At 46.3% G+C, this 230,686-nt stretch carries 208 protein-coding genes, 2 tRNA genes, 1 rRNA gene, 4 pseudogenes and 2 riboswitches (1 of these 217 running past the window's edge); of the genes and pseudogenes, 65 read left to right on the top strand and 150 right to left on the bottom strand.

Annotation, left to right across the window (positions count from 1 at the left end):
* From acoB to NYE36_RS04150, 8 genes are all read right to left on the bottom strand, one after another.
* A protein-coding gene (gene acoB / locus NYE36_RS04185; RefSeq protein WP_094032635.1) for an acetoin:2,6-dichlorophenolindophenol oxidoreductase subunit beta crosses the window boundary here: on the bottom strand, positions 1-500 show its beginning. The gene continues 529 nt to the left of window position 1, outside the view; the window shows 500 of its 1,029 coding nt (coding positions 1-500); it begins with the start codon at positions 498-500; the stop codon falls past the left edge of the window.
* A 1-nt stretch (position 501) separates the two neighbouring features.
* Positions 502-1,503 (bottom strand): acetoin:2,6-dichlorophenolindophenol oxidoreductase subunit alpha, encoded by a 1,002-nt coding sequence (gene acoA / locus NYE36_RS04180; RefSeq protein WP_003155540.1) that lies wholly within the window; start codon positions 1,501-1,503, stop codon positions 502-504.
* Between the two features lie 276 nt (positions 1,504-1,779).
* On the bottom strand, positions 1,780-2,259 hold the full coding sequence (locus NYE36_RS04175; RefSeq protein WP_015417042.1) for a DUF6884 domain-containing protein: 480 nt from the start codon (positions 2,257-2,259) through the stop codon (positions 1,780-1,782).
* A 156-nt stretch (positions 2,260-2,415) separates the two neighbouring features.
* Complete coding sequence (locus NYE36_RS04170) at positions 2,416-3,399, bottom strand: tRNA-dihydrouridine synthase (RefSeq protein WP_007408522.1); 984 nt, start codon at positions 3,397-3,399, stop codon at positions 2,416-2,418.
* A gap of 701 nt (positions 3,400-4,100) precedes the next feature.
* Positions 4,101-4,400 carry a YfzA family protein gene (locus tag NYE36_RS04165; RefSeq protein ID WP_064107430.1) on the bottom strand — a complete coding sequence of 100 codons (300 nt, stop codon included), beginning with the start codon at positions 4,398-4,400 and terminating at the stop codon, positions 4,101-4,103.
* A gap of 266 nt (positions 4,401-4,666) precedes the next feature.
* Positions 4,667-4,786 (bottom strand): class III lanthipeptide, encoded by a 120-nt coding sequence (locus NYE36_RS04160; RefSeq protein ID WP_202631770.1) that lies wholly within the window; start codon positions 4,784-4,786, stop codon positions 4,667-4,669.
* A 401-nt stretch (positions 4,787-5,187) separates the two neighbouring features.
* The gene (gene rlmD, locus NYE36_RS04155) at positions 5,188-6,588 is read right to left on the bottom strand and encodes a 23S rRNA (uracil(1939)-C(5))-methyltransferase RlmD (protein ID WP_064107431.1); all 1,401 of its coding nucleotides are present in this window, start codon (positions 6,586-6,588) and stop codon (positions 5,188-5,190) included.
* A 128-nt stretch (positions 6,589-6,716) separates the two neighbouring features.
* Entirely contained in the window at positions 6,717-7,580 is an 864-nt protein-coding gene (locus NYE36_RS04150; protein WP_094032634.1) for a DNA-3-methyladenine glycosylase, read from the bottom strand.
* Positions 7,581-7,686: 106 nt separating this feature from the next.
* On the opposite strand from NYE36_RS04150, the gene corA reads away from it, so the two are divergent.
* The 3 genes from corA to NYE36_RS04135 all read left to right on the top strand — a co-directional run bounded on the left by corA (position 7,687) and on the right by NYE36_RS04135 (position 10,268).
* Positions 7,687-8,646 (top strand): magnesium/cobalt transporter CorA, encoded by a 960-nt coding sequence (corA, locus tag NYE36_RS04145; protein ID WP_012117086.1) that lies wholly within the window; start codon positions 7,687-7,689, stop codon positions 8,644-8,646.
* Positions 8,647-8,709: 63 nt separating this feature from the next.
* A complete protein-coding gene (locus tag NYE36_RS04140) occupies positions 8,710-9,357 on the top strand; it encodes a hypothetical protein (RefSeq protein ID WP_015417038.1) in 648 nt (215 codons plus the stop codon).
* A gap of 50 nt (positions 9,358-9,407) precedes the next feature.
* A complete protein-coding gene (locus NYE36_RS04135) occupies positions 9,408-10,268 on the top strand; it encodes an NAD(P)-dependent oxidoreductase (RefSeq protein ID WP_015417037.1) in 861 nt (286 codons plus the stop codon).
* Positions 10,269-10,302: 34 nt separating this feature from the next.
* Here NYE36_RS04135 and pdaA read toward each other — a convergent pair whose 3' ends face one another.
* Positions 10,303-11,094, bottom strand: a complete 792-nt coding sequence (pdaA, locus tag NYE36_RS04130) for a delta-lactam-biosynthetic de-N-acetylase (RefSeq protein WP_061861265.1) — start codon at positions 11,092-11,094, stop codon at positions 10,303-10,305.
* Positions 11,095-11,194: 100 nt separating this feature from the next.
* Complete coding sequence (locus tag NYE36_RS04125; RefSeq protein ID WP_003155558.1) at positions 11,195-11,380, bottom strand: SE1561 family protein; 186 nt, start codon at positions 11,378-11,380, stop codon at positions 11,195-11,197.
* Between the two features lie 146 nt (positions 11,381-11,526).
* Between NYE36_RS04125 and yfkAB the strand changes: the two genes are divergently transcribed.
* A complete protein-coding gene (gene yfkAB / locus NYE36_RS04120; protein ID WP_094032633.1) occupies positions 11,527-12,648 on the top strand; it encodes a radical SAM/CxCxxxxC motif protein YfkAB in 1,122 nt (373 codons plus the stop codon).
* A 6-nt stretch (positions 12,649-12,654) separates the two neighbouring features.
* Complete coding sequence (locus tag NYE36_RS04115; RefSeq protein WP_094032632.1) at positions 12,655-13,488, top strand: mechanosensitive ion channel family protein; 834 nt, start codon at positions 12,655-12,657, stop codon at positions 13,486-13,488.
* 28 nt (positions 13,489-13,516) lie between these two features.
* Here the strand turns inward: NYE36_RS04115 and NYE36_RS04110 are convergent, their stop codons facing one another.
* Positions 13,517-14,311 carry a YfkD famly protein gene (locus NYE36_RS04110; RefSeq protein WP_023356782.1) on the bottom strand — a complete coding sequence of 265 codons (795 nt, stop codon included), beginning with the start codon at positions 14,309-14,311 and terminating at the stop codon, positions 13,517-13,519.
* A gap of 71 nt (positions 14,312-14,382) precedes the next feature.
* A complete protein-coding gene (gene cax, locus NYE36_RS04105) occupies positions 14,383-15,438 on the bottom strand; it encodes a calcium/proton exchanger (RefSeq protein ID WP_007408511.1) in 1,056 nt (351 codons plus the stop codon).
* 159 nt (positions 15,439-15,597) lie between these two features.
* On the opposite strand from cax, the gene NYE36_RS04100 reads away from it, so the two are divergent.
* Positions 15,598-16,776, top strand: a complete 1,179-nt coding sequence (locus tag NYE36_RS04100; RefSeq protein ID WP_042634962.1) for an MFS transporter — start codon at positions 15,598-15,600, stop codon at positions 16,774-16,776.
* 185 nt (positions 16,777-16,961) lie between these two features.
* Here NYE36_RS04100 and NYE36_RS04095 read toward each other — a convergent pair whose 3' ends face one another.
* The 3 genes from NYE36_RS04095 to NYE36_RS04085 are packed head-to-tail and all read right to left on the bottom strand — an operon-like array spanning position 16,962 to position 18,626.
* Positions 16,962-17,801 carry a YihY family inner membrane protein gene (locus NYE36_RS04095; RefSeq protein ID WP_007408509.1) on the bottom strand — a complete coding sequence of 280 codons (840 nt, stop codon included), beginning with the start codon at positions 17,799-17,801 and terminating at the stop codon, positions 16,962-16,964.
* 11 nt (positions 17,802-17,812) lie between these two features.
* On the bottom strand, positions 17,813-18,139 hold the full coding sequence (locus tag NYE36_RS04090; protein WP_015239397.1) for a hypothetical protein: 327 nt from the start codon (positions 18,137-18,139) through the stop codon (positions 17,813-17,815).
* Positions 18,140-18,152: 13 nt separating this feature from the next.
* Positions 18,153-18,626 (bottom strand): low molecular weight protein-tyrosine-phosphatase, encoded by a 474-nt coding sequence (locus tag NYE36_RS04085; RefSeq protein WP_012117078.1) that lies wholly within the window; start codon positions 18,624-18,626, stop codon positions 18,153-18,155.
* A gap of 155 nt (positions 18,627-18,781) precedes the next feature.
* Here NYE36_RS04085 and NYE36_RS04080 point away from each other — a divergent pair, with 155 nt between their 5' ends.
* The 5 genes from NYE36_RS04080 to NYE36_RS04060 all read left to right on the top strand — a co-directional run bounded on the left by NYE36_RS04080 (position 18,782) and on the right by NYE36_RS04060 (position 23,431).
* Positions 18,782-18,997, top strand: coding sequence for a DUF1128 domain-containing protein (locus NYE36_RS04080; RefSeq protein ID WP_003155571.1), 216 nt, complete (start codon positions 18,782-18,784; stop codon positions 18,995-18,997).
* 336 nt (positions 18,998-19,333) lie between these two features.
* Positions 19,334-20,527 carry an MFS transporter gene (locus NYE36_RS04075; protein WP_061581197.1) on the top strand — a complete coding sequence of 398 codons (1,194 nt, stop codon included), beginning with the start codon at positions 19,334-19,336 and terminating at the stop codon, positions 20,525-20,527.
* A gap of 26 nt (positions 20,528-20,553) precedes the next feature.
* Positions 20,554-21,315: a type I 3-dehydroquinate dehydratase gene (gene aroD, locus NYE36_RS04070; RefSeq protein ID WP_024085013.1), complete on the top strand. Its 762-nt coding sequence runs from the start codon at positions 20,554-20,556 to the stop codon at positions 21,313-21,315.
* 63 nt (positions 21,316-21,378) lie between these two features.
* Positions 21,379-22,263, top strand: coding sequence for a shikimate dehydrogenase (locus tag NYE36_RS04065; RefSeq protein ID WP_085341822.1), 885 nt, complete (start codon positions 21,379-21,381; stop codon positions 22,261-22,263).
* Positions 22,264-22,399: 136 nt separating this feature from the next.
* Positions 22,400-23,431 carry a LacI family DNA-binding transcriptional regulator gene (locus NYE36_RS04060; protein WP_015417030.1) on the top strand — a complete coding sequence of 344 codons (1,032 nt, stop codon included), beginning with the start codon at positions 22,400-22,402 and terminating at the stop codon, positions 23,429-23,431.
* 20 nt (positions 23,432-23,451) lie between these two features.
* Here NYE36_RS04060 and NYE36_RS04055 read toward each other — a convergent pair whose 3' ends face one another.
* Positions 23,452-23,967: a type 1 glutamine amidotransferase domain-containing protein gene (locus NYE36_RS04055; RefSeq protein ID WP_003155578.1), complete on the bottom strand. Its 516-nt coding sequence runs from the start codon at positions 23,965-23,967 to the stop codon at positions 23,452-23,454.
* Positions 23,968-24,187: 220 nt separating this feature from the next.
* Here NYE36_RS04055 and NYE36_RS04050 point away from each other — a divergent pair, with 220 nt between their 5' ends.
* The 3 genes from NYE36_RS04050 (at position 24,188) to NYE36_RS04040 (ending at position 30,587) form a co-directional block, all read left to right on the top strand.
* Positions 24,188-28,480 (top strand): multifunctional 2',3'-cyclic-nucleotide 2'-phosphodiesterase/3'-nucleotidase/5'-nucleotidase, encoded by a 4,293-nt coding sequence (locus NYE36_RS04050; RefSeq protein ID WP_094032630.1) that lies wholly within the window; start codon positions 24,188-24,190, stop codon positions 28,478-28,480.
* 209 nt (positions 28,481-28,689) lie between these two features.
* Complete coding sequence (locus tag NYE36_RS04045) at positions 28,690-29,829, top strand: YibE/F family protein (RefSeq protein WP_061581199.1); 1,140 nt, start codon at positions 28,690-28,692, stop codon at positions 29,827-29,829.
* Entirely contained in the window at positions 29,826-30,587 is a 762-nt protein-coding gene (locus NYE36_RS04040; RefSeq protein ID WP_085341820.1) for a YibE/F family protein, read from the top strand. The genes NYE36_RS04045 and NYE36_RS04040 overlap by 4 nt, the downstream gene beginning before the upstream one ends.
* Before the next feature lie 35 nt (positions 30,588-30,622).
* Here NYE36_RS04040 and NYE36_RS04035 read toward each other — a convergent pair whose 3' ends face one another.
* The 4 genes from NYE36_RS04035 to treP form a co-directional block, all read right to left on the bottom strand.
* Positions 30,623-31,288 (bottom strand): NAD(P)H-dependent oxidoreductase, encoded by a 666-nt coding sequence (locus NYE36_RS04035; protein WP_003155588.1) that lies wholly within the window; start codon positions 31,286-31,288, stop codon positions 30,623-30,625.
* 132 nt (positions 31,289-31,420) lie between these two features.
* Positions 31,421-32,137 (bottom strand): trehalose operon repressor, encoded by a 717-nt coding sequence (treR, locus tag NYE36_RS04030; RefSeq protein ID WP_265451337.1) that lies wholly within the window; start codon positions 32,135-32,137, stop codon positions 31,421-31,423.
* A gap of 21 nt (positions 32,138-32,158) precedes the next feature.
* Complete coding sequence (gene treC, locus NYE36_RS04025; protein WP_265451338.1) at positions 32,159-33,844, bottom strand: alpha,alpha-phosphotrehalase; 1,686 nt, start codon at positions 33,842-33,844, stop codon at positions 32,159-32,161.
* 75 nt (positions 33,845-33,919) lie between these two features.
* A complete protein-coding gene (gene treP / locus NYE36_RS04020; protein ID WP_265451339.1) occupies positions 33,920-35,335 on the bottom strand; it encodes a PTS system trehalose-specific EIIBC component in 1,416 nt (471 codons plus the stop codon).
* A gap of 270 nt (positions 35,336-35,605) precedes the next feature.
* On the opposite strand from treP, the gene NYE36_RS04015 reads away from it, so the two are divergent.
* Genes NYE36_RS04015 through NYE36_RS04005 form a run of 3 tightly spaced genes read left to right on the top strand, consistent with a single transcriptional unit; the run spans position 35,606 to position 36,570 of the window.
* Positions 35,606-35,866 (top strand): spore germination protein, encoded by a 261-nt coding sequence (locus NYE36_RS04015; RefSeq protein ID WP_007408496.1) that lies wholly within the window; start codon positions 35,606-35,608, stop codon positions 35,864-35,866.
* A 14-nt stretch (positions 35,867-35,880) separates the two neighbouring features.
* Positions 35,881-36,123: a spore germination protein gene (locus NYE36_RS04010; RefSeq protein WP_003155595.1), complete on the top strand. Its 243-nt coding sequence runs from the start codon at positions 35,881-35,883 to the stop codon at positions 36,121-36,123.
* Between the two features lie 15 nt (positions 36,124-36,138).
* A complete protein-coding gene (locus tag NYE36_RS04005) occupies positions 36,139-36,570 on the top strand; it encodes an Hsp20/alpha crystallin family protein (RefSeq protein WP_003155596.1) in 432 nt (143 codons plus the stop codon).
* Between the two features lie 9 nt (positions 36,571-36,579).
* On the opposite strand, the gene NYE36_RS04000 is transcribed toward NYE36_RS04005, so the two are convergent.
* A complete protein-coding gene (locus NYE36_RS04000) occupies positions 36,580-36,957 on the bottom strand; it encodes a DUF1992 domain-containing protein (protein ID WP_007610033.1) in 378 nt (125 codons plus the stop codon).
* A 245-nt stretch (positions 36,958-37,202) separates the two neighbouring features.
* Between NYE36_RS04000 and NYE36_RS03995 the strand changes: the two genes are divergently transcribed.
* A complete protein-coding gene (locus NYE36_RS03995; RefSeq protein WP_095352305.1) occupies positions 37,203-39,140 on the top strand; it encodes an LTA synthase family protein in 1,938 nt (645 codons plus the stop codon).
* Positions 39,141-39,174: 34 nt separating this feature from the next.
* Here the strand turns inward: NYE36_RS03995 and NYE36_RS03990 are convergent, their stop codons facing one another.
* Entirely contained in the window at positions 39,175-39,624 is a 450-nt protein-coding gene (locus NYE36_RS03990; RefSeq protein ID WP_060674530.1) for a YfmQ family protein, read from the bottom strand.
* A 126-nt stretch (positions 39,625-39,750) separates the two neighbouring features.
* Positions 39,751-41,133, bottom strand: a complete 1,383-nt coding sequence (gene nagE / locus NYE36_RS03985; protein ID WP_012117066.1) for an N-acetylglucosamine-specific PTS transporter subunit IIBC — start codon at positions 41,131-41,133, stop codon at positions 39,751-39,753.
* A 164-nt stretch (positions 41,134-41,297) separates the two neighbouring features.
* On the opposite strand from nagE, the gene map reads away from it, so the two are divergent.
* The 4 genes from map (at position 41,298) to NYE36_RS03965 (ending at position 42,966) form a co-directional block, all read left to right on the top strand.
* Positions 41,298-42,047, top strand: coding sequence for a type I methionyl aminopeptidase (gene map, locus NYE36_RS03980; protein ID WP_007408490.1), 750 nt, complete (start codon positions 41,298-41,300; stop codon positions 42,045-42,047).
* A gap of 56 nt (positions 42,048-42,103) precedes the next feature.
* On the top strand, positions 42,104-42,415 hold the full coding sequence (locus tag NYE36_RS03975; RefSeq protein WP_085341817.1) for a DUF3243 domain-containing protein: 312 nt from the start codon (positions 42,104-42,106) through the stop codon (positions 42,413-42,415).
* Positions 42,416-42,497: 82 nt separating this feature from the next.
* Positions 42,498-42,653 carry a hypothetical protein gene (locus NYE36_RS03970; RefSeq protein ID WP_003155608.1) on the top strand — a complete coding sequence of 52 codons (156 nt, stop codon included), beginning with the start codon at positions 42,498-42,500 and terminating at the stop codon, positions 42,651-42,653.
* 178 nt (positions 42,654-42,831) lie between these two features.
* Positions 42,832-42,966 (top strand): YflJ family protein, encoded by a 135-nt coding sequence (locus NYE36_RS03965; RefSeq protein WP_003155609.1) that lies wholly within the window; start codon positions 42,832-42,834, stop codon positions 42,964-42,966.
* A 39-nt stretch (positions 42,967-43,005) separates the two neighbouring features.
* On the opposite strand, the gene NYE36_RS03960 is transcribed toward NYE36_RS03965, so the two are convergent.
* Entirely contained in the window at positions 43,006-43,665 is a 660-nt protein-coding gene (locus NYE36_RS03960; RefSeq protein WP_015239385.1) for an MOSC domain-containing protein, read from the bottom strand.
* 67 nt (positions 43,666-43,732) lie between these two features.
* On the opposite strand from NYE36_RS03960, the gene NYE36_RS03955 reads away from it, so the two are divergent.
* Positions 43,733-44,005 (top strand): acylphosphatase, encoded by a 273-nt coding sequence (locus NYE36_RS03955; RefSeq protein ID WP_085341816.1) that lies wholly within the window; start codon positions 43,733-43,735, stop codon positions 44,003-44,005.
* Here the strand turns inward: NYE36_RS03955 and nosA are convergent.
* From nosA to NYE36_RS03910, 9 genes are all read right to left on the bottom strand, one after another.
* Complete coding sequence (gene nosA, locus NYE36_RS03950; RefSeq protein WP_007408487.1) at positions 43,999-45,090, bottom strand: nitric oxide synthase; 1,092 nt, start codon at positions 45,088-45,090, stop codon at positions 43,999-44,001. The genes NYE36_RS03955 and nosA overlap by 7 nt on opposite strands.
* A gap of 123 nt (positions 45,091-45,213) precedes the next feature.
* The gene (locus NYE36_RS03945; RefSeq protein ID WP_007408486.1) at positions 45,214-46,008 is read right to left on the bottom strand and encodes an MBL fold metallo-hydrolase; all 795 of its coding nucleotides are present in this window, start codon (positions 46,006-46,008) and stop codon (positions 45,214-45,216) included.
* A 51-nt stretch (positions 46,009-46,059) separates the two neighbouring features.
* Entirely contained in the window at positions 46,060-47,358 is a 1,299-nt protein-coding gene (locus tag NYE36_RS03940) for a citrate:proton symporter (protein WP_062623274.1), read from the bottom strand.
* Positions 47,359-47,550: 192 nt separating this feature from the next.
* Positions 47,551-48,513: a tripartite tricarboxylate transporter substrate-binding protein gene (locus NYE36_RS03935; protein ID WP_094032627.1), complete on the bottom strand. Its 963-nt coding sequence runs from the start codon at positions 48,511-48,513 to the stop codon at positions 47,551-47,553.
* Between the two features lie 12 nt (positions 48,514-48,525).
* Complete coding sequence (locus tag NYE36_RS03930) at positions 48,526-49,206, bottom strand: response regulator (RefSeq protein WP_061581205.1); 681 nt, start codon at positions 49,204-49,206, stop codon at positions 48,526-48,528.
* Positions 49,203-50,807 carry a sensor histidine kinase gene (locus NYE36_RS03925; RefSeq protein ID WP_039062765.1) on the bottom strand — a complete coding sequence of 535 codons (1,605 nt, stop codon included), beginning with the start codon at positions 50,805-50,807 and terminating at the stop codon, positions 49,203-49,205. Before NYE36_RS03925 ends, NYE36_RS03930 begins: the two co-directional genes overlap by 4 nt.
* A 241-nt stretch (positions 50,808-51,048) precedes the next feature.
* Positions 51,049-51,702, bottom strand: a complete 654-nt coding sequence (locus tag NYE36_RS03920; protein ID WP_025284410.1) for a class A sortase — start codon at positions 51,700-51,702, stop codon at positions 51,049-51,051.
* A 107-nt stretch (positions 51,703-51,809) separates the two neighbouring features.
* A complete protein-coding gene (locus NYE36_RS03915; RefSeq protein WP_265451340.1) occupies positions 51,810-57,719 on the bottom strand; it encodes a SpaA isopeptide-forming pilin-related protein in 5,910 nt (1,969 codons plus the stop codon).
* A gap of 180 nt (positions 57,720-57,899) precedes the next feature.
* Positions 57,900-58,976, bottom strand: a complete 1,077-nt coding sequence (locus NYE36_RS03910) for a response regulator (RefSeq protein WP_062623271.1) — start codon at positions 58,974-58,976, stop codon at positions 57,900-57,902.
* A gap of 234 nt (positions 58,977-59,210) precedes the next feature.
* Here NYE36_RS03910 and NYE36_RS03905 point away from each other — a divergent pair.
* Positions 59,211-61,094, top strand: a pseudogene (locus tag NYE36_RS03905) (sensor histidine kinase); the annotation flags it as partial.
* Positions 61,095-61,166: 72 nt separating this feature from the next.
* A complete protein-coding gene (locus NYE36_RS03900) occupies positions 61,167-62,246 on the top strand; it encodes a response regulator (RefSeq protein ID WP_311379457.1) in 1,080 nt (359 codons plus the stop codon).
* Positions 62,247-62,394: 148 nt separating this feature from the next.
* On the opposite strand, the gene NYE36_RS03895 is transcribed toward NYE36_RS03900, so the two are convergent.
* A complete protein-coding gene (locus NYE36_RS03895; protein ID WP_181461951.1) occupies positions 62,395-64,458 on the bottom strand; it encodes an exosporium glycoprotein BclB-related protein in 2,064 nt (687 codons plus the stop codon).
* A 793-nt stretch (positions 64,459-65,251) separates the two neighbouring features.
* On the opposite strand from NYE36_RS03895, the gene NYE36_RS03890 reads away from it, so the two are divergent.
* Positions 65,252-70,999: a DUF4573 domain-containing protein gene (locus tag NYE36_RS03890; protein WP_342496919.1), complete on the top strand. Its 5,748-nt coding sequence runs from the start codon at positions 65,252-65,254 to the stop codon at positions 70,997-70,999.
* Here NYE36_RS03890 and NYE36_RS03885 read toward each other — a convergent pair.
* From NYE36_RS03885 to NYE36_RS03865, 5 genes and pseudogenes are all read right to left on the bottom strand, one after another.
* Positions 70,957-71,337: pseudogene (locus NYE36_RS03885) on the bottom strand (NTTRR-F1 domain); the annotation flags it as partial. The gene NYE36_RS03890 and the pseudogene NYE36_RS03885 overlap by 43 nt on opposite strands.
* Before the next feature lie 114 nt (positions 71,338-71,451).
* Positions 71,452-72,150: a hypothetical protein gene (locus NYE36_RS03880; RefSeq protein WP_265451263.1), complete on the bottom strand. Its 699-nt coding sequence runs from the start codon at positions 72,148-72,150 to the stop codon at positions 71,452-71,454.
* Positions 72,151-72,257: 107 nt separating this feature from the next.
* Positions 72,258-73,694 (bottom strand): anion permease, encoded by a 1,437-nt coding sequence (locus tag NYE36_RS03875; RefSeq protein WP_007408966.1) that lies wholly within the window; start codon positions 73,692-73,694, stop codon positions 72,258-72,260.
* A gap of 124 nt (positions 73,695-73,818) precedes the next feature.
* Entirely contained in the window at positions 73,819-75,084 is a 1,266-nt protein-coding gene (locus NYE36_RS03870) for a pectate lyase (protein ID WP_094032624.1), read from the bottom strand.
* Between the two features lie 164 nt (positions 75,085-75,248).
* Entirely contained in the window at positions 75,249-75,596 is a 348-nt protein-coding gene (locus NYE36_RS03865) for a general stress protein (protein ID WP_003155650.1), read from the bottom strand.
* A 190-nt stretch (positions 75,597-75,786) separates the two neighbouring features.
* Here NYE36_RS03865 and NYE36_RS03860 point away from each other — a divergent pair, with 190 nt between their 5' ends.
* Entirely contained in the window at positions 75,787-76,137 is a 351-nt protein-coding gene (locus NYE36_RS03860; RefSeq protein ID WP_094032623.1) for a DUF3212 family protein, read from the top strand.
* 127 nt (positions 76,138-76,264) lie between these two features.
* Complete coding sequence (locus NYE36_RS03855; protein ID WP_015239367.1) at positions 76,265-77,284, top strand: NADP-dependent oxidoreductase; 1,020 nt, start codon at positions 76,265-76,267, stop codon at positions 77,282-77,284.
* A gap of 53 nt (positions 77,285-77,337) precedes the next feature.
* Here the strand turns inward: NYE36_RS03855 and NYE36_RS03850 are convergent, their stop codons facing one another.
* Entirely contained in the window at positions 77,338-77,784 is a 447-nt protein-coding gene (locus tag NYE36_RS03850; RefSeq protein WP_265451264.1) for a GNAT family N-acetyltransferase, read from the bottom strand.
* A 73-nt stretch (positions 77,785-77,857) separates the two neighbouring features.
* Positions 77,858-78,988, bottom strand: coding sequence for a DEAD/DEAH box helicase (locus NYE36_RS03845; protein WP_015239365.1), 1,131 nt, complete (start codon positions 78,986-78,988; stop codon positions 77,858-77,860).
* Between the two features lie 171 nt (positions 78,989-79,159).
* Between NYE36_RS03845 and NYE36_RS03840 the strand changes: the two genes are divergently transcribed.
* On the top strand, positions 79,160-80,716 hold the full coding sequence (locus NYE36_RS03840; protein WP_012117051.1) for an ABC-F family ATP-binding cassette domain-containing protein: 1,557 nt from the start codon (positions 79,160-79,162) through the stop codon (positions 80,714-80,716).
* Between the two features lie 43 nt (positions 80,717-80,759).
* On the opposite strand, the gene NYE36_RS03835 is transcribed toward NYE36_RS03840, so the two are convergent.
* From NYE36_RS03835 to NYE36_RS03825, 3 genes are all read right to left on the bottom strand, one after another.
* Positions 80,760-81,944, bottom strand: a complete 1,185-nt coding sequence (locus tag NYE36_RS03835) for an MFS transporter (protein WP_007408959.1) — start codon at positions 81,942-81,944, stop codon at positions 80,760-80,762.
* A gap of 63 nt (positions 81,945-82,007) precedes the next feature.
* Positions 82,008-82,430 carry a MerR family transcriptional regulator gene (locus tag NYE36_RS03830; RefSeq protein ID WP_265451265.1) on the bottom strand — a complete coding sequence of 141 codons (423 nt, stop codon included), beginning with the start codon at positions 82,428-82,430 and terminating at the stop codon, positions 82,008-82,010.
* Between the two features lie 191 nt (positions 82,431-82,621).
* A complete protein-coding gene (locus NYE36_RS03825; RefSeq protein ID WP_062623266.1) occupies positions 82,622-84,511 on the bottom strand; it encodes an ABC-F family ATP-binding cassette domain-containing protein in 1,890 nt (629 codons plus the stop codon).
* Positions 84,512-84,669: 158 nt separating this feature from the next.
* On the opposite strand from NYE36_RS03825, the gene NYE36_RS03820 reads away from it, so the two are divergent.
* Complete coding sequence (locus NYE36_RS03820) at positions 84,670-85,737, top strand: glycosyltransferase family 2 protein (RefSeq protein WP_007609987.1); 1,068 nt, start codon at positions 84,670-84,672, stop codon at positions 85,735-85,737.
* 46 nt (positions 85,738-85,783) lie between these two features.
* On the opposite strand, the gene NYE36_RS03815 is transcribed toward NYE36_RS03820, so the two are convergent.
* The 3 genes from NYE36_RS03815 to NYE36_RS03805 all read right to left on the bottom strand — a co-directional run bounded on the left by NYE36_RS03815 (position 85,784) and on the right by NYE36_RS03805 (position 89,140).
* On the bottom strand, positions 85,784-86,683 hold the full coding sequence (locus NYE36_RS03815; RefSeq protein WP_095352318.1) for an SDR family oxidoreductase: 900 nt from the start codon (positions 86,681-86,683) through the stop codon (positions 85,784-85,786).
* A gap of 129 nt (positions 86,684-86,812) precedes the next feature.
* Entirely contained in the window at positions 86,813-87,667 is an 855-nt protein-coding gene (locus tag NYE36_RS03810) for a methyl-accepting chemotaxis protein (protein WP_007408955.1), read from the bottom strand.
* Positions 87,668-87,682: 15 nt separating this feature from the next.
* Complete coding sequence (locus NYE36_RS03805; protein ID WP_094032617.1) at positions 87,683-89,140, bottom strand: aldehyde dehydrogenase family protein; 1,458 nt, start codon at positions 89,138-89,140, stop codon at positions 87,683-87,685.
* Between the two features lie 245 nt (positions 89,141-89,385).
* On the opposite strand from NYE36_RS03805, the gene NYE36_RS03800 reads away from it, so the two are divergent.
* The gene (locus NYE36_RS03800; RefSeq protein WP_031379282.1) at positions 89,386-90,771 is read left to right on the top strand and encodes an amino acid permease; all 1,386 of its coding nucleotides are present in this window, start codon (positions 89,386-89,388) and stop codon (positions 90,769-90,771) included.
* A gap of 117 nt (positions 90,772-90,888) precedes the next feature.
* Complete coding sequence (locus tag NYE36_RS03795) at positions 90,889-92,118, top strand: MFS transporter (RefSeq protein WP_094032616.1); 1,230 nt, start codon at positions 90,889-90,891, stop codon at positions 92,116-92,118.
* A 29-nt stretch (positions 92,119-92,147) separates the two neighbouring features.
* Here the strand turns inward: NYE36_RS03795 and NYE36_RS03790 are convergent, their stop codons facing one another.
* From NYE36_RS03790 to NYE36_RS03740, 11 genes are all read right to left on the bottom strand, one after another.
* On the bottom strand, positions 92,148-93,086 hold the full coding sequence (locus NYE36_RS03790) for a putative nucleotide-diphospho-sugar transferase (RefSeq protein ID WP_032871781.1): 939 nt from the start codon (positions 93,084-93,086) through the stop codon (positions 92,148-92,150).
* Between the two features lie 15 nt (positions 93,087-93,101).
* Entirely contained in the window at positions 93,102-94,262 is a 1,161-nt protein-coding gene (locus tag NYE36_RS03785) for a glycosyltransferase (RefSeq protein ID WP_020955479.1), read from the bottom strand.
* Between the two features lie 28 nt (positions 94,263-94,290).
* Positions 94,291-95,202, bottom strand: coding sequence for a putative nucleotide-diphospho-sugar transferase (locus NYE36_RS03780; protein WP_015239358.1), 912 nt, complete (start codon positions 95,200-95,202; stop codon positions 94,291-94,293).
* Between the two features lie 24 nt (positions 95,203-95,226).
* A complete protein-coding gene (locus NYE36_RS03775; RefSeq protein WP_012117042.1) occupies positions 95,227-96,195 on the bottom strand; it encodes a GDP-mannose 4,6-dehydratase in 969 nt (322 codons plus the stop codon).
* A 6-nt stretch (positions 96,196-96,201) separates the two neighbouring features.
* On the bottom strand, positions 96,202-96,966 hold the full coding sequence (locus tag NYE36_RS03770) for a glucose-1-phosphate cytidylyltransferase (protein ID WP_015239357.1): 765 nt from the start codon (positions 96,964-96,966) through the stop codon (positions 96,202-96,204).
* Between the two features lie 215 nt (positions 96,967-97,181).
* Entirely contained in the window at positions 97,182-99,110 is a 1,929-nt protein-coding gene (locus NYE36_RS03765; protein ID WP_003155677.1) for an LTA synthase family protein, read from the bottom strand.
* Positions 99,111-99,882: 772 nt separating this feature from the next.
* Positions 99,883-100,623 (bottom strand): ABC transporter permease, encoded by a 741-nt coding sequence (locus NYE36_RS03760; protein WP_007609959.1) that lies wholly within the window; start codon positions 100,621-100,623, stop codon positions 99,883-99,885.
* 14 nt (positions 100,624-100,637) lie between these two features.
* Positions 100,638-101,528 (bottom strand): ABC transporter ATP-binding protein, encoded by an 891-nt coding sequence (locus tag NYE36_RS03755; RefSeq protein WP_015417000.1) that lies wholly within the window; start codon positions 101,526-101,528, stop codon positions 100,638-100,640.
* The gene (locus NYE36_RS03750) at positions 101,529-101,840 is read right to left on the bottom strand and encodes a transcriptional regulator (RefSeq protein WP_007609957.1); all 312 of its coding nucleotides are present in this window, start codon (positions 101,838-101,840) and stop codon (positions 101,529-101,531) included.
* Positions 101,833-102,426 carry a hypothetical protein gene (locus tag NYE36_RS03745; protein WP_015416999.1) on the bottom strand — a complete coding sequence of 198 codons (594 nt, stop codon included), beginning with the start codon at positions 102,424-102,426 and terminating at the stop codon, positions 101,833-101,835. Before NYE36_RS03745 ends, NYE36_RS03750 begins: the two co-directional genes overlap by 8 nt.
* Positions 102,427-102,718: 292 nt before the next feature.
* On the bottom strand, positions 102,719-105,901 hold the full coding sequence (locus tag NYE36_RS03740; protein WP_265451266.1) for a bifunctional cytochrome P450/NADPH--P450 reductase: 3,183 nt from the start codon (positions 105,899-105,901) through the stop codon (positions 102,719-102,721).
* Positions 105,902-106,065: 164 nt separating this feature from the next.
* Between NYE36_RS03740 and NYE36_RS03735 the strand changes: the two genes are divergently transcribed.
* A complete protein-coding gene (locus NYE36_RS03735; RefSeq protein ID WP_265451267.1) occupies positions 106,066-107,136 on the top strand; it encodes a DUF3900 domain-containing protein in 1,071 nt (356 codons plus the stop codon).
* A gap of 36 nt (positions 107,137-107,172) precedes the next feature.
* Here NYE36_RS03735 and NYE36_RS03730 read toward each other — a convergent pair whose 3' ends face one another.
* The gene (locus tag NYE36_RS03730; RefSeq protein ID WP_265451275.1) at positions 107,173-108,294 is read right to left on the bottom strand and encodes an FAD-dependent oxidoreductase; all 1,122 of its coding nucleotides are present in this window, start codon (positions 108,292-108,294) and stop codon (positions 107,173-107,175) included.
* Positions 108,295-108,444: 150 nt separating this feature from the next.
* On the opposite strand from NYE36_RS03730, the gene NYE36_RS03725 reads away from it, so the two are divergent.
* Positions 108,445-108,957: a MarR family transcriptional regulator gene (locus NYE36_RS03725; RefSeq protein ID WP_265451268.1), complete on the top strand. Its 513-nt coding sequence runs from the start codon at positions 108,445-108,447 to the stop codon at positions 108,955-108,957.
* Between the two features lie 38 nt (positions 108,958-108,995).
* Here the strand turns inward: NYE36_RS03725 and NYE36_RS03720 are convergent, their stop codons facing one another.
* The 4 genes from NYE36_RS03720 to NYE36_RS03705 all read right to left on the bottom strand — a co-directional run bounded on the left by NYE36_RS03720 (position 108,996) and on the right by NYE36_RS03705 (position 111,419).
* Positions 108,996-109,640, bottom strand: coding sequence for a Bax inhibitor-1/YccA family protein (locus NYE36_RS03720; protein WP_012117028.1), 645 nt, complete (start codon positions 109,638-109,640; stop codon positions 108,996-108,998).
* A gap of 91 nt (positions 109,641-109,731) precedes the next feature.
* On the bottom strand, positions 109,732-110,034 hold the full coding sequence (locus NYE36_RS03715) for a hypothetical protein (RefSeq protein ID WP_007408940.1): 303 nt from the start codon (positions 110,032-110,034) through the stop codon (positions 109,732-109,734).
* 29 nt (positions 110,035-110,063) lie between these two features.
* Positions 110,064-110,237 (bottom strand): YezD family protein, encoded by a 174-nt coding sequence (locus NYE36_RS03710; protein WP_003155693.1) that lies wholly within the window; start codon positions 110,235-110,237, stop codon positions 110,064-110,066.
* A gap of 315 nt (positions 110,238-110,552) precedes the next feature.
* On the bottom strand, positions 110,553-111,419 hold the full coding sequence (locus NYE36_RS03705; RefSeq protein WP_015416994.1) for an STAS domain-containing protein: 867 nt from the start codon (positions 111,417-111,419) through the stop codon (positions 110,553-110,555).
* A 160-nt stretch (positions 111,420-111,579) separates the two neighbouring features.
* On the opposite strand from NYE36_RS03705, the gene NYE36_RS03700 reads away from it, so the two are divergent.
* Together NYE36_RS03700 and hmoA are read left to right on the top strand one after the other, a co-directional pair.
* Positions 111,580-111,942, top strand: a complete 363-nt coding sequence (locus NYE36_RS03700; protein WP_094032612.1) for a VOC family protein — start codon at positions 111,580-111,582, stop codon at positions 111,940-111,942.
* 84 nt (positions 111,943-112,026) lie between these two features.
* Complete coding sequence (hmoA, locus tag NYE36_RS03695) at positions 112,027-112,353, top strand: heme-degrading oxygenase HmoA (RefSeq protein WP_003155696.1); 327 nt, start codon at positions 112,027-112,029, stop codon at positions 112,351-112,353.
* 32 nt (positions 112,354-112,385) lie between these two features.
* Here the strand turns inward: hmoA and NYE36_RS03690 are convergent, their stop codons facing one another.
* From NYE36_RS03690 to NYE36_RS03655, 8 genes are all read right to left on the bottom strand, one after another.
* Positions 112,386-113,075, bottom strand: a complete 690-nt coding sequence (locus tag NYE36_RS03690; protein WP_015416992.1) for a DUF421 domain-containing protein — start codon at positions 113,073-113,075, stop codon at positions 112,386-112,388.
* Between the two features lie 113 nt (positions 113,076-113,188).
* A complete protein-coding gene (locus NYE36_RS03685) occupies positions 113,189-113,452 on the bottom strand; it encodes a YesK-like family protein (protein WP_047935423.1) in 264 nt (87 codons plus the stop codon).
* A 44-nt stretch (positions 113,453-113,496) separates the two neighbouring features.
* Positions 113,497-114,030: a GNAT family N-acetyltransferase gene (locus NYE36_RS03680; protein WP_007408935.1), complete on the bottom strand. Its 534-nt coding sequence runs from the start codon at positions 114,028-114,030 to the stop codon at positions 113,497-113,499.
* Positions 114,031-114,118: 88 nt separating this feature from the next.
* On the bottom strand, positions 114,119-114,688 hold the full coding sequence (cotJC, locus tag NYE36_RS03675) for a spore coat protein CotJC (protein ID WP_003155700.1): 570 nt from the start codon (positions 114,686-114,688) through the stop codon (positions 114,119-114,121).
* Positions 114,689-114,702: 14 nt separating this feature from the next.
* Complete coding sequence (gene cotJB / locus NYE36_RS03670) at positions 114,703-114,966, bottom strand: spore coat protein CotJB (protein ID WP_007408934.1); 264 nt, start codon at positions 114,964-114,966, stop codon at positions 114,703-114,705.
* Positions 114,950-115,198 carry a spore coat-associated protein CotJA gene (gene cotJA, locus NYE36_RS03665; protein ID WP_003155704.1) on the bottom strand — a complete coding sequence of 83 codons (249 nt, stop codon included), beginning with the start codon at positions 115,196-115,198 and terminating at the stop codon, positions 114,950-114,952. Before cotJA ends, cotJB begins: the two co-directional genes overlap by 17 nt.
* A 146-nt stretch (positions 115,199-115,344) precedes the next feature.
* Positions 115,345-115,623: a spore coat protein gene (locus NYE36_RS03660; protein WP_094032611.1), complete on the bottom strand. Its 279-nt coding sequence runs from the start codon at positions 115,621-115,623 to the stop codon at positions 115,345-115,347.
* Between the two features lie 181 nt (positions 115,624-115,804).
* A complete protein-coding gene (locus tag NYE36_RS03655) occupies positions 115,805-116,524 on the bottom strand; it encodes a YebC/PmpR family DNA-binding transcriptional regulator (RefSeq protein WP_003155709.1) in 720 nt (239 codons plus the stop codon).
* 287 nt (positions 116,525-116,811) lie between these two features.
* Between NYE36_RS03655 and NYE36_RS03650 the strand changes: the two genes are divergently transcribed.
* From NYE36_RS03650 to NYE36_RS03620, 7 genes and pseudogenes are all read left to right on the top strand, one after another.
* Positions 116,812-118,818: a T7SS effector LXG polymorphic toxin gene (locus tag NYE36_RS03650; protein WP_094032662.1), complete on the top strand. Its 2,007-nt coding sequence runs from the start codon at positions 116,812-116,814 to the stop codon at positions 118,816-118,818.
* Between the two features lie 4 nt (positions 118,819-118,822).
* Positions 118,823-119,302, top strand: a complete 480-nt coding sequence (locus NYE36_RS03645; RefSeq protein WP_064115858.1) for an antitoxin YezG family protein — start codon at positions 118,823-118,825, stop codon at positions 119,300-119,302.
* 87 nt (positions 119,303-119,389) lie between these two features.
* Positions 119,390-119,863 (top strand): TIGR01741 family protein, encoded by a 474-nt coding sequence (locus NYE36_RS03640; protein WP_064115857.1) that lies wholly within the window; start codon positions 119,390-119,392, stop codon positions 119,861-119,863.
* 318 nt (positions 119,864-120,181) lie between these two features.
* Complete coding sequence (locus tag NYE36_RS03635; RefSeq protein ID WP_094032610.1) at positions 120,182-120,577, top strand: immunity 22 family protein; 396 nt, start codon at positions 120,182-120,184, stop codon at positions 120,575-120,577.
* Between the two features lie 279 nt (positions 120,578-120,856).
* A pseudogene (locus tag NYE36_RS03630) lies at positions 120,857-121,468 on the top strand (DNA/RNA non-specific endonuclease); the annotation flags it as partial.
* Positions 121,469-121,487: 19 nt separating this feature from the next.
* Positions 121,488-121,943, top strand: a complete 456-nt coding sequence (locus NYE36_RS03625; RefSeq protein WP_094032660.1) for a TIGR01741 family protein — start codon at positions 121,488-121,490, stop codon at positions 121,941-121,943.
* Positions 121,944-122,020: 77 nt separating this feature from the next.
* Positions 122,021-122,284, top strand: a pseudogene (locus NYE36_RS03620) (TIGR01741 family protein); the annotation flags it as partial.
* A 67-nt stretch (positions 122,285-122,351) separates the two neighbouring features.
* Here NYE36_RS03620 and NYE36_RS03615 read toward each other — a convergent pair.
* The gene (locus tag NYE36_RS03615; RefSeq protein ID WP_007609910.1) at positions 122,352-123,227 is read right to left on the bottom strand and encodes an ABC transporter permease; all 876 of its coding nucleotides are present in this window, start codon (positions 123,225-123,227) and stop codon (positions 122,352-122,354) included.
* Complete coding sequence (locus NYE36_RS03610) at positions 123,228-124,181, bottom strand: ATP-binding cassette domain-containing protein (protein WP_003155721.1); 954 nt, start codon at positions 124,179-124,181, stop codon at positions 123,228-123,230.
* Between the two features lie 347 nt (positions 124,182-124,528).
* Here NYE36_RS03610 and NYE36_RS03605 point away from each other — a divergent pair, with 347 nt between their 5' ends.
* Positions 124,529-124,996: a hypothetical protein gene (locus tag NYE36_RS03605; RefSeq protein ID WP_064115518.1), complete on the top strand. Its 468-nt coding sequence runs from the start codon at positions 124,529-124,531 to the stop codon at positions 124,994-124,996.
* 189 nt (positions 124,997-125,185) lie between these two features.
* On the opposite strand, the gene rlmD (NYE36_RS03600) is transcribed toward NYE36_RS03605, so the two are convergent.
* From rlmD (NYE36_RS03600) to NYE36_RS03590, 3 genes are all read right to left on the bottom strand, one after another.
* Positions 125,186-126,571 (bottom strand): 23S rRNA (uracil(1939)-C(5))-methyltransferase RlmD, encoded by a 1,386-nt coding sequence (rlmD, locus tag NYE36_RS03600; protein ID WP_064115517.1) that lies wholly within the window; start codon positions 126,569-126,571, stop codon positions 125,186-125,188.
* A gap of 147 nt (positions 126,572-126,718) precedes the next feature.
* Entirely contained in the window at positions 126,719-127,630 is a 912-nt protein-coding gene (locus NYE36_RS03595) for a diacylglycerol kinase (RefSeq protein ID WP_015239327.1), read from the bottom strand.
* A 152-nt stretch (positions 127,631-127,782) separates the two neighbouring features.
* Complete coding sequence (locus tag NYE36_RS03590; RefSeq protein WP_064115516.1) at positions 127,783-130,926, bottom strand: efflux RND transporter permease subunit; 3,144 nt, start codon at positions 130,924-130,926, stop codon at positions 127,783-127,785.
* A 128-nt stretch (positions 130,927-131,054) separates the two neighbouring features.
* Here NYE36_RS03590 and NYE36_RS03585 point away from each other — a divergent pair, with 128 nt between their 5' ends.
* Positions 131,055-131,903: a TetR/AcrR family transcriptional regulator gene (locus NYE36_RS03585; RefSeq protein ID WP_052827151.1), complete on the top strand. Its 849-nt coding sequence runs from the start codon at positions 131,055-131,057 to the stop codon at positions 131,901-131,903.
* 64 nt (positions 131,904-131,967) lie between these two features.
* Here NYE36_RS03585 and gatB read toward each other — a convergent pair whose 3' ends face one another.
* The 3 genes from gatB to gatC are packed head-to-tail and all read right to left on the bottom strand — an operon-like array spanning position 131,968 to position 135,174.
* A complete protein-coding gene (gene gatB / locus NYE36_RS03580; protein ID WP_003155730.1) occupies positions 131,968-133,398 on the bottom strand; it encodes an Asp-tRNA(Asn)/Glu-tRNA(Gln) amidotransferase subunit GatB in 1,431 nt (476 codons plus the stop codon).
* A gap of 13 nt (positions 133,399-133,411) precedes the next feature.
* On the bottom strand, positions 133,412-134,869 hold the full coding sequence (gene gatA, locus NYE36_RS03575; protein ID WP_007609878.1) for an Asp-tRNA(Asn)/Glu-tRNA(Gln) amidotransferase subunit GatA: 1,458 nt from the start codon (positions 134,867-134,869) through the stop codon (positions 133,412-133,414).
* Positions 134,870-134,883: 14 nt separating this feature from the next.
* Positions 134,884-135,174, bottom strand: a complete 291-nt coding sequence (gatC, locus tag NYE36_RS03570; RefSeq protein WP_003155732.1) for an Asp-tRNA(Asn)/Glu-tRNA(Gln) amidotransferase subunit GatC — start codon at positions 135,172-135,174, stop codon at positions 134,884-134,886.
* Between the two features lie 421 nt (positions 135,175-135,595).
* Between gatC and putP the strand changes: the two genes are divergently transcribed.
* Together putP and NYE36_RS03560 are read left to right on the top strand one after the other, a co-directional pair.
* Positions 135,596-137,074 carry a sodium/proline symporter PutP gene (gene putP, locus NYE36_RS03565; RefSeq protein WP_015239324.1) on the top strand — a complete coding sequence of 493 codons (1,479 nt, stop codon included), beginning with the start codon at positions 135,596-135,598 and terminating at the stop codon, positions 137,072-137,074.
* 120 nt (positions 137,075-137,194) lie between these two features.
* Positions 137,195-137,887: an MgtC/SapB family protein gene (locus tag NYE36_RS03560; RefSeq protein WP_003155735.1), complete on the top strand. Its 693-nt coding sequence runs from the start codon at positions 137,195-137,197 to the stop codon at positions 137,885-137,887.
* 36 nt (positions 137,888-137,923) lie between these two features.
* Here the strand turns inward: NYE36_RS03560 and NYE36_RS03555 are convergent, their stop codons facing one another.
* The 5 genes from NYE36_RS03555 to NYE36_RS03535 form a co-directional block, all read right to left on the bottom strand.
* Positions 137,924-138,919: a phosphotransferase enzyme family protein gene (locus NYE36_RS03555; RefSeq protein WP_082999067.1), complete on the bottom strand. Its 996-nt coding sequence runs from the start codon at positions 138,917-138,919 to the stop codon at positions 137,924-137,926.
* Between the two features lie 237 nt (positions 138,920-139,156).
* Positions 139,157-140,353, bottom strand: coding sequence for a CamS family sex pheromone protein (locus NYE36_RS03550; RefSeq protein ID WP_007408912.1), 1,197 nt, complete (start codon positions 140,351-140,353; stop codon positions 139,157-139,159).
* Between the two features lie 15 nt (positions 140,354-140,368).
* Positions 140,369-142,375, bottom strand: coding sequence for an NAD-dependent DNA ligase LigA (gene ligA / locus NYE36_RS03545; protein WP_032867576.1), 2,007 nt, complete (start codon positions 142,373-142,375; stop codon positions 140,369-140,371).
* A gap of 24 nt (positions 142,376-142,399) precedes the next feature.
* Positions 142,400-144,619 carry a DNA helicase PcrA gene (gene pcrA, locus NYE36_RS03540; RefSeq protein ID WP_007408910.1) on the bottom strand — a complete coding sequence of 740 codons (2,220 nt, stop codon included), beginning with the start codon at positions 144,617-144,619 and terminating at the stop codon, positions 142,400-142,402.
* A 57-nt stretch (positions 144,620-144,676) separates the two neighbouring features.
* Positions 144,677-145,366, bottom strand: coding sequence for a heptaprenylglyceryl phosphate synthase (locus tag NYE36_RS03535; RefSeq protein ID WP_025284376.1), 690 nt, complete (start codon positions 145,364-145,366; stop codon positions 144,677-144,679).
* A 195-nt stretch (positions 145,367-145,561) separates the two neighbouring features.
* On the opposite strand from NYE36_RS03535, the gene NYE36_RS03530 reads away from it, so the two are divergent.
* Positions 145,562-147,136 (top strand): FMN-binding glutamate synthase family protein, encoded by a 1,575-nt coding sequence (locus NYE36_RS03530; RefSeq protein WP_015239320.1) that lies wholly within the window; start codon positions 145,562-145,564, stop codon positions 147,134-147,136.
* A 35-nt stretch (positions 147,137-147,171) separates the two neighbouring features.
* On the opposite strand, the gene NYE36_RS03525 is transcribed toward NYE36_RS03530, so the two are convergent.
* Genes NYE36_RS03525 through NYE36_RS03515 form a run of 3 tightly spaced genes read right to left on the bottom strand, consistent with a single transcriptional unit; the run spans position 147,172 to position 150,248 of the window.
* Complete coding sequence (locus NYE36_RS03525) at positions 147,172-147,483, bottom strand: YerC/YecD family TrpR-related protein (protein ID WP_003155745.1); 312 nt, start codon at positions 147,481-147,483, stop codon at positions 147,172-147,174.
* Between the two features lie 2 nt (positions 147,484-147,485).
* Complete coding sequence (locus tag NYE36_RS03520) at positions 147,486-148,481, bottom strand: DUF3048 domain-containing protein (protein WP_265451269.1); 996 nt, start codon at positions 148,479-148,481, stop codon at positions 147,486-147,488.
* 24 nt (positions 148,482-148,505) lie between these two features.
* Positions 148,506-150,248 (bottom strand): adenine deaminase, encoded by a 1,743-nt coding sequence (locus tag NYE36_RS03515; protein WP_113766636.1) that lies wholly within the window; start codon positions 150,246-150,248, stop codon positions 148,506-148,508.
* Between the two features lie 121 nt (positions 150,249-150,369).
* Here NYE36_RS03515 and NYE36_RS03510 point away from each other — a divergent pair, with 121 nt between their 5' ends.
* Complete coding sequence (locus NYE36_RS03510; protein ID WP_017419030.1) at positions 150,370-150,600, top strand: DUF2892 domain-containing protein; 231 nt, start codon at positions 150,370-150,372, stop codon at positions 150,598-150,600.
* Between the two features lie 169 nt (positions 150,601-150,769).
* Here the strand turns inward: NYE36_RS03510 and purD are convergent, their stop codons facing one another.
* The 19 genes from purD to NYE36_RS03415 all read right to left on the bottom strand — a co-directional run bounded on the left by purD (position 150,770) and on the right by NYE36_RS03415 (position 169,675).
* A complete protein-coding gene (gene purD / locus NYE36_RS03505) occupies positions 150,770-152,038 on the bottom strand; it encodes a phosphoribosylamine--glycine ligase (protein ID WP_265451270.1) in 1,269 nt (422 codons plus the stop codon).
* Between the two features lie 15 nt (positions 152,039-152,053).
* Entirely contained in the window at positions 152,054-153,592 is a 1,539-nt protein-coding gene (gene purH, locus NYE36_RS03500) for a bifunctional phosphoribosylaminoimidazolecarboxamide formyltransferase/IMP cyclohydrolase (protein ID WP_342496878.1), read from the bottom strand.
* Positions 153,589-154,176: a phosphoribosylglycinamide formyltransferase gene (gene purN, locus NYE36_RS03495; RefSeq protein WP_012116999.1), complete on the bottom strand. Its 588-nt coding sequence runs from the start codon at positions 154,174-154,176 to the stop codon at positions 153,589-153,591. Before purN ends, purH begins: the two co-directional genes overlap by 4 nt.
* Positions 154,173-155,213: a phosphoribosylformylglycinamidine cyclo-ligase gene (purM, locus tag NYE36_RS03490; RefSeq protein WP_015239317.1), complete on the bottom strand. Its 1,041-nt coding sequence runs from the start codon at positions 155,211-155,213 to the stop codon at positions 154,173-154,175. The genes purN and purM overlap by 4 nt, the downstream gene beginning before the upstream one ends.
* Positions 155,214-155,304: 91 nt before the next feature.
* Positions 155,305-156,735, bottom strand: coding sequence for an amidophosphoribosyltransferase (gene purF, locus NYE36_RS03485; protein ID WP_069007124.1), 1,431 nt, complete (start codon positions 156,733-156,735; stop codon positions 155,305-155,307).
* A complete protein-coding gene (gene purL / locus NYE36_RS03480; RefSeq protein WP_069007123.1) occupies positions 156,711-158,939 on the bottom strand; it encodes a phosphoribosylformylglycinamidine synthase subunit PurL in 2,229 nt (742 codons plus the stop codon). Before purL ends, purF begins: the two co-directional genes overlap by 25 nt.
* On the bottom strand, positions 158,923-159,606 hold the full coding sequence (gene purQ, locus NYE36_RS03475; protein WP_007408898.1) for a phosphoribosylformylglycinamidine synthase subunit PurQ: 684 nt from the start codon (positions 159,604-159,606) through the stop codon (positions 158,923-158,925). Before purQ ends, purL begins: the two co-directional genes overlap by 17 nt.
* Positions 159,603-159,857: a phosphoribosylformylglycinamidine synthase subunit PurS gene (purS, locus tag NYE36_RS03470; protein ID WP_003155758.1), complete on the bottom strand. Its 255-nt coding sequence runs from the start codon at positions 159,855-159,857 to the stop codon at positions 159,603-159,605. The genes purQ and purS overlap by 4 nt, the downstream gene beginning before the upstream one ends.
* Complete coding sequence (purC, locus tag NYE36_RS03465; protein ID WP_025284370.1) at positions 159,857-160,576, bottom strand: phosphoribosylaminoimidazolesuccinocarboxamide synthase; 720 nt, start codon at positions 160,574-160,576, stop codon at positions 159,857-159,859. The genes purS and purC overlap by 1 nt, the downstream gene beginning before the upstream one ends.
* Positions 160,577-160,651: 75 nt before the next feature.
* Positions 160,652-161,944, bottom strand: a complete 1,293-nt coding sequence (purB, locus tag NYE36_RS03460; protein ID WP_007408896.1) for an adenylosuccinate lyase — start codon at positions 161,942-161,944, stop codon at positions 160,652-160,654.
* Positions 161,944-163,125 carry a 5-(carboxyamino)imidazole ribonucleotide synthase gene (purK, locus tag NYE36_RS03455; RefSeq protein WP_042634928.1) on the bottom strand — a complete coding sequence of 394 codons (1,182 nt, stop codon included), beginning with the start codon at positions 163,123-163,125 and terminating at the stop codon, positions 161,944-161,946. The genes purB and purK overlap by 1 nt, the downstream gene beginning before the upstream one ends.
* Entirely contained in the window at positions 163,079-163,567 is a 489-nt protein-coding gene (purE, locus tag NYE36_RS03450; protein ID WP_007609846.1) for a 5-(carboxyamino)imidazole ribonucleotide mutase, read from the bottom strand. Before purE ends, purK begins: the two co-directional genes overlap by 47 nt.
* Before the next feature lie 132 nt (positions 163,568-163,699).
* A riboswitch (purine riboswitch) is annotated at positions 163,700-163,801 on the bottom strand.
* A gap of 78 nt (positions 163,802-163,879) precedes the next feature.
* Positions 163,880-164,077 (bottom strand): NETI motif-containing protein, encoded by a 198-nt coding sequence (locus NYE36_RS03445; protein WP_007609843.1) that lies wholly within the window; start codon positions 164,075-164,077, stop codon positions 163,880-163,882.
* The gene (locus NYE36_RS03440) at positions 164,074-164,628 is read right to left on the bottom strand and encodes a DUF5698 domain-containing protein (protein WP_007408893.1); all 555 of its coding nucleotides are present in this window, start codon (positions 164,626-164,628) and stop codon (positions 164,074-164,076) included. Before NYE36_RS03440 ends, NYE36_RS03445 begins: the two co-directional genes overlap by 4 nt.
* A gap of 119 nt (positions 164,629-164,747) precedes the next feature.
* Positions 164,748-164,921 carry a Fur-regulated basic protein FbpA gene (locus tag NYE36_RS03435; protein WP_003155777.1) on the bottom strand — a complete coding sequence of 58 codons (174 nt, stop codon included), beginning with the start codon at positions 164,919-164,921 and terminating at the stop codon, positions 164,748-164,750.
* Between the two features lie 138 nt (positions 164,922-165,059).
* Positions 165,060-165,842, bottom strand: coding sequence for a hypothetical protein (locus NYE36_RS03430; protein ID WP_047935404.1), 783 nt, complete (start codon positions 165,840-165,842; stop codon positions 165,060-165,062).
* Between the two features lie 196 nt (positions 165,843-166,038).
* A complete protein-coding gene (locus tag NYE36_RS03425) occupies positions 166,039-167,361 on the bottom strand; it encodes an NCS2 family permease (RefSeq protein WP_007408891.1) in 1,323 nt (440 codons plus the stop codon).
* Between the two features lie 131 nt (positions 167,362-167,492).
* Positions 167,493-167,594: riboswitch (purine riboswitch) on the bottom strand.
* 123 nt (positions 167,595-167,717) lie between these two features.
* A complete protein-coding gene (locus tag NYE36_RS03420) occupies positions 167,718-169,160 on the bottom strand; it encodes a DUF4179 domain-containing protein (protein WP_032867595.1) in 1,443 nt (480 codons plus the stop codon).
* Complete coding sequence (locus NYE36_RS03415; protein ID WP_007408889.1) at positions 169,142-169,675, bottom strand: sigma-70 family RNA polymerase sigma factor; 534 nt, start codon at positions 169,673-169,675, stop codon at positions 169,142-169,144. The genes NYE36_RS03420 and NYE36_RS03415 overlap by 19 nt, the downstream gene beginning before the upstream one ends.
* Positions 169,676-169,994: 319 nt before the next feature.
* Between NYE36_RS03415 and NYE36_RS03410 the strand changes: the two genes are divergently transcribed.
* Positions 169,995-170,762, top strand: coding sequence for a GNAT family N-acetyltransferase (locus NYE36_RS03410; RefSeq protein WP_047935403.1), 768 nt, complete (start codon positions 169,995-169,997; stop codon positions 170,760-170,762).
* A 184-nt stretch (positions 170,763-170,946) separates the two neighbouring features.
* Here NYE36_RS03410 and guaA read toward each other — a convergent pair whose 3' ends face one another.
* The 5 genes from guaA to NYE36_RS03385 all read right to left on the bottom strand — a co-directional run bounded on the left by guaA (position 170,947) and on the right by NYE36_RS03385 (position 178,035).
* Entirely contained in the window at positions 170,947-172,488 is a 1,542-nt protein-coding gene (guaA, locus tag NYE36_RS03405) for a glutamine-hydrolyzing GMP synthase (protein ID WP_007408887.1), read from the bottom strand.
* A 163-nt stretch (positions 172,489-172,651) separates the two neighbouring features.
* The gene (locus tag NYE36_RS03400) at positions 172,652-174,859 is read right to left on the bottom strand and encodes a DUF4129 domain-containing transglutaminase family protein (RefSeq protein WP_327997711.1); all 2,208 of its coding nucleotides are present in this window, start codon (positions 174,857-174,859) and stop codon (positions 172,652-172,654) included.
* Positions 174,860-174,877: 18 nt separating this feature from the next.
* Positions 174,878-176,062 carry a DUF58 domain-containing protein gene (locus NYE36_RS03395; RefSeq protein WP_064115508.1) on the bottom strand — a complete coding sequence of 395 codons (1,185 nt, stop codon included), beginning with the start codon at positions 176,060-176,062 and terminating at the stop codon, positions 174,878-174,880.
* Positions 176,062-177,024, bottom strand: a complete 963-nt coding sequence (locus NYE36_RS03390; protein WP_040238437.1) for a MoxR family ATPase — start codon at positions 177,022-177,024, stop codon at positions 176,062-176,064. The genes NYE36_RS03395 and NYE36_RS03390 overlap by 1 nt, the downstream gene beginning before the upstream one ends.
* Positions 177,025-177,162: 138 nt before the next feature.
* Complete coding sequence (locus NYE36_RS03385) at positions 177,163-178,035, bottom strand: cation diffusion facilitator family transporter (protein WP_025284364.1); 873 nt, start codon at positions 178,033-178,035, stop codon at positions 177,163-177,165.
* Between the two features lie 386 nt (positions 178,036-178,421).
* Here NYE36_RS03385 and gabP point away from each other — a divergent pair, with 386 nt between their 5' ends.
* The 4 genes from gabP (at position 178,422) to NYE36_RS03365 (ending at position 182,125) form a co-directional block, all read left to right on the top strand.
* A complete protein-coding gene (gene gabP, locus NYE36_RS03380; protein WP_031378819.1) occupies positions 178,422-179,807 on the top strand; it encodes a GABA permease in 1,386 nt (461 codons plus the stop codon).
* A 108-nt stretch (positions 179,808-179,915) separates the two neighbouring features.
* Entirely contained in the window at positions 179,916-181,454 is a 1,539-nt protein-coding gene (cotA, locus tag NYE36_RS03375) for an outer spore coat copper-dependent laccase CotA (RefSeq protein ID WP_265451273.1), read from the top strand.
* A gap of 204 nt (positions 181,455-181,658) precedes the next feature.
* The gene (locus NYE36_RS03370) at positions 181,659-181,868 is read left to right on the top strand and encodes a cold-shock protein (protein ID WP_007408879.1); all 210 of its coding nucleotides are present in this window, start codon (positions 181,659-181,661) and stop codon (positions 181,866-181,868) included.
* A 98-nt stretch (positions 181,869-181,966) separates the two neighbouring features.
* The gene (locus NYE36_RS03365) at positions 181,967-182,125 is read left to right on the top strand and encodes a hypothetical protein (protein ID WP_003155794.1); all 159 of its coding nucleotides are present in this window, start codon (positions 181,967-181,969) and stop codon (positions 182,123-182,125) included.
* A gap of 31 nt (positions 182,126-182,156) precedes the next feature.
* Here the strand turns inward: NYE36_RS03365 and NYE36_RS03360 are convergent, their stop codons facing one another.
* Together NYE36_RS03360 and NYE36_RS03355 are read right to left on the bottom strand one after the other, a co-directional pair.
* Positions 182,157-183,203 carry a PD40 domain-containing protein gene (locus NYE36_RS03360; RefSeq protein WP_007408878.1) on the bottom strand — a complete coding sequence of 349 codons (1,047 nt, stop codon included), beginning with the start codon at positions 183,201-183,203 and terminating at the stop codon, positions 182,157-182,159.
* Positions 183,204-183,268: 65 nt separating this feature from the next.
* Positions 183,269-183,637: an RlpA-like double-psi beta-barrel domain-containing protein gene (locus NYE36_RS03355; protein ID WP_007408877.1), complete on the bottom strand. Its 369-nt coding sequence runs from the start codon at positions 183,635-183,637 to the stop codon at positions 183,269-183,271.
* A gap of 365 nt (positions 183,638-184,002) precedes the next feature.
* Between NYE36_RS03355 and NYE36_RS03350 the strand changes: the two genes are divergently transcribed.
* The 4 genes from NYE36_RS03350 (at position 184,003) to NYE36_RS03335 (ending at position 188,791) form a co-directional block, all read left to right on the top strand.
* Complete coding sequence (locus NYE36_RS03350; protein ID WP_007408876.1) at positions 184,003-185,043, top strand: 2,3-butanediol dehydrogenase; 1,041 nt, start codon at positions 184,003-184,005, stop codon at positions 185,041-185,043.
* Between the two features lie 187 nt (positions 185,044-185,230).
* Complete coding sequence (locus NYE36_RS03345; protein WP_003155802.1) at positions 185,231-185,728, top strand: RNA polymerase sigma factor; 498 nt, start codon at positions 185,231-185,233, stop codon at positions 185,726-185,728.
* Positions 185,728-186,588 carry an anti-sigma-V factor RsiV gene (gene rsiV / locus NYE36_RS03340; protein ID WP_015416955.1) on the top strand — a complete coding sequence of 287 codons (861 nt, stop codon included), beginning with the start codon at positions 185,728-185,730 and terminating at the stop codon, positions 186,586-186,588. Before NYE36_RS03345 ends, rsiV begins: the two co-directional genes overlap by 1 nt.
* A 271-nt stretch (positions 186,589-186,859) precedes the next feature.
* Positions 186,860-188,791, top strand: a complete 1,932-nt coding sequence (locus NYE36_RS03335) for an acyltransferase family protein (protein ID WP_094032602.1) — start codon at positions 186,860-186,862, stop codon at positions 188,789-188,791.
* A gap of 42 nt (positions 188,792-188,833) precedes the next feature.
* Here NYE36_RS03335 and NYE36_RS03330 read toward each other — a convergent pair whose 3' ends face one another.
* The 8 genes from NYE36_RS03330 to gutB form a co-directional block, all read right to left on the bottom strand.
* Entirely contained in the window at positions 188,834-189,838 is a 1,005-nt protein-coding gene (locus tag NYE36_RS03330; protein WP_094032601.1) for an SPFH domain-containing protein, read from the bottom strand.
* A gap of 25 nt (positions 189,839-189,863) precedes the next feature.
* Positions 189,864-190,625, bottom strand: coding sequence for a TPM domain-containing protein (locus NYE36_RS03325; protein ID WP_015416952.1), 762 nt, complete (start codon positions 190,623-190,625; stop codon positions 189,864-189,866).
* Entirely contained in the window at positions 190,625-191,650 is a 1,026-nt protein-coding gene (locus NYE36_RS03320; RefSeq protein ID WP_007408871.1) for a TFIIB-type zinc ribbon-containing protein, read from the bottom strand. Before NYE36_RS03320 ends, NYE36_RS03325 begins: the two co-directional genes overlap by 1 nt.
* A 50-nt stretch (positions 191,651-191,700) precedes the next feature.
* Positions 191,701-192,387 carry a PspA/IM30 family protein gene (locus tag NYE36_RS03315; protein ID WP_061890457.1) on the bottom strand — a complete coding sequence of 229 codons (687 nt, stop codon included), beginning with the start codon at positions 192,385-192,387 and terminating at the stop codon, positions 191,701-191,703.
* 115 nt (positions 192,388-192,502) lie between these two features.
* Positions 192,503-192,820: a YjdJ family protein gene (locus NYE36_RS03310; RefSeq protein WP_094032600.1), complete on the bottom strand. Its 318-nt coding sequence runs from the start codon at positions 192,818-192,820 to the stop codon at positions 192,503-192,505.
* A gap of 232 nt (positions 192,821-193,052) precedes the next feature.
* Positions 193,053-194,015, bottom strand: coding sequence for a carbohydrate kinase (locus tag NYE36_RS03305; protein WP_061861217.1), 963 nt, complete (start codon positions 194,013-194,015; stop codon positions 193,053-193,055).
* 101 nt (positions 194,016-194,116) lie between these two features.
* Entirely contained in the window at positions 194,117-195,493 is a 1,377-nt protein-coding gene (locus NYE36_RS03300) for an MFS transporter (RefSeq protein ID WP_031378835.1), read from the bottom strand.
* A 73-nt stretch (positions 195,494-195,566) separates the two neighbouring features.
* Positions 195,567-196,628 (bottom strand): sorbitol dehydrogenase, encoded by a 1,062-nt coding sequence (gene gutB, locus NYE36_RS03295; RefSeq protein ID WP_094032599.1) that lies wholly within the window; start codon positions 196,626-196,628, stop codon positions 195,567-195,569.
* A 200-nt stretch (positions 196,629-196,828) separates the two neighbouring features.
* Here gutB and NYE36_RS03290 point away from each other — a divergent pair, with 200 nt between their 5' ends.
* A complete protein-coding gene (locus NYE36_RS03290) occupies positions 196,829-199,306 on the top strand; it encodes a tetratricopeptide repeat protein (RefSeq protein WP_094032598.1) in 2,478 nt (825 codons plus the stop codon).
* A gap of 233 nt (positions 199,307-199,539) precedes the next feature.
* Here the strand turns inward: NYE36_RS03290 and NYE36_RS03285 are convergent, their stop codons facing one another.
* From NYE36_RS03285 to NYE36_RS03215, 15 genes are all read right to left on the bottom strand, one after another.
* A complete protein-coding gene (locus NYE36_RS03285; protein ID WP_079892028.1) occupies positions 199,540-200,934 on the bottom strand; it encodes a S8 family serine peptidase in 1,395 nt (464 codons plus the stop codon).
* 94 nt (positions 200,935-201,028) lie between these two features.
* Positions 201,029-201,793, bottom strand: a complete 765-nt coding sequence (locus NYE36_RS03280) for an ABC transporter permease (protein WP_043858018.1) — start codon at positions 201,791-201,793, stop codon at positions 201,029-201,031.
* Position 201,794: 1 nt separating this feature from the next.
* On the bottom strand, positions 201,795-202,505 hold the full coding sequence (locus tag NYE36_RS03275) for an ABC transporter permease (protein ID WP_043858019.1): 711 nt from the start codon (positions 202,503-202,505) through the stop codon (positions 201,795-201,797).
* Positions 202,502-203,416 carry an ATP-binding cassette domain-containing protein gene (locus NYE36_RS03270; RefSeq protein WP_043858020.1) on the bottom strand — a complete coding sequence of 305 codons (915 nt, stop codon included), beginning with the start codon at positions 203,414-203,416 and terminating at the stop codon, positions 202,502-202,504. The genes NYE36_RS03275 and NYE36_RS03270 overlap by 4 nt, the downstream gene beginning before the upstream one ends.
* A gap of 24 nt (positions 203,417-203,440) precedes the next feature.
* Positions 203,441-203,671, bottom strand: a complete 231-nt coding sequence (locus tag NYE36_RS03265; protein WP_076982878.1) for a helix-turn-helix transcriptional regulator — start codon at positions 203,669-203,671, stop codon at positions 203,441-203,443.
* 24 nt (positions 203,672-203,695) lie between these two features.
* Positions 203,696-204,436 (bottom strand): ABC transporter permease, encoded by a 741-nt coding sequence (locus tag NYE36_RS03260; RefSeq protein ID WP_060674416.1) that lies wholly within the window; start codon positions 204,434-204,436, stop codon positions 203,696-203,698.
* Between the two features lies 1 nt (position 204,437).
* On the bottom strand, positions 204,438-205,145 hold the full coding sequence (locus NYE36_RS03255; protein ID WP_043858022.1) for an ABC transporter permease: 708 nt from the start codon (positions 205,143-205,145) through the stop codon (positions 204,438-204,440).
* Positions 205,142-206,062 carry an ABC transporter ATP-binding protein gene (locus NYE36_RS03250; protein WP_060674414.1) on the bottom strand — a complete coding sequence of 307 codons (921 nt, stop codon included), beginning with the start codon at positions 206,060-206,062 and terminating at the stop codon, positions 205,142-205,144. Before NYE36_RS03250 ends, NYE36_RS03255 begins: the two co-directional genes overlap by 4 nt.
* Positions 206,063-206,118: 56 nt before the next feature.
* On the bottom strand, positions 206,119-206,421 hold the full coding sequence (locus NYE36_RS03245) for a hypothetical protein (protein ID WP_043858024.1): 303 nt from the start codon (positions 206,419-206,421) through the stop codon (positions 206,119-206,121).
* Between the two features lie 110 nt (positions 206,422-206,531).
* Positions 206,532-208,679, bottom strand: a complete 2,148-nt coding sequence (locus tag NYE36_RS03240; RefSeq protein WP_060674412.1) for a peptidase domain-containing ABC transporter — start codon at positions 208,677-208,679, stop codon at positions 206,532-206,534.
* Entirely contained in the window at positions 208,676-211,747 is a 3,072-nt protein-coding gene (locus tag NYE36_RS03235; protein WP_342496877.1) for a type 2 lanthipeptide synthetase LanM family protein, read from the bottom strand. The genes NYE36_RS03240 and NYE36_RS03235 overlap by 4 nt, the downstream gene beginning before the upstream one ends.
* A gap of 180 nt (positions 211,748-211,927) precedes the next feature.
* Complete coding sequence (locus NYE36_RS03230; RefSeq protein WP_043858027.1) at positions 211,928-212,143, bottom strand: class II lanthipeptide, LchA2/BrtA2 family; 216 nt, start codon at positions 212,141-212,143, stop codon at positions 211,928-211,930.
* A gap of 18 nt (positions 212,144-212,161) precedes the next feature.
* Positions 212,162-212,383, bottom strand: a complete 222-nt coding sequence (locus tag NYE36_RS03225; protein WP_060674410.1) for a class II lanthipeptide, LchA2/BrtA2 family — start codon at positions 212,381-212,383, stop codon at positions 212,162-212,164.
* A gap of 4 nt (positions 212,384-212,387) precedes the next feature.
* The gene (locus NYE36_RS03220; RefSeq protein ID WP_160242592.1) at positions 212,388-215,531 is read right to left on the bottom strand and encodes a type 2 lanthipeptide synthetase LanM family protein; all 3,144 of its coding nucleotides are present in this window, start codon (positions 215,529-215,531) and stop codon (positions 212,388-212,390) included.
* Between the two features lie 75 nt (positions 215,532-215,606).
* Positions 215,607-215,813 carry a plantaricin C family lantibiotic gene (locus tag NYE36_RS03215; RefSeq protein ID WP_060674405.1) on the bottom strand — a complete coding sequence of 69 codons (207 nt, stop codon included), beginning with the start codon at positions 215,811-215,813 and terminating at the stop codon, positions 215,607-215,609.
* Between the two features lie 224 nt (positions 215,814-216,037).
* Between NYE36_RS03215 and NYE36_RS03210 the strand changes: the two genes are divergently transcribed.
* The 3 genes from NYE36_RS03210 (at position 216,038) to NYE36_RS03200 (ending at position 218,804) form a co-directional block, all read left to right on the top strand.
* Positions 216,038-217,336, top strand: coding sequence for a GHKL domain-containing protein (locus tag NYE36_RS03210; protein ID WP_060674403.1), 1,299 nt, complete (start codon positions 216,038-216,040; stop codon positions 217,334-217,336).
* Complete coding sequence (locus NYE36_RS03205; protein WP_043858029.1) at positions 217,329-217,934, top strand: accessory gene regulator B family protein; 606 nt, start codon at positions 217,329-217,331, stop codon at positions 217,932-217,934. The genes NYE36_RS03210 and NYE36_RS03205 overlap by 8 nt, the downstream gene beginning before the upstream one ends.
* 153 nt (positions 217,935-218,087) lie before the next feature.
* Positions 218,088-218,804 (top strand): LytTR family DNA-binding domain-containing protein, encoded by a 717-nt coding sequence (locus NYE36_RS03200; protein ID WP_060674401.1) that lies wholly within the window; start codon positions 218,088-218,090, stop codon positions 218,802-218,804.
* Between the two features lie 160 nt (positions 218,805-218,964).
* Here NYE36_RS03200 and groL read toward each other — a convergent pair whose 3' ends face one another.
* Positions 218,965-220,599: a chaperonin GroEL gene (gene groL / locus NYE36_RS03195; RefSeq protein ID WP_003155941.1), complete on the bottom strand. Its 1,635-nt coding sequence runs from the start codon at positions 220,597-220,599 to the stop codon at positions 218,965-218,967.
* A gap of 41 nt (positions 220,600-220,640) precedes the next feature.
* Positions 220,641-220,925 carry a co-chaperone GroES gene (gene groES / locus NYE36_RS03190; RefSeq protein WP_003155970.1) on the bottom strand — a complete coding sequence of 95 codons (285 nt, stop codon included), beginning with the start codon at positions 220,923-220,925 and terminating at the stop codon, positions 220,641-220,643.
* Positions 220,926-221,161: 236 nt separating this feature from the next.
* Between groES and NYE36_RS03185 the strand changes: the two genes are divergently transcribed.
* Complete coding sequence (locus NYE36_RS03185) at positions 221,162-221,896, top strand: type II CAAX endopeptidase family protein (protein ID WP_094032597.1); 735 nt, start codon at positions 221,162-221,164, stop codon at positions 221,894-221,896.
* On the top strand, positions 221,893-222,084 hold the full coding sequence (locus tag NYE36_RS03180) for a YdiK family protein (RefSeq protein WP_003155975.1): 192 nt from the start codon (positions 221,893-221,895) through the stop codon (positions 222,082-222,084). The genes NYE36_RS03185 and NYE36_RS03180 overlap by 4 nt, the downstream gene beginning before the upstream one ends.
* A 38-nt stretch (positions 222,085-222,122) precedes the next feature.
* Here the strand turns inward: NYE36_RS03180 and tatC are convergent, their stop codons facing one another.
* The 4 genes from tatC to moaC are packed head-to-tail and all read right to left on the bottom strand — an operon-like array spanning position 222,123 to position 224,233.
* Complete coding sequence (gene tatC / locus NYE36_RS03175) at positions 222,123-222,881, bottom strand: twin-arginine translocase subunit TatC (protein ID WP_094032596.1); 759 nt, start codon at positions 222,879-222,881, stop codon at positions 222,123-222,125.
* 6 nt (positions 222,882-222,887) lie between these two features.
* Positions 222,888-223,058 carry a twin-arginine translocase TatA/TatE family subunit gene (locus NYE36_RS03170; protein WP_003155981.1) on the bottom strand — a complete coding sequence of 57 codons (171 nt, stop codon included), beginning with the start codon at positions 223,056-223,058 and terminating at the stop codon, positions 222,888-222,890.
* Positions 223,059-223,076: 18 nt separating this feature from the next.
* The gene (locus NYE36_RS03165; RefSeq protein WP_003155984.1) at positions 223,077-223,724 is read right to left on the bottom strand and encodes a redox-sensing transcriptional repressor Rex; all 648 of its coding nucleotides are present in this window, start codon (positions 223,722-223,724) and stop codon (positions 223,077-223,079) included.
* On the bottom strand, positions 223,721-224,233 hold the full coding sequence (moaC, locus tag NYE36_RS03160) for a cyclic pyranopterin monophosphate synthase MoaC (protein WP_003155986.1): 513 nt from the start codon (positions 224,231-224,233) through the stop codon (positions 223,721-223,723). Before moaC ends, NYE36_RS03165 begins: the two co-directional genes overlap by 4 nt.
* 139 nt (positions 224,234-224,372) lie before the next feature.
* Here moaC and abc-f point away from each other — a divergent pair, with 139 nt between their 5' ends.
* A complete protein-coding gene (gene abc-f / locus NYE36_RS03155; RefSeq protein ID WP_033574939.1) occupies positions 224,373-226,301 on the top strand; it encodes an ABC-F type ribosomal protection protein in 1,929 nt (642 codons plus the stop codon).
* 223 nt (positions 226,302-226,524) lie between these two features.
* Here the strand turns inward: abc-f and tsaD are convergent, their stop codons facing one another.
* The 8 genes from tsaD to rrf form a co-directional block, all read right to left on the bottom strand.
* Positions 226,525-227,565 (bottom strand): tRNA (adenosine(37)-N6)-threonylcarbamoyltransferase complex transferase subunit TsaD, encoded by a 1,041-nt coding sequence (tsaD, locus tag NYE36_RS03150; protein WP_020955419.1) that lies wholly within the window; start codon positions 227,563-227,565, stop codon positions 226,525-226,527.
* On the bottom strand, positions 227,558-228,013 hold the full coding sequence (gene rimI, locus NYE36_RS03145; RefSeq protein WP_003155993.1) for a ribosomal protein S18-alanine N-acetyltransferase: 456 nt from the start codon (positions 228,011-228,013) through the stop codon (positions 227,558-227,560). The genes tsaD and rimI overlap by 8 nt, the downstream gene beginning before the upstream one ends.
* 10 nt (positions 228,014-228,023) lie before the next feature.
* A complete protein-coding gene (tsaB, locus tag NYE36_RS03140) occupies positions 228,024-228,713 on the bottom strand; it encodes a tRNA (adenosine(37)-N6)-threonylcarbamoyltransferase complex dimerization subunit type 1 TsaB (protein ID WP_007408854.1) in 690 nt (229 codons plus the stop codon).
* Positions 228,694-229,170, bottom strand: coding sequence for a tRNA (adenosine(37)-N6)-threonylcarbamoyltransferase complex ATPase subunit type 1 TsaE (gene tsaE, locus NYE36_RS03135; RefSeq protein WP_007408853.1), 477 nt, complete (start codon positions 229,168-229,170; stop codon positions 228,694-228,696). Before tsaE ends, tsaB begins: the two co-directional genes overlap by 20 nt.
* Before the next feature lie 15 nt (positions 229,171-229,185).
* Complete coding sequence (gene thiL, locus NYE36_RS03130) at positions 229,186-230,163, bottom strand: thiamine-phosphate kinase (protein WP_015416943.1); 978 nt, start codon at positions 230,161-230,163, stop codon at positions 229,186-229,188.
* Positions 230,164-230,345: 182 nt separating this feature from the next.
* A tRNA-Asp gene (locus NYE36_RS03125) sits at positions 230,346-230,422 on the bottom strand.
* Positions 230,423-230,432: 10 nt separating this feature from the next.
* Positions 230,433-230,509: transfer RNA gene (locus tag NYE36_RS03120), tRNA-Met, on the bottom strand.
* Positions 230,510-230,528: 19 nt separating this feature from the next.
* Positions 230,529-230,644: ribosomal RNA gene (gene rrf / locus NYE36_RS03115) — 5S ribosomal RNA — on the bottom strand.
* Positions 230,645-230,686: the final 42 nt, after the last annotated feature.

The raw sequence follows: 230,686 nt of genomic DNA, 5'->3' as shown, positions 1-230,686 counted from the left end.
GCGTCATACGGATTGGACGGCACAACCGTCTTCAGACCCGGGATGCTGGTGAACAGGCCATACAGCGCCTGCGAATGCTGAGCGGCTGCCCGGAACCCGGCTCCGTATGTGGTGCGGACGGTGATCGGCACTTGCGCTTTACCGCCGAACATATAGCGGAATTTCGCCCCTTGGTTGATCACTTGGTCAAAGCACGTTCCGATAAAATCGTTAAACATCAGTTCCGCAATCGGTCTCAGCCCCGTGGATGCCGCAGCCATGGCCGCACCCATGTAGCCCGCCTCAGAAATTGGTGTGTCCAGCACCCTGCTTCTGCCGAATTCCTGTACGAGCCCCTTTGTGACCCCGAGTACACCGCCCCATGCTTCATCATCTTGCAAGTGATCGACCGCCGCTCCCCCGGCGACATCTTCACCGATCAAAAGCACATTTTCGTCTTTTCTCATCGCAAGCTTCATTGCTTCATTGAGCGCGTCCGACATGCTTATGACTCTCGCCATCTCACATTCCCCCTTTTTCATATGACACGTAGACGTCTGTCAACAGCTCTGACTCTTTCGGATATGGACTCTTTTCGCTGAACGAGACGGCTTTTTCAATCGATTCGCTGACACGCTGTTCGATGTCTGACAGTTTATTTGCATCTGTTTCTTTTAGAAGATAGTTTTTAAAGCCTTGAATGGCATCCTTTTCTTCAAGATGCTCAGTCTTTTCATCCTTTGTTTTATAAGTTTGGGCATCCCCTTCGAAATGGCCGTAGTTTCTGTAAGTCATACATTCAATCAAAGACGGGCCTCCGCCGTTTCTTGCTCTTTCTATCGCTTCCCCGGCTGCCTGATAAACTGCTAAAATATCTTTTCCGTCCACCGTGACCCCCGGCATATTGTAGGCAGCCGCCCGATCGGCGATTGAATCACAGGCTGACGCGTACTCAAATGTCGTGGCTTCGCCGTAGCCGTTGTTTTCGGCGATGAACACGACAGGAAGGTTCCATACTGCCGCTAAGTTCAGCCCTTCATGGAAAGTCCCTTGGTTATTGGCTCCGTCCCCAAAAAAGCAAACGCTTACATTTTTAGTTTGTTTATATTTAGCCGTGAGCGCTGATCCGCATGCGAGCGTGAATCCGCCCCCGACGATTCCATTTGCGCCTAACATGCCTTTATCAAGATCCGCAATGTGCATAGAACCGCCTTTGCCTTTACACAGTCCGGTCGCTTTTCCGAATATTTCCGCCATCATGCCGTCCAGATCACAGCCTTTGGCGATACAATGGCCATGTCCCCTGTGTGTGCTTGTAATGCTGTCGCCATCATCTAAATGAGCGCACACCCCCGCAGCTACCGCTTCTTCACCGGCATACAAATGGACGAATCCGGGAAGCACTCCTTGCGCGAACAGTTCATGCACTTTGTCTTCAAAGCCCCTGATTTCCAGCATCTTTTGGTACATCCACAGCGCTTTCTCCTCAGTTAATGACAAGCCTTCTCGTTTTAACAATTCCATTTTGTGCGCCTCCTTCTATTTAGGGTTCACACTTATAAATGCAAGAAGCATGCCAGCCTTTGAAGCCCGTAAAATGAATGTTTTTATTTTTACAATGGAGACAGTTTGAGACAGGTGTCTCATTTTGTCTCGATCTGTTCCCTTTGTCTCGTTTTATGGCATACAAAAAAGACCGGGCATGACCCTGTCTTTGACAATGATCGACGTATTTATTTCCTCGGAAATCTTTTAACTGCTTCATTCTTCTGCATACAGTCTATCGCGGCGTTTGAGTGGTTACACTCTTTTTTTCATATCCGCGTGCTGCAGTTCATGCTTTTCTTCAACAGCCCGATTCAGCGCTTGAAGCATGTAGCCAATGCCTTTATACGATGACAAAGGCCAGGTGATATGCTGATGCTCTCCGATGACGGCGTTTAGGACGCTTCGGTATTTTTTCCCGCCAAGCATGACAAGCTCTTCGATGTCGGAAAAGCCTTTTTCATGAAATTGACGGCGCAGCTCGTCCGCTGCCATGATCTCCGGATGACCGGTTCCAAAAGTGACATCGTAATTTCCGGGAACCATATCATCCGGACGAAGGAATCCGTGCTTTGCCGACAAAATTACCCACTCATCGAAAAATGCTTTCGCATATCGCTCGCACGCCTGATGAAACGGGCTGAGATAAACGTCTTCCGCCCTTACCGGACCTGTATCTGAATGGACATCCCAAATTTTTTTCTTGCCGCAGGGGATGATGCACAGTCGTTTCATTTTTCTCTCCCCTTTATGATGTATGTCCTATCAATGTACCATGATTCGTTTATTTCTGCATGACGAAACTGGCCATGGATCTGTCTGGGTAAAAACTGCACACAAAAAGACCCGGAATTCAAACCGAAATCCGGGCCGGATGAAGAGGTATTTATGTCACTCTTGCTCCATCCCATCAAGATACTTTCTCTCAAAGTCATCGAGCAATGCACGCACTTCATCTGTTGACTTTGTATTCATGCATTGATTTCTTAATTCACTTGCTCCACGGAATCCGCGGAGATATATCTTGAAAAAGCGGGGGAGCGGTTTATATGCTCGAGCTTCTGCTTTTGAATATTCATCATGAAGATCCAGGTGCAATCTCAAAAGATCAAGCAATTCCTTACTGCTATGCTCTCTCGGCTCCTTTTCAAAGGCGAATGGATTAGTAAAAATGCCTCGTCCAATCATAATCCCGTCAACACCGTATTGTTCAGCGAGTTTCAAGCCGGTTTCACGGTCAGGAATATCCCCATTGATCGTCAATAGGGTATCCGGCGCTATCTCATCACGAAGTTTCTTGATTTCCGGGATGAGCTCCCAATGCGCATCTACTTTACTCATTTCCGCTCTTGTACGCAGATGAATGGAAAGATTCGCAATGTCTTGTTTCAGTATGTGTGTCAGCCAGCCGCGCCATTCGTCTATATCCGTGTAGCCAAGTCTGGTCTTCACACTTACCGGCAGACCTCCTGCTTTCGCCGCCTGTATTAATTCGGCTGCAACTTCAGGACGGCAAATCAGGCCGCTTCCCTTTCCATTCCCCGCCACATTAGGTACAGGACAGCCCATATTGATATCCAGGCCCTTAAACCCTAATTCCGCCATCCCAATACTCATTTGGCGAAAGTTTTCAGGCTTATCTCCCCATATGTGGGCAACCATCGGCTGTTCATCCTCCGTGAAAGTCAAACGGCCGCGCACACTATCCTTCCCATCCGGGTGACAATAGCTTTCTGAGTTTGTAAACTCTGTGAAAAACACATCAGGTCTGCCGGCTTCACTCACAACATGGCGAAAAACGACATCCGTCACATCTTCCATTGGTGCCAGTACAAAAAATGGCCGCGGTAATTCACGCCAGAAATTATCTGTCATAACAAATCCAAATCCTTTCATGATGGGATACAGTCAAACCTTGATCCCAAAATTAAAAACTGACCATGCTTCTTTTACACTTATAGCATGTGTCAGCACTTCTTATCAAACGATAGTAAATTTTGAACATTTCACTTTTTACACGTGAAAAAGTGAAAAGCAAACTGAAGCAGAACACCTTAATTGAGTTAACGTAATAAACTATCGCTATAGTTAACCCCATATCGCTCATTTCTGATCAACTCAGCCAACTCCTTAACCTTTAAAAGGGTTTGAGAGAGAAAAAAGTGTGATGATTATCTACACCTATTTTTTATTTATATTGTGGTTTATTAATAGTAGCGCTGACCTTCATCTTTCTTAGCGGCCTTACTTTTGCTCTTTTTGGATAAAAGGATTCCAACCTAAATAGAATATCATATGAGTTCTCCCTATTACCAATGCAAAATAATTGGCCATATGTCAATATCTTTATAACGTTTTAGTTTTAAAGTTATTACTTATAAACAAAATATCTGCATAAAAAAATAAATAATTACATTTATAAGGTGCCACAGAAATCACCTATAAAAGTTTGTATAAGGTTACGATTCGGTAATCCTGATCCAGAACCAATAAAATAGACTGCTGACTAAGTGTCGCAGTCTCATTCATAAGATTAATAAAAAAGTGTTCATTTTCTTTCATCATTAAATAAGGCATCAGAAGTTATTGCTTTCATTTCGAATATCCTTTGTTATACCTGTGATGATTTGTATAACAGTGAAAACCCCCAAGAAAACAGTGACAATATTAAACCATGGATTATCATAGAATGAAAGATATGTTTGAAAGAAATCCAGTTCAGCTATGTTTGCTGGGAATCCATTCATTTCTCTATAATTAGGACCCCATCCCGTTAATTCTGCAAAATTAAAATAAAGCTGTGAAACTAAAAATGCCAAAACCGTGAGAAACCAACTTCTTTTATACAACGGTCGTTTTTTGTTTACTTTATCCATTTCATTATCCATTTCCTTTTCTGCAATACTTTTTAGCCAAGTGTCAATCTAACATCATTATATGATGAAGCATGATTGTCGCAATAATTGCTTATTAAGGATATAACCATTGCAGGTATTACTGTAATAGTTGTTATCACTTGCGTTTCCGCCTCGGATTTATTTCTTCTTTGGGAATAAGGAAAATAATCGGGGCCCTTTTTTCCTGTTTAGGCTTTCATATCATGTATAACGACCAAACATGCTTTTTTAGTGTGTTTGATCTTTTATCCACAGTTGTTGCTAATAGTAGATGTTCCAACTGCCGTTGTGATTAGTGTAAGTAAGCCAACCTTGCCTTTTACACCTTCTGCTTCAGAACCTTCGTTCAGTGGTTGAGGTTCCAATATCTCTCATTCGGTTTCACCTCCTTTTTATCATTTATTACAACTATCGCCAATAGTAGAAGTGCCGATGAGTGTCGGGGACTTTATTCTTTAAGAAAGAAGTTTACAAAATATTAACTGAGATTACAAGTATTCACGTAACATGAACGACTTGTTATTGCTTCTGGTTCACAACAAGATCTTCATATTTTGTCTGTAATGCCGTTTCCAAACGAAAAAAAGAAAGTGAAGCAGCCTACTTGGCTGTTTTTCACTTGCTTTTCCATACGTTTTTTTCAACTCTTTTTATCAGTTAAATAAAGACAAAAGACAGATAGGACAAGGGCACAAAACATAAAAAAACCCGGAAATCGGAAATGTTTAATTTACCGAAATCCAGGTCTGATTACGAATTGTTTATTTTAGTTAGACGATTTTAATACAAGCTTCGCCACGGCTTCCACATGAGCCGTCTGCGGAAACATATCAACAGGCTGAATATATTCGACGCGATAGTCCTTCGACAGCATCTGCAAGTCTTTCGCCAGTGTGGAAGGATTGCAGGATACGTAGACGAAGCGCTTCGGTTTTACTTTTTTGATGGTATCTAAAAATGTTCTGTCACAGCCCGTTCTCGGCGGGTCGACGATGACCACGTCAGGGCGGAAGCCTTCTTTCGTCCATTTCGGGAGCCAGTGTTCGGCTGTTCCTGTGACATATGCCGCGTTTTTGATGCCGTGTTTTTTGGCGTTTTTCTTCGCATCGTCAATTGATTCTTTAATGACGTCCATGCCGCGGATCTCTTTTGCGCCGCTTGAGACCCACATGCCGATCGTACCGACGCCGCAATACGCGTCTACGACTTTTTCTTTTCCTGTCAGCTGAGCCGCTTGTTTCACTTCGTCATACAGCTTGACCGTCTGCTCAGGGTTGAGCTGGAAGAAGGCGCGGGCGCTCAGTTCAAATGACACGTCGCCGAGCACTTCTTGAATGGCATGGCTTCCGGCCAGCGCTTTTGTTTTGTCACCGAAAATGACGGATGTGCGCGCGCCGTTGACGTTTTGAATAATCGATTTCACTTCCGGCAGACGGTTCTGAATGGCTTTGACGATCTCGTCTTTATTCGGCAGTGTCTCTTTCGCGGTGACAAGCACGACCTGCACTTCGCCTGTTTCAAAACCGACTCTCGTCACGATGGTGCGGACATCGCCTTTTTTCGTCCGTTCGTTATAAACGGATACGTTGTGTTTTTCCAAAATACGGCGGACGATACCCGTTGTTTTGTTTGTCGCCGGATGCTGGACAATGCATTCCTTAATCGGAACGATTTTATGGGAATCCAGTCCGTATAAGCCGGCAATGATGCTGCCGCTTTGCGAGCGTCCGACTTGGAACTGGCTTTTGTTCCGGTAATTCCAAGGGTTGTCCATTCCGATCGTATCTTTAATGTTCATTTCTTCGACATTGAATCTCGTATGACGTTCCAGAGACTGAATGACGATGTCGCGTTTTTCGCGAAGCTGCTGGGTGTATGCCAGATGCTGAAGCTGACAGCCGCCGCACTGGTCATAGACCGGGCATGGCGGCGTGACGCGGTGTTCAGACGGCTTGCGAATTTTTTTGACACGTGCTTCTGAAAATTTCGGCTGCACATTTGTCGCTTCGGCAACGACTTCTTCACCGGGCAGAGCGCCGGGAACGAAGACAACTTTTTTCTTAAAATAGCCGACGCCCTCTCCGTTAATGCCGAGACGTTTGATGGTCAGCGGAAATGTCTGTCCGATTTTCAATTCGGCAGGCGCCTTTTTTTGATGTTGATTCACGTTTTTTTCTCTCCGTTTCTATATAAAGCCTTCCTCCTGGGAAAACGGCTGATTTGAAATATCACATCTTTTCAGTATAACATGCAGCCGGCAGTTCCTTCATGTTTTTCACTGGAAGTTTCCTTTTTTCATTCAATGCTTCTCCACAAGTACAAGGACGCATAGCTTAAATACGGCGCCCATTCGCTGCTTACCTGGAGCATCACGTCTTTTGACGGTTTATCCTCAAGGGCGAAGCGGCGTTTGACGGCGTTTTGCAGGCCGATGTCCGCCAAAGGAAACAGATTCGGGCGGCCGAGGCCGAACATGAGGACGTTTTGGACGGTCCACGGGCCGATGCCTCTGATGGTGATCAGCTTTTTCATAATGTCTTCATCCGACAAATGGGTAAGTTCCGCCAGATTGAGCGCTCCTTCTGCAATCATCCGTGAAATGTCAATCGCATATTCCGCTTTTCTCATGCTGAACTGGAGCTCCCGCAAGTCCTGATACTCGAGCGCCGCGATCGTTTTCGGCTCGGGATAGCACCAGACGCCGTCTTTTTGTTCACCGAAGGCATGGACGAACCGTTCCGTTAAAGTAAAAGCGAAGGACAGGTTGAGCTGCTGGTGGATGATGCATTTCATGAGACAGTTGTAGACGTCATATTCCAAGACGAGCGGGGTTCCCGCATGCTCCTCAAAAAGCGCCGACAGATTTGTTTTTGAGAAATGATCAAGCACAGGCTGAAGCGGCTGCTCCCACTGAAAAATGTGTTTGATCCGTTCAATCATCTCCTCGCGGTCCGTTTCTCCGCTGACGAGAAAGACCGGGTCTGCGACGGTGCCTTCCGCTTGAACCGTGATGACGGACAGTTTGCCGTCCCGTGTTCTGAGCGGCACTTTGATTGATCTTGCATGAAGATCGACCGCATTCAGCGGATCGAGCGACAGCCTTTCAAGGACTTTATCAAAATGATACGGCGGTGTGACCGAAACCGTTTCCTTCCACATATGCTCCACCCCTTTTTGTCCAAGTATATCATGAAGCGGCCGGGCGGCAATTCGTATACTTTTCTTCATAACGCCGCATGATATAATGGCAGGCGGAGGGTTGTTTATGATACATATAACCGCAATCACAACACATAATGAGATATTAGATAATATCCCCCTATCACGTACAGAACAACCGGACATCGCATGGTACTGGATTGATTTTTTCGGCGCTGAGATGCATGAAACCGAGCTGCTGCGTGATTATTTTCACTTTCATCCGCTTGCGATCGAGGATTGCTTTCAGCATATGCAGCGGCCGAAAATCGACCATTATGACGGCTACCGTTTTTATGTGCTCCACGCCTTGAACCCGGACACACTGGAAATGGAAGAGGTGGACATTTTTCAGTCCGACCGTTTCATCGTCAGCTTCCATTTGCACGAATCGCCCGGCGTCTCAAAGGTGAGAGAACGGTTTTTCGCTTCTCCGGGATTAGCCAAAAAAGGGCCCGGGCACATCACTTATATGATGATGGATCAGCTTGTCGATGAATATTTCCCCGTGCTGTACAAAATTGAAGACCGGCTGAATGAAATTGAAGACAGCAGAACACATAAATCTTACGGCACTTTAATGAATGAAGTGTTTGAATTGCGGACTGATCTTTTGAACCTGAGGCGGACGATCATTCCGATGCGCGATTTAATGTACCGGATTTTGAGCCTTGACCATGTAAAAGAAAGCCGTGAAACGAAAGCGTATTTCAGCGATATTTATGACCACCTGTTAAAACTGGCTGAGCTGATCGAGTCAAACCGTGATATGACGTCAGATTTGCGGGACAGCTACGTGACGCTGAATTCAAACCGGATGAACGCCATTATGATGACATTAACCATCGTCTCGACCATTTTTATCCCGCTGACGTTCATCGCGGGGGTTTACGGCATGAATTTCGATAACATGCCTGAGCTTCACTGGAAATACGGGTATTTTATCGTTTTGGGCGTCATGGCCGTTCTTGTGGCCGCCATGCTGTTTTGGTTCGCCCGTAAAGGCTGGTTTAATATTTTCAAGTAAGAACGGCTGCCGGCTGTTCTTTTTTTTGAGAAAACATGATAGTCTGGAAAAAAACGTAAAGAGGTGTGCGCCGTTACCATCCTTTCTCACAAAATCATTTCTTCTGTCCTCCTGGCTTTCAGTGTCATGTCCATTGCCCCGCTGTATAACGGCCGTACGGTGTCTGATTACATCTTTGATTCGCTCGGCTTTTCCTCTTGGCTGGAAGATGGAGCCCATATCTCCGTCATTCCCGGGGTCGTGCTTTACTTTGCGGCGTTAATCTGGTGTGCCGCCGCGTTCAGGCGGACGCTTCCCGCGGCGGGGCTGTTTCTGATCTTTCTCAGTATGGGGGCCGCTTCCGGTATCAGTCCTGCCACCGAATATGCCGTTTTTTCCTTAAAACAGTTCGCGCCCGAAAAAGAGGCTGTCGAATATGTGAAGCACCGCAGCGAATGCAGTCATCTGGTTGAGCGAAAAAGAGCGGGCATGAGCTGCACACTTTATATCAATCATTACGGAAAAGGGGAACAAACCATTTCTGTCACCCCGGATTTATCAGAAAACATAAAGGACGTCACATTCAAACCAAAAACGTTCACTGTAAAACCCCGTTCAAAAACAATCATCAAAACCCGATTTACCGGATTTTATAAGGGGAAAGCCGCCTCAGACTCCGGATGGTCTTCAGAACCTGAACTGAAAGTGGCAATCCTGTACACAGCAGATTAACCATTTTGCATGTATAATGGTGGAAAACTTTTCATTGGAGGGACTGTCAAATGAAGATCGCCATCGTCGGACTCGGCAATATGGGCCGCCCCATCGCCGAAAATATCATGAAAGCCGGATACAGTCTGACTGTATATAACCGGACGAAAGAAAAAGCGGCTGACCTGCTGGATAAAGGGGCAGAATATGCCGAAACGCCCCGACAGGCAGCTGAACATGCGGACATCGTGCTGTCCATGCTGTCAGACGATGACGCCGTAACAGACGTGACTTTCGGAGCTTGCGGCATTATTGCCGGGTTATCTGAAAACGGCATTCATATTTCAATGAGCACGATCAGTACGGCGCTGTCAGAACAGCTTTCCGCCGCACATTCGGGCAGAGGGCAGTCCTTTATTGCCGCTCCCGTCCTCGGCCGCCCCGATGCCGCCGAGAAGGCCGAGCTTCGCATCATCACAGCCGGACCGGCGGAAGCGAAGAAAAAGGCCGAACCGCTGCTTAACATCCTGAGTCAGCAAGTATTTGACACTGGTGAAGAAACAAAAACGGCCAACGCCGCGAAAATCAGCGTCAATTTCTTGCTCGTGTCCATGCTTGAGGCGTTATCTGAATCGTTCTTAATGATGGAGAAGTACGGGTTAGAACAAAAACAATTTTTAGAAATCGCCGGCGCGCTCTTTGGCTCTCCCGTCTATCAAAATTACGGCACGATCATGGCTGAGGAGAAATTTGAGCCGGCCGGTTTCAAAATGTCTTTAGGGCTGAAGGATACCAATCTGGCGCTCGCCGCCGCAGAACAGGTTTCCGCAAAACTCCCTCTTGCCGAACTGGCCAAGAGCCATTTTGAAAGCGGGATCGCACAAGGCTTCGGGGATCTGGATTGGGCCGCTTTGATTAAATGCCTGAAATAACAAAACACCTCTCCATTACCAGGAGAGGTGTTTTCTACAGGCGCGGCAGCTTCATTTCTTTCTCAAACATCAGGTCATCAATGCTTTTAAACGTGTAGCCTTCTTTTTTCAAATCGGTAATGGCATCGTCCAGAGCTTCTGAATTGTCCTTTGAAACGGTGTGAAGAAGGTAGATCGCGCCGGGATGTGCCTGCTTTATCATGTGATCATAGGCGTATTGTTTCCCTTTTTGCTCGTTAACCTTCCAGTCGACAAATGCGACGGACCAGAAAACGGTTTGGTAGCCGAGGCGCTTCGTTTCTTTGAGGACATATTCGCTGAATACGCCGCGCGGCGGACGGAGATACAGGTTGTCCCGCTTTCCGGTAATGTTGTACACGGCTTCCGTGACGGAATCGAGTTCGTCTTGAATCTGATCGCCCGTTTTTGTCGTCAGATCAGGATGATGAAAAGAATGATTGCCGATGATATGGCCTTCCTTTGACATCCGTTTAATCAAATCAGGCTGCTCTTTCACAAAATGACCCGTGACAAAAAAAGTGCCCGTGACGTGATGTTTTTTTAACACATCAAGCACTTTCGGGGTGTACCCATTTTCATACCCGTTATCAAATGTTAAATAGATGGTCTTTTCTTTCGTATTGCCCAAATAAAAGGCATCATATTTTTTGACCAGATTGTCCAGCTGTCTGCCGGCATCCGGCGGCTGATGATTGACGCTGCGTTTAAAGCCCCAGTTTATCCGTTCATTCGGCACGGCTTCTGCGCTGTTGATGCCTCCCGTAAGTAAAACGGCCATGCAGCAAATTGAACAAAACCATTTCATGACCAGCACTCCTTCTGCATTTTTCCTTATTTTGCAGTAGGCCCTGCCCTTTTATACAGCCGCATTATGGAAAAAGAAAAACCCCGGCATCCGCCGGGGTTTATTCCCAATCCTTTTTAAAGCGTTCGTATTTTGCTTCCAGATCATCAAGCATGCCGATGAGCCGGTCTATATCTTCAACGTCCGTTGATTCAGGGTCTAATGAATCAATGACATTCATAAACATATCGAGTCTGTTCTTCAGGTAATCGAGCTGCTGATCTTTGCTGTTTACTGCATTCCCCATACTTCCACTCCATTCATTTTTTATAATGGTAGCGTATTTTTTGCCGTTTTTCAATGGTTCCGCTACTTGCGATCTTGGCAGATCAGGTCTAAAATTAACACTTGGCAGACGTTAGTATGCCCCATTTATAAAGGAGTTAGATAGTCATGACACAAAACACAACACTGCGTCCGATCACACCGGAGTACGATCCTTGGGAAGCGTACATGGATGTCGACCAGTATGGAGATATGAAACTGACGAACGTTGAATTCACAACGACGACTTTGTGCAATATGAGATGCGAGCACTGCGCCGTCGGGTACACGCTCCAGCCGAAAGACCCGAATGCGCTGCCGATCGACCTTCTATTAAGGCGGCTTGATGAAATTCCTCTGTTACGCTCTATCAGCATTACGGGCGGCGAACCGATGCTTTCGCTGAAATCGGTAAAGGAATACGTCGTCCCGCTTTTGAAATATGCCCATGAACGCGGCGTCCGTACACAGATCAATTCAAACCTGACGCTTGATATCGGGCGCTACGAACGGATTATTCCTTATTTGGACGTCCTTCACATTTCTCACAACTGGGGAACGGTCGAGGACTTTGCCGACATCGGATTTGCGATGATGGAGAAGAAACCGACATTTGAACAGCGGGCGCGCTATTTTGACAAAATGATTGAAAACAGCCGCACGCTTGTCGAAGCAGGCGTAATGGTTTCAGCGGAAACGATGCTGAACAAACGGACACTGCCGCACATTGAACATATTCACCGGCAGATTACGGAAGAAATGAAATGCCAGCGGCACGAAGTCCATCCGATGTATCCGAGTGATTTCGCCAGCGCGCTTGAATCACTCAGCCTGAAGGACATGAGACAGGCCATTCATCATCTGCTCGACATTCGCGATGAAGAGACATGGATGCTGTTCGGTACGCTCCCGTTTTACGCATGCAGCCCTGATGAAGAAGATCAGAAGCTCCTCCGCCGCCTGCGGGAAGCGAAAAACGTTACGGTGCGAAACGACCCTGACGGCCGCTCCCGCCTGAATGTCAACATTTTTGACGGAAATATCATTGTCACGGATTTCGGCGATACACCGCCGCTCGGCAATATTAAAACAGACAGCCTTCCCGAAGCATATGACAAGTGGAGACAGACGAAGCTGAGCAAAGAGCTGAACTGCCGCTGCACAAACGTCCGGTGCCTCGGCCCGAACGTCCTTGTCAAAAACAGTTATTATCAGGACACGGATTTTTCATTACGAAAAGCCAGAGGTTAACAAAAGATGGAAACGACAATTACGGACATTTTGAAAAGCAAAGTGGTTGAGATCATCATCGTCGCTCTCGTGCTTTACGCCGGTGTTTTTCTGATCAACCGCTTTGTCCAGGTGTTATTTAAACGCACGGATTTCTTGGAGGAACGGAAAGGGAAGACGATTGAAAGCCTCGTCCGATCCATCACCCAGTATACGGCGACGATCGGTTTTATCTTTTACGTCATTTCTTTATTCGTTCATGATTTCGGCCGAATTTTAGCCGGGGCGGGTGTTGCCGGTATCGTCATCGGTTTCGGCGCCCAGTCGTTAATCAAGGACATATTGGCCGGTGTCTTTTTAATATACGAACGCCAGCTTCATAAAGGTGATTATGTGACGATTAACAATCTGTTCAACGGCACAGTCGAAGAAATCGGACTCCGTTCCCTCCAGATCCGTGAGTGGACCGGCAAGCTGCTTACCATATCTAACGGTGAGGTCAGACAGCTTCAAAACTATAACATTGATTTTATGCGGATTACCGAGTCCATCGTGATCAGTTACAAGGAAGATCCCGAGCGGGTATATGCCGTCTTAGAAAAAGCCTGCGATATGCTCAATGATGAGCTTCGCGATTCACTGAAGCGGGATGAATTTCTCAATGCGACGGAGCCGTTTCAAGTGCATGGAATTATGAGTCTGAACAAATTAACCAGAGGCATTGAATTTACAGTGAAAGGCATGGTTCAAGACACAGAATACTTCTCGGCGAGCCTTGCGGTGAGACGCGTTCTTGCCCGGGAGCTGTACAACAACAATGTGCAATTGCTCGAGGAAATGTATCACACACAAAAAAGCTGATTCCCGAACCGGAATCAGCTTTTTTTATTTATCTCGGCTGCGCTGTCATTTGAAAACCGAATGTGACGTGATCCTGCACCGGAATCCAAGCCCCGATTCCTTGCGAAGTCACATTTTTGACGACAAGTTTCCGCTTGCTGCCTTTCAGCACCAAATACACTTCACCGTATGTTACTTTTCCTTTTTCATTAACGGCCGGAGCGTAGGCGTGCAGGTAGCCGAGCCGCTGCGGAGAAATTTTGTAGGTTTGGTCGCGTTTTGTGCCTGCGCCGATAACCGTTTCAAACGCGAGCGGCAGTTTTGTTTTCTTCATCGCTTTTTGCATCATCATGCTTTTTACATCTTCTGCGTTCGGCACCTTCGCTGTGAGCCCGCCTTTGATTTTGTATTGCTGTTCTTGGGCGTATGAGATAACCGCGGTTTGCTGCCCGCCCCGGTTATCCGCTCTGTTCGTATTGATTTTTTTATATTCCCAGTTGGCGACGGTTTCGTTCGATTGATAGCCGAGCGCCCATTTCCCGAGAAATATTGTCGCCCGGTATCCGATGGCAAGCGGTGAACCGGAAACCGAGGATTCATTCAGCATCTTTATCAGATGCGGATTTTCGATGTTGATCTCGGATGTATCTAACAATTCCTTTGCCAGTTTGCTCGGCTGAAGCATCGGCTGGTCCTGTGAAGCATTCGGATACGTATTTTCCTTTGAAATGCTTACGACAGAGTTGGGAACTTTAAACGGTTTCTTTGCAGCGGCAGACGGCGTTGCGAAAAAACTAAAGGATAACAGCAGAATCAGTGTGGCATGAAACAGCTTTCTCATCATATCACTCTTTCTATAGCATTTTCCTTTAGTCTTTTCCTCCGCAATCGTTGTTATCCGCATTTTTTTACAGGTTAAAGCAGGAAAAAACCGATCGCCATAATGACATAAGCGGCAAGGAGCGTAGCCCCTTCAAACCAGTTCGAATCACCGTCATTTGAAATCATTGTCATCAAAAGGACGGATGAGATCATCGCGACAAGCTCGGGCAATGTGAATACAAGCGGCATATTGACCGGAAAAAAGATGGAACAGATCACAAGAACCGGAGCCACAAACATGGCGATCTGCAAAGTCGAGCCTACCGCGATTTCAACGGCGACATCCATCTTGTCTTTGTACGCCATAATAATCGCCGACGCATGCTCTGCGGCATTTCCGACGATTGCGACGATAATCACTCCGATAAACAGCTCGCTCCAGCCGAACTGTTCAGCCACCGCATGAAACGTATGGACAAGGTTTTCAGATATGTAGGCGACGATAATGGTTGAAATAAATAAGACGGCTGTCGCTCTTTTCCCCGACCACTCAGGCTGCTCCTCTTCTTCCTTTGCCTCCGGCTGATTCGGCTGATAAACACCGCGGTGGGTGACGAGCTTGAAATAAAGAGCTGCCACGTACAAAAGGATCATGATGATGCTGATGCCGACACTCAAATCAAGCTTGTTTTTTTCCCCCATATCCATGGAAAACACTTCGGGAATGACAAAAGCAACGATAATGGCAAAAATCAGCAGGCCAGAATTATGCCGGGCATCATGAATATTGAATTCCTGCCGCTTGTATTTCAAACCGCCGATAAAAAACGACAGTCCCGCGACGAGCAGAAGATTGCCGAGCACCGAACCGGTCAGTGAAGCAAGCACGATGCCCGTCAGCCCTTCTTTTAAGGCGAAAAGCGATATAATCAGCTCTACCGCATTGCCGAACGTGGCATTCAGCAGACCGCCGATCCGCGGTCCCGCGATAATGGCAAGAGATTCAGTCGCTCTCCCCATATAACTTGCAAGCGCAATAATCGTCAAGCAATAAATAATAAACAAAACCGCTGACGGCCAGTGCATCAGGCCGCCGATGACTGAAAGCGGCACTCCCGCCGCAGCCGTAAAGAAAAAAATCCGATTCATATCTGCCTGGCTCCTTTTTTCGAATGAGTCTTTTTATATCCTTCTCAAAAACTCCCTCAATTACACTTCCGCGGCAGCCCGAATTGGCATTTTCAGGTTGCCGGACGCGACAAATCCGTGTACGATCAAGAAAGATACTGACGAAGGAGAAAATACGCGATGTCACGACTGTACTTCTTTATTTTGGTTCTGCTTGTTTCCATCTCCGGATTTTCCCAAGGCATGCTTCTGCCGGTGATCTCCGTCATTTTTGAAACGAACGGGGAATCAGCCGCTATAAACGGACTTCACGCAACCGGCCTTTATATCGGCGTGCTTCTGGCGTCGCCGTTTATGGAGGCCCCGCTGCGCAAGCTCGGATTCAAACCTCTGATGGTCATGGGCGGATTTCTTGTTATCATCAGCTTATTCAGTTTTATTTGGCTTCAATCCATATGGTTATGGTTTTTTCTTCGGCTGCTTATCGGAATCGGGGATCATATGCTGCATTTTTCAACCCAAACGTGGGTGACGTCAAAGTCAACGCCCCGAAACAGAGGAAGAAACATTTCGCTGTACGGACTGTCCTTCGGGCTCGGATTCGCTGTCGGCCCGTTCATGGTCCCTCTTGTGAAAACAAGTCCGTCCCTTCCGTTTATCGTATCCGGCTGTATCAGTCTTGCCGCCTGGCTGTTTGTATTTGTCTTACGTAACGAGTACCCGGCGCAAGGTCCGGATGAAACATCCGGGGATAACAGCGCAAAACGGTTTTACCGCGCCCTTCTTTTCGGCTGGGTCGCTTTTCTCCCGGCTTTCGGGTACGGTTTTTTAGAAACGGCGCTGAACGGAATCTTTCCCGTGTACGCCCTGCGCTTAGGCATATCCGTCGATGCCGTCGCGCTGATATTGCCCGCTTTTGCCATCGGGAGTATTGTATTCCAGTTCCCTCTCGGTTTATTAAGCGATCGATTCGGGAGAAAACGTGTCCTGCTCGTCATCTTATTAACGGGTGCCCTTTGCTTTTTGACGGCCGGACTGTTTCCCTCGCCTTCTGTCATCGGCTGCTGCTTTTTTACGGCGGGAATGGCGGTCGGCAGTATGTTTTCCCTCGGCATCAGCTATATGAGCGACCTGCTGCCGTCCCATCTGCTGCCGGCGGGCAATCTGCTCTGCGGCATTTCCTTCAGCCTCGGCAGCATGATCGGCCCGGTGGCGGGCGGCTGGTATATGCAGCGGTTTGAAAGCGCCAATTTGTTTTACTTTATTACGGTGATTCTGGTCTGTATTTGGCTTGCGCTCGTCTTCGGGAAAACAAAGCACAATCCCGCATCCGAATCCCATTCTTTTCCAGCCTCATAAAAAAGCCGCCTGATCTAAGTCAGGCGGCTTCTTTCTAGTGGTATCCGTTCTGCCCGTTAGCGCTTCCGCTTGTTTTATTCTTCGGGCCGTTTTTTGAGTTTTGTTTATTATGGCTTCCGCCTTTTTTCGTATGCTTGGTCATAGCCGATTCCCTCCGTTTTTCAGCTTGAACGTCATCCGTTCCTCTATAGCTTGCTCCCGCGGTACGGATTTTCATCAGGAAGCTTTTTACGTTTATGTAAAAGCGCGTTGATTTCGCCTCCTAAAATCAGCAGTGTTCCCGTAAGGTAAAACCAGATCATAAGGACGATAATTCCCCCGATGCTCCCGTATGTGGCGCTGTAGTTGGCAAAGGTGCCGACGTAAAATGAGAACAGCATACTGACGATAATCCAGCCGGCTGCCGCAAATACGGCTCCCGGCAGCACAAAACGGAGGGAAAGCCTTTTATTCGGCGCGAAAATGTAAAGCGCGGTAAACACGATTAAAAGGATAAGCGGACTGATACCCCAGCGGACAACCGACCACACCTGCAAAAACAGGCCGGAGGCGCCGATGAAATCTGCGGCCAGCATTCCGATTTCTCTGCCGAACACCGGCAGAAGCAATGCGATTAAAATCGTAACCACCATCGCGATGGTTAAAAAAATTGAGGTCAGGCGAATGATGATAAATGAGCGGTTTTCCTCGACTTCGTAGGCATGGTTAAATGCTCTGACAATCGCGTTCATACCATTCGAAGCCGACCAGATGACGGCGATAATCCCGAATGACAAAAGCCCGCCGCTGCGCTTGTTCAGCGTTTGCTCTGTTATGGATTTCACCATAGACATGGCGCTGTCGGGCGCGTATTGATCGACCGCCCCGAGCACGTCTTCTGCCGATATGGGAAGATAGGCGGTGAGCGTCAGCATGAAAATCATTAACGGAAACAATGACAGCAGGAAAAAATACGCCAGCTCCGCCGATTTACTTTGTCCTTCATGGAGAGAAAACCTTGCAAACAGCTCCTTTATAAAACTCATGACATCCCACCTCAATGATCGTTTTTCGAAAAATGCTCCTTCGTTTCTTTTAACAGGTCAATGACCTGCGGTGTCGTCTGCTTCAGCTTAGTGATCTGGCCGTTTAAAAAACTCAGATCATCCGATACGGTATTGGCGATGGTCTTCACTTGATCAAGTTTTGCAGATGCCTGCTGTTTCAGCACTTCAGGATGTTTTCGGTAGAATGCCGCACGCTGCCTGCACGCGTCCATGTTCCGGAAACATGCCTCTCTTGTCGGCTTATGTAATAAGGACAGTGCTCCCCCGGCGGCAGCGCCGATCAGAATCGCTTTTGCCATGATGCGTGTCTGCTTCATCGGTCAATCCCCCTTATAAATGATGGTCTTTCTTTATTGTCTCCAGCAAATGACGGCACCCGGACTCGACCAAAGCGTACACCTCGCTGAAATTCCCGGTATAATACGGATCGGGCACGTCCGCAAGGTCCGACTCCGGTACATAATCAAGCAGCCTTGCAATACGCGGCGCCGCTTTTTTATAACCGGCCATGCTGCGCAGATGTCCGATATTTTCTGCATCCATCGCAATGACGTAATCAAAATCGGTCAGATCAGACTCACGCACCTGCCTCGCCGTGATGCCGCTTGCGCTGATCCCTTTCTTCTTTAGGATCTCCTTTGTCCCTTCATGCGGCGGATTTCCCGCATGCCAGGCGCCGATTCCCGCTGAATCAATGTTAATCTGCCCGTTCAGCCCGTTTTTCTTCACCATATCAGAAAATACCGCCTCTGCCATAGGCGACCGGCAAATATTTCCCAGACAGACAAACAGAACATGTATCATATTGATAACCTCCCTATTCTTTCCCCGCATTTTGAGGATCAAAAACCTTATCATCATCTTAGCAACTTTTCTGCTGCTGTGGAAATAAGCTTTTATTCTAAATGAATTCTGTTAGAATAAAGGGTACGAAAACGGTCATGAAAGGATGCATGAATTTGCCGAGCCAACAAACAGAAACGTTAAACAAAATGATTGAAGACATTTCGCAAAAGCTCAACATGCTCAATGTCGGCGTCATCAGAGCGGAAGATTTCAGTGATGAAAAAATAGAAGATCTTACATACCTTCATCAAATGGTCATGAAAAAAGCATCATTCAGCCCGAGTGAAATGCAGGCCATTGCCGAGGAGCTCGCCTCTCTCAGAAAATAAACCCATGTCAGACCTGCCGAAAAACGGCGGGTCTTTTTTTGATTTAAAAAAGTAAAAAATAAAAGTTCATCGGTTTGACACATATAAAAAGAAGGAGTATAGTAACTGTGAACTTGGTAGAACGATATACTAAATGAGCGGGTCGCTTATCTTTTTTTATTTAGTAGAACGATATACTCGTTGTTATATCAGCGTTAGTCAAGTTTGTATCTGCAACCGTTTTATCAAACCAGTTTTCAAAGAAAGGCAGTGGTTCAATAAAGGGGAATGGTTCTGTGCTTTTGTTAATTTAAAAATTAATTTAATTCTTTATTAACCGCATTAGGGGATGTCATCATGAAAAACATATACACCAAAATGGCAGCGGGTCTTTATATTAATTATTTCCTGCTGGGCATGATCAATATTATTATCGCTTCCAATATGGAGGCATTATCAAAACAGCTTCATACATCCGCAGCCGGGGTCAGCTATTTGGTCTCCGCCATCGGGATCGGGAAGCTGATTTCGCTTCTGTTTGCCGGGAAGCTTTCGGATACATTCGGGAGACGGCCGTTTATCGTATCGGGCGCCTTTCTGTATCTGATTTTCCTAATCGGAATTCCGCTTTCGACAAACTATACGGCCGCGTTTATCTTCGCCATTTTCGCCGGGATCGCCAATTCCTTTTTGGATTCCGGGACATATCCGGCGCTTATTGAAGGATTTCCGAAAAACGCAAGCTCTGCAACCGTGTTAATCAAAGCGTTTGTATCCATCGGCGCGACGGTGCTTCCGTTTTTTATCGCGTTTATTGCGGACAGGCATTTGTTTTACGGCTGGACGTTTTTCGTACCGGGCATTATTTTCTTCCTGAACGGCTTTTTCCTGTTAAAAGTTCCGTTTCCGAATCATAAGCAAAAAGAAGGCGGCGGCCGGACGGAAGCTTCTCCGTCTGATGACGCGTTCACATCACAGCCGTCGATATGGCGCGAAGGCCTTGCGATCATTCTGTTAGGCTTTTCATCTACGGCGCTGTTTATGCTCGTTCAAGTATGGCTTCCTAAGTTCGGGCAATCCGTTTTGGGCATGCCTGAGGTGCAGGCCGTCAAATTGCTGAGCTATTACAGCATCGGTGCGCTTGTGTCCGTGTTATTGCTGGCTGTGCTGTTAAACAGAGTGATTCAGCCGATTACGGTAATGGTGCTGTACCCTGTGATCGCGGCAATCGCGCTGCTTGCTCTGATTTTCATTCATCAGCCGGCCGTATCAGTCATCAGCTCCTTTGTCATCGGACTTTCAACTGCGGGCATTCTGCAATTGGCGATGACGGTTATGGCTGTTTTATTCCCTAAAAATAAAGGTACAATCACATCTTTTGTTAATATAGCATCAAGCTTATCTTTTATTGTCATTCCGCTTGTAACGGGAGCGATATCCAAAGCGGCCGGCCTGACGCCTGTTTTTCTGCTTGATATCGGAATTGCGGCCGTCAGCGCCCTTCTCGCATTGTTTATCGGAATCCGCTTTAAGCAAGTGATGAAAGCCTGACTATTTTTTAAGGGAGAGGATTTATCATGCAATCTATCACGATCAGAAACACGGTCATCGGCGAAGGGCTTCCGAAGATCATTGTGCCGCTGATGGCGGCCGGAGAGAAAGAACTGCTCGAAGAAATTGAAGCCGTCAACAGGCTTCGCCCGGATATCATTGAGTGGCGGGCGGATGTGTACGAGCACGTTGACAGCCTGGACGCCGTAAAAGGCATGCTTGAAAAGCTGCGGAAAGCCGCAGGCGCAACACCACTGCTTTTCACATTCAGAACTCATAAAGAAGGCGGAAATAAAGTTATTGATGACCGCTTTTACATTGAATTGCTTAAAACCGCCATCGAAACAAAACACATTGACCTTGCAGACGTTGAGTTGTTTACGGGAGAAGCGGAAGTCAAATCAATTGTGAAAACTGCTGAAGACAACGGCGTATATGTCGTCATGTCCAATCATGATTTTCATCAGACACCGAAAAAAGAAGAAATCATTTCCCGGCTGCGGAACATGCAGGCGTACGGCGCGCACATTCCGAAAATCGCGGTGATGCCGCAAAGCACTGAAGATGTTTTCGTCTTATTGGATGCCACTCACACGATGAAAACACAATACGCAGACCGGCCGATCATCACGATGTCAATGGCGGGCACGGGTCTGATCAGCCGCCTGGCCGGCGAAGTCTTCGGCTCAGCGTGCACGTTCGGAGCGGGCAAAGAAGCATCAGCGCCCGGACAGATTCCCGTTGAAGAATTGCGCAGCGTCCTCAGCATTTTAAATAAACATATGTAATCAGCGTTTTTTGCCCTCAAGCGGGGTGAAAAACAAATGAATGGACTAACGGAGGAATACATCATGAAGAAAGATTTAGGACGGATTAACGGAAAAACTCAGCTTATCGGATTATTCGCAACACCGATCGGACACTCTTTATCTCCAACGATGCACAACCTGGCGTTTAAAAAATTAGGATTGAACTACGCTTACCTCGCGTTTGAAGTCGGCAATGAACAGCTGGAAGATGTGGTAACGGGAATGCGCGCCTTAAACGTCAGAGGCTTCAATGTCTCGATGCCGAACAAGATGAACATTCTCCCTTACCTCGATGAACTCGCGGATTCAGCGAAATTCACCGGCGCGGTGAATACAGTCGTTAATGAAAACGGAAGACTGATCGGACACTCCACTGACGGTATGGGATACGTCCGCAACTTAAAAGAACACGGCATCGATATCACAGGCAAAAAAATGACGCTGGTCGGTTCCGGCGGGGCCGCCACTCCGATAGCGATTCAATCCGCATTGGAAGGCCTCGGAGAAATCTCTATTTTCGCCCGCAATGACGCGTTTTTCGAAAAAGCGGAAGAAAACGTCCGCATCATCAATGAAGAAATGAAGGGATCTTCTTGCAAAGCGAAAGTCTTCCCGCTCGAAGATCAAGATGCGCTGCGTGCTGAAATCGCTTCAAGCGATATTTTCACAAACGGAACGGGTGTCGGCATGAAACCGCTTGAAGGCTTGAGCGTCATTGAAGATACATCCATGCTCCGTCCTGATTTGATTGTGACAGACGTCGTTTACAACCCCGTTACGTCGAAATTGCTTGAACAAGCTCAAGCGGCCGGCTGCAACACGATTAACGGCCTCGGCATGATGCTTTGGCAGGGCGCCATGGCGTTTGAATATTGGACAGGCCGTGAAATGCCTGTTCAGTATATTAAAGAGCAAATGTTTGAATAACCTATTGTGACAGAAGCGCCGAAGGACAATCCGTCTTCCGGCGCTTTATCATTTTCTCCCCCTCTCTCTTTCTTCTCATGCGCCAAAACGCTTATAATGGATGTAACGAATAAAAACCAAGTGAGGAATGCGACGTATGAAACAGCAAAAAAAACGCCGGGTGACATTGCAGCAGGTCGCTGAACATGCCGGCGTCTCAACATCCACCGCTTCATTAATCGTCCGCAATAATCCGCGAATTTCCGAAGCGACCCGTGAGAAAGTGCTGCAATCCATGCGGGAGCTGGGGTACGTATATGATCGGGTCGCCGCGAATTTACGATCACAGACGTCCACAACGGTAGGATTGATTATTACTGACATTTCCAATACGTTTTTCTCAGAGTTTCTGATCGGCGTTCAGAATACGCTTGAGGAAGTCGGATTAACGGTGCTGTTAGGCACGACATTTGATTCCGTCGCCAAGCAGGAGCAGCTGATCTCAACCATGCTGGAGCACAGGGTCGGCGGATTGATTTTGTGCCCGGTTTCAGGTACGGCTGAGGAAACCCTTTCCCGCCTTGAGCAGCTTGACATTCCGGTCGTGCTCGCCGTCAGGGAGATTGCCGATGCCGACTGTGATTTTGTCGGAGCCGATTATGAGGAAGGCACCTATAAGGCAGTGCGTCATTTCATTGAGAAAGGCCATCAGGAGATTGCGTTTCTGGGCGGCGTGAAGCACTCGTCAACATGGACGAAGCGCATGAAAGGGTTTAAAAAAGCGCTCCGTGAAGCGGATCTGGAAGTAAAAAATGACTATGTCATTGACAGCGCGCCGACCCGCGAAGCAGGCTGTGAAGCCGTGACGGAGCTCCTCCGCCGGTCTGAGCGCCCGACCGCGATTTTCTGCTTCAGTGATTTGGTCGCGTTCGGCGTCATGCAAGGGATCAGAAAAGCCGGGCTCATTCCGGGCGAAGATATTGACATTGTCGGCTTTGATAACGTGCCGGAAGCTGAAATTTCTTATCCCCCGCTTACAACCGTTTCTTCCTTTCCGCGGCAGTCGGGAAAAGAAGCGGCTCAATTGCTGCATCATAAAATCACCAGTTCCCAGCACAAAAAACAACGCATTATTCTGGCGCCTGAGCTGGTTATCCGGGAATCTTCACAAAAAAAGCGGAACGCCTGATACGGCGCTCCGCTTTTATATTACGCAAGCAGTTTTAATGATTCGCGGTTGAATGCCGGTATGTCATCCGGTGTGCGGCTTGTGACCAGCTGGTTCTGGCAGACGACGACTTCTTCATCCACCACATTTGCGCCCGCGTTTTCCATGTCGATTCGGATTGATGTAAACCCTGTCGCTTTGCGCCCGTCCAATGCTTTCGCGTTGATGAGAAGCTGAGGTCCGTGGCAGATGGCGAACACCGGTTTTTTATCATCCATAAACGCTTTGGCAAATTGGACGAAACGGTCATCCGCACGCAGCATGTCAGGAGAGAATCCGCCCGGGATCAGCAATGCGTCAAAGTCTTTCGGATTCACATCATCGATGGACGCGTCCACTTTCACTTCCGCTTCCCCTTGTTTGCCTTTGACTGTTTTTCCTTTTTCCTGTTCAATTACGGTTAATTCATGACCCGCATCTTTAAAAGCTTTCGCAGGTTCAGTATACTCGACATCCTCAAAATAATCGGTTAATACAACTGCAATTTTTTTACCCATAGTTACTACCTCCTGCTTGATGAAGTCTACATAAATCCATGTACCCCAGCCACACTAACATCAAACATAGGTAACGCGTTTGCCGCTCATCCGTTTCACATAGGTCATTATCCTCATTTTTCATCTTTTTACAAGAATCATCATAAAATCTATATGAACTTTCACAAAATATTCTTACAATGGTACTGCATGACAAAATTTGTTGAAAGGTGGAGAACAGGTGAGAATACAGAAAAGACGATGCAGCGTCAATATGACACTCCGTATTCTGCTGCCACTAGTTATGATACTTAGTCTAATCCTCCCAACATCACCCATTAAAGCAGAAGAAAACAAATCCTCCAGTGTGAATCTCAGCATTTTAGCCACAACTGACGTTCACGCTAACATGATGGACTACGATTACTACAGCGACAAACCGACAACGGAATTCGGGCTGGCCCGAACGGCTCAGCTTATTGAGAAGCACAGGCGCGAAAACCCGAATACGCTGCTTGTCGATAACGGAGACCTGATTCAGGGGAATCCCCTCGGAGAATACGCCGTAAAATATGAGAAAAATGATATTATTTCAGGCGCAAAGACCCATCCGATCATTGAAGTGATGAACAGTCTGCATTATGACGCAGGAACACTCGGCAATCATGAATTTAATTACGGGCTTGAATTTCTGGACGGGACAATCAAAGGCGCTGATTATCCGATCGTTAACGCCAATGTGAAAACATTAAGCGGCGAAAACCGTTATACGCCTTATGTCATAAAAGACAAAACCGTCACGGATGAAAACGGCGGCAAGCATCAGATAAAAGTCGGCTACATCGGCTTTGTTCCTCCCCAAATCATGACGTGGGATAAGAAAAATCTCGAAGGCCGCGTTCAGGTCGAAGACATTGTGGAATCCGCAAAGAAAACCGTTCCGAAAATGAAAGCTGAAGGAGCCGATATCGTCATCGCCCTCGCCCACAGCGGCATCGAAAAAAAAGCGCAGTCTTCCGGAGCGGAAAACGCCGTTTTTGACCTGGCAACGAAAGTCAGCGGAATTGATGCGATCGTATCCGGCCATCAGCACGGGCTTTTCCCTGATGCCGAATACAAAGGCGCTGATCAATTTGACATCGATAAAGGCACGATTAACGGCATCCCCGTTGTCATGTCAAGCAGCTGGGGCAAATATGCGGGCGTCATCGACCTCCGGCTTGAAAAAACAGACAGCGCGTGGCATGTGGAAGATGCAAAAGGCAGCATCGAGCCGATTGCCGGCAATGTGACGTCGGAAAACGAAACCGTCGTCAATACCGTCAAAAAAGCGCACGAAGGCACATTGAAATACATCAGAGAACCCGTCGGCCAGACCAAAGCCGATATCAACAGTTTCTTCGCCCAAGTCAAAGATGATCCGTCCATTCAAATCGTAACGGATGCGCAAAAATGGTACGCCGAAAATAAGATGAAGGATACGGAATACAAAGATCTGCCTATCCTCTCGGCGGGCGCCCCGTTTAAAGCCGGCGGGCGGAACGGCTCAAACTACTATACAAACATTTCCGCTGGCGACCTCGCCATCAAAAATATCGGCGATTTGTACCTGTATGACAACACGGTTCAGATCGTCAAGCTGAACGGAAGCGAAGTGAAAGACTGGCTTGAAATGTCCGCAGGGCAATTTAATCAGATCGATCAGGCAAAAGGCGGCAGCCAAGCGCTTTTAAATGACGCCTACCGCTCATACAATTTTGATGTCATTGACGGTGTCACCTATCAGGTCGATGTCACAAAACCGGCGAAATACAACGAAAACGGAACAGTCATTCATCCCGATGCAAGCCGGATCGTCAACCTTTCTTATCAAGGAAAGCCCGTCAGCGCCAAGCAGGAATTTCTGATCGTCACAAATAATTACCGCGCTTCAGGCGGCGGAGGATTCCCTCACTTAAGCAATGATAAAATCGTATACTCTTCTGCCGATGAGAACAGGCAGGTCTTAATGGATTACATCATCCAGCAGAAAACGATTAATCCGCAGGCTGATCATAACTGGTCCATCCTTCCGGTCAAAGGGACAAACCTGACATTTGAATCTTCCTTGGCCGCAAAGCCGTTTGCCGACCGCGCAGATGACGTCGCCTATATCGGTGAATCACAAAACGCGGGCTACGGACAGTACAAGCTCCAATTCAAAGATGATGAACCGGGCACAGATCCGCCGAAAGATGACGCATGGAAACTCACCGTTATGCATACAAACGACACGCACGCCCACCTTGATAACGCGGCGAGGCGGATGACGAAAATCAAAGAAATCAGAAGCGAAACCGACCGCAGCATTTTGCTGGATGCGGGAGACGTTTTCTCAGGCGATCTCTATTTCACAAAGTGGCAGGGGCTGGCTGATTTAAAATTGATGAACAGCATGGGCTACGACGCAATGACCTTCGGAAACCATGAGTTTGATAAAGGACCGGGTGCTCTCGCCAGCTTCCTGAGCGGGAACGGTAGCGCGGCTGACCCGTCCGGAAAATACAATTTTCAAGCGCCTGACTTTCCGCTCGTCAGCTCAAATGTCGATGTGTCCAAAGAGTCAAAACTCAGACCATTCATGAAAAAAGCAGACACATTTACGGCAGGGAAAAAGAAAAAAGCAGGCATCTATCCATACATTCTGCTTGATGTAAACGGAGAAAAAGTCGCCGTATTCGGCTTAACGACAGAAGATACGTCCGTCACATCAAGCCCGGGAAAAAGCATTGTCTTTCATGATGCCTTCCAATCCGCACAAGATACAGTAAAAGAAATACAGAATAATGAACATGTCAATAAAATTATCGCCCTGACCCATATCGGGCATCAGCGTGATCTCGATCTTGCCAAAAAGGTAAAAGGCATCGACTTGATCGTCGGCGGACATACGCATACGCTTGTAGATAAAATGGAAGTTGTCAAAAACGAAGAGCCGACCATCGTCGCCCAGGCAAAAGAATATGGCGAATATTTAGGCCGTGTCGATGTCGCATTTGACAAAAACGGCATCGTCCTGCCGGAACAATCCTCTCTTCAGGCGCTGCCAGTGAACGAGCAGACGAAAGAAGACCCGGATCTGAAAAAAGAGCTTGATCCGTTTAAAAAAGAGCTCGTCTCCGTCAAAAATGAAAAAGTCGGCTCAACAAAGGTCGCACTTGACGGCCAGCGCGAGCATGTCCGCTCCAAAGAAACCAATCTCGGAAACTTCATCGCGGACGGCATGCTGCAAAAAGCGAAGGAAGCGGCCGGCGCCCAAATCGCGATCACAAACGGGGGCGGCATCCGCGCGGGCATTGATAAAGGAGACATCACACTCGGCGATGTGCTGAATGTGATGCCGTTCGGCAACACGCTTTACGTCGCGGATTTAACCGGAAAACAGATCAAACAAGCCTTGGAGCAAGGGTTAAGCGGAATTGAGGCTCAAGGCGGCGCCTTCCCTCAAGTTGCCGGTTTAACATACACGTTTACACTGAATAAAAAGCCGGGACACCGCGTTCTTCAAGCTGCGGCCGTACAGGATGACGGCAGCGTAAAGCCGATTTCTGATAAGAAGACATACAGAGTCGCCACCAGTAACTTTGTCGGTGAAGGCGGAGACGGATATTCCGTCTTTAACGAAGCGTCCCATAAAGAAGACCTTGGCTTTGTCGACTATGAGGTCTTCACCGAGCAGCTTGAAAAAGCGGGAAAAGCGGTGGAACCGAAAGTTGACGGCCGCGCGCAGGAAGTGTATCTGCCGACGAAACAAAAAAACGGTTCGTGGACGCTTGAAGATGACAGCGCATTTGCCGTTTATGCCAAAAACGCCAACACGCCGATCGTGTATTACGATAAGAATGACGGCGCCAAAAAGCCGATTGATCTCAGCGTGACCAAAAAACAAATCGGCCTGTTAAAGGACAGAACATCGGATTCTTCCCTTACGATCCTGCATGACAAGTTCAGCATGAAAATGCCGATGGCAAACGCTGCTTCAGCTGATACACGATTCGGCGTGACGCCGAAAGGAAAAGTAAGCGGGGCGCTTTCAAATGTATACGACTTTACAATGAAGCAGAAAAACAAAGACATCAAAACATTCAAAGCGCCGGTAAAGCTCACCCTGCGCATTGAGAATACGAAAAAGGCGAAACAGCCGGGCATTTACCATGTAGACCGGAAAAAGAACGTCTATACAAAAACAGACAACGGTTCGGTTTCACACGATCTCGTCACGGGCTATACAAATCATTTCAGTGAATACACCATATTAAACGCAAACACGAAGAGCGCGCCGCCGACAAGCGGAGACCACGGCTCCGGAAAGCAGCCAAGCGGACAAAAACCGTCATCCGGCCCTGCACAGGACGGAGTATCGCCGGGCGGCCTGCTTCCTGATACGGCCACAACGATGTATTCCATCCTTCTTGCCGGGTTTCTCATCAGCGCGCTCGGAACGGCACTGTATCTGCATCAAAGAAGAAAAGCAAAAAAAGTGAACGAAGCATAAAAAGACCGCTTTTATCGGGCGGTTCATCCAAAAGCTCTCCTGATCTGATTTCAGGGGAGCTTTTTCTCTCGGTCCCCCTCTGAGTCGACAGCCGTACGGCCGAGTGATAAAATATGAACGTTATTCGCGAAAGACATACATCCGCATCGTTTAACACTTCACGGCAGGGCCTCTCTTTCATACGGCGCCGCCTGTTTGGAGGACTTTTTTTGAAGATAACAGGACACAAACGAAACCGCATGTCTTACAAGAAAAAGCTGTTTTACGTGATAACAGCGCTCTGTTTTATCAGCTCGCTCATTTTCGTCACTCACAACGCTTCTTTTTATGAGCGGCCGATTGCCAAAGTGACGAAAACAACATTGGAACATCAGTCTGACGTACAGGACATGCATAAAAACAAAGATAAGATTTTCAATCAGACGATCACTGCCAGACTTGAAAACGGCAGTCAGAAAGGACAGCTCATTCATTTGCCCAATCAGTATTCATCATCCGGAGCGAACGATCAGAAATATTCGATTGGCGATGAAGTATTCGTTTCTATTGATAAAGGGAAACCATCAAACAAGGATATATCGGGAAGCATTATAGATAAAAAACGGGATAAACAGCTTTTGCTGATCGCGTGGGTTTTCATTTTCACCTTGCTTATCGTCGGCAAAAAACAAGGCTTCTTTTCGATCGTCAGCCTGATGTTTAACGCCGTTTTACTGTCGTTTGCATTAGATTTGTACAGGAAGCATCCTAATATAGGGTTAATTTTCATCTGCGGTGTCTGTATTCTCATCTTTACTGTCATCTCATTGCTGCTTGTCAGCGGTTTTCACGCGAAAACATATGCCGCCATTGCCGCGACGCTCGCAGGCACTTTCGTTTCCCTGCTGATTACGTATCTTGTGATGCTGGCAACCGGAGAGAAAGGTCTCAGATATGAGGAAATGCAGTATTTAACCCGCCCTTATCACACGGTGTTTATGGCCGGGGTATTTATCGGATCACTGGGAGCGGTCATGGATGTAGCCATTACCATGACGTCATCTGTCTTCGGATTATATGAAGAAAACAACGGTATCTCATTACAAGCTCTCAGACGTTCAGGGATGGAGATCGGAAAAGACATCATGGGGGCGATGACCAATATTCTGTTTTTTGCTTATATAAGCGGCTCTATTCCGATGATGCTGTTGTATTTGAAAAATGATTCCCCGATAGGATTCACTCTTTCTATGAACATTTCCTTGGAAATAGCCAGAGCATTGGCCGGAGGGATCGGAATCGTATTAGCCATACCCGCCAGTCTGTATGCTTCTATCTTTTTTATTAAACGAAAGAAGGCAAGCTCATGAATGTCATCGTAATTCTCGCGGCGATTTTATTTCTATTGATGGTCATCATCGGCGGAAAAAAAGGAGCGAGGTCTTTTATTGCGTTATTCTTAAATTTCGGTGTTCTCTTTCTCACCATCATTTTCATGACAGACCCGCATATCAATCCGATTGTTTTAACATTGCTCTCTTCCGCCGTGATTTGCAGCATTACTCTTTTTTATATTAATGGAGGAAACGTCAAAACCGTAACCGCCTTTATTTCTGCAATGCTGACGATTGTACTGCTGCTGTTTTTTATTATGTCTGTAACAAAACATACTTCAATTCAGGGATTCGGTGAAGAAGAATTGAGTGATATCGGCATATTCACACTGTTTGTCGGGGTGGATTTTGTGAAGGTTACCGCAGCCATGATCATCATGGGCACGATAGGGGCGATTACCGATGTCGCGATTTCCATTACTTCACCCATGCGGGAAATTTACAGTCATAATCCGTCCATGAGCAGAAAAGATCTGTACACATTCGGATTAAGCATCGGGAGAGATATTTTAGGAACGAATACGAATACGTTATTCTTTGCTTTTTTCGGCAGCTATTTGGCTTTAATTATCTGGTTTAAAGACTTATCATACTCAGCTGAAAAAATAGTGAACTCAAAAGTATTCAGTGCGGAAGCCGTTACCATTCTTTGTGCCGGAATCGGGATCGGCATCATCATTCCCGTTACGTCCTGGATCACCGCCTGTTTTTTAGCAAAACCAAATAAACGTTAAAAGCTGCCGGGACACGCCCGGCAGCCTTTTTTATCTTATACCCACTTTACAACGTCTTTTGAGGCAGATCTTGTTTTCGGGCGCGGTTCTCTGACACGGTAGCCGAATGCGGCCATAACAGAGATGTCGAAACTTCCGTTTTCCAGAAGCCCTTCTTCTTCAAGAATCCGGTGAATTTCTTTGTAGTTGAAGCCTTCTACAGGGCAGGAGTCGATTCCGATCTGCGCAGCGGCTGTCATCATATTGCCGAGGGCGATGTAAGTCTGTTTGGATGCCCAGTCAAACAGCGCGCGATCTGATTCAAGCAGATTGAAATCATTTTTCTGAAAGTCTTCCGTTTTGCTGATATAGCCTTCATACATATCTTCCGGCATTTTTTTGACTTCCCGCAAGTGGTTTTTGACATAGTCGGCGTCAAAACGGATATCCTTTGCCGTCCGGGCAAGCAGAAGTACGAAATGGCTTGCGGTCGGCAGCTGCTTTTGCGCGCCCCATGTGAACTCGCGGAGTTTTTCACGAAGCTCCGGATTTTGAACGACGACAAATTTCCAAGGCTCCAAACCGAGTGAGCTTGGGGATAATCTTCCCGTTTCTAAAATGAATTCAAAATCGCTTTCTGAAATTTTTTTCTCAGGATCAAATTCCTTTGTGGCGTGTCTGAATTGATACGCTTCGATGATCTGCTGTTTTTTATCTGACATTCATGATCTCTCCTTTTCAATCGTTATGTACTATTGTAGCCATTATTTTTGAAAGTACCAGTACGCACATTTTTGTGGGATAGTATTCATTTTGATACTGACAAAAAAACGGGCTGCCGCGGCAGTCCGTTTTTATTTTTCTCTTCTCGCAAAGTCGACGAAACGGAATTTATCGAGCCTGTGCCGGCTTTCCGTGTACTGAAAGAGGCTGGTATCGTCCAAAAAGACGCGGTTTTTCACGACCGCCATATGGCTGAATCCGCCGAGATCCAAATACTTCCGGTCCTCTTCCCCCGCCGGCTCCACGACAATTTCCTTTTGCGCGTAGCTGATGGACAGGCCGAGCTCTCCTTCGAGATACTCATAGATCGAATCTTCACAAATCGCCTTCTTCAATAGAGGCACATGTTTTTTTACAAAGTAATCCTTGTCCAAAATAATATGTTCTCCGTCAATCCGTCTTGATCTGACGACTTCCCACACCTTTTCATCCGCTTCTGTACCAAGCTCTTTTGCGGCTTCTGAGGGAGGCAGGATCAGCTCGAGACGGTGAACCGTCGTTCTCGTCTCTTTTCCGAGCGTTTCCGAAAGCTCTTTGAAGCTGATCAGGCCTGAGACGGGAAAACGCATTTTTTCTCTGTCTAATATGACGGAGCCTTTGCCTTTGATTTTCTGGATGTAGCCGTTTTGCGCCAGCATATTGAGCGCTTTGCGGACGGTTTCTCGTGATGTGCCGTATTGATCGCACAAATCATTTTCAGACGGAAGAACGTCTTCAGCCTTCCGCTGGCCGCTTTCGATCTGCCGCACCATATCTTTATAGATTGTGATGTATTTATTCACTTTCATTTGACCACCCAGATTAGTGTATCACGCTTTTGTCAGATGATAAACGATCGATTCATACGGACGGAGCGTCAATCGTTCCGGCCGCCCTTCCCTCGGTTCATCATTCGTCAGCAGCACCGTAAACCGCCAGCCGTCCGTGTCTTTAAGCGGAACCGTAAAGTCCGCTTCTTTCCCGTAGAAGTTGTTGATGCACAGCAGTTTTTCATCCTTGCCGTGTCTGACGTACGCCAGAACCGCCGGATCGTCTTCAGCAAGCAGCTCAAACGTTCCTTCAGTCACGATGTCATATTCTTTTCTGAGCTTGATGAGCTTCTGATAATGATAGAAAATTGAATCCGGGTCCCGCAAAGCCGCTTCCGCGTTAACGTCCCGATAATCATCCGCCGCCGGAATCCAAGGCGTGCCTGTCGTGAAACCGCCGTGCGGCCTGCTGTTCCACTGAATGGGGGTTCTTGCATTGTCTCTTGATTTCTCTTTTAAAATGGCGATAATGTCTTTTTCGGGCACACCTTCTTCCTTCATCTTTTTGTAAATATTCAATGATTCGACATCGCGGTATGAGCCGATGTCATCGAATTTCGGATTGCCCATGCCGATCTCTTCACCTTGATAAATGTAAGGCGTGCCCTGCATCATATGAATGGCCGCCGCCAGCATTTTGGCTGATTTCGTCCGGTATACGCCGTCGTCTCCGTATCTGGATACGGCCCGCGGCTGGTCATGGTTGCACCAGAATAATGCGTTCCAGCCTCCGCCTTTTTGCATCTCCGTCTGCCAAAACGCTAAAATCCGTTTCAGCTTCAGAAAATCAAACGGAGCGAGCGCCCATTTTTCACCATTCGGATAATCCACTTTTAAATGGTGAAAGTTAAAAGTCATATCGAGTTCTTTATTCTCAGGGTTTGTGTACCGGATGCAGTGGCCAGCCGTTGTCGAGGACATTTCCCCGACCGTCATACTGTCATATTTCGAAAACACTTCCCGGTTCATCTCATGGAGAAATTCGTGCACGCGCGGCCCGTCCGTATAATAAGGGCGCCCGTCACGCCCATCCTCGGCATCAGGAAACGATTGGTCTTTAGAAATGAGGTTGATCACATCCAGCCGGAAACCGTCGATTCCTTTTCGGAACCAAAAATGCATCATGTCGTAAACCTGTTTTCTCATCTCTTCATTTTCCCAGTTCAAATCGGCCTGCGACACATCAAATAAATGCAGATAGTGCTGGCCTGACGCCGGGTCGAGCTTCCAAGCGGAACCGCCGAATTTTGATTCCCAATTGTTCGGCGCCCGGCCGTCTTCCTTTCCGTCTTTCCAAATGTAAAAATCCCGATACGGACTGTCGGGTGACGAGACCGCTTCTTTGAACCACCGATGCTCGACTGATGTATGGTTTACGACAAGATCCATAACGACCTTGATTCCTCTTTTGTGCGCTTCATCGAGAAGGCGTTCAAAATCCTCCATCGTTCCGTATTCTTCATAAACGGTGCAGTAATCGCGAATGTCATAACCGTTGTCATTCTGCGGCGAATCGTAAATCGGCGTAAGCCAAATGACATCAATCAAAAGCTTCTGCAAATAATCAAGCTTCTCGATAATACCGTTCAGATCACCGATCCCGTTTCCCGTCGTATCATTAAAGCTCTTCGGATAAATTTGATATACCGCTGCCTTTTTCCACCATGGTGTGCTGTCTGTTTTCATTTTTCTTCACCGCCTGTAATGTTTTGAATTGAAAGGGAAAAGGGACAGCCTGATAGAAGGCGCCCCGCAGGTTTTTTATTTTTGCCGTTTCAGCCACGCATACCCGTATGTTCCCGCAAACGGGAGAATCAGCACGATCAGCATTCCGATCGCAAACGAACCCCAGTACCGGCTCATAATGGAGAAGATCCCCGGCACGCCGCCGACTCCGACCGAGCTTGCGAGAACGCCTTTGACGGAGATGAACATCCCCGCGATTCCCGAACTGATCATGGCGATCACAAACGGAAATTTGTAACGCAGATTCACGCCGAAAATCGCCGGTTCGGTAATGCCCAAATATGCGGAAATGCCGGCCGTCAGTGAAAGCCCCCGCTGTTTTTTATCTTTTGTAATCAGCATCATGGCCAAAGCCGCCGATCCTTGAGCGATATTTGACAATGCGAGCATCGGCCATAAAAATGTGCCGCCGAGCTTTGATCCGATTAATTGAAGATCGACCGCGAGAAACGTATGGTGCATCCCCGTGATTACAAGCGCCGAATACAGCCCTCCGTACAGCAGGCCTCCGATGGCGGAGAATTGGCCGAAAACGGCAATCAATCCCGCCGTCAGCGCGTTACCGATCGCAAAGGTAATCGGACCGATGATGACAAAGGATAGAAAACCGATGACCAAAAGCGTCACCGGCGCGACGACCAACAGCTGAATGCCCTCCGGCGTCCGTTTCGTCAAAAAGAGCTCAAGCCTGGCAAGTAAATAAGACGCCAGCAGAATCGGGAGCACCTGACCTTGATATCCGACTTTCTGCACCTCAAGGCCGAACAGGTTCCACACCGGAATATCGCCGCTCTGCTCGGCGGCCCCGTAGCCCCATGCGTTTAACAGATCAGGATGCACCAGCATCAGCCCGAGCACGATACCCAAGAGCGGGCTTCCTCCGAACCGCTTCACTGCTGACCAGCCGATTAAAGCCGGCAGAAAAGCGAAGGCCGTCCCCGCGATCAGATTAATCATATTGGCGAGATCCGCCCATTGCGGATACACTTGGACAATCGATTTGGCGCTGTAGAAAATGCCTTCCGCCGTTAATATATTGTTCAGACCCATTAAAAGCCCGGCCGTGACGATCGCCGGCAAGATCGGAATAAAGATGTCCGCAAGCGTTTTCACGGCACGCTGTAAAGGATTCATTTTTTGCGCCGCCGCCTTCTTTACGTCATCCTTGGACGCTTCGCCAATCCCCGTTTCCTTCACTAATTCCGCATATACTTTGTTGACCGTCCCCTGCCCGATCACGACTTGAAACTGCCCGTTTACCGCAAAAGATCCTTTGACAATGTCTATTGCATCAAGCATTTTTTGGTTTACTTTGGTTTCATCTATTAATGCAAACCGCAAACGCGTCACACAATGAGTCGCCGCCTCAATATTTTCGATTCCGCCGACAGCTTCAGCGATCTGCCGCGCAGCCCGGTTAAACTCACCCATGCCAACCCCTCCGTAACCGTTTTCATTTTGTCTTACAAACTTGTATATACATGTTTATGACTCTATTGTAATGATGTATATACATGTCGTCAATCTATTTTTATAGCGCTTTCATCACAAATATACTGCGAAAGACCCTGAAACAAAAAAAGCCCCGCCGGAACCGGGCCTTGACTTCTTGTTTTATCGGGAACATGTCCGGGCGGAATTCACAACAGGAGCACAAAAAGCATACAGTACTGTACAACTAAGTTAAAGAGGTGTGAAGAGATGCCATCCACTGTTATCAACCTGTACTATTTGAAGATTAACAGTATTTCTGGCAACGGATCTATTACGATTGGGGAAGCGGCATACAACAGTCCCACCACAAATAACAAATCACAAGGACTGAACTCTTCATTCGGCGATACGTCACCTATAGAATCGATGATGGAGAACTTGTTAAATGATCCTGATGTCAACGACCAGACAGCCATCGGAACCGCAGATACCGCAAATATTACGCCGGTGCCGCCCATTATAGATTAAAGGGGTTTTTATGAATGCCTTACCAAATTAACGTCGTCAATATAAAAGTAAACGGAGCAACGCAAAACGGAAACGTCGATATCGGTCAGACCGTACAAAACAGCCACACCGCCAACAGCAAATTTGTCGGCGCGAACTTTTCTTTAGGGGATTTTTCGCCGGCCGCCGGATGTTTGAATTCGGGCCATCTTGACCCTGACGTGAGCGATCAGGATCAGATCGCCAACCCGTCAATGCCGATCGCAAATCAAATATAGGGAGGTTCTGCCGAAGTGGATATCGAAAAAATGAGAAAGTGGCTTGAGATTACGAACGAGCACAAGCCCAGCGACTTTTGGACCAATGTCCTGAAACGGAAATCTCCCGAAGATTTTTTCTCCTTACAAAAAAACACCCTGACTTATGATATTTATCAGGATGAACAGCACACATTCGTCATTGTGGAAATGCCCGGCGTTTACGAAGAAGAATTGACACTGAGGCTGCTGTCAAGAACACGGCTGCATATAAGAGGAAACATCACACCCCTTTTTCCAAAGAACATGGGCGTCTGCCAAAACCGGTATTACGGGGAAATCGATGAGACGATTGAGCTTCCTGAACCGGCTGAGCCCCACCTGTTACAGGCGCAGTGCGTAAACGGCCTGCTCCACATTTCCTACCCGCGCCTTATGGAGCACATTCCTTTTCAGAAAAAAATCTAAAGAGCCGGCTTACGGGCGGCCCAGCCGTCTGTACACTTTCTCCTTATAATGAGAAGATGCGGGTTTTGAGAACATGGCTTTCTCCTCCGTCAGTTTGTCGAGTCTGACTTGTTTTTCCGTCCGTTTGTTCCGCAAGTGATCCCGCTCCTGTTCATTGCGGCACTTGGCGATCAAATAATCGAGCGTCATCAGCTCTTTCTTCAGCGCGCCCTCATCCTCGGCGATCCCGGCGTTTTTTAATATGCGGTAGCCCATTCTGAGCGACTCCGGAAGATGTGCGGCATCGTCTTTCGGCAGGGGCTTTCCCATTCCTTTGATGCCGGCGAACTCTCCATCCTTAATGGCGCGCTTGATTTTATCTTCAGCCACGATATGGGCAATATCCATCACTGTTCACCTCTTTTTTCAATAGAACCGGGTATGATTAAACGGAAACACAAAGCCCAGTTTGTGCCATTTATATGTTTTAAAGCTGTCATTCAACAGATCAACCCCCGTTGCGACAGCGTTTTTCGCCCTTTTTCCGATGAGCCTTTTCCACCTTTTCTATTTGCTGGTTTCATGGTATATTGATTACGTTCGTTTTTTCTATCGTTCCGTGTAAACCGTGATCGGAAAAAAGGAGTGTAACAATGAAAACATTTATAAAAGAAAGAGGACTTGCCTTCTTCTTGATAGCGGTCGTGTTATTGTGGGTGAAAACATATGTCGCTTATATTTTAAACTTTAACCTCGGCATAGACAACACGATCCAGAAAATATTGCTTTTTGTGAATCCGCTGAGCTCCAGCTTGTTCTTTCTTGGATTTGGGCTTCTTTTCAAGAAAAAATTACAGCAGACAGCCATTATTGTGATTCATTTTTTATTGTCTTTTTTGCTTTTTGCAAACATCGTCTATTATAGATTCTTTAATGATTTCATTACCATCCCGGTCATGATGCAGGCAAAGACAAACGGCGGCCAGCTCGGAGACAGCGCGTTCTCGTTAATGAGATGGACAGACGCCTTCTACTTCCTGGATACCGTCATTTTGATTATTTTGGCCCTTAAGATGAAAAAACCGACTGAAAAACCGGTGAAGAAATCATTCAGAATCGTTTTGGCTTCCGCCGTGCTTATGTTCCTGATCAACCTCGCCGTCGCGGAATCCGACCGTCCTGAGCTTTTGACACGCTCATTTGACCGTAACTATCTGGTGAAATACTTGGGCACGTACAACTTTACGATTTACGATGCCGTGCAGAATGTGAAATCAAACAGCCAGCGCGCGCTTGCCGATTCAAGCGATGTAACGGATGTGGAAAACTATATGAAGGCCAACTATGACGTGCCGAACAACGTCTACTTCGGAAAAGCCGAAGGAAAAAACGTCATCTACGTCTCATTAGAGTCTCTGCAATCCTTTATCATTGACTATAAAATTAACGGCAAGGAAGTGACGCCGTTTTTAAACAAACTGGCGCACGATAATCAAACATTCTACTTTGATAACTTTTTCCACCAAACGGGACAAGGTAAAACATCTGATGCGGAATTTATGATGGAGAACTCTCTGTACCCGCTTTCGCAAGGTTCGGTTTTCGTCAATAAAGCGCAAAACACGCTGCAGTCCGTTCCTGCGATCTTAAAAGGCAAAAAGTACACGTCTGCCGCTTTCCACGGAAATACGCAGACTTTCTGGAACCGTAACGAAATGTACAAAGCGGAAGGCATCGATAAGTTTTTCGATTCCGCTTATTATGACATGAGCGAAGAAAACACGAAAAACTACGGCATGAAAGACAAACCGTATTTCAAAGAATCCATGCCGCTCTTAAAGAGCCTGCCGCAGCCGTTCTATACGAAGTTCATTACGCTGTCCAACCACTTCCCGTTCGGAATGGATAAAGAAGACACGGACTTCCCGGCGGGAGACTTTGGCGATTCAGTCGTCAATAACTACTTCCAGTCCGCGAACTATCTGGATGAATCAATCGAACAGTTCTTTCATGACCTGAAAAAAGACGGCCTGTACGATAAGTCGATTATCGTGATGTACGGAGACCACTACGGCATCTCCGAAAACCATAATAAAGCGATGGCGAAAGTGCTCGGCAAAGATGAGATCACTGAATACGACAATGCCCAGCTTCAGCGGGTGCCGCTCTTTATCCACGCTCCCGGCGTGAAAGGCGGCCGCAATCATAAATTTGCCGGTGAAGTCGATGTCGCGCCGACCGTTCTTCATCTGCTCGGCGTCGATACGAAAGATTATCTCATGTCAGGTTCAGATATCTTATCGAAAGAGCACAGAGAAGTCATTCCGTTCCGTAACGGAGACTTCATCTCGCCGAACTATACGAAAGTGTCCGGCAAGTATTACGATACGAAAACCGGAAGACTTTTAGATGATTCAGAAGTCGACAAAAAAGAAGACTCTCTCGTCAAGACTGAGCTTGAAATGTCTGATAAGATCATCAACGGCGATCTGCTTCGTTTCTATCAGCCGAAAGGCTTTAAGAAAGTGGACCCTTCACAATTCGATTATACGAAGCGTGAAGATTCCTCAGCAGACGATCAAAAAGAATAAACAAAAGCCAGATCATATCAATGATCTGGCTTTTTTATGTCCAGCTCCCGGCGGCGGCCATAGAGCGCTTTTGCAGGCTGTCGGAAAGAACTGAATAAGCGACGACTTTCTTTTTCTGCTGTTTGACGACATCTACATGGTCTTCGTAGCTGTATACAAACACCGTCACATCTTTTTTTCCTTTTCTCGTCTTAATGACAAGCGGATCGGCTCCGTTTTGCGGATGAAGATAACGCTCTTCATCCCCTGGGTATATATAATGCCGTTCGATAAACACGGCTTCGTTAAAATCATCAATCACCCGGCGTTTGTCTTCGCCTTCCAGACGTTTTCCGCCGAGGGAAACGGCAGCGGACGCGTCACTGAGCTTTGAATGGGTTTCAAACTTGCGGAGGATCCATTCCACCGCTCCGGTAGGAAGGCATGTCAGCACAATCTTAATCAGGCTTATGACAACAATTGAAACAACTGCAATCCATGTCACCTTACATCATCTCCATACTTGTTCTACATGAATCTTAACATAGAAGAAAACGTTGTTTTTTGTACATTATGTGAAACTTGATATATGTTCAAAAAAAATCCGGATCACATAGGTGATCCGGATTTTTCAAGTCTGCTTCTGGTCGTCAAGGCGGACGGCTTCTCTCAGCTCTTCCGCGACAAATTCGACGTTCGGCCCGATAATGACCTGTGCCGTTTTATTCCCCGTTTTGATAACCCCTTTTGCTCCCGCTTTTTTAAGCGCCGCCTCATTAATGAGAGACGTATCCTGCACGGTCAGCCTGAGGCGGGTCGCACAGTGATCAATCGTTTCGAGGTTTTGCCTGCCGCCGAGCCCCTTGAGCATGGCATGTTCTTCGACGGAACCGGCCGTATCTTCACTAAGCACTTCTTCCTCTTCCTCATCATCTTCCCGTCCCGGCGTTTTCAAGTTTAACGTTTTGATGAGCATATAGAATACGACAAAATAGATCACTGCATAACAAAGCCCGACAACGAGCAGCAAAAGCGGTTTTTCGGCAATGCCGTAGCTGAGGAGATAATCGATCGCCCCCGCCGAGAATGAAAAACCTGACCTGATTCCGAGAACATTCACGATAAATAAAGAGAACCCGGTTAATATAGCATGAACCCCGTACAAAAGCGGTGATAAAAACATAAATGCAAATTCAATCGGCTCTGTAATTCCGGTAATAAATGCCGTCAGCGCGAGACCGATCATCATTCCGGCCGTCGCTTTGCGCTTACTTGGCTTAGCCGCGGCAATCATTGCCAGACATGCGGCCGGAAGCCCGAACATCATAATCGGGAAGAATCCCGTCATATAAGTTCCCGCCGTCGGATCCTTCGCAAAGAAGCGGGCCAGATCTCCCGTTTTTCCGTGAAAATCGCCAAACTGGAACCAAAAAATATTATTCAGCACATGATGAAGACCGAATGGAATCAAAAGCCGGTTAAAAATCCCGTAAATCCCGGCGCCGATTCCGCCAAGCCCGATCATCCATTCCCCGAAAGACGTAATCACCGACTGAATCGGCGGCCACACAAATCCGAAGATCCCCGCCAAAATAATGGTAATCAGCGCCGTTACAATCGGAACGAGCCGGCGCCCGCTGAAAAACCCGAGATATTCGGGCAGCTTCGTATCCTTAAAGCGATTATACGTGTATCCCGCAATTAACCCCGCGATAATCCCTCCGAAAACGGCCATATTATTTGTCGAATTGATTGATTTTACAGCCGCGTCCAGCATGATATAAGAAATGGCTCCCGACAGAGCGGCGGCCCCGTTGCTGTCTTTGGAAATCCCGATCGCGATTCCGATCGCGAAAATCAGCGGCAGATGATCAAATACCGCGGTCCCCGCCGCGTAAATGAACGGAATATTTAATAAGTCCTCTCTGCCGATGGCCAAAATAATACCAACGGCGGGCAGAACGGCAATCGGAAGCATAAATGATTTTCCGAGTTTTTGCAAAAATTGAAGCATTTTACCCATCCCCCTTCTTTTTTCTTAAATATACCACATAAGTTATCTAGTGATCTATACCAATTTTCCTTCATTTATTCACATAAGGCTTGTTGGTTTTCTATTTATAAACCAGTTGTGGTAAGCTTGAATCAGATGATTAAAAATAGAAAGCGGGAATGACAATGATTGTAACGAACGATCAAGAATTAGAAGGCCTTAAAAAAATCGGCAGAATCGTCGCGCTGGCGCGTGAAGAAATGAAGAAAAAAGCCGAGCCCGGCATGAGCACGAAAGATCTTGACCTGATCGGAAAGGCTGTGCTTGACGAGCACGGAGCCGCTTCCGCTCCGGAGAAGGAATACGATTTCCCGGGCGTGACATGCATCAGCGTAAATGACGAAGTCGCTCACGGCATCCCGAGCGCCTCTAAAATCTTAAAAGCCGGAGATCTTGTAAATATCGATATTTCGGCGGAGTTCGGCGGTTTTTATTCCGATACGGGAATTTCATTTGTACTCGGAGAAGGCGATGAACGTCTGCAAAAGCTTTGTAACTGCGCAGCATCCGCATTTCAGAAAGGATTGGATCAGGCAAAAGCAGGCAAACGCCAAAACCAGATCGGCAGAGCCGTCTACCATGAAGCCCGCTCCAACGGATTTACCGTTATTAAAACGCTGACGGGCCACGGAATCGGCAGAAACCTTCATGAAGCGCCGAACCACATCATGAATTACTACGATCCGTTTGATAACGCGCTGTTTAAAAACGGAACCGTGATCGCGCTTGAGCCGTTTATTTCCACGAAAGCGGAAACGATTGTTGAAGCGGGAGACGGCTGGACGTTTAAAACGCCGGATAAAAGCCTTGTCGCCCAAGTGGAACACACCATCGTGATCACAAAAGATAAACCGATTATTTTAACTGCATTGTAATGTTTCATCTCCCTTCCAAACAGGTATACAACAACTAACCCGAAGGAGGGAGACGCATGAAAAAAGATAAAGAAAAAATCAAAATCGAAAACGAAATACACGCCATGCACGGCGTAACGAAACAGCAGATTTTAGAGGATTTCGAGGAATTTAAGGCGTACCTTCATCAGAAAATTTCCGCCGGAAAAAAACTGGGTCTGGATGACAGCAAAATCATCAAAAGCGCCGCCATCCTCGGGGACTATCTCTCCAAACACGAGGAGCCCCGCAATGCGGAAGAAAAACTCTTACAAGAACTGTGGGACATTGCGGATGACAATGAAAAACAGCATTTGGCCCAGCTTCTCGTCAAACTTGCCGGACACTGATACAGTGCCCGGCTTTTTTATGCTCCGTTATAAGAGTTGTGCTACACTGGACATATGTCTGTGAAAGGAGCCATTTTTCAACATGTGGTTTATTATCTTCGGGTTTATTTTCTTTATTGAAAGCATCATTCTCACCGTTTACGGAGTGAAGAAAAAGAAGGGGATGCTGATTTATTTCGGCGTCGTTTTCGGAATCATGACACTCGGAACGGTGCTGTTAAAATTAACCGGCCATTAAGCATGAAAAGACCGCCCTTTACATATATATGTAAGAAAGCTTTACATCTCTGAATCGAAAGTCTCAGTTTTTGCATTATCCCTTTTCAGCGTCTTTTTATAGATGTTACAATGCCAAAAGTTTGGCAAAAGCTGAAGAAACCTCCCCAGCGGGAGAACGGAGAAAGGAGTTTTCTGACATGCATTATGGCAGTAAAGGCTGGTATGTAGAAGAGTTAAAGAAAAAAGGAATTACCCACTATGAAGGAAGAAAGCTTCAAAGCTTCAAAAAGTACTTCCTTGCCAATCTGCTGGAAACAAAAAAACAAGCATAACGTAAATCAGCCGTGCTGTCAGTGCAGCACGGCTTTTTTCTATACATTAGTGAGCCTGTCTCTTTTTTTAAGGAAGGACTCCCTCCAGCTTTCTGACAGCGCTTCTTCCCGCAGTATTTCTTCAATCGCTGACAGATTGCCGGAATCACGATATTTCACTTCATTCGCATACCAGACGGAAATGCTTTCTTTTCCTCTCGACAGACGCTTGAGGACGGGACGCGGATCGACATATCCTTCTTCAAGCACCCTGAAATAAAAGCCGGTAAATCCCGTCTGCTGTACACGGAGCACCATATCTTTGATGCCATATTTGAGCGCGAGTTTGACGCAGGGCTGGCGCGGCTGGCTTACTTGAACGACGGCTTCCCCCAGCTGAAAGACGTCTCCGATCCACACGTCTTGTTCGGCCAGTCCTTTGACCGTTACATTCTCCCCGAACGCGGCGGCGGGAAGTTTTCTCGCGAGCGTTGTTTCCCAATATGAATAATGCTCGGCGGGATACACGCACACCGCTTTATCGGGGCCTCCGTGATGCTTCAAGTCGGCTTGCCCGTCCCCGTCAAAATGGGTTTTATACAGCATGACGGGAGAATCTGCGGGCCGCTTTATGATGCCGGAATTGATTTGTCTGCCGGCAAATTCATGAATTGCGGGCTTTCCGAGATTGATAGATAAGACAGAATAGTCTTGCGTCACCTCGTTCACATCCTTTGCGAAATCTCATATCTTTCCTTTATCATAGTAAGAAAAAGGTGGTTTTTCCATGCTTCAATATCATATGATTGCAGACGGCCGGGTTCAGGGCGTAGGTTTTCGCTACTTCGTCCAGATGGAAGCCGACAGACATAAGGTAGCCGGCTGGGTAAAAAACCGTGATGACGGCCGGGTGGAAATCCTTGTCGAAGGTCCTGAAGAGTCGTTAAAACAATTTGCCGAAGCAGTCAGAAAAGGCAGCCCCTTCTCAAATGTCACCGGCATAACCATCGAAGAATCACACCGTCTGAAAGGGTACCGCACTTTTACCATCAGTTACTGATAAGGCTTGTCCTGATAATAATAATTCGGCTTCACAATCGTATTGTCATATGATTTATGGAAAATGTGGGTGGAAGCCGGCGAGATCGGCGGAATCAGCCAGGTCCAGTCGCCCGTCAGCTTTCTTCCCGCGTCTTGTTCCTGTTCTTCAAAGCGTTTAAATTGATTCGCCGCCGTATGGTGATCGACAATGCTGACACCGTGTTTTTTGTATGAATAGAGCACTGCCTTATTCAGTTCCACCAGCACCTGATCCTTCCACAGGTCGGTATTCAGGCTGGCGGAAATCCCCATGACCGCAGCGGCTTTTTTGAGCATATCATACCGTTTTTCGTCAGCAAGGTTCCTTGCGCCGATTTCGGTTCCCATATACCATCCGTTAAAAGGCGCCGCGTTGTACGACAGCCCGCCGATTTCAAGCCTCATATCGGCGATAATCGGAACCCCGTACCATCTGAGATTTAAATCGGCAAACTCTTCAATATCCGGATGGGTGATCGGCACTTCTTTCACGAGCGTCTGAGGCAGGTCATACCAGACCGGCTGCCCGTCCCCTTTCATCCGGAAAAGCAGCGGCAGAATATCAAAATCGGTCCGCTTCCCGCGCCAGCCGAGTTTTTCGCAGACAGCCGTCAGCTCATATGATGCCGGATCACCGACTCTTCCTTTTTCAGTCTCATATCCCGCATAGCGGATGAGCTGGTGATTCCAGATCTCCACTTGTTTTTCCCCATTCTTCTCAGGAGGGAAAATCGTAATCGTCGGTTTAATTTTTCCGCCGTTCGTGGCGATTTTGATATGTTCAAATAATGCGTCGCGCACCTCTTCTTTCGTGTTCACACCGCGCCGGTCAATGACGTTCAGCGATTGCCAGAACAGACGCCCGATACAGCGGTTGCTGTTGCGCCACGCCATTTTCGCCCCGTGTTCAAGCTCTTCCGCCGTATGGACGTAACTTCCCGTCCGATCTATCTCATCTTTTATCGCGTGTAGACGCGCGTTGATTTGCGATTCCATTCCGAGTTCCTGATAGCAGACATCAATAAAATCCTTCGCCTCATCCCAAAGTATTTCCGTATGTTTCAAAAAACTCTCTCCTTCAATTTACATCTGTTTCCCATTGTATCGTTTTTAGGAGTGAACACAATGGTTTTTTTGTATCATACTGGAAACTGCAAAGAAAAAACACCTGTGATGTTCGCAGGTGTTTTACAAAACGGAATGCAGTTTTTCAGCCAGTGTAAGCAAATCCTCACGGTAGTTTTTTCCCGTCATCGGAATTCCGTGACCCGTCAAAAGCGCTTCCGGCTCCAGTTCGGCCAGTTTCTGAACGGATGCGGCCGCCGTCTGCGTATCCGCTGTAAAATAAGCGGGCGGCCCGTGAAGCTCTTGCTTTTGAATGACAACGTCCGCAAGCGATTCCTGTTCAACAGTGATCACGGCATCACCGGCAAGCAGAACGCGGTCTTTATCCCGGAATAATGAAATATGGCCGGGTGTGTGGCCGGGCGTATGCACCCATTTCCATTCTTCAAGAAACGGAACGGTACCGTCTGAAGGCAGTGCCTGAACGGACGGAATGCGGATCGTATGGCGCGGAAACAGCGGTGACAGCTTTGCGACAAGCCCTTTTTTCGCATCGGGCCTGGCAGGCGGATAATCCGCTTTCCCCGTGACGTACGGGAGCTCCTTTTCATGAATGTAAACCGGCACATCCCAAAGTTCAAGCAGCTCTTCAATCGCACCGACATGATCAAAATGACCGTGTGTCAAAATGACCGCCTTCAGCTGATACCCCTCTTTGAATCGGCGTTTCATTTCTTCTGTTATCATCTCCGCCGATTGAGGCATTCCCGCATCAACCAGAATGATTTCCCGCGGAGCTGAGGGATTTTCGATAAAGTAAACATTCGCAATCTGCACGGTCAGTCCGTAAACGCCGTCCGCCGCTTTAAAACCGGCTCCGCTTCTCACTGAAAAAAGCGGCATAAACGGATCACTCATCATGGCACCTCCTCTGATGCCTTTAGTGTGCGACGAACCGGGTGTTTTATGTTAAAAAATCGTGATCGCGCCGATGATGAGCGCAAAGGCCGTCATGACGATAACGGCAAGAACCGCCCATTTCATGGCAAATTTCTGGTGTTCATCAATGGTGACCCCGGCAAGCCCGACTAATAAATGCGTCGACGGCACGAGCGGGCTTAACATATGAATCGGCTGGCCGATGATCGAAGCGCGGGCGATTTCCACCTTATCTACACCGTACGCCACGGCGGTCTCGGATAAAATGGGCAGCACGCCGTAAAAATAGGCGTCATTGGGCATCAGAAATGTAAAAATACCGCTCGTTAAGGCAACAATCGCCGGAATAAATCCCCCCATCTGTTCCGGAATAAGCGATACGAGGGAAATGGCCATCTCATCAACCATCTTCGTCCCCGTTAAAATTCCGGTAAACACGCCTGCGGCAAAAATCATCGAACCGATCGCAAGCACATTGCTCGAATGGGCTGAAATACGCTCCCTTTGATCGTTAAGCTTCGGATAGTTGACAATCAGCGCGATACAAAACGCAATGATGAACAGCACGGTTAAATTCACTTTTCCTGACACTAAAAATCCCACTAAAGAAAGCGTTAACAGTAAATTGAACCACCACAGTTTCGGCCGCCTCCATTCATCTTCCGCAGCCGCAGCCGTTTCATTTGTATGGGACGGCTGCTTTAATTCGATCACCCCGAGCCGTTTCCTTTCCACCCTTCCGAGTACATAAGCGACCACAATCATACACACCATTCCGCTGGCAATGACAGGCAGCATCGGCCCCGTCAGCTCTGCCGGGTCAACGCCGAGCGCACTCGCCGCACGCGGCGTCGCGCCGCCCCATGGTATCGTGTTCATGATACCCATGCCGACACCGGCGATTCCCGCTAAAATAATCGGACGGATTCCGAGCATGATATACAAAGGCAGCATTGCGCTTGTCGTAATCATATACGTCGTCGAGCCGTCTCCGTCCAGTGCGACAAGCATGGTCAAAACGGCTGTTCCGACTACAATTTTGAGCGGGTCGCCTTTAACCAGCTTTAAAATACGCGACACCATCGGATCAAATAAACCGGTATCAATCATAATGCCGAAATAAAGAATCGCAAACATAATCATGACTGCAATCGGCGCCACCTGTTCAATCCCGGAAATCATCATCTCGCCGACCCGGTTAAAAGAAAACCCGGCAAACAGCGCAAACACGATCGGCGTTAATACGAGCGCCGTTAACACTGAAAGCCGTTTTGTCATAATCAGCACCATAAAAACAAGCATCATAAGAAAGCCTAAGATTGCTAACACAGTATGTCCCCCTTATTATGAATACGCTTACATTTTAAAGGCCCGATCCCCTTTATCCGCCTTTTTGCTATCTTATGAGAATTGGATATTGAAGTAAATATTTTGGATTTTAAAGATTTTTAATTTTTTATAACCTTTTTGTTCATTTTGTTCATTTATAAATCAAAAGCCTCCCGCAAATATGCGGAAGGCTTATTTTTCGCTGCTCATCATCTCTTTATAAAACTCGGTCTGCTCTTCTAAAAAGCGTTTTGCGCCGCTGCTGTTTTTATAAAAGCTCTCCCAATCCCGTTTTTTCAACATTTGCTTCCACTCCGCGGATGAGGTAATCTGTTTCAAAGCCTGATCCCAATAGGCGATCTCGCCTTCGGTCATGTCTTTCGGCCCCATGATGCCTCTCCAGTGCGCAAAGACAAACGGCACCCCCTGCTCTTTCCATGTCGGCACATCGCTGTAGCCGGAGAGCCTTTTGTCCGACGTAACGGCCGCCAATGTGATTTTCCCTTTCCGATAGGCGTCTCTCGCTTCTGAAATGGTCATTGAGGCGGCGTCTATCTCGTGGCTGATAAGAGCTTCAATGACTTCATTGCTGCTCCCGTATTGAAAAAAGCGGATATCAAACGGAGAAATTCCGGCCATTTCCGCCGCTCTCGCAAAGGAGAGCTGGTCATCATTTCCGAGGCCGGGCGCAAATCCGATTTTTATGCCGCCCGGATGTGCTTTAATATCGCCGAGCAGCCGCTTTCCGCTTTTTATCTTTGAATCCTTCGGAAGAGCGACGGTCTGCCACTCTTTTGCGATAATGGCCAAAGGCGTAAAATCAGCTGCCTTCAGCCGGCTTTGTCCCAAAATTTCATTGCTTAACAGCAGGCTTGAATTCATACTGATGACATCCGTTTTTCGTTCGTTTACATATTTCCAGCCGCTGTCTCCGCCTCCGCCGGGTTTATAGACGATCTTTACGGGCCGGCCTAATATTTGCTTCCGCTCTATTACCGATTGCAAAGCTTTTGCCGTTACGTCCCAGCCCCCTTGAGGCGCTGCCGGGACGACAATTTCAACCGGCCCTTCGGCTGAACGGATGCCCGTCATCTGCCGTCCGTCAAAAGAAACCAGCGCCGCCAGCATGACAAGAAGCACTCCCAACCGCTTCATTTCTCCCATCCCTTATTCATGTGCTAAATAATATTTCCGTTCCGGCCTGCCGATAATGCCGTACTCTAATTCAGCGAGCGCTTCTTCCTGAGAAACGAGAAACTCGGCGTAGCGCCGCGCCGTTGTTCTGGAGGCGCCCATTTTTTCGCCCAGTTCTTCGGCCGTCATCCCTTTTTGGGCTGCCCTGAGCGCGTTTTTGATTTTTTGAAGTGTAATCGAATTAATCCCGGTCGGCAGATCATTGAGCTGTTTTTGTTCTTTCTGACCGCTTCCGAAAAACATGTCGATAACGGACTGGCTCAGCTCCGGCTGTGAGCGCAGCCATTCTCTTTTTTCACGGTACTGCAAAAGCACTTCTGTAAATTTATGTGCCGACACCGGCTTTATGACATAGTGGGAAACGCCTGATCTGAGCGCTTCCTGCAGCAGTCTTGTTTCGGCAGAAGCCGTAATAATGATGATATCAACAGAAGGAAAACGGCCGCGGATAAGGGGAAGCAGATCTGTTCCCAGCTCATCCGGCATATAAATATCCAAAAGCAGCAGATCAGGCTGCCGTTTCTCAAGCAGCGATATGGTGTCTTTGGCATTGATTGCTTTGCCGATGACATTGAATCCATCAAGAGGTTCGATAAATTTTTCGTGAATTTGCGCTATTCGAAAGTCGTCCTCTGCAATCGCGATGTTAATCACACCGATTCCCCCTTTGGCGTTTCTTTCGGTATAAACACCGTAAATACGGCACCGCCGCTCTTTTGCTGCGAAATCTCTATCGATCCCTGCAATTCACTGACGGCTTCTTTCAGATTGGCTAAGCCGTATCCTCTCCTCGTCCCCTTTGAAGAGTAGCCCTTTTCAAATATGGTTTCTGTTTTTTCCTGAGGCACGCCGTCTCCTGAGTCCGCCACTTCGATGACGATATCCCTGCCGATATCGGTCATAAAAAAGGCGACCTCTTTTTTCTCTTTTTCGGCGACGGCTTCGAAAGCGTTATCAATAAGATTTCCGATGATCGTAATGAGCTGGGATGAACCCACATGCTCCGGCAGCGATTCTAAAAAGCTGTTTTCATCTATTGAAAGCTTCACTTTCTTCTCAGACGCCTTTCCCATTTTTCCTAATAGTATGGCCTGAACCCGCTGTGAATGAATGTTTTGAAAGAGGATTTCATGCTGTTCATTCTGGATGGCGTACTCTTCTTTTATCAGTTCAATGGCTTCATTATATTCTCCCAGCTCTAACAGACCGAGGATCGCGTAAAGCTTATTCGAGAATTCATGCGTTTGCGCCCGAAGATCCTCTGAGTATTTTTTCATTTCAGTCAGCTTGTTAATCAGTTTCTTGAGCTCTGTTTTCTCCCGGAAGCTGATCACCGCTCCGTATACTTGTCCGGTCTGCTTCATTTCTTTCACGTTTAAGATAAATACTTTATCTCCGGCACGCACCTCCACGTTCGGCGGTAATTCTCCCCCTGCCAACACCGGCATGAGATTTGCGCCCGGCATGATTTCTTTTATATGCCTTCCGATCATCGGTTCCGGAAGATTCAGCATATCAGCCGCAGATAAATTCATCATGGTTACCGCGCCTTCTTTGTTTACGGCGATAATCCCTTCTTTAATCGCAAGGAGCATCGCATTGCGCTCCCTGTACAGCGCTGCAATTTCATGCGGTTCAAGGCCGAGTGTATCTTTACGGATGCTTTTTGCGAGCGCCGCCGCTCCCCCGATGCCGATAAGAAACACCAAACATGCAAAATAGCCTAAATGCCGCAGATGCGCTTTCATATCTTTTTCTATCTCATCTTGTAAAAACTCGACTGTCACCGTTCCGACGACTTCGTTATGATTTTTTTCCTCCAAAATAACCGGGGCGCTCCCCCGGACAGCCTTCATTCCGTCGGAAACCGGTGACCCGCCGAACATGACGGTTTTATTTTGCAGATTTTGATTTTCTTTCGGAATACTGCTTCGGGCCGAATGAAATGCAACATGCCCTTTTTGATCAGTGATGTAGACGGCGTGCGCGCCTGCCTGTTCTTTCATTTGTTCAATGACATCTAACTTTGTAAAAGCCTCTTGATCCGCAAGCCGGAACGCCTCTTTTACAGGAGGCATGTATGAAATGGTTTTTGCCGTTTGCACCGCCAGCTGTTCAGCCTGCTTCTGGCCTTCCTTTAATTGCTGAAAGGCAAATATAACTGTGAGCGTTCCGATGACAAGTATTAATAAAGCCGCAATTAATCCGGCGATTTTCATTTGCAGAGAGACATAAAACCGCTTCGCTTCCAACACAGCACCAGCCGTCCTTTCCTCCTAAAATCATACCACTTTTTAAATCTTTGTTTCTCATTTTTGAGAATTTTCGTGATCTTTTTCTCTTGTCATTTCTTTCAAAAAGTGCAGTCTGGTATAATTTCCCTCAAGAGAGATAAGAAGGATGAACTTTTTATAATCGCTGCGCAAAAAAAGACTGACAGAAGCCAGTCTCGGGATGTTTAACAGCGGACGTATATTCAGTTGAAAAAGTGTTTCTCTATGATGGCCGAGATACATTTGAATGACCGGAAATATCAATCAATTTTCCTTTGACGGCCAGGCGTCCTTCGGTTCTTACCGCTTTGTCGCATGTGATTAATGTAATCTCTTTATCTTTTGTCTCCTGAATTGCGTTTGCTTCTATTTCTGAAATCATGGTTTTTGATGTTACAGAATAAATATAGTCTTTTCTAAAGTCGGTCATCACGATTTGCGCGCCTTTTTTTATGTGTAAAAGAGGGCCGAACAATAGGTTCTCCTGCTTCAGATGGTGGCCTGCCAACGGGTAGTTTCCCTCGCCCATTTTCTGATCCGGACGCATAGTTGCCGCGCCGATCAGCAGGTTTTCATTGGTTGTGCCTTTTAAAATCGGAAGGTCTAAATCGATGCTGCTGATGGTTATCCGTCCGATTATCGGTTTTGGTTTGCGATTAAAACTTGACTGGACTGTTTCCCTGAAACCGGGCGGATGAATGGATTCAAAATCATAGTCCGCTTTTTTCATGTTATTTTTCCGCGCTTGTTCTGCGGTCAATTCCGATTCAATTTGGCTTTTACTGAGGTACGCGATCAAACAGCCTTTCATGAGAGGAGAGGAAATGAGAAGCAGCCCGGACAAAATAAGAACGGCAATGATCATTTTTTTAACCATGAAGAAAATTCCTTTCTTGTACGTCATGCGGTGAATATTTGGTGAGAAATGATTCTCTTTTTAAAAAAGCACCTGATCGATTCTTACATGATCAGGTGCGATAACGTCTATCTATTCCTTGCTTTCTTCTTTCTTGATACAACAGCCGCGGCTCCGCCGGCTAATAGCAGCAGAATACCGGCCGTGACCGGCATCATACCGTCCGTATCACCGGTTTTCGGCAGGTTTTTGCCTGTATCCGAGTGATTGGTTTTACCATTGGTATCAGGATGATGCCCGCCTTGATTCGTTTGATGATTCGGTGTGTCTTTCCCAGGTGCGGGATTTTTTAATTTCTTATTAGAAACGACGACCTCAACGGCTTTTAACTGTCCTTTTTCAATTGTGAATTCAATTGGTTTTTCGTTCAGCTGATAGCCGTCAGGCGCTTTTGTTTCGATAAATCGATACTGCCCGGGCGCTAATCCTTTCACCGTAAACCGGCCCTTTTGATCCGTCTTCCATACCGCCGGCCGTTCTTTGCTGCCGCCGGTGTTTACCGGATGTCCGGCAGAATCCGTGATCTTGAATTCAGCACCTTCCAGCACCTTATTTTTATCGTCATGATCCACTTTTGTCAGTGTGACATCACCAGGCGTCAGTGTATTCTCCGCACTGATTTCGACTGGTTTTATGTCGGTATTTGTGATCTTGAATGATATTGGCGTTTGATCCAAACTGTAAAGTTCAGGCGCTTTTGTTTCGATAAATTGATATTCGCCCGCTTTCAGTCCCCGTACAATAATTTGTCCGTGCTCATCTGTCGTCAGACCCTCTGTCAGTACTTTGCCGTTTGCATCTGTCAGGTTAAACTTCGCACCTTGCAGGACTTTCCGTTTGTCACCTTGATCCAATTTTGTGAGAACAACGCTGTTCTTGATGTTAACTGCAGTCAGGGCAGCCTGATTCGGTTTTCCGCTGTTCTCAGCCTTAATCGTAAACGGCACAGGGGTCGTTGACAGCAGATAACCATCCGGCGCTTTTGTTTCAACAAATTGATAGTTTCCGGGCGCCAAACCGCCGGCGTCAATTTTGCCGCCTTCTTTTGTCATCAGATCGTCTCTTACGGTTTTTCCATCACTGTCAATGATTTTAAATACTGCACCGTCTAAAACGTTTCCGTCTTGATCCTTCTTGATCAGCTGGACAGAGCCTTTATAGTTGACGGCCGTTCCTGCGTCAGTTGACTCCGGCTTTCCTTCCGCTGTTTCTGAGATGGCAAACTCTTTTTTCTCCGTATTTAACACATAACCGTCGGGTGCTTTCGTTTCGATGAAGGCGTAATGACCCGGTGCAAGGCCGGACGTTTCTACTTTTCCGTCCTTATCTGAAACCAGATCTTCTTTAACCGTTTTTCCATCACTGTCGACGATTTTGAAGACTGCACCTTCAAGCTTCTTGCCTTCCGCATCTACCTTCGTCAGCCGGACAGAGCCTTTATAGTTGACGGCCGTTCCTGCGTCAGTTGACTCCGGCTTTCCTTCCGCCGATTCTGAGATGGTAAACTCCACTTTCTCCGTATTTAACACATAACCGTTGGGCGCTTTCGTTTCGATGAAGGCGTAATGACCGGGTGCAAGGCCGGATGTTTCTACTTTTCCGTCCTTATCTGAAACCAGATCTTTCTGAACCGTTTTTCCATCACTGTCGACGATTTTGAAAACTGCACCTTCAAGGTTTCGGCCTTCCGCATCTTCCTTCGTCAGCCGGACAGAGCCTTTATAGTTGATGGCCGTTCCTGCGTCAGTTGACTCCGGCTTTCCTTCCGCTGTTTCTGAGATGGTAAACTCTATTTTCTCCGTATTTAACACATAGCCGTCAGGCGCTTTCGTTTCGATGAAGGCGTAATGACCGGGTGCAAGGCCGGATGTTTCTATTTTTCCGTCCTTATCTGAAACCAGATCTTTCTGAACCGTTTTTCCATCACTGTCGACGATTTTGAAAACTGCACCTTCAAGATTCCCGCCGTCTGCATCTTTCTTCGTTAATGCGGCTTTTCCTTGATAATTCACCATTGATCCCAATTCAACATCAGGTACTTGATTCTTTTCGTTCTTTGCGATTGAGAAGTGAATGGCTTTTGTGTTTACGATAAACCCTGATGGGGCTTTCGTCTCCATCAGCCGATAGTATCCGGCGGGCAAACCGTTGATCTCAACTTTCCCATTTTTATCGCTTTCAATATTATTTTTTATCAGAGTATAGGTGCCGTCGCTTGATTTTTTCTCAAGCTTAAATACAGCACCGGCCAAAGGCTTGTTGTTTTCGTCTTTTTTGATAAGCGTCACCTTATTTTTTTGATTTATGACTTTATAGAGTGCTCCTGCAGCGGAGGATTTGCCGTCAATCGTAACGGAGACCCCGTTTACATAAGCATCGCTGATGGTGTAGCCGTCCGGAGCTTTTATTTCTTTCAGTACATAGGTTCCGTAACGGATATTCCCAAACGTAAGTTTACCGACATCGTCTGTTGTGCCCGTACGCAGCAGCTGCTTGCCGTCTTTAGACCATAATTGAAAGCCGGCTCCTGAAAGAGATGTTCCGTCCGATCCTGTTTTAGATATCGTCAGGCTTCCCTTCTCTCCTGATCCTGAGCCGCCGCCGCTTGAAATGGCGACAAACACTGAGCTGTTGTTCTCTTGGGTCTGCTCCTCAACATTTGTCCCTGATATCGACACTTTGTTGCTGACCTGACCGCTGCTGCCGGAAATATTAATGAGAGAACGATATTGTATAACATACGCGCGATCGATTTGTTTATAGCCGCCTGTAAAGGTAAGGACAAATGATTGTTCACCGGTGGCATTGTCAGTTTTCATATCTACTTTATAGTCCTTATCTTTTTCAAGCTGCACATCACCCGGAATAAGGTTTCCGCTGCTGTCTTTCATAACGCCGTTCTCATTATATTTTGCTTGATATACTTTAAAAGAATCTTCATCTATTATTTGATTCTCATCCGGTGTGTCTTTGACTTTTACGTCATCCAGTGTCGATTGGCTGGTATTGACATTGATGTTCCAATCGATATCGTTTCCGTTCTGTTTGCCGCCTTTAGAAATCAGGTTTCCTCCGTTTGCGATGGAAACTGAACCCGTCAGCGTTCGGTCTGCATGGTCATTATTAAAGTACTCCGCTTTGTTTGTGTATTGACTCTGTTTAATGACCTGGCCTTTTAATGACGTTTTAAATTCAATCAGGTATGGTACAGCGTCATCTGTTTTGAGATGTACGGTTAACGTATTTTTGTTGCCGTCTGACGGCTCCTCTATTTCATATTTTGAAGAATCCAGCGCCTCTCCTTCAGTGATGGAGCCGTTTTTGCTGATGGTATACGTTTTAACAGCAACCGATCCATGCAAAAATTGCTGACCATCTGTGATCGTATCTTTTATATAAGGATTTTTTGAAGGTTCGCCATTGTAATTGATGCCGACTTTCCATGTGATTTCTTTTGAAACGGCGTTGTATGAGCCGTTTTTGAATCCATTATGGGACGTCTGATTGTTCGGTGTGAAGCCGCTCGATTCCTTATTTGTGCGTTTGCCGCCGTTTTTATCCGTCCATGTCGACTCAGCCGTATTCTTAATGGGTTCGTTTGAAAAGTCAGCGTTGAATTTTGTCTTATACGTGATCTTAAACTGACTGTTTGTTTCTGCATAATCCCCGATCAATGCTATTGTAAAGCCTTGATTTCCGGGTTTTTTTGTTAATGTATAGTCTGTTCCTTCTTTCAGCGTTTTGTTATCAGTCGTGTCTTGCATGTGAAATGAATCGTCAATGAGCGCCAGGCCTCCGCTGGTGAATTGATCATCCAGCGTCCAGTCTTTCATTGTGTAACCGTTTTTATTAACTGTGATTGTCCAATCAACCGTCTTCTTCTCATAGTCTGCATTTGAATAATTTTTAATCAGATTCTGCTGAATGGCGGTTCCCGGAGTTTCCTTTGATTCCCCTGTATCTGTCATTGCTGTATTGGTGTATTTGACAGGACTGTCAATAATGACCCCATCGTTGACTTGAGATTGATAAATGATCTTATATGCTCCTGTGACAGTTTGCTTGAATTTTATTTCAAAGCCGTTCCCGTTATCAGTCAGCGTATAATCCTCACCCTCTTTTAATGGGGCGCCCTCTTGTTCGCTGCCGTTCTGGCTGAATGTAATCGGAAGGATTTTCAATGAACCGGGAACAAGATGCAGATCGTCTGATCCGAACGTATCCTTGATGCCGGCTTTGGATTGATCAATCTTTTTCTCACCGTAGTTGTACATAACAGCCCAGCTGAACGTTTGGGATTCTCCTTTATAACCTGTCGAAGATTTTTCTATCATTTTTCCGTAACCCGCTGTTACGGAAGCTTCCGCAGAAATCGGCTCCGCATTGTCTCCGCTGAATGCCGCCTTGTTTGTCAGCGTGATGTTTCCGCCTTTACCCGGCTTTGCCTCATCTTTAATTTCCGTGTCATATATGAGCCGGTAGGCTGTATCGATCGTCCCGGCGAAGGTGACATTACCGTTTTCGCCAACGGTATAACCTGAAGTTATCTCATTTCCCTGACTCACCGAGCCGTCAATATTCACATCAAGTTCATACACTTTCACAGAGCGGAAAATCAATTCGTCCGGAAGGCTTTCAGTCAATTTCGCATGTTTAACTTCTTCTTCCTTTTTATTAAGATCAACCGTCCACGTTACCTTTCCGGGATTAATACCTTTATCCAATGACCCTGATTTCTCAATGGTTTTATTGACATTCGGTTTAAAATAAACCGTTACGTCCGGCGTATCAGAGTTAACCGGAAACTTAATCTTTTGTGTGGTTGATCCTTTTATTTCTTTCTGATTGAATTGGGTGTTTACATACAATGACCCCTTGACGTTAGTATCTTCTTTTACCTCGCCGTTAAACGTCATGATGACATGGCCGCTCGTATTAATGGAAAAAGTTCCGTACGTACTATCGCCGTCGGTCAATGGCTGGTTCGTAATGTCATTATGCATGATAAATTCTTTAGGCAGATCAAATTCATATTGATCACCGTCGTTTATTGTTTTCCCCAGCTCATTCGGAATCGCCCATTGAATGGTGATATTTGCCGGAGAGTTCGTATTCGCAGGGTTGTTTTTGTCATATGGTTTTCCTTTTTCATCCGTCAATTTCACATCAGTTAAAATATTTTGCGTAATCCGGCTTCCGCCTGATTGAAGGCTTTTAGCGGCAGATTTGCTTGAAACCGCCATTTTTGATTGACTGCGTTTAGCAGAAGGTTTTGATTTCGTTTTCTGTTCTGCTTTATCACCGCCGTCCGCAGGTGCTGATTTTTTCTCTGTCTTTTCCTGAGGTTCAGCAGGTGTTGAAGAGGTGTTTTTTTCTGTTTCGGAATCCGTTGTTCCGTCTTTCTTCACAGGTATTAACACCTGTTGGGTCTTGCCGGCATCCAGTTGAAAAAGAGCTTTTGCCATTTTCGTCTCATCTGTTATGTCGGGAGTAAACTTCGCCGACAGTGTAATGGAGCCTTTGGCATCCCCGGCATCTGCTTCAGCATCGTTCACTTTCACTTCCAGCGTGCTGCTGTCTGCTTCAGCTTTATATATACCGATCACCCGATCAGCTGATGTCAGCTCACCTTCGGCATCGTTATCTAATGTAAAACTTTCCGGAATCTTTAAGGTGATATTCCGGTCACTTGCATCTTCCTTGTTTTTTAGTGACCATTCGTATGTCAGTGTCACTTTATCTCCCGGTGCTAAAGCGGGCTCACTCCCTTTTGACCCGTCAACAGTCTGCTGTCTGCCGTCTTTGACTGCAACTGAATCAAAGAACCCGCTCTCGCTTTGTTGTGATCCGGAAGCGGCTGCGATCGGAGTAAAGCTGACAACTTGGCTGAAGATGAAAAACAGCGTGAAGCATGAAATCAATGCCGCCCTCAGCCTTTTGCTTTTTTTCGGGCTGAACGAAAAGTTCCTCACTCCCAATGTCTTATTCCTCCCCTTTTATATAGACTTACGTTCGAACAAGCTGGTAAGTATGGGATTCTCCTTATCCGAACCAAACTACATTGTATGAAATCGGCCTATACAAATTCTGTACATGGGATCATTTCAGAAATAGCGCACAAAAAAAGACCGGCATCAGCCGGTCCGGTCATTCAATCGTCAATTGATTTTATCTTTTAATTGTTTATAGCGTTCGTATTCCTTTATCGCCTCTTCTACCTTTCCCAGTTTATTAAATAACTGCAGTTTGTATTGTATAATTTTATCGTCACCGGGCTCTATTTTCTCAACCTGCAGGCAAACGTCCATCGCTTGATGATCGTTCTTCTCTTGGATGAGAAAACCAATCAGTTCGTACGCTTTGCTGAGCCACAGATGGGCCAGACGCGCTTTTTCCGGCTCCGCCCACAGATAGCCATTCTCCATGAGATAATGGTTTTCATATGACATGACAATGTCCATGTGCCGGGTTAGTGCAGCTGCGCTGAGCGGAGGAGCCTCTTTTAATGTTTTTTCCCATTCAACTGTATCAACCTTTACCCCGGAAAGCCGGAGAATGTATCCTATATCAGTATTTTCTATTGATTGGCTGAAAGGCAGCTGACCGATTAATTTCCGTATCTGATATATTGTCGAGTAGAGCTGGGTGCTTGCTTTTGATACATCATAAGCAGGCCAAAACATCTCCATCAGCATGTCTTTACTGACCGTGCGCCCTTGATTAAGAAGTAAAAATGCATACAGTTCACGGGCTTTGGATGTTCTCCACTTGACTGTTATGTATGTTTTGACACCATTTACCGATTGATAAAAGTCCAGGTTCCCAAAACATTGTATAACATAATCCGTCCCGGTATTCTCTTCTGCCGTCCTGAGTTTTTTATTCATTCGGATCCGCTCAACAGTTGTCAGCAGCCGGGCATTGTCAACCGGTTTTAAAAGATAATCGACAGCATTTAATTCAAACGCTTTGATCGCGAATTCATTATAAGCGGTGATAAAAATAACTTGGATATTTTCATTGACCTCCTGAATCGATTCAGCAAGCTCAATACCGTTTATCCCGGGCATTTCAATGTCAAGAAACACCGCATCAGCTGCTGAAAGCTCCGAATGCTCCAGAACTTCCGCCGGATCTTGAAACGTTATAATAGATTGAAAGGCGTTTGTCCGCTCAAGCATACGATTAAAATGAAGCAATGCCAATTCCTCATCATCCACAATTAACGCTTTCAAACCGCATCCCACCCGTCAATATAGATATATCTGAAAATAATTTCAATTATACCATGTCCAACGCCCTATATAGTTGGATTCTTTTTCTTTCTCTTGTTGTATTATAACGTTTGTGATTACAATATTTATACATTACATAAGATAATAGAATGCCCCTGAATGGGATAAAGGAGTAATGATGTGAAAGAAAAATTCATTTCGATTTCGATTATTTGCGGCTACGCTGCTTTCTTTATGATTTTTATGGTCCTGAATCATTTTTCAGGATCATCCCTCCCTCAAGCGGAACAGGGCGTGATTAATCTGGAAAAGTGGGATTTTCAAAAGGATGGAAATGTCCAGCTGAACGGGAAATGGATTCTATATCCAAATCAGATGCTGTCACCGCAGGCGCTTCATTCAGCAAAAGGAAAAAACCCCGTACTCGTTGATGTCCCCGTCAATGTGAAGCTGTTCGGAAAAACGGCCGACGTGGATTACGGGACGTACAAACTGACAATCCGATCAAATGAAGACAATCAGGTTTTGGGGATCAGCACATCTTATATCTACAGTTCAAACCGCCTTTATCTTAATGGGAAATTAATCGGACAGAGCGGCAATCCTACAGAAAAAGCTGATTTTAAGGCGCAGAACAAACCGTACAGCAGCTTTTTCAGGCTTCACAAGGGTGACAATGAACTTGTCCTGCATTTTTCGAATTTCGGAAAAGTTCCCGGCTGGGGGATCGCAAAACCGATAACGTTTGGGACTCAAGAACAAATTATACGCGAGAATCAAATTTCCTTTTTCAATGATTCCATTATGATTACGGCTTTTTTCATTACCGGTTTATATTTTCTCGGCTTTTTTCTGCAACGGACAAAGGATAAACATTTATTGTTCTTTTCCGTGATGTGTCTGCTTTTTTCTGCCATTATTCTTATGATCGGGAAAGAAAGAATTATCTTTCTCCTCTTTCCGTCTATTTCATTTTCATTGCTGAATTCCTTGCGTATCATCTCAACCGTGCTTGTCAGCATGGCGGTTTTTCTTTATCTCTTTTATGCATACAGAGAAATTGTTTCAAAAACGACGATCACCTTTTTAACCGCTTTATCCGGGATTATCTTGATCACTGATTTTATGTCCGGACGTTTCATTGACCATCTCTCATACATTTTACATTCTGTGCTTGCCGTTACGACTCTGTTTTATATTACATATATTTTTACGATTGCCGCCATAAGAAAAATAAAAGGAAGCACGTACCTTACACTCGCATCCGTCTCGATGAGCGCTTTTGTGATTCTTACGACCATTTCAGCTTACAGCGGCAAAACGGCTTTTTCTTTTAATTCGCTCTATTCATTGCCGACAGTCATCGCTTTATTGGCGGTGGTTCTTCTGATGGCGCAGCAATTCGCCGGAGCTTTCCGGGACAATGAAGTCCTCTCACGGAAATTAGTCAAAATCGACCAACTGAAAGATGAATTTATCGCCAAAACTTCACACGAATTCAAGACGCCGCTGAACAGCATTATTAATATATGCCAAACCCTTGTAGCCGGCAGAAAAAAGAAGACGATAGAGGAAGAGAAAGAAAATATGCAGCTGATCATCCGTATGGGCTACAGACTTTCCGATCTCGTAAATGATATTCTTGATTTGGAAAAAATGAAGCAGGGTATGCTGCAGATTCGTCCGGTTCCCGTCGATGTGCATGCCGTCATATGCAGTGAGATGAACTTCTACCGGCTTTTATCCAAACATAAAAAACTTGCCATTCTTAATCATGTGCCGGACGGCCTCCCTTTGGTGCTTGCAGATGAAAACCGATTCCGTCAAATCTTAACCAATCTTGTTGAAAACGCAATCAAGTACACATCCGAGGGGAACATTATTCTTTCTGCTGAAAGCCTGAATGACAAAATGATTCAAATCACGGTGGCCGATACCGGCAGCGGCATTCCTGAGGCTGATCTTGAAACCATTTTTGATTCTTTTCAGCAAGCGGGAGGGACGGAAGAAGATGGAACGGGTTTAGGTTTAAGTATTGTGAAACAGCTCGTCAAGCTCCAAAACGGGGACATCTGGGCGGAGTCAGCGGCGGCGCAAGGATCAGCCTTTCATTTTACGTTACCCGCCGCTCAAATTGATTCTTTACCGGAAGCAAAGACCGAACTTCCTGAATCACATCCCGGGCAGAGAATGTCGGATATTTCGATGGTCACGCCTTATCACTCAGAAAAAATCGATGCTCCGACGATTCTGATCGTCGACGATAACATCGAGAGTTTGAAAATTTTAACTGATATGCTGGAAGGTGTTCCTTATAACGTAATCGCAGTAAAAAGCGGAAAAGAGGCGCTTCAAGCTGTCTCTTCCTCGAAGCTTGACTTGGTCATATTAGACTTGATGATGCCCGACATGACGGGTTTTGAAGTCTGCACAATCATCCGCGAAAGATTCAGCATGGTCGATCTGCCGGTTCTTATCGTTACGGCAGCCATTATCAGCCATGACAAATACAAGGCGTTTCATGCCGGAGCAAACGACATCTTACAGAAGCCTTATCATTACTCTGAATTCACCGCGCGTATTAAAAATTTAATTTTGATGAAGCATACGGCTCACCAAGCCACAAATTTAGAAATGGCATTTCTTCAGTCGCAGATTAAGCCTCATTTTCTATACAATGTATTAAATACGATCATCGCGCTCAGCCATTTGGATATTGAAAAAGCACGGGAAACGACTGCTGCATTTACAAACTATTTAAGGATGAGTTTTGATTTTCAAAACACTTCGGACATCAGCTCATTCAAAAACGAACTTTCTATCATTACGTCATATCTTTCTATAGAAAAAACACGCTTCGGCAAACGGCTTGATATCCTTTTTGATATTGAACAGGACATTGACTTCCCCCTTCCGCCTTTAATGATACAGCCATTGGTGGAAAACGCCGTTCATCACGGGATCAGTAAGAAAAGAGGCGGCGGACGGATAAAGCTGACAGCGAAAAAACAAGGCGAAAACACGTATTTTATCAAAGTGGAGGATAATGGAACCGGCATCATGCCGGACATACAGAAAGATATTTTGTCTTCTGATGTTAATCGCAGTGTCGGCCTGAAAAATATCAATCGGCGGCTGAAGCATTTTTGCGGAAGTGAATTGACGATCACCAGCACCCCGGATGAGGGCACCGCTGTTTCGATGATGATTCACACTCCCGGCACAACGGATGATTCGAACTCACTAAAAACGTCTTCATTAAGATACTGATTAACTTCAGAAGGCTTGTAAATACTTCTGCCGGCTGTCGGGAAATTCCCGTCAGCCTTTATAGAAAGACGTAAAAACAAAAAAGCTTGAAGAAAAAATGATATCTTCTCCAAGCTTAGATGATCCGCACCAGTCTGGCCGTTCTCACTTAAGAAATCGTAACTCCCGCGCTTGCATATCCCGCCACTGTATTAATAAGCGAAAGGCCTGTCGCAGTGGCGGAGAATACCATTAACAGCCGGGTTTGAGGAGTTACCGCAATGTTCAGCCCTGTCGTGATTCCGTTGCTGATGCTGCCGATTGACAATATGCCGGTGAGGGGAGGAGCTAAAGTGACGGATGCTCCGGGGATCGGCGTGAACGTATTGTTCGGCACTGTGGAACTGTATAATTGTGCGGTTATCGTAACAGTCGAGCCGACAAGCGACAATGCTGCGGTTGTACTGAAATAGGCGGCAATTGATGTAATGGTTCCGCTTCTCGGAGCCGAAAAAGCAAAGTTCAGCAGAGTTCCTCCAGCCCCGGTAAGATCAATTGCACCTCCCCCTCCGATATTGACGCCCGTTACAGAATTGCCGAAGCCGACAAGGCTCACCGTTCCGATTAATCCGCCGGCAATGGTCGTCACGGCAGCTGGAAGACCTGAAGCATAGGGAATGATCGCGCCTGCTCCGGTTACTCCCGTTACTCCTGTTGCTCCCGTTACTCCGGTGGCTCCAGTATCTCCGGTTACTCCCGTTACCCCGGTTGCTCCCGTTACTCCTGTTACCCCGGTTGCTCCTGTTGCCCCGGTGGCGCCGGTGAGCCCGGTTACTCCCGTTATCCCGGTTGCTCCGGTTACTCCGGTAGCGCCGGTGAGCCCGGTTGCTCCGGTTACTCCAGTTACTCCAGTTACCCCGGTTGCTCCGGTTGCTCCGGTTACTCCGGTTGCTCCGGTTATTCCGGTGGCGCCAGTTACTCCGGTTGAGCCTGTTACTCCCGTTGCTCCCGTTATTCCGGTCGCTCCAGTAGCTCCGGTTACCCCGGTTACTCCTGTTACCCCGGTTACTCCGGTTGTTCCCGTTACCCCAGTTGCACCTGTTACTCCGGTCGCTCCCGTTACTCCAGTCGAGCCGGTGAGCCCTGTTGCTCCGGTGGCTCCTGTTGCTCCGGTGGCTCCTGTTGCTCCGGTGGCTCCTGTTGCTCCGGTTACTCCGGTTGCTCCCGTTACTCCCGTGGCGCCCGTTATCCCGGTGGCTCCGGTTGCTCCAGTCGAACCTGTTACCCCTGTGGCTCCCGTTACTCCCGTGGCGCCCGTTACTCCGGTGGCTCCAGTATCTCCGGTTACTCCCGTGGCTCCTGTTGCTCCAGTTGCGCCGGTTACTCCCGTTACTCCCGTTACCCCGGTGGCTCCGGTTGCTCCTGTTGCCCCGTTGGCGCCGGTTGCTCCTGTTGCCCCGTTGGCGCCGGTGAGCCCGGTTACTCCCGTTATCCCGGTTGCTCCGGTTACTCCTGTTGCCCCGGTGGCTCCCGTTATCCCAGCTGCGCCGGTTACTCCGGTTGAGCCTGTTACTCCCGTTGCTCCCGTTATTCCGGTCGATCCAGTAGCTCCGGTTACTCCGGTTGTTCCCGTTACTCCGATGGCTCCCGTTATTCCAGTTGCGCCGGTTACTCCAGTGGCTCCCGTTATCCCAGTTGATCCCGTTACTCCAGTGGCTCCCGTTACCCCGGTGGCACCGGTTACTCCGGTCGAGCCCGTTACTCCCGTTGCTCCCGTTACCCCGGTGGCACCGGTTATTCCAGTCGCACCGGTTGCTCCGGTCGAGCCCGTTACTCCCGTTACTCCCGTGGCGCCGGTTGCTCCAGTCGCGCCGGGATCTCCAGTGACGCCGGTTACCCCAGTCGCTCCGGTATTCCCGGTCGAGCCCGTTGCTCCGGTGAACCCCGTTGCTCCAGTCAGCCCTGTTGCTCCGGTCAGCCCCGTTGCTCCGGTCAGCCCCGTTGCTCCGGTGAATCCTCTTACATGAAAATGATTTGGATGACAGCATGGACACCATCTTTCATGACAGCAAGAGTTTTCGCAACAGAATCCTTCACAGCAATGTGCCCGATTTTGATAACTGCGCCTTTGATTTCTTCTTTTATGTTGAAAATGACAGCAACACTCATTACTATTCCGGCAGTCGTAATCCCAAGAGTCGTATCTGTTATACCAAGTATCTCCTTTTCTCATTACACCACCTCTATTTGCATAATATTTCCACAAGAAAAAAAGGTGTGGCAAAATCCCACTTCTATTGGGCAAATTTTTAAATGTTCTTTAAGGCTGCATCATGCAGCATTTACAGAAAAAAAGACCTAACTTTGCATAAGTCAGGTCTTTCATCTTTAAAATATCAGTCTGCTGTTGTCATTAGGTTGTCGGGAAACTTATGCTGTTAAAATCGATATTGAGAGCAGTTGCTGCCGTTAAATTATTAGCAGTTGTGAAAATAACCCTGAGCTGGTAAGTGTTCGTTCCTGCGGTCGGCGCAGTATCCACTGTTGTATCAGCAATCGAAAAACTATCCGTAGCTGCGAGAGTACTGGTTCGCGACAGAGTTCTTGTATGAATTTGCACTGCTCCCCTATATAATCTCACTTCAAAAACAAAGTTTGAATTGGCTGCAGTTGTTAACGCGACACTGAGTGCATAATCCAGCTTTACATTCTGCAAAGCATTAACTGGGACTGCCAGCGTAGCAACGGGAACTTCTGTATTTAACGGCGGATAAACAGTGAGCGGCCCGTTGGTTCTTGTGAAGAGCAAGGTTGGTGTACTGCCTGTGGCGCCGGTTGGTCCGGTTGGGCCCGTTGCTCCTGTGGCTCCTGTTGACCCGGTTGCTCCTGTTACTCCGGTTGGGCCAGTTGCTCCGGTTGGCCCTGTTGCGCCGGTCGATCCTGTGGCGCCGGTGAGCCCGGTTGCTCCCGTTACTCCAGTTACTCCCGTGGCTCCTGTTACTCCCGTGGCTCCAGTCAAGCCGGTTATGCCTGTCGATCCGGTTGGGCCCGTTATTCCGGTTACTCCGGTCGATCCGGTTGAGCCTGTTGGCCCTGTTGCACCGGTTGGTCCGGTCGCTCCAGTTGAACCGGTCGCTCCGGTGGCTCCGGTGAGCCCGGTTGCTCCAGTTAGTCCTGTTACACCAGTTATTCCCGTTACTCCAGTTGGACCAGTTGCTCCGGTTGAACCTGTTACACCTGTTGCGCCAGTCGCTCCGGTTATCCCCGTTGCCCCAGTCACTCCAGTTGCTCCTGTTGATCCCGTCACTCCTGTGGCTCCGGTTAGTCCTGTTACACCAGTTATTCCCGTTACACCAGTTGGACCAGTTGCTCCGGTTGAACCTGTTACCCCTGTTGCCCCAGTCACTCCAGTTGCTCCTGTTACTCCCGTTACTCCGGTGGCTCCAGTCACACCCGTTGAACCGGTTGGGCCTGTCGATCCCGTTGAACCGGTTTCTCCTGTTAAGCCGGTTGGGCCTGTCGCGCCTGTTATTCCAGTTAGCCCTGTTACTCCAGTTGCGCCTGTTGCGCCCGTTATTCCGGTCGCTCCGGTTGCACCTGTTATACCCGTTGCTCCAGTCACTCCAGTTGCTCCGGTTTCTCCAGTCGGTCCTGTTGATCCCGTTACTCCCGTTACTCCCGTTGCCCCAGTTACTCCGGTTGAGCCCGTGGTTCCGGTTTCTCCTGTTGCGCCGGTTGCTCCGGTTTCTCCGGTTGAACCTGTTGCTCCCGTTGCTCCAGTTGGACCAGTTGCTCCGGTTGCCCCAGTTACTCCGGTTGAGCCCGTGGTTCCGGTTTCACCGGTTGAACCAGTTGACCCTGTTGGACCTGTTGCTCCTGTTACTCCAGTTGATCCCGTTGGACCTGTTGCTCCTGTTACTCCAGTTGAGCCCGTTGAGCCAGTCGCGCCGGTTTCTCCGGTTACTCCAGTTGGACCGGTCTCTCCAGTTGGGCCGGTTTCTCCGGTTGGACCGGTCTCTCCAGTTGAGCCGATTTCTCCAGTTACCCCCGTTGCCCCTGTTGCGCCGGTTGATCCCGTTGCTCCTGTTGGGCCGGTTTCTCCAGTAGCTCCGGTATCCCCGGTCGAGCCAGTTTCTCCGGTTGAACCAGTCACTCCAGTGACTCCGGTTGCTCCTGTCGGTCCTGTTGCTCCTGTCGAGCCAGTTTCTCCAGTTGCCCCAGTCACTCCAGTTGGACCGGTTTCTCCAGTCGCTCCGGTTATCCCCGTTGACCCAGTCACTCCCGTTACACCGGTTGGGCCGGTCTCTCCAGTTGGGCCGATTTCTCCAGTTACCCCCGTTGCCCCTGTTGCGCCGGTTGCTCCTGTCGCCCCTGTTGCGCCGGTTGATCCCGTTGCTCCGGTTGGGCCGGTCGAGCCAGTTTCTCCGGTTGAACCAGTTGACCCTGTTGGACCTGTTGCTCCTGTTACTCCAGTTGATCCCGTTGAGCCAGTCGCACCGGTTTCTCCAGTTGGGCCGGTTTCTCCGGTTGAACCAGTTGACCCTGTTGGACCTGTTGCTCCTGTTACTCCAGTTGATCCCGTTGAGCCAGTCGCGCCGGTTTCTCCAGTTGGGCCGGTTTCTCCGGTCGAACCTGTTACACCTGTTGGGCCGGTTGGACCGGTCTCTCCCGTTGGGCCAGTTTCTCCCATTGCACCGGTTACTCCTGTTGCTCCAGTTACACCGGTTATTCCTGTTGACCCTGTTACACCGGTTGAGCCAGTCGCTCCGGTTATACCAGTTGCCCCTGTCGCTCCTGTTGAACCGGTTGCACCTGTTACTCCTGTTGGGCCGGTTTCTCCCGTTGAGCCAGTCGGTCCGGTTGAACCAATTGCTCCTGTCACTCCAGTTGCACCTGTTATCCCGGTTGAGCCCGTGACCCCAGTTACTCCGGTTGAGCCAGTTGGTCCTGTTACACCAGTTATTCCCGTTACACCAGTTGGACCAGTTGCTCCGGTTGCCCCAGTCACTCCAGTTGCACCTGTTGATCCCGTTACTCCGGTTTCTCCTGTCGATCCTGTTGCTCCAGTCACTCCCGTTGGACCGGTCGATCCGGTTACTCCCGTTACACCAGTCGCTCCTGTTGTTCCCGTTGCTCCGGTTATACCAGTTGGGCCTGTTGCTCCAGGTGATCCCGTTGCACCTGTTACTCCAGGTGATCCCGTTGCCCCAGTCACTCCAGTTGCACCTGTTGATCCGGTTGCTCCCGTTGAGCCCGTTGAGCCGGTTGGGCCTGTCGATCCAGTTACACCAGTTGGGCCGGTTTCTCCGGTTGAACCTGTTACTCCAGTTGATCCCGTTACACCAGTTGGACCCGTTGCTCCGGTTGCGCCGGTTTCTCCCGTTACACCGGTTGGGCCGGTTGGGCCTGTCGATCCCGTTGCTCCGGTTTCTCCTGTCGCCCCGGTTTCTCCGGTTGTTCCCGTGATTCCGGTTGGGCCTGTTATTCCTGTTGCTCCGGTTTCTCCTGTCGCCCCAGTCACACCCGTCGCTCCAGTCACACCCGTTGGACCGGTTGGCCCTGTTACTCCTGTTGGGCCGGTTGAACCGGTTGTGCCTGTCGATCCCGTTGGGCCTGTTATTCCGGTTGTACCGGTTGCGCCAGTCGCTCCGGTTGCACCGGTTGAGCCTGTTGCTCCTGTTATCCCCGTTTCTCCAGTCACTCCAGTTGCACCAGTAACTCCAGTTGCACCGGTTTCTCCTGTCGGTCCTGTTGATCCCGTTACTCCCGTTGCACCGGTTGCACCGGTTACTCCCGTTGCACCAGTTTCTCCGGTTGAGCCCGTGACCCCAGTTGGGCCTGTTGCGCCGGTCGCTCCGGTTGAGCCCGTGGTTCCGGTTTCTCCTGTTGGCCCTGTTGCGCCGGTTGGACCTGTCGATCCTGTTGCACCGGTTGAGCCAGTTGGGCCGGTCGATCCCGTTGCACCTGTTGCTCCGGTTGAACCAGTTACTCCGGTTGGGCCGATTTCTCCAGTTACACCCGTTGCCCCTGTTGGGCCGGTTTCTCCGATTGAACCAGTTACACCAGTTGGGCCGGTTTCTCCTGTCGCCCCTGTTTCTCCGGTTGTTCCTGTTGCCCCAGTTGGGCCGGTTTCTCCCGTTGCACCGGTTACACCTGTTGAGCCCGTTACACCAGTTGGACCCGTTACTCCGGTTGAGCCGGTTTCTCCCGTTGAGCCAGTTGAGCCAGTCGCGCCGGTTGAACCTGTTACTCCTGTTGGGCCAGTTACTCCCGTTACTCCGGTTACTCCTCTTGCTCCCGTTGCTCCGGTCGATCCGGTTGGGCCTGTTATTCCTGTTGCTCCGGTTTCTCCGGTCGCCCCAGTTACTCCCGTTGCTCCAGTCACACCCGTTGCACCGGTTGGGCCTGTTACTCCTGTTACTCCAGTTGATCCCGTTGCGCCAGTCGCGCCGGTTGAACCGGTTACACCAGTTGCGCCTGTTGAGCCGGTTGCTCCAGTTACCCCCGTTGATCCTGTTGAGCCCGTTGCACCAGTCGTTCCGGTTACTCCGGTTCCACCTGTTGCGCCTGTTGAGCCGGTTATTCCAGTTATACCAGTTGATCCCGTTGGTCCAGTCTCCCCCGTTGGACCGGTCGAGCCTGTTATTCCGGTCGCTCCTGTTGCACCTGTTGATCCCGTTACTCCGGTTTCTCCTGTCGATCCTGTTGCTCCTGTTATTCCGGTTAAGCCTGTTGATCCCGTTGGGCCGGTTGATCCGGTTACACCCGTTACCCCAGTCGCTCCTGTTGTTCCCGTTGCTCCATTTATACCAGTTGCGCCGGTCGCTCCGGTTGAGCCCGTGGTTCCGGTTACTCCTGTTGGCCCTGTTGCGCCGGTTGGGCCTGTCGATCCTGTTGCACCCGTTTCTCCGGTTGGTCCGGTTGAGCCTGTTGGGCCGATTTCTCCCGTTACACCGGTTGCGCCGGTTTCTCCCGTTGCCCCAGTTTCTCCTGTTGGGCCAGTTTCTCCCATTGCCCCGGTTACTCCTGTTGCTCCAGTTACACCGGTTATTCCTGTTGACCCTGTTACACCCGTTACCCCAGTCGCTCCTGTCGATCCAGTTGGACCCGTTACTCCGGTGGGGCCTGTTGATCCCGTTGCGCCTGTTATTCCTGTTGACCCGCTTACTCCGGTTGCACCTGTTACACCAGTCACTCCTGTTGAGCCGGTTGCTCCAGTTACCCCCGTTGATCCTGTTGAGCCCGTTGCACCAGTCGTTCCGGTTACTCCGGTTCCACCTGTTGCGCCTGTTGAGCCGGTTATTCCAGTTATACCAGTTGATCCCGTTGGACCTGTTTCCCCAGTTACACCTGTTGGGCCGGTTGGGCCGGTTGCTCCAGTTATACCTGTCGCCCCAGTTTCCCCTGTTATTCCGGTTGTACCTGTCACTCCCGTTGGTCCAGTCTCCCCCGTTGGTCCAGTCTCCCCCGTTGGACCGGTCGAGCCTGTTATTCCGGTCGCTCCTGTTGTTCCCGTTCTCCCGGTTACACCCGTGACCCCAGTCGATCCTGTCGATCCCGTTACTCCTGCTGGGCCGGTTACTCCCGTCGCACCGGTTTCTCCTGTTGCTCCAGTCACTCCGGTTGAGCCAGTAGCTCCGGTATCCCCGGTCGAGCCAGTTACTCCGGTCGCTCCTGTTGTTCCCGTTCTCCCGGTTACACCCGTGACCCCAGTCGATCCTGTCGATCCCGTTACTCCTGCTGGGCCGGTTACTCCCGTCGCACCGGTTTCTCCTGTTGCTCCAGTCACTCCGGTTGAGCCAGTAGCTCCGGTATCCCCGGTCGAGCCAGTTACTCCGGTTGCCCCAGTCACTCCAGTTGCACCTGTTGATCCCGTTACTCCGGTTTCTCCTGTTGCTCCTGTTATTCCGGTTGAGCCTGTTGATCCCGTTGGACCGGCCTCTCCCGTTGGGCCGGTTGATCCGGTTACACCCGTTACCCCAGTCGCTCCTGTTATCCCCGTCGCACCGGTTTCTCCTGTTACACCCGTTGGACCTGTTCCCCCGGTTGCGCCTGTTTCTCCAGTTAATCCCGTCGCACCAGTTGAGCCGGTTGCGCCTGTCGGTCCGGTTGTTCCCGTTCCCCCGGTTACACCCGTTACCCCAGTCGCTCCTGTCGATCCAGTTGGACCCGTTACTCCGGTGAGGCCTGTTGATCCCGTTGCGCCTGTTATTCCTGTTGACCCGCTTACTCCGGTTGGACCAGTTACACCAGTCGCTCCTGTTGGACCGGTCAAGCCGGTTGGGCCTGTTGAGCCTGCTATCCCCGTTGCCCCAGTCACTCCTGTTGAACCGGTCAAGCCGGTTGGGCCTGTCGATCCGGTTGATCCGGTTACTCCGGTTGGGCCTGTTGCACCAGTCAAGCCAGTTGTTCCTCTTACTCCAGTCACTCCGGTTGAGCCCGTGGTTCCGGTTGCTCCTCTTGCTCCTGTTACACCAGTCGCTCCTCTTGCTCCAGTCACTCCGGTTGAGCCCGTGGTTCCGGTTGCTCCTCTTGCTCCTGTTACACCAGTCGAGCCGGTAGCTCCAGTTACTCCGGTTGCTCCGGTCGCTCCTCTTGCTCCGGTCACTCCTGTGGGGCCCGTCACTCCAGTGGGACCTGTAATTCCTGTTACGCCAGGTTCACCCCCGGTTTGCGCCAATGAAACGTCGTCTATTAAAACCGTGCCGGAAGAAACCTTACTTAATACAATGACAGCAGAGGCCGCGCCAGAAGGCACAGTGCTTGTTTTATAGATTTCAGACCATGTGTGAAAGAGCACGTTCGGCAAATTTCCGGGTGTAATATTTTCTTGAATGGAACTGATTTGTTCACCTGCTGCGCTGACATATATGATCTGGAGAGTGACTTGGGGACTTGGCTCATTTCCGAGCGTTGCGAGTGATACGAATAGAGTCACTGACTTGGCTGAAATTGGAACGATTTGACTGAGGTAAGCATATGGCTGAGCTCCAATAAATTGCGCAGAATATCTCCCTGAGTGTGCAAACAAACTGTTAATCTGGGTATTTGCCGAACTCCACCCCGCTAATGTGCCGGTTTCAAAGCTTCCGTTTATAATCGGATTATTCATTCAATCTTTTTCCCTCTCCTTCCCGTTGTTGACCGTCTTACTTATTAAGACAGCATATTAATACGGGCTGTGTTTTGACAATCTAAATAAAAAAGGTGATTTCTTTTCATCACCTTAATCCGATCCTTGAATGGGGAATCCCGTCGCAATGAGGGAGCGGTTTGCCGCAGCGACTTGTGTTACGTAATTCGAAGAAAGGACGGATAAATAGAGCTGGTACGCGGCTGTTTCATCCGCCTTCATTTCGTCGATGTACGTAAAAGGAATTCCTATGATTTGTCCGCCTGAAGAAAAGAGGTTCCGCTCTTGTCTCTGTGTTTGTATCGATACGCCATTTCTTTGCAGATCGACAGCTAAGACCAATGAGAAATGAGACTCGAGCGGATCTAATTCCACATTTACTTGTATGACGGCATCCGTTTTCACCAATTGATCTGTCGGCGCGGCTATCACTGCGCTTAACACGTTTATCGGTGTTCCTTCTAACGGAATCATCATTTGGTCTGCTGTATTTTGAAAAGCTACCGCGGGAACCGCTCCCGGCGGCCCCTCAGGCCCCGGCGGACCGGGCGGACCCGCCTCCCCTTGCGGACCGCGGGAGCCGGCGGGTCCTCTTTTACCTTCGGGACCTCGCAGCCCGGGTACGCACAAGGCAGATCGATTTTCATCTGAAGACGGAAACCGTTTTTCCGTCCCTGTTTCCGGTCTTTCATGTTCACATGGTAATTGTTCATACCGGCGTTTCATATGTCTGCTCATATATTTGTAAGGTTTCTGTTTCAATATCATGTATTGATTACGGCCGCTGCTCATATTATCACCCCGGCCATATTCTATTCGCACTGGAGTCATCATGTGCAGGCCCTTCCCCTTCCTTACAGAAATAAAAAAAAGGCAGACCTGAGTCTGCCTTTTTTCTTCTACCATAACCCTAATACTTTCCACCATAATCCGCCGATCACAAGCCATGTCACAATATGGACGATTGACAGGATAAAGCCGATGGACCACCATTTGCTTTGCGATATATAGCCCGCTCCGAAAAAGACCGGAGCCGCTCCTGAGCCGTAATGCGTCGTCGAACCGAAAAGGTTGCTGAAAAACGCCAGGCTGAGCGCCGCCAACAGCGGCGGAGCGCCTGCCGCCACGATGACGGCGAGAAATGCCGCATACATGGCGCTGATATGCGCGGTTGCGCTCGCAAAGAAGTAATGCGTGTAATAATACACGACAATCAGAATCATAAATGCCACAATCCATGAAAAACCGGAAACAGAAGATTTCATCATATTGCTGAACCAAGACACCATGCCGAGCTCATTCAGGAAATTCGCCAGCATCACAAGCGCCGCGAACCAAGTCAGCGTATCCCATGCACCTTGTTCCTTTTTGATGTCCTCCCATGTTAATACCTGTGACAAAAGCAAAACGGATAATCCGATCAGGGCCGTCGTCGTTGCGTCAATATTTAAGCTTCCTCCGAAAATCCACAGCGCAAGCACCAATAAAAAGACAATGACCATGGAGAGTTCGGATTTTTTAAACGGACCCATTTCTTTCAATTTTTCCGTTGCGATTTTAGCCGCATCCGGTGTTTCTTTAATTTCCGGCGGATACAGCTTATAAATGACGAGCGGCGTAATGATTAAGCTCGCCAATCCCGGTACAATGGCTGCGATTGCCCAGCTTGTCCATGTGATGTCCACCCCTGCGACATCGTGGGCCAGCTTGGCGATCAGCGGGTTCGCCGCCATTGCCGTCAAAAACATCGCAGACGTAATCAAGTTTCCTTGAAAACCGGTTTTTAATAAGAAAGCGCCGATTTTCCGCTCTGTTCCGTCTGCCGGCGTTGATCCGAAAGTTTCGGATAATGATCTGATAATAGGAAAAATAATGCCGCCCGCCCGTGCCGTGTTGCTCGGAATGGCAGGTGATAAAATTAAATCACTGAAAAGCAGTGAATAAGAAAGGCCGAGTGTTTTCTTCCCGAACCGTTGTACGAATACGTAAGAAATCCTGGCGCCGAGCCCGGTTTTGATGAACCCCCGGGAAATAAAAAAGGCGATGACAATCAGCCAGATTGTCTTGTTTCCAAATCCGCTTAACGTATTTTCAATAGATAGCGTTCCCGTTAACGCGGTGACTGCCAATGCAAAAATTGCAATTGCGCCCATTGGCAAGGGCTTGGAGATAAAGCCGATAATTGTTGCGACAAAAATAGCGAACAAATGCCATGCTTTAGGTTCAAGTCCGGACGGCGCGGGAATAAACCAAATGATTAATCCCACAGCAACAGTAATAAGCAAAGGAATGATTTTTACTGCCTGCTGTTTTTTTGCGTCTTTTTCTGAAGCCATTACAGGTCTCCTCCTATTTTGTTGTCTTCCATCCCCTATCCCATTTTACTACTTAACTAAGTTAATAAACGTTTTTGTTAATTAAAAAACACAAAGGAATATTTTCCTTTGTGTTTCTTGTTTATTATTTTAATATGCCCGACCCGGCTTTAGATATAACATCTGATTTTACATTTGATGATGAGCCGATGGAACCGTGCAATGACGGTGTCCAGCCGACGGACTGACTTAATCCGTTGGCGGCTGACGCATTAATGGAGGAGCCGTTTAAAAGAGTGCCGTCTTCATGAAGTGCTTTTCCGCCGCTGAAGACGCTGATGACTTTATCAGCAGCCAGTCCCGGCACTTCAAAGACATTATTCTGGGCATATATCTTTGACGCGTGGCCCGCGCCCCACGCATAGCTGAACGGGTATGCGGCACTTTTAGAGCCTGCGTAAAAATTATTATAAATATGAACCTGCCCGTACCGGACCCGCGGTGCGCGCTGGACGATGTTCTGGTAATAGTTATGGTGAATGGTCACCTTCAGTTTTCCTTCATCCGACGTCTTGCTGTCGCTGTTTCCGATGACAGAGCCTTTGTCATGGTCATGATATTTATTATAGGACAATGTAATATAATTCGCCCCGTTGGCTATATCCGTCTGGCCGTCATGGTGCTGATATTTTCTCCCGTAATAGTAGGGAAAACCGCTGTCGGGATTCGATCCGTCATTAAAGGTGCAATGATCGATCCAGATGTGCGTCGCGCCGTTAATGGTGATATTGTCATATTCCGAGTTCCAGTTGCCGCTGCTGCCGTCCGTCGGGTCCCATTGCGGAAAATAGTCGTAAGCGTCTTGAAATTCAATGTTGCGGATGATGACATTGTCGACGCCGTTCTTAATATTAAAATTCCCGCCTGTCACTTTGGCATTTGAACCCGAGCCGATGATCGTCGTATTTGAAGGAATGTCAACCACGACCCGTGCCTTCTGGTTTTTTTGCGATCGCTGTCTGGCGTCTTCCTGGGTGCCTGACGGCGCTTTTTTTCCCCATTTGTCCGGGTCGTACGCCTTCAGATAGGCGTTCGGATCATATGCCGGATCTTTATAATCATTAAAGCCGAGCGTTTTATTGCGGTCGTCCGTATTCATATTGATTGTGCCTTGTATGTAAATAATCTTCGGTGTGCTGTTGGCGCTTCCCCCTAATGCAGAAACGAGCTGCTGTCTGTTTGATACGGTGTATACATTCGATGAAGAGGCTTTCGCGCCGCCGATTGTCCCGCCGGAAGCGGCTCCCCAGCCGTCATTTGTTCCTAACGTCTGCCGTCCCAGATCAGCGGCATAGACGTCCGCAGGGATCATACATAAACAAACCGCCAGCATAAATAACATTTTTTTCATGAATTGTGCTCCTCCTGTTTCTTTGTTCCAATTTATTACAATTGAATTGTATCAAATCAGTTGAGAAACAGCACCGAAAATGTACAGAATGCGCCTTTCGGTTTTATTGCGGAAACCGCAAAAAAATCCCAAGGGGACCGAAAACCCCTTGGGATCTGTTCAGCTTACGCCCATGATTTCACTTTTTCGTTATCCGTGACAAACAGAAGAACTTTTCCTTCATCTAAGCGCTTTTCAAATTGTGATGCTTCCTCTTCTGAAAAGCCGATTTCGTGAATTTTGTTGCGGAGCTCGTCGCCTTTTTTATTAAACATATTGCCGACTGCGTGTTTAATGCCCGTTTCTTTCGCTCCGATGGTATTGACATCAGTATTATCGGCCAGGCGGTCCGTTCTGTCGTCATCATGAGAAAGCACATATACATCTTCTTTTGCGACACCCAGCTGCTGAAGCTCTTTTACGTCCTGCATCAGTTTTTGATCATTTGTATATTCTCTTACTACCGGTTTCATTGATAAGTCCTCCCTTTTGTTTTGTATATTGGATGTTTACCCGCTCAATCAAGGATCAAACAAAAGAAGGAGAGTTCCGTGAAAAATCGGGCAGATTGTCGGTGGATATTTTCTGGCGGGACATGTTACAGTAGGGAAAGCTACTTCTATCAGAAAAATAAAAATCTTCATGAGCCGATCAAGCAGGGAGGTGGTTCCTATCCATTACTTTTCACCGGAACAGCGATTTAACGCTTGGGTTGTCAGTGATTTAGTGAAGCAGGTATTCCGCCGGCAAACCCGCTGCCCGGATGGAATAAAAGAGCTTACGGCCTTTGCTGAAGATACTTTTCATATTAATATCGATTTCGTTTTCTCTATGATTATCAATATCGGTGATATCGAATCCGTTCTGCCGACAGAAATTGAAAATAAGCTGGGTTCTTACCTGACCGCGCTTCAGCCCGTGATTACCGCTGACATGCTTCATTCTTCAAAAACGAATGCCTATGAATATTTGGAACATGAGAAAAACACCGATGTGTACCGGTTATTCTATTAAATATGCATATAAGGAAAGAAGGGCCCTGGCCCTTCTTTTTTTATGGCCGCTGACGGTTTGATTTTGTAATCGGGAAATGGTTCGTGTTACATTTGGAACAACCACTTATCTTGAAGGAGGATTCAGTATGCCGAATCATCAGCAGCAAATTCAATTGGCAAGACGCCCCAAAGGCGTTCCCGCCCATGACGATTTCCGCTTTGAAACGATTGCCGTGCCCGAACCGAAAGACGGCGAAGTGCTTGTGAAAACAAGTTATGTGTCCGTTGATCCGTACATGCGCGGACGGATGCAGGATACAAAATCATATGTAGAGCCGTTCGCTTTAGATGAAGCCATAACAGGCGGAGTGATTGCCGAGGTTCTGACAGACGGCGATAAGCTGAAAAAAGGAGATGTTGTGATCGGAAATCTCGCATGGCAGGAATATTCAGCCGTCAATGAGTCCGCCCTCCGCAAGTTGGATACGGATATCGCACCCGCCCAGGCGTATCTCGGCATTTTAGGGATGACCGGACTGACCGCTTACTTCGGGCTGCTCGATATCGGCCGTCCGAAAAAAGGCGAAACCGTCGTCGTTTCAGGCGCGGCGGGCGCCGTCGGCTCAACAGTCGGACAGATTGCCAAAATCAAAGGCGCGCGGGTTGTCGGCATCGCCGGATCTGATGAAAAAATCGCGTATTTGAAAGAGGAGCTTCAATTTGATGAAGCCATTAATTACAAAACGGCGGATGATATTCAAAAAGCGCTGGAACAGGCATGTCCTGACGGCGTCGATGTCTATTTTGACAATGTCGGCGGACCGATTTCAGATGCGGTGATAAACCTGCTGAATGAATTCGCCCGCATTCCGGTATGCGGAGCGATCTCATCGTACAATACCGAAAGTGAAGAAGAAGACATGGGCCCCCGCGTTCAGCCGAAGCTGATCAAAACAAAAGCGCTGATGCAGGGATTCATCGTCAGTGATTATGCTGATCGCTTTTCCGAAGGTGCGAAACAATTGGCCGAATGGCTTAAGGACGGAAAGCTTCATTATGAAGAAACGATTACGGAAGGATTCAGCAATATTCCTGACGCATTCCTCGGTCTGTTTAAAGGAGAAAACAAAGGCAAACAGATCATCAAAGTCAGTGATCTAAGTTAACATGATGATGAAAAAAGGAGGGCTTTGTCCCCTCCTTTTCTTTTTTTTTCGGATCAGCCGCGAAGAATCAAAGTAAGAAAGCCGTCTTCATCAGGATCCGTATCTTCCAAAGTGAATCCTGCTGCTTGAAAGCAGGCTAAACTGATTTGATTGTCTTTTTCGATGCTTGCCGCCCATTCCCGCACGCTGGTAAACCCAGGTTCAGTCAGCAGTTTTTGCAAGATCTGTTTTCCGTACCCTTGAAGCTGGTACAAAGGATTGACGATCAATCCGATATACGCCCGCTCCTCCACAAACTCTATAGAGACCATGCCTCCCGGAAGCTGCCCGTTATATGCCATAAGGACAGTATCGTCTTCATCTTTACTCAATCGTGCATACCACGCGTCTAATGGCAGCATCGCATCCATTCTCCGTCTGATAATATCGTTCTTAAACCAGTGTTCAAGTATTTTCAGCTCACGTACCTTCAATATTTGAAATCTGTCTATTGACACCATCTTCCCGCCCCCGCCTGAACCTTTTCTATTATTTTACAACAAAAAAAACGAAGGGCTTTCCGCCCTCCGTTTCTTATTTCTCAGATAATTTTCCGCCTGAATAAACGGCCTCTTTCAGCTCAATTCCGAGTGATTTGGCCATTTTTTTCAATTTGGATTCTTCCATCGGCGTGACAAGGCTGAGTACGGTTCCTTCTTTACCGGCCCGCCCCGTCCGGCCTGATCTGTGAATGTACCCGTCTTCATTCGGGATGTCCGCGTGAATGACGTACGGAAGATCATCGATATCGAGTCCGCGCGCCGCAATGTCAGTCGCCAGAAGCAGCGGAAATTCTCCCCGTTCAAACGCTGATAATATCTTTGCCCGCTCCATTTTTTTCGCTTCTCCGTGCAGGATGCCGAGATCCACATGGTGATAGGCGAGTTTTTCCGCATAGACGCTTAAATTTCCGATATCTCTGACGAACACGAGCGCCTGCATGCCGTTCAGCCGTGACAGCTTTTGCAATAGCTTCACTTTATCCCGCTGATCGCAGACGAGATATTGATGCGTGACGCGCGCTTTTTCCGCCGTATTCCGCTCCACTTTCAAAACGGCCGGTTCGTGTGCGATGGTATTCAGCACCTGTTCTGTTTCCGGCTGCAGCGTAGCGGAAAAGCTTAAAAGCTGTCGGTCTTTCAGCGTCGTTTTAATGATTTTTTTCATCGTTTCGCGGTGTTCCTGTGTCACGAGCTGATCCGCTTCATCAAGAACGATCGTCTTGACTTCATGCATTTTCAGCTTTTTCGCCTGAATCAATTCGAGCACCCTGCCCGGTGTGCCCGCAATGATATGCGGTTTATTTTTGAGCTTTTCCACCTGCTTTTTCACGTTTGCTCCGCCGATCAAAGACAAAGCGCGAAGATCAGAGCCTTTTATCCACTCCTGAATCACTTGAAAAATCTGCATCACAAGTTCGCGGGACGGTGCTAAAATGATCACTTGCGGATGTTTCTGTTCCGGGTTGATCCGCTCCAGAACCGGAAGCGTGTACGCCAATGTTTTTCCCGTTCCCGTCGGGGATTCGGCGATGACGTCTTTCCCTTCCATAATCACCTGAGCGGCTTTTTCCTGAATGACGGTCGGCTCCTGAAAACCTGACGCCTCCCAGTTTTCGGCGATAAATGGTTGTGTATGCTGTAAAAATGGCCATGTTTGGGTCATGTCGTTCTCCTCAATTCTTAAAATCTACTCCATAGTATCTCAAATGCAAGCGCCAAACGCAATTTTCTTTTTCCTTCCAAGCCTTTTAACAAACGGTCTCCTCCTTTATAATCATAAATGAGAAAGACACATGATAAATAAAGCGTGTCTGATAACGATAGAGGTGTAATGATGAGTATTTTATCCGTAAAAGATTTAAGCCACGGCTTTGGTGACCGTGCGCTTTTTAACAATGTATCGTTCCGTCTTTTAAAAGGGGAGCACGTCGGCTTAATCGGAGCAAACGGCGAAGGTAAATCAACGTTTATGAATATTATTACCGGAAAACTTGAGCCTGATGAGGGTAAGGTTGAATGGGCGAAAAACGTGCGTGTCGGCTACCTCGATCAGCATACCGTGCTTGAAAAAGGAAAAACGATCCGCGACGTGCTGAAAGATGCGTTCCATTACTTATTTGCGATGGAAGAGGAAATGAATGAGATTTACAACAAAATGGGCGAAGCGGACCCTGATGAGCTTGAGCAGCTGCTTGAAGATGTCGGTGTCATTCAAGATGCCCTGACAAACAATGATTTCTATGTGATTGACAGCAAAGTTGAAGAAATCGCCCGCGGCCTCGGCCTGCAGGATGTCGGACTTGACCGCGACGTCACTGATTTAAGCGGCGGACAGCGGACGAAAGTGCTGCTCGCCAAACTGCTTTTAGAAAAACCGGAAATTCTTCTGTTGGACGAACCGACCAACTACCTTGATGAGCAGCATATTGAATGGCTGAAACGCTATTTGCAGGAATATGAAAATGCGTTCATCTTAATTTCTCACGACATTCCGTTTTTAAACAGCGTGATCAATTTGATTTATCATGTGGAAAATCAGGAGCTGACTCGTTATGTCGGCGACTACCATCAGTTTATGGAAGTCTACGAAGTGAAAAAGCAGCAGCTCGAAGCCGCCTATAAAAAACAGCAGCAGGAAGTGGCTGAGCTGAAAGATTTCGTCGCCCGCAACAAAGCGCGGGTCAGCACGAGAAATATGGCGATGTCCCGCCAGAAAAAGCTTGATAAGATGGATATGATCGAACTGGCGGCCGAAAAACCGAAACCGGAATTCCATTTCAAGCCTGCGAGAACGTCAGGCAAGCTCATTTTTGAAACGAAGGACTTAGTCATCGGCTACGATACTCCGCTGTCACGCCCGCTCAATCTCAGAATGGAGCGCGGACAGAAAGTCGCCCTGTACGGCGCAAACGGCATCGGGAAGACGACGCTGTTAAAGAGCCTGCTCGGTGAAATCCAGCCGCTGGAAGGCACGGTGGAACGGGGCGAGCATCAATACACGGGCTATTTCGAGCAGGAAGTGAAAGAAACCAATAACAATACGTGCATCGAAGAAGTGTGGAGCGAATTTCCTTCCTTTACCCAGTACGAAATCCGCGCCGCCCTCGCCAAATGCGGCCTGACGACCAAACACATTGAAAGCCGCGTCTCCGTTCTCAGCGGAGGAGAAAAAGCGAAGGTCAGACTGTGCAAGCTGATCAATTCAGAAACAAACCTGCTCGTGCTTGACGAACCGACAAACCACCTGGATGTCGATGCGAAAGAAGAGCTGAAACGCGCGCTGAAAGAATACAAAGGCTCCATTCTGCTGATTTCCCACGAACCCGAGTTCTACATGGATATCGCGACGGAAACATGGAATTGTGAATCTTGGACGACGAAAGTGCTGTAAACACAAAAAGGAACTCCCGCCTGTGCGGAAGTTCCTTTTTTTCTTAATGTCCGGCTTTTATTCCGGCGAGATGTTTGCGTCCCATGAGAAGGACAAGCATGCCGACAAAAACGACGATCCCGCCTACTGTATATGGAGTGCTTGCGGTGAAGTGTTCTGACAGCATTCCCGCAATCCACGGAGCGAGCGCACCGCCGATAAAACGGACTGAGCTGTAGGCTGAAGACGCGATTGAACGTTCAACCGGCGCAGAACCCATCACAGCGGTTGTCATGATTGTATTCACCATACCGAGAACAGCACCGGCGACAACGATACATGTAATGATCAACGTCTGATGGTCAGTCCAGATCCCCATGACGATGAGAATGACCGCAAAGGCGATAAAGAGAACGACGAGCGAACCCACTGTTCCCAGCGCTTTGTGCACGAGCGGCGCCGTAAAGACTGACGTAATTGCCAGCAATAACCCCCAGCCGAAGAAGACATATCCAAGGCCGTGTTCATCTAAATCCAGCACGAACGGAGAATAAGCAAGCAAAATAAAAAATCCAAAGTTGTATAAGAATGCAGATACTGCCATTGTCAAAAGGCCTTTATATTTGAGCGCCTTCATCGCATCAAACACACCGACGCGTTTCGCCGGTTTCGGCAGCTTCGGCAGCATGAGTGAAATCGCGCAAAGCGCTATGAACATAAGGACAGATACTCCGAAGAACGGAGCGCGCCATGAGATGCTGCCAAGCTCTCCGCCGGCAAGCGGCCCGACGGAAATCCCCAAACCGAGCGCAGCCTCATACAGAATAATGGCTTTGGCGCTGCCGCCGACTGATACCCCGACAATGACGGCAAGCGCGGTTGAAATAAAGAGAGCATTCCCAAGCCCCCAGCCGCCGCGGTAGCCGACAAGCTGAGCGATTGAACTTGAGCTTCCGCCGAGGGCGGCAAACACGATGATAAAAATAAGTCCGAGAAGCAGCGTCCATTTCGCGCCGATCCGGCTGGAAATCGCGCCGGAGAAAAACATCATAAAACCGGTAACGAGTAAATAACTTGTAAATAACAGAGATACTTCACTAGGTGAAGCATGTAATTGTGCGGCAATCGCCGGAAGAATCGGATCGACAAGACCGATTCCCATAAAGGAAATAACACAGGCAAACGCAACCGCCCAAACGGCTTTCGGCTGGCTGAATAAGCCTGTTTTCTGTTGTGATGATGTATCCATTTGACCAGACCTCCTGTTTCATCCATTAAAAGAAACGCTATATCCATAGCGTTTACAGCAAAATCATTCGATTGATTGAATGGCGCGGTCAGCTTTTTCTTTCATTCCGTTAAGGCGCGTTTTAAAATACTGAAATGTGCTGATCTTCTCATCAATCATCTCAAGCTGGTGGTTCAAAGCGTGCTGAATCTCTTCCAGCTTTTCTTTCCGTTCCTTCGGATCCAGTGACAACAAGTACCCCTCTTTGTTTAATTCCAGCTGACGGCTCATCTCCATAAACTGCTGAAGCTCCTGAAGGGAAAAACCGAGCACTTCTTTTGTGCTGGTGACTTTTTCGAGCTCCTCCATATCATCTTCAGAGTAAAGCCGGACGCCGCCTTCTGTCCGTTTAGGAGCAGGAATCAAACCAATCTCCTCGTAAAAACGAATGGTTCGTTTTGTCAATCCGCTTCGCTTGGCAACTTGATCAATCTTCATCCATTCCAAGGTGAATCCCCCTCTTGTCGTATCTGTTTCTATTATACACCATTTGAACCTTAACGTAAACGTTAACTTTTTATGCCTGATAAACTTTGCTTGGACAAAACGTTTGTCTTTAAAGCGCCGGGAGACATCTGTGTAAGATAAAAAAAGCCGGTATGACCCGCCATCTTTCTCGGGGGCCGTACCGGCTTTTCTTAATTCTCAAGTTCTTCAATCATCAGTGACAATTCGGTCCAGCGCTCCATCGCCGCTTCAAGCTCTTCAGCCGTTTTTGCCTGTTCGGCCATCAGTTCTTGAATCTTTCCGAAATCACTTCCCGCTTCAGCGATTTCCGCTTCCAGACGCTGATGCTTTTCTTCAAGGCCGGCGATTTTGTCTTCGATGCCGTCCCATTCGATCTGATCCTTATATGAAAGCTTTTTGCGCTTTTTCTTCGGCTCTTCCTCCGCCTTTTTCTCTTCGGCCGGCTGTTTTACCGCCGTCTTCTTCGCTTTTGCGTATTCCATGTATTCACTGTACGAACCTTGGAAACGGGAAATGACGCCTTGTCCTTCAAATACGATCAGGCGGTCAATGACGCGGTCAAGGAAATAGCGGTCATGGGATACGGTGATGACGACGCCCGGGAACTGTTCGATATAATCTTCGAGCACGCTTAATGTTTCCGTGTCCAGATCATTGGTCGGCTCATCTAAAAACAGCACATTCGGTTCCTGCATCAGTACATTCAGCAAGTACAGACGGCGCTTTTCCCCGCCCGACAGCTTTCTGATATACGTCTGCTGCATCGGACGCGGGAACAGAAAACGCTCAAGCATTTGTTCCGCGGTGATGACATCGCCTTCCGCCGTTTTGACGATTTCAGCCGTCTCTTTTATATATTCAATGACTTTCATATCACCGTTCATTTCGCTGTGGTCCTGGGTGTAGTAGCCGATCCGGACCGTCTGCCCGATGGTGATATTGCCGCTGTCAGGCTGAATTCTGCCGGCGAGGCTGTTTAAAAGTGTCGTTTTCCCGATTCCGTTCGGCCCGATGATGCCGATTCGTTCCCCCGGGATGACAAGCTCATTAAACCGGCTGATCAGCGCTTGGCCGTTATAGGTAATGGTGACGTTATCGGCTTCGATCACCTGTTTTCCGAGACGGTGGGAGCCGATCGCGAAATCGAGTGATCCGGAGACTGCCGGCCCTTTTTGCTCTTTGAGCGCCTCCGCTCTGTCCACTCTCGCTTTTTGTTTCGTCGAGCGCGCTTTCGCCCCTCTTCTGAGCCACGCCAATTCGCGGCGCAGGAGGTTTTGACGTTTTGTTTCTTTCTGCTCCGCCAGCGCTTCCCGTTCGGCCCGTTTTTCCAGGAATACTTCATAGTTTCCTTTATACGTATAAAGGCTGCCTCTCTCAAGCTCGTAAATTCTGTTCGTCACCCTGTTCAGAAAATATCTGTCGTGCGTGACAAGCATAACGGCGCCCGGATATTGCGATAAGTAGCCTTCCAGCCATTCAATCGTTTCATTGTCCAAGTGGTTTGTCGGTTCATCCAAAATGAGCAGGTCAGCCGGCTGGATGACGTTTTTCGCAATCGCGACGCGCTTTCTCTGGCCGCCGGACAGCTCGCTGACATCCTTCATCAGATCGGTGACGCCAAGTTTGGTTAAAACCGTTTTGGCTAACGTATTCGCCTCCCACGCATCATTCGCATCCATTCGGGCCTGCGCATCAAGCAGCTGTTTCTGGCGCTGGTCATTTTCCGGTTCTTCATTCAGCGCCTGAAGCGCTTTTTCGTATTCTCTCATCGTTCTCATGACGGCTGATCCGCCGGAATAAATATGTTCAAGAACGGTTTGTCCGGCCGGAAGATCAGGGTCCTGATGCAAAAACTCAATATGCACGTTTCCTGAGGCCGTAATCTCGCCTTCCTCCGTTGATTCAAGGCCGGCAATGGTTTTCAGAAGCGTAGACTTCCCCGTTCCGTTCGGGCCGATTAAACCGATTCTTTCATTCTCTTCAATATGAAAGGAGATATGGTCGAATAATGTCTTATCTCCGTATGTTTTATAAAGGTTTTCCGCTTTTATGATGCTCATGGTCCCTATCAATCCTCACGTAAGTTCATGTGTTCATTTTAAATCAGGCGCTGGAATAAAACTAGTAAAAGGACAGACAAATTTCTTGGAAGAGATCATTTTGTCCGAAGAATGTTTCCGCCTCTCCTTTTATACACTGGAGGGGAAGAGGTGATGACATGATCAGCGTCAGTTTGTGCGTTATCGTGAAAAATGAAGAGGAAGTGCTTGCGGGCTGTCTTGATTCCGTCAAAGACATTGCGGATGAAATTGTGATTGCTGATACGGGCTCGACCGACCGGACGAAAGAAATCGCGGCCCGTTATACGGATAAGATTTATGATTTTGAATGGATCGATCACTTTGCGGCCGCCCGTAACTTTGTGTTTTCGAAAGCGGAAATGGATTATATTCTGTGGCTGGACGCCGACGATATATTGACGGAAAAGGACCGTGAAAAGCTGATTGAACTGAAGGCGTCGCTTTCAAAAGAGGTGGACGCGGTATCCATGTATTATCACGTCGGCTTTGATGCACGGGGAGAGGTCAGCTTCAGATACCGCCGCAACCGACTCGTCAAGCGTGAAAAAGGGTTCCGCTGGATCGGAGCCGTGCATGAGTATCTTGAAGTATACGGAAACATCATAGAAACCGATATTGCCGTCACACACCGGAAATCCGAGAAAAAGCACTCGCCTCCCTCAGACCGCAACTTGAAGATTTATGAGAAAATGGCGGAAAACAGTGAAACGATGACACCGCGCGATTTGTTTTACTTCGCGAATGAATTAAAGGATCACGGCCAGTATCAGCGCGCCATCACGTATTATCACCATTTTCTTTCCACAAAACAGTGCTGGATCGAAGACGAGATCAGAACGTGCCAATATCTATCCGATTGCTACAGGGCGGTCGGCCATGAAGAGGCCGCCATGACGTCTCTCTTAAAATCATTTCTGATCGATTGTCCGCGGCCGGAGTTCTGCTGCAGGCTCGGCGACTATTTTGCGGAGAAACGGCAATACCGGCAGGGTGTGTTTTGGTATGAGCTCGCCCTATCCGCCAAAAGCAGTGATGCAGGCTTTACCCAGCTCGAATATTCCACCTGGTATCCCCATCTGCAGCTCTGCGTCTGCCACTGGCAGCTCGGCGACAGAGAAAAAGCGAAGATTCATAACGACAAAGCCGCCTCCTATCATCCGTCACATCCGAGTGTCCTGTATAATCAAAACGTGCTCGGCACATAACATCGAAAAAAAGAGCTGCCCCGTATGAAGGGCAGCTCCTTATTGATTACGCTGTCGGAATTCCTCCGCTTACACTGTAAATCTGGGATGTCACATAGCTCGATTCTTCTGAGGCCAAAAAGACATAAATCCCTGCTAGCTCCGCCGGCTGTCCGGCGCGCTTTAATGGAACGGCCGGTGTTTCCTTGCCGAATTTCGGAATGTTTTCACCGGGCTGTCCTCCCGAAATCTGCAGAGGCGTCCAGATCGGCCCCGGCGCTACCGAGTTGACTCTGATTCCTTTATTCGCCAGCTGTTTTCCTAAGCCGACGGTAAAACCGATAATGGCATGTTTCGTCGCGGCATAATCCAACAGCATCGGGCTTGGATTATAACCTTCTACGGACGTTGTCGTGATAATAGACGCGCCTTCCGGCAGATACAGAAGCGCGGCTTTGACGAGCCAATACAGCGAGAATACGTTGACTTCAAATGTTTGATAGATTTGTTCTGTGGCAAGATCGCTGATATCATCCACTGCCTGCTGTTTGCCGGCGACAAGAGCGAGCGTGTCAAGACCGCCAAGCTCTTGATACGCTTTTTCCGCCAATTCTCCGCAAAACGCTTCATCGCTTAAATCTCCCGGCAGCAGAACGGCTTTTCTTCCCTCTTTTTCAATTAACGCTTTCACTTCTTCGGCATCCGGCTGTTCCTCAGGCAGATAGTTAATCGCCACATCCGCCCCTTCCCGGGCATAAGCAATCGCGGCGGCCCGGCCGATACCTGAATCGCCGCCGGTGACGAGGGCTTTTCTTCCCTTCAGCTTGCCGGCTCCTTTATAGCTCGTTTCACCGCAGTCCGGCACAGGCTTCATCTCTTTCTGCAAACCGGGCGGTTCTTGATATTGTTTTGGAAATTCATCATGATCATATTTCGTCAGCGGGTTGTGCAGATTTGCATCAGACATACAAGACTCTCCTTTATCATTGGTGATGTATTCGTATGTGTACCCCTTTAGCATGACGGATCAAACGTGTAAGTGCAGTTTCCGATTGATAAAGGAAAAACAAAAAAGGAGCCCGTAAGCTCCCTTTTTTTATGACTCTCCGAGTACGTTTTCAGCCATTTTCGCTAAATGCTGGGCGCTTCCCGAAATTTCCTGCATCGTGGCAGAAATTTGTTCAACCGCCGCCGCTTGGCCGTTTGTATTCTGGTTGATGGATTCAATTGAGTCCTCCAGCCCTTTCAGCAGGCTGTGGATTTTTTTCGTAATCTGGTCAATTTGGCCGACGTTGTCTTTTGAATGAGTGGCAAGCTTGCGGATCTCATCCGCCACCACGGAAAAGCCCTTGCCGGATTCTCCTGCTCTCGCGGCTTCAATGGCCGCATTCAAACCGAGCAGATTGCTTTGATCCGAGATGCCCTTGACAGTGACGGAAATGTCGGCGATTTCTCCCGCGCTTTCACTGACTTGTTTCGCCTGAGCGGAAATTCCGGTCATCTGTGCTGAGAAACCGCTGATGGATTCTGAGATATCCGCGATGGCCGAAGCGGTCTGTTCCACGACGGCGGACAGGCTCTCAGCGACATCGTGAAGCTTGGCTGATTTTTCAAGGCTCGTGCCGAGACCGACGCCGCCGATGACTTTTCCGTTTTCATCGTGAAGCGGAATCGCTCTGGCGATCAGCGGAAATCCGAACAGCTCTTTCGGCACCATGCTTGTCTTCTTCTGATTCATGCGGATCGCGTCTGTAATGATATCCCCTTTTTGCAGCGGGTCTCCCGGCTTTACATTAAGAGAAAACGTTTTAGCCGGAATATTCACGATTAATTTTTCTGTATCATAAATTCCGATGGTGATGTCATCTTGGATCAGGCTGTTTAAAAAAGGCGCAACTTTGACAAATGCGTCAAGCAGGCTGTGCGTTTGCTGCTCCGTCTGTATACTCATTTCTTTCACTCCTTCTTAATATGGGAATTGCCGTTTTTCATGCTGAACCGAAATCCATTTCAGCGAGGTGAATTCTTCAAGGCTCCATTCGCCGTTCAGCCTGCCGAGACCTGATTGCTTCTCGCCGCCGAACGCGACGTTCGGTTCATCATTAATGGTCGTATCGTTGACGTGAATCATGCCGGTTTCGATCCGCTTAGCAAACTCAACGCCGCGCTCAACGTTTGCCGTATGCACGGCTCCGCTTAAACCGAACGGTGTCGCGTTTGCGATGCTTACCGCTTCATCCTCCGTTTCAAACGGCATGATGCAGACGGCCGGTCCGAACAGTTCCTCCTTCGCGATGCTCATCTCAGGTTTCACATCTTTTAAAATGACGGGCTCAGCGACCGTTCCGCTGAATCGACCGGACAGCACCGGAACCGCTCCCTCTTCTATCGCTTTTTCGACAGACCGTCTCAGACCATCCGCCTGTCTCTCATTGATTAAAGGGCCGATAACCGTATCAGGGTCCATCGGATCGCCGACTTTCAGCGATGACACTTTCGCTTCGTAAAGCTCTGTAAATTTGTCATATACAGATGTGTGAACGAGCACGCGGTTCGCCGACATACAGATCTGGCCTTGATGCGTAAACCGGCTGAATACGGCCGCATTGACGGCGTATTCAAGATCAGCATCCTCAAGCACGATCAGCGCGCTGTTTCCGCCAAGCTCCAACAGCGGTTTTTTAAAGTGTTTGACCGCAAGCTGTCCGATATAGCTGCCCACTCCGGTTGAGCCTGTAAATGAGATTATCCGCGGGACGGGATGCTCAACAAAGCTGTCGCCGATCTCCCCGATATCCGTCACGATAACATTCAGCAGCCCGTCCGGTACGCCGGCCGCTTCAAAAATTTTCGCGATAAGCGTTCCGCCGCAGATCGGTGTTTCTTCATGAGGCTTCAGCACGACGCCGTTCCCCGCGCCGAGTGCCGGCGCAACAGATTTCATCGAAAGGAAAAACGGGAAATTAAACGGGCTGATCACCCCCACGACTCCGGCGGGTATTCTGTACAGCCTGTTTTCTTTTCCGTCAATCGTGGACGGGAGAATTTTCCCTTCCATCCGCACCGGAAATGTTGCGGCTTCTTTTATCATATTTTTGACAAGTCCGATTTCAAACTCAGCCTTCAGCCGTGTTCCGCCAAGCTCCTCCATGATTAAGTAAATAATCGCTTCTTCGTGCTCTTCAATGAAAGAAACGGCTTTTTCCAAAATGGCCCGCTTTTTAAAAGGGTTTACTTTGTCCCATTCTTGTTTCGCAAGAGCCGCGGCGCGATATGCCGCATCCACGTCATCAGACGTCGCTTTTTGGAATGAGGTGATGACTTTTTGAGTATAAGGATTTCTGTTTTCCAATACGTTCCGGCTGCTCCCATCCCTCCATCGGCCGCCGATAAACTGCTTATTTAGTTCTTCATATTGAAACATGTAAAACATCTCCCTTTCACCGAAACTTGAAATTAGTTGATGAGTCATCTTTTGTATCGGTCTTAAGGTGAGAAAATTGAACTATTTCACAATAAAATTCCCGTTCCTTCCGTGCATCGACGCTTTTTAGCTTTGTCCTTTTAAAGTGGAAAATTCTTTAATTGACTGCGAGAAATTTCGACAATATAATACAAACGTCAGTGTATATAATGATAAGAATATTATGAATTTTCAGGAGGACCCATATGTCTTTACTATTTCGGAAAAAGCCGCTGGCCGACTTAAAGGCCCAGAGCAAACAGACCAGCCTGTCCCGCTCGTTAAGCGCTTTTGACTTGGTTTTGCTCGGAATCGGCTGTGTTGTCGGCACGGGGATTTTTGTGATTACCGGGACTGTGGCCGCGACAGGCGCAGGACCGGCTTTGATTCTGTCGTTTGTGCTCGCGGGCCTTGCCTGCGCGCTCGCCGCGTTTTGTTATGCGGAATTTTCTTCATCCATTCCGATTTCAGGCAGCGTATATACGTATTCATATGTCACTCTCGGGGAGTGTCTCGCGTTTTTAATCGGATGGGACTTAATGCTTGAATATGTCATCGCGCTCGCCGCCGTCGCAACCGGCTGGTCATCCTATTTCCAGTCGCTTCTTGCGGGCTTCGGGCTGCATCTTCCGGAGGCGCTGACCGCCGCACCCGGCAGCAAAACGGGTGCCGTGTTCAACCTGCCGGCCGTTATCATTATTTTGGTCATTACCGCGATTGTTTCAAGGGGCGTGAAAGAAAGCACCCGCTTTAACAATGTCATTGTATTGATGAAAATTGCGATCATTCTGCTGTTTATCATCGTCGGTTTCGGCTACGTGAAACCGGAAAACTGGTCGCCGTTTATGCCGTTCGGAATGAAAGGCGTCATCACGAGCGCCGCGACCGTTTTCTTCGCGTATCTCGGATTTGATGCCGTGTCAAACGCGTCGGAAGAAGTGAAAAACCCGCAGAAATCAATGCCGGTCGGAATCATCGGCGCGCTCGCCATCTGCACCGTCCTTTACATTACGGTATCGCTCGTCCTGACGGGAATGCTTTCGTACACTAAGCTGAATGTCGGGGATCCGGTATCTTTCGCGCTCCAATTTGTCGGCCAGAACAAGATAGCAGGCATTATTTCCGTCGGCGCGATTATCGGGATTACAACGGTCATGCTCGCTCTGCTTTACGCTCAGGTGCGCCTGACATTTGCGATGAGCAGAGACGGCCTTTTGCCCCGCATGTTTTCCAAGGTTCACCCGCGTTTTAAAACACCGTTTCAAAACACATGGGTGACGGGGATCGCTGCCGCCGGGATCGCGGGTTTTATTGATCTGGGAACCTTGGCGCATCTCGTCAACATGGGAACCTTGGCGGCCTTTACGGTCATTGCGATCGCCGTCATCGTTTTAAGAAAGAAACATCCGGAGATCAAATCTTCCTTCCGTGTTCCTTTCGTGCCTTTTGTGCCGATCATCAGCGCATGCTTATGCCTGTATCTCGCAAGCAGCCTGCCGGGCGTGACATGGCTCGCCTTTGTCATCTGGATCGCCGCCGGGATCGTCGTTTATATGATGTATTCGAGAAAACACAGTTTGTTAAATAAATAAAAAGGGAGGCTCTTTTTTCTGTTTGAGAAAGAAGAGCCTTTTTTGCACTTGATAATTCATTCACCTTATGAATAATATGGTGTATGCTTCGTTTACATAAAAAGGAGGAGAATCACTTTGGCAATTGCCGCCCCGCTTAAAGAAAAACCTGTCCATCGTCCCGAAACAACCATGTATTCTATTTTGTTCATTATCGGGATCTGTCATCTGCTGAACGATTCACTGCAAGCGGTGATTCCGGCGATGTTTCCGATATTGGAACGTTCCATGAATCTTACATTTACGCAGCTCGGAATTATCGCCTTTACGCTGAATATGGTGTCTTCCGTGATGCAGCCCGTCATCGGCTGGTATACGGATAAACGCCCGATGCCGTATGCCTTGCCGCTCGGACTCACCGCAAGCATGCTCGGCATTTTAGGTCTCGCGTTCGCCCCGTCTTTTCTGACGATTTTATGCTGTGTCTTTTTTATCGGCCTTGGCTCCGCCGTCTTTCATCCTGAAGGATCGCGTGTCGCCTACATGGCCGCCGGCGAAAAGCGCGGCTTGGCGCAATCGATTTACCAAGTCGGAGGGAATACCGGCCAGGCGATGGCGCCCTTGATTACCGCGCTGATTCTCGTTCCGCTCGGTCAATTCGGCTCTGTCTGGTTTACACTTGTCGCCGCAATCGCTGTGCTGTTTCTCATCTATATCGCCAAATGGTATAAAGGCCGCCTTATTCATTTGCGCGCCGTAAGTAAAAAATCACCGGCCTCCGCTGTGCAGACCGTGATTACAAAACCGATTATTCTCGCCCTTATCATGATTATCTTCTTAATTTTCGCGCGCTCCTGGTATGTGAGCGCGATCGGCAACTTTTATACGTTCTATGCGATGAATGCCTATCATGTCAGCATTCAGCAGGCACAGAGCTACATCTTCGTCTTTTTATTTTTCGGAGCTGTCGGAACGTTTCTCGGCGGGCCGCTTGCAGACCGTTTCGGAAAGCGGAACGTCATCTTCGTTTCGATGATAGCATCGGCTCCCTTGACGATTTTCCTTCCGTTTGCGGGGCCTGTCATCGCCTATGGCGTACTGGCGCTGATCGGTGTTGTTCTGATGTCCAGCTTCTCCGTGACTGTTGTCTACGCGCAGGAGCTTGTTCCAGGCAAAATCGGAACGATGTCAGGGCTTACGGTCGGGCTCGCCTTCGGAATGGGCGCGATCGGAGCCGTTGCGCTCGGAGCTCTTATTGATTCAGCGGGATTGACGCCGACCATGACAGCCGTCGCCTTTCTGCCCGTTTTAGGTCTGCTCGCCTTTGTCCTGCCGAGCGACAAAACATTAAAAGAATGGCATTCATAAAAACAATCCCTGCCGAAAAGGCAGGGATTTTATGTTTCAACCGTATAAAAATGAGTGTCAGGAACCGCATACTTCGGAATAAACCCGTCTCTGAAATCAGGAAACGCTTTTTGAATTTCATCAATCCATTTTTTTACGTTTTTGATGTACGGCACGTAAATCATATTGACTGTCGCCTCGTCATCAATGTGATAGTACCAGCACAGATTGAATTCGTTCTCCGTGACGAGCGTAAAGCCTGAAAAATGATAAAAAATCAGCGGGGTGTCATTGACATATACAGCCCCGCCGCGCAGGCTGACGTCATATTGCTCAATATTCCACAGCGCCGCATTCGCGCCGATCGACTCCGTGACATGAACGTCTTCAAACTGCGCGGGCCACTTTTCAACATACCTTTGGTCACCGTATGTCTTTTTTTCTTCATTCATCTCCACCGTACAATAGGAGATGCAATCCTGTCTCCACTGCCAGACCGCCCGATACGCTTCCCCGGTATTCCGCGCGCCGACAAACCCGGTGTTGTACTGCCCCGTCAGCTTGTAATAAGACGCAAACCGTTCTGAATTGCGGTGATCCGTCAGAAAAAGGGAAGCATCCGGCTTTTCCGCAAACAACTCGCCCGCATCTGAGAAGAAAAAGAGATCGGTGTCCAAGTGGGCAAAATATTCGGCTCCATCATACTCCGTCATCACATGGAACAGAAATGCCGGTTTCAGCGTCCAGCAATATTCATGAAACGTCCGTCCGCCCTTTGCTTCAAGCAGCTCCGGGTCCTCCATTTCATGGAGCTGAACCGCCGTGACATGTTCCCACGGCACCTGCTGAAGCAGTTCGTACGCTTTCTGGTCGACACACAGCACATACAGATGAAAATCCCGGCAATGCTCATGGAGAGAATGAATCATCGGCATCAGTTTAAAGATATGCGTTCTGGAAACAATGGTTGAAAAATGATATTTACTCACCATATCACATCCAATTTATTTAAGATCCACATGCAGTAAATCAGCAGCCAGCGCTTTGAACGCCCTTGCAAAGTGCGTGACGCCCAGCTTTTTTTCCGCTTTTGCCAAAAGCTTTCCGACCTCCGGCAGATTGAAGCTGTTCGCCGTGATCCGCGGGCTTTTCGTCTTCCAGTCCGGGTCGAGGTTGCGGTCTTTAACCGCGTGCAGCAGCTCGAGAAAAATGTGCAGCAGGCTTTCATATTTCTCATAATCAAGCAGCACTTCGATGTCTGCCATCATGCTGTTGGTTAACTCCGCGTCAAACGGGCCGTTAAACGCGAGGTGCACGTCAAGCGAACGAATGTCATTGTACTTGTCGCACATGTACGCGATATTCGCCCTGATATCATCAACGGAAGCGCAGTTGCTCGGATGCTCCTGATGGACGCTCATGATATCGCGCCGCAGCTGAAATCTCATTCCCGACTGATGAAGCCTGATGCCGAGATCATAATCTTCAAAGCCGTATCTGACAATGCCTTCATCAAACAGCCCGAGATCTGCCACGTGCTGTCTCTTGACTGACGAATTGTTCGTAATGAAAAAACGCCACGGCAGACGGTAGCCTTTCAAATCATCTCCGTATTTTTCCAAAATGCTTTTCAGCACACGGATAAAGTCGGTATCTAAATCAAAGCATTGGTCAAGAAAACTTCCGTCTCTGATGTCACTTTCATCAAGGAGCGGCTCTTTATCGCCCGGCAGCTCTTCATACAGTTCGGCGAGTTTCTCTTTATGCTCTTTTTCAAAACGGTCATAATAAAAGCTGTAAATCCGCTTCCAGAACATACCGCATACGACTAAATCGTCCCGGTTCTCATGAGCCTTGATATGCTTCGCCACCAAATCCTTTTCGGCAAGCATGTCGCTGTCATGGAAGATCAAAATATCGCCTCTGGCATTGCGGACCGCCTGATTCCGTCCGTAAGCGATCCCTCTGTTTTCTTTAATTCTCACAAAAATCAGCGGAAAATTCGCGCTGAATGATTCAAGCATGGATAAGGTTCCGTCTTCCGAACCGTTGTCAGCCACAATCACTTCGAACGGCTCTGTGCATTCCTGTTCATTCAGGGACAGCAGGCTGTTATAAAGCCGCTCCTTGGAATTATATGCGGGAACAATGACGCTTGCCTTCACTTTTCGTTCACTTCCTGTATATGATCATTTATTTGTTATCATCCTCAGATGCAAAGCCGCTGAACTCCGGGCAGACGGCGCTGACCGTCCCGATCACCCGCTTCAGAATGTCCTGATAAAGCTGATGGACAAACGGCAGGTCGGTCCGGTCCGTCTCATGAATCTGCCGAATGTCGCCGGCTGTAACGATCCGGTATCCGCTGAAATGATAGAAAATCAGCGGACTTCCGTCTTCGAGCACAAGACGCCCGTCCTTCCATGAAAACGTGTGGCGGCCGTAATTCCAATGGCCGATATTCACGCCGGGCGTGGTGATGTCACACACATTCGGGAACAGGCCGGACATGTAATCCAAGTAGCCTTGATCTCCGAATTTTCCTTCGCCCGGCGCATTTTTGCATTCTTCCAGGCAGCGTTCTTTCCACCATCTGAGACAATCTGTGCCGGCACTGTCGGTTTTGAAGCTGAGAAAACCGGAATTATACCGGCCTAAAAGACGCTGCAGCATGTCGATTTCCTGTTTTTCAAATGAGGGAATGACGATATCGCCCCGTGACAGAAGCACCGAACAATCCGGCTGATTGTCAAAAATCGCGCGCGGATCAGCGAAGAAAAACAAATCGGCATCAATGTACGTGACACGCTCTAATTCCGGATGTCCGTCCAGCACGAATTCGAGAAATACCGGCTTCACCGTCCAGCAGTATTCGCTCTGATCCCTCGTCCGCTTCAGTTCAAGGAGCTCCTCATTTTCCAGTGCGGACACCTGAATCAAGGTGACATTATCCTGCCGCATTGCCTGAAGCACGTCATAGGTGTCTTGATCCATACACAAAGTAAAAATGGGGGCGTCCGCCTGAACCGCTTTCAATGAGCCGAACAAAGCGATAGCCTGATACAGCCTTCCTTTTGATAAAACTGTGCAATATGCGCTTGTCACGTCTTTCTCTCACCTCTGTTTCTGTTACTTTTGAAAAAAGGCTTTATACCATTCGATCGTTTTTTCCAATCCTTCATCAATGGTATGCGCGGGTGTCCAATTCAGAAGCTTCCTCGCCTTTTCCGCCGATAAATATTGGTGCTTGATTTCATGGCTTCCCTGGTTGAGCACTTTCGGCTTGAGGTCACTGTCCATGGCCTTAAGAATTTTTTCTACAAGCTCCAGCACCGTCAGCTGAATCTCATTGCTGAAGTTGAACGCTTCTCCCGCAAGATTGAGCTCCTCCATCTTTTCCGCCAGCAAAAGGTATGCCTCGACCGCATCCTCGATGTAAAAATAATCACGGATAAATGTGCCGTCGCTGCGGATTTCCGGCGCTTCACCGTTCAGCACGAGCTGAATCGTCTGCGGAATAATCCGGTTGAAGTTCAAATCTCCGCCGCCGTACAAGTTGCCGCAGCGCGTAATACAGACCGGAAGTCCGTACGTATTAAAATATGTGTGGCTTAACAAATCGGCACAGCTTTTTGATACGTCATACGGATGTTTGCCCTGAAGAGGCATGTTTTCATCGTATGGCAGTGTCGGCTGGTCGCCGTACGCTTTATCACTGGACGCGACGATCACCCGCTTGATGAGCGGATGCCTGCGGCACGCTTCAAGGATGTTCCATGTGCCGAGAATATTGGCTTCAAATGTGGAAATCGGATTGCGGTTTGCGACGCCGACGATCGCCTGAGCGGCTAAATGAAAGACCGTGTCAATTTCATATTCGCCCAGCGCCCGCTCAATCACATCCAGATCTTCAAGCGCGCCCTGCACGATATTCATTTGCTTCACTTGTTCTCCCTGATACAGGTTCGACTTGGGCACAGTGTCACGGACAAGTCCCGTCACATTGGCCCCCTGATCGATCAGTTCCTTCACCAAGCAGCTTCCTAAAAGACCTGTACATCCCGTCACAAACACATTTTTATTTTTCCAGAAACTCAAACTTGATCACCATACCTTCCATACATGTTGTCCCCGGTCCCACATCTTGTTGATTTCCAGCAGGTTTTTATACGTATCGATCGCCGTCCAGAAACCGTAATGCCGGTATACCGCCAATTCGCCGTCTTTCGCCAGCTCCTTCAGCGGTTCTTCTTCAAACATGACATCCCTGTCTTTCGGCAGATAATCAAATACCTTCGGGCTGAGCACGAAAAATCCGCCGTTGATGATGCCGTCACTTGAGGTTTTTTCAGAAAAGCTTTTCGCCATACCGTCTTCAACCGTCAGCGTTCCGAATTGCGAGGTCTTTTCTATACCGGTGACGGTCACCGCAGCCCCTTTTGATTGATGATAGCTGATCAGATGAAACAGGTTGATGTTGGCCAGTCCGTCCCCGTACGTCATAAGAAAGGTTTCATCACCGATGATGTCCTTCGCCTGTAAAAGCCGCCCCGCTGTCTGCGTGTGTTCCCCCGTGTCTAAAAAAGTGATTTTCCACGGCTCGGATTTTCCCAATATCCGCACTTCTCCGGTAGAGCTGTCCAGCGTCATGCTGTGATTCTTCCAGTCATAATCTAAGAAATATTCCTTAATCATCTCTCCTTTGAAACCAAGAAGCAGGATAAATTCGTTCACGCCATAGTATTGATAGAGTTTCATAATATGCCATAGAATCGGTTTGCCGCCTATCATGGCGAGCGGTTTGGGACGTTCATTGGTGATTTCGCTCATTCTCGTTCCTTTTCCGCCGCAGAGAATGACTGCTTTCATCTCTACCCCTCTTCTCTGTGAATATTGGATTCGAAACCGCCCGTATAAGAGAAACCAACCCGATAATTTGTCCGATTCTCTATCACCGGTTTCAAAATCTACTGTAAGATATGAGAGATTGGCGCCCTTTGTGACCAAAAGCTCTCTCTTTTTTCAGATTGGTGAAGATACACACAAAAAAAGAGCCTCACGGAAATTCCGTAAGGCTCTTTCTATTATTTATTATCCTGATTCAGCTTTTCTTTGCCGTAATGATATTTAGACGGATCAACCGGCGTAAAGTCGCTCAATTTGTGGAATCTGAGCAAGTCTTTGTACATCACGCTGTCAGACAGCTTCAGCTGCTCTGTGACTCTGGCTTTCAGGTTTTTCGTTTCCTGATTGCCTTTCAGTTCTTTTCCTGTCTTCGTATCGTATACGACATTGGAGATGGAAGTATATTTCGGCGTGACGTAATCTCCGTTACGGAACGTCACCGTATCATCATGGTCTTTCGAGAAGAGATCGGTGCCGAAATTAATATATTTCTTAGAATCGATGCCTTCCAAGTGAAGGATCGTCGGCACAACGTCCATTTCACCGCCGTACGTATGGTTCACCCCGCCTTTTTTGCCGGGGATGCGAAGCATAAGCGGCACACGCTGATTCTGCGCGTTTTGATAAGGCGTAATTTCTTTGCCGAGAATTTCTTTCATCGCGCGGTTATGGTTTTCAGAGATTCCGTAATGGTCTCCGTAAAGCATAATCACCGAGTTGTCATATAAACCGGATGACTTCAGGTCTTTAAAGAACTGTTCAAGCGCCTCGTCGAGATAACGCGCCGTCTGGAAATAGTCATCCACAGTCGCGTCGCCCGTTTTCGCTTTTTCGATCGTTGCGTCTTTTTCATCAAGCGTAAACGGATAATGGTTCGTCAGCGTGAGCAAATGCGCGTAGAACGGCTGTTTCAGCGATTGAAGCTTCGGAATGGATTCTTTGAAGAATGGTTTATCCTTCAGTCCCATATTGACAAGGTTGTCATCAGACATATCGTATGTGCTGGCGTCAAAGAATTTATCGTAGCCGATATGTTTGTAAATCTGGTCACGGTTCCAGAATGATTTGTAGTCACCGTGTAAAACGGCGCTTGTATAGCCCTCACTTTGGTCAAGGATGGCAGGAAGCGATTGATACGTGTTTTCCCCTTTTGTCACGAAGGCTGACCCTTCAGGCAGTCCGAACAGGCTGTTATCCATCATCAGCTCGGCGTCAGATGTTTTACCTTGGCCCGTTTGGTGGAAAAAGTTATCAAAGTACGTCATGTCCTCTCCGCCGCGGGCGAGTTTATTCAGGAACGGCGTGACTTCTTTTCCGTCAAGTTTGTAGTTGATCAAAAACGATTGGAAGCTCTCCAGGTGAATCTTAATGATGTTTTTGCCTTTGGCCTTGCCGAAATACTCGGCGTTCGGCTTCGCATAATGCGACGATGTGTAGTTTTCAACGCTCGTCAGGTCATCGCTGCTGGCATATGCCCGCTGTGATTCCGTCTGCGCCGTCTGTACGCCGTCATAAATTGTGTAATTATAAAGGCCTAAGTATTTTACAATGTAATTGCGGTCAAACGTTCTTGTCAGCAGCTCCGGGCGGTCCTCTTCGGCAATCGCCAGGTTCACGAAGAACAAAACAATACCCGTCACGATAATTAATGACGTATACCGTTTTTTCAGCTTGAATTCCTTCAGCTCACGTCTCCACACCAGAAGCGCGATTAAAATAATAATATCAACAAAGTATAAAATATCATGGCCGGACATAATGCTGAAGATGCCGTCTCCCATATTTCCCACATTACCGGATTGCTTTAAGTTCGGGAATGTCAAGAAATCATCGAAGAATCGATAGAATAGGATATTTGCATACAAAATAAACGTCATGATGAAATCAATAATCACCATGATAATCGCTGATTTGCGGCCTTTCGCAAACAATGCCAGTCCTAAAAAGAAAATGGCGCTTGAGAACGGATTGATCACAAGCAGAAACTGCTGCGTCGGACCCTTCACCCCAAGGTTGAATTCAGCATGATAGGCTAAATACGTTTTGGCCCAAAACAAAATAATAGCCAGTACAAAAAAACTAAGTCTGTAAGAAAATAATTTCTTCATGGCAACCTCTACTTTCCTAAACACTTTAAATCTGTATTCTTACTTTTTGCTTCAATTCCTGCTTTCCGAGCAAAACGAAAGCATCACACAGCCCCATAAACACACCATTTAAAAAAACGATATATTTATCATTCGTGTCATGCCCATTGAACATCTTATCCCGCCAGCCATTAGACGCAGGATATCCGTTCTTCGTTTCACATTTTTTTCTGGCATTAAAAGGTACCGTATCAGACCCGGTCTGAAAATAGGAGATACCAAATATAAGAATAACACAAACTTCTAAAAACGAAAAATGAATATCAAAGACAGCCGCCCAACAGGCGGGCTGAAGTTATTGTATGCAAAGGGGCTGAAAAACTTGAAGGTTTTTTTGCTGATGTAAAAAAAGGACTGGAGTCATCCAGTCCTTTACCTGTCAAATTATCGCTTAGACCCTAAAGATATACAAAAATGCTTTCTTCACGTTTACCTTTTGTTTTTTATAATCCAACCATGCAGCAGAGCTGGCATTTGTGACTGCTTAAACTGTTCTCCAACACTGGTCCTTAACGCGTCTTGCAAATTTCTGTTTCTCATTAGCGAAAAAAATTGTGAACTGGTTTCATCAAACCCTCCAATAAAGGAATTAGCTCCGTTTTTTTCTGCTCAGTAACGAATTTCTTTCGTACTTTTTAAATAGAGCCTCGACATACAGTTTTAGTTTTTCACTTATCATTTCCCGCTCTCCTTTTAGTCCCAGCTGCGTTTTAATGACCCATTCTTCAGCGGTCTAGTTTCTTGCCATTTTAATGTAATGCCGGTATCCAATTAGAGAAACTATAAATCCCAGTATTGTATAGCTCAGTACAACAAGGGTTACCCATATTAGACTTTCTCCTCCCGATATCGTCGAGACCGATTGAATTAACCCTTGATGCGCCCAGTACTGCGGAAAGAGCATTCCAATAGTTTGAAGATAGCTTGGTAATTGATCATAAGGGGTCCATAAACCGCATACAACAGCGGTACCTAATGCAATCACATTTGTCATGACCAAACCGGTATTTTCAGTCTTTGCAAAGACTGAAATGGCAACTCCCCAGGATGTAACTAGTAAAGATATCAACACAACAACCCACATATACGCCGGAAAATTATTAATTTCAATATCATACAGAAATATTCCCAGAACGGACAGGAGAAGAATTTGCATAAAAGTTATGACTAAAAAAGGGATACTTTTTCCTAAGAAGAAGTTATAAGGCTTTAAAGGGGTACTTGCCAGTCTTGATACAATTCCTTTTTCCCGATCCTTTACAAAACTTATAACGATGGAGATAATAATGAATGTAGAAAAGAATACGCTCATACCGGTTACAGATTGTGAAGCTACTAAAGTTTTGTTTGTACTGTCTGTCGTAAATAGCTCAATCAGCAATATGATGGACACAATAGGTAATATAATCGTCCAAAAAAACAGAGACTTATCCTTTAACTGTTTTAGCGTTTCAATTTGAGCGAGCGGTAACATGATAAATTCCCCCTTTATTCTTCATCACGCAAATCAGTGCCGGTAAGTTTAAAGAATACATCTTCTAATTTTGGCTTATATAAAAACAACTGATGAGGCACAATATTGTTTTCCTTACTGACGCTAATTAAGCGCTCCATGGTTTCTAAAGGTTTTTTGGTTTTTATTATCAGCCCTGAATTAACGACTGAAAACTCAAAACCATGGCTCTTTATTAATTCATGAGACAATGAGGAGTTAAACATAATAGATGATTCTTCATGTCGTTTAAGCAGTTCATTTATTTCTCCTTCATCGATAATCTGCCCTCTGTCGATAAAAGCTACATAGTCACAAAGAGTTTCAATCTCTTCCATGTAATGGCTCACATAAATAATGGTTTTACCGGCTTTTTTGAGTCGATTTACGATGTTAAAAATGTAGCGGCGTGATTGCGGATCCACGCCTACCGTCGGCTCATCTAGAATAATTAAGTCTGGATCGTGCATTAGTGCACACCCGATATTTAAACGGCGCTTCATTCCTCCGGAAAAGTTCTCCACAACGTCGTTTGTCCTTTCTGACAACCCGATATCTTCTAACAGTTTTTTTGTTGTTTGCTTTAGTTTTAAGCCATTCAGTCCATGCACCTTTCCGAAAAATTCCATGTTGGTCTTTGCGGTTAATTTTTCTTCAAGGCTGATATCCTGTGGAACATAACCCAATCTGCCATTTTCATTACCGACAAATTCAACCTTACCGTCATATTCCCGGATGATGCGTGAGATGATCTTAATTAAGGTAGATTTGCCGGATCCGTTCGGTCCAACAAGTCCATAGCAGACTCCTTTCGGAATTGATAAAGCCACATTGTCCAAAGCCAGAGTCGTGCCATAGCGCTTACTTATATGTTCAACTTGCAGCATTTACACCATTCCCCCACTGTTATTTATTTTAAATATGGATTCAATTGTATTAATGTACTCCTTGTAGGCTGCTTTCCCTTCTTTCGTAATCTGAACAATAGTCTTCGGCTTTTTGGATACGAACTTCTTGGTTAGTTCTATATAAGCTGCATCTTCTAACTTTTTCAGATGCGAACCTAAATTCCCATCTGTGATGTCTAATGACTTTTTCAGGAAAGTAAAATCACATTGATCATAAGTCATCAGTAAACTCATAATTCCCAACCGTACTTTGGCATGTATTAAATCATTGATATTGTTAACATTACTCATTTCCTTGCCCTTTTCTTTTCAAAATCATTCCTGTAAGTAATAGGCTGCCTCCGCCAATAAATGCAAAAACAATATTCATTGCCTCAGGAAATAAACAGAATGTAAGCATACCGAGTATGCTCAGCCAAAATCCCATAATAAAAATCTCTTTTGTTAACACGATGCCTAAGAATATGTACATAATAGACACCATTAACACAATCAAAAACGATAGAAATTCTCCTGTTCGCGGCAATAATCCCATTAAAATCAGGAAAACAAAAATGCATACCATTAATATGAATCCAATCCATGCATATTTTAATTGATTCTTTAAGAAAGTGGGCATGGGATCAAATTGTTTCTGCTTAAGATATGTCTTCAAAGTCAGTATCCACCCTAATACTGCCAGTATTAACCAGACACAAGCAAGGACTACAGAAGGTACCTTACATAAAGAAACGGAGTACGCAATAATCCATATACAGCCCCAAATAATGAAATATGGACTGGTTTGCCTTGAGTACTCAGTCTTGTAGTTCGTCAAGACCTTGATATGAGATAAGTTTTCAGCTATCTCTGATTCTCGAAAATTCTGATTTGACATAAGACAGGCTCCTCTTTTTACAAAGTACTTTGTGAAACAGAGTATATTCTAATTCCATATATTTGTAAAGAGGTTTTATCCAAAATAGACGCAACTATTTAGTCTCGGAAACAGCAGATGGGACTCTTGGCGCTGATATCCTTCCACCACTGTGAGACATCCTTATCTTGTTATAAGATCTCACAACAAAGCCTTCAGATTGCTGACAAACTGAATGTATATCGATTGGAAAGCAATTCATTTTCTTGAAGGAAAAAGGACTGGAGTCATCCAGTCCTTTTCATCAAATCGGTCAAATCCCCGCCCAAACATCTTTTGCGTAAATGCCTTTTGTCTGGAGGTTCAAAAGCCATTCTTGCGCTTGCCGTTCGTCTGTTTCGCGGACCGACTGATACGCTTTTTGCAGCGTTGCCTCTACATCGGGCGCCATTTTGCTGCCGTCACCGCATACGTAGAGGTGCCCTCCCCGGCCGAGGATGGAAATTAAAGCGCCGGCGTCTTTCGCCATTAAGTGCTGCACATACGTTTTCGGTACGCCTTCTTTGCGGGAGAAAGCCGTATGAAGCGTCACGATTCCGTCTTTTTCATAAGCTTCAAGCTCGTCACGGTAAATAAAATCATGATCGTTTCTGCATCCGAAATACAGATGAGCCTCCCCCAGCTCTTTTCCTTCTTTTTTTAACGCCGCCCGGGCCTGCAGAAATCCGCGGAACGGGGCGACTCCTGTGCCGGGACCGACCATAATAATCGGTTTTTCCGGATCTTCCGGCAGCCGGAATCGTGTTTCCGGAGTGCGGACAAACATCACGATTCCATCTTCAGGGCCGCGGTCCGCTAAATAATTCGAAGCGACACCGCGATACTCCCCCAAACCGCTCCGGGCGGGGCCGCGAACGACGCCGACGGTAATTGAAGCCTGCCCGGGATGTTTCCGGGGCGAACTTGAAATCGAATAATACCGCGGCTTCAACGGGCGCAAAAGCTCCAGAAATCGCTCAAACGGAAGTTCACACGCTTCATATTTTTCAAGGAGATCGAGCATCGAGACGCGCGATGTTAAGATTTGCTCCTGATAGACGCCCTCCTCAAGAAAATCTTCCAATTCCCGTTTGTGCGGCGGGCAGACCGTATAAGCAGCCATTTCCCGGATTTGAGCCCTTGATGCCGCTTCCTGCAATTCGACACAGCTGCTCAGAAGATCATGCAGCCTGACCGGCCGATCGAGCGGGAGATGAGCCGCGCTCTGTCCGCTGGCCGTCAGCAGCACTTGATCATTCCCGTTCAGATTGAACCGGCGGAGAACACGGCTGACCTGCTCTTTGCTGTTTACCGGCAGCACGCCGAGATGATCCCCTTCATGATAGGCAGCCTCTTTCGGCAGAGTGATTTCGATATGCCTTGTGCTCCGGCCGCTTTCCGGCGCCTGAAGTTCCCTGTTTTCCGCAACGGATGCGTAAACCGCTTCATACGTCTGTGCCAACGGAGACCCGCCAAGCCCGCTGACAAATTGAAGGCCCAGCGCACTTCGCTCTTTTTCGGCATTTTCATTCAGCTTGAGACCGAATGCCTTCATGGCGTCCGTCCACATGCTTTTTTTCCATTCATCAAGCTTTCCTTCAAAATCGCCGCTGACGTCCCCCTCGCCTCGGGAGGAAAAGCGTTCCGCCCCTTTTTCGGCAAGCTTCTCATCAATAAGCCTCGGTACAGCCTGATATGTCGCCGCCCAGTTATGATCACCGCAGCCGAAGACGGCATACCGGACGCCTTCCAGCTCCCCGGGTTTGACTTCTTCAAGCCATTGAACGAATTGTCCCGCGTTGCTCGGAGGCTTTCCGTTATAAGAGGACGTAATGATCAAGAGAGCTCCTTCTTTCGGCAGTTTTCCGATCCGGTCATTTAAAGGCGCCGTTTCAGTCCGGACGCCGTGCATCCCGGCAGTATCGGCAAGCTCCCGCGCCACGCCTTCTGCGGTTCCCGTATCTGAGCCGTACAGAATCAGAAGCGGTCGGTTATCAAGCCCGATAATGGATGCGCCTTTTGTTTCCCGTTTTTCTTTTTCGACGTCTTCCGCCGCTTTTTCAGCCGCCGGGAGAGCAGCCGCAACGGCTTCTTTATTTCTCGGCCGCACCCGGATATGAAAGTCGCCGGGCTTGATCGTCAGTGTCTGTTTAATATCGAGCTCATAATCGGTGTGATCGATAAAGGTAAAATGCTGCAGAATCATCCCCAGAACAAGAGTTGCTTCATGCAGGGCGAACTGCATACCGATACACGCCCTCTGACCGTTTCCGAACGGCTTATACGCATGGTGAGGCACTTGATCAGGATGTTCAAACCGCTCCGGATAAAATTCCTCCGCATTGTCTCCCCACGCGTCTTTATCACGGTGAAGCTGGGGAATTAAGACGGAAATTCTGTCTTTCGGCGTGATCGGATATTTCCCGCCGATCACCGTATCCTCTTTCGCATAAAGGCTGAACGCAGGGGCGGTCGGCCATAAGCGCAATGACTCCTGCAAAATCATTCGGATATAACTAAGCTCCAGTACTTGTTTATATGAAGGAACGGGATCGGTCAATACCCGATCGGCTTCTTCATAGGCTTTTTCCAAAACACGGGGATGTTTCAGCAGAAAATAGATGGCAAAGGAAAGCAGGCCGCTGGTCGTTTCGTGGCCGGCAATTAAAAACGTGATGATTTGAAACCTGATATTTTCATCATCAAGTTTTTCGCCCGTTTCCGGGTCTTCCACATTCAGCATTCTGGCCAGCAGATCCTTTTCATCCCGGCCGCCTGACCGGCGCTCTGCGATAATACTGTCTACTAACGAAAACATCGCCTGAATGTCATGATGAAATTGGCGCTTCGTCCTGATCATAAGCTTATCCTGAACATCAAGGCGCTGCATTTGGTGCATCGCTTCATCAAGGGCGCGCACCATGCTGTTGATAAACGGATGAGGCGTTTCCCTGTAATAGCTGTTAAACCGATAGTTAAAGCCGCAAAGCCCGATCGTATCAAGCGTCAGCCGGGTCATATCGGCAGGCACATCAACGGCCTCATCCGGGTTGAGCCTAGCCCATTTTTGAATCAGCTGCACCGCGATATCAGTCATCATCGAATGATAATCTTTCATCGCGCGCTGGCTGAAGGTCGGCATCAGAATATGATGCGCCTTTCGCCAGTTAGGCTCATGCGTCCAGCTTGTAAACAGCCCGTCACCGGAAAACGCCCGGACTTTCTCCAAAGCTCCTTCAATGCTTTTATCGAACCGTTCTTCATCACAAACCTCTTTCACCAGTTCATGGCCGGACACGACGATAATGGCGCCCGCCGGGGTATGCAGCTGAAAAATAGGCCCCTGCTCGTTTGCCAGTTTGATCAGCGACATTGTAGGCTTGTCTTTATCAAGCAAAGGAAGATTGCCGAGCGGGCCGAATGTCTTCGGCTGCGGAATCGGACCTGTTTCCTTCATGAATAACACCCTTTCTAACACATTGATGCGTTCCTTCCAACTACATTGCCCTTTTCACCGGCCGATTATCCGCCGTCACGGATCAATCATCGGATTGACGATCGATAACGGTTTTTTCTATACTGGAGAGGCTTGTTAAATACAGAAATAAGGTGAGTTCACATATGGATTTTGAAATCAAGTTTTTATCGTTTTATGTCATTCAAGTGGAAGGAAAAGACGAACAGGCAAACAAACAGTTCAAACATTTCCAGACGCTTGACACGGAAGAATTTGAAGAAAGCGAGCTGAAGGATTTTCTTGACGGGGAATTGAAGAAAATCGTCAAACGGAAAGCCGAACGGCATCCGCAATCCGAGCAGGTCCCAACAAAAATCGGCCATTTTATCATGGAGCCGGGCCATGAGCTTGATTCAAATCCGAATTACAACCTTTTCAACCGCGCCAGACTTGCGGATACGAAGGAAGCATTTATCGAAGCAAGCGAGCAGTTCGTCCGCACTTACCTTGACACGAGCGCCGTGCGCGGCGGTGTTTTTATCGTGGCATCGGCCGTTCCGCGCAAGTATTTTGAAGACAAATTCGTCTTTATGATGAAATGCGATTTCGAGCCGAAGGTCGCCCGCATCTCAGACGCCTCGTCTCTCATTAAAAAGGTCGAAATGGCCATCACGACAAAAAACATGAAAAGCATTCAATATCCGTATATGCCGGAAGAAGGCATGACGGAAGAGCATGAGCTGAAAATCCACCAGGCCTCGCACGCCCGTTATTTCGAAGATTTTCTCAAATTTGTCGAATACGGCGAATCGATGCCGGAAATCATGAAAAACCAAGTCATGAACATGGTGCAGGAGCACGTGTATGAAACTCTTGAAGAAAACAGCGAAGAGCTTCAGCAGTTTGAGCACGACATTGAAATTTGGGAAGCGAGTGAAAAGCGGGAAATTCAGGAGCGCCTCGACACCCATCAAGTCATCGAGGCATCCGCGCAGATCATTGAACACACGCCGGAAGCCGAGCTGAAAATGAAAGTAGGAGAAACAGAGATTAAAGGATTACTGGCTGATTTCGGCGAATCCATCCATCTCGCAAAAGTGAACGGGCGCTATGTCGCGCTCATTGAGGCGGAGACGATCTCGTTTGAAAAAGGCAGTTCGCCGGTGGAGTTTCACAAGCCTGAGGGGCTGCATGAGGTGATTGAACGGATACGGAATAAATCTGAACAAGACTGACAAAAGTCCAGACGCCATGTTCTGGACTTGCTTTATTTAATAAGGCTCTTTGAGCAATCGATAGCATTCCCTTATGATGTCTTGGACGCCGGGCGTTCCCTTTATCTCGCGGCGGACGATTTCAGATGAGAGATTCTGCACCTGTAAAGCCCGCTCCGCCCGTCTTTCGAAGTATACTTGACATGCAGTTTCATGGTTTTCGTGTTTTCGCAGTTCTTCACTAAGCACAATCGCGTCTTCAATCGCCATCGCCGCTCCCTGTGCCAATGTCGGCGCTCCTGCATGGACGGCATCCCCGCCCAGAACGACGCGGCCTCTGTGCCACGGTTCTTTGACCGCCATCTGCTCAATCTTATGAAACAAAACGGGATATTCCTTTGACATATTCTCTGTCACAAACTTTACTCCCGGAATTCCGCGCAGCAAGTCTTTCACCCGTTCAAAACGCGTGTCCTCGTCATCCCTGAAGTCAGCGTCATACGGCCGGATGATAAATACGTATCCTGTTTTTTCAGAGAGCGGCACGACTCCGACCTGCGTCTGCCCTTTTTTATACATCAGTGTCGAATCATGAAAAACCGGCTCGGGAAAAGAAATGTAAAATCTGTGCGCTCCCATGCCGAGATACTCTGTTTTCACTTCTCTTTGCAGCATTTGATTGCGGACAGCGGAGCGGATGCCGTCAAAGCCGGCGAGAATGTCAGCCGTCATCATGGTTCCGTCTGCACAATGCACCGTTATTTCATCTGCCGTTTCTTCGTAAGACACGACTTTTTTACCGGGCAGAATCTTGACCCCCGCCGCTTCAGCATGCTTTTTGAGGATATCGTTTAACGTTTGCCGCAATATATTATTCCGCCCCGGCAATGAATCATCTAAAAACGCCTCACTCACTTTAAACTGCAGCGTTCCGTTTTCATCATGCTGCTTCAGCCATTCCGTTTGAAAGCCGTGTTGGCAGCATTCATCATACACACCGATTTCCCGCAGCACCCGCAGCGCATTTTGAGGCTGGAGAATGCCCGCTCCGCTTTTTCGCATGCCGGACGCCGCCTCGCAAAGGGTCACTTCAAAACCGGCTCTGCCGAGAGAAATCGCTGCGGACAGGCCGCCGATCCCTCCGCCCGCTATGATGATCTTTTTCACTTCATGGTTCATCACGATACCGCCTTCTCTATTTATTTATTATTCATTAACTATTAGCCACCTTACTATATAGGCTGAAAAACTGTCAATCTTTATAGGTTGCCTTTTGAATCCGGCAAGCTTATACTTTGAATCACTAAAATGGTACGGAGGCTTACAAAAATGGAGTTGAGACATTTGCCGGATTACTCGCAGATTGCCGAACGCGCTGAGATTTACGCCGATATGGATGCTGAATCATTGAAAACATTTTTGACGTTATTTGATATGTCTAAAAAAATGAATCAGGTCATGGAGCATTATTTCTCAAGTCACGGATTGTCCGAAGGGAAATTCAAAATTTTAATGTTTCTGTTTGACGCACCCGGCCACAGCCTGAGTCCGACAGATCTGGCGAAAAAATCCAATGTCACCAAAGCGACCATCACCGGATTGATCGACGGACTCGCACGGGACGGCTTTGTAAACCGCAGCCGGCATACCGGCGACAGACGAAAAATCAGCATCGAACTCACAAGGGAAGGAAAAGAAAAGCTGATGCTGTTTCTTCCCGGCCACTTCTCCAATATTTCAGGAGTCATGGAAAGCTTCACCGCTGAACAAAAAGCGGAATTGACAAAAATGCTTGAAGTATTATTTGATAAGCTTCTGCTGTTTTCCGGCGGCAGAACATAAAAAGGCGCCCCTCTCAGCAGGGCGCCTTTTTCGCGCGGTTAATCATCACTGTTTAAAATTCCGAAAAACCGTAGCAGGTTGATAAACAAGTTAATAAAGTCGATATAAAGCGTCAATGCCATCAAAGGAATCAGGTCAGCCGTGATGTCCCGGTGCTTGATCTGGTTCAGATCGTATAAGATGTACATTGAAAACACAATCGTTCCGATGACGGAATACGCCATCATGGCGGCGGAATTCAGCGGGCTGAAAATATTAAAGATCCCCACTGCGAGAAGCGCGATAACAGCGACAAGCAAGAAGGACCATAAAAACGACAAGTCCTTTTTCGTCTTAGCGCCGATCGTGCCGAGCACCGCAAAAATCACAAACGATGAACCGAATGCCTCCAATACGACATAGGCCCCCGCTGCGGACGCATAATGGCTGATAATCGGAAACAGCGTCATTCCGGAAATGAAAGCGAATGAAAAGACAAACACATATCCGACGGCTTTTTTTCGGCGCAGCCAAAACGCGGCGATGATCATGACAACCTCTAAGATCGACAGCGGCAGCATCAATGCCGGCGGAATGAACTGACCCGTATACAGGCCGATTGTCGCAACTAACAGTGTAAACACAAATACCGTTATAATGCGCTGCATAATAGATTGTTTGCTCTCATAAGCAGCAGTTTGCATGTCAAAAGTCCTCCCAAAAAAATGATCTTGATAGGTCTATTATAAATAAAATGGGAGAAATTTGCATGATTTTAAGAAGATTTTAAGGATGTCAGGCCTGACGTTTTGCTGCGCACTCCTGCATATCCATGAAATCATGCAGTTTTTTCGTCAATCCGCCGTGCCCGAATCGGATATTCCCCTTCTGCCCCGGCGTTTTCGCGAAATCGAGAAATGCCAGCACATAAAGACGCCTGACGGGAATCGGAATGACGCCCGCATCATAAAACCAGCCGTCAATTGTATTGAGCACGCCTTTGTTAATGCCGTATTGCTTCGTGCACCAATGCAGAAAGCGCACTTCGGGCAGGTGCAGATACCGGCTCTCCCGGAAAGGAACAGTTGAATGCTTCATATGTACCGCCTCCTGTCATTGGCTGTTTTTTAAGATTGTTTTACTTCTTTGCTCTTCAGGGAAAATCGATATTTCTCCACCTTATCAATTTGTGTCACTTGGGAATTATGAACCGTAATCTGAACTGTCCCGAAATCGAGCGTTTCCAGCGCGCTGATAATCTTTTCGATCACATGCGGATCTACGTTTCCTTTGGACGTCATCATGCTCCCCCTTTATGTCTGGCCGTTCGTCTTTTGACAATGAGTGTTTTAATTCATACTATTCTGATAAGAAATATATAATTATACTATTATGTTTTCATTCAGAAATCAATAACATTTACACAATTTTTGGATATGTTTTCTTTGCGAAAACTTTCACTTCCTTCGCTTTGATATAAACCGTGTCATCCCGAAATCGACTCCCAAGGCGTCATATAGCTGTTTTTAAGAACGCAATCTTCACGTTCCGACATATTTACATTGTTTTCCGCTGACAAAAAAAGCGCCCCGCCTCTGGACGGAGCACCCTTTTTTCTATGCTTTTGCTTCCTCGATCACACATGTGACACCCATGCTGGCGAGCGCCTGCTCCAGGGAGCCGTAAGTTTGATACTCTGAAAAATCAAGCCCCAATTGGATAGAAGTCTGTGCCACATCAGGCCGAATGCCGGAAAACACGGTTCTGATGCCGAGGAGAAATAACGTTTTCGACAGCATATACAATTGCTGCGCCACCATCGTATCGACAATGGGCACACCGGACAGATCAATCACAAGGTTTGTGATCCGTTTGGCGACACAGTTTTCCGGCACCGACTCCAAAATCACGCGTGCCCGTCTCGTATCAATCGCGCCGATGAGCGGCAGAGTGCCGATCGTATCCGCGATTAAAATAACGGGACAGCTCAATTCGGAAATAAGCTCCTGCTGAGATGACAGCCTCGCGATCATTAATTTCTGAAACTGTTCAGTAAAATCCGTCATCAGCTGATCAAACGAGCCGTTGACAAGGTGATTCCAGCGGCGGGCATCCTCGTTTGTTACGATGTCCTGATGCTCATCCATAAAACGGGTGACCGCCTCCCAAAAGACGGTTCTTGAATTGCCGATCGCCTCAACGACCTCATGAACCTCCGCGTCTTGCTCCACTCTGCTTTTCGCTACCTGTGCGGCCCATTTTTCTTTGTTATGCTGAAAAACGGCCGGATCCTCCAAAAAAGCGCTTGCGATGACCGTGTTTGTAAAGGTATGCTGCTCGATCAGCAGCCGTTTCATTTCCTCACTTAATTGATCCGCAGAATAAAAACGCCCTCTCAGCTTCCGTCTCAGCTTGAGCCATTTTTCCGTCAGCTCTGCCGAATGTGTAATAATATAATCATGAAGTAATTGGTCTTTGTTCACTGCCGTCTCCTCTTTCAAGAATATGTACTTTTGTCTAAATTATAAATCGGAATCGCCGATCGCACTAGAGAAATTAAAAAAACCTGCACATTAAAGCTGTTGATTGCTTTTTTCGGCAGGAGGATACACTATAAAAGAAATGAAACAGGAGGTCAGTATGATGATCAAAAAAATCGCAACAGTCGCCGTATACACTGATGATCAGCAAAAAGCGAAAACATTCTGGACGGAAAAAGCGGGGTTTGAAACCCTCGCCGAGCATCCGATGGGCCCGGGCGCCTTCTGGCTTGAGGTAGCGCCCAAAGGGGCCGCCACTCATTTGGTGATTTATCCGAAATCAATGATGAAAGGGGCCGAGCATATGAAGGCTTCTATCGTATTTGAGTGTGAAGATGTCTTTGCCGCATACGAACAGATGAAAAAGAACGGCATCACCTTTTTAGATGAACCGAAACAAATGGAATGGGGCAGCTTCGTGCAATTTAAAGATGAGGATGGTCATGTCTTTCTCCTGAAATCGTAATCCGTCAGGCATCTTAATTGACTTTGAGAATCATTTTCATTTAAAATGTTGGATAAAGCGTGAAAAGGATTGGAGAGTTGCCAGATGTTCGTGCAAATCAGAAAAATGACCGTAAAAGAAGGACATGCCGACAAAGTAATCGAACGCTTCAGTTCAGAAGGCGTGATTGAAAAGCAGGAAGGTTTGATAGACGTAACGGTCCTGGAAAAAAAAGTCCGCCGCGGTGATGAAGAAGTCGTCGTGTTAATCCGCTGGGAGTCAGAAGACCATTGGAAACAATGGGAAAAAAGCGAAGACCACATCGCGGCCCACAAAGCAAACCAAGGCAAGCCGAAACCTGATTATATGCTTGGGACGGATGTCGGTATGTATCATGTCAGAGCCGTTAAAACAGGCGTACACGAAAAATAATAAAGAGCATTTGCCCCAGGGCAATGCTCTTTTTATTTTTTCTCCTCATACGGCAGGACAAACAGCGGTTTATCGGGCTTCCATTCCGCATACAGCACGTCCTCCGTTTTTTTGATGTTCAGCTTTTTCAGCTCCTGATTCAGCTGCTTTTCTTCCAGCCCGGCTTCTTTCAGATTTTCATACAGCACTTCGCCGTCAATAATCAGCGTGACCGGCAAAGAGACCTGCTTCGGCTTTATTTGCATGTCGCCGTTTTTCGTCGTGTCATATTGAAATTTCGGCAGGACGCTGACCATCCCGTTTGTTTCTAAAATCGCGTACTCCGCTTCCTGTATGGAAAAGCAATTCGCCTGTCTGAGAAGGCTTTGCAATTGATTAATGTCCAGCTTATTCTTTTTCAGCACACCATATTTCAGTTTTCCTTTATGGATGATAATACTCGGCTCGCCTTCCAACAGCTTTCTGGAGCTTTTTACTTTCTGCGTAATCAGTTCGATGAGATAAATTAAACCCCCCCATAACAGAGAGGCAAAAATGATTTCAAAAATCCTAACGCCTTTATCATACACCGCATTTCCGACCAGTTCGCCGAGGATGAGCGCGGAAATAAAATCAAACGGCGTAATTTGCGAGAATTGAGTTTTTCCAAGCAATTTTAAAATTACAAATAAAATACCCAAACCGCATACTAACTCCCAAGCCACTGTAAGTAAATGTCCCATATTCGCACCTTCTTCTTAAAAGTCATTACCATTATGGACATTCGCCTGTTTTCTATACAGCGGCCGGCAACACACAAAAAAACGCAGCCGCGGCCGCGTTTTTTCACTTCTGCTTACTGTTTTTGATTCGATCTGACGACCCGTAAGCACACCTCAGCGGCATAACCGGCGGCCGCTCCGGAACCCGCAAACATCGCGGCAAGCCCCAAGCCCATTCCTTCCCAGCCGCCGACACCGAAAATGCTGTAAACAACCGTACCGAAAGCAGTCAGGCCCAGCACCGCCAAAAGGCACTCAGGCCACATCTTTTTCGGCCATTTCTTGCGGAGCACAGCCGATACGGCAAAGTTAAGACAAAATGCGGCCAGACAGATCAGAAAAAAAAACCCATGTCTTTTGCACCTCCGTCATGAGTAGCTTTTTATTTGCTCACCTTTTTTTCAAACAAATGATAACCCGGCGCGGGTCCTTTTGATTCGTACCCCATTCCGCTGTAAAACGACTGAAGCGCCTTGTTTTCGGACACGCAATCGAGCCGGATTTTCGTTTTTCCCGGACAAGACACACCCGTCTCTGCCCAAGTCATGATTGTCCGGCCGAGCCCCGCCCCTGCAAACCGCCTGTTAATCGCCAGCCGGTGGAGATATACGGACTCCTCATGTCCCTCATCGCCCCAAAGACGTCTGTCCCACCCGCTTGCTTCGGGAAGCAGCATGACGACGCCGGCCAGCTCTTCATTCTGCCTGAATAAAAAAACATACCCTTGGGCGATCGCCTCCCGCATATTGTGGGTATCTTCCCCTTGCAGAAGGCCGCTCCACTGGTTCGACCCTTTATCTCGAAGCCATTCTGCCGCTTGCACGAGCAGATCCATGACCTCTTTTGCATCATCTTTCCGGGCGGAGGTGACCCGGAATGCCCCCGCCTTCTCCTCCGTGATCGTAAATGGTGTCATAAAAGCCTCCTGTAATCAGAATATTCGACACCTTCATTATAGACCAAACGCAGAAAGGAAAAAAACAGCCGTCATGTTTGAGGGCCGTTTAAAAAATTTTCTTCTTATCACGTTCTTCTTTTAAAATCTCAACCGCTTCCCTGAAACGCATAGAGTGGACGATTTCACGCTCACGCAGAAAACGGAGTGAATCATTCAGGTCAGGATCATCGGAAATATCAATAATCCATTGATACGTCGCTCTCGCCTTTTCTTCAGCCGCAATATCTTCATATAAATCAGCGATCGGATCTCCCTTCGCCTGTATGTAAGACGCTGTGAACGGAACTCCGGCCGCATTGTGATAAAACAGCGCGCTGTCATGGTTGACGTAATGATCGCTGAGCCCTGCATCACGCAGCTGCTCCGGGGTCGCATCTTTTGTCAGCTTATAAATCATCGTCGCAATCATTTCTAAATGCGCAAACTCCTCCGTGCCGATATCCGTCAGCAGGCCGATCACCTTGTCAGGAATCGTGTAGCGCTGGTTTAAGTACCGGAGCGCTGCGGCCAATTCGCCGTCCGCCCCGCCGTATTGTTCAATGAGAAACTTAGCCAGCATCGGGTTGCATGTACTGACTTTAACCGGATACTGCAGCTTTTTTTCATATACCCACATTTACAGATCCCTCCTTATACTTGCCATGGCCAAGGACCGCGGCCCCAGTCCCATTGAGCGCCGACCTGACTCACGCCGAATTGCAGAAGCGGTCCGTACTCAGGTTCAAACCGCTTTCTAAGCTGTCTTGAGTACCGGGAATATTCATGAAACTGCTGAAGCGCGAGACGGTCATGGGGATGCGTATCCAGATAAAGCGTCAGCTCCACCAAGACAAAGTCCGCCGCCTGAATTTGCTCCAGCAGCCGATAATATTCATCATCAATCTTTTTCGCCATATTCGATTCCCCCCCGATAAGGATTATCATAGAAATCGTAAAGATCCTTCCAAAGGGTCCCTTTTCTCAATGCCTCCATCGGAGAAAACTGCTCCAAGTGATACGGCTGAAACCGCATATAAAGATGCGGCGGCGTTCTGTAGTATTTTCTCCCGATCGGCGGGCAGGGATCAAACCGGCTGTGGAAGGGTTTATAGGATTTGACCGGTGTAAACGGCTGATTTTCTTTCATTACGATCCTCCTTTCCTAAACCATGACCTTAATAGGTATGAATCCGTATCGGCATTTATGCCCTGTAAGATAATAAAAAAGCCAGCGCTTAGAAACGGTCACAAAAAAACACTCTTGCTGTTCCAAGAGTGCTTTTTCCCGAATGGTCAGATATATTGGCTTTCCCGATGATGATGATGATGGAACGGATAGCCGCCGTAGCCTCCGCCATAGCCGCCAAAACCGTATCCCGGATATCCCCCGAAGCCGCCGTAGCCGCCGTAACCGCCAAAACCGTATCCCGGGTAGCCGTAGCCTCCGCCGAAACCGTATCCCGGATATCCTCCGAAGCCGCCGTAGCCGCCAAAACCGTACCCCGGGTAGCCTCCGTAGCCGCCATAGCCGCCGCCATAGCCGCCGCCGTAAATCGGTCTTCTTTCATTCATGATTTATCGCTCCTTCACATAGGTTACAGTCCAGTTTATGACATCCGGAAGGAAACGTATGGGCATCCGCCCAGTTTTGGCGAAATAATCAATAATTGCTTACGGAGAAAAATACGATACAGGCCGACCGCTTAAGCAAAATAAAAAGGCCGGAACTTATGCCGCCCCGGCCTTTTTGTCTTTATTCGCCTAAATCTACATTGTGATAAACCTGCTGTACGTCTTCGAGGTCTTCCAGCACATCGATCAGCTTTTCAAATTGAGCTTTCGCATCTTCCGGAAGCTCGACTTCATTTTGCGCAAGCATCGTCAGCTCCGCAACCGTGAACTCTTCAACGCCGGCATTTTTGAATGCCTCCTGCACGGCATGGAATTGGTCAGGCTCGGCATACACGATCACACTGTCATCCTCTTCTAAAATATCGCGCACGTCCACATCAGCTTCCATCAGCAATTCCAGCGCTTCATCCGCCGTCTTGCCTTCAACGCCGATAACGGCAGTCGCATCGAACATGTAAGCGACAGACCCGCTCACACCCATATTTCCGCCGTTTTTCCCGAATGCGGCGCGCACTTCAGGCGCCGTGCGGTTTACATTATTCGTTAACGCATCAACGATGATCATTGAACCGTTCGGCCCGAAACCTTCGTAACGCAGCTCGTCAAAGTTCTCCTCCGCGCCGCCTTTCGCCTTTTCAATCGCACGCTCAATAATATTTTTCGGCACACTGTACGTCTTCGCGCGCTCAAGCACCACTTTTAACGCCTGGTTCGATTCCGGATCTGGCTCGCCTTGTTTTGCCGCCACATAAATCTCACGGCCGAACTTCGCGTAAATCCGGCTCGTATTTGCGTCCTTCGATGCTTTCTTTTCTTTAATATTGTTCCACTTACGGCCCATTTTGTTCCACTCTCTTTCACGAATTGAATCTGTATGATAAATACTCTGCTTCTATTATACCTCAGCGGTTGGGTTGTTTCGAGTGTAAGACATTAGAAAAAACAGGCACGCTTAAAACAGTAAGCCGAATGTGAGGGTTATTATACAAAACATAAAAAGCCTCCCTTCATACAGGAAGGAAGTCGCAAGCCAAAAGATTCATTTTATTCTTATTACCTATTTCCTACACTGTATATCCTGACTTACGTGGTAAAATTTTGATATCGAACAAAAGAAAGGATATGGTCATGAAAGTTTTCGAAGCAAACAGCCTGCTGGCCGCTGCCAAACAGCGTGCGAGTGAATACAAAGAACTGCGCGGCCAGATGGTCAATCTAAAAAAAGCGTTTCAAGGTATGGCTGACCTCGGTGACAGCGACTTTTCAGGCCGGGGCGCTGACAATATCAAAGCCTTTTTCCAGGACCACGCCGGCGTCACAGACAGCTGGCTTGATCTGATCGATATGAAAATCGCATTTCTCACAAGCCTTTCCGGCAAAGTCGAAGACGCAGGTCTTTCCGAATCTCATGTAGAAGAATCTTTTCTGGAGCACGAGCTCACCCACGCCCTCAGTAAATCAAAGGCAATTATGGAAGGGCAGAAAAAGGACATGCGCTCCATCCTGGATGAGATCGATGAAATTATCTCGCTCGAATTGTTTTCAACCGAAAGCACAGATCTGAAGCTTTCTTCAGCTGACAAAAAAAGAAGCGAAACGATACATAAGCTCGGCAAGCTTGATCACGATCTAACGAAAGAATACGCAGAAACCGAAGCAAATGAACATTTTATCCAAGCAGATTTCCAGCAGCTTCAAAACGCAACAGGCAAAGGAAAAAGCGCCACGCCGCTTCACTACAATGCCAAGGCGTACCGAGAAAGCGACATCCATAAGAAAAAAGACGAGATTGCAAGACATTCGGATGCTTATTTGACGATTAAAAAGGAAGAAGCGAAAGAGCGGGAGATTGAAAAACTGAAAGAAAGACTGAAAAACTACGATTATGCGAATGCCGATGAATTCTATTCAATGGCCAAAACGATCGGCTATAAAAACCTGACAAAAGAACAGCAGCGCTACTTCACTCAAATTGAAAACACGCGTGAACTTACAGACGGTTTCAAAGGCGTTGCCGTCGGCCTTTATGATTCCGGAAAAGACGCGGTCACAGGCCTGTGGGATATGGTCACAGATCCGGGCGGAACGGTTGAAGCCATTACAGGAGCGGTGGCTCACCCGATCAAAACGTATGAAGCCATTTCAGCGGCAATCGAAGAATCGTACCAAAAAGACATGGTGAATGGCGACACCTACTCCAGAGCAAGATGGGTGTCATATGCAGTGGGCACCGTTGTGACATCAGTTGTCGGCACAAAAGGCGTCGGCGCCGTCTCAAAAACAGGCACAGCCGCCAAAGTGACAACCAAAGTCAAAACAGCAGCAAGCAAATCCGCCACAGCACAAAAAGCGATAACGGTCTCAAAACAAACCGTTGATCACATCAAACAAAAAGTAAACACAGGCATCGAAGTATCAAAAAAACGTGTCAAAACCAAGTTAAATCAAATCGGAGATCTCACCCTGGCTGATATTCTCCCGTATCATCCGCGTCACGACTTAGTGCCGGCAGGCGTTCCTTACAACGCAGTCAACGGGGTCACACTTAAAGAAGGACTTCAGAAATTCGCCAAGGTCATCCTGCCGAAACCGTACGGAACCTCCGCAAGCGGCAGACGGACACCGGCACCGCATGTACCGCCGGTAACGGTCAAATACGGCGAGCATTTTGCGAAATGGACCAGAAAGAAAGTATTGAAGCCGAATGTCATCTACAAAACAAAAGAAGGCTACACGTACACCACTGACAACTATGGTAGAATTACAAGTGTCAAAGCAGACTTGCAGCTGGGAGAAGCAAAACGCAACCAATATGCACAGTCAAAAGCAGGTAAACCAGACCGTCTGACAGATGACGACGGAGGCCACCTAATCGCCACCCAATTCAAAGGCTCAGGCCAGTTCGACAACATCGTGCCGATGAACTCTCAGATTAATAGGAGCGGCGGGAAATGGTATGAGATGGAGCAGGAATGGGCAAAAGCTCTTAAAGAAGAACCTCCCGAAACAGTTAGTGTGCAAATAGAAAATGTTTATCAAGGCGATTCATTGAGACCAACTTTATTTAAAGTGAAGTATAAAGTTGGTGATGGCAGATATAAAAATATGACAATAAGAAACCAAGCAGGAGGTTGATATTATGGAGACAGAAAAAATGGGCCAATTATATCAAAAAATAGCAGAACTAATTAATGAAATGATTCCAGCAGAATGGAATAAAGTTGCTCTATACGCAGAGATTTTAGATGACTCTAGAGAAGTATACTTTTTCTTTAATACAAAAAATAGTGAAGCGTTCATTTATTCACATGACATTCCGGAACATTATCAAGTAAGTGAACAAATTTATGATGACTTGTTAATCAAACTACAAGATTTATTTGATGAACTAAGAGATGAATGGAAAGCGAATAACTCAGATGTGTGGACTAACCTTACACTCAAGCTAGAGCATACCGGAAAGTTTTCAATTGACTATGATTATGATGATGTTATTGCTTCAGAACTAAACGGTACTCAACGTCAAGTAGTTTGGGAATATAAACATTTAGGTTTGGTTCCTACTGGTAAGAAAAACAGGGAGTTCTTGGAACGCTATCTCAATTCGGAAGAAAAATAATCTATTTTACAATAATCAAAAATGCTCAGCCTTCACTGCTGGGCTATTTTTATAACTAAGATTTCTCGACGATTAAAGGTGAAAAGATTGGAAACTAGGAAAATGCCAGATTTGTATCAGCTTATTAGTCAGAATTTGAATGACATCATACCTTGTGAATGGACAAAAATTTGTCTTTATGCAGAAGTATTAGATGATTCCACAATGGTTCTTTTTCACTTCAGAACACCAGAAAATAATCAAATTATTTATTCACAAGACATACCTAGCCACTACAACGTAAGCAAGGATATCTTCAAGACGTTGTTAAGAGAGCTAAGAGAACTTTTTGAAGAATTAAGAACTGAACACAGAAATAATAACAATGATGTTTTGACGAACCTTACACTAACATTGGATCGTAGCGGGGAATTCCAATTAGATTATAATTATGATGATATTTTAGCATCAGATTTAGATGGATATGAAAGAATCGCAATATGGGAATATAAAAACCTTGGTATTTTGCCTGAAGATGAGGATGATAAAGAATTTGTAATTAGCTACCCGGTCTACAATTAAAAAAAATGGCTCAGCCCTTCTGCTGAGCTATTTTTTATAAACTAATCTAAAATAAAGAATTTACAGAGGTTTTCTATATGAATATATTGATTATAAATACAATTAATAAACTCTATAATGAGGCTAACCTTTCTCAAGACAATTATCTATCATTAGGCAAACAACCTATAACACCGCCAAAAATTTCCATGAATTATTGATTCATCTTTAAACTATAATATATTTGTCCAAAGATTGAATAATTGGGCAAACTATAGACTTAAAGGTGGAGTGGAAGCCCTGCCAAAAGGATTGAGGATTTAATAATAGGAGGTTTATATGGAACGTCAAAATTACGTATCATTGTGGATTGGAAGTATAAAGGATAATGAATCATTAAGTAAATATGTTGAATTAGTTTACAATGAAGATGAGGGTGATTTTCTTCCTTCCCAATTTTTAATTGACTTTGATATAGATATCGATGATTTAGATGAAGATTTTATAGAAAAAGTTGCACATGAAAATAATCGTAACAATTTACCTGCACTAATTGACGGCTGTTCATACGATAGTGTCATCTTACCTCGTTTCGAAGACATAGTAGGTACCACACTCCCTGATCAAATCAATGCTGCTGTTCTTTTATATAATTTTGAATATGACGGCAGGGAGAAAGAAATAAACGCAAAAAACTATTCATTTAAATTTATTGGAGCAGTTTCCTATGTATAAAAGAAAAAATCATAATAAAACATAATTCAGAATTACATTTTCATAATGTAGAGATTTTATTAGATGGTTATTCATACTACTTGGAAGAAGATAAAAAGTAGGATGACTAGAAGAAGGCTCTCTTTTTTTCAGAGGCCTTTTTTGTTTGCGTGTAAAACCTAAAAGACTATAAATATCCATAGATAAACAAAAGGAGGGGCGTTCTCTCACAGACAAAGTACTAACTATAACTGGAGGTTATTCTCCACTATCGCCCACTCCATGCGTGGTACCGCCGAAGGAGTGCCTTACAACAAAAGTTTAAAAGAAGCACTGCAAGCATTCGCCAAAGTGTTACTGCCGAAACCGTACGGAACCTCCGCAAGCGGCAGACGGACACCGGCACCGCATGTACCGCCGGTAACAGTCAAATACGGCGAGCATTTTGCGAAATGGACCAGAAAGAAAGTATTGAAGCCGAATGTCATCTACAAAACAAAGGAAGGCTACACGTACACCACTGACAACTATGGTAGAATTACAAGTGTCAAAGCAGACTTGCAGCTGGGAGAAGCAAAACGCAACCAATATGCACAGTCAAAAGCAGGTAAACCAGACCGTCTGACAGATGACGACGGAGGCCACCTAATCGCCACCCAATTCAAAGGCTCAGGCCAATTCGACAACATCGTGCCGATGAACTCTCAGATTAATAGGAGCGGCGGGAAATGGTATGAGATGGAGCAAGAGTGGGCAAAAGCCCTAAGCAAAAAACCACCTAAAAAAGTAGCAGTTCAAATAGAACCAGTCTATTCTGGAGATTCACTTAGACCATCATATTTCGATGTAACCTACAAAATTGGGAGCAGAAAAGAAATAAGCGTCTCTATTAAAAATCAGCGAGGGGGTTAACCTAATGGAAACTAAGAGAATGCAAGATTTATATCAACTTATTGGAGAAAAACTAAATGACATTATACCTGGTGAATGGACAAAGATATATCTTTATGCAGAAGTATTAGATGATTCCACAATGGTTCTTTTTCACTTCAGAACACCCGAAAATAATCAAATTATTTATTCACAAGATATACCTAGCCATTACAACGTAAGCAAGGACATTTTCAAGACGTTGTTAAGAGAACTAAGAGAACTTTTTGAAGAATTAAAAACTGAACACAGAAATAATAACGATGATGTTTGGACTAACCTTACACTAACATTGGATCGTAGCGGAGAATTCCAATTAGATTATAATTATGATGATATTTTAGCATCAGATTTAGATGGATATGAAAGAATCGCAATATGGGAATATCAAAACTTGGGGATTTTGCCTGAAGATGAGGACGATAAAGAATTTGTAATAAGCTACTTCGGTCTATAAATCAATAATGGCCCAGCGCTTCTCTGCTGGGCTATTTTTTATAACTAGGATCTCTCGACGATTGAGGGTGAAAAAGATTGGAAACTAAAAAAATGCAAGATTTGTACCAGCTTATTAGTCAGAAATTAAATGACATCATACCTTGTGAATGGGCAAAAGTATATCTTTATGCAGAAGTATTAGATGACTCTACCATGGTCCTCTTTCACTTCACGACACCAGAAAAACATCAACTTATTTATTCACAAGATATATCTGCCCGATACAGTGTAAATAAAGATATCTTCAACACAAGAGAAATCCGAGAACTCTTTAGAATTGAGCACAAAAAGAATAATGATAAACAAAACAGGCAGCATCCAGTAAACGGATGCTGCCTGTTACATCGTTATGTATCGTTTGAAGAAGTCATTTATTTTGTTTTTTAAATATGAAAATAGATATGACGGTAAATATGATGGCTGTAATAACAATGATCCACAAGCTTGCTGCCGTACTGATAAAATGGCCGTTTAACTTGTAGACGATCCCGTAATGCTTTTCATATTCCTGTATTTGGTCCGCAGAAGCATGTTTAAATACTTTATCAACTGAGTCTGTCATAAACGCTTTTCTGAACAGAACGGCGGTGTGGCTGATAGGGAAGTACATAATAATCTTCTGCACAAACACCGGTACGCCGCCGATCGGCACATATACTCCGCATAAAAAACCGATGGCTGTTCCGACAATCGTACTTAACGTCGAAAATGCATTTTGTGTGTGAATAAACAGCGTTAAAAATAAATTAATGGAGCTTGACAGTGCAACTGAAAGAATAATAATCCCCAATACTTCAAGTATATCTGTTCCGCTTAAAAGTTTGCTGCCTGTTGAAACGAGAAAAATTTCACAGCCTAAAAAGGCGATGAATGAAAAGATCAAGCCGATGACAAATGAATGAATGACGTAGCTCAATTGGATGGTCGCCCTTGATAAAGGAGCTGTTAAAAAGTCATACGTTCTCTTGCTTTCTTTATCTTTCACCATAATTCCGAAAGCGCCTAAAGTCGTTGTCACAGCTGTAATGGACAACAATCCCGCCACCATCCATTCGTTCACCATTGCTTTGGAATCATCTGTCGAACCGACCAAGGCCTTAATGGCGTCCAGCTGTGTCTGCTGTAAGAACACGGCATATAACAGAATGACGATAAATACTGACAGCAAAGAAAGAAGCAAAAGTGTTCGATCACGGAAGTATATTTTTATATTTCTGCTGATTAAACTGGATAAAGACTTCATTTATGCAATGCTCCCCTTTACTGGCAAACTGCTTCCTTGTTCTTCGATAATATGGATAAACACATCATCCATATTCCCTTTAATCACCTCGAAAGATTCGATTTTTCCTTCAAGACCTTTCAAAATGTCAAACGCTTGGAGAGTGGATTCTACACGAAGGGAATAAATAGAGTTTTTAACCGTAAAATCCAGTTGTTTATTTTCAAACCATGCAGTCGGATCAACGCCTTGCTTAAACATCATATGCAGACTGTCAAACGCATATTGATCTTTCAGCTGACTCGGTGTACCCTCTGCGATCAGACGTCCTTCTTTGATGACCACAACGTTATCAGCCACAGCGGCCTCCTCCATGTAATGGGTCGTTAAAAAGATCGTCATGTTTGTTTCTTCCTGCAGCCTTTTAATCGCATTCCAAACAAAAACTCTCGTTTGCGGATCAAGACCTGTAGTAGGCTCATCTAAAAATAATATAGTCGGTTTATGGATGATGGCACGGGCAATATCCGCTCTTCTTCTTTGTCCGCCTGACAAATCGCTGTATTTTTTCTCCTTAATATCATCCAATTTTAAATAGTCTGTTACAAACTGATAGTTCTCTTGCACTTGTGCCTTGCTTAAATGATAATATTGTCCGCGGTTCATGATATTTTCATAAACGGTCAATCGTTCATCCAAAATGCTCTCTTGAAAGACAACCCCAATCTTTTTGCGGATATGATTATTCTCTTTCCCCTCACCAAGCGTATAACCGTCTATTACCACTTTTCCGGATGTCTTTTTAATCAGCGTACAGAGAATATCGATAGTGGTCGATTTCCCTGCACCGTTCGTTCCCAGAAATGCAAACAGCTCGCCGCGTTTGACAGAAAAGGATACCCCTTTCACTGCTTCAAATGATCCATATTTTTTGCGCAGATCGGTTACTGTAATAATGTCTTGTTCTTCTCCCATTCTGTTCACCTCGAAAAGTAAGATTCTATACCGTTGTTCACTAACTCTATATCGTCATTTCCGCCAGGATTTTCTCATTTTTATCCAACTTTATTATCTTTTTATAAATAATTATCATGATTATAACAATATAATTTATTATTTTCGCGTTTTGTTATTGGGTTTAGGCTCGGTGGATTTTCTATACATAGGGATCACTTATTGATTTTGCATGAAACTTATACATGCTGTAATCAATAAACCCTTTATCATAAAAAGGGTTTTGTTAAGAATCTCTAATACTATTTAAAATTCTTGTTTGTAACCGAAATACATATTATCTTAGAATATTCAGAAAGGAGAACGTAATGGAAACATGCCCTTATTGTGCAACTTCAATTCAAAAGGATAATCAGTATTACTGTAGTTTTTGCTTAATGTACATACATAATGTTCAGAGAGATGGAAAACGTGAAATCATAGAATATCGTGAGCATACTTCTGAATTAGATTTGGATAAGTCTACACCAGAACTAATGACTCTGCCAACAATTGAATTATTTCATTTACTGCGGCTCTCAAGAAAAATACGCAAACAGAAGTATGATCAGCTATATAAATCTCGACTTGAAACAGAAAAGGGAAATGAATCAGAAAATGTTCAAATCGTAACGGATAGTTACCAATATTACACAAAGAAAATGTATATCATAGAGAATATATTAAATAAACGTCTGGGTTACATTCCGGATAGGATAGATAATGTATTTCTTAAGAGTTATTTAGAAAAAGTAATGATTAGTAAGGAGAAAAAACAAGATATGAAAGTGTATTAAAAAAGCTGCCCCTCTAGAGTGAATATTAATAAAGGGTTCCTAAAAAGGTACCCTTTATTACATAAAGAGATGTATAGAAAGCTATATTATAGGCGTTAGCCAAACATCTTCTGGTACTCCTCTCATGTCACGAGTTCGTCCTGAATGCAAAAAAAATGCGGATTAAAAAAAGGCAACCATCCCTAAGGGTTAGTTGCCTTCTCTTAATTCCAGCACAGCCACACACTCCACATGATTCGTATGCGGGAACATATCCACAGGCTGCACTTCGTGCGTCTGATACCCGCCATTCTCAAGCACCCGCAGGTCTCTTGCAAGCGTTCCTGGGTTGCAGGAGACGTACACCACCCGCTTCGGTTTCATGTCGATGATTGTGCGCAGGAGGGCTTCGTCGCAGCCTTTTCTTGGCGGGTCGACGACGAGGGTGTCGGCTGTAATGCCTTCTTCATACCATTTCGGAATGACGGTTTCTGCTTCTCCGACTGCGAATTCTGCGTTCGTGATGCCGTTCAGCTCAGCGTTGCGTTTTGCATCCTCAATGGCTTCCGGCACGATTTCGACGCCGTATACTTTCTTCGCCTGCTTCGCTAAGAAGAGAGAAATCGTGCCGATGCCGCAGTAGGCGTCGATGACGGTTTCTTCCCCTTGCAGCTCCGCGTACTCAAGCGCTCTGTCGTAGAGCACTTTTGTCTGTTCCGGGTTGACCTGATAGAACGATCTGGCGGAGATGGCGAATTTGACGTCTCCGATGAGGTCGTAGATGTATTCTTCGCCCCAGATGACGTTTGTTTCGTCCCCAAAGATGACGTTTGTTTTGTTTGGGTTGATGTTTTGCACGATGGATTTGACGTGCGGGAATTGCGCCGTGATGTCTTCGATGATCTTCGCTTTGTGCGGAAAATCGCTTGTTCTTGTGATGAAGACGATCATCATTTCGCCCGTGACGACGCCGTATCTGACCATGATGTGGCGGAGCCAGCCTTTGTGGCGTTCTTCGTTGTAGGCTTTGACGCCGTATGAGGCGCAAATGTCTTTGACGGCTTGAACGGCTTCGTCGTTTTTGGATTGCTGGATCATGCAGGCGCTCATGTCAATGATGTCATGGCTTCTTTGCTGATAGAATCCGGCGACGAGTCCGCCTTCCCGTTCTCCTACCGGCACCTGCGCTTTGTTTCTGTAGTTCCACGGGTCTTCCATGCCGAGCGTCGGGTGCACGGTGACATTGGACAGGTCCAGCTTGCCGATCCGTTCTAAGACGTCTTTGACTTGTTTCTGTTTAAACAAGAGCTGGCCTTCATAGGTCATGTGCTGAAGCTGGCAGCCGCCGCATTGTTTGTAGATCGGGCATGGGGCATCCGTTCTGTGCGGGCTTTCTTCCTTCAGCTCGATTAAGCGGCCGAAAGCGAAGCCTTTTTTGACGCGTGTCACTTTGATTTGCGCTTTTTCCTCAGGCAGGGCGTTCGGCACGAAAATCGGGAAGCCCTGAACCTTTGCGACGCCCGCTCCTTCGTGCGTCAAATCCTCAAATGTCACATCATAGTATTCATTTTTTTCTATCGGGGGTTTCATTTTCATCTATAATCACCTCTAGTTTTACCAATAGCCTTGTTTCAGCGTGCTGGCAAACCTTCAAATTCAATGTCAGCCTTCAAAGGTTTCCGATCACGCTGAAAAGATGACAAAATCCTAAAACGAATACTGTTTTAGGATTTTGTCCGCGTATTAATCATCCAGCTGTTCCGCTTTCTCCTTCGGCATGATGACGTGAATATGCCGGTACAGGTTCACGAATTCGCCCGGCAGCATGCCGCCGTACTCGCCGTCCAGGTTCAGCTGCATCTTTTCTGATACATTGACTTTCACACGGTTCGCTTTTGTGTAAATAATGTGCTGATCGTTAATATGATCGCCTCTGAGCGCCATGCTCGCGACTCTGATAAACTCCGCGAGATTGGCTTTTTTCAAAATAATTAAATCAAACATGCCGTCATTTAGGCTGGAATCAGGGGCCAGCTTCTCGAATCCGCCGACCGAGTTGGTCAGCGTCACTAAAAACAGCATAATTTCGCCTTGAAACAGCTTGCCGTCATATTCAATCTCGACTTCTGTCGGTCGAAGTGAAGGCAGCATTTCCATTCCCTTTAAATAATAAGCAAGCTGGCCGAGCATCGTTTTCAGTTTGCTCGGCACATCATACGTCAGCTCCGTCAGACGGCCTCCGCCGGCGATGTTGATAAAATACTGACCGTTCACCTGTCCGATGTCGATCGGGCGGGCTACGCCGTTAATGACGGTATCAGCGGCATTCAGTATATTCTCTCTCGGAATGCCCAGCGCTCTGGCGAAGTCATTTGTCGTGCCGACCGGAATGATGCCGAGTGTCGGGCGTTTGTCTAACGGCGCAAGGCCGTTGACGACTTCATTAATCGTTCCGTCTCCGCCGGCTGCGATAATCAAGTCAAACTCCCGCAAAGCGGCTTCTTTTGCGGCGTTGGTGGCATCCCCCGCGCATGTGGTGGCATGGGTGGAGGTTTCATAACCGGCTTGTTCAAATTTTTGCAGGACCTGGGCAAGATTTTTCTTAAAAAGCTCCCGTCCTGAAGTCGGATTGTATATTATGCGTGCACGTTTCATTATCTCATCATCCTACTTAAGAGTATCCGATCCATTATTAACACTAACAACCTTTAATTATACTATGACTTGAGAAAATCGCAACAATATGTACAGGAATTGCCAGAAGAAAAAAGGGCCCGGCTCCGTTTAAGGAGCCAAGGCCCGCTGTCTTACTCTTCTTCCGTTCCAGGTTTTTTCTTACGGAATTTCGCTAATACTTCATATACGATCGGCACAATCAGAAGGGTAAGCAGAGTCGAACTGATTAAACCGCCGATAACGGTGACACCGAGTCCTTTAGAAATGACCTGGCTTCCGCCTTCGAAGCCCAATGCCAATGGAAGCAGGGCGCCGATTGTCGCGATCGCCGTCATCAGAATCGGACGCAATCTCGTAGAGCCGGCTTCCAGGAGCGCTTCTCTCGTCGATAAGCCTTCCGCTTCTTTATGGATGACGCGGTCAATTAACACAATCGCATTTGTGACGACGATTCCGATCAGCATCAGCATACCGATCATGGCATTCAGACTGATCGTCTCTCCGGATACATACAGTCCGGCTAATGCGCCGATGACTGTAAACGGAAGCGAGAACAGAATCGCAAACGGCGCTAATGCTCCGCCGAACGTGATCACAAGAACGAGGTATACGATGGCGATTGCGGCAAGCATTGCTAAGCCGAGTTTCGTAAAGGAATCAGCAATATCCGCTGATACACCGCCGGTATCAATCGATACATTGTCCGGCTTATCCAGTTTGTCAACTTTCTTTTGAACGGCTGATGACACCTTCGTGACGTTGTCAGAAGTGACGGTTGCCGTTACGTCAGCGTACACTTTGCCGTCGCGTTTGGAAATGGTATCGGATGTCGTGCCGTTTTTCACTTTCGCCACATCGCCGATTTTTACTTCTTGGCCTGCAGGCGATGTGATGGTTTTATCCTCTAATTCTTTTACACTCTTATACTGGTCTTTTTCTGTTTTGATGTTCACATCAAGCTCTTTGCCGTCCTTTTTCACCGTTGTCAAAGGAGACTGTGACGTTTGGGACATCAGGGCTTGGGAGATTTGCGAAGCCGTCAGGCCCTGCTTGCTGAGTTTCTCCTGGTCAGCGACGAACGTGTACTCATCATAAGTGCTGGAAAGGCCTGAGTTGACGTCTTTCAGATCTTTCTGCTTTTTCATGATGCCTTCGATGTCTTTGACCGTGCCTTTAATATCAGACTCTGAATCTCCGTACACATAGTACGTTAATTCGTTGTTGTTGCCTGACGAACTGAAATTTTGTGATTTCCATTCGCCGCGGCTGGATGTTTTTTTGATTTCTTTTAAGACATTGTCTTTTTCTTTGTCAAAATCAGGCGTGTCATCCTCGTATTTCACGTAGAACAATGCGCCGTTTGAGCTTCCGCCGAGCGGACTTTGCGAGCCTAATGAATACTGAACGGTATCGACATGTTTGCGTTTAAGCAGCATGTCTTCCGCTTTTTGCGCAGCTTTTTCAGCTTCGCTTTTCGTTTCGCCCGGTTCAGGCGTGTATGTGAGCTGCATCGTTTTGTCCGCTTGCGCAGGCAGGTAGCTCGCGCCGATCAGAGGTACGAGGAACAAACTGCCGACAAGCATCAGAACCGCGATGATAGATGTAATCCATTTATGTCTTAATGACCAATGCAGCACTTTTTTATAGAAATTGGCCAATCTGCCCGGCTTATGCTCTTTCGCTTTAACAGGCGCGCCTGTGAGCGATTTTTTGAATAAGCTGTGCGCAAGCATCGGCACCAGTGTGATCGAAATCAACAGTGATGCGGCAAGCGCGAAGACGATTGTTAATGCAAACGGCATAAACAGTTCGCCGATCTGTCCGCCGACCATGGCAAGCGGCAGGAATACGGCAATGGTTACGATCGTTGATGACATGATCGGTTTAAACATTTCTTTCGTCGCTTCACGCACCAATTGCTTCCCGCGTAAAGGTTCATCTTTCAGCCTCATGCGGCGGTAAATGTTTTCGATCACGACAATCGAGTCGTCGACTACCCGTCCGATGGCGACCGTCATCGCACCGAGCGTCATTATGTTTAATGTGACATCAAGCTGATTCAGCACAAGAAGCGCAATCAGCAGTGACAGCGGGATGGAAACGATAGAAATCATCGTTGATTTAATATCTCTTAAGAATAAGAGAATGATCACGACCGCAAAAATCGCGCCGAAAATCGCTTTGCTTAACATCGTATCCACCGACTCTGTAATCGGCTCTGCCATATCAAGAGTCGAGCTGTACTTGAACCCTTTATGGTCTTTTTTGTATTGATTCAGTTCATCTTTAATCGCATCGGCCACTTCTACCGTGTTGGCGTCATTGGCTTTTACGATATTAATTCCGATGCTGTCCTTTCCGTTCGTGCGGGAAATGGATTCAGCTTTTTTCACATCTTTAATGTCGGCAATGTCAGAAAGCTTGACTGTCGGCACCCCTGCTGCCGCGCTTTGCTGTGCCTGCTGCATAGCCTGAGCGTCCGCCGCAGATGCCGCACCGGCTCCGCCCGCTTGACCTTGAGCGGCAGAAGAAGATGTGACCGGAATCCTCATATCTTTCAGATCTTTAATTGACGTAATATCTCCGTTAACGACAACTGATTTTTCTTTGTTGCCGAACGTATACAATCCAAGCGGCGTATTGACGTCAGAGCCTTGGATCACTTTCTTGACGGTATCTTCATCAAGTCCGTACTCTTTCATTTTTTTGTCTTTGAAAGAGAATTCCACCTGCTCTTTCTGCTGTCCGGAAACTTGCACGGACGCAACGCCCTGAATGCCTTCAAGCTTAGGAACGAGAGTGTTTTCCACATTTTTGGTCAGATCTTCAAGCGAGCTTTTGCCGCTTGTCACACTGAGCGTCAAAATCGGGAAAGAGTTGAGGCTGTAACGGGAAATGTCAGGTTTTTTCGCGTCGTCAGGAAGGCTGACACTGTCCAGCGCTTCAGCGACTTCGGTTTTCGCCTTGTCCATATCCTTGCTGTAATCATATTCAATCATAACCGATGAGACGTTTTCAGAGGATGTGGACGTTACGACGCTCACTCCTTCTAAATTCTGGACCGCCTGCTCGATCGGTTTTGTCACGTCATCCGCAACTTGACTCGGAGCAGCTCCGGGATAAGTCGTATTTACTGAAAGGTAAGGCATGTTGACGTCCGGTATGGATTCCTGCTTCATATTCATACCGGCATACAGCCCTGCTACAGTAACGATAATCGTCATCAGCCAAACTGCGAATTTGTTCTTCAGTACAAAGTTAATAATGTGGTTCATCATGTCCTCCGTTAATTTTTATTGACTGACTGGTCATTCTATATAATACTAAACGGTATAACTCAACATCGTCAACTAATAAGGCAGTAAATTTTTCTAAATTTTTCAGGATTAAGGGGAAGCACGTCATGAACGAAAAAAAAGAGAAAATCATAAAAACAGGCATCCATTTATTTGCCAAAAAAGGGTTTTCTTCAACAACCATTCAGGAAATCGCCGGCGAATGCGGAATTTCAAAAGGAGCCTTCTATCTCCATTTCAAATCAAAAGAAGACCTTTTGCTGTCAGCATGTGAGTATTACATCGGCATGTCTATGGAAGAAATAAAGAAAATCAAAACAGAACATCAGCATAAACCGCCTAAGGACGTATTCCGAAAACAAATCGCATATCAATTCCAGGAATTTATGGAACACAAGGACTTTATCATTCTCTTGCTGAGCGAAAAGGTCATTCCTGAAAATCAAAAGGTCAAGCAGTATTTTCATGAGGCCAATATTCAATTTAACATGCTGTACCGTGATGCGTTGCTCTCCGTTTACGGAGATGCCGTCACACCGTTTTTAGCGGATGCGTCCGTTATGGCGCAAGGAATTGTGAGCTCCTATATTCATTTCTTGATTTTTAATGAACATACGGCATTCCGGACGGAAAACGTGGCGGCCTTTCTGATTGCCAGAATCGATGATCTGATTACGGGACTGATAAGAGACAATCCCGATCCGCTGCTGCCTGAGGATATCTTCACTCAGCCCGCGGCGGACAGAGAAAGACTGCTTGCGGATATTCAAAAGATAAAAGCACAGCAGGGGCTGCCTGAGGACGTCCTCGTATCGCTTGAAGTCATTGAAGAGGAATGCGCAAAGGTAGAGCCGCGAAAACCGATTATTAAAGGAATGCTGTCCAACTTGGCAGGCAGCGGAAATGAGCAGATTGAAACGCTGCGGGCTTCCATTGAAACCTATTTCATCTTATAAAAAAAAGAGACCGGCGCTTACCGGTCTCCGTGTCAGCAGCGCCCTTAAAGGCGGCTGCTTTTTTTTATCGTTTTTTGATTTCTTCAAGTAAGATTTTGTTGACCATCGGCGGGTTGGCCTGTCCTTTTGAGGCTTTCATAATCTGCCCGACAAGGAAGCCGATCGCGCGGTCTTTTCCGTTTTTGAAGTCTTCAATTGACTGCGGGTTGCTGTCAAGCGCATCTGTTACCAGCTTCAGAAGCACGCTTTCGTCAGAAATCTGCACGAGGCCTTTTTCTTTGACGATTTTTTCTGCGTCGCCGCCTTTTTCAATTAATTCTTTAAAGACTTTCTTCGCGATTTTGGACGAGATGGTTCCTTTTTCAATCAGCTTAATCATGCCGGCAAGGCCTTCAGGAGTCAGTGCGACATCCTCAAGCTCTTTTTGTTCGGCGTTCAGGTAAGCTGAGACTTCACCCATCAGCCAGTTTGATGCCTGCTTGGCTTCTGCGCCTTTATTGACCGTTTCTTCGAAGAAATCAGCCATTTCTTTCGTCAGCGTCAGAACCATTGCGTCATAAGCAGGCAGACCGAGCTCTTCGATATAACGCTTGCGGCGCTCGTCCGGAAGCTCAGGAATGGTTGCTCTTACGCGTTCTTTCCATTCGTCATCAATGTAGAGCTCGACAAGGTCAGGCTCAGGGAAATAACGATAGTCGTCAGAACCTTCTTTGACACGCATCAAAATGGTTTTTTTCGTCGCTTCATCGTAACGGCGCGTCTCCTGCTGAATGACTCCGCCTGACAGAAGCACCTGCTCCTGGCGTTTTTCTTCATGCTCAAGTCCTTTTTGCACGAACGCGAAGGAGTTCAGGTTTTTCAGCTCCGTTTTTGTGCCGAATTTCTCCTGGCCGATCGGACGGAGGGAAATGTTGGCGTCACAGCGCAGTGAACCTTCTTCCATTTTACAGTCGGAAACGCCTGTGTATTGGATAATTGATTTCAGCTTTTCGAGATATGCGTAAGCTTCCTCCGGTGTGCGGATATCCGGCTCAGATACAATCTCGACAAGCGGCGTGCCCTGGCGGTTGAAGTCAACGAGGGAATAGCCGTCGCCCGTATGCGTCAGTTTTCCCGCATCTTCTTCAAGGTGAAGACGGGTAATGCCGATTTTTTTCGTTTTTCCGCCGACTTCGATTTCGATCCAGCCGTTTTCGCCGATCGGCTTGTCAAATTGAGAAATTTGATATGCCTTCGGGTTGTCGGGATAGAAATAGTTTTTCCGGTCAAACTTCGTATCCGTTGCGATTTCGCAGTTCAAAGCCATTGCGGCTTTCATCGCGAATTCGACCGCTTCTTTGTTCAAAACGGGCAGCACGCCGGGATAGCCAAGGTCGATGACGCTCGTTTGGGTATTCGCTTCCGCGCCGAATGGCGTCGGTGAGCTTGAGAAAATTTTAGATTTTGTTTTTAATTCCACATGGACTTCAAGTCCGATTACCGTTTCAAAGTTCACTTCATTTCACCCCTTACAGTTCAGGTTTCGCTTTATGATGATCTGTTGCCTGCTCAAAAGCATGAGCGACGCGGTATACAGTGCCTTCATCAAAGTGTTTTCCGATGATTTGCAGTCCGAGCGGCAGTCCGTCCGCAAATCCGCACGGCACGCTGATTCCCGGCACACCCGCGAGGTTGACAGGGATCGTTAAAATATCGTTGGCGTACATTGTGAGCGGATCGCTGGTTTTTTCGCCGATTTTGAATGCCGGTGTCGGCGTTGTCGGTCCGACGATGACATCGTATTTCTCAAATACGTCTTCAAAATCTTTCTTAATAAGCGTGCGCACTTTTTGCGCTTTTTTGTAATACGCGTCATAGTAGCCGGAGCTGAGCGCGAAGGTGCCGAGCATGATGCGGCGCTTCACTTCATTGCCGAAGCCTTCTGAGCGTGTCTGTTTATAAAGGTCGATCAGGTTGTCCGCATTGTCTGAGCGGTAGCCGTAGCGGATGCCGTCAAAGCGCGCAAGGTTTGCAGACGCTTCGGAAGAAGACAGCAGATAATACGTCGCAAGCGCGTATTTGCTGTGCGGCAGAGATACTTCTTCCCATGTCGCTCCGAGGTCTTCAAGCACTTTTAAAGCGGCTAAAACCGATTCTTTCGCTTCTTTGCCGACGCCTTCTCCGAGATATTCTTTCGGTACGGCGATTTTTAAGCCTTTAATATCGCCAGTTAATGAAGAAAGAAAGTCCGGCACTTCGACATTGGCGCTCGTAGAGTCCATTTTGTCCGGGCCTGAAATCGCCTGAAGCAGGAATGCGTTATCTTCTACGTTTCTTGTGATCGGTCCGATCTGGTCTAATGAAGACGCAAAAGCGACCAAACCGTAACGTGACACGCGTCCGTATGTAGGCTTTAATCCGACGACGCCGCAGAAAGAAGCCGGCTGGCGGATGGAGCCGCCCGTATCAGATCCGAGTGAAAACGGCACTTCGCCCGCGGCAACCGCAGCTGCGGAACCGCCGCTTGATCCGCCGGGAACCGTATCGAGATTCCATGGGTTTTTCGTCGCTTTGTACGCGGAGTTTTCAGTAGAAGAACCCATCGCGAACTCGTCCATATTCAGCTTTCCGATCGTTACGGCTTCAGCGGCTTGAAGGCGCTCCACAACCGTCGCATCGTAAATCGGATCGAAGTTTTCGAGGATTTTGCTTGAGCATGTTGTGCGAAGCCCTTTGGTCACGATGTTGTCTTTGACGCCGATCGGCATTCCGAAGAGAAGACCGTGTTCAGACCGTCCGTCAACCGCTTCGTCAAGTTCTTTCGCGTAAGCGCGGGCTCTTTCTTCATCAAGCTGTAAAAACGCCTGCACCTTATCATCCACGGATGCGATCCGTTTGTAAGATTCATCAACAAGATCGGAAATCTTGATTTCTTTTTTATGTATCATTTGTTTCAGTTCTGTGATTTTGTGATCAAATAATGACATACTGTCTCCCTCCTTTAATCCAGAATAGATGGCACACGGACATAGCCGTCTTTATGATCGGGAGCATTTTTCATGACATCCTCGACCGGAAGGCCTTTACCCGCTTCATCTTCTCTCATTACGTTTTTCATTTTCAGCACGTGTGTTGTCGGTTCCACGTTATCCGTGTCCACTTCATTAAGCTCCTCGGCAAACGAGATGATGCTGTCAAGCTGTTCTGTGAACATTTCAGCTTCTTCATCCGTAATGGCGAGTCTCGCCAAATGAGCGACATGCTTTACTTCTTCTATAGAAATTCGTGACATAAGATCCACCTCCGCATAATTCTCCGTTTCGTCATATAATACTGATCATATCAAAAACGAGCCCTCTAAAGCAACAAAACGCCGCCTTCTGAGGCATGATGAAACCCTCTCTATTTTATCCTAAATCGGGGAGAAAGAGAAACGAATTATATGTCAGAAAATTTTTACTTTTATAATTTATTGGTAGCGTTTTCATCTCTAAGCTGTTCTATGTTGGCGGGGATTTTTTCCTTGAGCGGGCCAGGTTTCGAGAGTTGATTGATCGGGGATACTTTGTTAGGTTTAGTAACCATAGCCAGCACTAAATCATGCGATCCGCATGGAATGACGACTAAAGGCTGGATCGCCGGCGCATATTCCGGCACTACTAATCTACAGAGGTGATGCAACATTTACATGAAAGAAGAGAGGGTCCAAAAACGTGAGTATTGAACTAATTATATCTCTTGGCATTTACTTTGCTGCCATGCTGTTAATCGGCTGGTACGCATTCAGGAAGACAACGAATATTAATGATTACATGCTGGGCGGAAGAGGACTCGGCCCGTTCGTAACGGCGCTGTCCGCAGGTGCGGCCGATATGAGCGCATGGATGCTGATGGGAGTTCCCGGCGCAATGTTCGCAACGGGGTTATCGACCTTATGGCTGGCGCTCGGTTTGACGATCGGCGCGTATTCAAATTATCTGCTGCTTGCTCCGAGGCTGCGCGCTTACACGGAAGTTGCGGATGATGCGATTACGATTCCCGATTTTTTCGATAAACGGTTCCGCCACTCGTCATCATTGCTGAAAATTGTTTCCGCCGTGATTATTATGATCTTTTTCACACTGTACACATCGTCCGGGATGGTATCCGGAGGCAGGTTATTTGAATCGGCATTCGGCGCCGACTACAAATTCGGTTTGTTTTTAACGGCCAGTGTTGTTGTGCTTTACACGCTGTTTGGCGGTTTCCTCGCTGTCAGTCTGACTGACTTTGTACAGGGAGCGATCATGTTTGCGGCATTAGTGCTTGTGCCGATCGTTGCTTTTACCCAGCTCGGGAGCGTTTCAACGACGATTGATTCGATCAACGCCGTTAACCCGAAACTATTGGATATCTTTAAAGGCGCGAGCGTCATTAGCATTATTTCTTATTTGGCATGGGGACTCGGCTATTACGGCCAGCCTCATATCATCGTACGATTTATGGCGATTAAAGAAGTGAAAGATTTAAAACCCGCCCGCAGAATCGGGATGAGCTGGATGGTTATTTCAGTTGTCGGTTCATTGCTTACCGGGATTATCGGGGTTGCGTATTCTCATCACTTCGGAGTCTCCGTAAAAGATCCGGAAACGATTTTCATTATTTTTTCTAAAATCTTGTTCCATCCGCTGATTACGGGCTTCTTGCTGTCCGCGATTTTAGCGGCGATCATGAGTTCCATTTCCTCACAGCTTCTCGTAACGGCAAGCGCCATTACGGAAGATTTATACCGCGCCTTTTTCAGACGGGAAGCGAGCGATAAAGAATTGGTCATGACCGGACGCCTGTCGGTATTGATCGTGGCCGTTATCGCCATTTTGCTTTCCATGAATCCGAACAGCACCATTCTTGATCTGGTCGGATATGCGTGGGCAGGCTTCGGTTCGGCTATCGGCCCGGCGCTCTTGCTCAGTCTGTACTGGAAACGGATGAATGAATGGGGAGCGCTTGCGGCGATGATTACCGGGGCCGCGGCCGTTTTAATCTGGATTACGACAGGGCTTGCCGCTTCAACCGGCGTATACGAAATCATTCCGGGGTTCTTCCTCAGTCTGATTGCCGGTATTGCCGTCAGCCTGCTGACCAAAAAACCGGCCGATGCTTCTTATCAGCTGTTCAGCCGGATGGAAGCTCTTTTGAAAAACAAGAAATAGACAAAAAGCCGTCAGATTTTATCCCTGACGGCTTTTTTCTTCCGCACTTGTCCTGCTATAAATACTGTGAGAAAATCATATCAATTTATTATAAGAAAAATTGCGGAGGTGCTGTGCAAATTGAGCTGGCCTATCGAACCAGACATTTTATTAAAGCTGGGCATTGCCACGCTGATCGGCATGATCATCGGTCTTGAACGCGAGCTGAAAAACAAACCGCTCGGACTGAAAACCTGTATCGTCATCGCCGTCAGCTCCTGTATGCTGACGATCGTCAGCATTAATGCGGCATATCATTTCCCAAAATATTACCGAATCATGATGGATCCGCTCCGCCTTCCCGCCCAAATCATTTCCGGCGTCGGTTTTATCGGCGCGGGCGTGATCCTGCGTAAAAGCAATGACGTCATATCCGGCCTGACGACATCGGCCATCATCTGGGGCGCAGCCGGGCTCGGTCTGGCTACAGGCGCCGGCTTTTATAAAGAGGCGTTCGCAAGCCTCTTGTTTATCCTGATCAGCGTCGAATTTCTTCCGTGGCTGATCAGAAAAATCGGTCCCAACCGCTTGAAGGAAAAAGATATCCGCGTGAGAATGTCTCTTTCAGATAAAGACAAAATGACCGAGATTTTAAAGGAAATGAAAAGCAAACAGCTCCGCATTCACTCCGTCCGGATTGATGATCTGGGCGAAAAAGAATTTCCGATTATGGAAGTGAAAGTCAGTGTTCATAAAAACCGCTACACTACTGACGTCTATTATGATATTAAAGAAATTCAAGGTGTCGTCGGAGTGAAGTGTGATACGTTATAAAAAACGCCGGGCTGGATTCAGCCGGCGTTTTTCTATTTATACGAATGCAGAAAAGTTATACTCCGTAATCGGGGTTTCATTTTCGATATCGCGCCTGAAGGTTTTCAGCATCTCAAGTTCCTCGTCCCCGAGTGAATTGAGGTCAAACGCCTGATGCAATAATCCGTAGATCAGCATATGGCGCAGCCGGAGGAAATCCGGGATGTGTTCAAACCATGCGGGGTCAAGGTCATTTTCTTCCCTATAGCCTTTCATAAAGTGAGTCATGAATTCACCCGTAAACGCGGCCTTGTCTTCATACGGGATGACCGGATACCACAACATGTTGTACAGCAGAATACTGATATCATTCACAAACCAATTGTAGCCGATATCATCAAAATCAAATGCAGTGATTTTTCCGTTGTCCCAATTGAAATTGCCGTGGTGCAGATCGGCGTGCACAAGGCCATAGTTTTCAGGGTTCTTCGGCAAACGGCGCAGTTTTTCCATTAGAGCATCCGCCCGCTCAAATACGAGATGCTGATCTGCGGGCACGTATTTTCTCAGCTTCAGCTGCTCCTCTTCATCCCATTCCTGCCTTTTATATGTCGGATCGCTCAGACGGTAGCTTTTCGTCAGCCGGTGCATGTTCCCCGTGTACTTTCCAAGCTCGTAAAACAGAGTTCCGTTCCAGTCTGATTCCTCCACTTTGCGTCCGGGCGCTTTTTCATAGACTCTTACTAAAAACGCTCCGCCTTTTCCATCCGGCACTTCTTCGACATCTTTGCCATTTAATGAAGGAATCGGCTTTGCTGCTGAAAGCCCTCCCTTTGCCAGATGATGAAGCCATTCCATTTCTCCGAGAATATATTCCGGTGTTCTTCTGATCGTATGCGTAATTTTTAAAATATAAGGTTCGTTATCTTTCACAATTTCATATACGTAGTTCTCGGCGTCCGCAATAAATTGAAACTTGGTAAAGCCGTATATTTCACCTGCTTCAGCGAGCACCTTATCTTCCTCAAAAATCGCTTTAATATCTTTATGCATGCTGATTCACCCTTTTCATAACGTTTGTAGGCGGTGTGTGTACTCAGCAAATGTCATTCATCAACATTCCTGCCCTTCTTCTTTCACAGCAGATTAGTAACATCCGCTTAGAATGAAATGTGTTTTCCTGTTAATTCCTGATTATACAAATATCTTAACATACCTCATTTCCTCGCTCCAACGATATCACAATAAAAAAAACCCTTGCTCATACAGAAATGAACAAGGGCATCTTGGTTAATCGTAAATATGGACGGTCGGTTCTTTGTCACCCGCATTGCGGACGATCAGCGCTTCCTGCCCGTCAGACGAGGTAATGTTAATTTCGACATCAACTGAGCCTTTTGAATAATAATCCATCAGCTCACCTGTTAAGTATTGGGTGAAGGCGATGACTTCGCTTTTCCCGTAAAATTGCATCGGGATTTCAATCTTCATTTTTCTCATTTCATCGTTTTCGTACATTGCCGTTCCGACGACTCCGGTGTAATTCGGGAAGTAGCTGTCGATGGCGTTTTTGAAGCGTTTAAATACTTCAGAATCATCAGGGTATTTCTTTGCCGTGTCTGTATCCGCCGGATAGAAGACGTACTTTTCTTTGACATCATCCCAGTTTGAAATGGTGGATGAGCCGGCTTTGACTTCTGTTTTTGCAATGTAATTCCCCGGTACGATTGATGTTTTCGGCGCTTGTTTATAAAGGGCGACGGTAATCGGCACATTTTTCAGGTTATCCATTTTCCGAAGGCGGTTAACGACTTCCTGGGCGATTTCTTCACCGTGGCTGCGGATCGTTTTGTCACTTAGCTCCACTTCCTGCTGCGGATCACCTGTGTTTTCACGGTAATAGTATACAGAGTTGAGAGCGAGACCGATCATGATACCGCCAAGCTGGATGGAATTTTTATCTTTTCTTACTAAGTAATCCTGCTCAAGCATGGACGCTAAGTAAATCGGGCTGTTTTCATTTTTCTCTTTTGCCGATCCCGAGCTTGGCAGCACGGGATTTAAGCCGAGATTCTGAAAATTGGAATCTGCCTTTTTCGCCTTTTTCAGATCACTGCCTTCTTTTTTGCGGTCAAGCCAGCTGAGTACCGTGTCCTCATCTAAATACTGGCCTTCCTGATACAAATAGTCATCCGTCGGGAACGTGTCTTGAGCGAGCCGCATCAGACCCGTCTCGAATTCATCGATGTCCAGCCTCGTGTTCAGCCGGTCCGCAGTCAGGCCGCGCGCTTTTCCGGCCTTAAACGGAAGCACCATTTTATAGTAGGAATCAGAGATATTATATTTCGGTATGATCGCTTTTTCAGAAGACTTTGCCGTTTTCTGCGTGATCTCTTCCTCTTTGTTCCCCCCGAAACTCGGCGAACAGGCCGACAGCATGAGTACTGCCGCCGTTGCCGTCGCCGCCAATGCCAACATCTTTTTCAATAGAAAACACTCCTCTTATTTCTTTAGCTCTCCCAATAGCTGTGCTTCATTCCATACTTCAATATTTAATTCCTGCGCTTTTGTCAGCTTGCTTCCGGCCGCTTCTCCGGCAATCAGCAAGTCTGTTTTTTTGCTGACAGATCCCGTCAGCTTTCCGCCGAGCGCTTCAATCTGCGCCTTGGCTTCATTTCTGGACAGCTCTTCAAGCTTTCCGGTTAACACGATGGTTTTGCCGGCAAAATAAGAGTCGCTGTCCTCCGCTTTTACTTTTTTCGGGCCTTTGTAGAGTGTGTTCACACCGAGTTCCTCAAGTTCATTCAATAGCTCAAGCATTTCTTCTTTGCGGAAATAGGTGATAACGGCATCGGCCATCTTTTCGCCGATTTCATCCACCGCAAGCAGCTCTTCTTCCGTAGCTTGTTTCAGATTTTCCAGGCTTTCAAAATGCATGGCGAGTGTTTTGGCCGCTTTTGAGCCGATAAAACGGATGCCGAGACCGAACAGCAGGCGCTCCAGCGAATTCTCTTTCGACTTTTGGATGGAGCTGATCAGATTGTCAGTTGATTTTTCCCCCATCCGCTCAAGCCGGATGACCTGCTCTTTCGTCAGCTTATACAAATCAGCGACATTACGGACGAGATGTTCACGGAAAAGCTGTGTGATGACACGTTCTCCGAGTCCGTCAATATTCATCGCGTTGCGTGAGACAAAGTGAATCAGGCCTTCTCTGATCTGCGCCGGACATTCCGGATTGATGCAGCGCAGCGCGACTTCTCCTTCAATGCGGACAAGTTCGCTTTCGCACTCAGGGCAGCTGGTCGGCATATTGAATTCTTTTTCTTCCCCGGTCCGCTGTTCGATTAAGACATTGACGACCTCAGGGATGATGTCGCCCGCTTTTTTGACGACCACTTTATCGAGAATGCGGATATCCTTCTCTTTAATTAAATCTTCGTTATGAAGGGATGCTCTTGAGACCGTCGTTCCCGCGACTTTTACCGGTTCCAGAACGGCGGTCGGCGTAATGACGCCCGTTCTTCCGACATTCAGTTCGATATCGAGCAGTTTTGTCACGACCTCTTCCGCCGGGAATTTATAAGCAATCGCCCAGCGCGGGCTTTTTGCCGTATACCCGAGCTCTTCCTGCTGGTCGAGCGAATCGACTTTGATGACGATTCCGTCAATTTCATACGGGAGATCGGCCCGCTTCGCCTGCAGCTCTTCGATCATTTCAATGACTTCATCTATCGTGGCGCATTTTTTCCGTTCCTGGTTTGTTTTAAAACCGAGCTCATCCAGAAAATTCAGGCCCTGACTCTGTGTTTCCACACCCATCTCGTCAAGCTCCGCTATACTGTAGACGAAGATGTCAAGATTTCGTTTCGCTGCAATTTTCGGATCGAGCTGTCTGAGTGAGCCCGCAGCCGCGTTCCGGGGATTTGCGAACGGCTCCTCTTCATGTTTCAGCCTTTCTTCATTGAGCGCTTCAAATGACTGTTTCGGCATGTACGCCTCTCCGCGCACTTCTATGGAAAGATTCCGTTTCATTTTCAGCGGAATGTTGCGGATCGTTTTTAAGTTTTCCGTGATATCTTCGCCCGTCGTTCCGTCTCCTCTTGTCGCGCCTCTGACGAAATAGCCGTCTTCATAACGGAGAGAAACAGCAAGACCGTCTATTTTCAGCTCCACATTATAAGCGACGCCGTCACCGACAGCCTGACGGACGCGGCGGTCAAAATCGCGGAGATCATCATCGTTAAATGCGTTGCCGAGACTGAGCATCGGCGTGCCGTGCTGCACCTTTTGAAACGATTCAAGCACCGCTCCCCCGACCCGCTGTGTGGGCGAATCAGGCGTTCTGAGTTCCGGGTGCTCTTCCTCTATGGCAATCAGCTCCTGCATCAGTCTGTCGTACTCGGAATCCGGCACGCTCGGTTCATCTAAGGTGTAATATTCATAACTGTACTGATCGATGGTGCGGCGCAATTCTTCTGCCCGGTGTTTCGCTGTTTCTTTGTCCATCATGTTCTTCCTTTCCTCTTCAGGTTACTGCTTTTCAATCGGCGCAAAAGCGGCAAGCAGACGCTTCACGCCGACTGGGCTCGGGAATGCGATATCAAGCTCGGTGCTTTCGCCTTCTCCTTTTACGCTGACAACCGTTCCGGTGCCCCATTTTTTATGGCCCGCTTTATCGCCGACCGCCCAGCTGAGCGAGTCGCCGCCTGTTTTGTTCGCATAGGAAACGGGACGGGATACGGGCCCGCGTTTTGGCTGCACTTTTCTTCCCGGCTGCATGCGAGGTGTTTTCTTCTCATTTAGGTTCTCCAATAAATCGCCAGGTATTTCCCTGATAAAGCGGGATTCCGGATTCATATTGGTGCGGCCGAATAAGGTGCGCATTTTGGCATTCGTTAAATACAGTTCTTCTTCCGCCCTCGTAATGCCTACATATGCGAGCCTGCGTTCTTCTTCCATCTCGGCTTCTTCCATCAGGGAGCGGCTGTGCGGGAACACGCCTTCTTCCATGCCCATTAAGAACACGACAGGAAATTCAAGCCCCTTAGCGGCGTGCAGTGTCATTAAAGTGACGGCATCCTTTCCGCCTGATTCCTCTTCCTTCTGGTCGAGCTGGTCAATATCCGCAATCAGCGCCAAATCAGTCAGAAACGCGACGAGAGACTTGTCTTCGCTTTTTTGTTCGAAGTTTTTCGTCACGGAAAGAAACTCGTCGATATTTTCAAGACGGCTTTGGGCTTCGATTGATTTTTCGGCCTTCAGCATTTCTCTGTATTCCGTTTTCTCGAGAATTTCTTCCGTGAGTTCCGTAATGGACAGGTAATCCTGCATGTTCGTCAGATTTTCAATCATCGCGCCAAAGCCGTCAAGCGCGTTTGCCGCTTTCGCGCTGACGCCGATGAAATCAACCTGTTTGATCGCCTGGAACATTGACATTCCGTTCATCGCCGCATATGAAGCGATTTTTTCTAGCGAAGTGGCGCCGACGCCCCGCTTCGGCACATTGACGATCCGCGTAAAACTGATGTCGTCGTCCGGGTTTGACACAAGGCGCAGGTATGCGAGAATGTCTTTAATTTCTTTCCTGTCGTAGAACTTGGTTCCGCCGACGATATTGTAGTTCAGTCCGGATTTTAAAAGGGTTTCCTCAATGACGCGCGACTGGGCGTTTGTCCGGTATAAAATCGCGATATCGGAAAGCTTCCGCCGGCCCGAGCTGTGCAGCTCGTAAATTTTGCCCGCGACGAATTGGCCTTCGCCGAATTCATTGTCGCCGCTGTAATAAGAAAGCTTGATGCCTTCGTCATTTTCCGTCCACAGGTTTTTCGGCTTGCGGTTTGAGTTGTTTTTGATCACTTCGTTAGCCGCCTGCAGAATCCGCTTTGTTGAGCGGTAGTTTTGCTCGAGCAGAATCACGTTTGCGCTCGGATAATCTTTTTCAAAGGAAAGGATATTCGCGATATCCGCCCCGCGCCATCTGTAAATGGACTGGTCGGAGTCACCGACGACGCAGATATTTTCAAGACGGGCCGCAAGCTGCTTCACAAGCAGGTATTGCGCCCTGTTCGTATCCTGATACTCGTCTACGTGAATGTACTGGAATTTGCGCTGATAAAACTCAAGCACTTCCGGCACACGCTCGAAAAGCTTAATCGTCGTCATGATTAAATCATCAAAATCAAGCGATTGGTTTTTCAGCAGTTTTTTCTGATAATCGGTATACACGTCACTCGTGACCTGATCGTAGTAGCCGCCGGCCGTTTTTGCGAATTCCTCAGGTTCGATCAGCTCGTTTTTTGCGCTGCTGATGGACCCTAAAATACTTCTCGGATCAAACTTTTTCGGATCGATATTCCGCTCTTTCAGAATCCCTTTAATAACGGAAAGCTGATCAGCCGTATCAAGAATGGAGAAATTTCGGTTGATGCCGATTCTGTCAATGTCCCTGCGCAGAATCCGCACGCACATGCTGTGGAAGGTGGATATCCAGATTTCATCCGCCCCGGGTCCGAGAATGCTCTCTACCCGCTCCTTCATTTCTCTGGCGGCTTTATTTGTAAATGTAATCGCCAGAATGTTCCATGGCGCCACGTGTTTTTCCGCCATTAAGTATGCGATTCTGTGCGTCAGCACACGTGTTTTTCCGCTTCCCGCGCCCGCCATCAGAAGCAGCGGACCGTCCGTCGTCTTGACCGCTTCCTGCTGAACGGGATTTAATCCGCTTAATAATTGATTGCTAATGTAATTCATATCCGTTCACCGCCTATCAAACATATGTTCTATCATAAATCAATTTCGTCCGCTTGGCTACTTTGTCTTTACAGCCGCCACCGTTTTAAGCGCCTGATCAAAATCTTCATATACGGCATTTCCGACAACGATGACATCGGCATGACGGCCGAACCGTTCCGCCGTTTCCGCGTCCTTAATGCCGCCTCCGTAAAACAGGACGGACTTGTCCAGCACAGCCTTCGTTTTCTCCACCGTTTCTATGTCCGCCAGCATCCCGCTGTATTCCAGATAAAAAATCGGGAGATGAAGCAAATGCTCCGCGACCCGCGCATAGGCGAGAATATCTTCTGTTTCTATATGTGTATCCGCCTCCGTCAAAGCGGCCGCCTTACAATCAGGGTTGACGATGCAGTAGCCCTCCGTCACGATTTCCTCCATTGACATGAGCTCTCCGTATTCTTTCATCGCCTGATGATGCATGCCGACAATCCAGTCCGCCTTTTTGCTGTTGAGCACACTCGGAATGAAATAAAGATCAAACCCGGGCACAATGGAATCAATCGTCGACACCTCAAGTACGCACGGCACTAAAAACCGCCGCACCTTTGACATCAGTCTCAGCACATTGTCCTCGGTGATATTGTCGCTTCCTCCGATCACAATGGCGTCAGTCCCTGATTCACAAAGCTGTTCCAGCTGTTCATCCGGTAAATCTTTATTCGGATCGAGTTTAAAAACATGCTTCCACTCGTTAACATCGTACATGCGTTTTCGTTCCTCCATTCGTTTCTTGCCATTTAAACATTATAACAAATTCGTTTGGCCCGGAAAAACGGAAAAAGACGTCATTCACCTGATTCACAAAAAAAGATTGCGCTCCGCCGGACGGGAAACGGCTATGTTTGAAAACAGACAATATGTGGAATGTCAAAGAGAAAAAAGACAAGGAGTCTGATCTCAATGGAACAAGCCATTATCGTACTGATTTGTATATTGATTTTTATTATTTTGGTTCCCGCCGCATTGTTTCTCTGGATATACATAAGAGACGAAAAGCAGGAAGAACATTCAGTGCTGCGCAATTATCCCGTAGCGGGAAAACTGCGCTATATATTTGAAAAAATCGGACCTGAGCTGCGGCAGTATTTATTCAGCAATGATAACGAAGAACAGCCGTTTTCCCGGAGAGAATATGAACAGACGGTCATGTCGGGAAAGTATAAGAGCAGAATGATGGGCTTCGGCTCAGAACGGGATTTCGATCAGCCGGGCTATTATATCCGTAACGCCCTCTTCCCGAAACAAAGGGAGGAGCTGCGCGCAGATCAGACGCCGAAGATCGACACGATGGTATACAAGATTGACAAAGACAACCTGCTGAAACGCAGCGAACACCGCGAAAAGGCAAAAGCGGACCCTTATTACCTGCATCCGGACGATGTTCAAGTGATTGGCCGCGATACATGCAAGAAGCCGTTTTATGTGAAAGGGTTAATCGGACAATCAGCGATGAGCTACGGCTCACTTGGCGACCGGGCAATCACCGCCCTGTCAAAAGGGCTGCACCAGGCCGGCGGCACATGGATGAATACAGGCGAAGGCGGCCTGTCTGAGTATCACTTGAAAGGCGGCGCGGATATTATCTGCCAAATCGGCCCCGGGCTGTTCGGCGTGCGCACTGAAGATGGAGAATTTTCATGGGAAGAATTTAAGAAAAAAAGCCGCCTCGAGCAGATTAAAGCCTTTGAATTAAAGCTTGCGCAAGGGGCGAAAGCAAGAGGCGGGCATATTGACGGTTCAAAGGTGACCGAAGAAATTGCCGCCATCAGAAATGTGCAGCCCGGACAATCCATTGACAGCCCAAATCGCTTCAACGAGTTCTCAAATGTTCCGGACATGCTTGATTTCATTGAGAAATTAAGGACTGTCGGTGAAAAACCGGTCGGCATCAAAATTGTCCCGGGCAGCCGCAAAGACCTTGAAGACCTTATTTCCTGTATGAGTTCATCAGGCAAACTTCCCGACTTTATTACGATTGACGGCAGTGAAGGGGGAACGGGAGCTTCTTTCCATGAGCTGGCGGATTCCGTCGGCCTGCCGATTCTGACCGGCCTCCCCCTTGTTGACGGCCTTTTGAAGACATACGGGATAAGAGATAAGCTGAAAATTTTCGCATCCGGAAAGCTGCTCACTCCGGATAAGATTGCCGTTGCCCTCGCGTTAGGCGCGGATTTTGTCAATATTGCCCGGGGAATGATGTTTTCGGTCGGCTGTATTCGCGCTCAAGTATGCCACACCAATCATTGTCCTGTCGGAGTGGCGACAACCGATCCAAAACTTCAGCGCGCGCTCAGTATCGAAGATAAACAGCACCGCGTCTGCAACTACGTGCTCTCGTTGCGTGAAGGGCTGTTTCACCTCGCCGCGGCGGCGGGCATCAGCTCACCGATTCATTTTTCAGCTGAACACATCGTATACCGGGAGGAAGACGGAAGCCTGAGGGAACTTCCCGGCCTTTTGAATCAGCACGCATAAAAAAAACCGCCTGCCGTCATCGGCAGAGCGGTTTTTTACGTAGCTGAGGAGGATTCTCCTTTGTTTACGCGGTCAAGCGCCATTTCATAGGCGTCGTTACCGTAATTTAAGCATCTCTTCACCCGGGAAATCGTCGCTGTGGAAGCACCCGTTTCGCTTTCAATTTTGTGATACGTATTCCCTTCGCGGAGCATTCTCGCCACTTCCAAACGCTGCGCCAGCGATTGGATTTCATTAATCGTACAAAGATCGTCAAAGAAACGATAGCATTCCTCCAGATCTTTCAGCGATAAAATAGATAAAAATAACTGGTCCAGTTCTTTTCCGCGTAATTTATCGATTTGCATCGTCAAACACCTTCTCCTTTACTAATGGAAGCTGCATCGAGATCAGGCACGATATTAATCCATGTCTTTCCTGGCACAAACGGAAGAATCTCACCGCCTTTTACGGGCAGAATACGGCCGTCTTTATATTCCCAGTCTGACTCTATAACATCGCCGTGCTGAAGCAGGAGGCCCTTCCCCCCTGACTGAATATCGATGGCCCGCCTTCCATCTTTGTCTGTCATGCGATGGCCGGCTTCAACAATAAAAATGTTGCGCATGGCTAAAGGCTTTCCGGTCTCCCGGTCTGTCGCTTTCACACCATCAGAGCTTCTTGTATAAGCATCAGCTTTTTTATCATAATCGTATTCGACAAGATTTGTAATGTTTTGTGTTCCATAATCTATCCGAATATTGTAGGTTTCATTTCCTGGTTTTGCATCTGATGTCTGAAATGGGAGCGGTTCTGTTTTTCCGTTCAGCTTGTATCCTTTTTGTTCCGCCGCCTTCCTGATATTGTCATACGACGTGTAGGAATTGTGGGGCGGCTTGCTGAAATCGGCTCTCCAAAACAGGCTTCCGTCAAAATCCAAACCGTTTATATAATCGTAAGCTCCGGACTCCAGCTGCTTTTTTGCGCCGGGACTCCAGCCATGATGGACAAATATGCTGTTAAACCCGCTGCTGAGCGTGACAAAATATTCCCTCGCGCTCCGCACAGGCCCGACCGTTTCCGGCATCTCACTTTGAAAAATCGCGAGAAACCGTGTAATCCGGCCCTCCGCGAGCGCTTCGATGACAACATCCGCCTTTGACAGCCCGGATTGGGGCCTCGCCTTCGGATGATTGTTCACTGCGACTGCAATCGGACGGCGTTCTGCAAGCTTCTGCTCAGTTTTCAGCCCCGTTAAAGGAGCTTCCGCTTCTTTCGGCTGCACCTGATCGGCATTGTTCTGCCGGCAGGCGGCAAGCAGCAAAAACGCAAAACAAAGCATACAAACGGTTTTCCATCTTTTCATATGTCGGCTCCCTGCTTTTATATTTTAACGCATTATCGATGGAAAGAGTACAGTTTTTTTCATCACGTCGAATATTCCTCTCGGCGTAATGCGGATATAAGGCAGGTGTGTGCTCTGCAAAAAGAGCAGCGTATAGATCGGATCGCAGAATCGGTAGCCCCGCTCCTCCAGCAACGTCCTCAGTTTTTGCTCTTTCTCAAGCACTTCTTCATACTTCTCCGCAGATGCAGAACCGTTTAAGGCGAGGGGAATCTCATGCAGAATCTTCCCGTTTTCGGCAAGCACGATTCCGCCGCCGATTTCTTTCATCCGTGAGAAAGCGAGCAGGATATCTTCTTTATTTTTTCCGGCAGCGATAATATCTCCGGTTGTCGTGTAGGAACTGACAAAGCCCTGCACCCGATCGGCAAAACCTTTCAGCATTGTATTGACCCGCCATTTTCCATGCTTATCGAGAAGCGTGAGATAGCATTCATCATGATCAAAAGAAAGCTGGTCAACAGAATTATCAATCGCAATCATATACGGCTCCATAATGACCGCGTTGCGCATCGTCACACCCATCGGCATTGAAAACTGTAAATCATCCATCGTCATATCATATGAAAGCTCAAGAGGGACAAGACCGCCCTTTTTCCAATCCGTTTCTGTAAACGCATTCATATTTCGGCCGTCTTCCCTCAGCAGGATGCCTTTGGAGATCACCGTGACCGGGTCCGGATTCATCGGGTCATCGAGAATGTTCAATGAAGCAAGCCGTCCCGGACCGACCACACCGAGATAGTCGTCCATCTGATAATACTTCGCGATATTAAAGGAGGCCATATTGTAGGCATCGATCGCCGGAACTCCTTCCTCCAAAGCGATTTTGATTAATTCATTCGTCATGCCGCCTTTATAAAAATGCGGCGTCGCTCCATCCGTCGTGTAGAAGAAATGATCATAATGCCGGAAGCCTTTTTGATGAAGATCCTGCAAAATCGTTCTCAAATCAGGGCGGATGGATGAATGTCTGAGCGAAACATAGTAGCCCAATTCAAGCCGTCTCATCACCTCGCCGCCATCCATCGCCTCGTGGTCGGAATCAGCTCCGAACAGCTTCATCTTCGTCAGTGTTTTTTCAGAGGCTCCGGGAAAATGCCCTTCTATCCGCTTGCGCAGTTTCTTTGTCGCCTGCATGCAATGAAGCATCAGGTCATCGCCGTCCATGAGGCGCGGCCATCCGGTCAATTCTCCGCCTTGAATGACATCCGGGTGCTCAATCCATTGCTTTCGGACATCAAAAGAAAGAAGCTGATCCTCATTCAGCACTTCAGTCTGCAGATCATATCTGGACCACCAGAAATATTGCACCGGCTGTTTTTTCAGTTCCTCCAATATAGTAAGCGCTTTCTTTTTACCGCTGTGCAAAAGAAAAAACAAGTTATCATTAACAAACGTCGTTGTTCCGAATTGAGACACATATTCGGCGAGCGTTTGGGGATTATATATTTGAAAAGGATGTGTATGCGGTTCAATGTAACCTGGCACAATGTATTTTCCTTCACAATTTATGGTATGAATGTGCTCTGCTGCATCAGGAAGCTCATGACCAACATATACAATTCGATCTCCGTAAATCCAGACATTCTTTTTCAGCCATTGTTTTAAAAAAGGATTTAATACGAGAGCATCCCGTAAAAGTAGCGTTGGAAGCAGCTTTGAGTCTACAACATCCGCCTGTGATCTGATGTCTTTATTTTTCCAGTTAAAGGTACGTTCGGACATTCACATACTCTCCTTCGCTTATATTAGACCCATCGTATCACATCCGCACAATTATCGCACGGCTAAAACGTTACAAATTATTGAAGATGGATGAAAAACTTTTTCTAAGGGAGCTGAAATGATGAAACCGAATATCAGTTTATTAAATGCCGTTATGCGCATCACTTGCGGCCTCACCATTTTGTCTGCTGCTTCAGCGAAATACACGAGAAAACCTTGGTGCAAGATGCATCTCTTCTGTATGATGATGGGCGCGATGAAAGCGGCATCCGGCATCCTCCGCTTCTGTCCGGTGACATATATGTTCCAAACCGGAATGAATCAGGATGACAGCCATCAGCAAGAAAAATAACAAGCCGTTTCGGCTTGTTATTTAATTTCTCCTGTCCCGCGAGTCTGAGAAGAATCCTTCTATACGCCGGAGGACTTCATCGATGACTGCGTGTCACACGGCAAGCCGACAGTCTAGGTCGTCTTTTCAGAAGAAAACCCGCATCTTATATGACGCGGGGGTTTCCTCTTTATCGCTGCGATGCTTTCAGCGCACGGGCGCCGATGTCGCTTCTGTAAAACAGTCCGGGTTTTGTCAGCCCTGAAACGGCGCTGTACACTTTATCTCTCGCCGTTTCAAATGTCTCAGCAAATGCCGTGACATTGGCGACCCGGCCGCCGTTTGTAACAAATTGTCCGCCGTCTTTTTTCGTTCCGGCATGAAAAACGGCGATCCCATCTTCAGCGGACGTCAAACTGCCGATCGGAGTGCCTTTCGCATAGCCTTCCGGATAGCCTTCGGAAGCCAGCACAACGCTGACGGCGGCCGTATCCTTCCACCTTAGGTCAACATCCTTCTCATGCAGAAGATCTAAGAGCACCTGAATGAGGTCAGATTCCATTCTCGGCACGACAACCTGTGTTTCCGGATCTCCGAAGCGCGCGTTGAATTCAATGACTTTTGATCCGTTTTCCGTCAGAATCAGCCCCGCGTACAGCACGCCCGTGAAGGAGCGCCCCTCTTTGACCATTGCTTTTGCCGCCGGCTTCACAATCGTTTCGACTGCGCTTCTGACGATATCATCGGAAATGTGCGGCACTGGTGAGTAGGCTCCCATTCCGCCCGTATTCGGCCCTTTATCCCCATCGAAGGCGCGTTTATGATCTTGAGCGATTACCATCGGATAGACGGTCTCCCCTTTTACAAACGCCATTAAAGAAAATTCTTCGCCGGCGAGGAACTCTTCAATGACCACAGATGCGCTCGCCTCCCCGAATTTCTCATCCTCAAGAAAATCATGCAGGCATTCAATCGCTTCTTCTTCCGTCATCGCGACCGTGACACCTTTTCCGGCGGCAAGCCCGTCCGCTTTAATGACAATCGGCGCACCTTTTTGCTGCACATATGCTTTCGCCTCTTCAAATGAAGTAAACGTCTCATACTCCGCCGTCGGAATGCCGTATTTTTTCATTAAATCCTTGGCAAACTGTTTGCTTCCTTCAATGATAGCCGCTTTTTCAGACGGTCCGAAAACAAGCAGTCCGGCTTTTTCAAACTCGTCCGCTATCCCTTCAATCAGAGGAACTTCGGGGCCGATAATCGTCAGCCCGACATGATGTTCTTTCGCAAACGCAATGAGTGCGGCATGATCGCTTTCTTCAATGTTGACCAGCGTCGCGCAGTCTGCCATACCGTCATTTCCGGGCGCGGCGTACACCGTGTCAACAAGCGGGCTTTGCGCCGCTTTCCAAGCCAATGTATGCTCTCTGCCGCCTTTTCCGATAATCAATACATTCACGCTTCGTTCCCCCTCTTAATGTTTGAAATGTCTGATGCCGGTGAATACCATGGCGATCCCGTATTCATCCGCTTTTTTAATCGAATCTTCATCGCGGACCGATCCGCCTGGCTGGATAATCGCCGTGACGCCCGCTTTTGCGGCTTCTTCGACTGTATCCGGCATCGGGAAAAACGCGTCTGATCCGAGCGCGCTGCCTTTTGCTTTTTCTCCGGCCTGCTCAATGGCGATTTTAGCTGAACCGACGCGATTCATCTGTCCCGCTCCCACACCGACCGTCATATGGTCTTTTGCAAGAACGATCGCGTTGGATTTCACATGTTTGACGACTTTCCAAGCCAGCTTCAAATCTTCCCATTCCTGCTCGCTCGGCTCTCTTTTTGTCGGGATGCTGATGTCGGCGTCATCAAATCCATGGACGTCTAAATCTTGAATCAAAAGACCGCCCTGTACGGATGTCAGCTGTTTTTCTTTCTTCCCTGATGCGGACACTTCAAGCGTGAGCAGACGAAGGTTTTTCTTCGCCGTCAGTACGTTCAGCGCTTCTTCACTGAAAGAAGGGGCGATAATGATTTCTAAAAAGATGCCGTGAAGGGCTTCAGCCGTTGCCTGATCAACTTCACGGTTCAGCGCGATGATGCCGCCGAAAATGGAGGTTTTATCAGCTTCATACGCTTTATTGAATGCTTCCTCAATTGAAGCTCCCGTACCGACTCCGCACGGGTTCATATGTTTAACGGCAACAGCTGCGGGTTCTGTAAATTCCCGGACGATTTGAACGGCCGCATCTGCGTCCTTAATATTGTTGTAAGAAAGCTCTTTGCCGTGAAGCTGTTTTGCCGCCGCGATGGAACCGGAGACGGGAAGTGCGCTTTGATAGAAAACAGCCTCTTGGTGAGGGTTTTCACCATAGCGGAGCGATTGTTTTTTCTCAAATGTAACGGTGAATTGCTCAGGGTCTTTCTCACCGGCCTCGCGTGTTAAGTAATCAGCGATTAATGCGTCGTATGCCGCGGTATGGCGGAATACTTTGGCCGCAAGCTCGCGTTTTCTTTTAAGCGAAACGCCGCCGTGTTCTTTAATCTCATTGAGCACGGAGCTGTAATCGGCCGGATCTGTGATGACCGTCACATCCTGATGGTTTTTCGATGCGGCGCGCAGCATGCCGGGACCGCCGATATCAATGTTTTCTATCGCTTCATCGTATGTTACGTCTTCTTTCGAAATCGTTTCTTTAAACGGGTAAAGGTTGACGACCACAAGGTCAATGGGGGCAATGCCATGCTCATTGATCTGCGCCATATGCTCTTCATTGTCTCTTACGGCAAGCAGTCCGCCGTGAATATTAGGATGGAGCGTTTTTAACCGTCCGTCCATAATTTCAGGAAATCCGGTCACTTCTGAAATGCCGATGACATCCACACCGTTTTCCTGAAGAAGTTTTTTTGTTCCTCCGGTCGAAATGACTACGACGCCGAGCTCTGTCAGTTCCTTTACGAAAGGTACGAGATTTGTTTTATCAGAAACACTGATTAGTGCGCGTTTGATTGTCATGCCTTTTCACCTCTGTTATTTAGTCCCAGCAGCTGTTTCACAACGCTCGGATACCATTTGTGCTCAAGCTCGTGTATTGTATGCTCTATGTTTTCAAGCGTATCGTTTTCCTGTATTTCGAATGCTTTTTGCGCGATAATCGGTCCGGTGTCCATGCCTTCGTCGACGTAATGAACGGTAATGCCCGCCACTTTCACACCGGCCCGATACGCCTGTCCGACAGCGTCAATCCCGGGGAATGCCGGAAGAAGCGAGGGATGTATATTAATAATGCGGCCCCCGTATGCTTCAAGCAGCGTATCTCCAATCAGTCTCATATAGCCGGCGAGAACGATTAATTCCGCCCCGTGCAGGCGCAGCTGTTCAATAACGGCCCGTTCAAAGGCCGCTTTGTTTTCAAAAGATGACGGTTCAAAGGCGAATGACGGAATGTGTAAAGCCTCCGCCCTTTCCACCGCCTTTGCCTGAGGCTTATCCGTCACGAGAAGCGAGAGCTCCGCATCCCACTTCTCTTCTCTCATGCGTTTGGCAATGGCCTCGAAGTTCGATCCGTTTCCTGAAGCAAATACCGCAAACTTTTTCATGAAAGAGCCGCACCGCCGAAAGAAATGCCTTCGCCCCGCTTGACCCGGCCGATCAAATAAGCCTTCTCGCCCTGAGCTTCAAGCGTGTCGATAACGTCTGTCAAGTCCTCTTCTTTAACGGCAAGGACAAAACCGATGCCCATATTAAAGACATTGAACATTTCTTCTTCTTTCAGCTTGCCGTGCTCCTGCAGAAACGGAAAAATCGGCGGGATCGGCCATGATCCGTGATCAATTTCCGCGCTCAATCCGTCCGGCAGCATCCGCGGGATGTTCTCGATGAATCCTCCGCCTGTCACATGCGCCATGCCGTCCACCTTACCGCTTTTCACCGCCTTGAGCACCGGCTTCACATATATTCTCGTCGGTTCCAGCAATTCTTCTCCGAGAGGACGCGCAAACGGTTCATAGACAGTATCCAAATCAAGTCCGCCGTCATCAAGAAGCACTTTTCTCACTAGGGAAAATCCGTTGCTGTGAAGGCCGCTTGAAGTAAGTCCGATTAAGAGATGCCCCTCTTCAATATGTTCACCGGTGACGATTTCGTCTTTTTCCGCGACGCCGACTGAAAAGCCCGCAATATCGTATTCATCAGCCGTATACAGCCCCGGCATTTCCGCCGTCTCACCGCCGATAAGCGCTGATCCTGACTGCTCGCATCCGTCCGCCACGCCCTGAACGATCTGCTCAATTTTCACCGGATCAGCCTTGCCGACCGCCAAATAATCAAGGAAAAACAGCGGCTCCGCTCCTTGGGCAAGCACATCGTTTACACACATCGCGACCGCATCGACGCCGATCGTGTCATGCTTATCCATTGAAAATGCGAGTTTCAATTTGGTGCCGACACCGTCTGTTCCGGAAATTAAAACAGGCTTTTGATACGGAAGCTCTGACAGATCAAACATTCCGCCAAAACCGCCCAGGCTTCCCATAACGCCGAGCCTTTTCGTGCGCTCCACGTGTTTTTTCATTCGTTTGACGGCTTCGTATCCGGCTTCGATGTCAACTCCGGCATTTTTATAAGCATCAGACATCCCTATCACTCCTTGTCAATTCGTTTCTCCTTAAAAGGCAGAAAGAGAAAGGCAGCCTGAATTCCCGCTGCCTTTATGTCATTTTCACATTTTATTTTGTCAGCACCGCTTCTTTTACGTGAGGAAGCACTGTATCCTGATAAATTTCCGTCGGATATTTGCCCGTAAAACAAGCGAGGCATTGTCCGCAATTGGTGTCTTCAAATTTTCGGCCGACTCCTTTTAACAATCCGTCTACACTTAAGAAAGAAAGCGTGTCAGCACCGATGATCTGGCGGATTTCTTCCACAGAATGAGAGGAAGCGATCAGCTCCTCATGGGTTGATGTGTCGATGCCGTAGAAGCACGGATGAGCGATCGGCGGTGAACTGATCTTGACGTGCACCTCTGTCGCTCCCGCTTCTCTGAGCATTGTGACAATCCGGCGGCTTGTCGTCCCGCGCACGATGGAATCATCAACCATGACGACCCGTTTTCCTTCGACAACACCGCGGACGGCGGACAGCTTCATTCTGACACCTTGCTCACGGAGAGCCTGTGACGGCTGGATAAACGTTCTGCCGACATAACGATTTTTAATGAGACCGAGTTCGTACGGGATGCCCGTTGCCTCGGCATAGCCGATGGCTGCAGAAATACTGGAATCCGGCACGCCTGTGACGACATCCGCTTCAACCGCGGACTCCTGGGCAAGCATTTTTCCGAGGTTTTTCCGGGCGCTGTGCACGTTAATGCCGTCGATATTGCTGTCAGGTCTTGAGAAATAAATGTACTCCATGCTGCAGATGGAACGGTTGATATTCATGGAGAAACGCTCTGATTTCATGCCTTCATCATTGATGATCAGCATTTCGCCCGGCTCTACCTCGCGAAGGTATGTCGCACCGACCACATCGAATGCGCACGTTTCTGAAGCGACGACGTAAGCATCACCCAACATGCCGATTGACAGCGGTCTGAGTCCGTTCGGGTCAAGCGCTACGATCATTTCTGTTTCAGTCATGATTAAAAAGGCATAAGCGCCTTTCAGCATGGACAGCGAATTTTTGATTTGATCCTTCAGCGAAAAGTGTCCGCTGCGTTTAATCAGATGAGCCAGCACCTCCGTATCGGAGGAAGTCTGAAAGATGCTCCCTTGGTTTTCAAGCTGCTGCTTCAACTGTGTGGCGTTGACCAAGTTGCCGTTATGGGCGAGCGCGAGGCTGCCGTTGTTTTGCGAACGGAACAGGAGCGGCTGAACATTTTCATATCCGCCTCCGCCAGCCGTCGCATAACGGACGTGCCCGATCGCGCCTTTTCCCTTCACTTTGCTCAGTTCGCCGTTTTGAAAAACCTCGGTAATAAGCCCCTGTCCTTTATGCGCCGTCAGTTTTTCACCGTCAGTTGCGACAATTCCCGCGCCTTCCTGTCCCCTGTGCTGGAGGCTGTGCAGGCCGTAATACGTGATCTGCGGAGCTTCTTCATGTCCCCAGATGCCAAACACACCGCATTCTTCATTCAGGCCTTTGATTTCAGCAAGCATGGAATAGCTCCTTTCCACGCGCGCTCAAGTTCTTTCGTTTGCGCGTGAACCAATTGTTGTCCGTCCTGGTTTTGAATCGCCAGAAGTCCGTCAGCCGTTACCTCGCCGATATGAACCGCATCGGCCGCAGCCGCTTCAAACGCCGCTTGGTGTTCTTTTTTCACCGAAACGACGAAGCGGGATTGAGATTCAGAGAATAATAATGCCGCTTCCCCTTCTACAGTCACGTTGGCGCCAAGGTTTTCCGTCGTCATGACGCTTTCTGCAATCGCTACGCCTAAGCCGCCTTCTGATACGTCATGCGCTGATTGAACGAAGCCTTTTTTAATCGCGTCAAGCAATGCTTTTTGGCGTGACAGCTCTATATCAAGATCGATTTGCGGCGCTTTGCCGTAAATGCGGCCTTCTGTCATTTTTTGCAGTTCGCTTCCGGCAAACTCAGGTTTTGTTTCGCCGATCACGTATACAAGATCCCCCGCTTGTTTGAAATGCTGTGTCGTAATATGAGCGGTATCTTCAATTAAGCCGACCATGCCGATAACAGGCGTCGGGTAGATCGCCGTTCCGTTCGATTCATTATAAAGTGATACGTTTCCGCCGATGACGGGTGTGCTGAGAACATTGCACGCCTCGCTGATGCCGTCGGCCGCTTTTTCGATCTGCCAGAAAATTTCAGGTTTTTCCGGGTTTCCGAAATTCAGATTATCCGTGACCGCAAGCGGTTCGGCGCCGGAGCATACGATGTTGCGCGCCGCTTCGGCAACGGCGATTTTTCCGCCTTCTTCTGGATCAAGATATAAATAACGGGCGTTACAATCCGTCGTCATCGCCAGCGCTTTTTTCGTGCCGCGGATTCTGAGCACTCCCGCGTCAGAGCCCGGAGCGACCACCGTATTTGTGCGCACCATGTAGTCATATTGATCGTACACCCACTCTTTGCTGGCGATTGTCGGCTGCTGCAGCAGGGCAAAAAGCGTCTCTGTCGCATCTTTTACTTCAGGCGCGGGAACTTCCGTTTCCTGAAACTCGCGGTAGTACGCGGGTTCTGCTGACGGCTTGTGGTATACAGGTGCTTCTTCCGCCAGCGCGTCGACCGGAAGCTCGCAAACAACCTCTCCGTTATGGCGGAGGCGGAGCATTTTATCATCCGTAACATGACCTACGGAAACCGCTTCAAGATCATATTTATCAAAAATATCGACAATTTCCTGTTCACGTCCGCGTTCAATGACGAGAAGCATGCGTTCCTGAGACTCAGAAAGCATCATTTCGTAAGCGGTCATACCTGTTTCCCGCTGTGGAATGAGATCAAGGTTCATTTCAATGCCTGAGCCGGCTTTGCTTGCCATTTCAGCACTCGAACTTGTCAGACCGGCCGCCCCCATATCCTGAATGCCGACTAAGGCGTCGCATTGGATGACTTCAAGGCATGCTTCCAAGAGAAGTTTTTCCATGAAAGGATCGCCGACCTGCACCGCGGAACGTTTTTCTTCAGATGAATCTGACATTTCTTCCGATGCGAAAGTAGCGCCGTGTATGCCGTCGCGGCCCGTTTTAGCGCCGACGTACATGACCGTGTTGCCGACACCTTTCGCCTGGCCTTTTTTAATATCTTTATGATCAATTAAGCCGACGCACATTGCATTGACAAGCGGATTGCCCTCATAGCTTGCGTCAAACTGCACTTCTCCGCCGACCGTCGGAATTCCGATACAGTTTCCGTATCCCGCGATTCCCGCCACTACTTCTTCAAACAAGTACTTCACACGAGGTGAAGTGAGCTCACCAAATCGAAGAGAGTTTAATACAGCTATCGGACGGGCGCCCATTGAGAAAACGTCACGGATGATGCCGCCCACTCCCGTCGCAGCACCTTGGTATGGCTCAATCGCTGACGGATGGTTATGAGATTCAATTTTGAACACGACCGCCTGATTGTCACCGATGTCAACGATTCCCGCGCCTTCTCCGGGACCCTGCAGCACGCGTTCGCCGCTAGTCGGGAATTTACGTAAAACCGGTTTTGAGTTTTTATAGCTGCAGTGCTCTGACCACATGACGGAAAAAATCCCGATTTCCGTGTAGTTCGGCAATCTTCCGATAATAGATTCAATGAGTGCGAACTCGTCATCACTGACACCCATTTGCTGATAGAGTTTCTCTTCTTTTATTTGTTCTTTACTTGGTTCAAGCAGTAGCGACATGAGTTTCCCTCCAATTTTTCACGATAGACCGGAACAATGTAAGACCGTCTGCGCTGCCGAGCAGTTCATCGACTGCGCGCTCAGGGTGAGGCATCATGCCTAATACGTTGCCTTTCTCATTCACGACGCCGGCAATGCCGCTGACGCTTCCGTTAATATCGCCGCCGTATGTGAAGGCGATTTGATTGTTTTCTTTTAATCTTTCAAGCGTTTCGTCATCACAGTAGAAATTGCCTTCGCCGTGGGCAACCGGAATCGTAATCGATTGTCCTTTTTCATAGGAAGATGTGAATAACGTGCCGCCGTTCTGCACGATTAATTCAACCGGTCGGCAGATGAACTTTAAATCTTTGTTGCGTCTCATCGCGCCGGGCAGAAGTCCGAGCTCCTGCAGAATCTGGAATCCGTTGCAGACGCCGAGAACCGGTTTTCCTTCGGCAGCCGCTTTTTTCACGGCCGGCATGATGTTTGCGAATCTGGCGATGGCGCCGCATCTCAAGTAGTCGCCGTATGAAAACCCGCCGGGGATGAGCACGCCGTCAAATCCGTCAAGGCTTGTTTCCTCGTGCCAGACATACTCGACTTCTTCGCCGAGTTCGTCTTTTACGGCGTGGAACATATCAATATCACAGTTGGAGCCGGGTAACACAATCACCGCAAATTTCACTGTGCGACAACCTCCTCAACTTCATATCGGTAGTCTTCAATGACTGTATTGGCAAGAAGCTTTTCACACATTTCTTTCACGAGCGCGTCAAGATCGCGGTCAGATTTTTCAATCGTCAGCTCCATGTATTTTCCGATGCGCACATCCTGCACTTCATTGTAGGTCATACTGTGCAATGCATGCTGCACCGCGCTTCCTTGAGGATCGAGCACACTTTCTTTTAAGCTGACATAAACTTTCACTTTATACATTATGAAATGCCTCCCAGTCTTTTGAAAATCTCTTCATATGCGTCGGTTAAGCTTCCCAGGTTCCGTCTGAACAAATCTTTATCGAGCTTTTCGTTTGTGTCTTTGTCCCACAGACGGCACGTGTCAGGAGAAATTTCATCCGCTAAAAGAACCCGTCCCTCTGCGTCTAAGCCGAATTCCAGCTTAAAATCTATTAATCTGACGCCGCAGTCTTCAAAAATATGCTGCAGCTCTTGATTCACCTGTTTTGTAATCGATTTGATCGTTTCCACCTGCTCAGGAGCCGCCGCTTTTAAAAGCCAGATATGATCTTCTGTGATGAGCGGATCGCCCAGTGCGTCATCTTTATAGTAAAATTCGATAATCGGCTGCGGAAGCTTAGTTCCTTCCGGGATGCCGAGACGTTTCGACATGCTTCCGGCGGCAACGTTTCTGACCACGACTTCAAGCGGAATGATGCTCACTTTTTTGATAAGCTGCTCTGATTCTGAAACACGCTCCACAAAGTGGTTGTCAATTCCTTCGGCGTGCAGATGTTTGAAAATCAGGCTTGAAATTTCATTGTTCAGACGGCCCTTTCCGCTGATCTCCGCTTTTTTCTCACCGTTAAAGGCTGTTGCGGAATCCTTGTAGACCACGCGGAGAATCTGTTCGTCTTCAGTTTGATAAATCCGTTTCGCTTTTCCTTCATAAAGAAGATTATTGTTCACAATATTCACGGAAGGCCTCCTAACCCGAATGTTGGGAATATTCAATCTATGGCGGCTGAAGAAGCCGCCTCCGGCTGGCTTCTTCTATAAACCTAAACGCTCAAAGATCAAGTCGACGTTTTTCAAATGATAATTGTAGTCAAAGCAATCGGCAATCTGTTCCGGTGTGAGACGGGACGTGATTTTTTCCTCCGCTTCGACAAGCTGGCGGAACGGCACTTGTTTTTCCCACGCTTCCATCGCTTTCGGCTGAACCGTGTCATATGCTTCTTCACGAGGCAGACCCGTGTCGATTAAAGCAAGCAGCACGCGCTGAGAATAGATCAAACCGAGTGTGCGGTCCATGTTGCGTTTCATATTTTCCGGGAATACCGTTAAGTTTTTGACGATATTGCTGAATCGGTTCAGCATGTAATTCAGCGCGATTGTCGCGTCAGGAAGAATGATGCGCTCAGCTGATGAATGAGAAATATCACGCTCATGCCATAACGGTACATTTTCGTATGCCGTCAGCATGTACCCGCGGATCACGCGCGCCATGCCCGTCATATTTTCCGACCCGATCGGATTCCGTTTATGAGGCATAGCCGATGAGCCTTTTTGTCCTTTTGCAAAAAACTCTTCCACTTCACGTGTTTCACTCTTTTGCAGACCGCGGATTTCCACTGCGAATTTTTCAATGCTCGTCGCGATCAAAGCCAGTGCCGCCATGTAATCCGCATGACGGTCGCGCTGTAATGTCTGAGTGGAAATCGGCGCCGCTTTCAGGCCGAGTTTTTCACAGACATACTGCTCTACGAACGGATCAATATTTGCATATGTGCCGACCGCGCCGGAAAGCTTCCCGACTTCGATCCCTTCTTTTGCCTGCTTGAAACGTTCAAGGTTGCGTTTCATTTCTTCGTGCCAAAGCGCGAGTTTCAGGCCGAATGTCGTCGGTTCCGCGTGTACGCCATGCGTGCGGCCCATCATGACCGTGTATTTATGTTCTTTCGCTTTTTCTTTTATAATGTCAACAAATCTCTCAATGTCCTTGAGCAAGATCTCATTCGCCTGTTTTAATAGATAGGAAAGAGCGGTATCCACGACATCTGTTGACGTCAGGCCGTAGTGAACCCATTTTCTTTCTTCGCCTAATGATTCTGAAACCGCGCGGGTGAATGCAACGACGTCATGGCGCGTATCCTGCTCGATTTCCAAAATGCGGTTGATGTCGAAAGACGCGTTTTCGCGCATGACTTTGACGTCTTCTTTCGGAATGACGCCAAGCTCAGCCCAGGCTTCACAGGCTAAAATCTCGACTTCCAGCCATGCCTGGTATCTGTTTTCGTCCGTCCAGATCGCGGACATTTCAGGTCTTGAATAACGTTCGATCATTATGCTCGTCCTCCGTCTCTTTTCATCCATATGTTCGTGATGTCCTGAATCCATGTTTCATCAGGCTTCCGCAAAAATGTCATATGCCCCATTTTGCGGCCTTTTTTAATCTCATGTTTTCCGTACAGGTACAGTTTGGCTTCCTTTAAAAGCTCCGTATGCTCCTCCGCAAGCTTCACTTCATCACCGAGCAGATTCACCATCATTCCCGGTTTGAGAAGATCGGTTCTGCCGAGAGGAAGTCCGCAGACCGCTCTGATGTGCTGTTCGAATTGGCTCGTTTCACAAAGGTCGAGCGTATAATGCCCGGAGTTGTGAGGACGCGGCGCCAGTTCATTAATCAAAAGGTCTCCATCTTCCGTGACGAACATTTCCACCGCAAGGGGCCCGACAAGTTCCAATTTCTCCGCGAGCTGAACGGCAAGCGCCTCTGCCCGCTTTTGAACCGTTTCCTCCGCTCTCGCGGGCACGATGCTTTGGAACAGAATATTATTTTTGTGGATATTTTCAGCAGCCGGAAAGGTTGAAATCTCACCGTGCACCGATCTCGTCACGATAACGGAAAGCTCCATCCGGAACGATACCCAGCTTTCAAGTATGCACGTGCCGTTTTCTAACAGCGCAGCCGCTTCATCTGTCTGTCCTTCTTCCTTAATGACAAATTGGCCTTTGCCGTCATATCCGCCGCGGCATGTTTTCAGCACCGCCGGGAGCCCCAGTGCCTGAACGGCTTCCTCAAGCTCCCGTCCGCTGTTTACGATCCGATAAGGCGCGACTTGACAGCCTGCTGACTGGATCGCCTTTTTTTCCGTTTCCCTGTTTTGGGTGATGAGCAGCAGCTCGCTTCCCTGGGGAAGATATGCATGTTCTTTGAGCCAGTTGAGCGCCTCGTAATCGATATTTTCAAATTCGTACGTAATGATGTCACTGACTCCGGCCAATTTTTGAATCGCTTCACGGTCATTGTACTGGGCGGTAATCTCAATATCGGCGATCTGTCCGCATGGCGAGTCTTTCACGGGATCGACGACAGCGACTTTATAGCCCATCTGTTTTGCGGCGACAGCCATCATTTTTCCGAGCTGTCCGCCTCCGATAATGCCGATAACGGCGCCGGGGTAAATCGTTTTTTTATCAGACAAGCTGATCACTGCTTTCCAGCACCGTTTGTTTTGTCGCATTTCTTCTCGCCTCTAGTTTATCCGCAATGTCGTCGTCAAATGCCGACAAAATTTGCGCGGCTAACAGACCCGCGTTCACTGCGCCCGCTTTCCCGATCGCAGTCGTCGCGACCGGCACGCCGCCTGGCATCTGTACGATAGACAGAAGAGAATCAAGCCCGTTAAGCGATTTTGTCTGAACCGGTACGCCGATCACCGGCAGCGTCGTTTTGGCCGCCGTCATTCCCGGCAGATGCGCCGCTCCTCCGGCTCCGGCAATAATGACTTTTAAGCCCCTGTCTCTGGCGCTTTCTGCATATTCAAACATCAAATCAGGCGTCCGGTGCGCGGATACCACCTGTTTTTCATAAGGAATGTGAAGTTCGTCAAGTATGTCGCATGCATGTTTCATTGTCTCCCAATCGGAGGTGCTTCCCATGATGATTCCTGCTAGCGGCTGCATTCTGTTCCCACCTTCTCATGCTTTGTTTTTCAGAAAAAAAAGCCCGGCTTATATTGCAACTATGAGGAAGCAATACAAACCGGGCATGGCGCGCGTATCGTCAGTCGTTCGCTTCTGCGATATCCATGTCAGCTGTTTATCACTTTCCTGCATAGTCCGGCCGTTTACGGCAGCCGGGTAGAAACTTATGGGCCATATTCCCAAGATTATATGAGGTCGTGTTTTGATTTCATGTTTATCTTAACAACGGACTTGGATAATGTCAACGACATTATCGAACGATATAAAAATTCTTTCTTTTAATGTTCGTGTTTAGATCAATTTCCCTTCAAATACGATTTTTTTCCCGCAAGGAACGACTTGAATTGATCCATTTTCTTTCTTTTCTGTAAAGATCGGCTCTTCCATCCGCCGGACGGGCATATAGCCCTCTTCCTTCATTAAAGTGAGAATGGTATCAATCGTTTCATCTTCCGTTACTTCAAACCGTTTCTTTTTTGGCTTTGTCATTCCTTAATTCTCCTCTTTTTCACTGCTTTCACCCAGAATCCGCCGTGGATCGCTTTCGGCTCAAAAGCGATGATAAACGCTTTTTCATCAAGCGTTTTAATCGTATCATAAAGCTGAAGCTCATATTTGCGCGGCGTCAGAATCTGCATGGCGGTCCGGTCTCCTTCAAGTCCGCCCGCAACCCAGCTTGTAACCCCGTATCCTTTTTCCCGGAGCTGTTTCGGCAGGTCCAGATCAAGCTCTTTCGTAATGACGTTGACTGTTATGTAGCCGAGCGCCAGTTTTTCTTCAATTTTCATTCCCACTATGACGCCGAGGCCGTAGCCGAGCGCATAGGCAATGACGTTTTGAATTTGATTCAGATTGCCGAGCACAAGACTCAGGCCGGTCACATACACAAGGATTTCAATCGTACTGATGCCTGCGGCGAAATAGCGCTGTCCCTTTAATGTCAGAATCATCCTGATCGTAAAGAAAGAGACATATATAATGTTAATGATGAGAATAATGAGAACCATACCTATACTGTTGGATAAAATCGTCTGCATCATTGATTCCCCCTCCTCTGACTTTGAAAAGCCAATCTTTCAATTAAGGATAGTTTACCCTCTTTTCATCATTTTCAAAAGAAAAAAAAGCCCGCCCCGCAAGGCAGACTTTCAAGCTCTTATCAGTGAAGCTCGGCTTTTTTCAATCGTTTGACGGCTTCATATTCCTTCTCAAGTTCACTCAGCGTGTATCCGGACAGTTCCTGAACATGGTCTTGATAAAACCCTGAGCGGATCAGCTTTGTTCTCAGGTGCTGTTTTTTCCGATTAATGGCTTCTCGCAACAACGGGGCCATCTTCATCATCCCTTTCCGAATCATAAAGAGTAGTGCCGCTTTCGAATTGCTGTTGCTCTCATCATATCTCGGCCGGGTCCTCAAAACAACACGCTTTATTAGAAAAATTTGTAAACATTGTGAAAGACAAATTTCGACTTATAAAGGGATCAGCGAAGCAGTAAAGTACTCTGAAATAAGCGGCCATGTCACAGCCGTAAAAACGAGCATGATGATAACCGCCGCGGAAATACAGTACATCACGTCAGCCGCAGGCTTTTCAGCCGATTTGTATAGAATCTGCACAAACTGCACCATCGCCGAGGCGGCCAGAAACAAGGTCAGCGCCGTAAACACCACGGTGATGACCGGCAGATTCAATATCGCGAAAATCATCCACACGATAGAGCAGGCGACAGCCGGAACCAAAAGCGATCCGACCCCCGCGGCCGCATCCCGCATCGTGATTTTCTGTTTCATCATATAGCGTGATACAAGCCAGACCGCGCCCGCCGCAGCGGCAAAAAAGACGAGCGTATACACGAGAACGACGGTAAAGCCGTCAAAAAACGTATGATGCCGCTCCCCGTATCCGAGAGGCCTTTGCTGGCTTGCCCTCAGCTGAAACCAATTTCCGATTGAGAAAAAGATACTGAATACAAGCATTGAAATAAGAGCATATTTAAAGCGGGAAAAGCCGTCTTCCCCAACGACCTTCACCGGTGATGTCAAAATGCGCAGCGCGAAACGGCAATAACGTTTGACCGCGGCCCATGCAGAAGCGAGTTTTTCCGTAAAAGCCGAAGCCGGGCGCCGTTCCTTATCTTTTTTCTTTTGCTTTTGATAACGTCCCGCATTTCTGGACATTCTCGACAGCGGTTCTTCATCAGTCCCCTGATGCTGTTTTTCTTCTTCCAACGTTTCTTTTCTTTCTTCCGTCATGTCAGCAACTCCTATCAAAAAAATACGGCGGAATTTGTTAAACAAGAAAATAAAACACTTATATAAGGTACCGAAGCGTCCTTAAACAGTCAAGCGGTTTTCTTCACCCGGACACCCACATGACGTTTTATAGTATGTATTGGTTTTACGGAATAGGACAAAAACAAAAAACCGGCTGTCCTCAGCCGGTTTTCCGTTATTTCAAGAAGATGAAATACAGGATAAAGATGACGAACAGCCCGTACATAATCGGGTGAACGCTTTTTCCTTTTCCTTTGCAGATCATTGTAATCGGGTAGAATATAAAACCGATCGCAATCCCCGTCGCAATGCTGTACGTCAGCGGCATCATAATCATCGTTAAGAATGCCGGCACAGCCACCTCGAATTTATCCCAGGCGATCTTACCGAGCGGCGCCACCATCAGCGCGCCGACAATAATTAAAGCCGGAGCCGTCACATTCGTGGTGACAACTGACAGAAGCGGCGAGAAAAACATCGCCAGCAAAAAGAGAATGCCCGTCACAACAGCCGCGAAGCCGGAGCGCGCCCCCGCCGCAACGCCTGAGCTGGATTCAACATAAGAAGTCGTTGTAGACGTACCGAGTACGGCTCCGATAACGATTGATGTCGAATCTGCCAGAAGCGCTCTTCCCGCACGCGGAAGTTTGTTTTCCTTCATCAGCCCGGCCTGTGTCGCTACAGCCACCAGCGTTCCGGCCGTATCGAAAAACCCGACGAACAAGAAAGTTAAAATGACAATCAGCATTTGGACGGAGAAGATATCCGGAAGATGCATCCACGCCTGTCCGAAAGTCGGCGCAAGACTCGGCACGCTGCCGACAATGTGCGTCGGAACCGGAATCAGTCCGCAGACCATGCCGGCAACCGCCGTCAGAAGCATTCCGATAAATACGCCGCCGTTTACGCGAAGCACCATCAGAATGACCGTCACAATAACACCGAAAACCGTCAGCAGCACAGGGCCGCTGTGAATATTGCCGATAGACACCAAAGTCGATGAGTTCGCTTCAATAATGCCCGAACCCTGCAAACCGACAAATGTGATAAACAAACCGATACCCGCGCCGACCGCCAATTTCAGCTCAGGCGGAATCGCATTAATGATTTTTTCCCGCAGTCCCGTCAGCGAAAGCGCCACGAAGATAATTCCGGAAATTAAGACGCCGGAAAGCGCAGCCTGCCATGAAATCCCCATGCCGAGTACGACAGAGAAAGCAAAAAACGCATTTAATCCCATACCCGGCGCAATCGCGATCGGATACTTTGCAATGAGCCCCATTAAAATACAGCCGGCCGCAGATGCCAAGGCTGTAGCGGTGAACACCGCGCCCTGATCAATTTTTAATGCTTCGGGAAATCCTTTCACACCGTTTAAAGACAATGTCAGCGGATTGACGAACAGAATGTACGCCATTGACAAAAAGGTCGTTAAACCGCCGATGATTTCATTACGATAGCTTGTCCCCAGCTCATCAAACTGAAAAAATTGCTTCAAGCCAATTGCCTCCTTCATTCTCTCCCATTTATTCTGCCCGTTATCCGCCAAATAAAAAACGCCCCAAATACATTTGGGACGCTTGACTACATACGTTCAGTCTGAATAAATAAGAATGGATTATTTATATCAAACGATTGAGATTGATCCGTAGTCAAGCCATTTACGGTAGCTTGGTAGAAACTTGCGGGCCATATCCCCGCCATTATACGATATCTGCATATTTGATTTCTGAGTCTATTGTATCAATTCAATTTTGAAAACTCAATAAAAAAAACGAACAATCCCGTTAAAAAAATTTGGTTTATTCGTTAATTGACCAAAAATGGAAGACGGCAAAAGCCGCCTTCCAGACATCATTTTCCGTCCGCAGGCCGAACCGGCACCGCGAATGTGATCTTGCTGTCACCTGCTAAAATGTTCATGGCCGTTTGATTGACGTACAAAGCGTATGAATCGAATGAAAAATCGCGCAACGAATAGTCTTTATCGGATGAATCATCCAATTCAAAAACGGATTCCATTTCACCCGTTTTAAGATTCATGACTTTCGCCTTATTCCCTTTCAGATAATAGCCTTTTTCATACTCATCAACTGATGGCCAGGTTTTCATTTTTTTCGTATTGCCGAGACCGATTGACTCACCGACATTGATCAGCTGATCTTCATCCGCCTTGCTTACATCAATTCCGCTGAATTGATAATCCACAATTACCCGTCTGCCTTGCTGTTTGATTTTTTTGATGGTAATGCCGACATGATGATGTTTCGTTTCATAGCTGACGGGCAGTTTTGTTTTCAAAGGGACAATTTCTCCAGGCTCTGATTCTGATTTTATATCACCCGTTATGAAAAGTGTTTTCGCTTTCGGGTCTATCGGTTTGCTGAATTGAGTTTGGCCGCGTATTCTTTTCCCGCCTCCGGGAAGATTCTTTCTGCCGCCAAGTTCAATATTCGACATCGTCATTTCATAATGGTTTCCTGCATCATCCGTTGCTTCGTCAATCGAGATGGCATCATTTTTAGCTGCATCTAGAAAGTCGATAGAATACAGGAGAGCCGATCCCATCGTTCCGTTCTCCGCCCGGATATCGAAAAAGCGGTATAATCCGTGATTTACATTCACAGCTTTCGTTCCTTCAAGAGAAACGGACTTTTGTTTTTTGATCGGAAGTGTAAAGCGCCAGTTTCCGGGGATATCCTTGATTTGTGTAATGACAAGCGGAAGCTTATCACCGTCTTTCAGCTTTGAGCCGTCCGTGAACAGGCGAAGCTGCCCAGCGTACCGCCCGTCTTTCATTTTTTTCATATCACTGCTGTCATAATCCTCTGCTAACATATTCCGTGGATCTTTATAATCAACTTGAAAAGAGATGCTCTCCTCATCTGATTTCAAATTGTCAACGGTAAAATTGTAAACGAGCTGTCCGCTGTCGTAATACACACTTTTCACTGTCACCGTAATCCCGCGTGATTCCGCTTTCTCATTCAGTTTTGTCACCAAATTGCTTTTAAACAGCGCAGAACCTGCCTTATCCTGAAACAGACTGTAAATTTGTCCGGCAACAGGAATGTTTCCCATAGCCGTATTAACGGAGGGCATGAATAAACCTGAGGACAGATACAGAATAAACAAAGCAGCAGCAACCGCGAGGCCGTTTATCACTTTTCGTCCCCATCTCCGTCTGACGGCGCCTTCTTTTCCGGCACGGACAGCAGCGCTGTGTATCACGTTTTTCAATTCAGCTTTCGGCACGTCAATGTCCTGATACAATTGCTTCATTTGATGCTTTTCCATATATGTTTATCCTCCTTTTCCAGCTCCTGCTTCAATGCTTTTCTCGCCCTGTGCAGATGCGTTTTCACAGTGCCTTCCGCCATACCGGTCTGTTCAGCGATCATAGCAATCGAGAAATCTTGAAAATAATAAAGCTGAATGGTCAGCTGTATATGTTCGTCAAGCGTTTCCAAGGCATTCCGAAGATCTATGTATTCTTCAATGTTCTTATTCTCCGCGCGTGTATCATGTTGCGGCTCAAACGGGATGACGTCTCCGTGCTTTTTCCTCATCGCAAAAATCGTATGAAGCAAAATCCGGATCAGCCACGTTTTAAAATATTTCGGCTCCTTCAGCTGCGCGATATGAAGAAAAGCCTTGTAAGCCGTTTCCTGAACAGCGTCCAGCGTATCTTCCTTGTGATGCAAATAGAGATAAGCTGTTTTATATAAAGTCTCCTGATGAGCTGTGATCAGTTTTTCAAAGGCTGCGGCATCACCTTTTTTCGCCTTTTTGATCAATCGTTCTTCCTTCACCTTATCCACCTCCTATGCTGTTAGATATGAATCAGGGCAAAACGGTTTCAAAAAGATGAAAAAAAACGCCTCTTTTTTAAAAGAGACGTTTTTTTATCTTCATTTATTCCCACTCAATGCTTTCTAAACATTATAAGAATTAATTTATTGAATATCAAGCCTTTTGGGGTTTGTAGTTCCTTGATTTAGAAGTTACCATTAAAAATATTGCTCCCCCGTGTTCTGAATATTATGGGAGGGGGTAAATACTGTGATTTAGTGTTTTAGTTGACCTTATAATAAAAAAAGCGCACTAAATCGAATTGAAAGGTGCAAAAACATGATTACAAATCAACAATTAGTCATAAACAATTTGGAAGAAAAATTAAAATCATTTACCCATACAGTTAGCGGAGAGCTTACAAAGGAAGAAGATTTCATCATAGCAAATACAAAAATCCCCACTGATACATTCAATGTAATATTACCGAAATCTCCAAATATCAAAAATACAGTTAAGATCAGACATGGAATCGATAATTTTTCATATAAAAAATATCCCTTTAGTATTTGGATTGATGCTCAGTATTTAACTGAGGATTGGACAAAACTTATACAAGAATATGATCTAAAAGAAGCGGAACGTAATGTAATGATGAAACTTGAAAATACTCTTAATGTTGGGCAAAGAATTTCCCATCAGCTTATGATTACTGCTGTGAAAAATGATGAAGAACTTTTAAAATATATAGACATATTCACGAGCTTATTTGAGGGTACACCAGAAAAAGATGCACTAGAAAGTTATTTTAATACGTTTTCACAAGTAAAATTAGGTTCAGAAGTTCAGATGTTTATTGGATGCATAGATGAAATGCCTGTAACTACCGGTTTATTAATAGAAACCAAAGATAGCTATGGTATTTATGATGTGATGACAAAAGAAACATTTAGAGGTAAAGGAATTGGCAGTGAAATGTTTCAATTTCTTCTAAAGCAAACAAAGGATAAACAAAAACCAGTTGTATTACAGGCTTCAGAGGATGGAAAAAATATCTATAAGCGATTTGGATTTATAGATGTCGGAGAAATGGTTGTATTTGAATAGAGGGTTTCTTTAATTTGCTTAATTTGAACAAACTTTATTCTAAAACAACATTAATTATTATCCCATTGTGGAATACTTTTTCTTTAAAATTCACGATTCAATTAATAATATTGGATCAATTGTTGCTATAAAAGAAAAAAGAGCTTAGAACCCTTATAAACCAAGGATTCTAAGCTTCTTTTGACTATTCCCACTCAATCGTTGCAGGCGGCTTGCTCGTAATGTCATACACGACGCGGTTGATGTGTTTCACTTCGTTGACGATCCGTGTTGAAATCACTTCAAGCACATCCCAAGGGATACGCGCCCAGTCAGATGTCATGCCGTCAATTGATGTTACGGCACGGATACCGATTGTGTAATCATACGTTCTCGCATCTCCCATGACGCCGACGCTGCGGATGTCAGGAAGAACCGTGAAGTACTGCCAGATGTCGCGCTCAAGGCCGTGGTTCGCCACTTCTTCACGCAGAATCGCGTCTGATTCACGAACGATCTCAAGTTTTTCTTCCGTTACTTCGCCGAGTACGCGGATGCCAAGTCCAGGGCCCGGGAACGGCTGACGCCATACGATATCATCCGGAAGGCCGAGCTCTGTGCCGAGCGCGCGCACTTCGTCTTTGAAAAGGGTGTTCAGCGGCTCGATCAGTTCAAACTGCATATCTTCAGGAAGTCCGCCGACATTGTGATGCGATTTGATCGTTTGCGCCGTTGCAGTACCGCTCTCGATAATATCCGTGTAAAGCGTTCCTTGCGCAAGATAATCGATGCCTTTAAGCTTGTCCGCTTCATCATCAAATACGTAAATGAATTCGTTGCCGATGATTTTGCGTTTTTGCTCTGGATCAGAAACACCTTTCAGCTTGTTTAAGAATCTGTCTTTCGCATCAACTTTAATGACATTCATATTAAAGCCTTCGCTGAACGTTTTCATGACGCCTTCCGCTTCGCCTTTACGAAGCAGGCCGTGATCGACGAAAATACAAGTCAGCTGGTCGCCGATCGCTTTATGAATTAAAGCAGCCACAACAGAGGAATCAACACCGCCGCTTAGCGCGCAAAGAACCTGCTTGTCTCCGACTGTTTCACGGATTTTTTGCATTTCGATTTCGATAAAGTTTTCCATTGACCATTTGCCTTCACAATCGCAAACGCCGAATACAAAGTTTTTCAGAAGATCATTGCCGTATTCAGAGTGGCGCACTTCCGGGTGGAACTGAACGCCGTACCAATTCTTGTCCGCTTTGCTCATCGCTGAATTCGGACAGTGATGGCTTGTTGCGTCAACAGTGAAGCCTTCTGGAACTTCTACAACCAAATCGCCGTGGCTCATCCAGACAACTTGTTCTTCCGGAAGATCTTTGAACAAGTCAGGAGTTCCTTGAATCTGAATGTTGGCTTTTCCGTATTCGCGCTGGCTTGCCGCCTCGACTTTTCCTCCGAGATAATGAGTCATCAGCTGCATGCCGTAGCAGATGCCTAATACAGGAATATCGAGTTCAAAGATTTTTTCGTCACAGCGGAAAGATCCTTCATCATATACACTGTTCGGTCCGCCTGAAAGGATAATTCCTTTTGGATTCATTTCTTTGATTTCCTCAGCTGTCAACGTATGGGGGTGCAGCTCGCTATATACGCCAAATTCACGGATCCGGCGGGTAATCAGCTGGTTATACTGACTGCCGAAATCAAGAACAAGAATCATTTCATTCACTAACTTCGTCATGGTTGTCACCTAATCTCCTCTAAGTTTTTGACACAGAAAAAACGGAGGACAAACGTTCAGCCCTCTGTCGCGCAAGACTTGTCCGGAAGCCCGGCTTTTTAACGCTCCCGGGCTCCCATTTAACATTCATTTATTCTAACAACAGGACGATATGCGGTCAAGACTATCTTGTTTTAATTATATTTTCCCACAACTGTCCCGATTCATTCCAAAGCTCCGCTGCATTATCCCTGCGGTATAAGGCCCGCTCATAGAGCAGCGTCAGCTCGGACATGTCGTTTGTATGGTACGCCTCGTCAATCCTCGCGGCAAAATCGCGCAGTGTTTCTCCGTCTCCCCTGCTGAATCCTTTTCGTTTCAGCTGGCGGAGCAGCGCGGCATATGCGTCGAAAAAGACGTCTTCATCCGTACGCCGCTTCAATCTGGCTGCTGTAACGTGCGGAATCCAGCGCGCCCGGAGCACCCAGGCGAGTGCCGCCGCGGCTGAAATCACGATGACGATGGCTGCATACGGCCATAGCTGTGCCGCGGTTTTGTTGCGGATCACAGGCTGCGGTGCCGCACTGTGATCCCGTTTTTTCGGTGTTTCTTCTTTTTCTGGCTTTGTTTCCTGACGCTGCTTGTCAGACGGTTCATCCGAATTTCCCGCTGAGCCTCCGCTGTCTTTTGCCGCGGTATGATTTTGCTCTGACGTAAACTCCGTCGGATTGGTGAAGCCTTTTGTCGGCTCAAACGTCACCCAGCCCTGATCGGGAAAATACACTTCTACCCACGAATGGGCGTTGTTGTTTGTGACTTCATAAATGTGGCCGTTATGGTCGCCTGCCCCTTTATATTCGCCGGATGTATAGCCCTTCACCCAACGGGCGGGGATTCCCGCAGAGCGGAGCAGCACAGCCATTGCCGATGAAAAGTTATCACAATATCCTCTTTTCGTTTCAAACAGAAATTGATCGACATAATCCTGATTGTGCTCCGGAACCGCGACATCCTGTGTATTATACGAAAATGCGGAAGATCCGAGATAATCCTCGATCGCCTTCGCTTTATCGAACATATTATGATGATCCCGCGTCAGTCTGTCCGCAAGCTGTCTCACTCTTTTCGGAAGGCTGTCGGGGACCTGTAAATAACGGTCATTGAATTGATTCTGCTCACGGTATCGTTTCACTTTCACTTTTCTGAGATCATTCAGCTTAAAGACGGGCGCCTGAAAAGTCACCGTGTACCGTCCCATATTGCGGATGTTGCCCACTTGTTCACTGACCGGCATAATTTGCTCGGTGTTTCCGTTCATTTCAAGCTGAATCGAGTGCTTCGGTTTAATATTGGAGACGCCGATCGGATACATGACGTGATTATAGAGATAATTCTCATCAATGGACACCTGTGCCGTATACCGTCTCGTCTGCACACTCCGGTCAAACCATATATCTTCCACGTTGCCGCCGTTCAGTTTATAGGACATGCCCTGATCGGTCTCCACCCAGCCTTTCCCCGTGTATGTATCCTTCGTTTCCACCCGGAAGTACGCCCGTTCTTTTCCCTTCCATGTGAAAACCGGCGTATCATCCTGCTGAAAAGGGCCGCCCAATGTTTCATCATGATTGCCGTAGCCGATTTTGCTTTCGGCGGCGGGCACTTCTTTGTGGTTTGTTATTTTTTTAAGAAACGGCACGGGATCCGGCCAGTTCGGATCTGATTTCGGAGCCGCCAGACCGAACACGACGGAAGCGCAGATAAACAGCATCAGCGGCAGAAACCATTTGAGTATCAATCTTTTTTTAAACGCTATGTGTTCCGTAAGCCGGATGCGCTCCATATACAAAAGCCCCATCATCAAAAAGCCGATAAAGACGATCCGGATGACGGCGTACGCGGCATCATAAGGAGTAAACGTATCAAGCACGGTGATATACGCCACCGTCATGATAAAAAAGAATAATATTTTCCGCTGATAGATCACCCAGTAATGCAGCAAATACACGAGCAGCCATAAAAGCACAAAAAACAGCAATGTGCGGAATGACGGATTCATGTCATTCCATCTTCCGGACCCGATGTGGCGGGCATTTTGCATCACGTCCCGCAAAAAAGAAACAAGCCATTCCGGCTGAAAAACCGAACCTTTATAAAACAGGATGTGAATACTGATCAACGTAAACAGAATGCAGGACGGCACAGTGACGTACCACCTCATCCGGAAGAATGACAGCAGAAATGCCAAACCGATAAAAACGATGAAAAAACCGGTATGTTTTGTATCCGTAAAATTGTGCAGCGGCCTGAGCCATTCCCATAACAATAAAAAAGCGAGAAAATAAAACAGCAGCAGACTCAGCCTGCTTCCCTGGTTCTCGTCATGCGGCATGGCGCGCCACCTCTCTTTCTAAACAACATGGGACACCCGTTTGTCCCTGATCATTTGCACCTTAATATTTTTTTGAGCGAAGATGAGAGCGAGTTTCCGTTCTTTCTCTGAAAGCGCGGCATTCGTTTCTTTCGCCAAAAACACCGTCATGTCAGCACGGCCGGGCTCAGCCTGTTTGAGAAGGTCTTCTGTAAGACTGCCCGTCACGACGGCAATGGAAGCTTTGCGGACGCGCGGATCCGCCAGCTCTTTTCCTAAACGCCCGCCTGCATCGGCTTCTTCCGATTCTGAAGCTGATGCCAGGTAACGCAGCATCTTTCTGAAATGCCGGTCTCCCTCCCGGACGGGAAATACGGTCCGGTCGCTCCCCAATGAAATAAATCCTGCGGGAGAGCCCTTCACAAGCGCCGTGTAAAGCAGGGATGCCGCAGCTGATACCGCGGCTTCAAACGATGGGGACGGCCTGCAGTCCAAAAGGAGAATCATATTCACACTCTGCAGCGGGTCAAATTCCTTCGTCATCAGCTCATTTCGCCGCGCCGATGTTTTCCAGTCAAGTGCGGAAAACCGGTCGCCCGGCTGATAATTTCTGACGCTCGCAGCCATTGCGGAGCGGTGTACCTGAAACGGAGCGCCGGCAGCCGCACCCTCTTCTCCGGATGAGACCTGCGGCTTATAGTGAACAGACCCGTACGCCGGGAAAACCAGAACCGTATCCGTTACGGAAAACGACGCCGTCTTGTCCAAAAGCCCGAGAACATCTCCCGTCCGCACTCTTATCGTATGTAAATGATGCTCTCCGCGCGGCACCTGCGGCAGCTCATATTGTAACGTCAGCTTCCTTTGAAACCACGGAAACACGAGCTGTTTCGCACTGCGCCTCTCGCCAAGCGTTTCCGGCATCACATCTTCAATGACCATATATGTCAGCGGAAACGGCAGGCGCCTCGTCAGCCTGATGGTGACAGACAGCCTGTCGCCTGAGGTTAACTGGGCGGAGGACACGTCACGCGCCACCTGAAACGCCCGCAGCGGGTACACAGCGACCAGCCCGGCGTAAACGGTAAACGGCAAAAACGCATAAAATAAAAACCAGCTCACAAATCCGCCCTGAAACATGGCATAAGAAAAGACAGCCGCCGTCAGTACGGCCAACATAAGCAGCTTCCAGCCATATAGAAGCCAATGCATCTTCTTTCTCATTAGCGGACCGACATCCTTTGGACGGGCACTTTTTCCGTTTGCATGATATCTTCTATAACCGCTTCCGGGGTCACATCGTTAAATTTCGCCTCGGCGGTCAAGATCATTCTGTGCGGCAGCGTATACGGAGCCAAATACTGGACGTCATCAGGAATGACGTAATCGCGGTCATGAAGCAGCGCGTACGCCTGCGCGGCTTTCATTAATGAGATTGAACCGCGCGGACTTACGCCCAGATGTACGGACGGATGCCGGCGGGTATGCTGAGTAATGCCGACGATATACGCTTTAATTCCCTCATCCACCCGCACCTGCTCCAATTTTTGCTGAAGGCTGATAAACTGTTCTTTAGAAATGACGGGCTCGATTGTTTCAAGCGGATTGCGCCCTTCCTGCAAAGACAGAACTTGAAGCTCTTCCTCGGCAGTCGGATAGCCCATGCGCAGCTTAAATAAAAACCGGTCAAGCTGGGCTTCGGGAAGCGGATACGTTCCTTCATATTCAACCGGATTTTGTGTGGCCATGACGAAAAACGGCTCAGCCAGCCGCATTGTCTTTCCGTCAATCGTGACATTCCCTTCCTCCATTGCCTCAAGCAGGGAAGACTGCGTTTTCGGAGAGGTTCTGTTAATTTCATCAGCCAGCACGATATTCCCCATGATCGGTCCCGGGCGGTATTCAAATTCCATCGTTTTCGTATTATAAATAGAGACACCCGTCACATCTGACGGCAGAAGATCCGGCGTGAACTGAATCCTCTTAAAGTCAGCTCCGATCAGCTTGGCCAAAGCGCGGACCATCATCGTTTTTCCGACTCCCGGCACGTCTTCCAGCAGCACATGCCCTTTTGCGAGAATGGCGGCCAGACTGAGTATGGCGATATCCCGTTTTCCTATGATGATGTTTTCAATATGCTCAACGGCTTTCTCCAGCAGCGGATGCAGCTCTTCTTTATAAGCCATTCTTCTCCTCCTAGTCATCTCTCAAATTTCAATTATCGTAACCTAACTTTACCACAAAATATAAACAGTATAAAAAAACGTTTCCAGCGAATTGTTTCCAGTCTAAAAAAGGAAAAAGCTCCCTTTAGAAAGGAAGCTTTATTTCAGCTGGAGAGGCTCCATATGAACGTGTGAATGGTCAATGGCATGTTCCTCTTTCATCTTGCGTTCTACCTCATTTGCGATCTCATGACTCTCTTTAATGTTCAGATCAGACGGCACTTCAATGACGACATCAATATGAACGGAGCTGCCCAGATATCTCGCTTTAATATCTTTTAAACGGCTGACGCCCGCAATCTGTTCAATCGTCTTTTTATAATCAGAAATATGTTTGACATCAAAACCGTCAGTCAGCGAATGAGAGGATTCCTTAAAAATATCCCACGCGGTTTTGCAGATGATCAGCCCGATGATAAACGCGGTAACCGTATCCACCCAAGCCAAATGGAACTGTGAAGCAAAAATTCCGATAAACGTGCCGATACTGACGAGCGCATCTGATTTATTATCAGCGGCCGCAGCTGAAAGCGCCTGGCTGTTTACCTTTTTCGCAAGCCCTTTCGTATAGCGGTAGACCATCAGCATCACCACGGCGCTCCCCGCGGCCGTCCAGGCGGCTATCATATCCGGTGTTTCCTCTTTAACGGAAAAAATAGATTGCGCGGCGCTGAACAGCACTTGCATTCCGACAAGCATCATAATAATGGAAGCGATGAGGGACGCGACGGTCTCCGCCCGAAAATGGCCGTAAGGATGATCTTCGTCAGGAGGTTTCTGAGAGATGCGCAAACCGATGAAAACAGCCGCAGATGCCGCGATATCAGTCGTATTATTTAAACCGTCGGCCTGAAGCGCTTCTGAGTGAAACAAATAACCGATCACAAGCTTCACAGCCGACAATGCCGCATATGCGCCAATACTGACAATCGCTCCGGTTTCGCCTTTTTTCAATTCATGATATCTCTCCACTGAAAATCCTCCTTCCCGTTCAATTTTTCCTTCATTATCATACAAAGCGAGGACACAGTGGGTCTATAGAAACATGATTCACTTTCCACAGAAAAATAGTAAGCATAGAACATTTATGCACTCAGGAAACTTATTTTCATTCACAAAACCCCTCTCATCCCAATCGTATCAAGGATTCTCGCCAACCCATGTTCATGGAATTATTTTCAAAACCATTAAAACACAGAAATAACAGAAAATTATTTCTTTTCCTTCCGGCACCTTCTGCTGTACGGACGAGAAAAAATGTCATATTTTCTTACATCATTTTCAACTGTCTGTGGCATTTATGATAGAATAATACTTGTCGGAATATTCAGCATAAACAAACCAAAAGGAGGCAAAGAATGAATCAGCCTAACTCTTTATCTAAGGGATTAAAAACCCGGCATATGACCATGATTTCAATTGCCGGCGTGATCGGCGCCGGATTATTTGTCGGAAGCGGATCCGTCATTCATTCCACCGGACCCGGAGCGATTGTCTCCTACGCTTTAGCAGGATTACTAGTGATTTTTATTATGAGAATGCTGGGGGAAATGTCCTCCGTCAACCCGACAAGCGGTTCGTTTTCACAGTACGCGCATGACGCCATCGGTCCTTGGGCCGGTTTTACGATCGGATGGCTGTATTGGTTTTTCTGGGTCATCGTCATTGCCATTGAAGCCATTGCAGGCGCCGGAATCATACAGTACTGGTTCCCGGGCATTCCGTTATGGCTGACGAGTCTGCTTCTGACCGTGCTGTTAACACTGACGAATATTTATTCAGTTAAATCGTTCGGCGAATTTGAATACTGGCTTTCCTTAGTGAAGGTAGCGACGATCGTTGTCTTCTTAATCGCGGGATTTGCGTTCATTTTCGGAATCGTCCCCGGCAGCAAACCGGTCGGGCTGGAAAATCTGGCGGGCAGCGGCGGATTTTTCCCTAAAGGTCCAAGTTCCGTTCTGCTCGGCATCGTCGTTGTCATTTTTTCTTTCATGGGATCTGAAATCGTCGCAATCGCAGCGGGAGAAACGTCAAATCCGGTCGAATCCGTCACAAAGGCGACCCGCTCAGTCGTTTGGCGGATCATTATTTTTTACGTCGGTTCCATTGCGGTTGTGGTCACACTGCTGCCGTGGGATTCAGCCAATATTTTGGAAAGCCCCTTCGTTGCCGTTTTGAGCCATATCGGGGTTCCCGCAGCCGCTCAAATCATGAATTTCATCGTCCTGACAGCCGTTCTGTCCTGCCTGAACTCCGGGCTTTATACGACGTCACGGATGCTGTATTCACTGGCAGAGCGAAATGAAGCGCCGCGGCGTTTTATGAAACTGAGCAAAAGAGGCGTACCGGTTCAAGCCATTATCGCCGGCACCTTTTTCTCCTATATTGCCGTTGTTATGAACTACTTTTCTCCCGACTCCGTATTTTTGTTCCTGGTCAATTCATCAGGGGCGATCGCACTGCTCGTCTATCTCGTCATCGCCGTCTCACATCTGAGAATGAGAAAGAAAATCGAACGGACAAACCCTGAATCTCTTAAAATCAAAATGTGGTTTTATCCGTACTTAACCTACCTGACGATCATCGCCATTTGCGCCATCTTGTTATCTATGCTGTTTATCAGTTCAATGCGGTCTGAATTTCTGCTGACAGGATTTATTACTCTGCTGGTACTTGCCTCATATGTATTCCGCAAAAAACAAAAACCGAAAGAGAGCGCTTCCGAAAGCCAGATTGCGCAATAACCGCAGACACCCCCCTCAAAAAAGGGCGGGTGTTTTTTTAACCAACCTGTTCCAGGAAGCATTAACTGTAGTACAGGATTTCAATAAATGATAAGGACAGGATGAAAAATGGCACTAGAAAAATTTGCAGATGAACTGCCGATTATCGAAACACTCCAGCCGCAGAAGAAATCAGACGGCAGCACGTATTATGAAGTCACGATGAAGGAATGCTTTCACAAGCTGCACCGCGATCTCCCGCCGACCCGGCTGTGGGGGTATAACGGTTTATTTCCGGGCCCGACAATCGACGTGAACCAAGATGAAAACGTCTATATTAAATGGATGAATGACCTTCCGGATAAGCATTTTCTGCCCGTGGATCATACCATTCACCATTCAGAAAGCGGCCATCAGGAACCCGATGTCAAAACCGTCGTCCATTTACACGGAGGAGCAACGCCGCCGAACAGCGACGGCTACCCGGAAGCATGGTTCACAAAGGATTTTAAGGAAACGGGTCCTTATTTTGAGAGAGAGGTATACCATTATCCAAACAAACAGCGCGGGGCTCTGTTATGGTATCACGATCACGCCATGGCGATTACGAGGCTCAATGTGTACGCCGGGCTTGCCGGGATGTATATCATTCGCGAGCGAAAAGAAAAGCAGCTGAAGCTTCCCTCCGGAGAGTATGACGTACCGCTTATGATTTTGGACCGCACATTAAATGACGACGGTTCCTTGTCTTACCCGAGCGGACCTGCTAACCCTTCCGAAACGCTGCCCGACCCTTCCATCGTCCCGTTTTTTTGCGGAAATACCATTCTCGTCAATGGTAAAGCGTGGCCGTATATGGAAGTTGAACCGCGGACATATCGTTTCCGCATCCTTAATGCCTCCAATACGAGAACATTTTCTCTCTCGCTCAATAACGGCGGGAAGTTTATTCAAATCGGTTCTGACGGCGGATTGCTTCCCCGCTCTGTCAAAACACAATCTATCAGCTTAGCCCCGGCAGAGCGGTATGATGTGCTCATCGATTTCTCCGCCTTTGACGGAGAACATATCATTTTAACGAACGGCACCGGCTGCGGGGGCGACGCCGATCCGGATACAGACGCCAATGTGATGCAATTCCGCGTCACAAAACCGCTGAAGGAAGCAGACACAAGCCGGAAGCCTAAATATCTTTCAACAATGCCTAATGTGACATCAAAGAGAATACACAATATCAGGACGCTTAAACTCACAAATACGCAAGACAAATACGGCCGGCCCGTTTTGACGCTGAATAACAAGCGATGGCATGATCCTGTGACAGAAGCGCCGAAGCTCGGCACAACGGAAATCTGGTCGATTATCAATCCGATGGGGGGAACCCATCCGATACACCTGCACCTTGTTTCCTTCCAAATCCTTGACCGGCGCCCTTTTGACTTAGAGCGTTATAACAAATTCGGCGACATTGTGTATACAGGCCCCGCCGTCCCGCCTCCTCCAAGTGAAAAAGGCTGGAAAGACACCGTGCAGGCGCACTCGGGAGAGGTCATCAGAATCGCGGCGACCTTCGCTCCTTACAGCGGACGCTACGTATGGCACTGTCATATTTTAGAGCACGAAGATTACGACATGATGAGACCGATGGACGTCACGGATAAGCAGTAAACAAATATCCCCCCTTTTAGAGAAGGGGATTTTTTATTTATCCAAAAAGAAAAAATAAGAAGACACTTATTTGCATATACTGTAATAACAGGAAGACGATGCACCCTCATTGGAAATCTGGATAGAAAAAGGAATTAGGAGATTAGGGAAAAGTATGAGACAATGAAGGAGTGCACGAAAATTCATAAGGGAAGAAGTGACTTTATGTCTTACTACAACAAACGTAATCAGGAACCGCTGCCTAAAGAAGATGTCAGTACGTGGGAATGCACAAAAGAGGACTGTATCGGCTGGAGCAGAAAGAATTTTGCCGGCAGTGATACCCCGACTTGCCCCCTTTGCGGCAGTAAAATGATCGACGGCGTCCGTTCGTTGGTAAATCTCCAAAACAATAACCAAACGGCATCAAGTTAGACCTCCCTTTTACGAGTCTCAACATAGAGAAGGCCTCCATGTCTCATGAGAGGCCTTTGCGTTATCATTTCCTTTTATGATGCAAAGGAGCAATGAACATGAAAAACGATCGGCAGCAGAAAGATCTGAAGGAAATGGCAAAACGGCGGAAAATGAACCTTGCCGCACAGTCATTCATCGAAACGCTTCATTTTGCCGTTCCGATTCTCCGTTTTTTCAAATGGCTCGCCTCAGCCGCAGCCAGCTTTGTTCATTAAAAAACACCCAGCGGGCGCTGAGTGTTTTTTTTCATGATTGGATGACGGAAAAACTGTTGATAATGCCGTTGTCATTTTCCCAGACTTTTTCGCATTTTTTCGTATCCAAATGATAAGCATAAATGGTCCGGACCTTCGCATTCCGCCCCGTTTCATCCTTCAGACGCTTAGCGCCTTTTGCTTCCGCCATGAAATAAATGATGCTGCCGTCTTTAGAAAACTGAGGCTGGGCATCAATCAGCGGAGCGAAGTCCTTCCCGTTTGAGATAATCGTTTCATCTTTTTTCGTTTTGACATTCATCAGACGGATGGACGCTTTTTGTTCCGTCCCTTTTTGGGTATAAGATGTAAAGACAAGGTTCTTTCCGTCCGGTGACACCGCCACGTCGCTGATAAACTGTTCAAGGTTTGTCAAATCCTGAAGGTGTTCGCCCGCTCCTGCCGCAAACCGGATATTCGTCGGTTCAGGGTCAATCCCCTTCTCATTTGCCTCATCCGTTTTTTGATAATCCTCTTTTACGGAATAATGCAGAAGCGCAAAATCGTTTTGGCTGCGGTTATAAAAGAAGCTGCTCACACTGTCGTCTTTCTCATCGGCGGCGGGATACAGATTTTCATAACGTTTCGTTTTCAAATCAAAAGATGCGAGACGGAAAATATCTTCATCCGCTTTTCCGAGACGGAAATAAATGTGCGTCAGATCCTTTGATAAAAACAGACTGTCAGCGCTTGCCGTTCCTTTATAAAGCACCGTCTTCTTTTTCGTCTTCAGATCAAGCTTATACAGACGCATCTCATTTTGGTCATTATTCCCGACAAAATAGAGCACCTGATGGGCGTCATCCAGCGCAAACGCCGGATATGCCGAAAGCTTTTCCTCATACAGCACGCGGCCGTCCTCGTAATATTTCGTCATCAGATCTTTGTCTGTAATGGAAACAAGCAGCTTGTCATGGCCGCCGGAGACAACGGCTTTTCCGCCGCCGTCGCTTTTTCCTTTAATCAGTAAAACGGACGCGATGACCGCCGCCGCCAAAACGGCTGCCAGCAACATCCAGATCCATCGTTTCTTCTTCATTATCAATCTCTCCGTCAATCAGAAAAAGCAAGAATCAGTGTCCTTGCTTTTTAAGATGGTCTATTTTAATAGCTGTAGTGTCCGGATACTCTTCCTTTGCTTAATGGATATCCGAGCGCTTTGAACGCTTTCGGGCTGACATCCAATACGGCATTCGGCAGACGGCCTACATCATTTTTGTATACGGTGATAACCTTTTTCGGTTTTGCTTTCGCATAAGCTCTGATTTTCGTTCCGTTTCTCGGAACGTCAAATCCTAATTTTGTCGCGCAATCCCAGTGTCCCAGTTTTTTACCGGAAGATCCTTTTTTACCGACTCCATTATACCATGTAATATTTCCGTTCACTTTTTTAGCACTTGCATCAGAAGAGTAACTGATCGCTCCCAGCGTGCTTCCTGCTAAAATCAATAAGGCTAAGAATAACTTCTTCAAGCTTTCGTCCTCCTGATTCTTTATTCTAGGCAAAATTATACACCAAGAAGACGATTATAATATTTCAATCACTTTACATGTTCATTACAACGTGATGAGACATGCACATAACGATGGCACAATTTCCTGTTCTATATAATTCCATGGTAAATTATACTACAAAATTTAATTCATTAGCGTTATAATATTCATAGAGTATTTCTGCATTCAATATGGACTTTTTATAAGGCCTATTGATAGTTGCATAATATGATATATTTTGAGAAAAATCAGGCTTTAGGAAGCAGGCACTTTATTCCTTTTAACCGTGGTTCATATTGATCATGTACCTATACTCGTTTCAATCAGACTAGGAGTGATAATCAATGAAAGCGGCAAGATGGCACAATCAAAAAGACATTCGAATCGAAAACATTGATGAACCTAAAGCAGAACCGGGTAAAGTCAAAATTAAAGTCAAATGGTGCGGGATTTGCGGAAGCGACCTTCATGAATATTTGGGAGGCCCGATCTTTATTCCGGTCGGCAAACCTCATCCGTTAACAAACGAAATGGCGCCCGTCACGATGGGTCACGAATTCTCAGGAGAAGTCGTTGAAGTGGGCGAAGGCGTCAAAAATTACAGCGTCGGCGACCGTGTCGTCGTGGAACCGATTTTTGCCACACACGGACATCAGGGAGCCTATAACCTTGATGAACAAATGGGATTCTTAGGCTTAGCCGGAGGCGGCGGCGGATTTTCTGAATATGTATCCGTTGACGAAGAATTGCTGTTTAAGCTTCCTGAAGAGCTTTCTTACGAACAGGGCGCGCTTGTTGAGCCGTCAGCGGTAGCGCTTTACGCCGTCCGCCAAAGCAAATTAAAAGCGGGCGACAAGGCGGCAGTTTTTGGCTGCGGACCGATCGGGCTGCTTGTGATTGAAGCCCTGAAAGCGGCCGGCGCCACAGATATTTACGCGGTTGAACTTTCACCGGAGCGTCAGGAAAAAGCGAAAGAACTCGGCGCTATCATCATTGATCCGTCAAAAACGGACGATGTCGTTGAAGAAATCGCTAAACGCACAAACGGCGGCGTTGATGTTTCTTATGAAGTAACAGGCGTTCCTGTCGTTCTCCGCCAGGCGATCCAGTCAACAAACATTGCCGGTGAAACGGTTATCGTCAGCATCTGGGAAAAAGGAGCGGAAATTCATCCGAACGATATCGTCATCAAAGAACGGACCGTAAAAGGCATTATCGGATACCGTGACATCTTCCCTTCCGTTCTTGCACTGATGAAAGAGGGGTACTTCTCAGCAGATAAGCTCGTCACGAAAAAAATCGTGCTTGACGATCTGATTGAAGAAGGCTTCGGTGCTTTAATCAAAGAGAAAAACCAAGTGAAAATCTTAGTCAAACCGAACTAAACCGTTCAGCTGAATATCAACACATCCGAAAAAGAGCCGTTCCGGCTCTTTTTTTCATCTCATCGTCTTTCCTTCCTTTTCCTTTTAAAAATGATCCCCTCTGCGCAAACTATTTTTTACCCTGTCCCGTCTATCCTTAGGCAGCAGCCTATGAAACGTATTTTTAAAAAAGGAGCCCTTTGAAGCAATGAAGAACGAAACAGCCAAAGCGTCGCTTGTGACGTGCATAACTGAGCGCAAGGAAGACTTTTACCGGCTGGCGTACAGTTACGTAAAGAACAAGGATGACGCGTTAGATATTGTTCAGGAATCAATTCAAAAAGCGCTGACATCGGTCGAATCCGTCAAAAACCCCGATGTGATCAAAAGCTGGTTTTATAAAATTTTAGTGCGCACGGCCATTGATTTTCTCCGCAAACAGAAAAAACTGAAAGTGATGGACGATGAAACGATCGAGTTTTTAAGCCGCGGAAAGGAAGATCACTACAAAGACACAGACCTTCACGAAGCGCTTGATGACCTGCCGCATCAATATAAAACCATTATCATTCTGCGTTTCTTTGAAGACCTGAAATTAGAAGAAATCGCGGACATCACGGGGGAAAACATCAACACCGTCAAAACACGCCTTTACAGGGGGCTGAAGCTCATGCGCATTCAGCTGACGAAGGAGGATCTTTCTTAATGGAAAAGAGATTAGAACAATTAAGAGAAGAGTATAAAAGTGTGCCCATTCCTAAGGAACTGGACAGCATTGTCGAAAAAGCCCTTCAGCAGAAACCGAAGAAAAAACGAATCGTGATGTGGCCGACATCCGCGGCAGTCGCTGCGGCCGTCTTATTTACCGCCGTTGTCAATATCAACCCGGATGCCGCACAAGCCATGTCTAAAATCCCCGTCATCGGCAAAGTCGTCCAAGCCATCACATTCACGGAGATGAAGGAAGAAAAGAACCAGTCAAGCATTGATGTGAAAACGCCCGCTCTGTCCGGCCTTTCCGATCATAAACTCGAAGACAGCATCAACCGGCATTATATGAAAGAAAGCAAAGAGCTGTATCAGGAATTTATGAAGGCGACCTCAAAAAGCAAAAAAGGCCACCTTAGTATTTACAGCGATTATGAAACCGTTACTGACACAGCGGATTTGATCTCAATCCGCCGTGATATCGAAAAAACACAAGCTTCCTCTTATACGCAAAGCCGTTACATCACGATTGATAAAAAGAATGAGGCCGTGCTTACGTTAAAGAGTTTATTTAAAGATGACCGTTATATTAAAGTCATCAGCGAAAATATTAAAGAACAAATGAAAAAACAGATGAAAGAAGATCCGAATAAAATATACTGGGTCGAAGATAATGATATGTCGGAGCCTTTTAAAGCCATCCGCGCCGACCAGAATTTTTATATTACAGATAAGCACAAACTTGTCATCTCATTTGACGAATATGAAGCGGCACCCGGATATATGGGCGTCACAGAGTTTACAATACCGACCTCCGTCATCTCCAAGCTGCTTGTCGGAGACCGCTACATCAGATAAAGAAAGAAAAAAATCCATGATATCCGCAGATCATGGATTTTTTCTTTCGTCCCGCAACAGCCAAGATGTACAAGAGACCCTTTTCATATAACAGACGCCGGACGGGGGCTGAAAAGTTTAAGAAAATCACAGCATTTCATTCATTTTTTCTGAAACAAAATCCCCTTCCGAATGCGTCTAATTAACGGAACAAATGGAAGACTGTACAGAAATCTGCCATAGCCATCCGCAAAACAGCGAGAATTTCCGCACACATTATTGGAGGAATACCATGTCAGACAAGTCACTGCATCACCGCTATATTCCCGGACTGGATGGACTTCGCGCCTTTGCCGTCCTCGCAGTTATCGCATATCATCTGAATTTTAACTGGGCCGACGGCGGTTTCATTGGTGTTGATATCTTTTTTGTTTTATCGGGGTATTTAATTACATCTATTATATTGCCTGCCCAAGGCAATGCCATCACCCTTGATTTGCGTGATTTTTGGGTGCGCCGGATCAGGCGGCTTCTGCCGGCGGCTTATCTCATGATTATCACGACGGTCATTTGGGTCGTATTGTTTAACAGCGAGCTCCTGCATACCGTACGCGGGGATGCGGTCTCCTCACTTTTTTACATAAGCAATTGGTGGTTTATCTTTCATCAGCTTTCTTATTTCGACAGCTTCGGCTCCCCTTCGCCATTAAAAAACCTTTGGTCGCTGGCGATTGAAGAACAGTTTTATATCATATGGCCCTTCCTGCTGCTTGCGGGAATGTACATATGTAAAACACGGGCCCGGCTTGCGGCCGCGGTCATGTTCCTCGCGTTATGTTCGGCAGTCGTAATGAGTATGATGTATGTGCCCGGCGGAGATCCGAGCCGCGTTTATTACGGGACGGATACCCGCTCATTTGAATTGCTGATCGGCTGCGCTTTAGCTTTAGTGTGGCCGATGAAACGATTATCTTCCAAACGGCTGCCGAGCAGAATGAAACACCTGCTTCACGGGACGGAGCTTGCCGCTTTTGCCGCGCTGCTGCTTTGCGTCTTTTACACGGATGAATATGAACCCTTCCTGTACAAGGGCGGCATGCTTTTGATCAGTATCACCGCAGCGGTTCTTGTCGCATGTTTATGCCATCCGAGCAGCTTTTTGGGACATGTTCTTTCATGGAAGCCGCTTCGCTGGATCGGAACGAGATCATACGGAATCTATCTTTGGCATTACCCGGTTATCGTACTGAGCACACCCGTGCAGGAAATCGGAAATCCGGTTTATTGGCACTGCGCCGTCAGAATCGGCGCCACTTTCATTCTTGCCGAGCTATCTTACCATTTCATTGAACAGCCGATCCGCACTGCGGGCTTCCGGCCATTTTTACGCCGCGTGTTTCTGAACCGCTTTCTGGAATGGAAGACGTCCTCTGTCATCAGCAGAATGTCGCTCGGCCTCATTCTTGCCGCCATTCTCGTATTTGCGGGCGGGCTGTCAGGAATAGCCGAAGAGAAAAAACAGCCGCAATGGACGTACGCGCAAAATGATCAGCAAGAAACCGCCGCCTCTTCGCACAAAACGGCCGATCACGATCAGCCTGCAAAAGAAGATGACAGCAAGAAAAAACACGGCGGCGAAAAAACGGATACCGCGTCAGACACAAACAAGAAAGAACCAACAGACAAATCAAATACGAAGAAAACCGAAGAGAAAAAGGAACGGTCATCCCAAAAAACGGCTGATTCAAAACAAACACAGCCTCAGCAAGACGTGCTGGCCATCGGTGACTCGGTGATGCTGGACATTGCGTCATACCTGCGGCAGTCCCTCCCTCATGTCACCATCGACGGAAAGGTAGGAAGACAAGTCTCTCAAGCACTCCAGCTCACTTCGGAATATGCGTCATTTAATCAGCCGAACAAAGCGGTCATCATTGAGTTAGGGACGAACGGCTATTTCACAAACAGCCAAATTGAATCACTGATCGACTCCTTTTCAAGAGCCGATATCTATCTTGTCAACACGCGTGTGCCGCGGCAGTGGGAAAGCAAAGTAAACGAATCATTGCGCCGGCAGGCCGAGTCACGCAAAAATGTGACGCTTGTCGATTGGCACGCAAAAGCATTGCAGCACCCTGAATACTTCACACCGGACGGCGTCCATCTCATACCTGAGGGATCAAAAGCGCTGACATCCCTCATCGTTCAAACAATGAAATCATGACAAAAAAAAGAGGCCCAAAAAAGGCCTCTTTTTCGTATATCGTCAGGCAAGCTTCTGTCCGCAATTCGGGCAAAAATTCGCGCCTTCCGTTTTCGTTCCGCAGTTCGGACAGAATTTCGGCTTAGCCGCTCCTTCCGAGCCGTTTGCCGGTGCCGTCCCCTGATTCTGCTGACTTTGATCTTGCTGCGGCTGGTTCTGCTGATTTTGATTCATTTGGTTCATCATTTGATTTGCCATATTCATTCCCATCATCATGCCCGCCATGTCGGAGGCGGCGCCGCTTCCGCTCATTTTGCCGGATGACATTCCGTCCGTCATGGAAATCTGCTGATAGCGGTTCACATCGCCCACCATGCCGTAAGAAGCGTTTTTCGTAATCATATCCTGAACTTCCTGCGGATAATTAAAGCTCATAATATTGAAGCCCGTAATCGACATGCCGTCTCCGATCAGCTGCATATCAAGATCTTCTTGAATCCCTTTTCCTATTTCAAAGGAATTCGACTGCAGATTGAACATGTCTTTTCCTTCTCTGGTGATCCATTTCATCAAAAGCTGATCGAGAATAGACGTAATCCGGATTTTAATGTCCTCCACTAAATAGCTGTCTTTGACACCCGCAACCTTATCAATCAATCCGATGTAGTCAATGACCTTGAAGTTAAATGTGCCGTTTGCGCGGATCGGCATACCGCCCGGCATACCTGCCGCCGGAATGTTGATAGCGTTTTTTGTGCCCCACTTCACGGTGAACTCCTTCGTATTCACAAACAGCACTTCAGCCCGCATGCCGCTGTTAAAGCCAAACTTAAACCCTTTTAGTGTAGATAGAAACGGAATGATTTCTGATTCGATATCATAATCGCCGTCATCACGGAAAATCCCTTCAATCTTCCCGTTATATAAAAAGATGGCATCCTGTCCCGGCCGGATGATCAGACGGCTGCCTTTTTTAATTTCACGGTTGTTCCATTTATAGAAAACCATGTCGTCTCTGAATTCTTCCCATTCCACCACATTTGCTAACTGATTTCTGAAAAAACCCATGTATGCTCAAATCCTTTACATATAATTAAAAACTTCCCTTGCTTCCGCTGTAACTCGTGCCGCCCCTCGTGACTCCGCCGTCATTGTCATTATCTTTATCAGGCTTTTTTTCCCTTGTAACGTCGGTTCGGATATATGTGTCGTGCTGGCTCAGCACTTCAGACGTATCGTGATTCATATACGTGCTGCCGGTGACGGTGACCTTGCCGCCGGAATTGTACACCATCACAGTGACGGCGATTCCGGCCGCGGCTGCGGCAATAATGAGCTGAAACCACCATGTGAGCAGCAGATTGTCAGACTTGTCGTCCGGGCTTTTCCCCATATCTTTATAAGCCATCTTGATGTAGGTCTGAAACGCCTTTTCATAATGGCCTGCGGAAATATCTGACGAGATCGTATTTCTGATCGTATTCAGCCGGCTGTTATTCAAATACGTCTCCGCCTTTTTATATCCGGAGAGAAATACTTCCCGATCCTTCATATCAATAGTCAATATCGCCGTGCTTCCGCTAAAATGACTGTCATAAAAATCACCGGCGTACTGCTCGATGTCCTTACCGCCCGTTCCGTTTGCGGTAAGAATGATAAAATCGGTATGGCGCTTTGCCCCGAGCTTCCCGGCCAATTCCTCAAGTTTCTTCGTTTCATCCTTCGTTAATAAATGAGCATTGTCATAAACATATTGCTTCTGTTCCGCGGCAGACGCCGATGTATGTAAACCAAAAGACAGCATCAGAAAAAGGACGAAGCAGAAGAGACACGCTTTTTTTATCGATACTTTCATCAAAAACCGCCTCCTATCATAAGTGAGACGAGTCTTAATGCTAAAAACGCACCGGCGGTTATACCGCCGAACCACGCGGCCACTTTTCCGGCACTGATCGGCGGTTTGCCGACAACCTTGCCCGTCTGCCCGTTCATAGCAAAAATGTGTTCAGCCCGCTCATAGTCGTAGCTGACCATCCAGACCGGAAGCAGTACGTAAAAGCTGCTGATTTTATCGGTCTGAATCTGTTCATCCGTAATGTCAGCCGTCGTATATCCGGAGAAGGTGGATCTGATATAAGAATCAATATAATGGCTGATTTTATCCTTCGCCCGCGGAAAGAGATCGTCATCGGTATAATTGTACTTTTCCGCTATATATCCCGCTAAATAGGCCGTATTAAACTCCTTCAGTTCACTGTATGAGTAAGGTTCCAATTTGTCCATTAATTCATCATTCATTTTTTCTGAAGCGTCGACCGGAATTTTGAGATAATCAAGATTGATATCGCGGTACGCGTTGTAATACTCGGTCTCCGTCACCCGGTATTCTCCATCTTCATAGTGATGCACTCTCGTACAAACGGCATTGACCTGAACCTTGCTGTTTAAGTCAAACATCCAAAACGGCACGTACATGCCGGTTATGCTCTTCACCCGATCGGCAGTCATAAATCCTTTCGGTGTCAGACGGCCGTTTCGGCACCACTTTTTAAAAGCGCTCATGGCTTCTTCCTTGCTGATCGTAAAAGGGATCACCATCGAAGGCGCGAGATTTCCCGACAATCGGTCGGCGAGAACGGCGGCTCCTCCGCAAAACCCGCACGTCGTGGCCGTCGTTTCCGCCTCAGTCATTAATACCGCACCGCAATTCTCACACCGGTACTCATTCGCCTCATTTTCGGAAAATCTCGTCGTAATATACTCCTTTGGCAGGCTTTCAATCTGATCCTGCCGCCCGCAGCTGTGACATGTCAGCATGCCGGATGAACTGTCAAAGACCATATCATCGCCGCAGTTCGGGCATTTATAAGAAATGATCATTCTGTTTCTCTCACTTTCTCTTTATATCGGACAAAGCTGCAGCCCGCTGTCTATTGATCTTTACTGAAAAGCATTTTCTGCTTAAGCGCCGCCAATTCATCATCGACACTGCTTTGATTGCTGTCATATTTAGCCGTCAGATCGTCAATATCGTCTTTCGGAGACGCGTTCAGCTCAGCCATCGCATTGGCATGATCAAGCGCTTGGTTGACCTTGTCTTCCATTCTGCCGAAAGCTGTCAGCGATTGGCCCGCATTTGACACAGAGGACCCCAATTTGTTCATTCTCTCCTGCGTTTTTGCCACAGACCACTTCGCTTTGATGGCATTTCGGCGCGACTCAAGCTCTCCGATATCAGCGACAAGCTTGTCATGCATTTTGCGCATTTGAGACGCGTTGGAAGAAGCGAGCTGATAAGCCGTCTGCAGCTCGGTCAGTCTTGATTCAACAGCCGCTTTCCTTTCCAAAAATGTCCGCGCATCAGCTTCATTGCCGGCCTGCAATGCTTTCATCGCATAATTTTCCATCTTTTCGGCATCAGCCTGGCATTCTGTTAACGCTCTTTTCGCCCGCTGTTCCTCAGCCATGACAGAAGCCGTCTCCGCTTTCACTTTTCCTAAATCACTGTTCAGATTCCGCAAATATTGATCAACCATTTTTTCAGGGTTTTCAGCTTTATCCAGCAGCGCATTGATATTGCTTGACATGATGTCTTTAAATCTTCCTAAAATACTCATTTTTCATTTTCCTCCCAAAATTAAATAGTAACAAGTTCACAGTTATATATACTGATTTTTTTCAAAAAAAGTTTCATTTTCTCTTTAATTTATGTATTTTTATATGAAAATAGTCTCATTCAGCCCATTTGTGCCGGCGGAAATTCTTTATGACCAGATACAGTGAGAACAAAAAATAAACAAACAGCCCGATCATCAACCCGTTCACTAACGGATAATGTTTCGCCGCATACACAAAGAAATCAAGCTGCGAAATCTGTTCAGGACTTGTAATCGTATCCGTCCCATTCAAAAGCTTTGAGAATTTAGCCGTATCATTCCAATCAAACGAATCAGAAACAAGCTCACTCCCCTGATACCAATTGACAGCGGCGAGACATAAAAAACAAAAAACAGAAAACGCGCATTGCACAATAAGAAAAACATGTTTCATGAAAAACATTCCTCCGCGGTTCAATATCATAGGCCGTCACACTGTACATGACGGCAGCAGCAGAAACTTGGTTTTACTCAGAACTGATAAAAACGTGATTGTATGTACTTCACATCGGTTCAATTTACTGGATGCCTTTCTAAAGTATACCGTATATCGTAAAGAGTTTCAGACCTAAATAAAGAGGATGCTTCCCGAAGTCCGATGACTTTCAAGAAACATCCTCCATACTTTACAGTGATACTTCAACCTCTTTTAAACTCGGCAGAGCATCGATCGCACCGATTTTGGTGCACACGAGCGCCCCCACCTTATTGGCAAATGAGACAATATCACGCAGCTTCGCAAAATCTTCGGCTGCCGTCTGAATCTCATCCGTGCGCGCCAGTTGATACAGCGCCGCGCCGACAAACGCATCTCCCGCTCCCGTTGAGTCTATTGATGTCACCGGAATGCTCGGAATGATGTCAATATCCTTCCCATTTGAAAGAAGGGTCCCGCTTTTCCCGAGTGTCACCGCCACAATACCGGCCCCGAGCTCATGAAGAACCGCAACACCTTCTTTATGATCCTTCGCACCGCTGATGATCTCAAGCTCTTCGTCACTGACTTTCACAAAATCACTTACGGCAACGGCTTTTTTTGCGGTGTTTATAAACTCTGAAACTCTTCCTTTCCATAAATCCTCACGGTAGTTAGGATCGAAGGAAATAAACTGTCCATTGTCTTTCGCAATCGACATCAGCCGTAAATAGGCTGAGCAAAACGGATCAGATAACAATGCCGTCGCTGATCCGAAATGAAGGATTTTCGCATCGTTTACCTTTTCCAGATCAATATCATCCAGCGTTAACAAAGCGTCCGCTCCTCTGTTAAACACAAAGTCGCGCTCCCCATTTTGTTTTAATGAAACAAACGCAAGCGTTGTAGGCGCTTTCTCATCCATGACGAGCATAGAGGTATCGACATGTGCGGCGTCCAATGTCTGCTTCAGAAAATACCCGAACGGATCTTTGCCTGTTTTTCCGCTGAAAGCCGCGTCTCCGCCCAGCTTAGCAATCGCTGCCGACACATTCGCCGGTGCGCCGCCGGCACTTTTTAAGAAATTGCGCCCTTCCGTCAAATCAACATCCACATCGGTACAAAAGAAATCAATTAACAATTCTCCAATACAAATAACAGATTGGCTTCCCACATTATCACACTCATTTATCAATTCTCGATTATAGTTTCAGTATAGTGCTTTCTGTCATAAATACAACCGTATACATAGAATATTTTAAATTTTACGTATACTTATCTTGCAGCTCTTTGCTCCAGATCAGACATCATCTGCTGATATTTTTTTTCAGTTAAAGGATAAAAAGAAATAAGAATAATAGACAGCAGAATGAACAATCCCGGAATGAGCGCATTCATATTTTTAATCGCATTCAATGACGAGGCCGTCTGATCGGTATTCGCGGCATATCCGGCGATTCCGAGATAAACGGCCGAAAATGACCCGGCTAACGCAACTCCGAGCTTATTGATGAAACTCATACTCGAAATCACCACGCCATCAGCCCGGACTCCGGTTTTCCATTCCGCATAATCGACACAATCGGCAACCATTCCCCAAGCAAGCGTATTTAAAGGCGTTGTGAAAAATCCCGAAACGAAAAGCCAAAAGAAAATAAGCGGCAGCGAAGAATACGATGTAAACTGAAGGCCCGCATAAGAAATCAGCGATAGCGCCGCCGTGATGATCATAACCTGCTTCCGGCCCCGCTTCTCAGAAAAGAAAGGAATAAACAGATTGCTGATCAGCGCCGCGCCGAAAAATAATACAGTTCCTAAAAACACAAATTCCTTATGGCTGACGTTATACGTAAAATAGTACACCATCGTGCTGAGCTTAATGTTAAACCCAATCGCAAACGCCAAAAATGCAGAAACCAAAATGAGCAAAGGCTTGTTTCGGAACAAAACGGACAACGTCTTTTTCATTCCTTGTTTTTTTCTTTTTTCAGGCTGAATCCGCTCCCGTACAGTAAAGAAACTAAATAGATTCAAAACGATGCTGACAGCCGCATAGATGAGCGCCGTCATCTGAAATCCAAACGCCTGATCTTTCCCGCCGATGGCGTCCGCAAGCGGTGTCGCACAGGAAATCGATAACAGAATTCCGATATAAACCAAAATCATCCGGGTCGTCGTCAGAACCGTCCGTTCCTCCACGGAATTCGTCATCCGCCCCGTTAAGCTGTTGACCGGAATCGTCTGCATGCTGAAGGACATCCCAAGCAGAATATAAGTGATGTACGCATAAACCATATTCCCCGTCTCGCCGAAATGAGGGGTCGTGAAGCATAAGAACGTAAATAGCGCAAAAGGAAACGCCACCCACAAAAGATACGGCCTTGCCTTTCCCCATCTTGTATTCGTCTTGTCTAAAATCACGCCCATAATCGGGTCAAAAACAGCGTCCAGCACCCTTACGATCAGAAACAAAGCTGCGATGACCGCAGGCTTAATGCCGCCGACGTCTGTATAGTAGAATAATAAGTATGCGTTTACAAACTGAAAGATAATATTGTACGACATATCGCCGAATCCGTAGCCGATCCGTTCCATCCAGGACAGGCCGCGATATTTCGTCTTTACTGCCGCTGCTTTTTCTGTTTCAATCATCATTTCCCACCCCAAGAATCCGTTTTCATTTTTGATAAGCAAGAGGGAGAATGCAAAGATCCTCCCCGTTCATTCAGCGATTTGGATACACCATCACTTTTAAGCATTCATTTTTGTATTGAAAGGCCCGTTCCATCGCCTCTTGCGTCTTCTCCAGCGGATATTGGTCCGTTACAAGATGCTTCGTGTCCACTATGCCGGAAGCGAGAAATTCAATTCCCTTTGGATACGTATTGGCATAACGGAAGATCCCGTAAATATCAATCTCATTATCCGCAATAAACGGCACGTTGAGCGGAATCTCGTTCTGTGAAGGCAAACCGACAATCGCCAATTTTCCGCCCCGGCGCACGGAAGCCAGTGCGGATTGCAATGCCGCCGGATTCCCCGCTGTTTCCCAAGCAACATCAACGCCTCTATCATTCGTGATCGTTTTAATCTCTTCAAGTGCATCCTGTTCACGTATATTAATAATGTGAGTCGCTCCCATTTTTTTCGCGGCATCTAACCGCAGCGGCTCCAAGTCGGTCACAATGATTGTGCCTGCCCCGTATGCTTTCGCTGCCGCAACGGCCATCAGCCCCACAGGACCCATTCCCATGATCGCAACTGTTGAACCGGGCTGAAGCTTCGTTCTCGCGGCCGCATGAATGCCGACAGAAAACGGTTCAATCAAAGCCGCATCTTCATAGGATAGTGAATCCGGAATCGAGAAAACAAAGTCCTGGCGCATTTTGATATATTGGACAAACGCGCCGTCAACCGGCGGTGTCGCCAAAAACTGTACATCCGGGCAAAGGTTATAACGCCCTTCCTTACACGCCTCACAGCGTCCGCATGTGACACCGGGTTCGACGGCGACACGGTCTCCCACCTTGAATTGATCGACAGACGATCCGACGGCGGCAATTTCTCCCGCGCATTCATGACCGAGGATAAATGGTTTTTCCACTACATAATTGCCTATTCTGCCATTTGTATAGTAATGCAGATCAGATCCGCAAATTCCGACAGCCATCACCTTAATTAACACTTCATCATGATTGATGTCAGGCACGGGCAATGTTTCGATTTTGATTTCTCTCGTGTTGTGCATAACCGCCGCTTTCATGTTTTGAGGCACTGTGTGAGTCATTTGGCAAAATCCTTTCTCTGCTCTGAAATGTAAGTGCATACATTTTTGTTTTCTCTGTTACTGCCCCTATTTTATCTGCTTTTCCATACGTTCAACAGCCTTTCCTGCTGTATAAAAGGACAGCCGCACTGTACTTTTTATTTTTTCATATACAAAAAACACTGAATTGATAAAATAGTACTAATAGGAGGTGCAGGCTAATGGCTGAACTTGAAAACCGGACACATTTTGCAGAACTGCTGGCACCTGCCGTCAAATCGCTGAAACTTCATCCTGATTATAAAGTCAGAAGGAAAAAGAACGAAAAAACAGGACAGTCTTATATAGATCAAATCGCACTCCGATTAGGCGTTTCCTCTAACACGATCAAAAGCTGGATCGGACAGATGGGCGGAAACTACATTCCCGGACGAATTGACGACGGAAAGCTGTTCGGCATGATCTGGATCATTATCGAAAAGACTGACATGGATCCTGAATGGCTGACCGATCTTCTGGAAACCACCACCATTCCCGTCATCAAACCCGCATTGCCCGTTTGGACGGCGTCTTGTCTAAAAAAAGCAAAAATACTCCGGAAAGACGGATCATTCGGAGCGCCGAGTGATGACGATGTTGAAAAAGCAGTAAAGCGGCTGTTTCATGACAGACCAAGCCACGAAACGAATGCGCTTACAAGAAACTCCGTCACGCATAACTTACCGTCACGCCGGACGGGAAACTTTATCGGCCGCGACTTTGATATAGAGGCGATCCGGCAATGGATGCTGTCTCCGTCACCGGTCTGTTTAATCACAGGCTGGGCCGGCATGGGGAAAACAACGATCGCTCTTGAAGCAGCCTACCTTTGTGCCGGCAGTTCACCAGACTGGCCAGCATTCAACAGCATCATCTGGATCAGCGCTGACTGGAAAGGATTGAGCTTCAGCGATTTTTTAAACACGATCGCCTATCAGCTCGGACGCACCGAACAAATCGACAAATCAATCAACGAAAAACGGTTCGTCGTCCGCAATGCATTAGCCGCTCATTCAAACGAAAAACCGGTATTGCTGATCGTTGACAGCATCGATACAGCGGAACGTGACATTCACGAATTTATCATCGGCCTTCCGCAAGGCGTAAAAGTCCTCCTTACGGCACGGGAAAACGTAAAACAGACATACCGGGACGGCCTCGGGGAACTGGCGGCCATCCAGCTGAGCGGCCTTGAACAAACAGATGCCCTTGAATTTTTCCATCAAGAAGTGCACCGCTGTCTGCAAACATGCAACCTCCCGCAAAAACGGGAAAAGCTGGAGCAGCTGCTGGAGCTATCGCCTGACCTTAAGAATGAATTCATCTCGGCAGCCGCCGGCAACCCGAAGGCCATGGCACTGAGCATCGCTTACATGTCAGACGACGACATCCCCGCTCCCCAGCTCATTCAAGAACTTAAACAAGCGGGCTACTCATTATTGGAATTGTTTGAGGTTCTCTTTGGCCGCACATGGGAAAGATGTCATGAAGACACACGAAAACTATGGCAGACGCTTTGCTTTTTCGCTAAGCCTCCTGATGAAAAAAGCTTGGCTCAAGCGGCCGGATTAGACGTCCGGCGGTTTCATTACGCGATTGAGCAAATGCGGTCATATGCTTTAATACAGCCGGAACGAAGCGCAGGAAGAATTCAATACGCTGCCCATCAAACCGTTGTCGCTTACGGAGAACAGCACTTATCCGAAAATCACGAATTTGCAAAAGAAGCCCGCAGCCGCTGGGCGCATTATTATATTGATTATGCGGAAACCCATATAAAGCGGGAACAGCCCAATTCTGTCTATTGGAGCTACTTGCTGGGACGGAATTTAGAGCAAATGAAAAAAGAATGGCCGAACATCCTAAAGGTCATCGAATGGTCGGGCGAAACCGGACAACATGACATCCTGATCAAACTCATCATCCGCATCAGCCATTTTCTAAGCAGAATCAACCTGCCTCTGCGAATCGAATACGGATTAAAAGCCGCCGATGCCGCCCGTCAATCAGGCGAACACACGCGGGAAGCTTACTTTCGAATCGACACGGCAGGCTGGGCGCTGATGGAAGTCAACGATTCAGACGGAGCTCTCAGGCAAATAGAAGCCGGCCTGAAGATACTCGAACAATCAGGCGCGCCGGATCACGACGACTTGAAAGTATGGGGAACCGCCCTGCAATCGAGGCTGCTGTTAAAAATCGGAGAACCGAAAAAAGCGGCAGCAATGCTGGACGGAATCAAAGATCAGCCCGTCTCCCCCATTATCCGCCACAGAGTTCTTCTGGTCCGCGGCGACCTGAGTTTCGCCCGCTCTCACTACGAAGAAGCCATCACATTATACGAAGCGGCAAACACAACCAGCGCCGCATACGGCGGCGAAAAAACGATAGAAGCCTATTTCAACCTCGGCATGGCTTACGTGAAGTGTGATCAGCTCAAAAAAGCGGAAAAAGCCTTTGAACAAATGCTCTATGACAAACATAACGCCAATCAGGTTGAACTCATCTACTATTATTACGGAATGGCACAGCTGTTGTATCGTAAAGGAGAAAATAAGAAAGCGATGGAATCGAATCAGAAGGCGATGCGTTTGATTGATTCGTGGGAGCCTGGGATTGGGATTCGGGGTGAGGTGGAGCGATTTAAAAAATTGATATAAATTACCTATAATGTAATAGATTGTATAAGTGAGTTTAACACGGGCTAGTACTATTCCTCTTATACGTGTAGCCTATTTTTCGACAGGCAGTGTAGAGCGTAATTTCATCTTGGATACTATACAAAGGACCAAAGTAACAATCAAACTCTTGTATAATTAAAAGTTTGATTGTTACCTAATTACAGATTTATTAGCTTATTAATGATATCCTATTACATTTCTAATGTTAACATCTAATCAATTAATGCCTTATAAATATTCAATACGCCCTTACCAATATAGTCATTGGAATCGTATTTATCAGCGTTTTTAAGTAAAATTCGAATTCCTTTATCTGGTTTTTCATGTAAATAGCGCTGGTCGATTAAAAGAGCCAAAGCGCCAGAGATTTTCGGGGCTGCTATCGAAGTCCCTACCGAAAAAGTGTATGAGCTTCCCGGAGCCGCTCCTAGGATATATTCTTGTCTAAACAGTCCTTCTTGATAATACTTCTCGGCTCCAACTTCATTCAAAATACGATGATCCCCTCCATCAGCAGCAATATCAGCAATATTTTTACCATAGTTAGAAAAAACCGATCTGTTTCCATTTGGACCAACAGAGGCTACAGTCACTACATTTGGGAGTTGAGCTGGAATTAAAATTACTTTGGCATTCATAAAACGCCCTTCTTGATTTATGTTATTTTTCCAATAATCATATACAGCTTTTTTATCCTTTAAATTAAGTCCTTCATTACCTATCGAAGCTACTACAGCACTTCCCTTTCTATGAGCAAAAGCCACCGCTTTTCTGAAAGCTTTGATTTCAGCCAAATCATCCGTAACTGGTTTTCCATTATTTTTTCCTTTACTATTAACAAGGAAAGTACCTAGACTGATATTGATAACATCAACGTCATCCTTTGCAGCCTGAATGATAGCATTAATAATCCAAACTGTATCAGCGCTTTTTCCACCAAATACTCTATATGATCTGATCCCTGTTTCCGGTGCAATTCCTTTCATCTGTCCATTAGCAGCTATTTGTCCGGCTACAAATGTTCCATGTCCCAGATAATCTGTAGAGTTATTAATCTCACCATTTTCATATGGTTCCTGTCCTCTTAATCCTCCTTTCGGCACAAAATTGCTGACCGAAAGAACATTATCTTTTAAATCGGGATGGTTCTTATCAATGCCAGAGTCAATTATGCCAACAACCGTTTTCTTACTCCCTTTAGTAATTTCATATGTTCTGCCATTATTTGTTGCCTTTTTCATATCCCACTGATATTCCCACAAAGAATTATCTTCATCTTGGTCCGTAAAGTTCTCTTTGCTAATCCTAGTGAGCTCAGCCGGCTTTATTGAAACAGCTTCATTGTAACTATCTACATAATTTATATCAGCCATCAAAGCCTCAAATTTTTCACGTTCCGCTTTCACCTCATACAGACCTATTTCTTCGACGTCGTATTCAAGTTTTATCCCCTTTCTCTCAAGTGCTTTGATCCAGTTTTTTTCATAAGTGGGACTCTTTAAAAAAACCGTGTATGTGTTCAGTCGATTGTCCTCAGCTAAAGCATGATGTGGTATAACTAAGACACATCCTAGAAGCAGTAACATTAAAATATAAACTCGGTTCAATGCGAATATTCCCCCCGAAGCCTACTATTCATCTCTTCATGATGTGAAAATTTCCTAGAGGTTCAGTAAGCTATTCATCATCTTAGATTTTTTTTCAATTTTTCAAGTCTATAACTTTTCGATTCAGTAACCTAACACTAAGAAGTGAGAAAACAATGGTCATTGTTACGCAAACAATGATAAATATACCCACCCTCCCCCAATCAGCGTATACATTCGTCATTCCATAAAGAGGAAGAGCCCATGGATATAACATAGGAATCCAGGATCCCGAACTATTCGAAAATGCCAGAAAAGAAGGAAAACTCAAAAAAATACTGATCAACAGTGACTGTCTGATAGATTTCATTCGTAAATAAAAATAAAATAAAAGTGTCCCAAGGCTTATTCCTCCCACAGTTCCAAAAAGTACTGTGAATAAGAATATATCCATTGGTAACTTATCTGTATAGCCTGCTGTATAGCCAAGAACGATCAGTAACCCTATCATAAGCAATTGTGTAGACAGAATGATAATGCCAGCCCAAGCCATTTTGCTGAAAAAGAATAGTACCCCTTTTACGGGAGTCATCAGCAAATGCTCCCAACTATTAGCTCGCTGTTCATATCCAGTTAGAGTTCCCGTTACAAGAGAAATAATAATCGGAAAGAAAACTGTTCCATAAAACATTTGAGTCATCATGATTAGCACCTTCCAGGAATTCCCTTCGTCATAACCATATGTTTCAATCATGACTTTTGTATGAATAATCCATCCGTATATAACTGGAAGTGCAACCAAAATAATAATGAGAAGCAAACTTTTCTTTTTTTTGATTTTAATCCACTCCGCAAAAAAAACCTGTTGGAAACCTACCAATTCACTCCCCCCCAGAAGAAAACATTTTTCGGCAAAAAACAAAAATGGATAATACACCATATCCCAATGACAACGAAATGAGTAACGGAAAAACTTCTATTATTCTGGTATTGGATTGCATGTAAGCAAGTGCTCCCCAAGGAAGCCACCAATAAGGCAGCATAGCATGAAAAAGGAAAACCGCCATGCCGATACCTACAGAGATATAAGGATTTACTATTATAATCGATATAAGCGTCTGGGTGATTACAAATGGGATTGCAAGAAGAAAGGGCAAATATAATAATTCCAAAGATATTTTTATATATTCAAAAAAAGACTTTCCGTATAAGAAGCCCAAACCGCTTAAATAAAGACAAACACATAGTCCAAATAGCTGTATAAACCCAACCGCAGTAATTACTTTCACAAAAAAGTGTTTCCACTTTGAATGTGGCGTAGTAAGCAAAGTCGGCCACATACCCAATCTATGCTCCATTTCAGTAGCAAGCAATGAGAATGTAATGACAACAAGAATGACAAGATAGTTCCAATTTGTTACACAAAGCTCATAAAGCACCTCAAATGCTCGATCAATTGATTGTCCGTTTTTTGTCAAGGAAAGCATTATAGAACCGCAGATTGCAAAAATCAGTAATGATCCGACTAACAATGGTATTAGAAAAACAGTCGATCTCTTTTTCCGCCACTCAGCTTTAATGATGTTTTTCATACTGACACCTTTTGTGAACGGATTAATTCTAAGTAGGCTTCTTCCAGAGTCCTCATCGAATCATATATATGGAAATCGGTTAATCCCTTCTCTACCAAGATTTTTTTTATTCTATCTCTATCTGCTTCTGATCCCCGCACTTGCACCTTCCCTTCACCGTCTAAACTAGTTTGAATATCATATGCTTGCAGAGCATTGATGATTAGCTCGATCATGTTTGACTCGATAATAAAAGAACCCATTTTTTGATGTGTAAGCAGTTCATTCATTTTTCCTTGGTACAATAGATTTCCATTGTAAATGATCCCTATCCGACTAGCAGCATGCTCAATCTCTCCAAGCAGATGGCTAGATATAAGAACAGTAACTCCTTCTTTTTCAGACAAATTTCGAATTAGTTCACGAATCTCAAATATTCCTTCTGGATCTAAACCATTCGTTGGTTCATCAAGTAGAAGAATCCTAGGATTATGCAACATGGCGCTTGCAATACCAAGCCGCTGCTTCATGCCAAGCGAATATGATTTGACTTTTTTTCTCCCGACTCTATGGAGGTTAACCCTCTCTAGCGCCCGATCAATTGTTTTATTATCATTGATACCGCGCAGTGCTGCTAATACCCTTAAATTATCTCGTCCATCCAGATGTTCATAGTAGGCAGGCTTCTCAATTAAGGCACCTGTTTTGGCTAATATGGAAATTCGATCTTCAGGCATCTTTTTTCCAAACATACGGATAACCCCTCTATTCGGTCGAACCAAGCCAAGCAGCATCCGCATCATCGTCGTCTTTCCAGAACCATTCGGTCCAAGGAACCCATATATTTCACCTTCAGGTACCATCATATCAACTTCATGTACGACATCAACGCGATTGTAACTCTTTGTCACACCTTTCGTTTCAATAATCAAAAATATTCTCTCCTTTCTAATTTTCTATTCATTTTCCTCATTATATTGGAACACGTCATCTATCGAACAACTAAGTGCTTGGGCAATTTCGAATGCGAGTGCTAGTGAAGGGGTGTATTTCATTTTTTCTATTGAGATAATCGTTTGTCTACTAACCCCAGTTTTCTCCGCTAGTTGCTGCTGCGTCAACTTAGTACGTGCCCGCCACTCAGGGAGTCGATTCGTCAACTTTTTCGATTGTTTATTTTTTTGCATAACAATCCTCCATTGTTTGCATAACTATGTCCATTGCTTCTTATGGAAATATAAAGCTCCGCCGAAGAAAAATAAAATGAAACTTACGATCAGCGTTACATAAAAAGTAGGTTCATTTTCTAAAAAGCCCGCATTCCCTCCTATGGCAGCCGAGAATGCCTGTGTCATGCTGAGCATTGGATGAGCCCATGGATAAAGCGGACCCATAAACTTTGAATTAGCAATGATAATGGCCGGCAATGTTAACATTACATTGACAGTACTAGGACCCGCAAAACTCCTAAAATATGTTGCCAACCAAAATTGAAGAGCAGCTAATGGAAAGCATGACACCCATCCCATAAGAGCGCTCATAATAACACCATTCCAAGGAAACGGCGAACTAAATCCTTTTACTGTTCCGACAAACCAAACACTGATAATGAAAAAGATCTGAGTCCACAAAAGCATGAACATAACTATTACATATTTAGCCACATATACTTGAATACGCTTTACCGGAAGTGCTAACAACTGCTTCCACCCTCCATAGGCATGCTCGTTACTACATATCAGTGCAGCAAGAACACCCGTCAATAAGGGTAAAAACAACGCACTGTGTGCTAGGATCATTTGAGTGCAAAGTGTGAGCCATTCATTTGTTCCAATTTTAAAAACCGGAAAAAAACCAATAATTGCAGCTAGAACAGGACTAGCTAGCACAATAAACCAGATCTTCGAATGTTTTAACTTCAGCCACTCTGTGTCTAATAATTGAAAGAACAAATTAAGCCACATCCTTTCGTGACAGAGATACCATAATAATTGAGTATAAAAACAGCCCGAAGACCAAACCTTTAATTACTGAAAGGATACTTTCTCCAATCCCCTCTATTAACATTGGCCATTTCCATGGCATCCAATCAGGCAATCCCTGAGCATACATGATAAACACGGCACTTGCAATACCAATTGTTAAAGCAATCCCTTGGTTCCGGTAATTTATGGACAGCCAAAACTGCATAAATACAAAAGGAAGAGCGGCAATAAATGTATAAAAGCTCATTTTCAGTGTACTCCCAAATGGAAAAGTTTCGTGAAACCCGATCAACTTTCCAAGCAGAAAGGTCCCTCCTGCAAGTATTACTGTCGATATTATCAACATGGTAACAATTATAATTACCTTAGACTGATATACTTTCCAATGTGAAACAGGAAGCGAAAAGATCTTCTTCCACATCCCACCATGGTGTTCTATACCTGCCAAAAGAGAGTTTACAATTGTAATCTCTAATAGGAGTGCTGAGGGCCAGTAAGAATGAATATTTTCTAATAGAAACATCCATTTATCAGAGCTTTTAGACATAAGATAATCAAATCGCATCGTGTAATTGGCTGCTTGCATCACAACTACTCCAAGAGGGCCTAAGATGACTATGAGCCATGTCAGATTCCTAATTTTCAGTATTTCTGATTTTAGCAATTTAGCGATCACAAGGTCTCTCCCCCTCTTGTCATTTCAAGAAAAATATCTTCAAGTGACTTCGCTTCGTCAGATATTCGAAAGATATCTATCTCATTATGAACAAGTTTTTTAGCAAGTTCTGAAATTTCCTTATCCGTTCTTTCTTCAATCATTAGACCATGCTGTGTTTTGATTGCCTCTACTCCTTCTTTTAAAAATACTTTCAACGCCTTATCCGAGTCACTTGTCGAAAATACAATCTTAGTATCAGCCCTTGAACGCAGGGTTGCAATATCGTCCTGAAACAGCATCTCTCCATTGGCAATGATACCTACTTGAGTGGCTACCTGCTCTATCTCCGATAGCAAATGTGAGGAGATCATAACGGTGATGCCATATTCAGACGGCAGTTTGAGGATCAGTTTCCGTATTTCAAGAATACCAGCTGGATCAAGTCCATTTGTTGGCTCATCGAGAATTACAAGCTTTGGATTTCCAAGCAGGGCAGCCGCTATTCCAAGGCGCTGCTTCATCCCTAATGAATATTCACCGACTTTCCTGTCTGCCATTTTTGTTAATCTAACCAGTTCGAGAACATCAGTTATATTTTTTTTAGGAATATTCAATATCCTTCTTACAGTCTCTAGATTTTCCTCGCCTGTGAGATGTGGATAATAGGAGGGCGATTCCACAAGTGAACCGACACTTTGTAAAATTTCAAGCCGATTATTTTTCAATTCCTTCCCAAATATTCTCGTTTCCCCTTTTGACGGATTGATGAGTCCGAGCAACATACGAATTGTCGTCGTTTTTCCTGCCCCATTGGGACCAAGAAATCCATAAATTTCTCCCTCACGAAGTTTCAAATTCAACGATTTAACTACATCTGTTCCTCTATATGTTTTCGTTAAACCATGTGTCTCTACAATATATCGATTTCTACCCAAATTTAACCAGTCCCTTGCCTGAATTTTTGACCCATCGTTTTACAAACAAAACATATTCAGAACTTTTTTTTCAAAATGAACAGATAGATGGTTCCAAACAATGTGCTTAGAGCAAACATTAAAACTGTCAACTCTTGGTACACCTGACCACTGATACCTTCACCGATTTCAAAGAAAATACTCAGTAAAATAAGTCCGGCCAGCACATAAAACATAAAGCAGTACACTCTGAGGAAAATTGCGTTTGAACGTTCATCCTTTCCCATCTGCTTCGAAACTACCCAAATAATTGCAACACACAGGAGAACAATTACCCCTCCTATACTATTTCCGTATTTCGCAATTTCTTCAATACTCATTGTGATCAACCTCCGTAATTAGATATTTCAGTTAAATTGTAACGTTTATTTTACTATTTGTAAAGCCTACTTTACAAACCGAAAACGCTTCTTGTTTATCAAGAAGCGTTTCAAGAAATCATTTCTTTATAAAATTGGCTATAGAAACTCGAAATTCGCAACAATTCATGATGGCTACCTGATTCAATGATTCTTCCTTTATCTACAACAACAATTAAGTCACAATTCATCACCGTTGTTAACCTATGCGCAATTACTACTCTGGTGCAATTTATACCCGACAGATACGCGTCAATTTTTGACTCATTCAAGTGATCTAACGAACTAGTCGCTTCATCTAAAACTAAAATTGATGGCTTCCCAAGAAGGGCCTTCGCAAGAGCAATTCTTTGCCGTTGTCCACCCGATATGTTCATCCCCATCTCCGACACCATCGTATGATACTGCATTGGCATATTCATAATCTCGTCATGAATTTGAGCTGCCTTCGCAGCTTCAATTACTTGCTCTGGCGTCGCTTCAGGATTATGGAGAGTAATATTATCATAAATGCTTCTATTAAAGAGCATTACGTTTTGCGGCACTGTACCAATTTGACGGCGAAGATGGCCCAGATCAAGTTCATTAATACTAATGCCATCATAATAGATTTCTCCATCAGTCGGACTAAACAACCCGATAATCATGTTGGCTATTGTCGTCTTTCCTGCCCCTGACTGTCCTACAAGAGCAACTTTCTGCCCTTTTTTTATATTGAGGGAAACATTATTTATTACATTTTCACTATATTTAGAATAAGCAAAAGTGACATTCTTCAATTGAATATCACCATTTAGCGTCTTCTTCATCTTGTCTTCTCTTGATTCTGTGGGAGCGTCGAGTACATCCCCAACTCTCTTTAAATAAGAAGTAGTCAAAATGAAAGAATTGATGGTCTGAACAATATTACCGCTTAGCATAAAAAATTGGGTTGAAATTGAATGGAAAGCAACCAACATTCCTAGTGTGATACTTCCTGTAAATACTTGATGTGCCCCAACCCACAAAATGATAAGTGGAGCCATTAATTGTAATGTACTGCTAGCTGTATTTACATAATTTAATACATTTTCCTTTTTACGATATGCACACAATAAATTTTTGAAACGATAAAGCCATCTATCGTAAATCATTTTCTCGACACCAGATGTCTTAACTCCGAAAATACCATATAACATTTCCGTCTGGGCTCCCTGAACTTCGGTGTGCCCTTTAATTTCCATCTGATTGGCTTCCGAAATGTATCGTTGGCTAAGCGCAATCAGCAATACATTAGAAGTGCCTATTAAGAAAACAATAACAGCCAATAATGGCGATTGTATAAGCATATACAGCAAGATCACCAGTATAACAGCAGAATCTAAAAGACCTTTAACAACCTGATTGACAATCTGATCACGTATCACCTTCATACTGTTTGCCCTAAAAAGTAAATCTCCAAAGGAGCGCAATAAAAAGAATTGATATGGCAGTTTGAGTAGGTGTTTGAAAAATCTTGACTGTATATCGTAATCTAATACATTATGAAGGTTAATGAGAATTTTACCTCGTATGAAAGAAAATAAGGAATGGAACAAGATTATTCCACAAATTCCTATCAAAAATGCATTAAGCAGTTCCCTGTAGTCAGGTACAATAATGCGATCAATTACAAACTGAATTAAAACAGGCATCGCCACTGTAAACAGTTGAAGAAGAAACGTAAGAAACAGAATGGCGCTGAAGATTTTAGGCCGATTCGTTACTAAAAAAGAAAAAGATGTCCAAATATTTTTTCTTTTCCGTTGCTCAAAACCATTACCTGGATACAAAGTAAGCGCATATCCAGAATATTTTTCTGTAAAATCCTTTTCCTTGACCTTCTTTCTCCCAGAACCAGGATCAACGATAATTAAAGCATGTGAGGTGATTTTTTCAAGGATAACGAAATGGTTGTTATCCCAGTAAAGTATAGCGGGCAAAACGAGATTCCTTAATTGTTTAGTATCAGCTTTATAGGTTTTAGTTTCGAATTTTAATTGTTTTGCCATATTCCTCAAATGCAACAAGGTTGTACCATCGCGACCGTTCCCCAGCCGCTCACGAAGCTCGTACATGGACAAATCATTTTTATAGTAACTCGCTATCATAGCCATACAACAAAGGGCACATTCTGTCTGTTGCATTTGCTCTATAAACGGAATGCGGCTACGTGTTTTAAAAGGAGACCTCTTCTTCATAAGTTTTCTCCTTTTGGTAACTGCAAAGCAAGTACAGAAGGAATACTCGGATTTTTCAATCTGAGCAGACAATATCCGATTCCCGTTCTCCCTAGCATAAAACCATCCATTTCCGCACGAGGATCCAAGCCATGAACCCAACCATGCACCTTTTTCTGATCCAGTGCAATTTTGGTTAATTCTAATGCCTGTATCATAAACAATTCTTCATTCAACTCTTTGGCAGCTGTCAATAGAATGTCGACATTCCCCATTGTCCCATGGCATAGACAATGGCTTTCTATTCCTCCTTCTGAAATCAGCGTCTTTAAGGCCACGTCAATATCCTCTTTAATGTCTTTAGAATTTATAATGTCTTTTAACATTATCCGCGAAAGAGCAATGCCAGGCGCCCCATGACACCAATAGACCCTTTTTCGTTCACTTTTTTTCTTGGATTCACTTTCTTCCCAATTGCCCGTGCTTCCATCATAAAAAGTATTTTCATATACAAGCAGTTTTTGAGCCTCAATTTGGTATTTCTCTTCCTGAGATACTTCACCAAGCAAACCAAGCGCCCAAGCGTATCCTGCTATTCCATGTGCAAGTCCTGGTTTTCTGGCAGTGTCACCCATCTTAATCATCAGTTGATCTCCAGCTTGCAAAGCCACATTCAAATAGTCATAATCCCTAATTTCGTTAAAGATATTTAGGCAAAGTACAATAAAACCAGCAAGTCCCCCTGAAAAATCAAGGCTTTTTTCTTTTCTTACGATATCACAAACATAATGTAACCTAACCTTTGCTTGTTTAATTAATTCCTGATCATTCCAAAGTAACCCTAAATGAACTAGTCCGTAAATAAGTGCTCCTTCACCGCTAAAAGCCGAAATAGATTCGTTAAGTGGTTTGTTACCAACTTTACGTATCACAGTTTGAATTGCACCTCGACTCATTTTTTCGTATTCTTGATTGTTTGTTTCTTTGGATAAGTAAGCCAAAAACATTGCATATCCGATTAATCCATCGTACAAATCAGGGCCCTTTACAGATACACTGAGTCCTGCCTTATCATTCAAATTTAATCCTATCCAGTTCACTTCCATGTTTTCCTCAGTTATTGCTCTATCCACTAATAGACGGCCAATTTCAAGAGCTTCTTGAGTAAAAGAACTACTAGATTCTTCCGTCCTTTCTTGAAATGTTAACACTTTTTCTGGGAATCTCCATACTTCCCCTAACATGGATACAAGAGACCATCTCATATATTGTTTTTGCTTTTCAAGGTCAATTCTATTGAGTTGGCTGACCTTTTTAAAAACAGCCTCAAGTCCTGTTTCCGTAAAGAAGTTTGGTATAAGATTTCCATTACTATCATAGAGATCTCTACTGTTTAACTTAAAATAAAAATAAGGAATATCATGTCTTAGCAGATCCTTTGTTTCATAGATAACCAATTCTTCAAACTTAGAAGATTGTTTATAAATTTGCCAAAGAATATCAAACAATTGCACTCGATCAAGACCGTTTTGAACATAATCAGGATGTAAACTGTTTTGCAAAAATTCACTGTACACATGAGTTGGACGAAAGACCTGACGGACATGGGCTTTGCCAAATGGTTGTAGAGGCCCATCATCGCTAATAAACTCATTTTTATGTTTAAGAAACAGACGGTACAGGTCTGTAAATCCCTCCTCAAGGTCAGTGATATAATCGGAAGGCGAAAGTGTTTCACCTTCAAGCACTGGTCTATTATGATACTGCCCTGATTTTGCAGGCCCGCGCGTTATTCTAATTTCATCTGTTCCCTCTCCTTCTATCCTTATGCTTTTTATCTTTTCTGATACCTGGTTTTCTATTGCCCCAAGCGCACTCAGATCGAAATCAATAATTGAATGTTCAAGTGACGGAAGTGGAAGCATGAGAGTAGAAAAGACTGAATCGTTTAATTCAACAGCTAAATGACTTTGAAAATTTAGTTTTTTCGTCATTTCAAGATTCTGACTAAAGAGAGTTTCAAGATCTATAGGAACTGGGTATTCACTATTTGCTATAATATTTTCAGCATGGAAATCAGAGGAACCCAATACATAAAACAAGGCTGTATATACCCCTTGTCGATAATAAAACCGACGTATTTCCTCTTTTAGAATACATTCCTTAAAAGGAACAAATTCCTGCCATCCATATGTTTGACAATCAAGACTTTTAGCTGCTTTGAGCTTATGCTTCAATCCTCTATCATTCAACCAGTCCAGTAATGATTCAAAACATTTGTATATCAAAATTTGCCGAGGCTTATAAACAAGTTTTTCGCCAGATTCGAACTCTAATATTGCTACAGTTCTCCCATTTTGATGAGTATCTCCTAAATCCATTTTTATCCTTTCAAGACGAGTAAATTCACCTTCAAAATTATCTTTAATTTTTTCATAATCACATAAAAAACGTTCTATAAGCTCTTCCGTTATAATTAAATAGTTTTTCGTGCTCTCAGTCATTAACCGAGATAGTACTGGATAGTTTTCAAAAAACTCCATCCTCATTTCAGAGTCCTCATTGAATTGACGCATAAAATATTGAAACCGCTCTTCACTTGTATCCCCTTCCAAGACCTCTATCTTTCTGGCTATATTTACTTCTAGAATTACACACTTCATCACCATGATATGAAGTCGCGCATAAAGGGCATCTGTAATCGATTGAGTGACCGTTTCAATATTAATTAAATTGGTGGTGACTTTTTTAAAAAGACATTCAATTTGTTTTTTAGCATATATGATAAAAGGGTGAATTAAAGACTGAAAACTGAGGTAATCTAAAGGGGAAGTTTCATATGTATCCATAAGTTCTTCAAAAGTCTCAATCCACTTTAATTCCTTCTTTATAAAAGGTGAATCCTTCTGTTCTATGTGCAACATTAGTTGCTCTCTGGTCAAATGATCCTTTTCGAGCCGCTTCTCGAGCATCTCATGTGGAATTGCATTAGTCCATTCACTCAATTCTTTTATATGATCTAGTGTTGTAGTTTTGCGAACTGTCTCTCGTTCATTTAGGTAAGCAGAACGTTTAAAAGCCTCAATCATGAAAATCTCTCCATTCCTTTATGTATAAATTCTAAAAAGCCGATTACAATAGATAAAGAAACGGCTGGTCGCGCATAAACATGACCAACCGCTCTTTGTTTTTTGTGATCTGTCTCAATGTTATGTAAGAAGAAGGATTGAGCTCCCTACCAATCCTCCCCATACTTATCATTGGTAAGATTAGCAGCTTGATGTACATTTGGTAGAAGGACAAAAAGCTGCTGTGACAAATACTCCGCAAGGCAGTGAGGAAGGAGTGGTATGCGGAGTAACATCGGCTGCACCTGCAAGATTTCGCAATTCATCCTCGCTCACTTCACCTACTGGGTTAACGAATCCAAGCTCTGTACGTTTACTAGCATTACGGTAGAGTTCTGCTTTTTCACGATTTGACATAATATCACCTCCTTTCAATTAATAAATGTTGCACATCCCGGTAGTTGGGCAAATAGCTGCTGTGAGACAAGTACCGGGCCCGGGTATGAATGAAGAAAGAGGTTCTTCCTGATTCACATTTTTAGCACCTGCAAGGTTTTTCAATTCTTCCTCGTTGACCTCCCCCACAGGACTCTCGAGCCCTAGCTCGCTATGCTTGTTTACATCACGATAGATAGCTGCTTTTTCTTGTTTTGTCATAGCTTCACCTCCTTTTGAGCAGTCTGTTTTCTAAATTAAGAATATTAGGTACGGTTTCACTGTCATATTGCTTTAGTAATCCCATCCCTATACCAGCTAAACCACACATCAAACCCTTTGATTCAGTTCCTCTAGAAACCCCATAATTCCACATTCTTTTATCAATTGTTTCCAGTAATTGCGAGCCTACTGACTGAATATTGACACTTAAATCATTATTTTGCAGTACTTTGTCAGCGTAAAGAAGAATTTCTAACTGTCCAAAGTCACCATGACAATAGGATCGGTTATTGCCAAACCCCTTATCCAAGGTGGTCGTAAGAGAAGCTTTAATCTCCTGATTAAGCAAATGATCGCGGTAACCATTTTCCTTTAACCTAAGTCTTGAAAGAAGAACTCCTGGTGCTCCATGACACCAAGCATATGAAATTTTTTCTCTTCCTGGTGTACGCCAATTTTTTTCCTTTGCATCATAAAATGTCCTTTCATATTCCAATGCTTTTGATATATATGTAAGATACTTTTTGTTTTCCGTTACTTGATAAAGAGAGGAAAACGCAGCTGCGATACCACTGTTACCGTGTGAATATCCAGTCAGTGCTACGCCATTCAACATAGTAGGCCAGCCTAGCCCTCCATGTTCCATTTCTTTACTATGCGCTATTAAATGATCGCCGCACAAAATAGCTCCTTTTAAAGCATCTAGATTTCCCGTATGATGATAAATACACAGCAGAATATCGAGCGCACCTGTTGAGCCACCAATATAATCAAAAATGGTATCTTGATTAACCATCTCAATATACCCCGGCAAAGCCTCTTCCACCTGTTGATAAAGAGAACTATCATTCCAAAGACCAGCAATCAGATTAACTGTAAATAAGCTTCCTCCAACACCACTATAAGCTCCTAAGCTCCAAGACGGGTTTTGTCCATATTGCTTCATGTCATTGACAATGGGAACCAAAGCCTGCGCTGCTGCCTCTTTAAATCGTGTTTCGCCTGTAAAATGAGCAAGGTACGCCAAAAAAAGAGCTATTCCGCTATTACCGTTATAAAAATCAAGACCAACCGGTGAAATATTCCAAGCTACTTCTCTGCTACCTTCCAGAACCGTACTAACCCAGGTTATATCTTTCTCAATTCCATTTATGCCTTCTATCTTAGTTTTTAATAGATAATCCCCTATATCCATTGCATGTACTAAAAAATCTTTCTTGTCTTTCAATATCCTATTTTCAAATGGACTAATTTGCTCAACATCAGCATAATGATCCGCATTTGAGGCAAGCATTACCATATTTAATACTTGCAACTGCCCGTATAAGTCCGATTCGCTAAGATTTCGAATTTTGTCCAGAACAAGGTCAAAGGCAGGGCGGGAAAAGAAATCAGTAACCACTCTTCCGTTCGAAGTCCATAAATGCCGCTCACCAGGTCTGGACGTGAATAAAGGAACGTCATAACGAAGCAACTCCTCCATCTCATCAATAAGAACCGACTCCATTTTCGGAACATTCAAACATTTAAGCCACAGCCTGTGCAGAAACACTTTCCGATCAAATTCATCTCTCAACAAATCTGGATGTACTAAACTACGCAAGAATTCTCCGTATATCGCGGTCGGCCTTAAAATTGTTCTAACAGGGACTCTTCCGAATTTTTCAACTTGGGCAATAAGCTGTTCTTTATTCTCTGCCATAAACCTATACACAGTTTTAAAACCATCTATAATTTCTGGTACATAATCATGAAGATTCACAAACTCACCTTCATAGCTTGGCAGATTAAGACCTGCCTCTAAAAAAGCAATTCCTTTTTTCAAATACGCCTGGTCAGTACCCTTATCGGCAATTTGGGAAATTTGAAAAGGAAGCTGCTGGTTTCCTTTCCCCCCTAGTCCACTTAAGTCAATACCTGAATTATCTTGATCATTCCGCTGATATAACAAATTAGGCAACATGCCGGAAGCCATAATTGATTTGGATAGCATGTGCTCTGCCCTGCCAAGCGCATCCTCTTTATAGTTATCTTCATATATATTTTGGTGAAACAAAGATTCCATATCGATAAAGACTGGATGCTCACCCATTGCGATAATATTTCCATAATGAAAATCTGTTGCGTTTAACACATACAATAGGGCAAGCTGAGCACCCATTCGTCTATAAAAATCTTTGATCTCCTTGGCCGATTGGCAGGCTGTATAAGGTATAAACTCAGACCATCCATGATCTTCCTTACTGATCACCTTAACATTATAGATAGTAGGAGTACTTTTTTCCTGCTGGTTCAACCAGGATACTAGCTCCTGATATTGTTGATCAACGTCAAGAGATCTTGGCTTATAGACTAGCTTTTGACCACTTTCAAACTCTAATATTGAAACACTTTTTCCACAGTTATGTGTATCTCCCTTGCCAAGATGCAGTTTCTTAACCATTCCGAGATCAGCGAAAACTTCAGTTAAAATTCCCCAATCCTCACCTAGATGCCTGAGAATATTTCTGATAAAATCAACAAAGTTATTCACTGTCCCTATTAGCAGTGCAATAAGGCACTTATACTCGCTAGCTATTGATGATAAAAAATCACGATCAGCCAATATTTCATTTTCAAAAAAGTGATAGCGCTCTTCAGAAGTGGATCCTTTCAGGACCCCCTTCTCTCTGCATACGTTCATTTCAAGTACAAGGGTCTTATTGCACAAAGAATAAATTGTATGTCCTATATGATCTAGAAGATTTAAAAAAAAACTATCTTGTAAAAACAATTGTTGTTTATATATCTGCAAATCTTTTAATTTAGTAAAGGCCAGTTTTATGAATTGTTCGATGAAAGTATTAAATTTTTTTTCCCTTTTAATCCAAGAGGCTGGCAAGTCTTCAAGTTCCCCATTTAAGATTAAATCCCATTCTTTAGACCAGGTGTGGGAATTTACTATACCAGATTCCAGATCCTTACCAGTAAACTTCAATGATACCGCCTGCTCGGTATTTACTCTGGATACAGCATTCAAACTTCTTTCCATATAATCCTTGTTATTGAAAAAGAATTTGCTCCAATATTCAATTTGCTGCTTTCGAGCGGCGTCATTTCCAATAATCAACTTATTGGAATTTGATTGATGTTCCTGTGCTAAGTCCATACCTCTTGTTTCACTCCTTACCTTTACCTTTATATTCATAGGCCGGTAAAAACACCGGCCTTAAATTAAGTTCTACTAATTACAGCTACTTTGACATTCCACAGTAAGAGTGCACCATGCACCTTTATTACCTAACTTGCAACTGATGTCGTACCAAGCACACCCGCCCGCTAACATTTCCATTTCATCGTCTGATAGCTCTTCCATCAGATCACCAGCTGGATTTACTACTTGACTATTCATTCGTAAAGCAGGGTTTTTCCACGTTTCAATAATTGACATTTTCATTCACCTCTTAATTTTTTTTGGGAGCTTGGCTTTATCTTAACACTTTTTTAGGAACTATGGATTAATTTGGTTTATCTGGGCATAATTCATGTATAAACAGCCTATTTTCTACAAAATTCTGCCCTATATATTAAAATATCCGAATTTAAATTTACATATATTATCTTTTTTTGTATAATTGGGTTGAAGCATAACTTAAAAATTGTAGGAGTGTTGAAATGAATCTGATAAACCAGTTAATAGGAGGTCTATTAGAAACATTTTTAATCATTACGATTGGAACATCTCTAGTGAATTTCGACTGTAAAAGAAAATTCCTGCCGCTACTTCTTATAAGTTTTTATGGAAGCATCGTTTTATTTTTGGCAAAAAACGTTTTCCCTCCGCCAATATATTTATTCATAGTAATTTGGGCAATTGGTTTTTTAGTGTCATTCTTATTTAAACTAAAAATCTCATTATCAATGATCTGTATTTCACTAGGTTCAGTTTGTTTACTTGTAGCTGAAGTCATTGGTTTTTCAATATTAAAATCTATCCAACCATTTTTCAGTGTAAATCTAAATGAGGCACCAGTTCTTGCCATCGCCTTGCCTCACCTTATCATTCTTACATTTATATTATGGCTGATTCGAAAATATAGGATAAGTCTAATCATTCTAAAGAAACAAACTAAGAGATTACGTAAGCAATTATTATTAATTTCAATTCTTTCATTCTCCATACTGTTTCTCTACTACATCGTTATATATAAAAATAAGAAAGTTGACGAATACATTAATTTATTTTGGGGAGTAGCACTTATAACATTGACCATGTTTATTTTTTTTATGATTAGAGGTATCTTTCTTCAAAACCTTCGGGACGCAGAGGATTATTTAGAGGAACAATATGAAGAGGTGGGTAAGTACATTCACTTTATTCAAAGGCATAACCATGACCATATGCATCATCTTATTACCATCAAGCAAATGCTTGAAAAAGGTTACTCCAAAGAAAGTTATCAGTACCTCAGCGATGTGTTAAATGATTCTGCTCAAATAAGTGATATTCTTCCTTTACATTCAGTGGCAATTAGTGGATTACTTCTTTCTTATAAAGACAAAGGTTTAAAAGAAAATATACATATTCAATACAAAATCAGTGATAGTTTAAGAGGTTTTCCGTGCAAATTATTTGAAACAAACAGAATATTAGGCAATCTAATTACAAATGCACTAGATGCTGTTAAAGAAATAGATGAACTCCCGAAACGGGCAGTATATGTGCATATTAATGCAACTGAGAATTACTATAGAATTGATGTTTCAAATTTTGGAGATATTGAACGGTTTTCAGAAGTTATCGAGAGGATTTTTGAAGAAGGATTCTCCACGAAAGACAAAGTAGGTAGAGGTTATGGTCTTCATATTGTAAAGTCAGTTGTTGAGAAATATAATGGTTTCATTTTTACAGAAATCATTGATCGAATGATCATTTTCAAAGTCAGGATACCAAAGGAGGCAGACTATGTTTGATCTAACACCTCATAAACTGGCGAAAAAAATATCAAAACATATTATACATTTTAACCCTGAGTTTCGCCGACTGCAAGATAACATACGCTATGGTTTAGAATGGATGCTTGCTACTGTCAATCAAGTATTTATAGTTATTATATTAGCAGAATTTTTCGGTTATTTAGCACAAGCTTTAATTGTTTTAGCCAGTGGTGGATTATTTAGAATGATATCTGGGGGAAGCCATTTTAAAAACTATAATTTATGTTTAATCTTCAGCACCCTGCAAATCTTGTTTATAACATACATATCAATAGAGTTTGAATCACATTTCACCTTCTGGACTAAGTCTGTGTTGAAAATTTTATTAGTCTTTTCATTTTTTATCACATTTAAAAATTCTCCAAAGCTTCAAAAAAAGAAACATTTATTTACTCCTGATCATAAGAAAAAGCTCAAAATTGGTTCAATTGGCATTTTTTCTTGTCTCCTATTAATCAGCCTTATGGGAGATGACCATCATAAATACGGCATATGGATGGCACTTATCCTGCAAAGCATCACTTTGACTAATATATGGGATAAAATCCTCTTATCACTTGATAAGAGATTTTAAATAAATGGTTAAAGGAGTAAGGAGTATGTTAAAATGCATCAGTTATATAATTGGCTTAACCGCTTTGTTTTTCAATTCGCTTACAACAGCAAGCAGTTGTTTCTGGTTTGCTTATGAACCCGAATTACCCCAAAATCAAAAGAGTGATGAACATTGACCGTCAGAATATGTGTTATTGACGATGATCAAGAGATACTAAATTTCTTTAAGAAGATTTCAAATGAGATCAGTCAAGCGAGATTTGATCTAATAACTAGCAAGATAAGTGATCTAATCTCACATCTAGAATCTACGCAAGAAGTAGATCTAGTCATCATTGATGTTAATATGCCTCAAAATAATGGATTCGATGTGGCTGAGTATATAAATATTCATTACCCCTTCACCAGTATTATTTTCATGAGTTATCTTCCGGATTATGCGTTAGATGGATATAAGTATTATCCAATGGATTTTATGGTGAAACCTGTTAACCTTTTGAGACTAAAATCGACAGTAAGTTTAGTGAACAATCATAAAAGTAGGCGAAAAAAAAAGATCAGTATTAGCTCAAATGGTAAAATTCATCTCATAGATATAGAATCCATTCTTTATATTGAAAAAGTCGGAAGAAAATCATGCATCAACCTTGAAAATGGAAGGATTATTGAATGTAACCAAGGGTTGACCATTCTTGAGGAAATGTTAAAAGACAGCAACTTTTTTAGAAGCCACCAGTCATTTCTTGTCCCATTGGACAAAATTGAAGAGGTTATCCAAGACACCTATATGAAATCTTACAATTTAAAAATTAAAGACTGTCCAAAGACTATAAATGTAAGTCGAAGTAAATATCGCGAACTAAAAGAACAACTCACCTTTATTTTTTAGAGATATTAGGCTTCTTTAACAAAACGAATGGGAGTATTCTAATCGAATAAGTAGAGAGTCAAACAAGAAAAAAGCGCCAAATCCTAATCAAGGGATTTGGCGCTTTCCAGATGAAGTCAACGGTCAAACCCTTGTTATATCAAGGGTTTTCGCCGTTTAATTACATCATTCCGCCCATACCGCCCATGCCGCCCATGTCAGGCATTCCTGCGCCGCCGGCGTTTTCTTCCGGTTTGTCAGCGACAACGGCTTCAGTTGTCAGGAGCATTGCTGCTACAGAAGCTGCGTTTTGCAGAGCAGAACGCGTCACTTTTGTCGGGTCAACGATACCTTTTTCGATCATGTTTACCCATTCGCCGGTTGCAGCGTTGAAGCCTACGCCGATTTTTTCGTTTTTCAGGCGCTCAACGATGACAGATCCTTCAAGACCTGCATTGTGTGCGATTTGACGGATCGGCTCTTCAAGCGCGCGAAGCACGATGTTGATACCTGTTTGCGCATCGCCTTCAGCTTCCACTGCAGCGACTTTGTTGTATACGTTGACTAGCGCTGTACCGCCGCCGGATACGATGCCTTCTTCAACAGCTGCGCGAGTTGAGTTGAGGGCGTCTTCGATGCGAAGTTTACGCTCTTTCAGCTCAGTTTCAGTCGCAGCGCCGACTTTGATGACAGCTACGCCGCCGGCAAGTTTCGCAAGACGCTCTTGTAATTTTTCTCTGTCGAATTCAGAAGTTGTTTCTTCCACTTGAGCGCGGATTTGGTTGACGCGTGCAGCGATTTTTTCAGTGTCGCCGGCGCCTTCTACGATTGTTGTGTTTTCTTTCGTTACCACAACTTTAGAAGCGCGTCCCAATTGTCCGATTTCAGTAGATTTCAGGTCAAGGCCTAAGTCTTCTGTGATTACTTCTCCGCCTGTAAGAACAGAGATGTCTTCAAGCATTGCTTTACGGCGGTCACCGAAGCCAGGAGCTTTAACGGCAACAGCGTTGAATGTGCCGCGAAGTTTGTTGACAACGAGTGTAGCAAGAGCTTCACCTTCAACATCTTCAGCGATCAGAAGCAATGGTTTGCCTTGCTGTACAACTTGCTCAAGCACAGGAAGGATTTCTTGAATGTTTGTGATTTTTTTGTCTGTGATTAAGATGTAAGGATTGTCAAGAACCGCTTCCATCTTATCAGAGTCAGTCACCATGTAAGGAGACGCATATCCGCGGTCGAATTGCATACCTTCAACAACTTCAAGCTCAGTTGTGAATCCTTTAGACTCTTCGATTGTGATGACCCCGTCGTTTCCTACGCGCTCCATTGCTTCAGCGATAAGGCTTCCGACTTCCTCATCAGCAGCAGAGATCGCAGCAACCTGAGCGATAGACTCTTTGCCTTCGATCGGCTTAGAAATTTCTTTTAAGTTTTCGATTGCTACAGTCACGGCTTGTTCCATACCTTTACGCACGCCGACAGGGTTAGCCCCCGCAGTTACGTTTTTAAGGCCTTCGCGGATCATAGCCTGCGCAAGTACAGTCGCAGTCGTCGTACCGTCACCGGCAACGTCGTTTGTTTTGCTGGCTACTTCAGCTACAAGCTTCGCACCCATGTTTTCAAACGCATCTTCAAGTTCAATTTCTTTTGCGATTGTCACACCGTCATTTGTAATTAACGGAGAACCGAATTTTTTCTCCAGAACCACGTTGCGTCCTTTTGGCCCTAAAGTTACTTTTACAGCGTCAGCAAGCGCATCGACACCGCGAAGCATAGCGCGGCGTGCTTCTTCACTAAACTTAATATCTTTTGCCATGTTAACGAAACCTCCTCGAATTTTTAAAAATATTTATTTGCTTAGCCGATAACAGCTAAAATGTCGCTTTCACGTAAGATTAAGTATTCAGTACCTTCGTATTTCACTTCAGTACCGGCGTATTTTGAGAAGATAATGCGGTCGCCCTCTTTTACTTCTAAAGCAACGCGCTCTCCGCTTTCCAACACGCGACCTGAACCGGCTGCCACGATTTTGCCTTCTTGCGGCTTTTCTTTTGCAGAATCCGGTAATACGATTCCGCTGGCAGTTTTTTCTTCAGATTCTACGAGTTCAATGACAACGCGATCACCTAATGGCTTTAACAATGTAATAACCTCCTCAATAGTATGAATATGTAATTTTAGCACTCAGCTCTAAAGAGTGCTAACACAGTTATTATAATAAAGAATCTCACTTCCAATTTCAAGTCATAAGAATAAAAAATTTTCACGCTTACATGATTCTCTCTCACACTGATTTTCTCCTTTTTTCACGTCAAGTTCACTTGTGTTACAATAAGAACAAATAAGTTGATTTTATAGGATAAAGGAGTACATATCATTTGAGAAAACAGTATTGGTATATCATTTTGACATATGTTATCATGCAGCTTTCCGCATTGATCGGCATTCCTTTAATGTACAAATTCGGCTATGCGGGCGGACACCCTACGAATGCAAACCTCACCATGGCTCAGGGGATTTATTCCGTCGTAAGCTTTTTTATCTGCCTGATTATCGTTCTCTTGATCTTGAGAACCGCGCCGAAGCAGACATTAAGAAACGGGAAGAAAGCATCCGCCGGCATGTCCGTTCTCTGGGCGGTCGCGGGAATATGGCTCGCTTTATTTTCTCAGGGAATCGCCGGGATGATTGAGCAGTATGTCTTTCATGTGGGCAGCGGTTCCGAAAACACGGAAGCCATTCTTAACATTATTAAAGCCATGCCGCTCATGATTATCGTTTCTTCTATCGTCGGGCCGATTCTTGAAGAAATCATTTTCCGGAAGATCATTTTCGGTGTATTATATGAAAAAACGAATTTCTTTATCGCCGGACTGATCAGTTCCGTCATTTTCGGCATTGTGCATCAAGACCTCACGCATCTGCTGCTGTATACGGCCATGGGCTTTACCTTTGCGTTCTTGTATGTGCAGACGAAACGGATTATTGTGCCGATATTCGCCCATGTCATGATGAATACCATTGTCGTGGTCATGCAGCTCGGCCCCGCCCAAAAATATATTGAACAGCATAGTGAGCAAATGCAATTAATTATTGGAGGATTGTTTGTATGAGGAACCCAATGACTTGGGGCTTGATTTATTTCGCAGTCGGCTGTATCTTTACGTATTTGGCCGCAAGCTCTCCGGGAAGCATGTGGTCTTTTTATTCCATACTGCTGATGGTTTTCGCCGCTTATAATATCAGCATCTCGTTTAAAATGTTCGCTTTCTCATTTAAAGTGAAGAAAAATCAAAAATAAAAGAAAAGCCATTTCTCATCATTGAGAAATGGCTTTTTTTATGCTGATACGTCCTGATCGGATTCACTGCTGGTCTGCCTTTTCCGATACGCCGCTTTTGAGATAAGAATGCTGATCTCATATAAAATGCAAAGCGGAATGGTAATCATCAAGTGAGACAGCAGCTCAGGCGGCGCAATCATCGCGGCGATCACAAGCAGCACAAAATACGCGTACTTCCTGATCTTCGATAAAAACATCGGCGTGATAACACCGAGTCTCGTTAAAAACATAATCAGCACCGGCATCTGAAACAGCAGTCCGAACGGAATCGTCAGCTGCAGCAGAAAATGAAAGTACTCGGTGATCCCGATCACCTGATTGACATCCAGGTCATTCGAAACCCGCTTCATAAAATCAACGACCAGCGGAAATAAAATATAATAAGAAAACGACACACCGCCGACAAACAGCACGATCGAAATCGGAATATAGCTGAGTGTTACTTTGCGCTCCTTCTCATACAGGCCCGGGCTGACAAACGCCCAAATCTGATAGAGAATAATCGGCGAAGTCAAAATGATGCCGATGATAAACGCGAACTGCAAAAAGATAAACAGCGGATCCGTCAGGTTAAAAGCATTAAGGGTGAGCTCTTTTACTTCATCGGCTTTTTGAAGATACACAATGATAGGTTTTGCCAGAAAAAAGCCGGCAATAAAGAAAACCGTAAAGGATAACGCCACAATCAGCAATCGTTTCCGAAGTTCGGCAATATGCTCCACAAGCGTCATTTGATTCACTCTCATACGCGTCATCCTATCTTACTGTTCTTCTTTCTTTTTTTCCTCTTCTTCACCGGCTAATCCCTTAGTAGCGTTCTTAAATTCACGAAGCGTGTCCCCCGCCGCTTTTCCTAATTCGGGAAGCTTCTTCGGACCGAAAATAATCACCGCCACCACACCGATAACCGCCAGGCTTCCAGGACCGATCATGTGCAGCTCCTCCTTTCGCTATTCAATTTCTTCCAAAACAGAATAATGCTTCAAGAAATAAACCAATGATTGAAGCTCTACAGCTAAATCTATATGATGAATTCGAATGTGATCCGGCACATTCAAACGGGCCGGCGTAAAGTTAAGGATTCCCTTGATTCCGAGCGACACGAGCCGGTCGGTGATTGACTGGGCGGCAACCGCCGGAACGGTAAGAATCGCCACGGGTTCATCCTTAATGTGAAGCTCTAAATCATTAAGATCAAAGACAGGCACACCGCCTACCTCAGTTCCTATTTTACTCTGATTCACATCAAAAGCCATAGATATTTTTGTGTTATTATTTTTTGTGAAATTATAGTGAAGAAACGCCGTCCCTAAATTCCCGACACCGATCAAAATGACGTTCGTCGTTTCATCCTGATCCAGTGTTTTTCTGAAAAATGACAGCAGGTAATCCACATTATAGCCGTATCCTTTTTTGCCGAGCGCCCCGAAATAGGAAAAATCCCGGCGGATCGTGGCCGAATCGACTTTTACCGCGTCGCTCAGTTCAGCTGATGAAACGCGCTGTTTTCCTGACGCGTGTAAATTCTTTAAAAAGCGATAATAAAGCGGCAGCCGTTTTGCCGTCGCCTGTGGAATTTTTGATTGATCCTTGTTCATGATTGGTCCTCCACTTTATACTCAGATGCATCTCTTTTAAAATCACCGTTTTTGCCTCCTGTTTTTTCCATGAGGCAGGTCGGGCCGATGACCATTCCTTTATCCAGCGCCTTACACATGTCATACACGGTCAAAGCGCAGACTGAAGCGGAAGTTAGCGCTTCCATTTCCACACCTGTACTCCCTTTCGTTTTTACGCTAGCCTGTATATGAAGAACGGCTTCGGAATCCTTTTCCTCCCAGCCGAATGAAATGTCGACGCTGCTTAAAGAAAGCGGGTGGCACATCGGGATAATCGCTGACGTCTGCTTTGCGGCCATAATTCCGGCCACCTGTGCGACAGCCAGCACGTCTCCTTTTCCGATCTCGCGGTTTTTGATTCTGCTGTACACGTCATGCTTCATGTGTACGCTGGATATCGCAGCGGCAGTACGGACTGTTGAAGATTTATCGCTTATATCCACCATGCGGGCACGGCCTTCTTCATTAAAATGAGAAAATCCATTCATATTTAAACTCTCCTTACTTCTGATCATACACTATTTTCTCCCTGATGTCTTATCCTATAATGTTCCAATTCTGATGTATTGTTTGCTGACAGCAGGTTGATAAGCTACACTTAACTTATTATAACAGAGGTGAAATAATATGATGATCTTACAAATTAATCAGCTATCCAAATCTTTTGGCGCTGATCCTATTTTAAACAATATAAAGCTTGAAGTCAGATCTCGGGATCGCATCGCCATAGTAGGCAGAAACGGAGCCGGCAAATCAACTCTCCTTAAAATTATCGCAGGTCACCTTTCATATGAAAAGGGTGAATTAATCAAACCGAAAGAATTAACGATGGGATACCTTGCCCAGCACACAGGCTTGGAATCCCAGCTTACCATAAAAGAAGAACTGCTGAGCGTTTTTGATTTCCTGAAAGCAATGGAAAAAGAGATGCGCTCTATTGAAGAAAAGATGGCCACGGCCGCCCCCGCGGATCTTGAGACGCTGATGAAAACCTATGACAGGCTTCAGCAGGATTTCAAGGATAAAGGCGGCTATCAATATGAAGCGGATGTCCGATCTATCCTTCACGGCCTCGGCTTCGGAAAATTTGACGATTCCGTGAAAGTGCAAAGCCTGAGCGGCGGCCAGAAAACAAGACTTGCGCTCGGAAAACTGCTGCTGACCCAGCCTGATCTGCTTATTCTGGATGAACCGACGAACCATCTCGACATCGATACGCTTACATGGCTTGAGCATTATTTACAGGGATATTCAGGCGCCATTCTGATCGTCTCCCACGACAGATACTTTCTTGATAAAGTCGTCAGCCAAGTGTATGAGGTCTCACGGACAGAAAGTAAAAAATATCTCGGCAACTACAGCGCCTATTTAGAACAAAAAGCTGAGCAGTACGAGAAAGACCTGAAGCTGTATGAAAAACAGCAGGACGAAATCGCCAAGCTTCAAGATTTTGTCGACCGCAATCTGGCCAGAGCTTCTACAACGAAAAGAGCCCAAAGCAGACGAAAACAGCTTGAACGGATGGACGTCATGGCAAAGCCGCTCGGTGATGAAAAATCAGCCGCCTTCCGTTTTGACATTACAAAACAGAGCGGAAACGACGTCCTGCGCGTACAGGATGTTTCCATCAGCTATGACGGCCAGCCGCCGCTCTTGAAAAACCTGACCTTCGGCATTACAAGAGGCGAAAGCGCCGCCCTCGTCGGACCGAACGGAATCGGCAAATCAACCTTGCTGAAAACCATTATGAACACGCTCAGCCCCGAATCCGGATCGATCACGTACGGTTCCAATGTCACAATCGGCTATTATGATCAGGAGCAGGCTGAACTGACCTCGTCCAAACGCGTGCTGGACGAGCTGTGGGATGAATATCCGGACATGCCGGAAAAAGAGATCAGGACATGCCTCGGCAACTTCCTGTTCAGCGGAGACGATGTCCTGAAACCTGTCCGTTCTCTAAGCGGCGGTGAGAAAGCAAGAGTCGCGCTTGCCAAGCTGATGCTGCAAAAAGCAAACTTTCTCATCCTTGATGAACCGACAAACCACCTTGACCTGGACAGTAAAGAGGTGCTGGAAAACGCCCTGATCGATTACCCGGGAACACTGTTATTTGTATCGCATGACCGCTACTTTATTAACAGGATCGCCACAAGAGTGCTGGAGCTGTCACCTGATCATGCAGAAGAATATTTGGGTGACTATGACTATTACACCGAGAAAAAAGCCCAGCAGCTGGAACTGGAAGAAATGAAGCGGCAGGAAAAAGAGCAGGCTCAGCCTGCCGGCAAGGTCAAACAGGATACGAAAAGAACTTACGAGGAAGAAAAAGAATGGAAGAAGAAAGAACGGCAGCGCCTGAGACGCATTGAAGAAATTGAAGCTGCCGTCTCATCCGCCGAAGAGAAAATCAGCGCCAATGAGGAGCTGCTGTGCGATCCTGACGTGTATCAGGATCATGAAAAGGTACAGACCATTCATGCGGAGAATGAAGCTCTGAATCAAGAGCTCGAAAACTTATTAGCAGAATGGGAGGAACTCTCCTCAGAAGAATAGAAAAAGTCAAGCACCTCTTTAAGGGGTGCTTTTTTATCCACAGCTATCCTCCTTGTCAGCCATGTAGGTAAACGTTTTATACACACTATCCACAAAATTTTCTGACTTTATCCACTTTACTAACAACTTACAGCCCCTTATCCAGCCTGGATTTTTGGATATATTCACAATCCTGTGGATATGTTAGAATTATCTGTTAATAAGTAAAAAAAAGCCTCACGTTTTACAACGTGAGACGATCAAAGGATGTTAATTCCAAACCGGGCTGTCCGTTCATATCATATGAGCCCCGAATCCCCTTTTCAAAAGCAACGGTTCCGGCAGCCGCAATCATCGCTGCATTGTCCGTGCATAAAGAAAGCGGCGGGATGACAAGCTCGGGATCTCCCGAATGGCTGAATTCCTGCTGCAGTGCGGCTCTCAACCCTTTGTTAGCGGCTACGCCCCCTGCCAGCAGCACTTGTTTAACCCCGTATTCTTTCGCGGCCTTAGAGGTTTTTGCCGTCAGTACATCAATGACACTCTGCTGAAAGCTTGCGGCAAGATCCTCCGGAGGAATCACCTCATTTTTTTGCGAGGCGTTATGAAGCGTGTTAATCACGGCTGACTTCAGGCCGCTGAAGCTGAAATTGTAAGACCCTTCTTCCAGCCACGCACGCGGAAGCGGAATGGAATCCGTTCCCACAGCTGCCAGCTTATCAATCTGCGGCCCTCCCGGATAAGGAAGCCCCATCGTTCTTGCCACTTTATCGTAAGCTTCGCCTGCGGCATCATCCAGCGTTTCACCGATAACCTCGAATGAACCGTGCTCTTTCATATAAACCAATTCCGTATGTCCGCCTGACACAACCAAAGCAAGCGCCGGGAATTGAAGCTCTCCTATCAGCCTGTTTGCATAAATATGACCCGCGATGTGATGAACGCCGACTAGCGGTATTTGATGGGCAAAGCTTAACGCCTTTGCCGCATTGACTCCGATTAACAGGGCTCCGACAAGTCCGGGTCCTTCCGTTACGGCAATCGCATCAAGATCATCAAAGCCCATCTCCGCTTTTGAAAGAGCTTCCTCAATCACAAGGGTAATCTGCTCCACATGATGTCTGGACGCTATTTCAGGCACGACCCCGCCGAAACGTTTATGGCTTTCAATTTGAGAAGCGACAACGTTTGAAATAATTTCATTCCCGTTTTTTACGACTGAGGCCGCTGTTTCATCACAGCTTGTTTCGATTCCTAATACATAAATATCTTGTTTTTCACTCATGTAATGTCACCCACATTAATAACGCATCTTCTCCGTTATCTGTATAGTATTGTTTTCTGATTCCTCCGGCCTGAAGACCGAATTTTTTATATAAGGATTGGGCGGGATGATTTGAGACCCTGACTTCGAGAGAGAGCCTTCTTGCCTTTTTTTCTCTGCACAATTCTATCGCAGAGCGAAACAGCGCTTCTCCCAATGATTGGCCCCGATATTCCGGCTTAATGGCTATGTTCGTAATCTGCGCGTCATCTATAATAATCCAGATTCCGCAATACCCCGCCAGACAGCCGTCCTTTTCAATGACAAGGTAGTGGGCATACGGATTTTCCAAAAGCTCATGATAAAATGAATCCTTCGTCCACGGAGAAGTAAAGGATGCTGTTTCAATTTCATAAATTTGATCAATATCTTCCGGACGCATGCTTCGAATCGCCGTTTTCGTTTTCATCCCTATCACCCTATTTTTGAGATTCCATCCATTTCGCTTCAGCCTCTGCCAGACGCAAATAATCCGGAACAAGGCTGTGGACATCCGCTTCCTCTTTTTCCAAGCCTAAAAACGCCAGCTCTGACGGCCGCGGATTATGCTGTGCAGCCGTTCCAATCACTGCTTGAGATGTCAATTCATGCAGAATGGTTTCTTCATGAATGGCTGTATCGTGCCCTAAAAATAAAACCGGAGACGCTTTTTCTTTCAGCATGCCGAGCCAATCAGTCAAAAGGACATTCTGATCTGGAAGAACGGATTGTAATCGGCCGTCCTGATATTCATAAAGCCCCGTATATACCTGTCCGCGCCGGGCATCAAATAACGGGCAGATCAGTCCTTGAAAGTGCCGTCCGTTAGCCGCCAGCACCTCCAGACTCGAGACAGCGGAAACCGGAAGCTTCAGCGACCATGCCAATGTTTTTGCCAGCGTCACACCGATTCTGACACCTGTGTACGAACCCGGTCCTTTCGCCACCGCTATTTTCGTAAGGTCCTGCGGTGTTAGGCCGCAATCCTTCAGCAATGAATTGACAGCAGGCATGGCCCGCACGGAATGATTCTTTTTTAAATATGTAATATACTCCGCCATCACCGTTTTGTCACGAACGAGCGCGGCACCCAACGTGTAATTTGACGTATCAATTGCCAGTATTGTCATGTTTATTTATCTCCTCACAAAGCGTTTCATACCGTGTTCCGCAAGCCGTAAAGGTAATGTCCCTTGCCTCATCACCGGCTCTTGTGATGACGATCTGCAGCCGTTCAGCAGGCAGCTGATCCTGAATTAAATGAGCCCATTCAATTAAACAGACGCCTTGTCCCTCAAAATATTCTTCAAGCCCTAAGTCTTCGCTTTCATCCTCCATACGATACACATCCATATGATATAGAGGAAGCGAACCGTCATGGTATTCTTTTATAATTGTAAAAGTCGGGCTGTTTACCACTCTCGTGATTCCCAGTCCTTCGGCAAAACCCTTTGTAAAAGTCGTTTTTCCCGCACCTAAGTCGCCTTCCAGTGTCAAAATGTCTCCCGGCTTTGCCAAAGAAGCGGCAAGCTTGGCTACGGCTTTCGTTTCTTCGGGGTTTTTCGTTCTCCATTGTAATGTCTTCAAAGTGAGTCACCCGTCTTATTTAAAATGATTGTATCCTTTTTTCTCAAGGACGATTTGTCTCTGATCATTGGCTGTCAAAAGAACACATGCTTCCTTCCGTTCAGATACCGCTCCTATCTTCGCAATCGGAATGCCCGATTGAGTGCAGTAATCAAGCAAAGAGGTCCACTCTTGCTGAGAAACCGTTCCAACCAATTCAAAATCTTCACCGCCGAATAACACCCATTTCTTCCACTCAGAATCTGCCTCAGGCAAATCCGGATGCACCGGCAGAAGTTGTTCTTTAATTTCTATCGTAACTGAACTTGCCGCAGCTATTTCATGCAGCTCACTGGCCAATCCGTCACTGATATCATTCAGAGCCGCGCGCTGAAGCTGAGAGCAGAAGCGGCCGACCTGAACTCTCGGAACGGGCCGTTTATGTTTTTGGATAAAATAATCAGTCGTATGAAAAGCAGAAGGGAGTGTTTCTCCCAATAAAAGAGACAGTCCTGCTGCGGACGAACCGATATCCCCTGTAACAAACACAACATCTCCGGGTCTTGCCGAGCTTCGCAGACAAGCGCAATCCTTCTCAACTTCTCCGATGACAGTAACGGTAATTACGGCTTGACCGGAAGCGGAGACGGTATCTCCCCCGATCAAATCCATTTGATATAGTTTCGCCAGTTCCGCCATTCCTTCATACATTGCCTGGACGTCAGCTTTCTGCCAGCAAGAAGGAACCGCTAGAGACACCAAATAAAACTTCGGAATGCCTCCCATCGCCGCCACGTCACTAATGTTAACAGCAAGCGCCTTATAACCGATATCATGAGGAGAGGAATACTCTAATTTAAAATGGACATTCTCCACCATTGTATCAAGGCAGACAATTTGCTGCATGTGGGGTGACGCTGTATAAACCGCACCATCATCACCGATCCCTACCTCGACGGAAGGATGATAATGCGAATGCGGCGTAATACTGTGAATCAAATCAAACTCATCCATATATCTCCCGTCTCCCTTTCTGACGCTCTTGTGAAATACAGCTCTTTCTAGTGTATCGGATTATGTTTCAATATCCAAGACTTTAACGATATAAAAGAAAGCTTGGTTAGATACCAAGCTGCCAGCATTTAAAAGAAAACACAAAAAAAACGAAAACATGATCGTTTCGTTTACAATAAAAATGGCGGTCCGGACGGGACTCGAACCCGCGACCTCCTGCGTGACAGGCAGGCATTCTAACCAACTGAACTACCGGACCATTTAATTTTTGGTTGCGGGGGCAGGATTTGAACCTGCGACCTTCGGGTTATGAGCCCGACGAGCTACCGAACTGCTCCACCCCGCGATGATAAAATTTTAGAAAAGCTTGGCGGCGTCCTACTCTCACAGGGGGAAACCCCCGACTACCATCGGCGCTGAAGAGCTTAACTTCCGTGTTCGGCATGGGAACGGGTGTGACCTCTTCGCTATCGCCACCAAACCATTGAGAGTGTTCTCTCAAAACTAGATAACAGTAAGCATA

Origin of the sequence: Bacillus sp. FSL R5-0593, from assembly GCF_038603755.1 — a bacterium.
GTDB classification, from domain to species: domain Bacteria; phylum Bacillota; class Bacilli; order Bacillales; family Bacillaceae; genus Bacillus; species Bacillus velezensis.
Note: the sequence above shows the minus strand (reverse complement) of the source record. Positions and strands in the feature narration are given on the sequence as shown.

Coding starts and splice junctions, on each gene's coding strand:
- acoA (WP_003155540.1), bottom strand. CDS start 1,503: ATGGAATTGTTAAAACGAGAAGGCTTGTCATTAACTGAGGAGAAAGCG.
- NYE36_RS04175 (WP_015417042.1), bottom strand. CDS start 2,259: ATGAAACGACTGTGCATCATCCCCTGCGGCAAGAAAAAAATTTGGGAT.
- NYE36_RS04170 (WP_007408522.1), bottom strand. CDS start 3,399: ATGACAGATAATTTCTGGCGTGAATTACCGCGGCCATTTTTTGTACTG.
- NYE36_RS04165 (WP_064107430.1), bottom strand. CDS start 4,400: ATGGATAAAGTAAACAAAAAACGACCGTTGTATAAAAGAAGTTGGTTT.
- NYE36_RS04150 (WP_094032634.1), bottom strand. CDS start 7,580: ATGTGGAAGGAAACGGTTTCGGTCACACCGCCGTATCATTTTGATAAA.
- corA (WP_012117086.1), top strand. CDS start 7,687: ATGATACATATAACCGCAATCACAACACATAATGAGATATTAGATAAT.
- NYE36_RS04135 (WP_015417037.1), top strand. CDS start 9,408: ATGAAGATCGCCATCGTCGGACTCGGCAATATGGGCCGCCCCATCGCC.
- pdaA (WP_061861265.1), bottom strand. CDS start 11,094: ATGAAATGGTTTTGTTCAATTTGCTGCATGGCCGTTTTACTTACGGGA.
- NYE36_RS04125 (WP_003155558.1), bottom strand. CDS start 11,380: ATGGGGAATGCAGTAAACAGCAAAGATCAGCAGCTCGATTACCTGAAG.
- yfkAB (WP_094032633.1), top strand. CDS start 11,527: ATGACACAAAACACAACACTGCGTCCGATCACACCGGAGTACGATCCT.
- NYE36_RS04115 (WP_094032632.1), top strand. CDS start 12,655: ATGGAAACGACAATTACGGACATTTTGAAAAGCAAAGTGGTTGAGATC.
- NYE36_RS04110 (WP_023356782.1), bottom strand. CDS start 14,311: ATGATGAGAAAGCTGTTTCATGCCACACTGATTCTGCTGTTATCCTTT.
- cax (WP_007408511.1), bottom strand. CDS start 15,438: ATGAATCGGATTTTTTTCTTTACGGCTGCGGCGGGAGTGCCGCTTTCA.
- NYE36_RS04100 (WP_042634962.1), top strand. CDS start 15,598: ATGTCACGACTGTACTTCTTTATTTTGGTTCTGCTTGTTTCCATCTCC.
- NYE36_RS04095 (WP_007408509.1), bottom strand. CDS start 17,801: ATGAGTTTTATAAAGGAGCTGTTTGCAAGGTTTTCTCTCCATGAAGGA.
- NYE36_RS04090 (WP_015239397.1), bottom strand. CDS start 18,139: ATGAAGCAGACACGCATCATGGCAAAAGCGATTCTGATCGGCGCTGCC.
- NYE36_RS04085 (WP_012117078.1), bottom strand. CDS start 18,626: ATGATACATGTTCTGTTTGTCTGTCTGGGAAATATTTGCCGGTCGCCT.
- NYE36_RS04075 (WP_061581197.1), top strand. CDS start 19,334: ATGAAAAACATATACACCAAAATGGCAGCGGGTCTTTATATTAATTAT.
- aroD (WP_024085013.1), top strand. CDS start 20,554: ATGCAATCTATCACGATCAGAAACACGGTCATCGGCGAAGGGCTTCCG.
- NYE36_RS04065 (WP_085341822.1), top strand. CDS start 21,379: ATGAAGAAAGATTTAGGACGGATTAACGGAAAAACTCAGCTTATCGGA.
- NYE36_RS04060 (WP_015417030.1), top strand. CDS start 22,400: ATGAAACAGCAAAAAAAACGCCGGGTGACATTGCAGCAGGTCGCTGAA.
- NYE36_RS04055 (WP_003155578.1), bottom strand. CDS start 23,967: ATGGGTAAAAAAATTGCAGTTGTATTAACCGATTATTTTGAGGATGTC.
- NYE36_RS04040 (WP_085341820.1), top strand. CDS start 29,826: ATGAATGTCATCGTAATTCTCGCGGCGATTTTATTTCTATTGATGGTC.
- NYE36_RS04035 (WP_003155588.1), bottom strand. CDS start 31,288: ATGTCAGATAAAAAACAGCAGATCATCGAAGCGTATCAATTCAGACAC.
- treR (WP_265451337.1), bottom strand. CDS start 32,137: ATGAAAGTGAATAAATACATCACAATCTATAAAGATATGGTGCGGCAG.
- treC (WP_265451338.1), bottom strand. CDS start 33,844: ATGAAAACAGACAGCACACCATGGTGGAAAAAGGCAGCGGTATATCAA.
- treP (WP_265451339.1), bottom strand. CDS start 35,335: ATGGGTGAGTTTAACCGGGCTGCGCGGCAGATCGCTGAAGCTGTCGGC.
- NYE36_RS04015 (WP_007408496.1), top strand. CDS start 35,606: ATGCCATCCACTGTTATCAACCTGTACTATTTGAAGATTAACAGTATT.
- NYE36_RS04010 (WP_003155595.1), top strand. CDS start 35,881: ATGCCTTACCAAATTAACGTCGTCAATATAAAAGTAAACGGAGCAACG.
- NYE36_RS04000 (WP_007610033.1), bottom strand. CDS start 36,957: ATGGATATTGCCCATATCGTGGCTGAAGATAAAATCAAGCGCGCCATT.
- NYE36_RS03995 (WP_095352305.1), top strand. CDS start 37,203: ATGAAAACATTTATAAAAGAAAGAGGACTTGCCTTCTTCTTGATAGCG.
- nagE (WP_012117066.1), bottom strand. CDS start 41,133: ATGCTTCAATTTTTGCAAAAACTCGGAAAATCATTTATGCTTCCGATT.
- map (WP_007408490.1), top strand. CDS start 41,298: ATGATTGTAACGAACGATCAAGAATTAGAAGGCCTTAAAAAAATCGGC.
- NYE36_RS03975 (WP_085341817.1), top strand. CDS start 42,104: ATGAAAAAAGATAAAGAAAAAATCAAAATCGAAAACGAAATACACGCC.
- NYE36_RS03970 (WP_003155608.1), top strand. CDS start 42,498: ATGTGGTTTATTATCTTCGGGTTTATTTTCTTTATTGAAAGCATCATT.
- NYE36_RS03965 (WP_003155609.1), top strand. CDS start 42,832: ATGCATTATGGCAGTAAAGGCTGGTATGTAGAAGAGTTAAAGAAAAAA.
- NYE36_RS03955 (WP_085341816.1), top strand. CDS start 43,733: ATGCTTCAATATCATATGATTGCAGACGGCCGGGTTCAGGGCGTAGGT.
- NYE36_RS03945 (WP_007408486.1), bottom strand. CDS start 46,008: ATGAGTGATCCGTTTATGCCGCTTTTTTCAGTGAGAAGCGGAGCCGGT.
- NYE36_RS03935 (WP_094032627.1), bottom strand. CDS start 48,513: ATGAAGCGGTTGGGAGTGCTTCTTGTCATGCTGGCGGCGCTGGTTTCT.
- NYE36_RS03920 (WP_025284410.1), bottom strand. CDS start 51,702: ATGGTTAAAAAAATGATCATTGCCGTTCTTATTTTGTCCGGGCTGCTT.
- NYE36_RS03900 (WP_311379457.1), top strand. CDS start 61,167: ATGTCGGATATTTCGATGGTCACGCCTTATCACTCAGAAAAAATCGAT.
- NYE36_RS03895 (WP_181461951.1), bottom strand. CDS start 64,458: ATGAGAAAAGGAGATACTTGGTATAACAGATACGACTCTTGGGATTAC.
- NYE36_RS03890 (WP_342496919.1), top strand. CDS start 65,252: ATGCCTGTCGATCCGGTTGGGCCCGTTATTCCGGTTACTCCGGTCGAT.
- NYE36_RS03880 (WP_265451263.1), bottom strand. CDS start 72,150: ATGAGCAGCGGCCGTAATCAATACATGATATTGAAACAGAAACCTTAC.
- NYE36_RS03875 (WP_007408966.1), bottom strand. CDS start 73,694: ATGGCTTCAGAAAAAGACGCAAAAAAACAGCAGGCAGTAAAAATCATT.
- NYE36_RS03870 (WP_094032624.1), bottom strand. CDS start 75,084: ATGAAAAAAATGTTATTTATGCTGGCGGTTTGTTTATGTATGATCCCT.
- NYE36_RS03865 (WP_003155650.1), bottom strand. CDS start 75,596: ATGAAACCGGTAGTAAGAGAATATACAAATGATCAAAAACTGATGCAG.
- NYE36_RS03855 (WP_015239367.1), top strand. CDS start 76,265: ATGCCGAATCATCAGCAGCAAATTCAATTGGCAAGACGCCCCAAAGGC.
- NYE36_RS03850 (WP_265451264.1), bottom strand. CDS start 77,784: ATGGTGTCAATAGACAGATTTCAAATATTGAAGGTACGTGAGCTGAAA.
- NYE36_RS03845 (WP_015239365.1), bottom strand. CDS start 78,988: ATGACCCAAACATGGCCATTTTTACAGCATACACAACCATTTATCGCC.
- NYE36_RS03840 (WP_012117051.1), top strand. CDS start 79,160: ATGAGTATTTTATCCGTAAAAGATTTAAGCCACGGCTTTGGTGACCGT.
- NYE36_RS03835 (WP_007408959.1), bottom strand. CDS start 81,944: ATGGATACATCATCACAACAGAAAACAGGCTTATTCAGCCAGCCGAAA.
- NYE36_RS03825 (WP_062623266.1), bottom strand. CDS start 84,511: ATGAGCATCATAAAAGCGGAAAACCTTTATAAAACATACGGAGATAAG.
- NYE36_RS03820 (WP_007609987.1), top strand. CDS start 84,670: ATGATCAGCGTCAGTTTGTGCGTTATCGTGAAAAATGAAGAGGAAGTG.
- NYE36_RS03815 (WP_095352318.1), bottom strand. CDS start 86,683: ATGTCTGATGCAAATCTGCACAACCCGCTGACGAAATATGATCATGAT.
- NYE36_RS03810 (WP_007408955.1), bottom strand. CDS start 87,667: ATGAGTATACAGACGGAGCAGCAAACGCACAGCCTGCTTGACGCATTT.
- NYE36_RS03805 (WP_094032617.1), bottom strand. CDS start 89,140: ATGTTTCAATATGAAGAACTAAATAAGCAGTTTATCGGCGGCCGATGG.
- NYE36_RS03800 (WP_031379282.1), top strand. CDS start 89,386: ATGTCTTTACTATTTCGGAAAAAGCCGCTGGCCGACTTAAAGGCCCAG.
- NYE36_RS03770 (WP_015239357.1), bottom strand. CDS start 96,966: ATGAAAGCAGTCATTCTCTGCGGCGGAAAAGGAACGAGAATGAGCGAA.
- NYE36_RS03765 (WP_003155677.1), bottom strand. CDS start 99,110: ATGAAGAAATTATTTTCTTACAGACTTAGTTTTTTTGTACTGGCTATT.
- NYE36_RS03760 (WP_007609959.1), bottom strand. CDS start 100,623: ATGTTACCGCTCGCTCAAATTGAAACGCTAAAACAGTTAAAGGATAAG.
- NYE36_RS03755 (WP_015417000.1), bottom strand. CDS start 101,528: ATGCTGCAAGTTGAACATATAAGTAAGCGCTATGGCACGACTCTGGCT.
- NYE36_RS03750 (WP_007609957.1), bottom strand. CDS start 101,840: ATGAGTAATGTTAACAATATCAATGATTTAATACATGCCAAAGTACGG.
- NYE36_RS03745 (WP_015416999.1), bottom strand. CDS start 102,426: ATGTCAAATCAGAATTTTCGAGAATCAGAGATAGCTGAAAACTTATCT.
- NYE36_RS03740 (WP_265451266.1), bottom strand. CDS start 105,901: ATGAAGGAAACAGGTCCGATTCCGCAGCCGAAGACATTCGGCCCGCTC.
- NYE36_RS03735 (WP_265451267.1), top strand. CDS start 106,066: ATGGATTTTGAAATCAAGTTTTTATCGTTTTATGTCATTCAAGTGGAA.
- NYE36_RS03730 (WP_265451275.1), bottom strand. CDS start 108,294: ATGAACCATGAAGTGAAAAAGATCATCATAGCGGGCGGAGGGATCGGC.
- NYE36_RS03725 (WP_265451268.1), top strand. CDS start 108,445: ATGGAGTTGAGACATTTGCCGGATTACTCGCAGATTGCCGAACGCGCT.
- NYE36_RS03720 (WP_012117028.1), bottom strand. CDS start 109,640: ATGCAAACTGCTGCTTATGAGAGCAAACAATCTATTATGCAGCGCATT.
- NYE36_RS03715 (WP_007408940.1), bottom strand. CDS start 110,034: ATGAAGCATTCAACTGTTCCTTTCCGGGAGAGCCGGTATCTGCACCTG.
- NYE36_RS03710 (WP_003155693.1), bottom strand. CDS start 110,237: ATGACGTCCAAAGGAAACGTAGATCCGCATGTGATCGAAAAGATTATC.
- NYE36_RS03700 (WP_094032612.1), top strand. CDS start 111,580: ATGATCAAAAAAATCGCAACAGTCGCCGTATACACTGATGATCAGCAA.
- hmoA (WP_003155696.1), top strand. CDS start 112,027: ATGTTCGTGCAAATCAGAAAAATGACCGTAAAAGAAGGACATGCCGAC.
- NYE36_RS03690 (WP_015416992.1), bottom strand. CDS start 113,075: ATGGGACATTTACTTACAGTGGCTTGGGAGTTAGTATGCGGTTTGGGT.
- NYE36_RS03680 (WP_007408935.1), bottom strand. CDS start 114,030: ATGACACCATTTACGATCACGGAGGAGAAGGCGGGGGCATTCCGGGTC.
- cotJC (WP_003155700.1), bottom strand. CDS start 114,688: ATGTGGGTATATGAAAAAAAGCTGCAGTATCCGGTTAAAGTCAGTACA.
- cotJB (WP_007408934.1), bottom strand. CDS start 114,966: ATGGCGAAAAAGATTGATGATGAATATTATCGGCTGCTGGAGCAAATT.
- cotJA (WP_003155704.1), bottom strand. CDS start 115,198: ATGAAAGAAAATCAGCCGTTTACACCGGTCAAATCCTATAAACCCTTC.
- NYE36_RS03660 (WP_094032611.1), bottom strand. CDS start 115,623: ATGAATGAAAGAAGACCGATTTACGGCGGCGGCTATGGCGGCGGCTAT.
- NYE36_RS03655 (WP_003155709.1), bottom strand. CDS start 116,524: ATGGGCCGTAAGTGGAACAATATTAAAGAAAAGAAAGCATCGAAGGAC.
- NYE36_RS03650 (WP_094032662.1), top strand. CDS start 116,812: ATGAAAGTTTTCGAAGCAAACAGCCTGCTGGCCGCTGCCAAACAGCGT.
- NYE36_RS03645 (WP_064115858.1), top strand. CDS start 118,823: ATGGAGACAGAAAAAATGGGCCAATTATATCAAAAAATAGCAGAACTA.
- NYE36_RS03635 (WP_094032610.1), top strand. CDS start 120,182: ATGGAACGTCAAAATTACGTATCATTGTGGATTGGAAGTATAAAGGAT.
- NYE36_RS03625 (WP_094032660.1), top strand. CDS start 121,488: ATGCAAGATTTATATCAACTTATTGGAGAAAAACTAAATGACATTATA.
- NYE36_RS03615 (WP_007609910.1), bottom strand. CDS start 123,227: ATGAAGTCTTTATCCAGTTTAATCAGCAGAAATATAAAAATATACTTC.
- NYE36_RS03610 (WP_003155721.1), bottom strand. CDS start 124,181: ATGGGAGAAGAACAAGACATTATTACAGTAACCGATCTGCGCAAAAAA.
- NYE36_RS03605 (WP_064115518.1), top strand. CDS start 124,529: ATGGAAACATGCCCTTATTGTGCAACTTCAATTCAAAAGGATAATCAG.
- rlmD (WP_064115517.1), bottom strand. CDS start 126,571: ATGAAAATGAAACCCCCGATAGAAAAAAATGAATACTATGATGTGACA.
- NYE36_RS03595 (WP_015239327.1), bottom strand. CDS start 127,630: ATGAAACGTGCACGCATAATATACAATCCGACTTCAGGACGGGAGCTT.
- NYE36_RS03590 (WP_064115516.1), bottom strand. CDS start 130,926: ATGAACCACATTATTAACTTTGTACTGAAGAACAAATTCGCAGTTTGG.
- NYE36_RS03585 (WP_052827151.1), top strand. CDS start 131,055: ATGAACGAAAAAAAAGAGAAAATCATAAAAACAGGCATCCATTTATTT.
- gatA (WP_007609878.1), bottom strand. CDS start 134,869: ATGTCATTATTTGATCACAAAATCACAGAACTGAAACAAATGATACAT.
- gatC (WP_003155732.1), bottom strand. CDS start 135,174: ATGTCACGAATTTCTATAGAAGAAGTAAAGCATGTCGCTCATTTGGCG.
- NYE36_RS03555 (WP_082999067.1), bottom strand. CDS start 138,919: ATGCATAAAGATATTAAAGCGATTTTTGAGGAAGATAAGGTGCTCGCT.
- ligA (WP_032867576.1), bottom strand. CDS start 142,375: ATGGACAAAGAAACAGCGAAACACCGGGCAGAAGAATTGCGCCGCACC.
- pcrA (WP_007408910.1), bottom strand. CDS start 144,619: ATGAATTACATTAGCAATCAATTATTAAGCGGATTAAATCCCGTTCAG.
- NYE36_RS03535 (WP_025284376.1), bottom strand. CDS start 145,366: ATGTACGATGTTAACGAGTGGAAGCATGTTTTTAAACTCGATCCGAAT.
- NYE36_RS03530 (WP_015239320.1), top strand. CDS start 145,562: ATGGAACAAGCCATTATCGTACTGATTTGTATATTGATTTTTATTATT.
- NYE36_RS03525 (WP_003155745.1), bottom strand. CDS start 147,483: ATGCAAATCGATAAATTACGCGGAAAAGAACTGGACCAGTTATTTTTA.
- NYE36_RS03520 (WP_265451269.1), bottom strand. CDS start 148,481: ATGAAAAGATGGAAAACCGTTTGTATGCTTTGTTTTGCGTTTTTGCTG.
- NYE36_RS03515 (WP_113766636.1), bottom strand. CDS start 150,248: ATGTCCGAACGTACCTTTAACTGGAAAAATAAAGACATCAGATCACAG.
- NYE36_RS03510 (WP_017419030.1), top strand. CDS start 150,370: ATGAAACCGAATATCAGTTTATTAAATGCCGTTATGCGCATCACTTGC.
- purH (WP_342496878.1), bottom strand. CDS start 153,592: ATGACAATCAAACGCGCACTAATCAGTGTTTCTGATAAAACAAATCTC.
- purN (WP_012116999.1), bottom strand. CDS start 154,176: ATGAAAAAGTTTGCGGTATTTGCTTCAGGAAACGGATCGAACTTCGAG.
- purM (WP_015239317.1), bottom strand. CDS start 155,213: ATGTCTGATGCTTATAAAAATGCCGGAGTTGACATCGAAGCCGGATAC.
- purF (WP_069007124.1), bottom strand. CDS start 156,735: ATGCTTGCTGAAATCAAAGGCCTGAATGAAGAATGCGGTGTGTTTGGC.
- purL (WP_069007123.1), bottom strand. CDS start 158,939: ATGTCGCTACTGCTTGAACCAAGTAAAGAACAAATAAAAGAAGAGAAA.
- purS (WP_003155758.1), bottom strand. CDS start 159,857: ATGTATAAAGTGAAAGTTTATGTCAGCTTAAAAGAAAGTGTGCTCGAT.
- purB (WP_007408896.1), bottom strand. CDS start 161,944: ATGATCGAACGTTATTCAAGACCTGAAATGTCCGCGATCTGGACGGAC.
- purK (WP_042634928.1), bottom strand. CDS start 163,125: ATGCGACAAAACAAACGGTGCTGGAAAGCAGTGATCAGCTTGTCTGAT.
- purE (WP_007609846.1), bottom strand. CDS start 163,567: ATGCAGCCGCTAGCAGGAATCATCATGGGAAGCACCTCCGATTGGGAG.
- NYE36_RS03445 (WP_007609843.1), bottom strand. CDS start 164,077: ATGACAAAGCCAAAAAAGAAACGGTTTGAAGTAACGGAAGATGAAACG.
- NYE36_RS03440 (WP_007408893.1), bottom strand. CDS start 164,628: ATGATGCAGACGATTTTATCCAACAGTATAGGTATGGTTCTCATTATT.
- NYE36_RS03435 (WP_003155777.1), bottom strand. CDS start 164,921: ATGGCCCCGTTGTTGCGAGAAGCCATTAATCGGAAAAAACAGCACCTG.
- NYE36_RS03430 (WP_047935404.1), bottom strand. CDS start 165,842: ATGACGGAAGAAAGAAAAGAAACGTTGGAAGAAGAAAAACAGCATCAG.
- NYE36_RS03420 (WP_032867595.1), bottom strand. CDS start 169,160: ATGGAAAAGCATCAAATGAAGCAATTGTATCAGGACATTGACGTGCCG.
- NYE36_RS03410 (WP_047935403.1), top strand. CDS start 169,995: ATGATTACAAATCAACAATTAGTCATAAACAATTTGGAAGAAAAATTA.
- guaA (WP_007408887.1), bottom strand. CDS start 172,488: ATGACGAAGTTAGTGAATGAAATGATTCTTGTTCTTGATTTCGGCAGT.
- NYE36_RS03400 (WP_327997711.1), bottom strand. CDS start 174,859: ATGCCGCATGACGAGAACCAGGGAAGCAGGCTGAGTCTGCTGCTGTTT.
- NYE36_RS03395 (WP_064115508.1), bottom strand. CDS start 176,062: ATGAGAAAGAAGATGCATTGGCTTCTATATGGCTGGAAGCTGCTTATG.
- NYE36_RS03390 (WP_040238437.1), bottom strand. CDS start 177,024: ATGGCTTATAAAGAAGAGCTGCATCCGCTGCTGGAGAAAGCCGTTGAG.
- gabP (WP_031378819.1), top strand. CDS start 178,422: ATGAATCAGCCTAACTCTTTATCTAAGGGATTAAAAACCCGGCATATG.
- cotA (WP_265451273.1), top strand. CDS start 179,916: ATGGCACTAGAAAAATTTGCAGATGAACTGCCGATTATCGAAACACTC.
- NYE36_RS03370 (WP_007408879.1), top strand. CDS start 181,659: ATGTCTTACTACAACAAACGTAATCAGGAACCGCTGCCTAAAGAAGAT.
- NYE36_RS03365 (WP_003155794.1), top strand. CDS start 181,967: ATGAAAAACGATCGGCAGCAGAAAGATCTGAAGGAAATGGCAAAACGG.
- NYE36_RS03360 (WP_007408878.1), bottom strand. CDS start 183,203: ATGAAGAAGAAACGATGGATCTGGATGTTGCTGGCAGCCGTTTTGGCG.
- NYE36_RS03350 (WP_007408876.1), top strand. CDS start 184,003: ATGAAAGCGGCAAGATGGCACAATCAAAAAGACATTCGAATCGAAAAC.
- NYE36_RS03345 (WP_003155802.1), top strand. CDS start 185,231: ATGAAGAACGAAACAGCCAAAGCGTCGCTTGTGACGTGCATAACTGAG.
- rsiV (WP_015416955.1), top strand. CDS start 185,728: ATGGAAAAGAGATTAGAACAATTAAGAGAAGAGTATAAAAGTGTGCCC.
- NYE36_RS03335 (WP_094032602.1), top strand. CDS start 186,860: ATGTCAGACAAGTCACTGCATCACCGCTATATTCCCGGACTGGATGGA.
- NYE36_RS03330 (WP_094032601.1), bottom strand. CDS start 189,838: ATGGGTTTTTTCAGAAATCAGTTAGCAAATGTGGTGGAATGGGAAGAA.
- NYE36_RS03325 (WP_015416952.1), bottom strand. CDS start 190,625: ATGAAAGTATCGATAAAAAAAGCGTGTCTCTTCTGCTTCGTCCTTTTT.
- NYE36_RS03320 (WP_007408871.1), bottom strand. CDS start 191,650: ATGATCATTTCTTATAAATGCCCGAACTGCGGCGATGATATGGTCTTT.
- NYE36_RS03315 (WP_061890457.1), bottom strand. CDS start 192,387: ATGAGTATTTTAGGAAGATTTAAAGACATCATGTCAAGCAATATCAAT.
- NYE36_RS03310 (WP_094032600.1), bottom strand. CDS start 192,820: ATGAAACATGTTTTTCTTATTGTGCAATGCGCGTTTTCTGTTTTTTGT.
- NYE36_RS03300 (WP_031378835.1), bottom strand. CDS start 195,493: ATGATTGAAACAGAAAAAGCAGCGGCAGTAAAGACGAAATATCGCGGC.
- gutB (WP_094032599.1), bottom strand. CDS start 196,628: ATGACTCACACAGTGCCTCAAAACATGAAAGCGGCGGTTATGCACAAC.
- NYE36_RS03290 (WP_094032598.1), top strand. CDS start 196,829: ATGGCTGAACTTGAAAACCGGACACATTTTGCAGAACTGCTGGCACCT.
- NYE36_RS03275 (WP_043858019.1), bottom strand. CDS start 202,505: ATGAAAAACATCATTAAAGCTGAGTGGCGGAAAAAGAGATCGACTGTT.
- NYE36_RS03265 (WP_076982878.1), bottom strand. CDS start 203,671: ATGCAAAAAAATAAACAATCGAAAAAGTTGACGAATCGACTCCCTGAG.
- NYE36_RS03245 (WP_043858024.1), bottom strand. CDS start 206,421: ATGAGTATTGAAGAAATTGCGAAATACGGAAATAGTATAGGAGGGGTA.
- NYE36_RS03240 (WP_060674412.1), bottom strand. CDS start 208,679: ATGAAGAAGAGGTCTCCTTTTAAAACACGTAGCCGCATTCCGTTTATA.
- NYE36_RS03235 (WP_342496877.1), bottom strand. CDS start 211,747: ATGATTGAGGCTTTTAAACGTTCTGCTTACCTAAATGAACGAGAGACA.
- NYE36_RS03230 (WP_043858027.1), bottom strand. CDS start 212,143: ATGTCAAATCGTGAAAAAGCAGAACTCTACCGTAATGCTAGTAAACGT.
- NYE36_RS03225 (WP_060674410.1), bottom strand. CDS start 212,383: ATGACAAAACAAGAAAAAGCAGCTATCTATCGTGATGTAAACAAGCAT.
- NYE36_RS03220 (WP_160242592.1), bottom strand. CDS start 215,531: ATGGACTTAGCACAGGAACATCAATCAAATTCCAATAAGTTGATTATT.
- NYE36_RS03215 (WP_060674405.1), bottom strand. CDS start 215,813: ATGTCAATTATTGAAACGTGGAAAAACCCTGCTTTACGAATGAATAGT.
- NYE36_RS03210 (WP_060674403.1), top strand. CDS start 216,038: ATGAATCTGATAAACCAGTTAATAGGAGGTCTATTAGAAACATTTTTA.
- NYE36_RS03205 (WP_043858029.1), top strand. CDS start 217,329: ATGTTTGATCTAACACCTCATAAACTGGCGAAAAAAATATCAAAACAT.
- groL (WP_003155941.1), bottom strand. CDS start 220,599: ATGGCAAAAGATATTAAGTTTAGTGAAGAAGCACGCCGCGCTATGCTT.
- NYE36_RS03180 (WP_003155975.1), top strand. CDS start 221,893: ATGAGGAACCCAATGACTTGGGGCTTGATTTATTTCGCAGTCGGCTGT.
- tatC (WP_094032596.1), bottom strand. CDS start 222,881: ATGACGCGTATGAGAGTGAATCAAATGACGCTTGTGGAGCATATTGCC.
- NYE36_RS03170 (WP_003155981.1), bottom strand. CDS start 223,058: ATGATCGGTCCTGGAAGCCTGGCGGTTATCGGTGTGGTGGCGGTGATT.
- NYE36_RS03165 (WP_003155984.1), bottom strand. CDS start 223,724: ATGAACAAGGATCAATCAAAAATTCCACAGGCGACGGCAAAACGGCTG.
- moaC (WP_003155986.1), bottom strand. CDS start 224,233: ATGAATGGATTTTCTCATTTTAATGAAGAAGGCCGTGCCCGCATGGTG.
- abc-f (WP_033574939.1), top strand. CDS start 224,373: ATGATGATCTTACAAATTAATCAGCTATCCAAATCTTTTGGCGCTGAT.
- tsaD (WP_020955419.1), bottom strand. CDS start 227,565: ATGAGTGAAAAACAAGATATTTATGTATTAGGAATCGAAACAAGCTGT.
- rimI (WP_003155993.1), bottom strand. CDS start 228,013: ATGAAAACGAAAACGGCGATTCGAAGCATGCGTCCGGAAGATATTGAT.
- tsaB (WP_007408854.1), bottom strand. CDS start 228,713: ATGACAATACTGGCAATTGATACGTCAAATTACACGTTGGGTGCCGCG.
- thiL (WP_015416943.1), bottom strand. CDS start 230,163: ATGGATGAGTTTGATTTGATTCACAGTATTACGCCGCATTCGCATTAT.